Genomic DNA, 230,686 nt, shown 5'->3' with positions numbered 1-230,686 from the left:
GGAGGCACAGCACGTGACGCCTTGAAACAACTTCATTGGCGCTTCTTACATTTCAAACAATCACGCACAGGTATACTTGATGCGTTCTTCTTACTTTATGAGCAGGAAGCCGAAGGGCGAATTCCATTTATTGTATGGGTGACCAATAATTATAATGAAGACGCTCTACGAGAACGCTTTCGCGCCAAACAACACAAAAATTAACGTGATGTCTATTGATGATCGTGGGCAATTCTTCGAAGTAATTTAAGTATCCTGCGCCTCACCTTACAGTCATCAATTTGATAATAGAGGCGCACAAGTTCTAACGTTTCGTTACGGATGAGAAGTTCCCAGTCATCGTTATTTCTAGAAATCTCCTCTCCATTTTCACGAGAAAAACCGTCCTGCTCCTCACTCAACCCCATCGTTTCTTTCTGCGTTAATCGCGAAAAATCTTCGAAAAAAAAGCCTATTGGAACACCTAAAATCTGAGAAAGCTCGTATAACCGCCCCGCGCCAACGCGATTCGTCCCACGCTCATACTTCTGTATCTGCTGGAATGTGATCCCCAACGCCGACGCCACTTTCTGTTGAGAAAATTTACGTAATCCCCTCAATAAACGGATACGTTTACCTATATACACATCGATCGACGTTGATGTGATCATATTTGACCAGCCCTGATGGAGGAAAGATAACGCACGCAATCGGAAATATTGAAATCACTCTATAGTAATCCATGGTTTATTTCAAAATAAATAAAAGAAAAATTCTATTATTTGTAATAATTGTTTCTAATTTTCTTAATAAAGGGAAATACAATAAAAATCAATGATATAAAAATATCTATTGCATTTCCAAAGTATGAAAACAATGTTTTATTTCCTGGAGAAGGAATATAACAATCGACTACTTCTTCTTTCCCCCAATATGTTCTTATTGTTTCGTGGCCATTTGAGTCATATACAGCTGAAACCCCTCTATTATTCGCAAAAACAACAGGAAGTCCCTCTTCTACTGCTCTCATCCGCCCTGTTGCTAAATGTTGACGTGGCCCAGCACTATTCCCATACCATGCATCATTTGAAATCGTCAGAAGCCAATTAGGCCGTTGACCTGACTTAACGACAGACCCCGAAAAAATAATCTCGTAACAAACCATCGGTCCAACGCGCCCAATTTGGGGCAGATCCCACGTTACAAGCCCAGGCCCTGGCGTCAAAACTATTGGAAGAATGTTAAATGGCAGTATCCAAGGTTGATACTCCCCAAACGGAACTAAACGACTCTTATCATAAATCGCTTCTATATCTCCGTCAGGACTAACAACTTCAAGACTATTATACCAATACCCGCGAGAGCGACGATCAGACCCCGCTAAAATAGGCGCTCCATCGGCCGCTATCGCCATTGCTTGACGCGCTGAAATATCTTCATCCAGCAAACCAGGAAATGCTGATTCAGGCCACACAACAACGATCGACCGATCATTAACCTTACGGTGTGCCTTAGCGACACCCTCCGATGTTAGCCGTAAATAAGAGCGAAAATTATCAAGCGCATCCTCGTGATCTAATACATCATCCTCGGATACATTCCCTTGTGCTAATACAAGATAGGGATTGGAAACAGGCAAAGGCGTTTCAACATCAAGACGCCAAATGCCATAGCCGCACCATAAAACGCTTCCCAACGCCACAGCCAGAACGGCCCGCCGTCCATGCCATAATGCCAATGAAGCCAACACTAAAACCAGGCTCAGCCCGTGAACGCCAATCACACTTGCAGGTTGTATTAATATATCCCCTACCCGCCCTGGCAACTCCAGAGCACTCCCAAGAGGATTCCATGGGAAACCCGAGAATATTAAGGCTCGGCTCATATCCGAAAGAGACCAAACCCCAGAAAATACAAAAACACGCGGCCAACCCGGCCTTACAAGACGACACACCATGGCAGGAATGGCGATCAATGGCGCAATGACTAGGGCAACGCCGGGAGCCGCAAAAGGAATAACCCACCAAAAATCGTGAACGCGCGTCAAAATAGCATTGGTTAACCAATACAGCCCCGCTGTATGGAACCCCATACCAAATACACCCCCCCATAAAGCGGCCCATCGCATGGATGGCGCATCACTTGCCGCTCGATAAAGCACCCCCAACGATAGGGGAAGAATGGGGAACAGATAGACGGGTGGCAACGCCAAAGCAGCACAAGCTCCTGCGAGAAGCAGGAGAAAGGCCAATTTCCAGCTCTTAGCCGAAAATGAACACCACGCGCCCGGAACCATTCCCACCTTTAATCTAGCGCATCCCTAAGGCGACGTTCATAATGGCGATAATATTTGTCGGCCAAAAGTTCACTTTTCACCAAAATGGCGACATCGGTCGTATTAAATTGTTGATCCACAACCGCACCATCACCCACATATCCGCCTAAACGAAGATACCCCTTGATCAAGGGAGGCAACTTACTAAGACATTGGCGCCGATCTAATAAAGCAGGATCAGCCCGTCTCATATCAACATAACGTTCTGGCAGAGCCTTAACGCGCAATACAGGAGGCGCAAGATGATTATGATACAACCACGTCAACTCGTCCTTTAATTTATCAGGAGAGGTCCCCGATAAACTTGCACACCCAAAAAGAACGTCGATACGATGCAAGAAAATATAAGAGGCAATGCCTCTCCAAAGGAGCTGCATAACAGCACGGCCCCGATACTCAGGAGCCACACATGAACGCCCTACTTCCAACAAGCGTCCAGGAAAATCCGTCAAACACGAAATGTCATATTCTGAAGCAGAATAAAATCCACCAATCCGCGCAGCAACATCTGACCGTAATAAACGATACGTTCCAACAACACTTTCTATTCCTGGCGAACGATCATGATCAATAACGAGAAGGTGATCCGCAGCTTCATCAAACGGATCAATATCACGGCGTGCCCGCAAAGCCTTTTCATCAGGCCTTGCGCCCATTTCTTCGAAGAAAACACGATACCGCAACGCTTGCGCAGCATCTATCTCCGCCTCTGTTTTAGCGATACGTACCCCAAGTGATCCACCGCGAAGCTCTTGAAAGCCACCTTCCCGATCTAAGGCAAGCGTCGCGAGCGTATCCATTTTTCTCCGCGTCGCCTCACTACTCAGAAGACGATCATCCTGCTGAACAGATACTAAAGAATCCGATGTTTTATGCGCAGTATTGCCGGTCATAGACAATCACTCACCCTTTCTTTGTAGGGGAGACAGTCTTCACCATTTCCTCTCCCGTATCACCCACCTCTGATGTAATTCCCTCTCTACGACGTCCGAACAATTCCGCGCGATGTGATACAAGATCGAAACCAAGCTTAGCCGCAATCTGCGCTAGCAAATTTACCAACTCATCGTTTTCAAACTCAATAACCTTACCACTATCAATGTCTATTAAATGATAATGGTGACCATTCTCACTCGCTTCATAACGTGCACGTCCACCACCAAAATCTCGCCGCTCAAGTATCCCACGCTCTTCTAACAACCGAACAGTTCGATAAACTGTTGCCACCGAAATACGATCATCAAGCGCGGACGCACGCCGATACAGTTCCTCAACATCGGGATGATCTTCAGCTTCAGAGAGAACATGGGCAATAACGCGACGTTGCCCCGTCATCTTAAGGCCACTTTTTACACACAAACGCGCAATCGGTGAATCACCCACCACTTGCTCAGAAGATGGATTGGGACGTTTCGTATGTTTCGTAACTACCGCCATAGTAAGGTTCTATCCGACCAAGAACTGATTTGACCAACCCCAAAAAAGCAGGACAAAAGCACATGATGCTTTTGTCCCTAACGCCTTTTGACAAATCAGTCCTCGCGACGACGCCCCAAACCAATCCGACGCGCCAAAGAAGACCGATGATTCGCGTAATTTGGTGCTACCATTGGGTATTCTGGTGGCAAGCCCCAGCGCTCACGATATTCCTGCGGTGTCATATTGTATGCCGTCTTCAAATGACGGCGTAACAATTTTAACTTCTTCCCATCTTCTAAGCAGATAATGTAATCTGGGAAGACAGACTTACGCGGAGGAACCGCTGGGACGGGTTTCTCAGCAACAGCTTCAACCGGAGCCCCTGCGCCTGAAAGCGCGGCATGCACAGAACGCACGAGGTCCGGTAAAGCCTCGGCGGCAACATCATGACTGCCTACATAAGCGGTCACAATTTGTGCCGTGAGCTGACGAAGACCTGGAAAATCAGACTCTGACGACATACAATAACTATCTCCACACAATTCAAGCCATCTTCTAGCCGATGTAGGCAAGAAGTCACAAGAAAAAAACCCTCTAATCGTAAACTAAGGATAAAAATATCACTATCATGACAGAAGAAATATGCCATCTCCTTGATGTACGTCACTTTTTATGCCCGATGAGCAGTGTCCAAGTACGATTACATATTGATCAACTTCCAGTAGGAGCTGTTTCTAAAATCCAGCTACACGGTCTTGAAGCACTCGAAAACATCACAACACTTCTTAATACACTTCAGCACTCTGTTTTAATTCAGAACCCCCATCCTACGTTAGGAGGTGTTTATTTTATTATTTTTCGGAAAAACTGAGCACGATAGCATCTGAACCATCTGCATAATAACGTGGTCGGTAACCTACATTCTTAAAATCTAAACTACTATAAAGCTTCTGAGCGACCTTGTTATGAATACTCACCTCTAGAAAAATAATACTTTGCCGTGCCTGGCTTATTTCTAGAAAATTACTCATCAACATCCGGCCTATCCCCCGAAGGCGGGCGGATGGATGGACACATAGCGTCAATACTTCGCACTCATCGACGGCAAAACGCACCAAAAGCAATCCCAATAGGTCCATACCATCACGCGCAACCCACCCCTTAACGCCAGGAGACGACAAAAGTTGTGCAAAAGACCGTGTGTCCCAGCTTTCTTCTCTTGTGAAACACTCCCGATGAAGTCCCGCCATAACAGAAGCGGCTTCCCTTCCCACAACGTCCACCTGAATGGTCACGCAGCTATACTTTCAATTTATACTGGAACAGGCCGTAGGCCTCCAGCCGGAGGTTTCGCTTCTGGAGGGTCCACGTACAATGGCGTCAACGCCAATGTTTCACAGCATTCTGCCGCAAGGAAAATACCTTTGGCGTCCGGCGCTACACAGGGTACACACTCCACATTTTTCTCTTGAACCCAAGCCGTTAATTCCGGCAGGGCATCACTTCCAACGACAGCATCACCCGCAACAGCGGACCAGTGTCGTTTCCTCACATCATCAACGGACAACGCATAAACAGGACTCTGAGGCTCATCCACAAATACCCGACCGCGACGCGCCAAGCACAAAATAGTGACATCATCACGTTTAACAGTCTTTCGAATCGCATCGCCTAATCGGACACCGATACCGCGACAAGACCAGCCCCTCACCAATCCCGCAGCAAGAGATAAAGACGCCCTTAACCCAGTAAAAGACCCAGGACCGACAACAGCAACAACCCACTCCGGCGTTTTTGTCCACCCTGCATCAGACAGCATCTCTCTGACCATCGGAGCAAACCGCTCTGAAGCCCCACGTCCAGCCATAATGTGGGAAGCAATCACCTTATCTTCTTCTAAGAGCGCTACGAGATTGCTTTGTCCCTTTCCTGCACCTGCCCCATTCAAAATTAACGAGTTTTTGGGAATCACAAACATAGACACGCTTCTTCGAAATTCAGCTTGGGTAAACGCTCCATTTCCTCTGCAGGATTCTCTTGCGGATATCCCAGCGCAACAAGAAAATTAGCACGCCATCCCTGTTGGCGAAGAAAACGCTCTTCCACCATCAAGGAATCAAACCCGGACATAGGCAATGTGGCCAGCCCCAACATACGTGCCGCTAAAATGAGATATCCCCCCTGCAACGTACCATTCCGAAACGCCGTCTCTTCGCTCAATCCTACGTCCGCCGCAAACCAATCTCTCAAACCCGAGACACTGCCTAAACGAGGAAGCTGCTCAAAAAACAAAGGATCATGCCCAACAATAGCAACTACAGGCGCCGACAAGGTCCTCTCAACATTCCCTACAGAAAGAGCCGGACGCAGTCCCTCTTTTGCATCCTCGGTCTTCAAAAAGGCAAAACGTCCCGGAGAACAATTTCCAGAAGTCGGCCCCATCTTCACCAAATCGTATAAACGACGCAGCACATCCTCTTCTACCGGGCGCGACGCGAATGCTCGCGCCGTACGGTGCACCGTAAAGAGCTCTTCAAGGGGTGATGTATCTTGCGTCGCCATAAAACTACTCCTCTACTGCTTCAACACCGACCACTTCTGGCACATAATGACGCAGCATGTTTTCTACACCGTGGCGTAATGTCGCGCGCGACGATGGACACCCTGAACACGCCCCCTGCATCGTTAGGAAAACAATACCATCCTTGTATCCACGAAACGCAATATCACCACCATCTCCTGCTACAGCAGGGCGCACACGTGTATCTAACAACTCACGGATACGCTCAACGACTTCTTTGTCTTCTGGTTCAATAATAGCTTCCGGCTGTTTAACCGCTTGGCTGAGTGGCTCTTTTCCAGATTCAAAAAACTTGGTCAACACACTTAAAACGAGTGGCTTCACATCAGACCATGCAATCGCATCATCCTTCGTCACCGAAACAAAATCGCTTCCAAGGAAAACACGACGAATTTCTGTCAGCCCAAACAAGGCCTCAGCCAAAGCTGACCGCCCTTCCACAGCCTCCAAACCCGCAAAGTCCACTGGCGGAAGCTCCCCTATTACGGGCCGTCCCGGCAAAAATTTCAGTGTTGCTGGATTAGGTGTATCTTCCGTTTCTATCAGCATAGTCCCCTACCTTTAGCTATCACTGTCACATCACCCATTTCTATAACCTGGGTGCAATAGGCCATAACATATTTTAGGACTCAACAAGTCCTGTTTTTACTCTCTGTCATGGTATTATGGCACATCTCCGTCGTAACTCGAAAAATCTCCATGCTTGTCTCTTGTTATTTTCACACAAGACCGTCACATCCATCCGTGGCACACGGAGTATGCCGCTACCCTTACCAAAAAACGGGCTCATCACACTCTAACTTATGCTTAATATAAATGAGACGACCATGCCTTGCGCCTCTGCACTCACAAAGATTCCTCCAGGTGTTGTTGTTGGTGAGGACTACCTTACTCTACTGAATGCATGCCGACAGGGTGGCTATGCTCTCCCAGCCATTAACGTAACATGCTCGAATATGGTTAATGCTGTACTCGAGGCGGCCGCTCTTAATAAGTCAGATATTGTCATACAAATTTCAGGCAGTGGAGCCCAATTTTATGGCGGTATGGGTCTGAAAGACGCCCATCGCGCACGCTCATTGGGAGCCCTTGCTATGGCTCGCCACGTACACACTCTTGCAAAAGAATACGGTATTTGCGTCATCCTCCACACAGATCACGCAGACCGCTCCCTCATTCCGTGGTTAGACGACCTTATTACATTTAACCACGCCGAATATACTCAGACAGGACGACCTCTTTTCTCGTCCCATATGCTCGATCTTTCTACAGAACCCCTTGAATGCAACCTCTCTGAGGCTGAAAAAATGCTTCGACGCCTTGCCCCACTTGGAATCGGCCTGGAAATTGAGTTAGGCATTACAGGGGGAGAAGAAGATGGAATTGGAAAAGCATTTCATGACAATGGCATGCACGACCCAGCACTCTACACTCAACCTGCCGATGTCTTAGCCGCCTGGAAACGCCTCTCTCCACTCGGAGCCATCTCAATAGCCGCGTCATTTGGAAACGTACACGGCGTCTATAAACCAGGAAATATTAAGCTCCGACCAGAAATCCTAAAAGCTTCTCAAGAGCTCGTTTCCCACTATGCTCATGGGGAGCCGAAGCCACTCTCTTTCGTCTTTCACGGCGGCTCAGGCTCTGAGAAAGACAAAATCCATGAAGCCGTTTCTTACGGCGTTTTTAAAATGAACATCGACACGGACACGCAATTTGCTTTTGCAAAAGGTGCCAGCGACTATATCCACCACCATGCAGCTGCCTTTGCCCATCAAGTTTGTCCCGATACGGGACAGCCCTTCAAAAAACAATATGACCCACGTCAATGGTTACGTGCTGGAGAGAAGAAACTTGTTGAGCGCCTCAACGTAGCTTTTGTCACTCTTCAATCAGAAGGAAAAACGATAGCGCACTCCTAAAATATAGTGTGCTTGTCCCTACTCCCTTCCCTTTGCTTCTTCTACAGAAGAGGTCGGCGTTGTCACCTTTTGACACGACTTTGAGGCCGCTTGAGAAGGCTGACAAACGGGTAAACTCCCTTGATGTCCTGGCAATGGCCAGAACAACTCAATCCCCAAAGAAACGGCTACCAACAAACCCGCTAACACAACCCATGGCACCATCGAAGGCGGACGCACAGCTGGCGGCGCAATGCCCTTTTCTCTCTGGAAAGCGCGTCCTTCCTGCAATAACTGGTCCCAATCACTCATGATCTAGGCTTCTCCCTCTCTCCAGTCACGCATCACGTTCCAAAATAGCAGTCATTTCAGACCATTCACGCTTGGTTAAGCCTGAATTCTCTTGTGTGACAGTTTCACCAGCTAAACGACGGCGCAACACCCTCAACATACCGGCTGAGAAGCTATACGCTCCCAAACGATATTCCTCAAAAGCCGCCATTGTGAGAGGAAGCCATGCGCGTAAAATTTCTATCATTTTTTCCGCATAAACACGAATTTCATATTGAGCATGAGAATCAGCACGCAATGCCAAAAAATGCATCAAATTGTGAAGATCAATTTTCCAATACCACTGCGTGTACGTGTTGAGCGTCAGATTCATACGAGCCAACTCACGCGCAACCCCTTTCCCATCTGGGTCTAGCATATCTTCATAATCGGCATAACATTGCAGAGCATCGCGCTGTAAAATAGCACGCACCTCTTGAGCCACCTCTGGATCAAGAACATCACCCCGCCCTTGATTGTTCGTTTTACTTTGGGTGGCGATATGTTCTTCTGCGGGGATGTAAAACTCCCGATCAAGCACCGAATACCGTGCTGAATATTCATTCACACTCGCCATCCGATGACGAATCCACTGACGCGCTACAAACACAGGAAGTTTCACATGAAACTTAATTTCACACATTTCAAAAGGCGTTGAATGCCGATGCCGCATCAAATAACGAATAAGCCCAGCATCTTCAGATGTCCGCCGTGTACCCTTTCCATAAGAGACACGTGCCGCCTGTACAACAGCAGCATCATCCCCCATATAATCAACAACACGCAAGAAGCCATGATCTAATATTTTAAAAGGCTCAAAGAGCAGCGCCTCCATTGCCGGAACAGTTGGACGAACTGTCATATGAGACGTATTCCGCTGAGCGATCATCTCAGCGCGTTGTTCCTCTGTTAGGACCATGGGGACTTCTCCTATGCATTTCCCCCTGGAGATAACCTGTTCTCAATCAATTCCCAACTTCTTTTTCTACCAAATTCTATCTCTTCTCGCTTGTAAGCATGCCATAAAGATACTACCTTAGCTCCGTCAGGTTCTCCTGACTATGGTGATAAACGGTAGATGGAATAGGTGTAGTGGACCCGGGGGCAGTACCCGGCGTCTCCACCAGATGCTGCCTTGCTAGAGGTGGTTTTTATGGGGACGAAACAGGCTCGACACGCATAGTAAAGATCTACTTTTTGCTCGGCATGGTACCACCGTTATCGGACTAAAACACTATAAGTGCCAATGATAACTCTGAGGTGCTCGCTGTTGCTGCGTAAGTAGCGATAAGCGCGGTTCGGGGGAGCACCGGGCAACAGAAGCCCCCCACCTCCTTGATAAAATGGTTTTTCTTCAAAAAACTAAAGAAAAACATCAAAGAACTATTGCCGCATCTTGCCATTCACTACAGGCTAGCGCAGACCTGAAGTAATCACGATAAACAGCATGGTTTACCTATGAACGACGATCCCACCTTACCAGAAAGCTTGCTCCCTTACGACCGTTGGCTGGAAGAAGCGCATCGCAGCGTCGTCATAAATGCCCTCGATTATCTTTGCCAGCACGGCCTTCCTGGAGAGCATCATTTTTACATTACATTCCTGACATCATATCCGGGAGTTGAAATTCCTGAACGCCTCAGGGAACGCTACCCTGAGGAAATGACGATCGTCCTCCAGCATCAGTTCCACCATCCTGCTATTAACCGCAAAGCTGGATTTTTTTCTGTTGGGCTGTCCTTTGGTGGCGTACTCAGCACATTACGCATCCCATTCAAAGCCATTAGTGCTTTTGCAGACCCACATATGCAGCTCGCACTGCGCTTTTCTCCTCCAGAAACATTAGAGGATGTCGAACAAGACAATCTTTCAGAGCACTCATCTCCAGCTGAACTTCATCACTTTTCTGCGCCACGGGATGGAGAACAATCACCTTCTGAAGAAAAGCCAAAAGAAGCGGAAGTCGTGAGCCTCGCCGCATTCCGTAAGGAAAACACACCTCCCAATCATAATGGGAGTGATGAATAACACGGCAACATAATCTTACTCATGGTCAAATATTTTTTTAAGCATTATCCAGCGACATCACGCTGGATAATGCTTTTGTTCCTGTCTGGACTTATTACTAGCGTCTTTTTAGGACTTCATGTTGCTGCAGGCCTAATGCTAGGCCCCATGATTGCTGCCATTGTTATGGCAGTCAATGGCCATAATGTACCTTTAAAAGGGGTATTTTTCTCCCTAGCACAAGCAATACTTGCATGCCAGGTTGTTAATGGTTTTTCCCTCTCTATTCTGCACAACCTTATACATTATTGGCCACTCATGGCTTTCGGTGTTTTCTCCGTCATCATAATGAGCTTCGGCATTGGAGCACTATTAGCTTATTTTGGCGTTATGCCAGGAACAACCGCTCTTTGGGGAACATCTCCCGGAGCAGCTTCGACAATGGTGTTGCTCTGCGGTTCCTTTGGGGCCGATACACGCTTAACCGCTTTTATGCTTTATTTTCGGGTAATTTTAGTCGCACTAACAACGTCTATTGTTGCCTATTATGTTGGTGGGAACCATCATACGGGAAGTAATTTCCCCTCCCCTGCGCATGGTGACTTAATCCCCACCCTGCTCCTCATTATTACTACCATATTTCTTGTTCCAAGATTACGTCTACCCGCAGCGCCCCTCCTTCTCACAATGTTCCTGGGCGCATTTGCTCAATTAAGCGGCTTCTTTCATATCAGTGCTCCACTATGGCTACGCGTTCCGGCCTATATGATTATCGGCTGGAATATTGGTGCCCGTTTTACAGCCCCTGTGCTCCACTATGCATTACGCTCACTACCAGCAATCGCACTTTCTTCATTTATTCTCGTCATAGCATGCGCCTTCTTAGCCCTTCCCATGGCCAAATTAGCCCATATCGACCTTCTCAGCGCTTATCTGGCAACAAGCCCTGGTGGGCTAGATACCATTATTATTATCAGTGCTAATGTGCCAATTGCACTTCCATTCATTATCTCACTACAAGCCGCACGAATGGTTGCTGTCTTACTGCTCGGCCCAACCATCGCACGCCCATTAGGGAGATGGTTAGAGCGCCACAAAAAAGCAAAATCCTCCTAAACAAAAAAGGCCCGGGTTCAGTGCCCGGGCCTTTTTACATCTTATCAGAGCAACTACGCGTTACTCACCTTCACGCATGGCATCAAACTCGTTTGCCGTATCCGCCGGCGGTGTTGTGCTCATACGCAAAAATTCTTCCCAACGGGGAACGTAATGAGCATACCCCGCCGGATTCTGGAAGAACCAGTGACGCCATGTATGGAAGACCGGATCATGCTCACGATAAGCAGGATCATCTAAAAGACGGCGCGCAGCCGGAGGCTTTCCCGCATGGAAATGCACGATGACCGCATCATCATTGACACCCCAATAAGGCTTCCAATTAAAGCGAGCCGACAATGGACTCCATTGCGCATTATAGAATATCCGCAACAATTCCTGATCATAACCCGAGATATGATAAAGATTATCACACAAGAAATCGACCATTGCCGGCAGATCATTACGAATACGCTCAAGGTTCAAAACCATGACCCCTGAATTCATATCTGTATAATAATCTTGGGCTCCAAATTGCCCACAAGCCGCAAAAATCTCCGGACGACAGAACTCAACATTAGGGTCCTGCATGAAAAGAACATCACAATCCGTGTATAAAACGAACTGATCTTCTTTCTCTATCAAAGGCAAATCAAGCCGCATAAACGCGCCAGCTGCCGTCTGCATGTAATTAGGCCATTCGGGTTTTTGACGACGCTGTGCCTCATGCAAACGATCGTAAAAATGGATGCGATGGAAAATAACCGTCACACCCATTTCCCGCATCTCACGCGTAAAATCGCACTCCTGCCCATCAAACACCATATGCGGGAGCAATGTCGTATTCTCCCGTGCCGAACGGACAGCGACACGGATACAGTCAATAAAACCATGATCCGGATCGTTGGAGAGCGTCTGCTCCGTAATTGCAAAAAACCACTTCATGCCCAGCGTCCCCAGTACCCAGAACTCAACAGAAGCCCATTAATCAAAATGAGCGAACTATCTTTTCATTACATTAAAAAGAAATTACCAATTATTCGAGATCAGCCAAAACTCTTCTGACGTCAGGGTGATAACCCCCCCACCTTGCGTGTCCGCCGCTGCAAGTGCAAGAGCCCGAATCCGCTCAACCATAATTGTCTTACGCTGATGAGCTTCAGAATCACTTGGAGTCATTTCCAACGTCTTTAATGCTGCACCGGCAGCCTTTGCGACCCTTCCCGCATCAATTGCTGCGTAAGACATGGTCTCTCCTCTATGTACAAACACGATACAACACACTCAACAGTCACAACTGACATGCGAACGGCTATACTCGACGACAATGAAATTTCATCCTGCAGCGATGTACGATACCATCTACTCAACCCAACAGAATCGATAAGACAACTCGCTCTACGTCACCATAACAACAGTATGAAACTAATATCATTTTTCACTATATAACTAAGTTGGTCTATTTACCCAAGAGACTTTATTCTTTTTCTCAGCTATCCCTTCTCTTCTCTAAATCCTCGGCCTCCTGATTCTCCCTGTGCCACGCATGACAAAATTCCCTCTGCCATGATATGGCCATTCGTGCAGCGTAAAGTTACTCTATTTCCTCAGGAGCTTTCCCTCTCATGCCCTTGATATCGCGTCACTATCCGTTACGCTCCATTATCCCTTTGGGCTTTGCCGGATTTTTAGCTGCCTGCGCAACAAATACACCGCCTTCCGGACCAGGTCTTCCTGTTGTTGAGGAACAACAAAACTACCAAGCACAAGCACGTGCATATTACGCTCCCCCGGGCCCTCCAAATGATCCATGGGGCCCCTATATTGAGGAAGCATCGGACCGTTTTGACGTACCTCAAGCATGGATACGCGCCGTTATGCACCAGGAATCTGGCGGCCACATTTTTGACCATAATGGCCACTTTATCACCTCTGTCCCGGGCGCCATGGGGTTGATGCAAATTATGCCTCCCTCCTACGATGACCTCCGCACCCAATATGGATTGGGCCCTGATGCCTATAACCCGCGCGACAATATTCTAGCAGGCACAGCCTACATCCGTCAGATGTATGACATTTATGGGTCTCCCGGGTTTTTGGCTGCCTATAATGACGGCCCTGGCAGCATTGATCGTTATCTCCGCCAAAACCACGCTCTCCCTCGAGAGACCCGCAATTACGTCGCAGCCATTGCACCCCATATTGCTGGGATATGGCCACGGCACCGCTCACAAAATGATCTTATCGTCGCTCGCTATGATCCCACCGCTCATACTAATACCGCCAGCGATGGGACAGATGACACAACTGGTGACTACGTCACACCCGACAATACATCAGAGAGCCAATCTGTAAGCAATGCATGGGCTGCACGGGGCTTCAAACCTTCAGCAATGCCTGCCCCTTCCGCCTCATTTACCGGATCAACACGATCCGCCACAGCCGCCGCATGGGCGGCTCGTGGATTTAAACAATCTCCACCACCAACAATGCCTCACCGCAGGCCTCCTACCTCATCAAGTGACGACGAAACCGTCCATATTCGTTCAATTCCCCTAGCCTATCCCGTCTCTCATCATGGGCGTGTCAGCGATATACCTTCAGCGACAGAGTATAATTGGGGCGTACAACTTGGAAGTTACGCAACCCGTCAGCAAGCACACACCGTTGCTCTTACCATCCATCACATTATCAGCTCCATCGCACAGCAAGGGAAAACGCTTATTCTCCCTGTGAAATTAGGCCATAGACAACTTTACAGAGCTCGCTTTACGGGGCTTTCACATCAGCAAGCAACGACTATATGTCATAGGCTTTCGGGTGTATCCCCCTGCATCACTTTATCCCCTACAGCCCATTTCTAAGGTTTAAAAATCATGAAGAATCTCTTCGCAAAGCTCTCATTCTGCACAGCTATACTTGCCAGTGTTGCCTCATCTCACGCTTATGCTTCCCTTGCGGTTGGTGCTCAGGCACCTGACTTCACAACCATGGCTAGCCAAGGCGGAAATGAATTTTCTTACCATCTCAAAGACGCTCTCAAAAAAGGCCCTGTCGTCCTCTATTTTTACCCAGCCGCCTTTACCAAAGGCTGTACTGTGGAAGCCCATGACTTCGCCGAAGCAATCCCTCATTATAAAAGCTTAGGAGCAAGTGTGATTGGTGTCTCAACAGACCCTATCGAAACCTTAAAGAAATTCTCTGTTAGTGAATGTCGCAGCACTTTCCCCGTCGCCGAGGATCCCAACGGAACAATAACCACGACATATGATGCCCGAGACAATCTCCAAAAAAGAGCGAACCGTACATCTTATGTCATTGCCCCAAATGGGACCATCGTCATGAGCTACACCAATAATGACCCAGACGAACATGTTGAGCGTACGCTAAACGCCATAAAACGCCTCAATACTCACGATCACACACGGTAAAGCAATGCCTCCAAAGCTACATCACGTCGGATCCGCTAAACCACTCCGCCTTGGAGACGATGTGATCAGCACTGCCGTTTATGATGGGCCTGGTGATTGCTACCGCTACACTCTCAAACGTGTCTGGGATACCAAACGCCCTTACATCATGTGGCTTATGATGAATCCCTCCGTCGCAACAGAAATAGGCGATGACCGTAGCGTTGCAAAATGCCAGCGTTATGCCCGCGCCTGGGGGTATGGGGGAATGCTCGTCGGTAATAGCTTCGCTTACCGCTGCACTGATCAAAAACGGCTTTTAGAGGTTCCTGACCCAATCGGCCCCCAAAATGACCATTATTTATTAGAAATGGCTAAAGAAGCCGATCAAATTGTCCTTGCCTATGGGACACCTCAAGCAAAAGAATTGCGCGCCCGAGGGCCAGAAGCCGCCCGGCTCCTGGCAAAAGCAGGTTATATCGTCAGTGCTCTACGCCTCAGCCGTAAAGGCCAACGCCCAGAGCACCCACTCTATTTACCCTCGACATTAACACCAACACCTCTCACACTTGATGAAGTGCGTTAAGAGAAAGCACTTTCTGCAACCCAGTTTTTACGACGCGTCAAACGACCAATCCCAGGGTTCAAACAATTGCAAGGGTCCAATTTTTGGAAATGCACCTTTGTCGAGTCTGGTGCGTTGTAAAGATGCCCTACATTATGTTCGGCAGGATAACGTGCACCACGTTTATCTAGTTCTGGCCACATTGCATGCTCTACAGCCACTGGGTTGACACCCCGTTTTACCACGTAATCCTGATGCATCACATGACACAGGAAATGCCCATAATACAGCTTGACGACCAGTTTTTCATCTATTGCAGAGGGTAGTTTTTCAAACCACTGCCGGTCATTACGGCGCAAACCGACATCTAACGCTAACATGCCGCCCGTCTGTTTACGATGCACAGCATTGTAACGCCCCGCAGCCCCGGCCGTTGCAAAACGATGCAAGAAGGCTAATTTCCCTTCATGCGCCGTACATTCAAAAAAGTCACTTGAATCCTTCTGAGCCATAAAGCTCTTCAACCAAGGACGTACCGTCTCTGCCAATGTGCCAGATACTTTCAGCATCAAATGATGCTCATACCGTTTGTGATATTCTTTAAGCCGCTGTGGCACCTGACTTGGCATAAAACGACTCATCAGCTGCAACATTCGATCTCCGAACGCATCAGGCAGCCACGAATAACGCTGTGAAAGAACGTCCATCCGCGCCTTCATTGCAAAAAAGAATGGAAGATAACGCGTTCCCATTAAGCGAATAATCGCAACCGTGTCTCTTCCATAGCGATCAGCAATGTCAAATGCATCTCGATGCAAATACTCACCAGCAATGGGCAGCTCATCAAACTTTGTCAGGAGAGCCCGCCGTAGATCCTCTAATGTATCGGTATCATTCGTTCCGATATAAAAAGTAACAGCTTCTTTCTCAGCCGGAAATGTATCAAGACGCACAGCAAAAACAATCAATTTACCTGCACATCCTGATGCTTCATATAATCGATCTGGATCTGCATTAAATCGTGCGGGTGTATCAGCCTCTACGTCACGGACACGCGTCACATAATCTACGTCATGCCCACGCCCTGTCGACCACTCAACATCATCTGGTGAAAATGTTCCTGCTTCTACAGCACGTAGAATATCTTCAGGAGCACCTTTAAGCTTCACCCCCAAGTGATTTACCAAATGCAACTCACCTTGAGCATCCACTTGCCCAAACAAAGCCATCTCTGTAAAAGCCGGGCCACGTTGAACAAGCGACCCACCAGAATTATTGCTAATCCCACCTAAAACAGAAGCACCTATGCAGGACGAACCGATAACGGAATGCGGCTCCCGCCCTAGTGGGGCCAAAATTCCTTCTAACTCATAGAGCGAAGCACCAGGTAAGCAAACGACCTGCCGACCATCACCCCCTAATAAATAAATACCTTTCAAGCGAGACGTACTAACAATAACAACTGGACGGTCATATTCCCCATCTGGAGATGATCCCCCTGTCAAACCCGTATTAGCCGCCTGCATAATGAGGATATAATTGGCCTTTGCACAGCATTGAGCAACGCGCCATAACTCGATCAGGGATCCAGGAACAACTACAGCTTCAGCCTTTCCAAGCCCAAATCGAAACCCCTTACGAAAACGATATGTCGCATTTTCCGAGGTCAGGACGTGACGCCGTCCTACAATACCTCGAAGATCGCATATCATATTCGTCATTAGAAACCTCTCTTTCCAACACTATCATCTGCATATTGCACCATAGCAAATGCACAGCACGCCCCATTTCTGGGGAGCAACAGCTAGGGTTCCACTATTTTGTTCGGCCAAAAAGCTTTTCTAATGCGTCCCTGTTAAGACGTAGCCACGTAGGACGCCCATGTGGGCACGTATTGGCTCGGGGATTCTGAGCCATGTCATGCAATAAAGCTTCCATCTCTTCACGCTTAAGACGACGTCCTGCACGAATACTACCATGGCATGCCATGCGTGCCACAACACCCTCGAAACGACCATCAAGACTATCTGTCTGCCGTGCTGATAGCTCCGGATCTTGCGCAAGCTCTTCAGCAATATCGCGTATAAGAGCTTCAACATCACTTTTTTCTAACGGGGATGGGATACTACGCACCATGACACTCCCTTCCCCAAAAGGCTCAATCTCTAGCCCAAAATGCGATAGCTCTTCTTGATATGGGAGGAGTGCCTCCATCTCGTGACGCGCTAAATCTACGACTTCAGGCAATAACAAGGCCTGTGCCTTCACATGCCCGCCCTGAAAGCGACGGCGTAGACGCTCATGCGTTAAGCGCTCATGCGCAGCATGTTGATCCACCAAGATAAGATCCCCATCTGGAGCAAGGGCAACAATATAGGTATCGTGAATTTGTCCAATCGGAACACCAAGAGAGGCTATTTTTTGCGGCTTTTCTACCTCTTCAGCCTCCTCATCCTCTATCCCCCCATCATGAGCGAAAACAAGCTCATCCATTCCCTTCACCGAACGACCAAAAGAGGCAGAAGCTTCCGACAAACCTGAAAAAGACGGCGACGTTACGGACGCATCAAAACGACGAACGGATGGTGCAAACCCCAAATCCCAATCACCACGTTCACCAACACGGCCAATATGAGAAGCCTCCTCCTTCTTTTTACTTGGCTTCGTTGTCTCTACAGAAGGTGAGACTGATCGACTGATCATTGCTAGATCAGCATGGATTCCCCCACCTTCACCCGCACCACGCGCTAAAGCACGCCCTACCGCTCCGATGACAAAAGCCCTGACTTCCCCCTCATCTGCGAAGCGAAGTTCCGTTTTAGCCGGATGAACATTAACATCCACACGATCAAGCGGTACGTGTAAATGTAACAACAAGACAGGAAAGCGCCCTTTCTCAATAACAGAGCGATAAGCCACCCTAACGGCAGTGCGTAAGACAGGGTCTGTGACAGGGCGATCATTCACGAGCAAAAACTGCCCTGACCCCGTTGCCTTTGTATGCCCTGGGCCACACACAAAGCCAGACAAGTGCATTTTCCCGCGCTGCTCATCGACTTCCAGCAATGTGTCTTGCGCCACTCCGAGCATAATTGCCACACGTTCTTTCAATGTCTGAGCAGGAACATTGAAAATTTCCCGTCCTTCCATGTGGAAAGATATGGCACAATGTGGAGCGCTTAGAGCCACACGACGCATCACAGCTTCAGCATGACTACCCTCAACCCGAGCACTTTTTAAAAATTTTCGTCGCGCCGGTGTGGCAAAAAACAAATCTCTCACCACCACACGTGTCCCGATTTCTCCGGGCGCAGGCGTAGGCGCATGCACTGTTCCACCCTCGACTCTAATGCACCATGCGGTATCAGAATCTTTTGTTCGAGATGTTATAGAAAGACGTGCACTCGCGCCGATAGAAGGCAGGGCTTCACCTCGAAACCCTAAGGTTCGAATATGAACAAGGTCATCACCCTGCAACTTTGATGTACAATGACGCTCAACGGCTAAAGGCAGTTCATCATGTGTAATACCCTGACCGTTATCGGTCACATCAATGCTCTCAGAACCACCTTCTCGCAGCGCGACTTCCAAGCGCGTCGCTCCGGCATCCAGAGCATTCTCAACAAGTTCCTTTAGAGCTGCTGCCGGACGCTCAACAACCTCACCTGCGGCAATCAAGTCCACGACATGATTCGAAAGACGACGAATTGTTGACCGTATCACACAGCAACCCTTTCCCTATCAAAGGGGAAAATCAATGCCCCCGCATCGTTGGCGTTGCACCATAGTTAAATGGATGACCTAGGGCACTATCATTCTGAATACGTTGATTTTCTGCTTCTCCATCTACCACGGAGCCAGCATGTCCACCCTGCCAGAACATCAAACTATTCACAAACCCAACGTCTGCATCCCCTAACTCTGCATTGTCAGGAGCGTGCGCGGCGCGATCAACATTATGCACCAACGTCGTCTGCCCACTGCTTGGGTCACCCTGCATGGGATGCAACGCGACATCTGGGGCCAATGTCTCCAACGCCTGCATACGTGGGCTTTCATCAGGGCGATTGGCATTCGCCGCACCAGGCAATGCCAAAATTTCAGAAGGCGGCATAGAAAGCGGTGCTCGCGTCGTCACCGTATATTCATCAGGTGTAGAACGATGCAAACCAAAACCGCGAACGACATCACTACCAGAACAACCGGTTAATGCCAAAGCAAAGGCCGTCACTACGCCAGCTTGTAACCCAAAACGGACAACGGAAGGAGCAAAACGCCACATGACAGGTTTCCGCACTGCACTCATAAGGTTCTTATTCCTATCGTTCCTATAGCCAACTGAGCAAGCTTTTCAGACATATTCCTTTAGGAACGATTTCTTCGTCGATCCGCCAAAAAGGAATCTAAAATCCACAACCCAACACCGCAGACGATCGCAGAATCTGCAATATTGAAGACATACCACGACCATCCCGCCACATGGAAATGAAGGAAGTCCACCACCGCCTTATATTGCAAACGGTCAATGACATTCCCCAATGCCCCGCCGATGATACCACCGCACGCTAAACTCACCAATAGTCGGCGGCTGCGTATTAAAACGACACATAGGGCAATTACTGCCATCAACGAAACAATAATAAAGACCGACGGGCTATGTCCCCCGAACATACCAAATGTTACGGCATGGTTCCATACCATGGTAAAATTCAACCATGGTAAGATGGCAACGCTTCCCTTTTCCGGAAGTTTTAACCCATAAAGAATCCATTGTTTGCTCAGTTGGTCCGCTAACAAAACAAGGACCAACACGAGACACCCCAAACGGCGCCCCTTCACAAATCCATCTTTTCTTTGATGAGCTGCACTTTGTGTCATCATCATGCGTCAACTACACTAACACACCGCAAACAAAGATGGGTGTGCTCTTTATTGTCACCGACTTCCGGTAAAACACGCCAACAACGTGCGCATTTATCGCCCTCTGCAGGACGTATCCGCACCTCATCTCCGGCGTGACCTTTATGCACTGTAACCTGAGACGCAATACTGAGCTCTGCCCAATCAATCTTGTCACTTTGGGCAAGCTCTTCTTCAGAAAGAGGAAGGTCTACATGCGCTTCTAAAGAAGCCCGTATCTCCCCTTCACGGCGAGCACCTTCCAAAGCCGTTGTCACACGACGACGCGTCTGACGTAACCCTTCCCACAATTTATCGAGGTCCGGATCATGCCATGACGTATCAGGAACAAAGAAAGCTTGTAAGTGCACACTTTCGCTCTCCCCAAAACGAGCCTGCCAAGATTCTTCCGCCGTAAAGACCAAAGCAGGAGCAAGCCATGTTGAAAGCGCTCGGTGGAGAATATCCAATACTGTCCGCGATGCACGACGGACTGGCGTCATCACCCCATCGCAGTAAATGGAATCTTTGCGAATATCAAAGTAAAATGCTGACAAGTCATTATTACAGAAACCATGCAATAATGGATAAACACCATTCCACTGATGGGTCTTCACAGCATCGGCCAAACGATGATGAACATCCGTCAAACGATGAAGGATATATTTCTCAAGAGAAGGGAGCTCCTCATAAGGCACTTTCTCTTCTTCGGAGAAACCATCTAACGCCCCGAGCAACCAACGCAGCGTATTACGCAAACGGCGATACAATTCACCTTGTTGCTTGAGAATATCATTACTGATCCGCAAATCCTCATGCGTATCAGAATTCAGAACCCATAGCCGTAGAACGTCAGCTCCCAGCTTATTAGACACATCATCCGGCGCAATAACATTGCCCAATGATTTGGACATTTTGCGCCCTTGACCATCCAGCACAAAACCATTGGTCACAACGGCTTTATAGGAACATTCTCCAGAGGCCCCTACGCTCTCCAGCAATGAAGACTGGAACCAACCGCGATGCTGATCAGACCCTTCTAAATACAAGTCTGCTGGATAATTCATCCCTTCTTGATGGAGAACAAAGCGATGGCTGCAACCACTTTCGAACCAAACATCGACAATATCAAAAACTTGCTCATAGTCTTCTGGATTACGTCCTTCTCCCAAGAAGAAGGATGGGTCCATATCGTACCACGCATCCGCTCCACGTTCCTGGAAAAGAGACACGACACGTGCCATCACCTCAGGATCACGCAAGACCTGCCCTGTTTTCTTTTCAACAAAAATAGCGATCGGCACGCCCCAAGAGCGTTGACGTGAAATGCACCAGTCAGGTCGCTGTGCGACCATCGTCGTCAAGCGACGTCGAGCGCTCGCCGGGACAAACTCAACCTTTTCCAATGCCCGCAGAGCCAGGTCTCGCAATCCTTCTCCATCCTCAGACTCCATCGCAATAAACCATTGCGGTGTCGCCCGGTAAATAATTGGCTTTTTAGAACGCCAAGAATGGGGATATGAATGCTCAATCACATGACGCGCCATAAGCCCTACGGCTAGGCCTTTTTCAGCACCAGCATCACGCGCTTGCACTAAAAGTGCGCAAACCGGATCAGTCGCTTTAAAAACATGCACACCGGCTAGCTCAGGCATCCATGGCACATACGTACCATTATCCTGAACCAACTCTGTAATTTCTATCCCATGAGCGCGGCAAAGCAGAAAGTCATCCTGCCCATGAGCTGGGGCCATATGAACAAGACCAGTACCCGCTTCGGTGGTAACAAAATCCCCCATCAGCATCGGCACATCGTGATCATACCCACGCCCACGAAGTGGATGAGCAAATACGCTCCCCTCTAACGCCTGACCTGGAAGCGTATGGAGAACATCCCACGATGTCATCCCCGCCTCGGCGGCGAACGCCTCCAAACGCTCTTGCGCAATGATCAGCTTAGCCCCTTCTGAAAGCTGACTATCTTCTTTCTTCCCTGTCACTTTAATAACAGAGTAGAGAATCTCTGGACCGGCTGCCAAAGCCCTGTTCACAGGAATGGTCCAAGGTGTCGTCGTCCAAATTACCGCAGAACTATCGCGTAAAATACCGTCCGCTGTAGGATCTTTCACAATCGGAAAAGCAACATGAAGTGTCGTGGATTTTACATCATGATATTCTACTTCAGCTTCTGCCAAAGCTGTTTTTTCAACGGGGCTCCACATCACGGGCCTTAGCCCACGGTAAAGACGTCCATTCAATAGAAATTTACCAATTTCTTCGACAATTTTCGCTTCTGACGAAAAGTCCATCGTCACATAACGATTGGCCCACTCCGCTTGAATGCCGATCCGCTTGAAGTCATCACGTTGAGCTTCAACCCACTTAGCAGCATAATTGCGACATTCTGCCCGGAACTGAAGAACAGGAACAGCATCCTTATCCTTCCCCTCCTTGCGGTACTGCTCTTCCACTTTCCACTCAATAGGAAGGCCGTGGCAGTCCCAACCCGGCATATAACGCACTTGATAACCGCTCATACGCTGAGCCCGGTTAATGACGTCCTTCATCACTTTGTTTAGGGCATGACCAATATGGATATGCCCATTCGCGTAAGGAGGACCATCATGCAGCGTAAAAACCGCATTCCGTTTGCGACCAGCTTCTAAGATTTTCTCATCAAGCCCCATCTCAGCCCAGCGCTGCAGCATCTCAGGCTCACGTTTGGGAAGATTCCCACGCATGGGGAATGATGTTTTCGGCAAGAATACGCTCTCACGATAACGATCTTGCTGCTCACGAAACGTCGAATCAATCTTTTCTACAGGGTCTGACATGGATAAACGGCCGGTCTCCAGAACGAAAAAGCCTGACCATATGGAGAGAGGCGGCCTATCGGGTCAAGTCCTAGACCGGAGATCGGTCTTCTAAAACCTTACGCGCTTGCACAGCATCACAGGCTATCTGTGCTTTCAACTCATCTAGCCCATTAAAACGTTTTTCTTCACGCAGAAGCTCAACCAAGGCCACTTCAAGCGTTTGACCGTATAAATCTTCATCAATATCAAAGAGATGTGCCTCTAATCGGCTTTCTTTCCCATCATTGATGGTTGGACGACGCCCGACATTCCCTACCCCTGGAATCACACGCCCATCTGGCAAGGTCACCCGAACAGCATAGACACCACGAGCTGGCTCTAAATGTATTCCAAGAGCAATATTCGCCGTTGGGAATCCTAACAAACGTCCACGCTGATCACCCGGTACAACTTCACCAACGATACACCACTCACGCCCCAACAATTCTGCTGCCCGCTCGGGATACCCCTCTTGCAACAAACGGCGAATCCGACTTGATGATATTGGCCCAGAAATATCGGATAATTGAGGGACAACACTGACCCCCACGCCATACTCGCTCAGCAGCTCTTCGAGCAACGCGACGTCCCCGCCTCGACGATGCCCAAAGGCAAAATCTGCCCCACAAGCAACATGCGTCACATTCAACCCATTCACCAACACATCTTGTACAAAGGCCCGTGCCTCAAGATGAGAAAAAGCTTCATTAAATGGGATCTGCACAACATGTTTGACATCATGCTCCGCCAGAACGCGCGCCCGTACCTCTGGGCGCATCAAACGAAATGGCAGATCTTGGGGACGAAAAAATGCTCTTGGATGAGGATCAAATGTGACAACACCGAGAGCACAATCAGGCCGCGCCATACGCACACTCTGCAAAAGATGCACATGGCCCCGATGCACACCATCAAAGTTGCCTAATGCAACAGCGTTGCCACGAGCGACGGCAGGCACCGCGGGCCAATTGGTATAAAGCGTCATAGGATAATCGATGCCCGGCAGAATATATCTTTAGCTATGTCTCATTAACGCGGCCGATGTGCTGGATCTTCTTCTGCCATACGGGCATCTTGCTGCCCTGTAGAAGAAGCCCCAGACGGCGGAGCCGAAAGACGTTCGTCTGGCTTAGGAGGGGATGGAGGCGTATCGTCCTCGGCCATTCCCTTCTTAAAGGACTTAATTCCCTTCGCGAAATCACCCATCAAACTGCTAATTTTGCCGCCACCACCGAACAGCACCAGCACGACAATGCCGAAAATAATCCAGTGTGTGATACTCATGCTGCCCATAGGGTCATACTCCGAAAGGTCAAGGCTCTCTCCATGTGGCAAGGGTTTAACAATTGTGCAACCCCTACCCATGATGTCCCTAGTCTAACGATTGGGAAGAATAAAACCATAGGTCGCGTAAATCCTCCTCCCTAAAACATCAGAAGGGGCCCACCAGACGCGTACTTGTGTCCAGTCAGAGGTTGGAGAAACATCTTCGACAACCACACTATGCTCGATCTTCCCAGGCACCCAATTGGCCTGGTCTACCAAAATACGACGCTCTGAAACGCGCCGCTTAACGACCGACACATGACCGTCCGGCACACGCCGCGTCGCACGAAATACCAATACAGCTCCCGGAACAGGCTGATGACTACGCCGATAACGCCCTTTTGCTTGCCACCACCAACTAGCAGCAGCCCCTCTTAGGTTGATACCACTCACCTGACGTGCATAAGGAGCACACTGCACAGGCCCATTATAACTGCCTCCTCCAAACGGATTCGCACATCCCGCTATAAAGAGAAACGTCATCATGACCACAATACGTTCCATCGCTGGATGAATAATCCTTGATGAGACGCAACGACCTTTGTCTTCAGATCTCACACACAAAGCGAGACGAACCTCCTAAACGTTCTTTATTTTAAGAAGCCTATAAAGCACGACATGCTAATATCATCTCATCAGCAGTCTCATAATCCATGGAAAGCACTTTATGAGCAATATGTTGTGAAAAACCATTACGTGCAAAAATGGCCAGCACTTTATAACGATCTTTTTCTGGTTGACCTGGCCGCTGAAACGGCCCTACTCCCCGTTTACGAGCGAAGACAAGGGCGGCAACGAGTTCCGTTTCTTGACCCGTTTCATCAGCAACCTCCCCCAAGCTTTCATCAACAGCCTGTTGAACCGTCTCAACATCTACCCCTTTGGCTAACAAATGCGCCTTTACAGCCCGACGGGAACGCCCAGAACGCGTTAGGCTGCGCGCTCGTGACTTAGAGAAACCGGCATCATCCACAGCTCCAAGCCCTTCCATACTCGCCACAATCTGATCAATAAGCGACAAGCAATCCTGCTCATGGGCTTCAAAAGCTTCACGGCTCAACCCAGCACGCACCGCTCGCACACCCCAGCGCTTCACACGCCGCTGTAACACCACCCGCAAGCCTTGGCGTGTTGTTGAAAAACGCGCCAAATGAGCCAATGCCGCCTCACGCAAACGTGTTTCATCAGGGACAGGAGGGATTTCTACCATATGATACTCTATGCTCCTTTCTCACCCCGCTATTTTCCACAATGCTCATAGGGACTCTCTATGTCACCCTCGCTTTCCCACCGTCTTGATGCCGCCATTTCATCTCTTGCTCAAACTTATCCTGGTCCGGGTGGGGCTGTTGCTGTCCTTCATGAAGGCAAGGTTATTACGCGCCGTTGCTGGGGATATGCCTCCTTAGAACGCCGTCTTCCCTTTACCCCGGCAAGCCTTTTTCGCATCTGCTCTATTACGAAACAATTTACCTGTGCAGTCATGCTTGATCGCTACCCCGACCCCGAAAAGCTTATCCCTTACATAAAGAAGCGTTTACCACATCTTGGCGACCAAAGCCCTACACTCTACCAACTTGCCCATAATCAATCAGGACTTCGCGATTACTGGGCCATAGCGATGCTCCATGGAGCCGCTATTGAGGGGACCTTTAACAACGGAGATGCACGACGCATCATTGCAGGAACACACTCCCTACAATTTACGCCTGGCACCTCTTACTCATACGTAAACCAAAATTTTCGTCTCATTTCTGATGCGATGGAAGAAGAGAGTGGCCTTTCTTTCGCTGAACTATTGCAACACCATGTCTTCCAAAAAGCCAATATGCAACGTGCCTGCCTTGTCGCTGATACGCGGGCTATGCCAGATGGAACAACAGGCTATGAAGGAAATGCTGAAGAAGGCTTCCGTCCTGCACCCAACAATATTTATTGGACAGGAGATGCCGGTATAGGCGCCTCTCTTGACGATATGATCGCATGGGAACAATTTATCGACACAACCCGAGATACCCCCCATAGCCTCTATAACCGCCTCACTGTTCCCGTCACCTTTTCTGATGGAACACCATCCTCCTACGGTTTTGGTCTGCAACGCACCACAATTTCTGGGCACGCCATAACAGCCCATAGCGGCGCTTTACGTGGGTGGCGTTCATGCCGTCTTCATTGTGCTGAAAAGCGTGTCTCAGTTGTTGTCTTTCTCAATCACATGTCTCCTGCTCAGCTTGCTGCATGGGATGTATTTAACGCTTTTTTGGGAAACAAAAAAGCGACGCCATCTCAACCTAAACCCACCTCCTCCTCCCGCCTACTAGGGCTGTGGTTTGAACACAGTACAGGCCTTTCAGCCCGTATCGAAGCTGACGGCAACGCGCTTCGTCTCCGTTACCTTATTGTTCCAGAACGTTTAAACATCCACGACATAGACCAAGCTGAAAATTCAGCCGTAACATTGCGTTACAAAGACGGGAAAATACATATGCACCGTCCTTCCGAAAATAGAACCAGCATTCTTACCCCATATCCAACAGAAAAAACGGACGATGTATCCTCATTAGTAGGGCGTTATGCGTGTCATGACCTTGAGCACTCCGAATTAGAAATCACCCTCCAAGGTGGACTCTTATATGGTGGTTTTTCCGGCCTTCTAGGCGAAGGACGTATGGAACGACTGACTGAAATTGGACGTGACCTCTGGATATTCCCCTGCCCACGCGCACTAGACCACACAGCCCCAGGAGATTGGACGCTCGCTTTTAAGCGAGAGGGAGGACATATCCGCCATGTTCGAGTCGGATGTTGGCTCGCACGTAACCTCATCTATGAGCGTAAAACCTCTTTTTCCTCGTAAATTTGACGCACGCACACTCCTTAAAGCAGTATAAGAGGACTACTAAGATCACTTTCACCTCTCTCTTGCACGCAAGAGTGGGGGTTTTGGCTTTGGCTCTTGCGAAAACCCAAACAGGTGGCCTTATGTATGGCTGTTATTCTTATTCACCCCTTGGCAGGCTTAGGTTGTCATGATTTCTACTGTGATGCCCAATTACAAACGCTTCAACATTGCTTTCGAGCATGGTGAAGGCCTCTGGCTAACAGGGACTGACGGACGACGCTTTCTGGACTTTGGGGCGGGTATTGCCGTTTCATCCCTCGGACATGCCCATCCCCACCTTGTCAAGGCAATCGCAGAACAAGCGCAGCGGGTCATGCATGTTTCGAATTTATACCGCATCCCCCAAGCTGAAGCATTAGCCGATCGGCTCGTTGCGCATTCTTTCGCCGATTCTGTTTTGTTTTGTAGCTCTGGAGCCGAAGCAAACGAAGTTCTTGTGAAACTCATCCGACGCGCGCAATACAAAAACGGTCATCCTGAGCGTAATCGTATCCTCTGCTTTCATCACGCGTTTCATGGCCGTACGCTGGCCATGCTCTCAGCAACAGGAAACCCTGCTTACCTTGAAGGTTTCGGCCCAACCGTAGACGGCTTTGACCACGTCCCTCTCAATGACATCGAAGCTGTTAAGGCCGCCATTACACCTGAAACAGCAGGGATTTTTCTTGAACCCATACAGGGTGAAAGCGGCATTCATCCCGCTACTCCCGAATTTCTCCGTGCCCTTCGTGCACTATGTGATGAGAAAGGCCTCTATCTTGGTATTGATGAAGTTCAAACCGGGATAGGACGGACAGGCAGGCTCTTCGCCCACGAACATGCAGGGATTATCCCTGACGTTGTCTCTTCAGCCAAAGGTCTTGGCGGTGGTTTCCCCCTCGGGGCTGTGCTCGCACGTGAAGAGCTCGCTAAACATCTTACGCCAGGCACACACGGAAACACCTATGGCGGCAACCCCCTCGCCTGTGCAGCAGGTCTGGCCGTTTTAGATGTAATCCTCAAGCCTGGCATGTTTGACCAAATTACCAAAGTTGGTAGCCGTTTTGGTGATATGCTTGATAAAATCGTCGCTGATTTTCCCCTCGTTTTTCAAGGTGCACGCGGCATTGGCCTTATGCGTGGCCTTCATTGCCGTCTCCCTGTCAGCGATGTCGTCAGTGCTGTAATGAATGAAGGCTTACTTTGTGTCGCAGCCGGCGACAACGTGGTACGCCTCGTCCCCCCACTGATTGCAACAGAAGAAGATTGCCAGGAAGCCTGCTCTCGAATTCAGCGTGCTGCCCACACCCTTATGACCAAACAGGAGAAAAATGCGTGACAGTTCTTCATTCATCAGCCCCACGGCACTTCCTCGACATCAAGGATCTGACGAGAGAAGAACTGCGCCGCATTCTAACAATTTCTGCCCGCGTTAAGGCTCAGCAAGAAGGCCGCCGCTTCCCTCTGCATAAAGATCAACCGCTAGCCGGTCGCTCTTTAGGGCTGATAATGTCTCAACCTTCAACGCGTACCCGTGTCTCATTTGAAGTCGGAATGAAACAACTCGGAGGCGCTGTCAGCATTCTGTCTCCTTCTGACATGCAGCTTGGCCGAGGCGAAAGTATTGCTGATACGGCTCGCGTTCTCTCCCGTTTCCTCGATATACTCGTCTTAAGAACAGGCGACGACGCAACACTCCGTGAGCTTGCACACTGGAGCAGCGTTCCTGTGATTAATGGCCTAACGCCCGTCTCCCATCCTGTTCAGATCTTAGCCGATATTCTCACATTTGAAGAACATCGCGGCCCAATCACAGGCCGTACTGTGGCGTGGATCGGTGATGGGAATAATGTTGCCACATCATTAATTGAAGCGGCCGCTCTCCTAGAATTTAACTTGCACCTTGCCACCCCGGAAGGATTTGATCCTTCTGAAGAAGCCATCGTATGGGCACGTCAACACGGCGCCAACATTATCACCACACGTGACCCAAAAGAGGCCGCAAGAAATGCCGATGCTGTCGTGACAGATACATGGGTCAGCATGGGCGATAAGGATGCTGATGTGCGCCATCGTACATTCCGCCCCTATCAAGTGGATGAAGCCTTAATGCAGCACGCCGCTTCTGATGCCGTCTTTATGCACTGCCTCCCCGCTCATATTGGGGAAGAAGTCACACAAGATGTCTTTGAAGGCCCGCATTCAATTGTTTTTGATGAAGCAGAAAACCGCCTTCATAGCCAAAAAGGCCTCCTTCTCTGGTGTCTTGAGCAAAATAAGATCCCTACATAACGAATCAGTAAACTATTCCTATTGAGAGATGACCCCGCAGCACACCATATGTTCTTCGGGGTCTCATTATTCCACTATTTATAAAGGATCTCTTCAGTGATCGATTCATCAGCCCCTTCTGATTTAGCTCGCCCTGCCGAGATTCCTGACCTCGTTGTCCCTCATGCAGTACATCCATTTCATCTTGTGCAAGCCCCTGTTCGCGGCCGCCTCATTCGCCTAGGGCCGCTGGCTGACGCTATTTTATCACGCCATGCTGACCTTCCTACGCCAGTTAAAGTTCTCGGCGGACAAGCGCTCTCCTTAGTTGCGGCTATGGCCACCGCTTTAAAATTTACAGGCTCTTTTTCTCTCCAAATTAAAGGCGATGGGCCTGTTTCCCTTTTCCTTACAGATTGTACTGATGCGGGAGCTTTGCGTTTCACCGCGCAATTAGACGAAAACCAAACGGAGGAACTCCCTGAAGATGCATCGGCACTTCTCGGAAAAGGTTATCTCGCTTTTACCGTCGATCAAGGCCCTGAAATGGAGCGCCATCAGGGTGTTGTTAGCTTAGAAGGCAAAACCCTTGCCGACATGGCGACACATTATTTCGAAACAAGTGAGCAACATGATTGCTCTATTCACCTTTTTGCCCAACAGAGTGAACATGGATGGCAGGCTGGTGCCTTAGTACTCGAAAAAATCGCCAGTGATGGTGGGCATGCTCAAAACGACGATATCCCAGATCTCTCTAACGAAGACCATGATGATTTATGGGAAACAGCCTGCACTTTTGCTGGCACTTTAACAGCGAAAGAGCTCTTTGATACCGAGCTTTCTTCCCAAACACTTATAAACCGCCTCTTCGGCACATTAGGGGTTAATAACGTTACCCCACGCCCTCTCTGCTTTGGCTGCCGCTGCAACCGTGCACGTTTAGTCAATGTCCTAGAACGCTTTAGTTCCGATGATCTGGACCATATGGCTCATGATGGTTCTATCTCCATGGATTGCAATTTTTGTAACGTCCAATTTCGTTTTTCACGGGAAGAACTCTCTCAAGAAGGGCATTCCTAAATCATGAACGCTTCTCTCCTGGCACAATTAAGCATTGACCATAAACCGGTTGACCTTCTTTACCCTGGATGGGAAGCCGTCTCTCGTCACCCTGCGCCAGGAGGAATGGATGTTGTTCTCTTTCGGGAAAATAAATCAGGACGCGAAGCCTGCTGGTGGGTAACCCCCGGTGGAAGTCACCTCGCCAGTCATGCTCTAGCATTACCACCAGAGCATAAGGATGCTCTGACCAAGGAGCTTGACCCGATCCTTCAACCTATTATGGAACATTCTTTAGTCCATAAACCGTTGAACACCCTTCCCGTTGAAAACACGACCTTTCAGACGCTGACAGCACTTCCGACGACAGCGTTAACGGAAATTATCAGCTTATGGGTTCATCACGCGGCACCTAATACGGTTATCATTGACCCTCAGGAGTTCCTACAAGACATCAACCCTGAAGATGAAGATGCTGATTCACCCTTTTCATCTACCCGCATTAAACAGGTGATGGAAAGCCGATGCCGGGGTGACGCTCCCCCCATTCTTTCTTCACCTTTTTCAAAAATGCCTCTCAAAGCACAACTTGTCATGAACCATCGCGCAGGAGTGACAGGTCGTTTTTTTGATCCTACTGAACAACTTACTTTTTATATTTTCTGGCCCAATCCCTCAGATCCGCAGCAACCGGACGCTGTACAGCCCCCTACTTTCTATTATCCGCAAGGCCCCCTTATCTTCGGGCAAGGCTATACGGCGCATATGCTCCCCACTTGGCTTATGATATGGTTCATCCATAATCCTGATCACGCGGAACACATCAATGCTGCACCCTCTTTCCAACTGGAAGATTATGGCATTGGGAAAATTTCCAACATATGGGATTCCTTCTCTCATACATTGGAAGAATCAAATCAAGATAAGCCACATGCTTTTCCTCCATCGCACACGCAGCTATGGAATCAATGGTCTGCACCATCATTGTCACGAAAAGATAAAGACAAACACGATGATAATTCTTAAACCATATTGATATATTTGCCTGTCACCTTCGGCCCATTAAAAGCAGGATAGAAAGTCCTTCCATCATGAAACATTCTCTACACAAGAAAGAATCCATTTTAGGTTTTTCACGGACAGCAGGAAAAATATTCAGCATTATCATTGGAGCTGGCAGTATTATATCCTTGAGCGGTTGCGGCTCACACGAAACGCCTGAAACATTTCAAGCATCTGATTACAGTTATCTCCCTGTATTAAACCTGAATGTTTCTAGAATTGAGACCAACAATATCGTTGCACAGGATGACGATAGCTTAGTAGCAAAAAGTCCCATCTCTCCGGCACAAAGCTTAACGCTTATGGCCCAGCAACGCCTTCACCCCACGGGGAGATCTGGCATCGCTCACTTTGTTATCAACCACATGTCCATCACAAAAGGTTCACATCATACCTTAAACGCCACTTATAAGGTTGCATTAACACTTGATGACCCTCAGAGCAGACATCATGGGTCCATCACAGCAATGGTCACCCGTCACGATCAAAATCCCGAAGATACGTCTCTAAAACACAATCTTTACGAACTAAATCAACATATGATGGACGACATGAATGTCGAGTTGGAATATCAGATCCGCCGTAATCTTGCTGATTGGCTAACAGACGCAACGGGTATGCCGCTTAACAGTACCATCCATAGCCAAAACCTTGATAATGCTATCAATACCAGCTCTTCCCTTCCCCCTCTTGCCACGAGTCAACAGCATCAAATAGCAACATCACCGTTCTCTTCACCTACAGGCACTGCTGGTTTGCAGGAAATTCCTAATCACTCCTCTCAACCTGGATCTTTGCATTTCCCATAAGTAGGTCCCTTCAAGGGGCCATCACCTCTCAAAAAGCTAACGCCACTTTAACTTGCTTTTTTATCCCACCCTATGCACTCTCCCCGCTGTATTTACTATTGGCTTGGTACCACGCATTATGACGCAAGAACGCGACGACCTTATGGGGCGTCATACGCACCGCGTACTGACCGATATCTTATCTCCTCGTCCCTCGCGTCGAGGCTTTCTACAAAAAGCAGCTGCTTTAAGTACAACCATTCTTTGGCCCTCCTCTCGAGGAGAAGCCCAAGCGCACACCGAAGCACCCTATACGCCTGTATTTTTCACACGTGACGAATATCGTCTCCTTGAACAAGCATGCGAATGCCTTCTCCCAGAAGATGAAAATGGCCCCGGCGCCCAAACCCTCAGAGTGGTTCCCTTCATCGACCACCAAATGCAAACTCCCTACGGGCATGGCGCCCGGTGGTATATGCATCCGCCTTTTCAATCTGGCCCCCCAGAATTAGGGTACCAACTGCCCTATAGCCCTCGTGAACTGTACCGAACGGCACTCCATTTTTTGGAGCATTATTGCCAAAAAACTTATCAAAAAACCTTTATCTCTCTATCGCGCGCTCAACAGGAAGATATTTTAACATTGCTTGAGCATAACACACTCACACTTGGTGATATTCCAGGGGTTGTCTTCTTCGAGCAGTTACGGTCCAACACATTGGAAGGTGCCTTTTCTGACCCGCTTTATGGCGGCAACCATCGTATGCAAGGATGGATCATGCTCGGCTTCCCTGGCGCACGAGCTGACTTTATGGACTGGATTAACCAACACGGGAAGGCCTACCCCTTCGGTCCCGTATCCATCCCCATTCCTCACACTGAGCGCGGCTGATATGACGTCTTCATCCCCGAATATACCTCCAAGCCATACAGACGTCCTTATTGTTGGTGCCGGTTGGGCTGGCAGCATTATGGCCAAAGAACTGACTGAAGCAGGCCTTTCGGTCACGATTTTAGAGCGTGGTCATGAGCACAAAACTGCTGTCGAAGGAGCTTATCCTGATTCTATTGATGAGCTCCGCGGCAGTGTTCGTAAAAGACTCTTTCAAGACCTGTCTCGAAACTCGCTGACCATCCGCCACACGCTCAATCAGACAGCGCTCCCTTACCGCCAACTCTCCGCTTTTCTTCCAGGAGAAGGCGTAGGAGGAGCCGGTCTCCATTGGTCTGGATGCCAGTTTCGCGCCACAAAAGATGACCTACGCCTCCGCAGTGTAACGATTGAACGCTATGGTCACCGCTTTATTCCTGAAGACATGCACTTACAAGATTATGGTGTTACGTATGAAGAATTAGAGCCTTACTTTGATAAAGCCGAAAAAATTTTTGGTACCTCTGGTGAAGCTCACAGCGTCAACAAACACATTACTGGAAAAGGCAACGTCTTCGCCCCTGATCGTTCCGATCATTTTCCACTCCCTCCTCTGGCCGATACGTTCTCAGGTGAAAAATTTCGCCAGGCATGCTCGGACGTTGGTTTCCATCCTTACAGCATTCCCGCAGCGAATGCGTCGCAGCCCTACACAAACCCCTATGGCTGCCAGATGGGACCTTGTAATTTCTGTGGTTATTGTAGTGGATACGATTGTTATTTGTATTCTAAAGCGTCACCCAATGTGAATATCCTCCCCGCATTAAGGCCTCACCCTCGCTTTACTCTGATTACAGAAGCCCAAGTGCTTCGTATTAACCTGACAAAAGACCGTAAGCACGCAACGGGAGCAACTTATATTGACCTTAATACTCAACAAGAAAACACCATTTCAGCAGATCTTGTTATCCTAAGTGCCTTTCAACTTTATAACGTTCATCTCATGCTGCTCTCTGGGATTGGTCAACCTTACGACCCTGCAAAACAAACAGGTACGGTAGGGCGGAACTTCTTTTACCAAACCATTACATCATCCCGAATTTGGCTCCCTAAGAACCAATACACCAATCAATTCATTGGTGCTGGCGGTGCTGGTGTGGCGATTGATGATTTTAATCACCCTGGGTTTGACCGCGGACCCTTAGGGTTCATTGGCGGGTCTCCTATATGGGTGAACCAAGCAGGCATAAAACCCATCGCGGCAGCAACCGCTGGTGGTGGTAAAAATCGACCGCGTTGGGGCAGCACCTATAAACACGACATGATTGAGACCTATAAGCACTCACTCTCTATTGATGCCCATGGTAGCAATATGACCTACCGTGATACGTATCTTGATCTCGATCCCACATGGAAAAATGTTTACGGCCAACCCCTCTTACGGATGACATTTACGTGGAAAGAAAACGACATCCGGATGAATCGCTATATCGTTGAGCAATTAAAACCTATCGCACACGCAATGGGTGCTACACGTGCTGACTTTAATATGCTTGAACCCGGCCAACTTTTTGACAGTCGCTTTTACCAAACAACCCATTTGGGCGGTGGAGCCGTGATGGGCGATAACCCACAAACAAGTGCTCTCAACCGCTACTTACAAAGTTGGGATGTCTCAAACGTTTTTGTTATTGGTTCAAATGCTTTCCCTCAAGGAATGGGCTACAATCCGACAGGACTTGTTGCTGCACTAGCCTATTGGTCTGCGCACCATATTCGCACCCGATATCTTTCTTCTCCTGGACCTCTCGTTCCTGCCTTATGACAATACGTATCTCCTCTCTCTTTAATGCTCTTCTTGTAACAACATCCTGCATTCTAGGAGGAGAGATTGCGACGGCGCATGCCACGTCAACACCGAACCAGGAAATCCCTTCTTCACTCATAGAGCAAGGTCATTACCAAGCTGTTCTTGGTGATTGCATGGCCTGCCATAGCGCCCCAGGGCGACCGACTTATAGCGGCGGCTTCCCCTTCCCTCTGCCTATCGGCACCATCTATTCTACAAATATCACCCCAGATCCCGAGCATGGGATTGGTACCTATTCAGAGGCAGATTTCGCACGCGCTGTAAGGCAGGGTATTCGTAAAGACGGCAGCACGCTTTACCCTGCGATGCCTTTTCCATCATACGCGCGTTTAAGCGATGCAGATATTCACGCCCTCTATGTCTATTTCCATAATGGCGTGAAACCCCAGGCTATTGCCCCACCTGAGAATAAAATCATGTGGCCGCTCTCGATGCGGTGGCCTTTGATTATATGGCGGTGGCTTTTTGCCCCCAATGTACAAAAGGCTCAACAACGAACAGCTGCTGAGTTTTCAGACCCCGTCTTAGCGCGCGGTGCCTACTTAGTCGAAGGAGCCGGGCATTGCGGTGCCTGCCATACGCCACGTGGAATCACTATGGCAGAAAAAGCCCAAACCGCGCAGGATGGTAACGCCTTTCTTGCTGGTGGAAGCGTTGTCGAAGGATGGTTTATTCCCTCTTTACGTCAAGAAAACCGTACAGGGCTGGGACGTTGGAGCGAGCAGGATATTGTTGATTTCTTAAAAACAGGGCGTGCACCAACAGGAGCAAGCTTCGGTGGAATGACACCTGTCGTTGAGCACAGTACCCATGGTTATTCCGACTCAGATTTACACGCTATTGCCCGTTTTCTCCATCAACTCACCCCTGCTGACCCTCATGAACAACCGTGGCAATATTCTCCTCAAACAGCCTCAGCCCTCCAACATGCAGACCTCTCAGCACGTGGGGCCCAAGTTTATATTGACCGCTGTGCGGCATGCCATCGTACGGACGGCCATGGTTATGGCACTGTCTTCCCACCACTCGCAGGGAATCCTGTTGTGATGACAGCTGATCCCAGTTCGGTCGTGCACATCGTGCAAAGTGGTGCCACCATACAGCCGCTCCCCACCTCGGTATCGGCTTTTACAATGCCCAGCTTTGGGAAGACATTAAGCGACCGTGAGATCGCAGATGTTGTGAGTTTTATTCGCCAAGCCTGGGGGAATCAGGCAGCCCCCGTCAGTGAGCAAAAAGTTAAACAGTTACGCGAGACGATGCCCGAATCCACCCCTCCTTCAAAATTGCCTAAAAATTAAATATCTTTAAGGATTTAGGTGAATACCCCGTAATATAAAATTACTATTACGCTTAACAAAATTCCAACCACTCTCTAAAAACTGCTTTTTCCTCGAGTATAAAAAATTAATTTCTAGTAATTATTTACATAAACGATGATTTAATACGTTTTTTGAACGTTATTCCCTAAATTGGCCACACTGTTTCTAGCTCCAAAACCACTGGAACATGCGCCAACATGAATGCCATTGTCATAACCGCACTAAGGCGACCGCTGACCTTCGTGGTCCTGTCGATCTTGATTTTAATGTTCGGTATCATGTCTGTCTTCAAAACACCGACAGATGTGTTCCCCAACATCAAAATTCCGGTCGTTGCCGTCGTCTGGACCTACGGTGGGATGCTCCCTGAGGAGTTTGCCGGCCGTATTATCTATAACTACGAGCTTATGGTCACCTCAACAGTTGAGGGGATCGAGCATATGGAGTCCAACTCCTATTATGGCCGAGGGATCGTTACGATCTTCTTTCAGCCTGGCTCGGAAATTGGTGAAGCGGAAGCCGAAGTTACCGCTATCTCCCAAACCGTGATCAAACAGCTCCCTGTTAACATTCCCTCTCCGATGATTATGCGTCTGGACGCATCATCAGTTCCTGTGATTTCGCTTCAAATTACATCAGATAAACAAACACCTTCGGACCTTTATAAGCTTGCTATGATCCGTGTACGACCGCTTCTCGTGACGGTCAGTGGATCTGTTGTCCCTCATCCTTATGGTGGGATGGACAGCTTTGTCATGGTTACTCTCAACCAAAAACAACTCCGCGCGCACCACCTCTCAGCAATGGACGTGCAAAATGCAATGCATGACCAGAATATCGTATTGCCCGCTGGGGATCAGAAAATTGATGCTGTAGATTGGATGGTTCAAACCAACGCTACTCCCAAGACGATGAAAGCCTTAGGGGATATTCCTGTCAAACGCGTTGGTAATGCTGTTATTTATGTTCATGATGTCGCCGATGTTTATCGTGGCGGACATCCTCAAACCAACCTTGTTCTCGTTAAAGGACGCCAGGGGGTAGAGGTCGTCACCATGAAAAGTGGTGATGCTTCCACACTGGATGTCGTTGCCGGTGTGAAGCAAATGCTTCCACGTCTGCGCGCCGTTCTCCCAAGCGATGTCAAAGTCAGCATCCTGTCTGATGCCTCAACATTCGTGAAAGATGCCATTCGTGACGTTGTCCGCGAGATGGTCACAGCGGCACTTCTCACCGGTGTTGTCGTACTGCTCTTTCTGGGATCTTGGCGTTCCACCATCATCATCGCAACCTCCATCCCGCTGGCCATCCTATGCTCTGTCATCGGGCTTGGTTGGGCTGGACAATCCATCAATGTCATGACCCTCGGTGGTTTAGCTCTCGCCGTTGGTATTCTCGTTGATGATGCGACCGTGATGATCGAGAATATCGATACCCATCTCGAAATGGGTAAAGACCTCGAGACAGCCATTATTGATGCTGCCAACCAAATCGTCACCGCAACCTTTGTCTCAACGACCTGCATCTGCATTGTTTGGTTGCCACTCTTTGAGTTGGATGGCGTTGCTGGCTTCCTTTTCCGCCCCATGGCAGAAGCCATTATCTTCGCCATGATCGCCTCCTTCATTTTGTCACGAACCCTCGTGCCAACCATGGCAAAATATCTGCTTGCCGCACATGGACATCACGAAGAAGGACATGTTGAAGAAAAACCTCGCCAAGGTATGATGGGCTTCTTCATTCGTTTCCAAAAGAGCTTCGACCAAAAATTCAATACGTTCCGTGACTCATACCACGAATTCCTCAAGCGCTGTGTCGCTCGACGCAATCTCTTTGTTGGTGTTTTCCTCGGATTGTCTGTTCTTTCTTTTGGGCTGTATTTCATCGCTGGACGTGACTTCTTCCCAGAAACAAAGTCGGGCGCCATGCAAATGCATCTTCGTGCCCCTTTAGGAACACGTATTGAGGTAGCTGGTCGTATTGCTGCCTTGGTCTCTGACCGTATTCATCATGATCTCCCTGGAAAGGTCGATGAAATTGTCAGTAACTGCGGCCTACCAGAAGGACCTCATAACCAGGCCTTTATCCCAACGCCTTCCATCGGCACGCAGGATTGTGACCTGACAATTACTCTAAAAGACGAAGCATCCCCTGTCTGGGACTACCGCTCCCTTTTACGTAAGGATCTTTCCGCACGTTTCCCTGGAACGGTCTTCACCTTCCAACCTGCTGACCTGACGGCTAAGATTTTGAACTTTGGCTCTCCAGCCCCAGTAGATGTGCAAATCAATGGTCCTGACATTGGGGCAAACTATGATTATGCACGCAAAATTGTCGGACGCTTACGCCACATCCCAGGCGCGGTAGACGTCGTCATTCAACAAACGATGAAGACCCCAACCTTAATGATTAAAGGCAACCGTACCTTCAGTCAGGCAACGGGTCTTACGGAAGCTGATCTAGCCAATAACCAGCTGATGACGCTTTCTGGATCGAGCACGGTAGATCCACAATTCTGGTTAGACCCTAAAGATAACGTGACCTTCCCACTCAATACTTACGTATCACAGGATCAGCTGACCCATCTGAATGATCTACTCACCGTCCCTGTCGACAAGGGCGATGGGAACCCAACAGGAAAAGGTGATCAATTACTCGGAAGTATTAGCAGAGTTGTTCCTACCGGAACGCCTGGTGAGGTGTCTCACTTCAACTCAATGCCAGAAGTGGATATTTACGTTTCCGCCGAGGGAACTGACCTAGGCTCTGTACTCAGTGCAACAAAAAATGTTTTGCACGATACCCAGAACCTTCTTCCTAAAACTGCTGCGACAGATGTACACGGTGCGGCCGTCACCATGTATGGGGCCTATACCCAGCTCATTTTCGGGCTTCTCGTCTCCATTGTGCTCATTTACCTGCTCATTGTTGTAAACTTCCAATCTTGGTTGGACCCCTTCATCATTATTACTGCCCTTCCAGGAGCTCTGGCTGGGATTGCTTGGGCCCTCTTCCTGACCCAAACGCGTCTTTCAGTCCCAGCTTTGACCGGCGCTATTATGTGCATGGGAACCGCCACAGCAAACTCCATCCTCGTTGTTTCCTTTGCACGTGAGCGTATGGAGATTCATGGGGATGCGCTCAAAGCCGCTATTGAGGCTGGCTATGGCCGTATCCGCCCCGTTCTCATGACGGCACTCGCCATGGTTGTTGGGATGATTCCTATGGCAACCTCTAACTCGACCAATGCTCCATTGGGGCGAGCTGTTATCGGCGGACTGCTGATCGCCACCGTATCCACCTTGCTCTTTGTCCCTTGCGTTTATGCAATCATCCATAACCGCTTTTCGCGTCATGAGGAGACTGTCTAATGGCTTTCTCAACCCACAAACGTAATGTTCTTATTGGCGCAGGCGTCTGCGTACTCGGCCTCTATGTCGGGAGCATTGTTGTCGGAAAAATTCATCATGCCTCTACGCTTTCAGCATTAGCTGAAGAAAGCTCTGTGCCTGATGTCTCCGTCATCACGCCACATCGTGCAAAATCTAAAGTAGAGCTCACATTACCAGGCACAATCGATGCCTGGTACCAGGCGCCGATCTACCCTCAGGTCTCTGGTTATGTGAAAATGTGGTATAAGGATTACGGGGCCATCGTCCATCAAGGTGATGTCTTGGCTGAAATTAATGCCCCAGCCTTGGATGCTCAATATGCGCAAGCCAAAGCTGACCTCTCAGCCCAAATGGCGAAATATAACCTTACTGTTGTAACAGCCAATCGTTGGCGCGCTATGGGGCGGTCACAATCAGTCTCTGGTCAGTCCGTCTCTGTTGCTGTCGCCGATGAACAGGCAGCACAAGCTCGTATGCAAGCGGCTCAGCGCAATGTTGACCACTTTGCGGCTCTTGAGAAATTTAAACAAATCATCGCTCCCTTTGACGGTGTGGTCACCTCCCGCTCGATCAACGTTGGCGATTATGTGAATGATGGTGGTGGTGAGAAAAGCGCAACAGGCGGAGCCTCTGAGCTCTTCACGGTTGCCGATACCCATCGGCTCCGTCTCTTTGTCTCCATTCCTGAAGTCTTCTCCTATATCCTTCAAGATGGCCTTGAAGCACAGGTCAGTGTGCCCCAATACGCTGGACAAAACTTCACAGCCAAATATCTCACAACCTCACGTGGGTATGACCCCAATACACGTACTGCTGTGGCCGAGTTCACCATGGACAATGATGACCAACGTCTATGGCCAGGGACCTTTGCTTCCGTCGCCCTTAAAGCCCACAACACATCCGAGCATCAGCTAGAAGTGCCAACCGGTACCTTGGTCTTCCAAGAAAAAGGAATGCAAGTCGCTGTTGTTGATGACCATGACCATGTTCATTTCAAAAATGTACAAATTGGCCGTATGGCCGATAGCTCAACAGAAATAGAGGATGGAATTAGCATTAATGACCGTATCATTAATAACCCGCCTTCGGATTTGCTCGAAAATGACCCTGTTCACGTCGTAAAACCTGCCCGTGGGTATAACCAGAGCGGTTGGCAAGAATCAGGAGATGAGGACTAACCATGGCGACCACGAAACGCTTTGCTTATCGAAGCGCCCTTCGCGGCAGCGCTTTTCTTGCGTTGATTAGCCTAGGTGCGTGCGATCTTGCTCCAACCTATCATGCTCCTCATTTCATCGTCCCTGATAGCTGGCATGGGCAAGCACCTTTTGCCCCAGCCACACCCGCTGACAACGTTTTACCAACGGATTGGTGGACACTTTTTCATGATCCACTCCTCAACCGTTTAGAAGAGCGCGCCACAGCTGAAAATGCTGACCTTCAAGCAGCGGGAGAGCGCTTCTTACAGGCACGCTCAATGGTAGCGCGTGCTCGTGCAGACCTGCTCCCTCATCTAAGTTTGGAAGCCGGTGGATCAGACAATAAGCAATCAGCCGACCGACTTTTCCGTAATGGCGCGACATTGGTGCAAACTCAGGAAGAATATGCTGGGCTCGCCTCATGGGAGCCTGATATTTGGTCCGCCATCCGCAATCGCGTCCGTATCAACCGCCAGGCAGCACAAGAAAGTGCTGCCAATTACGCTATGGCGCGCTTGAGCCTACAAGCTGAATTGGCGAGCGAGTATATTCAGCTTCGCGGATATGACGCCCAGATTGCGATCTATAATCAATCCATTGCCTATTACCAACGCGCTCTTCAGATCACCAAGAACCAGCTAAAATATCAAGCTGCCCCTCGTTTAGATTTAGCTCGTGCAGAGTCACAGCTTTATTCAACTCAAGCTGCCCTATACGATATTCAAGCAGCGCGACAGGTCACAGAACATGCTTTGGCTGTGCTAACCAACAGTTCACCATCAACATTCCAAATTAATCCTGTTTCAGCTCTTGATTTCAAACAACCCTCAGTCCCTGTGGGGATTCCTTCCGCGCTGCTCCAACGGCGCCCTGATATTGCCAGTGCCGAACGACGGATGGCACAAGCAAACCGCGCCATCGGTATTGCACGCGCTGCCTTCTATCCGCATTTCTCTCTCAACGCTGACGGTGGATTTGAAGCCAACGGATTTAAACTCGCAAACCTCGCAAATTCACTCTGGACTTATGGTGGTCGTATGAATATCCCCCTCTTTGATGGGGGACTACGACGTGCGGAACTCCAACGCAGTTGGTCTGCTTACCGTGAAATGCGCGATAGTTACCGTTCAACAGTTCTCTCTGCATTTAAAGAGGTGGAAGATGGTTTATCTCGCACAAACCGATTAGAGCTTGAAAACCAGGCTCTCGAAAAAACCGTTGAAGCCAATCTCGATTCCCAGAATATGACCATGACCCTCTATCAAGGTGGCGTTGGTACCTATCTGGAAGCAATCGTCAGTCAGGTGAACACGCTTCACTCTCGTATTTCACAAGTGGAGGTCGCGACGAGACTTTACCAGGCTGATGTTGCTCTCATTCGTAGTCTTGGCGGAGGATGGGATGCGAAATCACTCCCCACAATGGAACAAACCCTTTCTGTGGGTGCCTTCCAATATGACAATCTCCATCATCCTAAACAGGTTGGCGATGTCCATTTCTCTGAACATCCAGAGAAATCAGAAGACCTTACAACCCCTGCACCCGACATTGCTGGACGTGGCACTGGTGCTGCATTACGTCCCCTCCCTATGGGGGCCCTCCATTAAAATAACCTAGAAAATCTCCTTTGAAAAAAGGCCTTTCATTGTTGAATGAAAGGCCTTTTTTATACCGACAATAAACACGCTTTCTCCCACCACTCCTAAATACCTCCCAACCAATAATCGTTGTTGAACAAAAAAGGGGCCTACTTCCATGAAGTAAGCCCCCAGCTCTAAACTAGAGCAGTTGCGGCCCTATTCACTTAGAGAGGTGCATCGATATCAACAACGTTGATGACCTTGTGATTCACGAATTCTTTGATTCCTAAACCAACAAGCTCACGCCCAAAGCCAGAGCGTTTAACCCCACCGAATGGCTGATCTGCTTTTGGAATCAATGGATGGTTAATAAATACCATTCCCGTGCGGATACGAGCTGCTACGCGTTTGCCTCGCTCTTCATCTTTCGTGAAGACCGACCCTCCAAGTCCGTAAGGTGAATCATTAGCGATCCGCACTGCATCATCTTCATCTTTAGCACGATAAAGCTGCGTTACCGGCCCAAAGAACTCCCAATGGCGCGCTTCGGTATTCTCCAAATTTGTCAACAAAAGCGGCTGGAAGAAAGCACCTTTCTCTGGAACAGGCGCACCAATCACTTCAACCTTGGCTCCATGTGCCTGCGCATCTTTAACTTGTGCACGCAAGGTATCGGCCGCCCCTTGTGAGGAAAGCGGTGCTAACGTCGTTGCGGGATCTAATGGATCCCCTGCTTTCAACGCCGCAACCCCTTTTTTGTAAAGCTCTACAAAGCGATCATAAAGCGCATCCGCAACGATTAAACGCTTCGCAGACACACAAACCTGGCCTGCATTCCAATGGCGCCCAATAACGGCCCACTTAACAGATTTTTCTAAATCCGCATCATCAAGCACAACAAACGCATCTGAGCCACCGAGCTCCATTGTTGCTTTTTTAAGCGCTTTACCAGCCGTGGCTGCCACAATAGAACCTGCGCCCTCTGACCCGGTCAAAGCGACACCACAAACAGCCGGATGATTGAGAACCACTTCTGTATGATGTCGTGCCAAATAGAGGTTGCGGAACACGCCCTTCGGTGCCCCAGCCTCATGAAACAGTTCATCCATTAAAGCAGCACATTGAGGCAAGTTACTCGCATGCTTCAGCAGCACCACATTCCCCGCAGAAATCTGAGGCGCTGCAATACGGACAACCTGATAGAATGGGAAATTCCAAGGCTCAATGGCAAACACAATACCTTGAGGCTCATGAACCACCACGGGTTTACCATCCGAAGGATTAGCAACCTTCAATGGCTGTTCCCTCAGAAGTGCGGCCGCGTGCTTACCATAATACTCTAAAATTTCAGCCGACAGAATCACTTCTGCCTTAGCTTCGGCTAACGTCTTTCCCATCTCCAAGGTGGCAGTCCGTGCATATTTATCAATGTCACGACGCAAAATAGACGCCGCGTTATTAATAACCTTAGCACGCTCCTCAAAAGACGTTTCACGCCATTTTTCGTAGGCCGCGGCCCCCTCTTTTAAAGCCACCTGAACTTCTTGGTCAGTCGCTTCTGGAAATGTCTTCACCACTTCATTTGTGTATGGATTTGTAGATGCGTAAGTCATGGCGACCCCGTTGTCTTTCATGTTGTAACACGTCCTGCGCCAGTAGCTGCGCCCGCATCTGCATAGGACCCTACATATATAGGGGCCCATGGCATAAAATTTTAAGCTGCTGTCTTTAAAATTTTATGACTTTCCTCAAGAGTAATATCCTTATGTTCACCGAGCTGCAGCATACCATGCTGCTTCAACTGGCTTACAATGGCATCAATGCCTTCTTCTCCAATACCGTAAGCTGAAGACGGGTAGAAATCCCCACCCCCTCAAAAAATGCCTCTATCTTAGTAATAGCCGCTTCAATACGTTCTTCTTCAGAACCTTCTGTAAGATTTAGAACGCATTCAGCATATTGAAGAAGTTTCCCTCGCTTGCTGTCACGCCTTACGCGTAGCAGGGCTGGGTACGCGCATGATCAATATGGTACTTAGCCGTTATCTCATGACCAATCATATGCGTAGTCCAATCTTGTGGCACACCGGCGCCAATCAAACCATTTAAAGCCTGAGTAACAACCCACATCATATTCGCCCTCAAATCATAATCCTTAGGTTCTTCTGCAATCCTACCCCCCAATTTCAATGAGACTCAGCAAAAGCCCTTCTGAATAACGGTCTTGTACCATACCATGAGCAGGATACGTCATGTACTATTCCATGACATGCACAAATGAATCTACAACACCATTGACGACCTGACGCATCGGCAGACTGTACGTATACGTTGGGTCAAGCACGGCAAAACATGAGAATACATTCACATTACTAAAAGGCAACTTCTCTTCAGTTTCTTGACGAGAAATCACACCAACACAATTCATCTCTGAGCCAAATGCAGGGAGCGTCGCAACAACACACCTAGCGGCAACGCTTCTGTCACTGTTGCACCATTCTTCTCAAGAATTTCCCACGGATCCCCTTCATAAAGGACAGCGGCTGCAACTCGGAACGAACAACATCGACCGCCTTCATCAAAGTTTCATAAGCTGGATTGGCTTCAATCCCACCAAATTCTTAAAAAAAATGTGATCCAAGAGCTTTACGTATTTCAGGCAAGGTCCCGCTCTTTTCTGCACTTTTACCACCATAAAATACAAGAACCTTTGCACCATCAGGAAGCTGTCCCTTTAACTGATCGGCAGCGCTACGATCCTCTACATATGCTTTTATCATAACATCCCTAGATATTTTTTGTATTAATTTTTAAATCTTTTAATAAACCACATCAATTTTACTTACAAACATCTAAATCAAACAATAAATATACACATTGCTACCAACGCTCTACTCTCACTGGTAAATAACATTAATCATGAAGCACAAAATTAAGATCATTTTGAAAGGATCTTTAAACTCAGCTAGCATGAATAAGGTCATTTTCAATTTATTCCCAATACGGACGCTATGAAACCTTTTCCATTATCCTGCATTCTTCTTTCTCTAGGAGGCTGTTTTTTTCCTCCGTTCCTCACTCCTGCCTCTGCTGGTGAAAAAACGGCGGACTGCCTACCCATACAAACGCTCTTACCACCAGCGCCTAACACAACTGATCCAAAAGCACCTTTTTTCATTGATACACGCGGGATAGATTTTTCTAGCCCCATGATGCCGCAACGCGACCCGCATAATCCAACCTACCCTGCGGCAACGGACCTCCCCGATACCCAGCTGCCTCCCATAAACAAAATGGGCAACTTCGTCCTTGGTCCCACACATCAATTGACGAAAGAATGGAACGAGGCACAAAACGGGCCTCATGGACGTGTCGTTTCCTTTACCCTCTCATCACAACAGAGCCATGGTTTTTCACCAGGCATTACGCGTGCTGAACCCGCATCCTGCCCTGAAGGATATGCTGATGCCCCTTACAGCGCCCCTGGAGATCCATCCCACCTTATTATTCCGCACACCAAAGAGAGTAATTGGACACGGTCAATTGATCTCTATATCCCGAGTTCTGTACCATATGACCGTCCTTTACCCTTCCTTATTTTTGGAGATGGCGGTGAAGATGGCATTTACCCAGGCCGAGATCTTTTTGCGATGGTTGATGTTCTGATCAAGCAACATCGTATCCCACCTATGGTCATTATTGGCGTCGGCGCCGGCGGTGGCGATGCACAGGGAAGCGAACGTGGACGAGAATATGACACAATGTCAGGTGCCTACGCTGATTGGGTTGAGCACGAAATACTCCCTCGTGTAGAAGAAGAAGGCCATATACAGCTCAGTCGTAACCCTGATGACCGCGCGACAATGGGATTTAGCTCAAGCGGCGCCGCTGCCTTCGCTATGGCATGGTTTAGACCCAATCTTTATCACCGCGTTCTCGCCTATTCACCCACACTTACAAACCAGCAGTGGCCACATAACGCCGAACTTCCTGGTGGAGCATGGCAACTTCACTCCCCTTGGGCTGGCTCTCCTAAAACGCACACTCTTCACTATGAGAGCGCTCTAATGCCCAATTCCCCTCATAAACCACTCCGTATTTGGTATGAGGTCGGCGACCAAGATCTTTTTTATCCTGTCCACGCAATGCCAGATGGGATGCATGACTGGGTTCTCGCCGGCGAGAATATGGCGCGCGTTCTCCAGAATAATCATTATAACTATCAATTTGTCTTCTCACGTAACGCAAACCACGTGGATGGCCCTACAATCGAGCAAACGCTTCCTGAAGCACTAGAATGGCTCTGGAAATAATAAAAAGGCCTCCCCAACAAGGGGAGGCCTTTCACCAGATGAACCAACCGTTCTGAACCCTAACGGCCACAAACCACCTCAGAGTGGCAGACTAGGTAAGATCCCTTTCTCGCGAATGTCTCGACGAGCAGTCGCGATCTCATCTTTGATCTCATCTGTCAGGAGATCACGCCAACTATCGAAGGCCGGAAGAGCAATAGACGCCTTAAAATCATCCGAGGCAGCAATCTTGAGCTCTTCCTCACTCAAAAATGGCTCCACAATTTCGTAAGACTGGCCATCCTCACGCTGTCCACGCAAAAACTCCAAAAGCAGCGCTAAGCAATAAACAACACGCGTACGATCACGGCCTTCCTCCAAAACGCTCCTTACCGTTTCCGTCCAAAAAACCTGCGCTTTAGATGTGGAATCTGACGCAATACGCGAAACATGATCCTTCATCGCCGGATTTGAAAAACGGCTTAGAATAGTCTCCCTATATTCATGCAAATCCAACCCATTAGGAGCTTTAAGCGTTGGGATCACATCACCATCAAGATGTTCATCAATGAGCTGAAGTACTTTTGGCTCAGAAAGAACCTGGTCGATGTAAGAGATACCTTGCATCATGCCAAGAGTACTTAACACCAGATGAGACGCATTCAGCATACGAATCTTAGCATGCTCATAATCGGCCACATCATCAGAGAACTGCACGCCCACTTTTTCTAAAGCTGGACGACCTGCCGCAAACTTATCTTCAACAACCCACTGCGTAAAATCTTCTGCCATTAATGGTTGCAGATCATCCAGCCCACTCTTCTTATTCAAATCAGCCGCAACATCTGCCGAGACCCCTGGCGTGATACGGTCTACCATCGCATTCGGGAAAGTGACGTTCTGCTCAATCCAACCGGCCAACTCAGCATCAAGAGCACGCGCGTAACCAACAAAAGCCTTACGCGATACATCACCATTTTTACGCAAGTTATCGCATGATAGAATCGTCAAGCCACCAACACCAGCCTCACGCCGACGCCGCAGCCCCTCAACAATATAACCAAAGACCGTCTTAGGGTGCTTCGGATCGGCTAAGTCAGCTTTTACAGCCGGTAAAGAAACGCGAAACTGTCCGGTTGTTTCATCAATGTTATAACCACCTTCCGTGATGGTTAAGGAAACAATCTTGGTATCCTTAGAAGCCAATAGAGCGAGAACTTTCTCCGATTCATGCGGCGCAAGCAGATAGTCCTGCAGAGCTCCAATCACCCGAACACGACGCTCACCATCAGCCGCTGTCTCTGTTAAGGAATACAAACCATGCTGATCTAGAAAATCTTTTGCTTTCTTCTCTGCTCGATCTCCTGCCCGTAAACCTACACCAACGATTCCCCAATGCTGCTCACCCGGCAACCCCATGGCACGTTCAATGTAATAAGCGAGATGCGCACGGAAGAAGTTACCTACACCAAAATGCACGATTCCAGGCGTCACATCCTGAAGAGAATAGGGTGGAGCCTGCACGTGAGACGGCAAAGACTTCAGACTTTCATGTGTCAGCATAGTGTCACCTTATAAGAACAAAGCAGTAAGGGGTAGGATCTCGACATCACACATTACCTTGCTTATCGGAAAGCAAGGTAATGTACGTAGAACCCCAATTAATGAGCAGCCTTTTGAGCTTGCATAATCTTTAACAGGAGCGGCACAAATTCATTCAAATGCGCAATACGCATTAACCCAGGCCAGGATGGAGCAGGCTTATTAAGGTCGCGTAGAAGAACACAGGCCATGCCTGCACGACGCGCTGCCTCGACACCAGCATCAGAATCCTCAAGAACAACACAGTTCTCAGGAGGAATTCCTTCCTGCTTAGCGGCATAAAGATAAATATCAGGACGTGGCTTAGGCATATTCAGATCACGGCCTGAATGAATACGCTCTTCTGGAAGATATTTATTAAGACCTGTGCTGGCAAATTTGGCTTCCATCTCAGCCATTGAGGAGTTAGACCCCACCCGGATCGGGAGCTTCACATCCTTAATGACATCCTGAAGCATCTTTTCAGCCCCGTCGACCTCTTTTGCCTTGGTGCGCATCATATCAACAATGCGCTTTTGCATTATCATGTCCCAATCAGCAGGCAATTCTTTACCTGTCTTCTCGGCGATCATCTCACCAATTTTCGCCAGCTCTCCGCCGCCGAACAGCTTATTGCCTTCTTCGTCTGAAATATTCCATCCGTAATGGCGCGCATCCTCTGACATGAGAGCCGTTGAAAGATGTTCTCCCCCAACAAGAACGCCATCACAATCAAAAATGATCATCCGCAACGCACCATTAGGTTGCACAGCAACTGGAGCCTCTTTCGGAATCGGGAAATTCGTATGTTCACTCATATGCGACTATCCTTCTGTAACTTTGGAGAGATCTAGATATGCTTGTCTTCTGACGGGAAGATAACAAGGCGAATGCCGCGCGTAATTCTTGAAATCTTCACATGCTACCATATACATTAGGCAGTAAGCTTAGGAAGAGTATATACAGACAATAAGGCAGAAAAACGGCCTTCTCCAATAAGCCACTCTATAATGGCGTGGTAATATCCTAAGAATCAAAAGACAGGAGTCAGTGACTATGTTCTATCTCTGGATGTTTATCAAACTGGTCACGGGCTTCGCCATCATTCTCGCGTACCTTAACATATCAGGACGTAGTCAATTCTCGCAAATGAACTCTATCGATCTTGTCGGGAACTTCATTCTTGGGGGACTCGTCGGTGGCGTTATTTATACCTCATCCATTCCATTTTATCGTTACGTACTCGCCCTTATCATTGGCATTTCCATTTTGTTAGCCATTAATTTCTTTTGCCGAAAATTCAATATATTCCGAAATGTTACTATCGGAAGACAAATACCTATTATCAAAAATAGACGGTTTATTATGGAAAATATACGCGACAAGAATAACAAAATTGATATGATCAACATTGCTTCACAGCTTAATCTCCAAGGAATTTATTCGTTTGGAGACGTTTACTACGCACAGGTAGAGCCAAATGGCTCTATTACAGCCATAACGGATAAAAACAAACTGCCATCGGTAATTGTCTATTACGATGGGAGCGTGCGTGATCAAGACCTTAAAGATATTGACAAAACAGAAGATGACCTTTTAGCCGATGTTAAATCTTTTGGTTTAAAAGATCTCGATCCCATTTTCATGGGAGTTTTTCACGATGGATGCTTCAGATACGTATGCAAAGACGGCTCTGTCCTGCCCCCTCACGTTGACAAGAGCTAACCACCTTTGGATGTCATAAAGCTATTCCCAACACGGTTTTTTAAAGTGGCTAACAAGCCACTCTATAAAGACCGAAACACGTGCAGGCCTCTGTGCATTGGGGGGCGTTAAGATATGAAGAGCCACAGAGTCAGACTGCCATTGCGGCATGATCTTTACCAACCTTCCAGCTTTGATGGCGCCATCTGCCATAAAAGCTGGAAGCAACCCCACTCCCTCGCCTTTTTCTAAGAAAGGAAGAAAAACGTCGGCATTATTGCTTACTATTCGGGGGCGTCGTGGTATAACCGTCGCAAGCTCTCCCTCTTCTGTATGCAACCGCAAACATGTAGGGGAGGCACCTACATGTTGATAAACGACACTCAAATGGTCTCCTAGGTCGCGTGGATGAGTCATTGCTCTATGGCGCTCAATCCATGTCGGACTTGCGACAAGAAAACGTGGCACTTTGCAAAGATGACGCATCTTCATAGAAGAATCGACCAATGCAGAGATCCGTAAGGCGAGGTCATATCCTTGCGCTACAAGATCAACAGAATGATCGCTAAAATCAACCTCGAGCGTAATGTGAGGATAGGCCTCCATAAATTCCGGCAATATCGGGGAAACATGCCGCAAACCGAAGGTTACAGGCATTGTAACACGCACACGCCCTCTTGGTGGTCCTGCTTCTTCCTGCAAGGCCTCTTCTGCGGCTCGTCCCTCCGCCAATAAGCGCGAAGCATATCCAAGGACACTTTGTCCAGCAGCTGTTAAGGACAACTGCCGCGACGTCCGTTGAAAAAGCGCAACCCCTAACGCTTCTTCTAAGCGCGACACAGCACGCGACACGGTGGGACGCGACAATCCTAAGTTTTGAGCCGCCTGTGCAAAAGAACCATATTGGGCAACCTGAGCGAAAATAGCCCACGCTTCAAAATCGGGAAGTCTGGGCACGGTACATTCCTGAACAGCTGTATTACTCTCGTGACTATAGCATAATCAGCCTCAAACTGTCATCTTCCTCGAAGCAGCACATCCTGCTCCGATAAAGGAGGATATTATGATTGAAGTTCGCCCATTCGCCAGTCTTGGTCATGCCAACCATGGATGGCTTGATACGGCACATCATTTTTCATTCGCAAATTATTTTGACCGCAATCGCATGGGCTGGGGAAATTTACGCGTTTGGAACGATGATCTTATCGCACCACAAACTGGTTTCCCAGCGCATCCACACGCTGATATGGAAATTATCACCTACGTGCGTAAAGGCGCTATTACCCATCGCGATAGTGTCGGGAACAAGGGCCGTACCGAAGCAGGCGATGTACAGGTTATGTCTGCTGGCACGGGCATTACACACAGTGAGTTTAACCTAGAGGATGAAGAGACACGTATCTTCCAAATCTGGATTCTCCCAGACCAACGTGGTCATCGTCCTTCATGGGGGGCACGCCCTTTCCCAAAAGAAACGCGTGAGGGTCAATTTGTTCCGCTCGCTTCTGGGTTCGCTGAAGATGCAGAAACAACGCTCCCCATCCGTGCACAAGGGCGCGTGCTAGGGAGTACACTCCGTGCAGGGCAGACCTTAACCTATACGCTTGCCCCCAATCGGAAGGCCTATCTTGTCCCTTCTACAGGGGAAATTGATATCAACGGTCATCACGTCAATGAGCGCGATGGTGTTGCTATTGAAAATGAAACAACCCTCACCATAACCGCACAAAAAGATTCAGAAATCATCATGGTAGAAACGGCTAACTAACCATGCCTAAAAAAGGGCGTCTCCCCAGCAGGAGACGCCCTTTCTCATCTAGATTCTCACCCAAAAAGCCAATCCCAGAAGCTTCCTTCTTCTTGTAGGCTTTCTTTACAGCCATCAAATTGCTGCTGGTAGAGAGAGGCACGCGCACCCACTTTACGCGCAACATTCACAAGCCACGCCTTAGATGCATAAGAACGATGACGATATCCCCCCCATCCTTCATGATAGGCAAGATATTGGTTTGTCGCATTTGTTACAGGGATACCGTTTACACGACGCGTTGTCGTAATATACCAATTCATAAAGTTAAGAGCATCGCCAAAGTCATCTCGGCTGGCACTTATGCCTAAACGACGCTCATAATCATGCCAGACCTCATCTTTAGCCTGAGCATAGCCGTACGCCGTCGTGACATATCCCCATGGAATAATCCAAAGGATATGAGTCCTACGTGTATGAACATTGCTACGAAAACTGGATTCCTGATTCATAATCGCCATCGGCACTGACGACGGAATATTCCACTTCGTCTCCTGACGCATAGCGATATGATACCATCCTCGTTTCTCACGGTAGATCGCGCACAGATCTCCTGGATGAGAAGGAGGCGCCGTCGCACATGCCGCTAAACTTGCCAACAGCACGACACTCAAGCACTGAGTTACCCAACGCACCCTTATCTCCATAGCCGCTACAGACCGCCTTACTTAGAACGGGATCTCGTCATCTAAACCATTATCTGCCGGGGCATCCCAACCACCACCGCCTTGAGAGCTGCTGCCACGATTCTGATTGTTATAGTTACCGCCAGATGAGGAAGAGGAAGAAGGACCATTATTCTCCTGGTATCCCCCCTCAAAACCGCCTTCCCCACTTCGCTGACTATCAATCAACACCAAATTGCCGCGGAAACGATCAATCGTCACTTCAGTGGTATAACGCTCCATCCCATCCTGGCCCGTCCACTTACGTGTTCGTAGCTCACCTTCGATATAAACCTTGCGGCCTTTACGGAGAAAACGCTCTGCAACATTCGCAATATTTTCATTAAAAATAACCACACGGTGCCACTCTGTGCGATCACGACGTTCACCCGTGGCACGATCATTCCACGTGTCGCTCGTCGCAATTGTTAGATTGACAATTTTTGCACCTGATTGGGTATTTCTAACTTCCGGGTCACGCCCAAGATTCCCAACCAGAATAACCTTATTAACGCTGCCCGCCATCCGCTTTACTTCCATTTTCTCAACAAGATTGCTTTCTAAGCTGATCCTAGCGCCCTCACAGCGTATGATCTACAGTCGTTCTACTCAATGAGAGGACAGAGTCACGTGAAAAACCCAATCAAAATGAATGACCGCAATATTTTACGCGTTCGTGGAGCTCGTACCCATAATTTACGCAATGTTGATGTTACCATTCCACGTGACAAACTGACCGTCATTACCGGCCTCTCGGGTTCTGGTAAATCATCACTCGCTTTTGATACCATCTACGCTGAAGGCCAACGGCGTTATGTCGAAAGTCTCTCCGCCTATGCTCGGCAATTTCTCGAGCTTATGGGTAAGCCCGACGTAGATTCCATCGAAGGTTTATCTCCTGCTATCTCAATTGAGCAGAAAACAACCTCTAAAAACCCTCGCTCAACCGTCGGGACAATCACAGAAATACACGACTATATGCGCCTCCTCTGGGCGCGAGCTGGCACTCCTTACTCCCCCGCGACAGGTCTCCCCATTGAAGCACAAAGTGTTAGCCAAATGATTGACCGCGTCATGGCTATGCCTGAGGGGACACGCCTCATGTTGCTTGCTCCCGTAGTGCGTGACCGAAAAGGCGATTGCGCGCGCGAACTCGCTGATCTGACCCGCAGAGGGTTTGCGCGTGTCCGCATTGATGGCACCCTCTACGACATCACAGATACACCAAAAATAAACCGTAAAACGCGCCACAATGTCGATGTTGTGATTGACCGTATCGTGCTCAAAGAAGGGATTGAGACACGTCTCGCTGATAGTTTTGAAACGGCTCTTGAACTTTCAGACGGTCTCGCTTCTGTCGAGGAAGTCCTCCGAAAAGGGGAAGATCGTACACCACTCCAGGTTGCTTTTTCCTCACGTTATTCCTGCCCTGTGTCTGGCTTTATGCTCGAAAGTATCGAGCCACGTCTCTTTTCATTCAACGCTCCTATGGGAGCCTGCCCAACCTGCGATGGGCTAGGGACTGAAACCCACTTTGATCCCAATCTTATCATTCCAGATGAAAGCCGCACATTGCGAGATGGCGCCATTGCCCCTTGGCGCGACGAGCAGGATCCTCTTTTTGAACAAACATTAGCAGCTTTGGCGAAACATTGTGGCGAACATCTTGATACAGCATGGGAAAAACTCAAGCCACAAACACAAGAATTTCTTCTCAATGGAAGCAAAGAAACTGTTAGCATTCCCTATCAGGACGAAAACGGGAAAACCTATACAGTTAATCGCCCTTTCGAGGGCGTGATTAGCCATTTACGCCGTCGTCTCGCACAAACGACCAGTATTCACGTGCGTGAAGCCCTCGGGCGCTATCAGTCAGCCATGCCTTGCCCTACCTGCCATGGGGCTCGCCTTCGTCCAGAAGCACTCTGTGTCAAGGTAAATGATAAAAATATTGCCCAAGCATCAGAGATGACCATCCATGATGCTTTGGACTGGTTTAACCACGTTGAGCCATCTCTCACCCCTCAAAAAGCAGAAATTGCCCGACGGATCTTACGCGAAATCAATGAGCGTCTTCATTTTCTCGATCGTGTCGGGCTGGATTATCTCACGTTATCCCGTAGCTCTGGCACTCTTTCTGGGGGAGAAAGCCAACGGATCCGCCTGGCCTCCCAAATTGGTTCAGGCTTAACAGGTGTCCTCTATGTGTTAGATGAACCCTCGATTGGTCTTCATCAACGCGACAATGCGCGCCTTCTTACGATGTTGGAGCGCCTACGAAATCTTGGAAATACAGTACTCGTCGTTGAACATGACGAGGATGCTATTCGTCAAGCTGACTACCTTGTGGATATGGGGCCCGGCGCGGGCACGCAGGGTGGGCATGTCATGGCCTGTGGTACACCAGAAGAAGTGGCACAAAACCCAGAAAGTTTGACAGGTGCCTGGCTTTCTGGACGACGCGGTATCCCTGTGCCCGAGACACGACGTACCAGTAAAAAATGGATCGGCATTCGAGGCGCTCGTGGGAATAATCTCAAAAATGTTTCCATGAAAATTCCGCTCGGAACCTTCACGGCGGTGACAGGTGTCTCCGGAAGCGGAAAATCTACCCTTATTACCGATACATTCTATAAAGCGCTCTCACGCCAAGTCATGAAGACGGGTGCTGTTCCATTACCTTACAGTAAGCTCGAAGGTGTGGAACATATTGATAAGATCATTGAAATTGATCAGTCTCCCATTGGTCGTACACCGCGCTCTAACCCCGCAACTTATACAGACCTCTTTGCCCCCATCCGTGATTGGTTCTCTGAACTTCCTGAAGCCAAAGCACGTGGCTACAAGCCTGGCCGCTTCTCTTTTAACGTAAAGGGCGGACGTTGCGAGGCATGCCAAGGAGATGGTGTTTTAAAAATTGAAATGCACTTTCTTCCTGATGTCTTCGTCACCTGCGATACATGCAAGGGCGCACGCTATAATCGCGAAACATTGGACATCAAATTTCGTGGTAAATCCATTGCGGATGTTCTGGCTATGACAGTTGATGAAGCGCAGCCTTTCTTCCAGGCTGTACCCCGCATTGCGGAGCGTTTATCGATTTTACAACGTGTTGGGCTCGGCTATGTCGCCCTTGGTCAGCAGGCGACCACGCTCTCTGGTGGGGAAGCACAACGTGTTAAACTTGCCAAGGAACTTGCACGCCGTGCCACAGGGCGCACGCTTTACATCCTAGATGAACCCACAACAGGCCTTCACACAGAGGATGTGCGCAAACTCCTTGAGGTGCTGCATGCTCTTGTAGACCAAGGCAATACTGTACTCGTGATTGAGCATAACCTTGACCTCATCAAAACTGCTGATTGGGTCATTGATGTAGGGCCAGAAGGTGGTTCTGGCGGTGGAGAAATCATCGCAACCGGAACACCGGAAAAAATAGCTACTTGCAAAGAAAGCTATACTGGGCAATTTCTCGCAAACATGCTGGCTCGATCCTCTTCTTCCACACCACCTTTGTCAGCCTCCAAGAAGGGTAAGAGCGCGCGCCGCACTAACAAGAAAGAAACATTTTCATGATGGCCTCCTCCATCGCTTGGGTTTTTCTCTTTGCCGCTATTTTTTTAGAGGTTGGAGCAACGAGCTTGCTCAACCTCAGTGATGGTTTTCGCCGCCTACTGCCAACAGCAAGCTCTCTTGCTCTCTATGCAGGCGCTTTCTTTTGCCTTTCTCGCGCCCTGAAACATATTCCTCTTGGCATTGCCTATGCCGTCTGGTGTGGATTTGGCATCGTCTGCATCGTTGCCATTGGCGTGGTGGTGTTTCGCCAATCGCTTCCTTTGCCCGCCTATGGTGGTATTGCTCTTATTGTTCTTGGCACCATCTTGGCCAGTATCTTCGGTGGTGTTCACGAATGGATCATGGTGCGAGAGCACATCCATTCCCACACGTCAAAAAGCCCGACAAAAAATCATTGGGGATTCGTATATATCCTCTTAATCGCTTTTCTAGGGCAAATCGCACTCAATAGTTTTTCTCATTTTGGAGAACCACCACGCGCGACCATTGAACGCCTTACAGGCATTGATATCGCCCCTTCTACGATGGACATGCCGGGCTCTCTCATGCACCACCATCAAAAGAAGAAGCATCATGATGATGGGTGTTGCTCTTTATGCCCATTACTCGGGCATATTCTCTTCACACTCACCATTCTTCTCATATGGTACGGCGTCAGTACACGACCTGATCGCCATTGGTTTTGTTCATTCCACGCGCGTTCTCCCCCCTGTACCTCACGTGAACGCCCTCCAGGACGTGCACCTCCCCATCATCATCTGAAAAATCCCTCGTTTGCTTTTGTGCTCCCGCAACTGGCTAGAATTACCCTGTTTTTCAGAATGATGTCTCATGTCGTTACTTTACCTTCCGACGCCAATACGCCTGTACGCATCCCCACTATTCATCAGCACCATGCTATGGTGCCTACCTCCCGATGCTTCACAGGCTGAAACAGCCAAACAGCCCACCTCTCCCAATGAAACAATTAATGTAAGAGGAAAGAAGCACCCCTTCACACAAGGGACTGATACACTCGCGCTTTTCCAAGACACACCAGGATTTAGCGCTTACTCGGCTGGAGGCACATCCTCGCTTCCGGTCTTAAATGGAATGGCGGATGACCGTGTTGCGACCTTTGTCGATGGAATGCGTCTTACGGCAGAATGCGCCAACCATATGAATCCTGCTTTATCTCAAATTGATCTTGATTCTGTCAGTAACAGTACCGCCATCGCAGGCATTACACCTGTTAGTCTCGGAGGAGACAGTACGGGCGGGACAATCTCTGTTGAACGCAAAGCACCACAATTTGCCCATCCTGGTAAAATTCTTATCACGGGACAAGGACGTGAAGACTGGCGTAGTAATGGCGGTGGATCAGGTGCCGCAGGCTCTCTCACTGTCGCAAATGACACATTCAGTCTGCGTTATAATGCAGCTTATTCTCATGCCAGTAATTACACCGCTGGTGGCCGCGGTGGTCAGGTTCTATCCACACGTTATCTTACCTATAACCACGCGATAACTGCCGGGATACGACATAAAAACCATCTATTCAGCCTCACCTTCGGCCAGCAAGACATCCCTTATGAAGCCTTTCCTAACCAGTATATGGATGAAACAAACAATCGCTCGACCTTCGTAAACGGTAAATATACCGGACAGTTCAAAACATTAACGCTCGATGTCCGTGGCTATTGGCAACGCGTCTCTCACGCTATGAATATGCTCAGCGACAAGGGCGGGCATAGCGCCACCACGGGTATGCCCATGAATAGTGATGGAAGGACAGTTGGTTATTCAGTTGTCGCAACCATTAACCTTACACAGCGGCATCATTTAAAAATCGGTAGCGCCTTTGAGCATAACAGACTTAATGATTGGTGGCCTCCTCTCATGAAAAGCATGATGATGGGTCCCGGAACATTCCATAATCTCAACGGGGCTCATCGTGATCATTTAGGCCATTTTCTTCAATGGAATGCTCAGTGGACGCCTCGTTTCTCCACAGAAATTGGGATGAGAAGCGACATCATTATGATGAATACAGGCCCTGTTTCTCCCTATAACTGGATGGGAGTGATGGGCATGAAAGATGCTCACGCAGCGCATATTTTCAATGCTCAAAAACGCGGCCGTACAGACACAAATTTTGACGTCACCGCTCTCGCACGCTGGCAAGCCCTGAATATCCTCACCATTGAAGGCGGGTATGGAAGAAAAACGCGTTCTCCCAATTTGTATGAACGCTATGCCTGGGCCGAAGGCAGCATGACCTCAAAAATGATTGGCTGGTTTGGCGATGGCAATGGCTATGTGGGAAACCTTAACCTCCGACCTGAAGTGGCAAACACTACGAGCGTTACCATCCAACTCCATGACCCGGGGCGTCATCAATGGAGCGCTATGGTCCAACCTTTCTATACCTATACAGAACATTACATAAACGTTGCGAGAATAGGCCGTCTTTCCGGTGGATTTCATATGCTCCAATTCGAAAACCATCGCGCCCAAAATTACGGAATAAATGCCGCTGCACAAAAGCAACTTTGGGATACCCCTTATTGGGGTCAGGGAGAGCTCGCTCTCCATCTGAACTGGGTGAAAGGGCAAGACCACTCATTACATTCAGGCCTCTATCAGCAAATGCCGCTTAACGGCACAATCGAGTTACATGAGACACGCGGCGCTTGGAATGGACACATCAATGTCACGCTTGTTAAAGCGAAACACACGGTCGACTGGATCCGCAATGAACCCCGAACGCCAGGCTACGCCCTCTTATCACTTGGCGTTGGCTATCATTGGCGTGCTCTTCGGCTCGATATAAGTTTAGAGAACCTCTTAAACCAGCGTTACTTCCTACCCCTTGGCGGGCGTGCTCTCTCTGTGGTTCATTCTACAACCGTCCCCCCTTCCTCTGTTTTAGGAATGGGACGTTCCGTGAATATGACCTTGAGAGAAAGCTTTTGAAACAGAAAGCCACCAGGCCAAGAACATAACAGCCTGGTGCCTTTTACCGAACAACTCTAGAGAAAAACCTACCCTCAATGAGGCTGCATCGCCTCATCGCCTAAATGAGAACGCCCACGACGTTCCGCTAACTGCGCTTGTCGCTGCCGTTCACGATAACGATGACGCTGCGCCTCTGTCCGTGTAGCGTAACAATGCGGGCAGCTTACGCCTTCTTCAAAGAGTGAGGATTTTTTATCCTCTTCACTGATAGGCGCCCGACAGGCATGACACAAATCATACTGCCCAAGCTTTAAACCATGTCCAACCGACACACGTTGGTCAAACACAAAACACTCCCCTTCCCAGAGGCTTTCTTCTTCAGGCACTTCCTCAAGATATTTTAAGATACCACCTTTGAGATGATACACATCCTCTATGCCCTCTTCACGAGCAAAAGCGGTTGATTTCTCACACCGAATCCCCCCCGTGCAGAACATCGCAACCTTCGGCGTCCTTCCTTGTGCCTCAACTTGCTTACGCCACTCACGGAACCACTCTGGGAACTGACGAAATGTCTTTAAATCAGGGTCAATGGCTCCACGAAATGTACCAATAGCCACTTCGTAATCATTCCGTGTATCCATAACGACAACATCTGGATCAGAAATTAATGCATTCCAATCTTTTGGCTCAACATACCGCCCTACACAGGAAAGAGGGTTAATATCGGGCTGACCCATTGTTACGATCTCACGTTTGAGCCGAACTTTCATCCGAAGGAAAGGCATTTCCCGAGAGCGTGACTTCTTAAAATCAAATCCCTTACACCCCGGTAATTGATCAATATACGACAAAACACGGTCGATCCCTTCGTCAGACCCTGCAATCGTCCCATTGATCCCTTCTTTTGCGAGAAGAAGGCTCCCCTTCACACCTTGCTGCTGACAGACCTCCAGCAAAGGTTCACGTAATGCACGATGATCCTCAAAAGATGTAAAATGATACAATGCTGCCACACAGATCGGCAGGTCAGTCTCAGACATCTCGTTACCTCCCAGATTGTGGAGCTTAACACCGATTCATAGCCCCACCCACACAGTGAGGTAGACCTACCATACCCCTGATCAAAAAGGGAGGCATACCCATGAGGATGATCAACACGCCAACGAAGCGCACTTTCAACAATCGTATCAAGATCAGGAAATTTAGGACCCCACCCAGTTTCCTGACGAATATACGTAGAGTTTTGCTACTAAAATCGCCGGGTCACCTTCACAACAAAGCGCCCACGAAATACGCTTACCTGAACAACGCTCTACACTTTGAATGACCTCGAGATTACTAAAGCCCTGATCATTTCCAAGATTATAGTGGACCAAGCGACCATTTATTTGTTCAATCGCAAGAGAGATAAATGCGTTTCCGGCCTATGGCCTTCTCTATGGATGAGCCAGACTGATACAGTGCCACCAAAGTGAAAAACAGCATCCCTCTCATCTTAAGCTACAACCCAGTCTGTTGCATCCTCATCAAAAGATCCACTTTTTCAAACTGGACTCCAGGAGAAGTAGCCGCGCGATGTTCCGTACTTAAATCATCGAGAACCACCACATTATGACCGTCATCCAACAAACCCAGTGCTACATGGATGGCTCCCTATAAATCCAACTCATCCAACGACAAGACAACGTATTAAAATCACTTTCAAAAATTATTCAGGGTCTCTTCTATATTTTAAAGGACAGTTGAAAAACTCCGCCCCTTCATTGACGAAACACAAAGGGATTATCATTCATCTTTTTTCAAAACGTCCAAAACAAGACCTGGCGTCAAAATCTGCGGTAAAATCTCTCCATTTTTATGCGGAGAATAATAGACATATAGAGGTACACCGTCACGTCCATGCGTTTCTAAATAAGATGAAATAACTTTGTCCCTATTTGTCCAATCGCCACGCAAAATAACCACGTGAGAGTCATTAAACGCTTTTCTGACAGAAGGAACATCTAAAGCAACCCGCTCATTCACTAAACATGTGATACACCAAGACGCCGTCATATCCACAAAAACAGGGCGTCCTTGTGATCGTAATTCTGCCAAGCGTTTCTCAGAGAAAGCTTCTACGCCTTGCTGTGTTTGCGGCATAGAAACGTTATGCGACCGATCAGGCGATGTTATCACAGCCCTAACAAGCCCAGCGACACTCACAATGACACACAAAATCGCCGCAGCATGCCCAAAGAAAACAACGCCTCGGCCTCCATCACGCATAGCTCTTTGCTGAACTAAACCATAGATCCAACTTCCTAGTCCTAAAAGAACTGCCCCACCTGAGACCAAAGCTCCAAAATCAGGACCCTGTTGGATCGTCGCGACCCATAAAAGCCATACGCACGTCATTAAAAGAGGAAAAGCAAGAAACTGCTTTAAGACCTCCATCCAGGCCCCAGGCTTAGGTAAACGAGAAGCTACCCCCGGAACACCGGCGATAACAATATAAGGCGCGGCCAAACCAAGCCCCATAACGCCAAAAACAATAAGCCCTAGGAAAATAGGAGCACTCAGCGCACCAGCAATCGCCACCCCCATAAAAGGAGCCGTGCATGGCGTTGCAACAATCACAGCCAGCAATCCAGCTAAGAGATCTCCCCCATGGCCTTGTGCCTGAGAAACATTTCCTAAAGCCCTCGACAAACGCCCAGATGTAATTTGAAACACACCCAGTAAATTCAGCGCCATCAGTAAAAGAAGCCAACACACACCGGCCACAAAACCAGGTGATTGAAATTGGAATCCCCATCCTGCCGCAGAGCCTGCGAAACGCACCCCAATCATGACAGCACCGAGTAAGAAAAAGCTTCCTACCACGCCTAATGTATAAAAAAGAGCACTCGCCACCTGATCACGGCGCCCAGCACCTCCCATACGAACGAGAGATAATGCTTTCATCGCCAGTACCGGGAAAACGCACGGCATTAAATTCAGAACAAGTCCGCCAAGAAAAGCGAACAAGAGCACCTTAAAGGAATTGATTTCCTTCTTTCCTGAAGATGACTGATTTCCTTTATCCGCCCCTGTTATCCCAGGAGACGCTTCCACATCTATAGCAGAGCGCGAGCCTTGAGCATCGACCAGCACCACAACCCCTGAAAGAGGTTTTGCCCATAAAGGAGGGCGCTGTGTTTCATCTGCCGTCAATTGAAGCTGAAGACGCCCTTCTGACATCTCCAATGGTTGATCGGCCGTGTGTTTAATGACTCCCGCTTCTAATGGGAAAAACCACGCATTTTTAACAGACGATGTCGAAAGACCCGCCCCCTCCAAAATAAGACGCCCTTGAGGAGTAATATGTGCTTGAAACGGTGATGGCCGAGGAAGAGCCGCCTCCGTTGCGCGAAATAATGACGCTTCGCGGGCTTCACCCTCATACCCATGGGCTGCTGGCAAAGTAAGGGTAAAATCACCTTCTTCGGGGACGCACACCTCAGCACAGACGAGCCAATCAGCATGCGCCTTTAGGGTTGTTCCCCCCCCCTTCCCTTCGAGAGATAAGGTCTGAGGTAAAAGAACATCTCCTGTATAAGCATAGGCCATCAACCCGCCTTCGCTTATCCGCTCCGGGACCGGCCAGTGAATAACATCACTCCTACCATGCATAGCACCGGATGCTTGCACGGTTAGATGAGGAGCATCCCCTGCATCTCCTGGATTAACCCAGTAAGTATGCCAGCCAGGTTTAAGCTGTAAGCGTAACCCAACATGCAAAGGCTCATTAGGCACAAGCGCATCATGGTCTGTTACCAAACTCGCCCGTGTATGAGGCGTTGTGATGGCCGCACTTTCTGCCGCATAAACAACGTCCACATTCCCTATGGCGATTAACCATACGGCTAGCATCATAAGGGCACATTTCAGACTCATACACTTCCTCTTCGGCACAGATCCTATGCTTAATATCGATATATCACCGCTATAAAAAAGCCTCTTCCGATGAAGAGGCTTTTTTAACAACTTAGAAGCGCTGTTATAATAGCGCTCTAAATTCACACACTCATCACATTGAACTAAGCGGGATTTCTAACGCATAATTCCTGTATGACCAACGCTATACCGCCCGGGCTGCGGCCAAACAGTCAAACCATGCGGTTCTGCCCCCACCGGGATAATCTTCATACTCCCAGTTTCGGTATCAATCGCATACACCACATCATCAAAGCGTCCTGACAGCCATAAAAGCTTACCATCTGCACTGACATTTCCCATATCTGGGCTGCCACCGCCAGGAATAGGCCAGGTCTTCACAACTTTATCGGTCGCAACATCAACAACAGAGACACTTCCCTTGCTGTGACGGGGGCCATGCACCTTATGAGATCCTCTATTGGCAACGTAGATGAACTTTGCATCACGGCTCGGATAAATGCCGTGCGTCCCTATCCCCGTTGGGATAAAGCCCGTCTCTTTAAAGCTATCTCCATCAATGATAAACAAGCCATCAGCGTGCATATCAGCGACATAAAATTTATGACCATCAGGAGCCGCAAGCACGTCCTGGGGCATTCCCCCCTTAGATAATTTAAGCATCCCCAAAAGTTTACGGTTAACCGTATCCACTTTTGCTAAATAACGCCCAAATTCACACGTGAAGAGTGCATAACGCCCATCAGCAGAGAACGCTGCGTGATTAATCCCCTCACAAAGCGGTGCCTCAACCGATCCCTTGAGCGCCATTGTATGCGGATCACGGAAATCAAGACGACGATGCGCCTCTGCGACCACAATGGCATTCTGCCCATCTGGAGTGAAATACATGTTATAGGGATCATCAACCGGAATCGCTTTACCTGGCTTTCCTGTTGTTGGATCAATCGGTGTCAGGGAACCATCCGAACGCCCTTCACTATTATTCGTGGTCCACAATGTTCTGAGATCCCACGAAGGAACCACATGCTGTGGCGAACGCCCTACAGGAAATGTATCAACAACCTTAAACGTGGAGGGATCAATCACTGATACGCTATTTCCCCGTAAATTAGGCACATACACACGCGTTAAGTCATGCGCCACAACAGGGGATAATTTATCAGGACCACTGGCTTCACTATAAATATTCGATGGATCAATAACCGGTGGCATTCCCGGAATTGTCTGCACCGTAGGAGGCACAGCTGAAGCCGTCGGTGAGGGCGCAGCGACCTGTTGTTGTGTGGGGGCCGCAGCTTCCTGCGCTTGTGCAGATCCCCATCCTAAGAGAGCACATGCCGCAAGAAGGGATGTTTTGAGCCTCATAAATGACTCCTATTAAAAGAAGAGATGGCATCAACAGCGGCTCGTATCTGCATGGCAGTACCAACCTGGCCGAGTTCGGCCGTTGCCTGCCGTGGGTCACCACCATACACCCCATCGGCAGAATTAGGCTTGAGAGCATGACGTAAAGCATCTTGGCGCACAAGAGAAGGATCCACCGCTAACATAAGCGATGTATCGCTTAATTCGGCATGCAGACCAACAGCCTTACCATAGCCACGCTCTCTAAGTGCATCAGCATATTTGGTTGGAACGACGTTATAATAGTCATGAACAAACAAAATATGCACGGTTTTTATTCCCGCAACAGTCCAACGATGGTTCAAATGGTCCGCTATTTGTCCCAACTGCCCTTGATAACCACCATGATCGCCCAAAAGCACAATGGTATGAAACCCCTGCACCCTCAGACTTTCTGCTGCTCCCTCAATAAGACCACCAAAAACAGCGGGGGATACAGACAACGTCCCCGGAAAGCGCATATGTGAACGACGTGGGGATGTACTCCCTTCTGGAACATACGCAATCACAGGCGCAACATAGGTATTTCCTAACCGACGCGCCACTTCATCACTCAGCAATTGAGCACGGACATTATGCTTTCCAACCGCCATATAAGGACCACTCTGCTCTGTTCCACCTACGGGAATGATCACTGTGCGCGCCCCACGGCTTAGAGCTTCATCGATCTCCGTCCAACTTTGGCAGGCAAGCTCCACCTGACGTGCACTCCCTTCGCACACCCCCGATTGCGCAGATGCCTCTCTTGAAAAGAGAGACTCTCCCAAAAGAATCCCACCTCCCACCAAGAACGTTAGACAAAAACCACGCAATGTCATCTTTCCAACAATACCTGATGCTATAAATCACTCCGTGGCCGTCATACTCTGTATTGTATCATCATGCATGTTAATTTTTTCATGAATACAGATCCATTCTGTCGTGCTTTTTCATTACATTCTGATAATCCATTGAGTAATTCGTCTGTTTCTTTTCCTATTTCACGTCTGCTACGGTAAATCACTCTATGTCTCTTCCGTTTTCCTACGATCAAGACACAATCAATAGCGCAGCGCACGTTATTCAATTGGCCCTAACACCTGTTTTTATGCTGTCAGGTATTGGGTCTCTCATAAATGTCTTTAATACACGTCTTGCACGTGTGTCCGATCACTTAGATGATGTAAATCACCGTCTATTTTCCCCGCCTGAAGAGCCAGAGAAAGAAATAGACTACCGCTACACCCCTGCCCGCTTACTTTTCCATCAAAAACGTCTCAAACGACGCATGTTTTTACTTGATCTAGCCATTATTTTAAATGCGTTGGGAGGAGCTGCAACCTGCGGGGCTGCCATAGCTCTTTTTGTGGGCTCTTTGCGTAACACCGCAACAGCCACATGGCTTTTTGTCCTTTTTGGGATAGCCCTCTCCTGCACCGTAGCGTCCCTCATGTCTTTTTTAGGAGACACGCTGCTGAGTTGGCATAGCATACGCAATGATGATGCAAAAAATCAGCCTATTGTGTCTCAGAAGCAGAAAGGGAAGAAGCGGAAGGCCAATGTGCCATGATATCCCCTTGAACAGCAGGAGGGAGGCCAACATACCCCAGTTTCCGGTTAATCTCTTCACCATGGGAAAATCCCCATGCAAAGAAATCATGTACCCCTTTACCTTCCGGATGAGTAACATTTTCGACAGGCACAAGCGCATAAGTCGCCGAAACAATGGGCCAACTTTTAGCCCCGGGGCAGTCTAATAGATCAACCGTATAATGTGCATCCGCTCGCCACTGCGCTGCCGCAGAGGCCATGGAAAAACCTTCCAAAGATGGGGATACAAACACTCCATCATGGTTTTTCAGCTGCGCAATGTTCAAATGATTTTGCGCGGCATACGCATATTCAACATACCCGATACTGCCAGGGGTTTGCTTAACGAGCGCAGCAACACCATCATTTCCTCGTCCACCAGCACCACCTTGCCATTCTACAAGTGTGCCAGCTCCAATACGCCCCTTCCACTCAAGCGATACATGAGTCAGATAGGACGTAAAGACGTAACTTGTTCCAGAACCATCAGCACGATGAATCGCGACAACCTCATCGTCGGGCAATGCAACACCCGGATTTAATGCTTGGATCTGAGGATCATTCCATTCCGTGATCGTACCCTCATAAAGCTTCGCTAATGTCAGCCCATCAAGATGTAATGTTCCTTCTGGAACACCCGGTAAGTTGACCACCACAACAACGCCACTCATAACCGTTGGGAATTGATAAAGACGTGATTTATCAAGTTTCTCACCGGACATAGGCTTATCTGATGCGCCAAAATCAACCGTATGCGCCTTTACCTGATCCTGGCCAGCACTTGAGCCTACACTCTGATAATTAACGCCAATCCCAAGCTGTTGAGATACCGGAACACTCCAGCTCTGGTAGACCGGAGCAGCAAAGCTAGAACCCGCCCCTGTAATACTAACGCTCGCCAAAGCCATTTTTGCCTGAAAAGAAAAAATAGCTACTGCCAACGCAAACACGCTCACATTTTTCCTAGGAAAAGCGGCAAGATTCCAGCGCATGAGGTGCTCCCTTATATCTGGAATGATCCTATGTGTCTTCATAGCCTCACCACTTAAATAAAACAATCACACCACACCCGTAAGGGTGGGTATTTTTACGAATGTGGAATAGAAATGCCTTGTCCTTTATCAACAGGCAGGCGCCAAAATGACACCTACGCCCTCTTCCAGGACCACTTTCCTTCCCTCTCTTCTTGTCGCGAGCACTGCTCTTGCGGCACTTATTCCCACAAAATCTCATGCAGCTGGTAGCGCAGATGCCATCAGTATTATGGAGAAACAAATCCATAAAATGCAGAGCCAACTTGCCTTAATGAAAAGGCAGCAAGCCGCTGAAAATCAACGTATTCGTGCCGAATTAAAACGGCAAAGAGAAATGATTGAGGCAGACCCTTATACGCCTCGTGCTCATCTTCTCGATACTTCATACTCTCCCATGCGTCGCAGCGCTGACGGTTTTGCAACAGATTTTGGGACAAACATCACCAATATTATTGCACCAGCGCGTACAGCGAGCACCCCTTATGGTGAACTAACCGCTACCCCTCCAGCACACCCAGATCTCTACGGCCCTCTCCGCCGAGGACAATTCCAAATTGGTGGGATTCGCATCACATTAGGCGGATATTTAGAGGCAGCCACATTATGGCGTTCACGCAATACAGGCTCTGACATTTCCACCGGCTTCAATGCCATCCCATGGGGCAACCAGCCAGCCCATCATATGAGTGAATTCCATCAAACTGAACGACAAAGCCGCCTTGCGGCCCTTGTTGAAGGCATGTTGACCAAAAAGCTTGAAGCTGACGCCTATATTGAAACTGATTTCCAAGGTTCTGGCTCATCGTCAAATTCACGCCAATCAAACTCCTATGTGCTCCGTACACGCGTTTTTTATGGCGAACTTAAAGATAAAGCAGATGGTTTATATTTCTTAGGAGGACAAAACTGGTCTCTTATTACCCTCTTTAACAAGGGAATGCTTGCCCGTGATGAGCAAACCCCTCTCGTGATTGAAGCCCAATACGTTCCAGGCTTTAACTGGACACGAAACACCCAAATTCGTGTTGTTAAAACTTTTGGAAAACAAGAACGATACGCTGTTGGCCTTTCTGTAGAAAATCCAAGCTCTGTCCCTGCTGGAAAAGCCTATACGCAACCAGGCGAAGTCATCACTGACCGCGTTAAAGGGACAAATATTAACAATCCTGATACCTATTATACAACGGACCCAGCTCCCGATCTGATCGCTAAAATCGCTGCTGATCCTGGTTGGGGACATTACGAACTCACAGGAGTCATGCGCTTTTTCCGTGACCGCACCAGCGTTCCTGGAAGTGGCAATAACCATACTACCATTGCCGGCGGCGGCGGCGGCGGTATGGTTTTACCATTGATCAATAAAAAACTCTATTTCCAAGCTTCTGGCCTCGTCGGAACGGGACTTGGTCGTTACGGCACCTCTAACCTTCCAGATTATACATATAATCGTAATGGTGGCACCGCCCCACTCCCAGAGGCTAACCTGCTTCTCGGTCTCTACGGAGATCCTACAACGAACCTACGTCTTTACGTTTATGGTGGTGCAGAAACCGTTATGTCCCGTAGAGCCTTTGATGAAGACGGTAAATCCTATGGCTACGGCAATCGCGATTACATTATGACGGGGTGCCATACTGAACTCTCTTCCGCCTGCGCCGCGGCAGAGAACGTACGTACTGTTGCACAAGCAACCACGGGGTTTTGGTATACTGCAGCAAAAGGAGATTACGGAACGTTACGTATTGGCGGGCAATACGCCCACACCTACATCCAAGCCTTTTCTGGCATCGGTGGGAAACCTCACACCAATGCAGATATGGTGTTCATGTCTCTTCGTTATATGCCATTCAACTAATATTCATACGGAGCAGAACAATCACAATGAAAGTCCTGCTCCGTCATCACTCTAAAAATCGTTTTTGTAATCTTTCTTAGTAACGTGTTTCTTAACAAATCTGTTGATTATTCTTTCTACTTTATAAAGAGGGGATTCAAAAACAACCTCTGGCCTGATAACAGGTTTTTGCCCGAAGCTGGCCAACATCTTCGCCGATCTCACCGAGCCAAACCCATCAAAATCGAATATTAAATCACGCTTTTTGGCAATTTCTATCGCTTTCCATATGAGAAGCATATTCCTCCCAGGCATCCTTGACTGAGAAGAGCGTGCCGATTGCCAATAATACAATACATTATTATCCCAAAGAACAATCGCAGATGACACCAGATCATCACATTCATAGGCATTCAATATAGTCGCTTGCCCACGCTTGTGAGCCTCATAAAATAATCTCCGTAGCAACGGAAAATCATGACTATTATGACGTACTTCTTTCCGAGAAAGCTCGATAAACGTCTCAATGTCCTCTTCATAACGGACGACGAGCTTCTTCTCCGCCGTTCGTATAAGATTACGTGTCTTCTGATCACACCCCTGCCAGACATCATTTAAAGTCTGATCCCGAGCGACTCGAAACGTAAAATCTTGATTAACTTGGAAGCCTGATAACTTAAAAGCAAATGCGGAATCATTGTCAGGATCTAAAAAGAAACGCACACCATGATGTTTAGGCAAACGGGCAACAATATCTTCCACGACATGCCGTATATTTTGCTCACGCCGAAATGTTTTCGACTGAGGCAAAGAAAGATAGGGCCCTAATGTACGCGTATATTTCGGCATTCTAATAACCGAAAAACCACAGCGCTTTTCCAAAAGGTAAGGAAAAAAAGCAACAATCTTCCCCCCCATCTTCACATCTACGTACGAAACTCTATTGTTTGTCGACGTATTGAGCCACCAATCCTGGTGAAAAATCGGTATATCATGACTAGCATTCGCACGCCCTATCATTACCGTATCCTGAAATTAGCACGATCCATACCCAACCCCAAACGGCGAGATTATATATGTTAATATATATTAATAATCCGCATTTAAACACACAAAATGTCAATTTTGTCAAATTAATAGTAAAATGGGATGCATAAATTATGCTAACAATATATATCATTTATAATAGATTTCACATTATTTTATAATAAATGCTATTTGAAATAGAGTTTATTATGAAAATTGATTTCCACACTCAATGAAAATTTTATAGCAATATAATTTCTCAACAATGCATCACTATATTCCAAATTTTATGATGCTTTTCTCTTGAAAATCTTCTTCCATCATCGTCAAAAAGAAAAACATGTGATGTCATAAAGGAATATCATGAATATTACCATGATTGGCGGTGGATATGTCGGGCTCGTCTCTGGCGCTTGCTTAGCCGCTATAGGTGCTTCCGTTACAATCGTAGAACGCGACCCGACTCGCCTAGCGCATCTCCGACATGGACACGTTCCTATCTATGAGCCCGGTCTCAACACTCTTTTCAGACAAGGGCTAAAACAACAAACCCTTTATTTTACTGATAATCTGCATGATGCTCTTATTAAAAGCGAAGTTGTTTTTATTGCTGTCGGTACCCCCACGCGGCGCGGAGGCGGCCATGCTGACCTCAGTTACGTTTATGCCGCAGCGCACGATATCGCTCACCTTGCCCCACATGATCTTCTCGTCGTTACAAAATCGACCGTTCCTGTCGGGACTGGACGTGAAGTTGCCCGTATTCTCACAACAACGCGTCCAGATCTTCGTTTTCACATTGCTTCTAATCCCGAATTTTTACGGGAAGGGAATGCAATTACGGATTTTATGAATCCAGATCGTATTATTATCGGCCTCGACCAACAAAGCTCAGATCAAGGAAAATCTGCTCGCACTCTCCTCAGCACACTTTACGCTCCCTTAATCACAGCACAAAACCGTCTTGTTTTTATGGGGTTAGAAAGCGCAGAACTCACTAAATATGCAGCTAATGCTTTTCTCGCCATGAAAGTCACATTCGCAAATGAAATGGCAGATTTATGTGAAGCAACAGGGGCCCATATAGATGACGTGACACGAGGAATTGGGTTAGACCCCCGCATCAGTTCTGACTTCCTAACACCAGGCCCAGGTTACGGAGGGTCGTGTTTTCCCAAAGACACGCGAGCACTCGCCACCTCGGCTCGCAAAGCTGGCACGCCAATACAACTTATTGAAACCACCATTGCTATTAACGATGCCCGTAAACGACGCCTTGCTGAACGCATTCTCACTCTCATCGGCAATCATATCAATACAACGACAATTGCTGTGCTTGGCTTAACCTTTAAAGCCAATACAGACGATATGCGTGAAGCACCCTCTTTAACGATTCTACCTATTCTTCACGAGGCAGGCGCCACATTACGTGTCTTTGACCCGCACGGAATGGAACAAGCTCGTTCTCTTTTACCCGCCGGTCTTTTCTACGCCCAAAATGCACTCGACGCTCTCCATAGCGCTGATATGCTCCTTATCTTGACAGAATGGCCAGAATTTAAAGAGCTCTCTCCCCTCTTGTTACAAAAACATATGCGTGGCCGTCTTATCCTTGATTATCGTAACCTCTGGGTGGCTGACGCATTACTCCAAGCCGGTTTTACGTATCAACAACTCGGTGCGTCCTCTCCCTAAAAACAAAAAGAGCCCCTTTGAAGGAGCTCTTTTATTATCCTCTACTTAGGAAATAATCTTATGACGGTCGCTTAACAGCGGTAAGAATAGCACCTGTCAGCTGCTCGATGCAGGAGGTTTCATTCCCTTCCGCAGGCAAAACAACATCTGCACGCTCAGGGGCCTCATAAGGCGCACTTACCCCTGTAAAGTCAGGAATCTTCCCTTCACGCGCTTTCGCATAAAGGCCTTTGGGATCCCGTGCCTCACATGTTGACAATGCGGTATCAACAAAAACCTCTCGCCACCCTGCGCCAATAATGTGACGGGCAAGTTTTCGGTCTTCTCGTAATGGAGAAACCAAAGCCACCAGAACGATTTGCCCACTTTCTGAAAGGATTTTAGCCACATGCGCGGCACGACGAATATTCTCTCGGCGATCTTCTGGAGAGAAACCAAGATCCTGGCATAAACCAGACCGCAAGGTATCCCCGTCTAGAACGGTTACAGCATAGCCATCCGCAATAAGACGTTCTTCAACCCCACGAGCAATTGTGCTCTTTCCAGACCCTGGAAGCCCTGTCATCCAGAAAACAGCACTCTCATGACCATGTAACGCCGCACGACTATTTCCCGAAACACGACTTATTGTTGGATGGATCGCATGCTCCCCAGAAGGCACCTCAGCTGCTTCCAACAATGGCGCGCCCCCCACAATATTCTGGAAGCGATCAACCAGCACGCCTCGTCCATCAGGCATTCCGGGTATGAATGGGTCAAACAATATCATGCGAGAAGCCGCCAACGTGACTTCTGCAAACCCATCTGGCGGAACTTCATCACCAGGACTCATACTGAGATCATCAAGATCCACTACAGCATCAATAGAAACGACTGTGACATCGTACTCAGCCGTTGCAAGCCGTAAACGGAAGCTCTCGCCTACATGCAACGCTTCCCCACGCAACCAAAATAAGCGTGTCTTCACACGCGCAGAGCGGATCGGCGCTAAGGCCTTATCCTGAGCAGGAAACAGCAAATCTCCACGGTCAGGAACCAGGTCAGGCTCTAAACGAAGCGCAATAGATTCACCCGGACCAGCAACGCCACGATGCTCAGCATGCCACCGGCAAATCTCAGCCACCGTAGCTTCTTGCCCTTGGCCACCAATTTCTAATCGATCACCTTCCCTTACCGTCCCGCGTTCAATCCTGCCTGCAACATAACGTATCCCCTCAAAGCGATACACATCCTGCACTGGCATACGAAACGCTAAATTAGCGCGCGATGGAGGGGCTGGAATATTAGCCAAAGCTTCCAACAACGTTGGCCCTTTATACCACTCCGCCCGCTCAGAACGTGTTGCAATATTATCCCCATCACGTGCGGATGCAGGAATAACCTCACTGACGTTAATCTCAAGAAGTCCTAGAAGATTCCTTACATCGGCCTCAGTTCGCTCTAATTTATCCTGAGCGAAATCCAACATATCGGCTTTGTTGATCAAAACGATCACATGACGGATACCGATTAAGCGCAGCAACATCGCATGACGACGCGTCTGCTCTCGCACACCTTCTACCGCATCAACCACCAACACCGCGGCTTCCGCATCCGCGGCACCAGTGATCATATTACGCAAAAACTGCCTGTGCCCTGGAGCGTCCACAATCACATAATCCCGATCCCCAACGTGAAACGGAATGCGTGTAGAATCTACGGTTACGCCCTGATCGCGTTCAATCTGCAAGGAATCAAGCAAAAAGCTCCATTCCACGCTTAAACCACGCTTGCGGCTGCCCTCAACAATTTGGGCTAAACGACCATCCGGCAAGCTGTCCGTATCATATAAGAGTCGCCCAATCAGTGTCGATTTTCCATGATCAACATGACCGACAATAACGATTGGCGTACTCACCGCATGTGTAGGAACAGATTCTCGTGATTCTTTAAAAGACGTCTCTGTCATTCTTGTCTCCGCTCCTTAGAGATATCCAGCTACACGAAGACGTTCGAAGGCATCTTCCGACTCATGATCCATGGCGCGCCCAGCACGCTCTGATGTGCGGCTATTCTCCAGCTCGGCAATCACTTCAGCGACTGTCGATGCATTACTCTCTATTGGATTTGTAATATCTTGATCACCAAGAGAACGGTACCGTTTACCATTTTTGGCAAAATACAAATCAACCAATGGGATATTCTCACGCTCTATATAGCGCCAAATATCAATCTCTCGCCATGACAGCAGCGGGTGAACACGCACATGCATTCCCTCTTCATGAGGAGTTGCATATTGATCCCAAAATTCTGGGGGCTGATTTCTTACATCCCAACGATGCCCGGCACCTCGTGGGCTAAAAACACGCTCTTTGGCACGCGTTGCCTGCTCATCACGGCGAATTCCCGCGACAACACCACGCAATTTTTCACGTTCAATCAACGCGGCTAGACCTGCCGTTTTCCGCGCTGCAGACCGTGCGGCTGGCGGCAAAGAAGGATCCATTTCTTCAACTGGTGGGCAATAACCTAGCAAAAGATCGAGATTCCACTTACGGACATACTCGTCCCGAAACGCATACATCTCCGGGAATTTTTTCTCCGTATCAACATGCATCACTGGAAAAGGGATATGACCCATGAAGGCTTTCCGCGCGAGCCACACCATAACGTTACTGTCTTTGCCAAGTGACCATAACAACGCCATTGGTTTTAACTTACGATAGGCTTCGCGCAGGATAAAAATGCTCTGGGCTTCTAACTGGTCCAAACCATCCATAATACGCGGTTGTTCGAGGGTCATATACCGCCCTTTCCTAGCTTATCTCTCACCACTCAGCGTGATGCTGAAGAAGTAACAGGTCGATGAATTCCACATTCTGTCTTCATTTTTCCAGCCCAGCGCCCAGCCCGGCTATCTTCACCTGAACCAACAGGACGCGTGCAAGGAGCGCATCCAATGGATAGGTAACCTTGCGACACTAAAGGATGCGGAGGCAAATGGTACTTTTTCATGAATGTTGTGATCTGTTCATGCGTCCAACCCGCCAAAGGATTAAGTTTCACATGACCATCACCCTGCGGCTCTACAATAGGCAAAGCCGCCCGTGTTGCCGCTTGTGAACGTTTCCGCCCCGTAATCCAAATATCGAATGACGGCCACTCTGCGTCCAGTGGTTCCACTTTTCGCAAAGCACAACAAGCATCAGGATCAAACCCAGCCAATTGGTCCTGAGGGTCGCGATCTTTCAAGGCTTGGGCATTAGGTGCCAAGATGCGGACATCCTGCAAATCAAGAAACCGCGTCAGTTCTTCACGATAGGCTAATGTCTCTGGAAAATGACGCTGCGTATCAAGAAAAAAGACAGGGACATACTTATCATGTTCCGCCACCTGCGCGAGAAGAACAGCCGATTCCGCTCCAAAAGAAGAAATAACGGCAACACGCCCTCTAAAATGAGGGAAAAGCCGTGAAAGAAGGAGTGCTACCCTTTTTTCTTCATTTTCAGCACGCTCTGCTTCATCCGCAATGTGCGAGAGAGTGGTTATTTCTTCCTCTGAAAGCGCCATAATTCCTCGCTTCTTTCACTTATTGGGCTACAGACCTACCCCTACATTCATCAGAGTTCAATGCTATTATCAATTAATTAACTATTTTATATAGTCTATTATATTCATTTTCCTTTTTCTGTCTCATAATGGGCCATAACATCTAGACAAAGAAATGATCATGTCGGCAGGCTATCATCCAACTCCAAGACCTCATATAAGGAAGGTCTTACTCGAAAATCCTTGGCCGACAGGGAAGCCTATGTGAAAGCGGCCTCCCCTTTATTCTACTAACCGGGAGTTCATGCGTGAAGAAGCGTCATATTCTGTCCACCTTCCCTTATCTGAAACATGGAAGCGTGTTAGGGATTATACTCTCAGGCTTTTCTTACGCAGTGAGCGCGTATGCTGCTCCAGCACCCCACCATACTGTCCTACCAGGGGATGATCTCGACTTAAGCGTTCCATGCGCTCAAACCCTTATCAAGGTCGATCAAAATTTAAAAACAGGCGTCATTATAGACGAGAATTCAGGCAGCGCCCCGGATATCCAAAACATCAAAGATGGTGCCGAAAACCAGCTTCATATTGCGCTGCACGGATGCCTCTCTACACATCATTTGTCATTACGTCTCTCACCAGGCACAGCGCTAACCCTCCATGATAGCCCACATGCGACTATTACCATCACAGGGACATTATCTACATTAGACACAAGCCTCACAGATGCATCCCTGCATCTAGAACATATCCAATCTTTAGACCTCTCGATGAGTGGCTCATCTGTCGTCCACATTCATCAGCTTGATCGTGCTGCTCAAATCGTTGCTAAAGATCAATCACAGCTCATCATAGACCAAGCATTTCTCTCTGCTTTTTCTGGGCAACTGACCGGCAATAGCCAGCTAACCATTGCTCAAGGCCAAATTGATAACCTCAACCTATCTGTTGCCAACCAAGCCATTGCACATGTTTTAGTGCATACAGGCGCTGCAAACGTCTCCACCAACGACAATGCCATATTAACATTAGGCCAGGTATCTGGCCCCCTTAATCGCTCTGGAAGCGGCCAAATCCATCAAATGGCGCCGCCAGCACCTGCGCCAGCCCCCACAGCACCAGCCCCAATAGCAGCAACAAATGGAACGGACGGTTCTGCCCAAGGGCTCAGCAGCCCGTCTCTTCCGGCTCCCCCCACAACGCCACCACAGCCCGTGACACCTAAACCAACAGCTGAAACACACATAGCTGTGCCGCCACATACGGATAAAACACCCCCGTATACCGCCCCCGCACAAGTCATTCCTAAGACTCCATCTCAACCACAACACGGTTAAGCATTATGATTCTTTTGACGTTGTCCCATAAAGCACGGTAGGGCTGCCAAGTGACTATTCTTTTAACACCTTTCATTGCTCTTGGACGAAATGTTCTCTCTATGCTGCGGCAGGCAGGAGCAATAACCCTTTTTGGCCTTAAAGCCCTCTCTGGCTTAGTGCGGCCACCCTTCTATGCTGGCGTGTTCATACGAACCCTTATTGAAGTCGGTTTTCTCTCACTCCCCGTCGTGGCATTAACGGCTATTTTCTCAGGGGCAGTTATTGCTCTTCAATCCTACACTGGCGTCAGTCACTATCACGCCCAAAATGCTATTGCAGGGATTGTCGTTATCGCCGTTACACGAGAACTCGGCCCCGTGCTTGCTGGACTTATGGTGGCAGGGCGTGTCGGTGCTTCTTTATCCGCACAAATCGGCACAATGCGCGTCACAAACCAAATTGATGCGTTAAGCACTCTTTCAACAGATCCAATGAAATATTTGGTTACTCCGCGGCTACTCGCAGCCACTGTAGCGCTACCTATCTTGGTCGCTATTGCCGATATTCTGGGTGTTTTTGGCGGATTCACCGTTGCTGTTGAAAAGCTGAAATTCAGTCCAGCCGCTTATATGAACGCCACCATTGCCTCACTACATACTATGGATGTCGTTGTCGGGCTCGTCAAAGCCGCTATATTTGGTTTTCTTATCGCTTTGTTGGGATGTTACCACGGATATCATAGTAAGGGAGGCGCAGAGGGCGTGGGGGCTGCGGCTACAGCAACTGTTGTAAGTGCTTCTATTCTCCTCCTTACCTTTGATTACCTGCTGACTGATCTCTTCTTTACTAGTTAACCCCTTTATCCTTGAGTCCCCTTATGACGGCATCACTTCCTCGCATTCGTATTCGCGGTTTAAAAAAGACTTTCGGATCTAAAGTCGTTCTTGATGGTATTGATCTTGATGTTGAAACTGGAACATCAACCGTCATTATTGGGGGATCTGGAACCGGAAAGTCTGTCCTCCTGCGGTGTATCCTCGGCTTGATTGAGCCCGATGAAGGAACCATTGAAATTGATGGAGAAGATGTTCTGCGTGCGCCCGCGCACCGCCAGCGCCACCTTCGCGAACGCATTGGCATGCTGTTCCAAAACGCTGCCTTGTTTGACAGTATGAGCGTCCTGGACAACATCATCTTCGGTCTACACGCAAAGCTCCGAGCCAAAGCTCAACCGATTGTGCATTCTGAGATGAAGCAAGAAGCCATCAACCTCCTCTCACAAGTAGGCCTTGATGCGTCAGTTTCAGAGCTCAGCCCATCTGAACTTTCTGGAGGCATGCAAAAGCGTGTCGGCTTGGCACGTGCTATTGCTGGCCAGCCAGACATTCTTTTCTTTGACGAACCCACAACGGGACTAGACCCCATTATGGGGGCTGTCATTGATGGCCTTATTGTTGATTGCGTCAATCGTTTAGGCTCCACAGCCATCGCCATTACGCACGATATGGCCTCCGCACAACGAATTGGTTACCACGCAGCCATGCTCTACCAAGGCAAACTCATTTGGCAGGGAAATGCTTCAGATTTAATGAAGTCTGGCAACCCGATTGTTGACCAATTCACTCATGGGCGACGTGAGGGCCCCATCAGAACAGAACCGAACAAAACACAAACGTTATAGTAAATGGCCAAAAAACCCACTTCTTTCTTCATCTGCCGAGTCTGCCATACGCGTTACCCTAAATGGACAGGACGCTGTGATCATTGTGGCGAGTGGAATACATTAGAAGAAGAGAAGACGAGTGCCACGCCACGTCGTACACCTCTCAATAAAGCAGGACGCCTGACGACAGCACGCCTAGATGGAAAGGCGCAACCACCTGAACGTATTGATACAGGAATGGCAGAATTAAACCGTGTCCTCGGCAGTGGCCTGGTCCCCGGTTCCGCCGTTCTAGTGGGAGGAGACCCAGGAATCGGCAAATCCACCCTGATGCTCCAAATGACCTGTGCTCTCGCACGCGGCCAGCAATCTGTTCTGTATGTGTCAGGGGAAGAAGCGATTGACCAAATTCGCCTTCGCGCCCAGCGCCTTGAACTTGACCGCTCCCCATCCACTGTCAATGCATTAGAGCTCGCAGCCTCTATCAATGTTGCTGACATTAGCGCCACGCTGGAAGAACGGCGCGTTCATCGCGTCGTCGTAATCGACTCCATTCAAACGATGTGGCACGAAGATGTGGCAAGCGCCCCAGGTTCAGTTTCTCAAGTTAAACACTGCGCCTTCGAACTTATTCGTCTCGCTAAAACGCTCGGTTTTGTTTTAGTCATCATTGGACATGTTACAAAAGAGGGTGCCCTTGCTGGGCCACGCGTCCTAGAACATATGGTCGACGCCGTCCTTTATTTTGAGGGCGATCGCGGCCATCAATTCCGTATTTTACGGGCTGCTAAAAATCGTTTTGGCGCTACTGATGAAATTGGCGTTTTTGCCATGACAGATGTTGGCCTAAGAGAAGTTCCTAATCCATCTGCTCTCTTTCTCGCAGAACGCCACGGGAATATCGCTGGTTCAGCCGTTTTCGCAGGGCTTGAAGGAACACGACCAGTCCTTCTTGAAGTACAAGTGCTTCTCTCGGCTAAAGCAGGAGATGGCGGTGCACGCCGTGCTGTTATCGGTTGGGATAGCTCACGCCTCAGCATGATTCTCGCCGTTTTAGAAGCACGCTGTGGCCTCAAACTCGGCAGTATGGATGTTCATCTTAATGTCACGGGTGGGCTCAAAATTACGGAGCCAGCCGCAGACCTTGCCGTAGCTGCCGCTCTTATTTCGGCAGCAACAGGCCAGCCAACAGCCGCGAATGCTGCTTATTTTGGGGAAGTCGGCCTCTCTGGCGAAATCCGGCAAGTCGCCCAAACGGAACAACGTTTAAAAGAAATCGGCAAATTAGGTTTCCAATACGCTGTGCTCCCCCGCCATGTCGGCAATGCCAACACACGCCCTAAACCACCTAAGGGCCTCATTATACAAGAGACCGGCCATTTAAGTGATCTCGTTGCTCAATTTGCCCCCAAAGCAAACGACGCCTCGTCATAACTCATCGTCTAAATTTACAATTGGCGACTGCCCACGGGTAAGATCTCTCAACCAGTCCGCAACATCCTCCTGATGGGAAGCAGGAACTCCCAGCACCATGGACACGCCTTCTCCCCCGAACTCACAAGCCAACGTTTCAACCTGCCACCCAGGTAACTTCGCCTCTACTTCACTATACACAGAAAATGGGCACAGAAATTGCCATCGCACTCGTGCAATTTTCTCGATTTTTTGTGCTTCCCTCAGGCACGCCGCAGCAGCTCCGCCGTAAGCCCTAACAAGCCCACCCGCGCCTAATTTAACGCCACCAAACCACCGTGTCACAACAACCATGACGCCATCAAAATCTTGCCCCTCAATAGCCGAAAGAATGGGGCGCCCCGCCGTGCCAGAGGGCTCACCATCATCGCTGACACGAAAACGCTGCCCCACCCGAAAGGCCCAGCAATTATGCGTTGCGTCGGGAACAGAGACTTCCGCTAAAAAGGCCATTGCTGCCGCCTCGTCATCAACAGGAGCCGCTAGAGTGCGAAACACACTATGACGAATGATACTTTCATGCTCTGCAATCCCATCAAGAGTCCAAGTCATGTTCACACTCTGCCGTAGAAAAACGTGAATGTCATATCATCCACAAAAAGATATTTCTCCCTACGTAAAGGGGGATAGAAAAAAAACACGAGTGACGCTAAGGGTCTAATCTATGCTCTCTGATATGACTGACAGGCTTAATGCCTTCTGCGTGCGCCATGCTTTATGGATTGTAATGATTTTTGCTCTGCTCTGTGCTGGAGCGGGATGGCTGAGTGTTAATAAACTCGGGATCTCTACGGAGACGGATAAACTCTTTGCTGACTCCCTACCCTGGAAACAGCAGAACGAGACAATTGAGAGATTATTCCCTGGAGAGAAAAATACTCTGGTGGCTGTCATTAGCGCAGCAACACCAGAAGAAGGAAGAGCGGTTGCTCATCAACTTGCACTTACCTTAAAAAAAGACACGCAACATTTTACGTCTGTCACAGAGCCTGCCGCGGACCCATTCTATATCCGCAATGCGTTCTTATTCCTTGATACTAAGGATTTAGAACCCGTGCTGGATTCAACAATTTCCGCACAACCTTTTCTGAGTACACTCGCCGCAGATCCATCAGCACGCGGGTTGTTTAGTACATTCAATCTTATCGCCATTGGCATTAAAAACGGCCAATCCATCCCTAAAAGCTTTTCCACAGCCTTAGACGGTCTTGCCGCCTCGCTTGATCAAGCATCTCGCGGGAATGCTCAGCCTCTTTCTTGGCAAAATCTCCTGGCTGGAAAACTTAGTGAACTGGGCGGGAAATACCAATTTGTCGTTACCCACCCACGGCATGATTTTACATCTTTCGAACCATCCGAAGCTGCTACGCAGGCCATGCAAGCCGCGCTTAATCAAATTCCTATTGTCCAAAACCACCGTGCTCATGCTCTCATTACCGGGGAAGCTAAGCTCAGCGATGAAGAGTTTTCTACCGTCGCTCAGGGAATGCTTTTTGGTCTCATTATTTCCCTTTCCCTTGTCACATTATGGCTTGTTTTAGCCGTTCGTTCCATCCGTATCATCATCCCTGTATTGCTAACACTGATCTCTGGGCTGCTTCTTACAACGGGATTTGCCGCCCTTTGTGTAGGAACGTTAAATCTTATCTCTGTTGCTTTCGCCATTCTCTTTGTCGGAATCGCTGTCGATTTTGCCATTCAATATACTGTGCGCTTCCGCAGTCAAAAAGATGACGATGGCACACCTCTGCCACGCGAAGAAGCTTTAATTCGCACCGGAAAGGAAAGTGGTAACCAGATCTTTGTTGCCGCATTAGCAACAGCTGCAGGCTTTATGGGCTTCATCCCCACCAGTTTTATTGGTGTTGCCCAATTAGGTCTTATTGCTGGTATCGGGATGCTCATTGCCTTTACTTGCACGCTGAGCCTTCTTCCCTCCCTTCTATCGCTCTTCCGGGCAAAACCTGTCGCCAAAAGCAGTGGCTTCGCCTGCCTACACTCGACAGACATGTTCCTTCAACGCCGCCGTCGGCCTGTCATCCTTTGCTTTACCATTCTGGGCTTAATTGGGATCAGCCTCATACCCTTCCTTGATTTTGACTCAGACCCCTTACATACGAAAAACCCTAATACTGAGGGGATGAAAGCTCTCACACTTCTAGAAGAAAACCCCCTGACAACCCCTTATAGTGCTCAGCTTCTCCTCCCCAATGAAGCCTCCGCAAAGCAGCAGGCACAGGAGCTTAGTAAACTTCCCAGCGTGCATGATGTTCTTTGGTTAGAATCCCTCGTTCCAACTGATCAAACCGAGAAGCTTGAACTCATTCACGATGCAGCCGATATTCTGCTTCCTACTCTTGAGGTTGCACAGCCCGAGCCTGCTCCTAATGCTCAAGAGATACGAAATGCGGCAATAAGAACGGTTAAAAGTTTCGATCAGATCGACGCGCAAAAACTCACCCCTGCACTCAAAACAATCCGTGACGCGCTTGATCGTCTGGGTCATGCTTCAGATGCTACAATTATGGAGGCTAATAAAGCTCTTGTCCTTTTCCTCCCAGATGAGCTTTCCCAATTATCTGCTGCCTTAACACCATCCCCAGTCACGATTAACGACATTCCAAACTCTATTCGTGCGGCGTATCTCACAAAAGATGGAGTCTATCGCCTCATTATTCATCCCAAAGGGCGCATGTCCGAAACTCAAACACTTCATCGCTTCGTTCGTGACATTAAAACCGTTAATCCCAATATTTCTGGCCCTGCTCTTGAGATCACAGGAAGTGCTGAGACAATCACACATGCTTTCATTGCGGCCGCGGCACTCGCTATGATGGCGATTTCCTGTATTTTACTCATTACGTTACGCCGTCTTCTCGATACAGTTTTCGTCTTACTCCCGCTTCTCCTTTCATCACTCCTAACTGTCATTCTGATTATTTGTGTGCCAGAGCCCTTGAACTACGCAAACATTATCGCACTCCCTTTGCTCTTAGGCGTAGGCGTGTCGTTCAATATTTACTTCGTCATGAACTGGCGAGCAGGAGTAACCGCACCGTTAACCTCTCCTACAGCGCGAGCAGTACTCTTTTCTGCTCTCACAACAGGTTCTGCTTTTGGATCTCTTGCTGCCTCAGCTCATCCTGGAACAGCAAGCATGGGGCGTCTCCTTCTCCTATCCCTAGGATGCACCCTCCTATGCTCGCTTTTATTTATTCCAGCGTTACTTCCCCCGCAATCGCGCAATAATAACGTAAAATAACGTTGCCTCACGGATCTAGAGAATCATTCTCTAGATCCGTGAAATGAGAATGTTCAACAATCACCGTGATACACTGAGACAAAGAGAACAGATGATTCCCTCTTCTTTATGGGAATACAGAACATCTGGGCGTTCAAACGCCCCATTACATGACTGACACGTATAGAGTGTCGTACTCGCTGTACCATCTGACAGAAAACGTGGTTCTTCAATACCATCATAATCGCGTAATAGGTATGTTTTCCCACCTGTTAACAACGCCATAATAGGCGTCATGATGACAGCCACTCCCAACGCAACCAGAGCTGAATAAGGCTGAACTCCCTGACCTAACCACCCCTCATAAGCAGCAACAGAGGCTAAGGTCGCCGCCAAAAACGATATTACTCCCACTGGGTTAATGCTCCGCAACATTTCACGGCGGAACTCTGGTTCCTTTGGCGACAATCCCAAACAATATTTATTAATCACAATATCTGTTGAAACCGTCATAATCCATGCAATGGCACAATCAGCATAAATGCTCAGAATACTTTGAAGAAATGCAAACATATTGCCTTCCATCAAAGCTAATGCCACGAGAAGATTAAAAACCAAGAACACTAAACGCCCAGGAAAACGTTTCGTGATACGAGTGAAAGCACTCGTCCAGGCTAAAGACCCAGAATAGGCATTCGTCACATTAATCTTAATCTGACTAATAACAACAAGAACGACAGCTAGGACCAACGCCCAAAAAGGCGAAACAACTTCCCTTAACGCCGCAAGAAATTGCTGAACAGGTTCTGTCGCCAGATGAGCGCCGACACGGGTTAGAATAAAAACCCCCAGAAAAGCACCAATAATCTGCTTTAAACTTCCCAAAATGACCCAACCAGGACCTGCCGCAATAACACTTCCCCACCATGAGAGACGATTTGTATCTGTCTTAGGTGGCATAAACCGCAGATAATCAATTTGCTCACCAATCTGAGCCATTAAGGCTAATGCAACTCCTGCCGAAAGCATAATAGACGCCCCATTAAGCGTCTCATGCCCTGACGTCCCCTGAAAATGTATAAAATGCGCTACCGATGAAGGTTGTTTCGCAATGAGATACGCCACGGGTCCAATCATCAGAAAAAGCCATAATGGTGTTGTCCATACCTGCATTTTGGCGAGAGCCTTCATGCCATATAGAACGAATGGGAAAACAATAAGGGTCGAGATGAGATAGCCAAGCCACAAGGGCAGCCCAATCCCCACGGCGAGCCCCTGCGCCATGATCGACCCTTCAAGCGCAAATAAAATACACGTGAAACTGGCAAAAACTAAGGATGTCAGGATTGATCCATTATAACCAAACCCCGATCCACGGGAAATCAAGTCAAGATCGATATTGTACCGCGCCCCATACCATGCGAGCGGAAACGCACTGACAAAAATAATAATCGCTGCAATAAGAATCCCAATAAGAGCATTGGTTGTGCCGTACGCCAAACCAACAGAAGCACCTATGGAAAAGTCGGCAAGATAGGCGATTCCACCTAGAGCCGTCAGGGCAACGGTAAACGGATTCCAACGCCTAAAACTGCGTGGGGCATACCGCAATGGATAGTCATCATGAGATTTTTGATGCCCCCCAGCCTCATTCTTTACGACGTCCATTAAGCCCTCCAATATCTTTTAGTACATCACGGATATTCTATAACGATATAGAAACATTATGTTATAGCCCACCCTCCTAAAAGGACGATGCCTTTATTTATTTTGAAAGACACTTAATCCAAAGGACATCTTCAAGCCCGATTATCAGCTGCTCATTAACAGTGACATTAATACAGGTCTTAAAGCAAGATAGAAGGGAAAATCCATTTATGAGATATTTTTAAAATAAAATACTCATCGTACTGTTTCTATAAACAGCACGAAAAAAATAACCAACACTTCCATCCGTCATGTAATACTATTATAGATAACACTAATTTTTAAAATAATCTTCTAATTTATTATATTATCAGTGTCATTTTTAAAATATGAATCAATCTATAACCTTTAAATCATAATTAATAGTATACCTTTATGAAACTAGACAATATCGACAACAACATAATAGTTGTAAATATTAATTTCAAAAATCGAGAATCCTTATATATCACCATCGACGCACCAGCTTGACCGCCAAGGAAAGACCCAATACCCATTGCTAATGCCCCTGGGTAATCTACTTGGCCGCCAACTGTGAATAACGTTAAGGCTGTAATATTTCCAGCAATGTTAAGTGGTTTCGTATACATTGTTGCAATATTAATTCTAAGATTATAAAGACGATTCAAAGAAATCGTCCATATCGATCCAGTTCCAGGACCAAAGAATCCATTATAAAAACCTATTATCAGTCCCATTGGAATAAGTTTTCTAGGATTTTTTGGCAAATCTTTCTCTAAAGATACTTTATTTTGATTAGGAGAAAAAATATAATATATAAAAAATAATAGTAAAAGCCATGGTATTATTTTATTTGATTGAGATTGAGGGACTATTTGAATAAAAAAAGTACCTATAGAAGAACCTACGATAGTAAAAACAATTCCTAATATGATTTTATGATAATCAACATTCCCAGCCTTCCAAAAGCGAATGGTAGCTGACAACTCCCCAATTGCTGACTGTAATTTATTAGTCCCTAGGGCAGTAACAGCACTCATCCCAGAAAGGGTGAGTACAGGAACCGTTATCAACCCCCCACCGCCGGCCACCGTATCTATTATTCCCGCGATAAACGCAACAAAAAATAACGCGATATGAACAAAACTAAAAAAGTGAGCCATATTATCCAACCACAAGAGAATTTATATCGAATAAATAACTTTCACCCCTCGTCAACTCTCTAATTTTATTAAGGTTTTTCTTTACATATGTTCTTAAAATCAATCTATCCCCAACTATAGCACCCCGACCATGAAGCCCTCTATTGTTGTTAAATATCAGCATATCGCCAGGCTGAATATCTATCTCATTCTTTGCAGAGTCTGCAGCAGCTACCAGTTTTGATATACAATCTCTTGCTTCTTCATCAGTCTCCAAAAAAGGTTTAACATTATATGTTGGGACTTGTATGCAAACCTTATCTTGTTCGTCTTTATAAAGAATACTTTTGGAAGCAGACCAAGCAGACCCACAATTAAAACTTAAGGGAATTTTGAACGTAAACCTTTGAGAAGATAGAATTTCTATCGTCCTATCATCAAGGTAACCTAATATATCTTCAATCTCAGAAAATAGTTACTTGAATGTGATTGATTATGACACCCCAACAACTGTATCCAGTCTGTTCTAACTTCTGGTGTAAGAAAAGCGTCGTCCGTATGCCATCCAAAAAGAGCTTTACCTGAACTAGACTGCGTAATTTCCCGCCCTACACTAGGGCGTATCTCGGCTGCTACTTTGCCATGATTTTGTTGAATATATTGAAAAGGTATACTGTAAAGTGATCCAATGACTAATGCCATTGTTTCTGATTCAGAACCGTCTAAATCTTGTCTATAGTCAACAGCCGGAAGATTTTTAAGTTGTAAACAACTTATTGAACATTCCTTTAATAAATTTAGATCATGCATAACTACAGGAATCCGATCTTTCAACAGTAAAGCATATTCACGTGCCTTTTTGACTGAATTCGAAACCTTCCCATATTGCATAATCGTATCATGAATAACCATCTTTTCGTCATCTGAAATTCGAAGAATTTTAATTGTCATGAATTTTCTCCAGAAAAACCATTAACATAACGTAAGAAAAACTAATTTAATTAAAATTACTTGCAATTGATTTTTTTTTAAATTTTTATTGAAATAAATAATATCGCCTGCTGATGTACGCTATATGGAAAATAGATGCTTCCTGTTACGGCGCAAACGCTCTGCCAGCTCCAGAGCATGACCGCTACGCCCAACGGTATCGTTGCACGATTCCTCTGAACCCCACACTCACAAATTACCAATCTTAAGGTTTCTATAAATCAAGCCATTATAAAGATATTAGCATAATACTTAAAGGAGATCGACACCAGTAGAATAATATTCCTTGAAATCGCTCCAAATACCACCTCTTATTCATAGCCTGATCGACTTTGCAATAGTCTCCTATATAGTAAATAGGTCTAGCTTGTATTTATTTTATGCTGTCCATTCATTAAAAACAACGCATTAACATCTTGCCCACTTCATACATTAGATAAATATAAACCTCAAGAATACCCCATAAAAAAGACCCTCCTTTTGGAGAGCCTTCCTACAATCAACAAACAGGGGAAAATTTATGCTACATTCCCCCCAATGGATGCTGACCTTATTTCTGCGCGAGCTGAGCAACATGTTTCCCCAAGAAACGAGCCCCATCAAGCTCCGTTGCGCTTGGTTGACGTGAGCCATCACCACCAGCGATTGTGGTTGCGCCGTAAGGAGAGCCACCAGCAACTTCATCTACTTTCATCTGCCCTTGGAAACTATAGGGCAAACCGGCAATCGCCATGCCGTGATGAATTAAGTTAGACATCAAAGAGAAAAGCGTGGTCTCTTGGCCACCATGCTGTGTCCCTGTTGAGGTGAATACAGCCCCAATTTTGCCGATCAAAGCACCCTTCAACCATAAGCCACCAGTTTGATCCCAGAAATTTGCCATTTGGGAAGGCAAACGACCAAACCGTGTAGGTGCCCCGATGATGATTGCATCATACTGCGCAAGCTCTTCTGGCTTCGCAATCGGTGCGCTCTGCTCAAGTTTAAAATGATTATCCCGCGCAATAGCCTCGGGTACAATCTCAGGAACTCTTTTCACATCAGCCTCAGCACCGCCCGAACGGGCCCCATCGGCGATCGCGTGAGCCATCGTTTCTATATGACCATAAGAGGAATAATAAAGCACCAACACACGTGCTGCTTTTTGCTCCGGTTGTTTTGCTGGGGCAGCCTTCTGTGGAGCTGGGGTAGCTTTCTGCGGAGCTGGCTCTTCGCCCCCAGATAAAAATTTACGAAGTGACGACCAAAATGACATAACTTATATCCTTACACTCATTACAAGACAGACTCTCACTCCATCCCGCTCCATCATATTCTCTCTTCAAGATCTGCCCTCATGACGGAAGTAACCATTCTATAGCGCTCTCTTGCACGAGATAACATCCTTGTTCCACAGCGATATCTTTTCACCTTTTCACAGACGAGCCACAATATCGCTACCGTCAATTTAGAAACCCTACGTTACGCAATTGTTCTTTCAGGACAAAAACTATCCAATTACAGCGTCATTAAGCAGTTTTAAATTCAATCCAACGATAATCGCAACCACAACCCATGAGACTATGATCCATGGACGAGACAAACGAAATGCCCCCATAATTTTCCGGCTTGAAACAAACATCACAAGCGGAATAATCGCAAAAGGCAGCTGCATAGAGAGGACGATCTGACTAAATACAAGAAGCGCGCCTACTTTTCCCTGCCCATAAAACCCGACAATAATAAGCACCGGAAGCACAGCTAACCCCCGCGTGACCAAACGCCTGGCCCAATAGGGAAGTCGCAAATGAAGGAAGCCTTCCATCACAATTTGACCTGCCAAAGTGCCTGTTACCGTCGAATTTGTTCCGGCCGCTAAAAGCGCCACAGCAAAAAGCGTCGATGCCAGGCCAAAACCTAATATCGGTGACAATAAACGCCACGCATCACTGATCTCTGCCACATCATGATGGCCTGTCCGATAAAAAGCCGCTGCCGCAACAATGAGAATAGCCGCATTAATAAAAAGCGCTAGGGTTAACGCTATCGTACTGTCCCATGTTGCCCAGCGCAGTGCTTCTTTTCTGCCATCATATGTCCGTTCATAGTCACGACTCTGCACAAGTGATGAATGCAAATAAAGATTATGCGGCATAACCGTTGCACCAACGATCCCGATAGCAACGTACAGCATATCGGAATTTGTGATTAACTGAGAGGACGGTAAAAATCCTTTCAAGATTTCCCCTACTTCAGGAGAAGACGCAACAAGCTGAATGCCAAAACAAACAGCGATAATCCCTAACAACGTCATGACGAAGGCTTCCAAAGCACGGAAGCCCCAACGCATGAGCAATAGGACAAGAAACACATCGAAAACTGAAATGACCGTTCCCAAAAGAATTGGAAACCCAAAAAGCAGCTGTAACGCGACGGCTGTCCCAATTACTTCGGCCAGATCACACGCAATAATCGCCAGCTCACATGTGAACCAAAGCGGCATACGAAGCCACCCAGGCAACCATTCTCGGCACGCTTGTGCCAGATCATGTCCCGTTACAATTCCTAACCGTGCAGAAAGAGCCTGAAGAATAACGGCCATAATATTTGATAATAAAATGGCAAACAGCAATGTGTAGCCAAATTCGGCCCCCCCCTGAAGGTCCGTAGCCCAATTGCCGGGATCCATATACCCGACGGCCACCATGTAACCGGGCCCAACAAACGCTAAAAACCGACGAAGCCAGAAACTCGCTCGCCCAGGAACGGAAACGAGGTTTTTAGGATAAACGGTAGAAACCGACGGATGCTGACTGGCTGGATGCGTATAGTGGTCCATATGACTTTCACTATAGAGTTATATTCTCTTATTTCAAAAGACCGAATAGTTGCGTTCTCACAAAAAAGGTAGATCCCAATCTCTTGGAATCTACCTCTCCTAAATGGTCTATTCGAGACAATATAACGCTTACGATCTATTGAGCACTTTATGCTTAATTTTCGGATCAATTCCTTTGAGCATACCGTACCAATATAAACGCGGGAAAACCTCTGTTTTTAGAAACCATGCAAAACGGCTAGGCTTGCGTTGGTCATATGGGAAACTTGGCGCCACCTTACCGCCATACAAAAATTCTGCCAGGACCACACGCCCATAAGCCACTGTGAGCGGACACGCACCATAACCGTCATAATGGCCCGAAAGCGGTTTCCCAGCCAACGAATTCAGTACATTTTCCGCAACAATAGGCGCTTGATCACGGGCAGCAGCCGCTGTCTTAGCGTTGCTCGTTCCGATCACATCCCCTAGGCCGAAAATCGTGTCATATTTCTTATGACGCAGCGTCTGTGGGTCAACATCAAGCCAACCATTTTCATTCGCTAATACGCTGTTTTTGACGAAATCAGGAGCGCTCTGCGGCGGAACAACATGTAACATGTCAAAAGACCGTACAACCGTCTCATCAGTCCCAACACGCTGGAATGTCGCTTCCTTCTTTTCACCATCCACAGCAATCAGATTTTCTTTCTGATGTACGTTAACTCCATAATAATCCATTGTTTTCTGGAGTGTTGGCACAAAGTAAGGCACACCAAAAAGCGCATCGCCTGCCATGCAAAAATGCACATTGATGTGATGCAACACCCCTTCTCGCCGCCAATAATCAGACGACAAGTAAACCGCTTTTTGAGGCGCCCCTGCACATTTGATCGGCATCGGTGGCTGTGTGAAAATGGCCGTTCCCTGGCCTAAATGGCGCACACACTCCCATGTATACGCTGCGCTATCACGATCATAATTCGACGTAACACCATTGCGCCCTAACGTTTCCTTCAAACCGGGAATTTGACCCCAATTTAGTTGGATTCCTGGGCACACAACAAGCCGATGATACCCGACTACTTTTCCACTCTCCAGAGTGACACTGTGCTCATCTGGCTGGAAAGAATGCACACCCTCACGCAGCCATGTCACACGCGGGGGTATTAAGCCCCCTTCTTGTCGCAACGTTTGTGCGGTCGTCATCACGCCCGCTCCGACAAGCGTCCAGGCTGGCTGATAAGCATGAGTTGATGACGGATCAATGACCGCAATGGTCAAACCAGGATTCTGACGCCGTAAGCGCGCAGCAACAGATAATCCTCCGGCCCCGCCCCCAACAATAACAACAGAATAACGTTCCACGTGGTCTGCCTCTGCCATACTCAGCCTCCTCGTTATACGTCTTAAACGACCTAGGACGATGCTTGCTCGTCTTTATCCTTAAACCAAACCTCAACCGGCCCAGATAATTTCAATGTCATAGGGCGCCCTTTACGATCCAAACTGCGCCCTACTGATACACGAATCCACCCTTCGCTCAGGCAATATTCCTCAACATTTGTGCGTTCTTCCCCTTTAAAACGCACACCAATGCCACGAGCGAGCACTTCTTCATTGAAATACGGGCTATCTGGATAAATCGACAAACGATCGGGTAACGTTTCACTCATGAACAATATGGTCCTCTCAAGTATCTGTGTCACGTCATCTTACAAAGAATAGGCTCAGACTGTAACCTTTTCCTTTATGCCACCTCAATGATCGCTTCTATTTCAACAGGAGCATCCAGCGGCAGACTTGGCACGCCAACGGTTGATCGAGCATGAGCGCCACTCTCTCCAAAAATCGCAACCGACAAATCCGATGCACCATTCATCACAACAGCATGATTGGTAAAGTCTGGTGTACACGCCATAAACCCACCCAACCTAACAACACGGCGTACGCGTGACAGATCACCTTTCAACGCCGCTTTAACTTGTGCCACCACATTGATCAGACAAGCCCGTGCCGCCTCGCTCCCTTGTTGCTGAGAAACGTCCGCCCCGAGCTTCCCTGTATAAAGCAACTCTCCGTCTACCAACGGTAACTGCCCTGATACGATCAACAAATTACCTGTTTGAATAACAGGACGATAATTAGCCACAGGGGCTGCTGCCTCAGGTAATGTAATCCCCAACTCAGCTAAACGCGCATCAATCGTTGCCGTCATGTTTCTTCTCCAAATCTGGTCTTTACAGGTTCTTTACCCTGCGCTGCCTTTTCATCCTTGCCAAGCCCAGACCATACAATAGAGAAAATCAATTAAACTGGGAAACGATCCTCCCCGGCCAAATCCCGACGACATCGTTCCAATTCAGCAGCATAGCGCCGCAACGTATCATGCTCACTCAACTCTCCAACCACTTGTCGAGAAACACGATCTTCAACCACAACAAGTACATCAGCCTCCGCTTCAGAAAAAGCTTCTAAAGCTTCACGAGCACTCATCTGGGGAACCAACATATTGTCTCTCAAATGAGCCAAGGTCACGATAGAATCATCAGAAGGTTGTACTGCATTGAGTTCTGCAATAAGCACTAACCCCTCATAGCGCCCTTCTGTATCCATCACGACAAGACGCTGCCCGGTACCCAGCGGAAAAAGAGCTTGTGCTTGTGCAATTGATGTTGTGATCGGGAGATTCCGCACACGATCATGCATCAATCTCTGCACCGTCAAAAACCGCATCCACCCTACATCAATAGCTGAGCGGATTGATTCACCTCTCACATGAAAACGCCATGTCGTAAAACTATATCCAAACAAACGTCGGACAGTTAAAAACGATAGAACCACGGAAAGCACCACTCCGCCCCCAATGGAGACACTCCCCGTCATTTCAAGCATCATACAGATGATCGTCATGGGGCCACCAATAATGGCTACCGCCATCGCACTCATGCCAATAAGGGAACAAACCGTGAGATCATGCGTCAACAATCCATACGAAGATAAAACGGCACCATAAGCCTCCCCCGCAAGAGCGCCTAAATAGAGAGAGGCAAAAAACAAACCACCGCGAAACCCAGAACCTATTGATAAACACGACGCAAGGGCTTTGCTAAAAAAGAACAGTAAAGCCATTTTCGGCATGACATACCCTTGCAAGACACGCCGCATACCCGCGTGACCCGCAGACAAAACAGACGGATATGACGCTGCCAAGAAAGCGACCAAAACACCACCTAAAACAGGCCTCAACCATTTGGGCACGGGTAAACGCCGAAACAGCGCTTCTGTCTGCGTCACGCAATACATGATCGCTATCGCGCTCAACGCACAGCTCACACTCAGAAGAGCCACCCCTATGCTGTCATGCCAGCCCATATGCCATGTTACAGACACCAGAATGGCCGTATTGATCCCCCCAACCATATTCATAACGCCAACACCTGCCACTGACGCTACAGCGACCGGACATAGGTTGGATAACGAATAGGTGCCAATGATGAGTTCAAAAGCGTAAAAGGCCCCGGCGATGGGAGCATCAAATGCCGAACCAATGGCCCCGGCTGCCCCTGCCCCCACCAACACACGCACATCTTCTCGACGCACATGGAATACTTGCCCTAAACGCGAGCCTAGGGCGGCAGCAATTTGTGTAAATCCCGCCTCTAACCCAATAGAGGCTCCTGCCCCGTTCGATATAAGCGTCTGCACGACAATAATCAGACTATCCCGAATAGACATGCGCCCGCCATGCAACGCATTTGCTTCTACTGGGTCAACGGGACGTCGTTTCATAACACGGCTCACGGTCATGCCGAACAAACCAACCGCTAAGCCCCCACCACCGAGCGCTAAAAGACAGCGCCAAAGCGGCAAGGAGGACAAACCTGAAAGACGCCCGCTATTATGCAACCCATAAAAAACCGCATGAGCAGCAAGAGTAATACGCGTAATGGCCAACACACACAGGCCACCTAACGCACCGACAAGTGCAGCCAATACAGTAAGCCCAATCTCACTCCGCCGGATGACCGCACGCCAGGCAATGGGAGCATGAAGGCTATAACGATCCCAGCCTTCAAGCAGACGCATAATTATTTCTTCCTTCTGGTCATCGTTCACGTTTCACGTTGGGCTGCACCCATACCATAGGAAAGAAACAAAACGGGAATGATAAAAATTTTCTTCTTTCGGCATTACCCCAACAAAACAGCTCGACATATTGGAGTTTCCGTCTCTCTTCACGAAGGAAGAACACTATCTTGAAAGCCTGAACAAGATAAAGATACCCTCTCCATCCCACTGACGGACCACATCTTTTATATTGGAGCGTAACACTAGCTCACCCGTATCCATTACGGAAACAGAACTAAGTTGCGTAACGCCAAACTATATGAATTATTTATAAACAATACCAATGATCATCGTTATACAAGAATCCTCCTCCACCCCATAAAAGCGAACTTTTTCTTCTCACTTTCGTAGGTCTTTCATGCAGCTCGCTTCACTCATACGCAACGACAGTGATAATCCGCATGCTCCCACTGTCGTTCTTCTGCATGGCGTTTTCGGCCGTGCGCGCAATCTTGGCCTCTTACAACGCACGCTCAGCCACCATTTCAATACGATTGCCTTAGACCTCCGTTCGCATGGCCATAGCCCCCACGAACCTCTTACTTATCCTGAGATGGCTCGTGATGTGCTCGAAACACTGGATCATCTGTCCATACAATCAGCGTCATTGATCGGCCATTCCATGGGAGGGAAAGTGGCCATGATGACCAGCTTACTCGCCCCAGAACGCGTACAACGCCTTATCGTTGCCGATATTGCCCCTGCTCCAATGCATCACGGGCAAAATACCCTTGCTCAAGCACTCCTGCGCTCGCTTCCTCTCCCCGCACTCCATAATCGCAAAGACATCCACGATTTTCTTATGCCGCTTACGGGAAATCCCGCCATCAGCGATCTCCTGGGACAAAACATTACACCCGGGGACCCTGCCCATTGGACCATCGGCCTTACAGAAATCGCTAACAGCTTCGCCACTATTGAAGGATGGCCTGAGATGCCCCCCAACGCTCAGTGGTCAGGGGAAGCTCTCTTCCTTCGTGGAGAACACTCCCCTTATGTACAACCTCACCATCGCGAGCTCATCCATCATTTCTTCCCACATGCAACCATTCAAACCATCCCAGAGACTGGACATTGGCTGCATGTGGAGAAACCAAAAGAGTTTGCAGAGGCTGCCCTCTCATTCTTAATGCATTCTTAAGGCCTTACAGACACCCACCTCATGAGTTTGAACTCACGGGTGGGAAGTCTCAAAATTTATCGTCCCTTCAACCGCTCAGAAAGACTCATCGCATGGGCATCCAGCCCTTCTTCATGCGCCAAAATCGCACCAGCAGGCCCCACCTTCTTCAACCCTTCTAGGTCTGTTTCGATAGAGGTCGTGCGTTTTAAGTAATCATAAACCGACAACCCGGAAGCGAAACGCGCTGTGCGACTTGTCGGCAAGACATGATTAGGCCCCCCAACATAATCACCCACTGCCTCAGGACAAAAACGACCCATGAAAATCGCTCCTGCATGCCGGATCTTCGCACTAAACTCTCGCGGTTGATCCAGCAAAAGCTCCAAATGCTCAGGAGCAAATGCATTCACGATTTCAGCGGCCTCATCATCATTTCTTACTGTAATAATAGCACCGCAATCATGCCAACTTTTCCGAGCAATCTCCGCACGTGGCAGTGTTTCCAGCTCACGTTCCACAGCTTTCTCAACAGCATCAGCCAGTTCTGGGCTTTGCGTAATCAGTACTGATTGTGCCTGCTCGTCATGCTCTGCTTGTGCAAGAAGATCAATTGCCACCAGACGTGGATCATTCTTGGCATCAGCAACCACCACCACCTCTGATGGTCCGGCAATACTATCAATTCCTACATGCCCAAAAACTTGCCGCTTTGCCTCAGCAACAAAAGCATTCCCTGGCCCGACGATACGATCTACAGGAGCGATAGTAGACGTACCAAAAGCGAGTGCCCCTACGGCCTGCGCCCCGCCTACACGGTAAATCTCACTAACCCCACACAACTTCGCCGCAGCCATCACTAATGGATTAATAATCCCATCCGGTGTTGGCACACACATCGCCAAACGCTTCACACCGGCAACCCGGGCAGGAAGAGCATTCATAAGCACGGATGAGGGATAGGCTGCTTTGCCACCCGGCACATATAACCCGACAGAATCCAGCGAGGTCCACCGCATGCCTAAACGCAAGCCTGCCTCATCTGTATAATCAATATCGCTGGGCATCTGCGCTGAATGAAAGGCTTCAATTCTCTTGGCAGCTAACGCCAAAGCTTCTTGCGTTTCTGGTGCAACACGAGCAGCTGCTTCCTCAACCTCATCACGACTAATGCGTAGTTTTTCCGCTGGAAGAGTAAGGCGATCAAAACGTTCTGTATAGTCACAGAGCGCTTCATCACCACGTTGGCGAATATCAGCCAATATAGCGCGCACAGGCTCAACAACAGACCCACTCTGTTGTCCGCGATTAGAAAGAACTTGTTTCAAGCTTTCGGAAAAATCAGCTTGTTGTGTATCAAGACGTTTCATGAAGCATGATCCTCCCAAACTACGCAGCTACCGCGAGAGCTGCTCGAAAACGCTCAATTAAAGAGCCAATCTCTTCCGGTCTTGTCTTAAGCGCGACACGATTAACAATCAGTCGGCTCGTCACATGAGCAATGGTTTCTACCTCTTCGAGCCCATTCGCCCGCAAGGTGGACCCTGTATCAACAAGATCAACAATGACATCAGCCATATCTAAAGCTGGTGCGAGTTCCATCGCCCCATGCAGATGCACAATCTCTGCATTCACAGCACGGGACGCAAAATGACGCCGCGCAATAGCGGGATATTTCGTTGCAACACGCAAGCGTGAACGCCCTTCAGGCAAGACATCACCCGCATTTTTAGGACGCGCTACAGCAATACGACATGCGCCAATCCCCAAGTCTAACGGTGCATAAAGATCTGAATAATCAAATTCCATGAGGACATCAGCACCACACACACCGATATCCGCCCCACCATAAGCAGCAAATGTCGCCACATCAAAGGAACGCACACGCACAACATCCAACGACGGATCTGACGTTGGGAAACGCAACCGGCGACTGCTTTCATCAAGGCAATCAGGAGCAGGCTCTAACCCTGTGCGCTCCAAAACAGGACGAAGCGCCTTTAAAATACGTCCCTTTGGCAAAGCAAGAATAAGCGGCGGACTTTCTGGGTTGGTCATCATAGGCTCCCGGTCAACATAGCGACGATCATCATTATCAGCTTTTCACGCTCTACCATGTCCTCACTAACAGGGACTAGAGCCCTCAACGCGATAGCACCCCCCTAAAAGCCTCATCCCTCTGGAGACCATTGCGCAATATGTGCCGCAATATCTGAGCGCCGTTTCGATAGCATTCGCGCTGCCCGCAGAATCGCCTGAGCATCATCCACGGCCTGTTCCAAGTCCTCATTAATCACCACATGCTCAAATTCACGCCAGTGTGAGATCTCTGACATAGCGGCTTTCATACGTTTTGCAATTTCCTCCTCACTATCAGAATCACGTCCACGTAAACGCTTTTCCAGCTCTTCTAATGACGGCGGGAGGACAAAAAGCCCTTCGACATCCTCTGGAAGAGCCTTTTTCATGAGACGATATCCCTGCCAGTCAATATCGAGAACAATATCTTCCCCAGCAGCGAGTGCCTGCTCGATAGGCTTGCGCGGCGTGCCATACCCCCGCCCAAATACTTCAGCCCATTCCAACAAGTCACCTTGTTGTGCCATCTGACGAAATATTTCCATATCACGAAAATAATAATGCACGCCTTCTTCTTCACCAGGGCGTGGTGCACGGGTCGTGACAGAAATAGATGTAAAGAGACGCGATTCACGTTGCCGTAACGCCTGGGCGATAGTCGATTTTCCTGCTCCTGATGGCGCTGAAATTACTAAACATACACCCCTTCGTGACGACTGACGCATAAACGGCCCCTTTCAATAATGATTTATAGCTCTTGCCCGCATGCGCCACGAATACTACCTGACAAGCAGTACCCGAAACATCACATCAGCCTGTGATGATTTTTGTGGTGCATTACGGCGCTCTTTCCGTTAGCGTCAAACTGCCGTTGGGGGAAGCGTTGTCGTTTCGCCCAATGCCCATCAACCCCATTGCCATAGGAGAGTATTATGGCTTGGAACACACCAAAAGTGACCGAAATCCCATTGGGTGCTGAAATTAACTCTTACGTCTGTGGCGAAAAGAAATAAGCATCTCATTTTGCTTTACAAGGAATGGCTGCTTCACAGGAGCAGCCATTCCTTTTTTGACAAAAGAACGCTACGCTGCACCGCAGGGTTAAAGTAGCGGAAGATGTTGCGTATGCTGGATGTAATTGTGCTTGGTTCTGCTGCTGGAGGTGGGTTCCCCCAATGGAATTCGGCTGCTCCAGCCTGCCTCAGAGCCTATAACCGGCAAGGCACTAAACCTCGTACCCAAGCATCCATTGCCGTTAGCGCCGATGGTCAGCATTGGTTTCTTATCAATGCTTCACCTGACCTCCGCCAACAAATCCTCTCCACGCCGGCCCTTCAACATAAAGGCTCTCACCGTGGCACACCCATTCAAGGTGTCATTCTTACTGGAGCCGAGATCGATACAACAGTCGGTCTGTTCACAATGCGTGAACGGGAACCCTTTACGCTTATGGCCAGTGCGTCATCCTTAGCACAGCTCGACGCGAATCCCATGTTTGAAGCGCTCGACCGTGAACTCGTGACGCGTTACCAATTACCCTTAAAGAAACCTATTTCCCTTACACTTAAAGATGGCCAACCTTCCGGCCTCACATTAGAAGCATTCCCTGTGCCGGGAAAAGCGCCGCTTTATGCAGAAAAAAATGGGACAAACCTGGATGATTCACTGGGATTATCCATCAGTGACGGCCAAAAAACACTCCTTTATGTTCCTGGATGTGCTCACATAAATGATGAGCTCTTACAACGTGTCGCTACGGCTGACTTATTCTTCTTCGATGGGACACTTTGGCAAGACGATGAAATGGTTCGTGCTGGCTTAAGCATGAAAACGGGACACCGTATGGGGCATGTCTCTGTAAGTGGTGACGACGGCCCATTGAGGAATTTTGCAGAACATCCGAACCTGCGAAAAGTCCTCATCCACATCAACAACTCAAATCCCATCCTATTGGAGGACACCCCACAGCGTCGCATGGTCGAGGACGCGGGATGGATTGTCGCAGAAGACGGAATGACATTCCGTTTGGAGGCAGCATGACTACGCTTTTATCACCTGATGAGCTTGAGGCCCGCTTACGCCACATTGGTGCCGAACGTTACCATCGTAACCATCCGCTTCATAAAGCCATGTATAATGGTGAATTGACAAAGGGACAGCTCCAAGCCTGGGCTTTAAACCGCTACTATTACCAATCACAAATCCCCATTAAAGACGCTTACATTTTAGCACATTTGCCGACACCTGAGCTACGTCGAGAATGGCGCCATCGCATTGAAGATCACGACGGCACACACGATAATATTGGTGGAATTGCGCGTTGGCTCAAACTGACAGAAGGCCTGGGCCTTGATACAGACTATGTCAAAAGCTTGCAGGGTCTGCTCCCATCAACGCGGTTTGCTGTAGATGCCTATGTCAATTTCACACGTGATCGTTCGATACTCGCAGCCATTGCATCATCGTTAACCGAACTTTTCTCTCCCACCATCATCGGAGAACGCATGGAAGGAATGCTCAGAAATTATTCCTTCATTTCTCGGGATACGATGGCATATTTTACACCACGCTTAACCCAAGCCCCGCGTGACTCTACTTTTGCTCTCTCCTATGTCAAAGAGCATGCACGCACCCCCGAACAGCAACAGGACGTCATTGAGGCTCTAGAATTCAAATGCAACGTGCTTTGGACACTGCTCGACGCCCTTGATCATGCTTATGTTGAGGGGAACATCCCTGCTGGAGCCTTTGTCCCAGAAACGCCATGACACCATTAACTGAACAAGATAGCCCTGGCTTTACCCGGGGCTATCGCCTCCAACATGACAAAGTCCGTGACCAGTGGCTTATCCAAGCACCGGAACGAGCACTGATTGCCGACCCTATTGCTGCCATTGTTTTGCAGCTTCTCGATGGGAAGCGTTCCGTCGCTTCCATCATTGATGAATTATGTTCGCGTTTTGATGCTCCACGTGAAACAATCGCCCATGATGTTATGGCGTTACTTTCTGGCCTTATTGAAAAAAGAGTTCTCCGGCTTTGACGACACCTACCGTAGCCCCCCCTATGAGCATGCTCGCGGAGCTCACTCACCGCTGCCCGCTCTCTTGTCCTTATTGCTCGAACCCACTCGAACTAGAGCGCAAAGCACAAGAACTCGATACGCGCACCTGGAAGCGTGTCATGGACGAGGCGGCTGAGTTGGGTGTTCTTCAAGTGCATTTCTCAGGCGGGGAACCCATGGCACGCCCCGACCTGTATGAACTTATCGCCCATGCACGACATCTAAATCTTTACACTAACCTCATTACATCTGGTGTTCTTATCAATTCAGATTCCATGCGTGCGCTTGATGAAGCAGGCTTGGACCATATTCAGCTGTCTTTTCAGGATATTGATCAGAAAGAAGCCGATCGCCTCAGTGGCTTTAAGGAAGTGCAACCTCGGAAATTAGAAGCGGCCCGCCTTATCAATGAAGCCGGTATTCCCATTACGCTTAATTTTGTTCTGCAAAAACACAATATCTCTCGTATTCCCGCTATGTTTCAGCTCGCTCGCGAGCTTGATGCTCAACGTATTGAAATGGCTCATACGCAATATTACGGCTGGGCCCTCAAAAACCGTCTTGCGCTTCTCCCTTCACCAGAACAGCTTCAAGAAGCCGATCGCTATGTAAAAGCAGAAGAAGAAAAAGGCGGTCTTGCCATTGATTACGTTACCCCAGATTATTACGCGGATCGTCCCAAACCCTGTATGGGAGGGTGGGGGCGTCGTTTCATCAATATCTCCCCTTCAGGGCGTGCACTCCCTTGCCATGCAGCCGAGACTATTCCTCACCTCTCATTTGAGAATGTTCGTGAGACATCTCTTTCTTCGATCTGGTATCAATCAGAAAGTTTCAATCTCTTTCGCGGGACGACTTGGATGCCAGAACCTTGTGCATCCTGTGATCATAAAGAAGTTGATTGGGGGGGATGCCGCTGCCAAGCGCTCGCCCTAGCAGGAAAAGCAAACCTAACAGACCCCATCTGTACGCTCTCGCCATTTCACAAGGTTGTAGAAACGGCCGTTGCAGAAGCTCAAAATACTGAACCGCAAACTCTCCACTATCGGAAATTTAGTTCCTAAACTATTATAAAAATGCCGACTAATACACTAGCGCTTTTTCCACTGCCATGCCTGCTCACGCAGGCGTGTATTGAGCAAACCGCGCTCTTTAAAGCGTGGCCCCAAGAAAGAGTAAAAATACCAGTCCTTGAGTTTATAGGGTAAAAACCTATAAAGCCGCTTCTCAAGTGACGTCCACGTTACCCTTGAGCGATCATGACGCCGCGGAGAAGGACAGCACCACAGCCCTGGCGGATAAACCACTTCTCCCTCCCCCAAAAGTCTTTGAACGATTTCATGATCCTCTAACACATAGGGCCATAGGTCAGGATCAAAACCTCCAACTTTGTGATAAGCTTCTGTATCAAAGGTTTCTGCATACCCTCCTGCATGACACTCCGATGTGAAAATTCGGCTTAGTATGAAAAGCTTCACCATCCGAATACGATCACTCATCGTAAGCATATCATGCCGGACATCAGCAGCCATAACGGCAACAACATTTTTCTGATAGAACTTATCTGCTGTTTCCAAGTAATTTGATGGATAGAATGCATCAGCATCCCAAATAGCAAAACGCTTTGTATTAACGTGCTTTATTCCCGCGCGCATCGCGTAGATTTTTCCTGGTATCTCTTCATCAACAAGAATAATATCAAGATAATCTTTATAAATTTTTTTAAAATAATAAACGATATCAGGAGAGCGGTCTGTAGACCCATTATTCACAAGAATAACAGTTCTAGGAGCCGAGGTCTGCCTTACGATGCATGATAAACATTGCAGTAAATAAACTTCTTCGTTGTAGTAAGGTACAACGATCGACCAATCACTCGTAGAAATAGGTTTAATTTTCATTACAACTAGACACCAAAAGGAATTTCTATCAATTTGTTATTCGTCTGAATCAGGACACGATTTTTCTTAACACTGAGATAATTATTCCATAGACACACTCGATCCCTCAAGGAAAAAGACGCACCCTCTGTCTGCTCATAAGCTTGCCAATATAGTGCCTTCAAGGGATGGTTACAGCTAAGCTTCCAGGGTTTTTGTCTCCCCGTAAAATGGATAATTTTTGGTTTTTTTATGGCTTCTTCTCGTTCCTTACGAGAAAACATATGTTCTATTCCCTCATAACCACCATCAGAATGACTCCCTTTACGACAGTAAAACGAAGAGGGAACATTCCAACTTAACGAAATAAGGTAAATATCATTTTTATAGGCAATATTGAGAATATCTTGGTCCTGCATGATTACGGATTCGATATTATTATAGAAAATATCCGCATAAAGAAAATCAAGATTTTGATATCGCTCACGCGCTCTTTTAAGATCAAACACAAAAACACCAGCATTAATGTAAGGCGTCTTTCCTTGCGTTTTAAATAACCGCCACTCTCCTACGCGGCCGCTTTCATCTCCTACAGCACCAATAATGTGATGATTTAAATCAACATTCCATAAATCAACAATATCTTCACATAGAATTATGTCTGTATCTAGATAAATAACTCTCTCAATATCTTTACCAAGCAATTTATGTATTAATAATCTATAGTATGTATTTACATTAACATGACTTCTATTTAAGGGAAAATCATTAATAAAACTCTCCCCTACCGATAAGAACTCTATGGAAACTTTATTTTTATACGTTTTTCTTATTTCATTTCGAGTCTTCTCAGAAAGTTTCTCATCATGAATGACATAGAATGTTATTTCTTTGCATGATGTTGTGTGCTGCAACACTGAATTAATTGTTGCATAGGCTGGTTTCACATAATGGTCATCAAACGAAATGACAATATTTATCTTTCCACCAAACAAAATTCTTGTAGACAAATACTGCTTCACATTATTTTCGTGTGCAGTAATACGAGCTACAATGTCACGGCGTGATAGCGTATAATCCTGGTCATCAATATAAACAATCGGAGATCTCTTTACCTTTATCTCCTTATGCGTTGCATAAAGAGAATTCATATCAATATTCCACAATATTTCTGCTAAAAATTCCCAATTTTGACGCTGAAACCCAATACGCCCTGCCATAGGCATCTGAGCTCTCATTTCGAAGAGAACATCAAATAAAAATTTACCGTGCGCTTGAAAAAGCTGCTTCTTCATAACGAAAAGATGCCATGGCATCATCTCTGTTCCATGAAGGAATTTGAGAGCGTGAATATATTTTTCTGGATAACGCTCCCGTATAAGACCCAACATTAAATTTATTTCTGATGCTGTCCCGCCCTCACTGAGATAAAAATCGTAAGGCGTTTTGACATCATTCAATACGGATAATTCGTGGACCGGATAAATACAGGGTAAAACAAGATCATATTTCCGGGAGAAAGAATAAACGGACTTCTTGGTCCACCCATAATAATGACAAAACGGTTTTGAAAAACGCGCGATAGACCCATCATCCCTTTTGCCTTCAGCAAAAGAAAGATAGCGCGCCTCTTGCATCCACCCCGTCATATCATGATTCGTCTGTTTCCAAACGTTATAAAGCGTTGCTACACGCCCCCATTCAGGGAATTGAATACCCTCATTCTCTCTGCCAGTATTGAGCTTTTCATCTTCTTTTGATATCGAAACAGTGTAAATAGGAGAAAACACATCACTCTGTAATATTGGGTATACCCTGGCCTGACTTATATAAACACATATATCGACCACGAGCTTCCCTTCTCTTCACAGAACTAAACAGCTTCAGGGAGAAAGCTAACAGAAAGAGGAGAATTCTCAACACACCTCTCCTCAATCTTTTCCTAAATTATTATTAGGATAACATCGCCTCTCGCAGAAAAGATGCTGCTTCTATGCAAGCCGCAGCAGCTTCACGCCCTTTATTATGCGCATCATCCCGTGATCTCACAACGGCTTGTTCTTCAGTATATGTTGTTAATATACCAAACGATATGGGCGTTTCCGTATTGAGCTGAGCCTGCATCAGGCCAATTGTTGCTCCCATTGAAATAAATTCAAAATGCGCCGTATCTCCCTTGATGACACATCCCAAACAGATGATCCCTTCATAACGACGTGTCTTCGCCAAAGACTGTGCCATGATCGGTAGCTCAAAAGCTCCCGGAGCATCAAAAATATCAACGTCATCAACGCCATGTTCCTCAAGCCATTGAAGAGCCCCTTTCTTCAACCCTCCAGTAACCTCGGTATTAAACCGGCTCACAAGCACAGCAATTTTTGGCGCTGGCGACAGTCGTAATCCCTTAGGGGCCGTCGCGATATGCTTACTCATGTTAACTCTCCTGAAGAAAATGCCCCATACGGGTTCTTTTAGTTTCTAGATAATGTCGATTAAAAGGATTGGAAGGGACTTCTAAGCGCTCTACCCCTTCAATCTTAAAGCCCTCGTCAATAAGACCCTGTTCCTTCGCAGGATTGTTGGTCAGTAATGTAAGTGTCGTAACACCTAAAGCACGTAAAATATCCGCGGCCATATTCCAACGCCGTGCATCAGCAGGAAGCCCTAGCGCTTCATTTGCTTCAACTGTATCCAATCCTTGATCTTGTAGCTCATAGGCGCGTATTTTGTTAACGAGCCCAATGCCACGCCCTTCATGGCCACGCAGATAGACTAAAACACCATTTTCAGACTCGGCTATGCGATGCAGTGCCTCGCGCAATTGCGGCCCGCAATCACACCTTAACGACCCTAGAGCATCCCCCGTGACACATTCTGAGTGCAACCGCACTAATGGAACCCCCTGCGTAAGGTCCCCTTTCACGAGAGCTAAATGCTCCTCTCCATCATCAGCTCTAAAAGCATGAACTTTTAAATCTGCCCCGCCACACAAGCTTGGCAAATCTGCTACGGCAATCGCCGCATGTTCAGACAATTCTCTCTTAGGCGTAACCGATTTTCCTTCGATCCCCTTAACCGCATCTCGCCCATGCTGAAGGATCCAGGCTCGCATCTCTGCAATACTAATCAAAGGGAGATCATGCCGTAAGGCATAGGACCGAAGATCCTTTAAACGCATCATGGTGCCATCTTCAGCCATGATCTCACAAATAACGCCAGAAGGCTGCAAGCCAGCCAAGCGCATAAGATCAATCGCTCCCTCCGTATGCCCCTCTCTAGCAACAACACCATCAGGATGCGCTCTTAATGGGAACATATGACCGGGAGAAACAATATCACTCGGTTTTGCCTCCGGATTTGACGCCACCCGAATGGTCCGTGCACGATCCCCTGCTGATATCCCTGTCGTGACGCCCGTTGCCGCTTCAATTGATACTGTGAAAGCTGTGCCACGCGGATCACGGTTCTTTTCCACCATAGGAGGCAACCCCAAACGGTCAATTTGCTCCGCCTCCAATGACAAGCAGATAAGACCGCACGCCTGACGTGCCATAAAATTGATTGCCTGCGGTGTCGCAAACTGAGCCGCTAAGATGAGATCACCCTCATTCTCCCGGTCTTCATCATCAACCATCACAACCATACGGCCCGCCCGTACAGCCATAATAGCGGCTCTAAGCGCTGGAGATAAACCCTTACTCATAGGACATCTCCTACCCGGTCAGCGACATCTTCAGGTGAAAATTTCAGGAGATTTTCAACATATTTTGCCATGACATCAACTTCCACATTAACATGTACACCTGATGTCAATGTCGATAAATCCGTATGCGTCCAGGTATGTGGAATGATCATCAAACCAATTTCAAAACCCGATCGCCCCTCATACGTCACACCATCACGCAACGTATTAACAGTCAGACTAATGCCATTCAGCGTAATCGATCCTTTTTCCACGACATAACGACGCAATTCTTGCGGCAGAAACATCACAACATGATGAGAATCACCGATCTTTGAAGCCTTTATAAAGAAAGCAACCGTATCAACATGTCCTTGAACAATATGCCCAGAAAGACGCGTGCTCAGCGACACAGCTCGCTCCAAATTGACGCGGCTCCCCTTTGTAAGTTCTCCCAACGCAGTCCGCGACAATGTTTCACCACTTAAGTGGAAATCCATCGTCCCATCCTGGGTGAAGCGCTCTACCGTCAAACACACGCCATTGACGGCAATACTTTCTCCCGCAACCAAATCATCAAAACCACCTGACACACGCAAATCCATGGCATGTTCACGCACATCGGCAACCTCAACATGCCCAACTCGATCAATAATTCCTGAAAACATCTTTATACCTCCCCATCTGGCTGAAAAAACACCAGCGGGCTCACCATCCCATCTAAATGTTTTCGTTGTTTCCACGTTGCTGTATCTGCTTCGCCCTTGTGCCCTTGCTGAATCGTCAACCAATCATCCCACAAGGCTTCGTGCTCTAAGGTACGCAGCAAGGACGGGCCACCTTCAACCAAAGCCCAATTCACACCTTTTTGCTCTAGAGTATGAGGTAATGCCTGAATATCAGAGCATGTCTCCACGATAAATCCATCTTCCTCGCGGGCTTGTCGCCATCCTTCAGGCAAACGCTGCGAACGATCCATCACCACTAAAAAACGCGGCTTATATCCCGCATGGTCATCAACATGACGCACCGTGAAGGAAGGATCATCAGACAAAACCGTCCCAATGCCAGTCACAATCGCATCCACTGCACGACGCAAACGATGGGCCAATATCAGGGACGCTGACGATGTGAAGGTTCTCTGTCCGACAGGTGGCTCCATTTTACCGGACACATTGAGAGCCTGCTTAACGGTTATCCAGGGACGCTTTCGTTTTATCCGACTTGCAAAAGGCGTCAGCAATGCACGACATTGCTGTGCTTCTGCAGCATATTTCGGCTGATCTTCCAAAAAGAAAACGTGTTTGGCTCCCTCGCCGTGCTTCAACGCCTCTCCACCTCCCGTCGCTACAGGATTAGGATCCCGCACACCAATCCACACTTCTTTGACAGGGCTTTGACGTAAACGTTCACTACAAGGCGGCGTCCGCCCATGATGGGCACATGGTTCCAGCGTCACCAATGCCGTATGAACATGCTCAAGCAAATTTCCTTGTCGCGCTGCTTCAAGCGCAACCACCTCCGCATGAGGCTTTCCTGCAGCTTCGTGCACACCTATAGTTAACACACTGCCATGTTTATCAAGCAAAACACACGCAACCGACGGGTTAGGTGAAGTTGCCCCTAACGTCGGCACAGCACGCTGCACGGCCAACCGGAACCCATTTCGTATGGCTTCCGTATTCTCTTCATTTTGTGCCTGGTCTGACACAGCCATTTTCAAGTCCCCACTCCCAACAGGGACGTTCACGGCAGCTGTACGCCTTCCTCTCCCTTACACAAAGCCAAAACGGAAAACCCAGCGACAGCCACGCTTTCCCCGCCCGTGCAGGACCGAAGAGCGTTCTCTCTCATCCGGACTATAACCGTCGGCTCCGGAATCACACCGGATCTGCTTGTCCTCTATAGGAACCTATAGAGCGCTCGCGGGCTGGGATTGCCTAAGCTCTCCATCACCGCCGGTAGGGAATTACACCCTGCCCCAAGAACGTCTTTAATTTCTCTTCCCCAATATGGCAGACATCCTATAAAAAACAAGGGGTGCTTCCACGCTGTAGAAGCACCCCAACACTGAAAAAGCTCTTCCCCCTCACAGAGGAAAATTCATTCAGCAGATCACCACTTACGGTGTTACCAACCCTGACCCAAATTCTGTACGCCCTGCTTCATTTGGTTCATCTGGTCTTGACCCTGCTGTTTCAACTTATTGACCTGATCAACCTGATTTTGACCCTGCTGCTTGTATTTATCGATCTGATCCTGACCTTGCTTCTTGAACTGGTCAACTCGGTCTTGGCCCTGTTTCTTGAACTGATCCACACGCTCTTGAGCTTGCTTACGGGCGTCTTCTGGAGCGTTCTGGAGACGTTCCTTCGCCTTTGTCAGCTTATCCTTCTGAGCATTAAGCTTTTCTTTCTGCTCATTGATTTTGGAGTTTACCCTATCAATACGCTTCTGAAGCTTTGCACGCTCTCTTCCTGAAGCATTCTGATATTTCTCTTTAAGATCTTTCAGCTTCTGCTCTTGAGCCTGTTCGCTCTTCGTTAAAGAGTCATACCGGCTTTGCAGCTTGTTGGTCATTGACGTAAGAGGGGTCAACGCGGTGCTGTCGTCAGCATGAGCCTGAGGAACCAACGCAAAAGATGATGCTAACAGGGTAACAGAAAAAAGAGCACGAATGTTCACGACATTCTCCTCACAATCAAAAGAAACTCTGCATTACATTCAACACAGAGAAATGACAGAAAGATGGCATTCCAAATAAAATATCAACCCAAGCCTTCAGCAATATCAACCAAACGATAAGGCTCCAACAACGTTATACCTGTGATTCCACGCACTGTAATCAGCCGTTCTTTTTTAAAAAGACCAAATGTACGACTCACAGTTTCAATCGTTAGCCCTAAATAGTCTGCAATATCGGTTCTCGGCATGGCTAAGTTCACCAATACAGGTCCATCCGGCACCGTCAACTGGTCGCGCCCCTTACGGCACAACATAGAACAACTCTGCTCAACCAAAAATGTCGCTAAACGCTCTCGCGCTGTCTTACGTCCTAACAAAACAAGACGCCGCTGCATCTGGATCAGCTCTCTCGATGCCTCATCGCGTAAACGTTGTTGCAACCGTGGAAACCGTTCCGTTAAACGTTCTATACTCGAATGCGAGAAGCGACATAACATCACGTCGCCTAAGGCTTCTGCGCTAAAGGCATAATTCTTTGCCGCCGCTAACCCTAAAAAATCCCCTCGCCGCGCAAACCCTGCAATTTGCCGCCGCCCATCGGGCAGCAAATTAAATAATTTCACACGACCATCCGTTAATACGTAAAAATCGTGTGCAGGAGTTCCTTCTTCAATAAAAGCACGCCCACTTGGAATATGGATTCTCGCAGATTCAGCAGCAAGAAAGGGTAAATCTTCATCACAGATGACATTACAAATACTATCTGCCCGGCCGGGACAGTGTGCGCAACGGTCACGTACTGCATCACCAATACTGGATGTCACCATAATGTTCCCCCGTCCTCATTTACCCGGCCCGTATCGATTACAGGGTTTAGCGGCTAGTGCAAAAATAACACAACCAATAACAGTTATAATTTTTGTTACCTTTTTTGATTTAGATCAAGGAGGTTATAATGCGTTAATGTTTTCTCAGGGGCAGCTCGTCGGAAAACATCGGGACTTGGACATTACATGCAACGTTCACTTTTGAAAATTACGTCTGCTGCTGTCGGCCTCATCGCCACATCAACATTCGCCTTTGCCTCTGCCCCCAAAACACAGGCTAATGTTACGTCCTCTTCTTCGATGCAAGCTGCACCAGACCCGACGGTGCACCTCCGCCCCCCAGAAAGCCATAGTTGCGGCATCTTTGAGACATGCGCCAATACAAAAATTGGTCTTGGCAAGGGGGACTTCCTCATTCGCCTCTCCGCCCTTGGCTTGATTACAAACAACACCCATTCTTCTGTCAATATTCGCAAAGCCCCAGACGCTCTTGCTGCTATACGTGGCCGCCAAGGTCATATTTCGGCAACCAATCAGGTAGCTCCTGAATTCACCTTCGAATATTTTCTAACAGATCATATTTCCTTAGATGTCATCGCAGCATCACCCCGCCATGAAGCCCGTGCCCACGGTACGAAAGTTCCTAATCCTATCTCAACAGGGCCTAATCACAATCTTGATGTTGGTAGCTTCTGGGTTCTGCCTCCTACCTTAACAGCGGCATGGCATTTCCGCCCCCATAAGCGCTTTAACCCTTATGTCGGTATCGGTATCACTGTAGCTTTCTTCCACAATACCAGCCCAGCCCAAAATAATGGGGTGAAAGCCGTGTTCGATAAGCTCAAATTAGAGCCCACAGTAGGACCAAGCTTCAACCTCGGATTCGATTATCAAGTCGTCGGGAATTGGTTCTTTAACTTTGATATCAAACAGATTCTTCTATTGGATACACCTGTTCACTTGAACAGTCACTCAAACCCTATCCGGGTACATGCTCATGATAGCATCAACCCCACGGTTATTGCCGGAGGTATTGAGTACCGTTTCTAATACCTCCAATTGACTTTCTTTTTTCTAAATAGAAACCGGACAATACAGACTGTATTAGTCCGGTTTTTTTATTGAGCGTAAATACAGCTATATTCCTGCATTCTCTCCAAACATGACAAATGTTTCAGCTATGAAATCGTGACATAAAATCTATTTTATGGCAGAAGTGCGCGTCTTTCTGATCACAGAAGCAGGAACCTCGAAAGATGCGTGTTTCACGTGCAACCATTGTTACCGCTATACTGTTTCTGCTTGTTGTTTTAGGCGGTTGGGAGATATGGCGCGGCACGCATCATTCAGACCTAGCACAACGAGCAGCCCCCATGCTTTCCCGAGATGGGGACGCTATTAGAGTCCGCGCCGATAGCACACTTCATGACAGACTGAAGATTGAAGCTGTTACAGTGAACTCCCTTCCCCGGCATCTTGATCTACCTGCACAGATTATAACCGTTCCGGGTCGAAGCGTGAATATCTATACACCTGTCACCGGTCGCATGGCTGATATCCGTGTCCAACCAGGACAAGTCGTGCAAAAAGGAGAAGTGTTGGGCATCCTTTATTCTGGAGATCTTGCTCAAGCTTGGGCAGATCAACGCAAAGCTCAAGCCACCCTTACGCTTACGCGCAAAGCATATAAACGCGCTACGGCGGTTCTCTCTGCTGGAGGGAATGCCGTTAAAGACATGCAATCAGCGCGTAATGACCTCGAACAAGCTGAAGCTGAAGCAAGCCGTGCTAAAGAACGCCTTAATGCCCTCAACGCTACCGGCGCTGAAGGCTATCAACCTCTTATTGCTCCGTTTACAGGTATTGTTGGATCTATTTCCGTAGGAATGGGTCAAAACGTGACGGATGCTACGAGTGCTCTCATGACACTTGTGGATATTAGTGATGTCTGGATCGCTGCCAGTGCTCCCGAGACCTCACTCCCACTTTTACGCTCTGACATGACATTAAGTGCAACCTTTGCAGGCCAAACCTGTAATGGTCCCGTTACTACAAGGGATCCCGTGCTCCGTACAGATACACGCCGCCTTAACCTTTATCTACGTTGTGACAACTCCCAAGGTCTGCTCCATCCAGGGCAATTTACAACGGCTTCCTTGAGTGTTCCTGACCGCACTCAACTCCTCGTACCGAAAACCGCTCTCCTTATGAATAACGACGAGATTTCCGTTTTTGTCGAGACAGCTCCCAATGTTTACCATCGTCGTGTCGTAACCGTTAGTTATGATGAAGGCGATAATGTACGTGTCCAATCAGGTCTTACCGCCGGCGAACGCATTATTACGCATGGCGCCATCCTGCTAAACGATAACTGACCAGGAGGGCAGGCTCTATGCATATTGAACGTTTTATCGCCTGGTGTTTTGCACGTCGTAAACTCATTTTCTTTCTCTCTGTTTTTATAGCCGTTGCCGGTGCTTTTGCCTGGCAGCAACTTCCTGTTGAAGCCTACCCGGATTTAGGTGCTACAAGCGTACAAATTACGACACAAATGCCAGGGCTTGCGGCAGAGGAAATGGAACGACAGGTCACCATCCCAGTTGAGCGTGGTCTGGCCAGTGTTCCAGGCGTCGTGGAAAGCCGTTCAAGCAGCACTTTTGGACTTTCTCTTATTACGCTTATTTTCCGTGAAGGGATGGATGTTTTCCTCGCACGCCAGCTCGTCCAAACACAATTAACTACCCTGCAGCTTACCAATGGCGCACAACCTTCCCTTGGGCCTTTATCTGGCCCTAGTGGAGAGATTTACCGCTACACGTTGGAGTCTGATGACCAAAACCTTATGGCACTTTCCGACGTCCAACGTTGGGTTGTCATCCCAGCTCTTCAGCATGTACCGGGTGTTGTTAATATCGACAATTTCGGTGGGTTTACACGCGAATATCAATTGATACTCGACCCTAATGCACTCATTCGTTACGGCATTGGCCTCAGCGATGTGATGAACGGCATTCGCAACAGCAATACGAACGCAGGTGGTGGACGCGTCTCTCGAGGAGAGCAATCCTATATTATTCGTGGGGTTGGGCAAATTCACTCACTCGAAGAGATGAATGATATCGTCGTCAGCCATCACGATGGTGTTCCGGTCTTATTGCACGAGCTTGGTCATGTTGAATTTGGCCATCAAGTTCGTGAAGGTATGCTCGGGAAAAATGGTAACCCTGATACGATTGAAGGGGTTGTCACCATGCTGCGTGGAGAAAACCCCTCAAAGGTTCTTGATGACCTTCATGTAGCTGTTGATAAATTACAGAAACGCCTTGCCCCGATGCATATGCGGATCGTTCCCTATATTGATCGTGATGTACTCGTTCACGCAACGATTGATAAAGTCGGTGAAACCATCACCGAGGGTATTGCACTCGTTCTCATCATCTTAAGCTTCTTCCTTGGCTCGCCACGTGGGGCCGCCATCACAGCAATTACAATCCCCTTTGCTCTTGCTTTCGCCTTCATACTCATGCGCGCTTGTGGGATGGCCGCGAACCTTTTTTCACTCGGCGCCGTCGACTTCGGTGTCATTGTGGATGGATCGATTGTGATCACTGAGGTTATCCTTCGTTTACGCGAAGATAACCCAACAGCGCCTCTCGAAAGCGACACGGTGCTCAGTGTTGCCCGTCGTGCAGGCCGCGCTATTTTCTCTTCCACCTTAATTATTATTGTGGCCTATAGCCCCCTCTTCGCTTTCCAAGGAAGCGAAGGAAAGCTTTTCCGCCCAATGGCGTATACGGTAAGCTTTGCTCTTCTAGGTGCGCTCCTGTGCGCTCTTTCGCTTACCCCAACACTTACCTTTTTGGCTCTCCGTAAACCCCGCCCCATTTGGCACAACAAACCTCTCGAATGGCTCCATACCCATTATGAGCGTCTTCTCGGCCATGTCATTGATCGCCCACGGACAACTTTCACTTTTGCGGGCGCAGCACTCATAGCCGTCATTGCTCTTGGAATCAGTACAGGACGCGAATTTCTCCCTGATCTTGATGAAGGCGCTCTTTGGCTCCAAATACAGATGCCAACGGCTATTTCCTTGGAAAAAGGCCAAGAAATGGCATCAGAGATACGCCGTGCTGTTCGTGAATTTCCTGAAACATCATACGCTATTACACAGCTCGGGCGTTCAGATGATGGGACAGACCCATGGACGCCGTCTCATATTGAGATGCCTGTTGGACTCACACCCTATAACCAATGGCCCTCTGGAGAAAGCAAAGCCGATTTTGTTGCACGCCTTCGCAGTCGCCTTTCTCATATCCCCGGCATCAGCTTTTCCATCAGTCAACCAATCCAAGACAATATGAGTGACCTCGTCGGCGGTGCGCATAGCCCCCTCGTCATGCGTATCTATGGCAATGACTTTCATGAGCTTCGCCGTATTGGTCAGCAAATCGTCAATATACTATGGCAAGTTCCCGGAACCGTTCAAGCAGCTATTTTCCAGGAACCCCCTATCCCACAAATTGAAATCAGTACCAAACGCCTCAGAGCAGCACGCTATGGGCTAAATGTCTCTGACATTTCAGATGTCGTTAACTACGCTATTGGCGACTCCCCTCTCACGACTGTCATTGAAGATGGACGTTTCTATAATGCAACATTAAGGATTGACACGACCCATCGTTCCAATTTGGAGATGCTCAAACAAATTCCCGTAGCAACAGCTGATGGTGCCGCTATTCCTCTTGGCGACGTCGCTGATATCCGCCTTCATATGGGGGAAAGCAACATTGCTCACGAAATGGGAGAACGTCAGATTACACTCCAGGTCGATAATGGCAGTCGTCCTATGTCGCAATATCTTGCTGATGCACAAAAACGAATCGATCAGGCAGTGCAGTTCGACCATCAAAATTACCGCATGGAATGGGCAGGGTCTTTCCAGCAAGCACAAGAAGCTCAAAGGCGTCTTATCATTGCACTTGGCGTCATGTTTGCTGTGATGCTCGGCCTTCTTTACGCAGAGTTTCAAAAACTGCGCCAAGCTGTTCTTATTTTAGGGATCGTTCCCCTCGCGACATTAGGAGGACTTATTGCTCTCCATTTACGCAACGAAACCCTTAATATTGCGACAGCCGTCGGCTTCATTGCTCTCTTTGGTGTTGCCATTCAAAATGGCATCATCATGATCTCGAGTATTAATCGACACCGCCACGAAGGTCACGATGTTCGTACAGCAACTATTCAAGGCGCTGCTGAACGCTTCCGTCCTGTTCTCATGACGGCAACTGTTGCAAGTGCTGGAATGCTTCCCGCCGCTCTCGCCACAGGAATCGGGACTGATGTGCAACGCGGCCTGGCCACTGTCGTGGTAGGCGGATTGGGTATTGCAACCTTGCTAACGCTTTTCATTCTTCCAGTCTTCTTCTGCCGTATGGAAGAACGTATTGAACGCCGCGCCGCATCCGCCCAAGAGAAGGGAACACCCTAATTATGGTTTACGCGCTCTCTTCTTCCTCTAAATTATTCTCTCGCTTGAATGGCGTTGCTGTCTCCCTCCTTCTCGGAAGTTTGGGGGGGTGCATGGTTGGTCCAAAAGATAAAGCACCGGCGCTGCCAAAGCATGCTGATTATAATGCTACTCCCTTCACACAAACATCTGGTCGAAACACAGGCAATTCGATCCTCCGAAAGCAATTTTTTGTTAATGGGATGGATGTTTCAGGACAATGGTGGGAAGTTTTTCAAAATCCGAAGCTAAACCGTCTTGTTGAAGAAGCTTTAGCAAACAACCAATCCCTTAAAGCTATGCAGGCTGGCCTTAAAGCTTCATGGGAACAAAGGCGTGTTGAAGGTGCTGCCCTATATCCCAGTATTTCAGCTCAGTTTATCCCATCACGTAACAAAACATCCAAAACTCTTTCTCCCGTCCCCAACAGCAATGAATGGCTCTATAATTTACATACGGCACAGCTGAATATCGGTTACGTTCCGGATCTCTGGGGTGGCACGCGTAATGCTATCAAAGCAGCCAGCGCCCAAGCTGACATTCAACAAGCTCAGCTTGAAGCCACGGCCCTCACAATGATCTCTAACCTCGTTAATGCAACGATTATAGAGGCCGGGGTTCGTGCTCAAATCCATGCAAAAGAAGCGCAAATTGCAGAACAACGACAAGTTCTTGCTATCCAAAAAAAACAAAATGGACTTGGTGACCTCTCTCGCCAAAGCACACTCATACAACGCGATGCCCTAGCTCAAATTGAGGCTGATCTCCCTCCTCTTAAAAACCAACTGGCTCAAACACGAGACCAAATCGCGGTCCTTGTTGGTGTTCCCCCCAACGAAGACCTTCCTATCTTCGAGTTGAAAGATTTTACCCTTCCGGAAAAACTCCCCGTTTCTCTTCCATCTGCTCTCCTAGAACATCGCCCTGATATTCAAGCAGCCCGTGCCCAAATCAAAGCAGCAGCAGCCCAAGTCGGCATTGCTATTGCAAACCGCCTCCCCAATGTGCAGCTCAGCGCTCTCCCAGGGCAAGCTGTAGGCCATATGAGCGAGTTCTTTAAACCCGGATATGGAAACTGGGAAATCGCAGCTACCGTCACACAACCAATTTTCCAAGGTGGTTCACTGCTCCATGCTCAAAGAGAAGCACGGGATAACCTCTTACAAGCAAATGAATATTATAAATCAACCGTTATTAGTGCGATTGGAGATGTTGCAGACAGCCTCCATGCGGTCCAATTTGATAGCGACACCCTTATGGCAGACCAAAATGGTTTAGATGCAGCAGAAGCATCCTTGCGCATCGCTCAAGCGCAACATCGTTTTGGTGACAATAGTCAAATTGATCTCATTCAAGCGCGACTTTCTGTCATACAAGACCAACTTTCCGTTGCGCAGGACGAAACAGCTCGTTTCTCTGATACTGTTGGATTGTTTCAATCTCTCGGGGGAGGATGGTGGCACCGAGACGACTTAGGCGTGTCGCCCCAAAAAGCAAAATATCTCTCAAACACACTGGTGCCCTGGTAAAAAGCTTCGCGTCTCGTTCAAAAGACGTGCAGCCTTTCGCCAGTCAATGTCACCACATCTCTTCATTAAAAGAGATGTGCGTAAACTTTATTATGTATGGGACATTTTCTCTATTTCCCACACACCATCTTGATGTGAAATATGCACAGGTACAGCATTTGCGAGACGCACATTCACCTCAAGCCCCATAGCCTGACGCAATGCTCGAAATAACGCTCCATGAGCAACAATCAATGGGTTCCCTTCCCCTTGATCATGAGCGCGATTAACAGCCTGAACAGCCCTCTGCCGCAACTCAAGGAACGCTTCGCCTCCTTGAGGAACAAATTTTCCATCAATCCAAGGAAGATACCAATCCCCCATTGGTTGACCTTCTTGCACACCAAAAGAGACCTCTTGCAACGCTTCATCCGCAATTAATGGCAGCAACAAACCTGTTTTTTTATGCACGACATCACGCACATGTTCTGCGGTAACCCAGGCACGCTTTAAAGGAGAGGCAACAATATGTGTAAAAGGCGACTTCCCCTGTTCGAAAAGAGAGGCAAGGAGCTCTCCAGCAGCTTCGGCTTGCGTAACACCCTTAGCATTTAAGGGAATATCTGTACGTCCCTGTGACAGATGCTGCGCATTCCAATCTGTCTCACCATGACGTAAAAACAAATAAGGGCGTAAAAGAAGCTGAGTCACCAGAAAAACCTCTCTTTTTCATGCAATTAGAAAAGCAACTCCCGATCAATCAAATAACGTTGATACAGAACTTTCATCAGAGACCGCACGAATAGCACGCGCTAACAAATTGGCTGTCGTAATTTGACGAATATTAGGGGCCTTTATCAATTCTTCTGTCGGCGGGATGCTATCGGTTAACGTCAGCATTTTAATCGGGCTATTCACAACACGCTCACAGGCTTTCCCTGTCAACACACCATGCGTCACATAGGCTTCCACACCGGCGGCCCCATACTTCATGAGGGCTTCAGCCGCATTACACAGTGATCCACCACTATCAATAATATCGTCAACGAGGACACAATAGCGATCTTTTACATCACCAATGACATTCATCACCTCAGATACGCCCGCCCGTTCACGACGCTTATCAATGATCGCAAGATCAACATTAAGACGACGTGCTAACTGACGGGCCCTCACCACCCCCCCAACGTCTGGAGACACAACCATCAGGTCACGCCCAGCGTGACGTGTTAATAAATCACGCACAAAAAGCGGAGCCGCATAAAGATTGTCCGTTGGAATATCAAAAAACCCCTGAATCTGCATCGCATGCAAATCCATAGTTAAGATACGGCTTGCACCTGCTTCCGTTAGAAGATTAGCAACCAATTTTGCACTAATAGGCGTACGAGGCCCGGACTTCCGGTCCTGACGCGCATAGCCAAAATAAGGCATAACCGCCGTAATGCGTCGTGCCGATCCACGGCGTAATGCATCCAACACAACCAGCAGTTCCATCAAATGGTCATTCGTCGGCGTACAGGTGCTCTGGATGACGAACATGTCTTCACCCCGAACATTTTCCTGAACTTCAACAAAAACCTCTCCATCAGCAAAACGTCGAATAGACGTTTTACACAGTGGAAGCCCAATTTCCCTGGCTACGGCTTGAGCCAATGGCACATTACTATTACAGGCGACGATCTTCATAATCAGGCATTCTCACAGACTGGCGAAAGAGCACTCTCCTTCTATCAGCATGACTGCTTCCTGTCATGACTTTCTACTCACGGCTTTCACTACAATCCGTTACCTGACATCTCATTTTGATCATTGTCATTATCAGAGCCCTTCATAGCTTGTGGCAATGGTTTATGATCTCGGCCAGAATAATTTGTAATAATCGTTCTTACAGCACCCGCGGCCTCTTGCGCTGCAGCTCCCGCAGTATCTCCCCATGTTGTATCTAACGAGTGCGCAGGCACTGCATGAATTTGTGTCGCTGCCCCCGCCTCTTGATTTTGCGCCGTCAAAACATGCCAAATAATCATCACTTGTTGCTGAGTTGAGGCTACATGATGCTTCGCATTGTCAGGTAAATCTTTAATAGAGACCTCAGCACGTACCGTATAATCGGCTCCTGTTGGCGTTGTCTGAATAGTATTCCGCGTATCTGGAAACAGCGTATAAAAGGCCCGGCCGAGCTCTTGATTCCCGCTTCCAGGGGCTCCCTGAACCCCTGCAAAATACACTTTGGCCGAACGATTCATCAAACTATGTGGGTCATCCATCAAGGCTTGTGCCTGAATACCCGTTAACATCTGGGCAATTTCTGGAGCCATTTGCAACGCAACCGTATTGAGGGCTGCCGGGTCTGCCGCCAACCAACCAGCACGATCAATGACTGCTCCATAACCACGCGCATGCACATGACCATCTGGGCCAACAATGGAGTACCGCGGTTTCACTCCATCATCACCGACTTTCACAGCACCCAATCGTATCCACCAATCTCCTGGCTTTGGATTTTGCGTCACAGCAGGAACGGACTGGCCCAATAAAGCAATCACCATATCCTTTGCCCACAAAGCACTTGCCGAATACCAAGGAGACTTCTTTGACACCAACACAGGCACAGACAAACGTGGCGGTGGAAGATTATCTTGTGTCAGCTGCCGTGCCGTTTTTCCCGGATCAGCAAAAGGATGAGATACGCCAAGGCATCCCGACAATCCCAAAAGCGGGACAACACAAAACAGGGCACGGCAAAAACGCATGACCATCCTGTACTAAACTAACATGTTAAAGATAAGGGCTCTAAAACTAGACATCATTGCTGCAGCAAGATGTAATTAATCGTGACATCTAGGTCAAAATGGTCCCCAGCCATGTCTGGTGGAACCGGAGGCAATTGAACGCCCTGGAACAAACCAACCGTTGCCGTATCTAATGAATAGGAACCCGACTGACCCGTCAAACGAACGGATTTCACACGCCCACTGCGATCAATCACAACATGAACGGAAGAAGGGCCATCTTCCCCCGCATTACGCGCCTCTTCCGGATAAAACATGTGGTTACGAATCCAACGGTCAATCTCTTCTCCATAATCAGAGCTCACCCCTTTGACACTATTACGTGTTTGATAAGGGGCATTGATCTGACCATTCATACTCAATGGCCCCATCGAAAGGTCAAATGCACCATGATTACCCCCACGACGCCCCCGATGACGCGGATGTGGTGAGGGCTGTCCGCTAAAGGAAAGATCCATCGGGTGAGCAAATGGATTATTGTCCATTTGCCGTCGCGTCATATGATGCGCTGGCGCTGCCCTTCTCCTCTTATGGTGTTTAGGCGTCGCAGGGGTTAGGTTTTTCGTATCTTGCGATGTATCGGCCAATTCTCCAGAGGGCGATCTAACAACCGGCGGGGAAGACGGTTGTTCCGGCGTTGGGACAACCGGTGTTGGAGAGGATTCTGATGAAGATTTTGCAGGAGACGATGATCCACCACCATCATCACGAGAACGTTGTCCCCTGAGGCTGTGCTGTGTTGGAGGAGCATCAAAAACCATTTCAACCTGCGGCTGAGAAGCCCCCTGAGATACACCACTCTTCTCGGGAGATTGATAGGCAACCCACCCTAAGATAATAATATGCACCAAAAACGACAGCAACACTGGGCCTATTAGCGGCATGTCAACCAGCGTTTGAGGACGCACCATAGGCGTCCGCGTTCCCTCTAGTCGAAACGAAGATTCGACATAGTCATTTAACCGCTCTCGGCGCTGTTGTTGTCCAACATCCGATAGCGTCACAGGCGTACACCCCGTATAGGAGAAAAGGGACACAACAATAGTGATGACATGGCCCCTTCCTTGTGCCCCAGAACTGGAGGGATTGTCATCACCTTGATTACCAATAACCCCTCTCCTGTGCCCTGGAATCAACAGATCGACTCTCTTTCCCATGCCTCCACTTCCCGATGCTTTCTACAAAGACCCTGCTCTTACAGCCTTTATGGAGAAAATAGGCCCGTGCCGCCTAACATCCTCCTCTCAACAATCGCTTTACACTGCCCTTATCCGCGCCGTTACAGGGCAACAGCTTCATAATGCCGCGGCAGAGCGTATCTTCGCGCGCCTCTGCTCCCTTTCCCCTTCAGAAAACCTAACCCCACCCTCGCCCGAAAAATTACTTCTCTTCTCTGACACGGAACTCCGAACGTGTGGATTATCCTTTGCGAAAATGAATACCCTTCGTGAGATTGCAAAATCTCGACAAGAAGGGATTATTCCCTCTCTAGAAGAGGCTCAAAAGCACGATGACGAAGCTCTCATTTCTCAATTAACAACCATCAAAGGCGTCGGACGATGGACCGTTGAAATGATGCTCATTTTCACACTTCACCGCCCCGATATTTTCCCTGCTGGAGACTTTGGCGTTCAAGAAGGATGGCGTCGCCTTCACTCTATGCCTGAACGACTTTCTCCAAAAAAATTGCGTCTTGCAACACTCTCTTTCTCACCATCCCGGTCCATTCTCACCTGGTATTGTTGGCAAGCAAAAGCGCTCCTCCCTGCAATTCCACACACAAAGCATCCCAAAACGCTTTAAAGGGTAAAAAAGCGCACCATTAGGCTGTTTTTCAGTCAATCGACTTGCGTTTCCTAACGATGATCGACCATAATGCGGCTTCATGTGTCTTCAGGGTGTCATGGATTATGATCCCCATTGATCACATGCTCCCTTAACCTCCTTATGGCCAAGGACGTCCATGCCTAAAGAAGATCTTATTGAGTTCACTGGTACTGTCACCGAACTTCTTCCAAACGCCATGTTCCGCGTTACCCTCGACAATGAGCACACCATCCTTGCCCATACGAGCGGCAAAATGCGCAAAAACCGTATTCGTGTCCTCGCAGGAGATCGCGTTAACGTTGAAATGACCCCTTACGACCTCACCAAAGGCCGCATCACCTTCCGCTTTAAATAAGCGGACATAGCCTTCAATGGTTACTTCCTCGTCTGTAACGACACGCCCCGCGTTAGTCTTAGCATCTGCTTCTCCACGCCGTTTGGAGCTTCTTGCTCAAATTGGTCTGAGTCCTGATTCTGTTCAGCCCGCTGATATAGATGAAACGCCCCACCCCAATGAACTGCCGCGCCTTCACGCGCTTCGTCTCGCACGCAGTAAAGCAGAAACAATTGCTTCACGCTTAGCCGACGCTGCACTTGTCATTGGCAGCGATACTGTTGTCGCTCTCGGTCGTCGGATTTTACCTAAAGCAGAAGATGAAGCGACGGCTCGTTATTGCTTAACCCTTCTTTCAGGACGACGGCATAAAGTTTATACTGCTGTGTCCTGCCGTCCCAGTGCGGCATGGCCCGAAGGGCATAGCAATGAAAGAATTGTGGAAAGCTATGTAATCTTCAATCGCCTCACACCGCAACATATCGACGCCCTCATTGAGAACGGCGATTGGAATGGGAAAGCTGGGGGCTATGCCCTACAAGGAGCCGCCGCCGCTTATATTCGCCAGATTGGTGGTAGTGCTTCTGGAATCATCGGGCTTCCACTTTTTGAAACAACACAACTTTTACGCGGGCAGCCCTGTCCTGCTGGAATGGGCTGGGTCCCTTAGACCATGGAAATAAGACTGTCCGGTTCTCCAGGAGAAGTTCGTGCGGCCCTCCTTGACCAAGATCGTCTTATTGACATTGCCTTATGGCGCCCCGGAAACCCCGATGGCTGGGGGGATATCCACGCTGTAAGAATAATACGCCATTTCACCGAATTGGGTGGAGCTTTTGTACAGCTCCTCCATGGGGAGGAAGGTTTTTTAACAACGCGCAAAAAGGAACCTGAAGGAAGCCTCCTCTGCGCTCAAATCATACGAGCCGCTCAAAACGGGAAAGGGGTGCGCCTTAAACCAATAACACCTCCAGATAATTTTTCATCAATACAACTCCCTTCTCTTTTTCGCCGAGGCCCCTCACCACTGGAAGATCTGGCTAAACAAGCTTCAGAAGCCCCATTGCTGATTGATGATATGGCCATCACCCAGAATATGCCTCATGCACTAAAGCGACGTATCCGCCGTGTTACAAAAAGCTTCGACAGCTTTCTAGAGAATGAATGGGATGAACTGGCACAGCCAAAATGTTCATTAGGAACCTTCACGGCTCATATTACGCCAACACCGTCTCTAACAGCCATTGATCTTGACACGTCATCACACCCCGATTTTGCTGCCAACGTTGCCTGCTTCCCTTTATTGCTCCGTCAAATCCGCTTGCGCAATTTATCCGGCACGATCCTCATTGATCCAGCAGGCGTCAGAAGCCACAAACGACCAGCCCTGGTTCCATTCCTGCGCAAAGCCGTAGACAATGAAAATGACCCTGTACCGCCGAAAGTAATGGGGATCACACCATCTGGTTTACTAGAGCTTACACGACCACGAAGGCGCCCACCCCTCCATGAGCTTTTAACCTCCTCTCACGGTCAGGCGCTGACTATTCTTAGAGATATTCTTCGTGAAAACCGCCAAGGAAGCACACTTAACGCTCCCCCGTCTTTTCTCCACGCTCTGGAAAAAGACCCTATTGCGCTGAAAGAATTCACATTAGCCTATGGCAAGCCTCTTCACCTACGCGCAACACCACCAGAAATTGCTTTTACCCCTTGGAGCCTATCATGAGTTGCCCCATTTGCCAGAAGCCTACCTCACCAGAGTTCCGTCCATTCTGCTCACAACATTGTGCTAATATCGACTTAGGACGATGGTTTCAGGGCCATTATCGCGTCCCATCCTTCAGGCAGGACAACGAAAAAGAAGAAGTGCCATCACACCATACCCCCTTAGATGATGACGCATGACAGCACGATAATAAGAAAATCTTTCAAAAAGGGTTGATCACCTTCAGATCATAGGCTACACCCCTCCACGCAGCAGGTGTTATTACATCTGCTTCGGTGCCCAAGTAGCTCAGTTGGTAGAGCATGCGACTGAAAATCGCAGTGTCGGTGGTTCGATCCCGCCCTTGGGCACCATTTATTTCTCCTTATATTCTTTATTTGATTGCTTGGGTGTGCCACAGGGCTTGCGTGTTGCCTCTGTCTGGGTTTTTCTACATCAGCGACACATAGAGAGATTCATCTCTTCATGGTCCAGATGTAAGGAGTACACTCATGGTGACCTCACCCTTGCCAACCATTACTCTTCGTAATGGTACCACCATCCCAAGGCTTGGGATGGGCTCATGGTTGATGGGAGAAACGACCTCTCGTCGGACCGATGAGATACGCAGCCTTCAAGTTGGACTTGATAACGGTCTTCGTCTCATTGATACCGCCGAAATGTACGGCAATGGACGGTCTGAAAGCGTTGTTGGGGAAGCGATTCGTGGGCGTCGCGATGATGCTTTCGTTGTCAGTAAAGTGCTGCCTCATCACTCTCGTTATGACGACACAATCGAAGCCTGTAAGCGTTCTCTACGCGCCTTAAACACAAGCCACCTCGACCTTTATCTTCTTCACTGGCGAGGCGATGTACCCCTTTCGGAAACGGTCCGTGCTTTTAAAGCACTCGAGAAGGAAGGTCTCATCCTTGGGTGGGGTGTTTCCAACTTTGATGTCAGGGATATGGAAGAACTTGAGAGATGCAGTCAGAACGCTGTGGCTAATCAGATTCTCTACAGTCTTCTTTACCGTGGTACAGAATTCGATCTGCAAGAACATAATGCACGCCATCATGTTGCAACCATGGCCTATTGCCCAATTGGACAAGGTGAGAGTGAACTTCTACAACACCCTACCCTGGTGAGTATTGCTCAACGCCATAAAACGCATCTTGGCCCAGCAACACCTGCACAAATTGCACTCGCCTGGACGTTACGCTCACCCAATATTATCTCTATCCCCAAAGCCTCAACTCCAAGCCACCAGGAACAAAACATAGCGGCTTTGGAGATAACATTAACTCAAGAGGATCTAACGGAACTCGACCGCGCTTTCCCACCGCCTCGCAGTAAAGTCTCTCTTGCCGTTATCTAATTAATCGTCCCACTCGGGAAGCTTCTTATCGCCCTATTGTGGTAAGAACCTCCCGAGTCAAACGACATATACCCCTGCTACGAACGATTCATCGTCGGTTTCAACACATATAAAGCAAGATGATGGAGCGTTGCTGCTGCGTTCGTCACTTGGATATCTACCACCTCTAAAGGATGGCTCGGATACACAAGTGCGGTGCCAACTGACATGCCATCATTTGCGAAAATCTCTAACGTACTCGCATCCAATACAACCCTTAAGGTGAAACGACGACTTCCTGGCACCAAGGGAGACGAAAAGCTGCCTGTGAAGAAAGGATGCGCGAAACCATGTAGGCTACTACGATCTAGCCATAATTGACTTGAAAAAGCATCAAACCCAATGCTTAAGCTCTCTCCCTGTCGGTTAGAAAAGACAATGACAAAGCGCCCAGACCGCCCCTGATCTCCATCTGGTAAAGCACTTCCACGATCCTCTATCGAGGCATCGACAAACAATTCAATCGCCTGAAACGTTGGAATGGCAACTTGAGCGCTTTCTTGCGGCAATAACCGCGTTATTCTGAATGGAATTTGGCGTTCGCGGAGCATTTCCAACTTATAGGGATTTTGTACTAAACGTAACCATCCCGCTTCATCACGTCGTAAGGTGATTTGACGCGGGATGGTCATCGTCCCACGCCATTTCTTATTGGGAACTTCCTCGCAATACTGCCAATTATTGAGCCACGCAAAATACGTTTTCACCCCACCCGGCATATTTTCATAGGTTTGTAAGGCGTAACTATCTTTTGCAAAGTCTGTCAGCCCAACGACGGTATCTTCCGGTTCAAAACGTTCACCATCAAAGTGGCCAACAAAATATTGTGTAATACTTCCCCCCTGCGGCCCTCCAGGATTCACTGACACAAAGAGCACCCAGCGTGTTTCGTCTGATGTCCCACCATCTACGGGCAACTCCACAAGAGCTGGGCACTCATAATCCACCCCAAAAACACCAGCGGGGCCGAAATCACTCAAATGCATCCAATGAAGAAGGTCAAAGGACCCGTAAAAAGAAACTTTATGATCACGCGCCCGCACCACGACCATTACCCATTTTTCAGTAGGTGCATGCCATAATACCTTTGGATCTCGAAACGAATTATGGCCGATATCCAGGACAGGGTTTTTCGCATAATCAATAAAATGTTGCCCTCCATCAGGGCTCCAAGCGACATATTGGGTTTGACGATGGGGAGTCGCCCGTGTGTAAAGAGCAACAAGCCCCCCTGCCATATGCGACAAAGGAGATGACGCCGTTTCTGGAGAAACCGGGTTAGAAAGAAGAGAATCCGATACGCCCAAAAAATCTTCAGACGATGAATCACGTCCCTTTCCCAAAATTTCCTGCTCTACCGCCATAATCGTATCGTCCTGCTTTTTCCCTAACGCTGACGACAATTCCTGCGTCACTTTTTGCGCTGCTGTTTTTGTTTCTTCAGAACGAGGTTTTGCAGGTTTGCGCGGCGGGAAGAGACCAGAAACATTGTCTCTATCCAGAATAGCACAGCCACTATAGGCCTCACCTGCCTCCGTTTCCCTAATAGCAATGGGCATATCCTGCCAATGATATAAATCCGTGCTTACCGCATGCCCCCAATGCACATGCCCCGCATACGGCGCAAAAGGGTTGTACTGATAATAAAGATGGTAATAATATCCATCAAAAATGAGCCCATTAGGATCATTCATAAAGCCACTGGGCGGTGTAAAGTGAATACTTGGCCGATACATAATATCTTGCTGGGTCGCCGCCACGGGACCCGAAGCCACATTGGGATTATTTCCCGGCTCACTATGAGAGTTATTAGGCTGCTCAGGCGCAGAATCCTGATGCGTTGTTGCTCCCTGTGCGCGTGCCAATAAGGCGCCCGCCGCAAGAAAAGACCCCAAAGCCGTCCGGCGGTTTATCGACATATGACCTTCACGTTTTTTACTGATAATGCCAGAATGTGACTATAGTTACGTTCCTTTTGCAAGAGCTCTCTTATTATCAGCATTTCTCTTCAGGATAATGATCATGAAACGCCTAGATCCTTTTTTACTCTCCCTGATTAGTGCTGTCATTTTGGCATCGTTTTTACCTTGCCCTCCTTCTTTTCAACCTTGGTTGTCACGCCTCACATCCCTTTTAGTCGCCTTGATGTTTTTCTTTCAGGGCGCAAAATTGCAACGGCAAGCTATTGTAGAAAGTATGCAAGACTGGCGTCTTCAAGGAAGTACTCTGGCCATTAGCTTCCTATTATTTCCTCTCCTCGGCCTGGCATTTTACGAAATCTGCCAAGCAATTTTCCCCCATGGCCTCTTAAAACCCGAGCTTTGGACAGGTATCTTATTTCTTTGCTGCCTTCCTTCCACAGTACAATCATCCATTGCCCTAACATCCATTGCGCAAGGAAACGTCCCTGCCTCCATTTGTGCTGCCACCGTCTCCAATATTCTCGGTATTCTGTTTACTCCTTTACTTAGCTCCCTCATCCTACATCGTCATGATGGCAGCAACTCAAGTCTTGGTACCATTATTGATGTAAGCCGAGAGCTTCTTCTTCCCTTTATCGCAGGACAATTGCTGCAAAAATGGCTCGGCCCTATTGTTAAAAAGCACAAAATACTCATTTCATTTACGGATCGCGGTTCCATTATTATTCTGGTTTATGCCGCTTTCAGTGCTGCTGTCCTTCAAGGATTGTGGAAGCGCATTCCTCTTAGCGAGCTTTTGGTCGTCGCCGCTCTCGATATAACGTTATTAACCACCGTATTGACTCTCTCCGCCCTATGGGGTCGTTTTCTTGGGTTTAGTAAAGAAAACGACATTTCACTCCAATTTTGTGGGTCAAAAAAATCACTCGCAACAGGTGTCCCCATGGCTAGTGTCATTTTCCCTGGGGGCGCTGGGATTGTCGTTCTCCCACTGATGCTCTTCCACCAAATTCAACTTTTTGTCTGCACGGTTCTCGCTCGTCATTACAGCAACCGTTTTTCCTCCAAAGATACAAAATGAGGCCATTTAGTCACTCACCCAAAAACAACACTGTTACAAAATGGCTTACGTTATTAACGGGAACAACATCACAAATAGTATTCTCGTTTTTATATACTGGTATCGTCGTATCGGAATATAATCTTCGTCACATATATGGGATTTCTCTTTATGATATCGGGATCCAATTAAGCTTTCTTTCTCTTGGCGTTATCCTTTCAGAAATTCCTTGGGGAATGATGTCGGATAAATTTGGTGATAAGCCTGTGCTGTTATTAGGATTATCCGGCTTAGTTATCTCTCTATTACTCTTTTCTTTTATTCGTAGTTACGTTGTTGGTTCCGATATAAATGTTCTCATTTCACTCACTTTTTTATCTATTGGGGTCTTTGGAGCAAGTATAAATTCTTCATCTGGTCGCTCCATTATGAGTGCTTTTCCCCCGGGTGAGCAAATATTTGCGATGAGTATTCGACAAACTTCCGTGCCAATTGGAGGCGTTATTGGCTCACTTTATTTCCCTTCTCTATTTCACAACGCTGGCGATAAAAACACTTTCTTATTATGTTCTTTTCTATTCTTCCTCTGCATAATTTTTGTCATATTCTTCGTCGAGAAAGAGGAGACGATATACAGAAAAAATAATCTATTATTTGAAAATTTCTTTTCTTGTTTAAAAAATAAGAAAATTATACAAATTCTTATTACGTCATTCTGTCTTACATCAACACAAATATCCATTCTTGTTTTTGGAAAGGAGACTATCATTCTACAGAAAAGTATTTCTTTTATAAAGATCGATATAATTGTACCTCTAATTTTAGTGTTAGGAGCCTTTTTTAGAATTTATCTTGGCAAAAAATTCTCTTTAACCAATCCGACCAGTATCATATTAATTATGGGTACAATCAATTCTACCTTCTTAATATTTATGGTCATTTTAACAAAAGAAAATTCACCCCTCGCTTGTCTAGCCTTCATTCTAGCAGGCATCACATCACTTTCATGGCAAGGGCTCGCTTATGGCGTCATTTCTAAGTTAGGCGGAAGCACCATAGCCGGAACAGCACTCTCATTAATGGGAATAGCCGTATTGGGTGCTTCATTCATTACACCAGCTATTTCACCTTTTATTATTTTGCACACATCATGGGCAACATTCTGGATTTTTATGGCGATGATTTCCTTGATTCCTCTTTTTATAAAATCATACACAAATACTCCATTAAAAATGTAATTCATAAACCAAATATTCTCCTATATTTAAATCTAAACAAAACACCAGAAACGCATAAACTGGCCACGCTTTTCTTTCTTTGCTAATCATTACCCCCATAATTGTCATGAAACGTAGATAATGATTCTTATCACATCTCTACTCCATAATAATTTTAACAAATAATCATTGAAAATAGTTTTCTTGTCTTTCTGTATATGATACCATGGAAAAATAATAATTTTTGTTGAGATGATTTTGCATGCCTGAAGTCAATTCTGTTGGTAGCTACACGGTTACCCATCATCGATCTAATGAAAACAATGTAGTAATCGTTTTCGCTTCCGCTGGAAGAGATGGAATGGGGCAACCTATAGAAGAGTTCAAAAATACCCTTAAGTCATTTAATATTTCGATGATATTTATTCTTGATCCAACACCAACCTGGTTTAATCGCCCTGAAACTAACGAGATGTTTAAGTTTGTAGCGTCTCTTGCATCACGATATGAAAATGTCGCCGTCCTGGGCGAGTCTATGGGGGCATCTGGTAGTTTAATTTTCAGCAAATTCTTTGATGGAATAACTCGCGTTCTAGCTTTTGCTCCCCAGTACAGCGTATCAAAGCCATTCATTCAATTCGATGAACGCTTTCAACATGCTCATGAAAACTATGAATTCAGTAATTTTTGGACATTTACTTCTAATCTTTCTAGGGACCGTGTCCAAATTCTATGTGGAATTTCAGAGTGGCGCGACATGCCTCATGTAGCAATGTATGCCGCAGAAGGATATAGTGTAAATTATCTGTTAGAATGCGGGCACCTGGTAGGCTATTTTCTCAAGACCCAGCCGGATGTGAAACATGGCAACAAACTTAAAGCTCTTTTAGCAGCCTTTTTGAATTTTGACGTTCAGTTCACAAGAAGTGAAGTCAGGATGATATTGGAAGGTATCATTTCCGATTCCCCTATTTGTCAGGTGCAGGGTTTTGCTGCTATCCGCGAAAGAGAGACTTTTTTAAAAAAAGGTTATAGTCCTATACTATTACCTCCCCCGCCGACTGGCGTATCACTCACTCTGAATGGCACACCTGATCAAAGTTCAGTATCGCCATGGTCAAAATCATCTGTTACAACTATTGATGCCGCAGGTGCTATCAATGACAGTCTTGAGAATGCTTTTGGATTCCACACAGATGCAGAAGAAGAGCCTTGGTGGTCTATAAAGTTTTCTGGACCTGCGAAAGTTCAGGAAGTTCGTATCTACAATAGAATCGATGATTATGGTACATCAACACGTGGTTTGCAATTTTGTATCGAATTAATGACTAATGGAGATTGGCGGGAGATTTATCGTAAGAATGACATGTCCTTTTTTGGTGGAATAGACGGAACTCCTTTTGTTCTAAAATTATCTGAAGTAATTATTTCAGAGGGGCTTCGCGTTAAACTTCTACGTTATAAGTATATGCACTTCCAGAAGATTGAAATATTTGGGGATTTCGTTGAAAAACCCGTTATAAGGACGTCATCATCCCATATTTCTAAAATATTGAAAAAGCGCCTATCGTTCCCACTTCTGAAAAATGAAGATTAGCAAGTTACTATATATTTCTTTTTTGCAACAGCCCCTGGTATTATAGAGCGAAATCTAGAAATAGTCTCGCTATTTACCGGTATATAAAACTATATGGCATCGTTTTTTAGAAAAGCGTGTTTTTGATTTGGAAAGTTAAGCATATGATATTAACCTACTTTAGTCAGTCAACCTGCTGCGTTTAAAAAAGACTATCTATGATTCACGACACTGAAACCATGACCATTACTCATATCGGTCGCTATGTGATTTCCCATTATACCAACGACCCTAGGAGGATTGTGGTCATTTTCGCCTCTGCCGGTTCTCGCATAGGTGGCCCCATTGAGGAGTTTAAAGGATCTCTAAAAAAATATAATATATCCATGTTATTTATCCGTGACAGCGAGCCCTCTTGGTTTTGTCAACCCGAGACACCAGACATGTTCGCGAAGGTTGCAGAACTAATTGAACCATATAAAAAAGTCGCTGTCCTCGGAGAATCTATGGGGGGATCAGGGGCTCTCATTTTTCCACGTTTTTCTAACAAAGTAGATCGCACCCTAGCCTTCTCTCCATTGTATAGCTTTTCCTATCCTTTTAATCAATTTGCATCTGGTTGGAATAACGAGACTCCTCCACTCTACTGGACTTTTGACTCAGAAAATGAAAAATCCCGAAAGAACTCAGTCCTTTTATATGGTACACGACAATGGCAAGATGCTGCCCATGCGGGGCTATATTCTTTACAAGGTTACCCCGTCTTAATGGTAAAAGGCTCAGCTCACCTTGTTGCTTCATATTTGAAAAAAGGTCATGCTATAAACTATCTTTCTCTTCTCCTTGAGGTTTTCTTAGATTTTTCTAAACCCTTCACTAAAAAACGCGTAACGACTACTCTGGAGCCCATCTTAGCAAGATATGGAATTGATGAAAGAGAATGGAGCTATGAAGCGTCTATGAAGCGTGCTCACGTGAGAGTAGAAAATGCCTATCTTGTTCCTCCACCTGTTGATTGTATTGATTTAGCTCTAAATTGTCCTACAGACCAAAGTTCAATCTGTGCATATTCAACTGAAAAAACGACTCAAGACGATTCTGCTCGTGCAGTCGAGAATTATATTCCAGAGTTTTACGCTTTTCATACTGCATTGGAAGATAATCCTTGGTGGAAAATAGATTTAAAATCTATTTGTGAAATAAAGGAGATAAGAATCTATAATAGGATTGATAACAATTCCGAACGTGGATTACAATTCGCAATTGAGATATTAGAAGCTGGCGTTTGGGTAAAAATCTTCGAAAAAACTGACAATAAATTATTCGGTGGAATTGATGGCTTTCCATTCATTTGGAGAGCCAAAACAAAGCTAGAAGCTCGAGAGATTCGTATCAGATCTCTAGCTCTTGAAGAATTCCTTCACTACCAAAAAATTGAAATCTTCGGAAAGAAGATTATATCTTCCTAATATCATAACATATTCGAAATATAGTCAACTTATCATCTCTCAAACATATTTCCATAAGAAATAAGGTAATTTTAACTCTTTCTAAGCCTCACATATCCTTTTTTCTTACAAAAATCAAAAAAACTCCTTATCCGCCTAAAAAGGCGGATAAGGAGTTCCAGAAAGAATTACTAATATCCAAGAGAGTTTAGAAAAACTTCCGCTTAATTTTTTTTAAAAAGCTCTCATCTAATTCAGAATTAATTATAGACGGTATTGCAGGAGTTTTATTAACCTCTCCTTCAACATCAGGAGTGCTAATAATAAAATATTCAAATGTTGAACTATATTTCCCCTTTGTTTCTAATCTAAACTCCACATCAGATACCTCCTCCGATAACACAAAATTACACTTAATCGTTTTTGTTTTATCTTTAGGTGTATTTTTTTCTATCGAAAGGTCACCACTGTTACTACAAACATCCAAAGTTATTCCACGACAATCACTATCATCAGAAAAAACAGCTTCTACTTCATATTTTCCTGGAGAGAGTGAAATATAAGGTCCGTATACGACACGCCCTTGATGAGATTTATTAATAACGATGCCCCCGCTTGTGCGATGTACATCAATTAACTGAATTCTCGGATCCGTATAGGGGATAAGTAAGGCTCCCATATTAACTAGGCGAATATCTCGCAGGGTTCCTTCAAAATCTCCATAAACAGTCATCCTAAATTCAACACAATCCTCGTCATTCAACAATTTGAATACAAAACATTCTTCATCACGAATATTACGTGTATGATGCGTTCTATTGAACTCAGCAACAACATCTGATCCCCAATTTGTCGAAACATCTAGAAAAAGATCTCTGAAAACAGTATTCTCACTAAATCCAAGTATTAATTTATATTGCCCACGAGGAAGTTTAATAAATGGTCCATACATCACGCGACCAGATTGGCCTTCCCGTATTGTAATACCTTGTTTTGTTTTTTCACCAACCTCGTCCACAGTAAAATCTTTATCTTTTGCTAACCAAAAAATTTCTTCTACTTTCTTCAGACAAATTCGACTAATAGTTCCTTCAAAATCACCAAATACATTTACTCGGAATTCAACATCACGAACATCTCGCTCTAAACTAAAAAACACTGCATGCTCATGGGTTGCAACCTTTTCATCTTTCTTTATTTCATGATGAGCTACAGTATCACTTCCATAACCTGATGAAATATCAACTAGTAAGTTTTTAAAAGTTGTATTGTTATCAAATTCAAATATCAATTTGTACTGCCCGGCCTTAAGACTTACAAAAGGTCCATACATAACACGGCCTTTTTCACCATGGGCTACAACAATTCCCGATTCCGTTAAAATTCCAACCTCATCGATAACGATATTATGATCGCTAGGCAGCCATATATGATCCTCTTCCCCGTAAGCTTGCTTAGCTCTCCACATATCGCAATAGTTGTTCGTCCCTGTCATTCCAAGCTCGGTCACGTCTCCAGCCTTAAGCTTGTTACGTTGACCGACTAAGACCTTATCTGGAGAAACATAAACGACATTCTGTGGCTGACGTTCAGGAGTAATATATCTTACTTCTCCCAAATATTGATCGTCCGCCTCCGTCGACTGACCTTTAAGGGCCATAGAAGCGGCAAAACTCCGCCCTAATAATGCACCAGCAGTCGGATAATGGTCGTGAGGACCGTAAAAACGATTCTGAGTATTCGCTACAACATTATCAATGGCAATTTGCCATTCTGGACGACCAGGAAGTGACCATAATGGAGTGGTTTGGGTACACACCCAACATTCCATACCGTCGTAGTTCTCCATGAAAGCCGCGACACCATAACGCCGCGGAATATTCCAAGGATTCAACAACTTGATAGCAAGATCAAAATAAATCCCACCATATACATACATCAAACAATAACGTGCGAGATCACATTTGTATGAATACGGAGCAAGGGTATCAAATGCCGTAAGAACTTCCGTTCCTAATTTATCGCCAATAAAATATCGTAACTCTTCTCCCCCCCATATCTTATATTTGGCATCCGGATATAAGTCGCGGGCAAGCTGTGCATTACGCTCAAGGTTTTCAGGTAACTTGTCAGGAACCTGAAAATTATCAACGATAAACACCTGATGAAGCCAACTTATCTTATGGAATTCTTTCATGATATTTTTACTTGCTTTCTTACTGGGAGAAAATTTTGTAGCTTACGAAGCTACCTACGAAGAATCGATTCACACATAGTCGAAACTCGACATTCTCTTCATTCTGATCAAGGGTAAAGGCCGTTTCGATAAGACCCTTTTTCATAGTTGCCCTCTTTAAGTTCAAACTCTGGATCGTCTTATGCAGATCACCCGTTGCAATTTGAATGACAGCGCTTGCAAAATAAGTTCCCGGAGAAAATTCAATAAGGAGTCTATAATAGCCCTTGGGTAAAGAGATATATGGGCCGTAAACAAGCCTACCCTTTTGCCATGGGTTTGTTGAGATACCACCGTCTTTTTTAAATCCGATTTCTGTCCGAAGTGCAGGGTCAGAAAACATCCACTCTCGGAAGTAAATTGGTTCAAGTTCAAATTTTGAGATCGCTCCCCTAAATCCTTCCTCCGTTCTTACGAGAAACTCTACCTTCTCCTTGGGACTATCAAGCACAAAGAACAGATCAACACTGCTATCATGATCTATCTCATTAGGCGTAAACACCTTCGATGCTAGATGTTCTTTTTGATAATTTGCCATAATATCAATTTTTATTTTTCTAAACGACGTTCCTGGCCGGAACTTAACACGCAGCCTGTATCCCCCTATACTTAAACAAGCATAAGGACCGTGACTTAATAGACCATTGTATCCTTCAGGCGCACTAATACCCTCCGGGGACTTTGAAACAGGCGACGAAACATGCAGAAGACAATCATCTGCATTCCATTGGCTCGCTTTTTCGCCGTAAACTACTCTTCTTTCCCACATTCTGTTGTAATTATTACTTCCTTCAATCCCCGGGTGCAGTGAATCACCTCCAATTTTTTGGTTGCGGAAGGCAATAACGTCCCCGTTTTTAGAAACGTAAGACACATTAAGCACAACAGAATCAGGGGTAACGCTACGACAACTACCAACATACTGGTCATCAGCCGCGATATCCTGTCCCTTCTCTACGAGTGCAGCAACAAAAGAACGCCCCAGTAAAACTGCTCCCGTAGGATACAAGGGATTTTCACCGTAAAACCTAGATTTACAATTTTCCACTATATACTGGATAGCAATTTCGAACTCTCGTCGTTTAGGTAACGCCCACAAAAATCCAGCCTGAATAGCAGCCCAACTAGGAGACGTAAAAGATACATCACGACATGCAGCTATACCCTTACTCGTAGGGATCTTCCACTCTCTCGCAACATCTATACCAAGATCAATGTATAATCCTCCGAACAAGTAAAGAATAACATATTTTGCAAGGTCAGCTTTATAAGAATAAGGGGAAAGTAGGTCATAAGAATAAAGAACATCATCTCCAAAATTTTCTTCTATAAGACCACGTATCTCATCATTTCTCCATAATTTATACTCAGCAGACGAATATACGTTTCTAGCTGATTCGATATTTCTTTCTATAAATCTTGGTATTGATAATGAAGGACCATGATCATCGAGAATAAGTATCTGATGAAGGCGCTTAATCTTATGGAGCGTTTTCATACGTTATATTGTCCAACCTTGCTTCTAGGGTACGGGCGTTTGACTAGCTGATCCAACTTCTCTATAAAACTCAGCTTTAATATTAAATTTTCTTGCGCGTCAAGAATGAGTAATCTTGGTTTACTCCGTCTCCTTAGATAACCTTCCCTTAATGAACACCTGTCATGCCTTATCCATCCGATACCTGAAATAGTTTTTGCTATTCATATCTATACGTTGACATAAGCTCCGGTTAGAAAAATCTGAGAGAGCATCCTTAAAATACCGATACCCTTGACGACACAGAAAATTATAACGACTAAAAAACAAAATCCAATAAGAAGCATGCGCTCCACCCAATCTCCCTGGACAACAAGAAAGTAGAATTCGAGATAAAGGTAAATTAAATTTTAATATATTGAATATATTATTGAATAATAATATATCTCTTCACCGTCATAGTTAAATGAAGACCAATTATAGTCAGTATAAAGTTAACACATATCGTGTAAGTAATATCATAATGTGCGTGAGCAGCAAACCCAAACTGTCCAGCACGAACCATCTCAATAGCTTCCGAACTCGGCGATGACATAAGTATCCAACGATACTTCTGAGGAATCCAATCAACCATGACAAATGCACCTGTCAACGGAAGAGCAAGATAAGAAGCCATTCCTACCACCTTTTCAAGGAGCTCCGTACGTTCGGATAATGATGCCACCAACAACCCCGTATTATAAGAAAACCAAGCCTGAAAGAACAGGCCCAATACTATAAGCCCTATAGAGGAAGGCAACTTGATACTCCCCATTACAAAAGCAGCTAAATATACAACGATACCTCCAGCAATAGTCCCGATTATCTCCAAATACATACGAGCTGATATAATATCAACAGGAGTAACTTGCCTATGGAAAAGAAGGCTTCCATTGGCCTCGAATGCCTTAGTAGAACGCCCAATACAGTGACGCCACATCGTGAGAGGAACATATCCCGTTATCACAATAGCAGTCATCGGAAGACCATGCTCAAAAGGAGAACGTATCGCAGTCCACACAATAGCTACGCCAGCGCAAAACAGTGCTGGTTCACCCGCAAACCATAAAAATCCTATATTTTCACGACCAAACCTTGTATTAAGCTCGCGGTATATCAAAGCAACGATAACGTTATACTGCAGCTTAAAAAGACCTATTACTTCCTTTAGGCTCATCATTTTTGACATGTTGCTAAGATTTCCGTTTCCATTCTTATGGATTCTCTCGCATAAGACATAGCGATCAACTTTCCCCGATATGCTCTCTACTGCGGATATACCAAAAAAAACGAAGCTGTTCTATGCCTCAGATGGCAAAATGCAGCAAGGACATCCAAAATGAAAATTAAGACAACCGATTTATAGTCAGTAGCTGTTTTCAAAAAGTTGAAAGCATGAACCTGTCATGGTTTACCGCCTACACGTCTGACGACACCATTTGGAAATTTATCTTTTTTCTTGATATTCCGTATACTTATCCTACAAAACCATGGTCTTATAGGTATTAATTATCTCAGAATTCTTTTGAGCTTTCAGACCTTTGATAGTTTTATCTTTGAGACTCTAAATAAACAGAATGATCATGGTGTGAGTTCCCTCAACCTATCTAGGTTTTGTTATAATTTAAGATAATCAACTGAAGCAGCGATGCAGAGCACGGACATGAAAGATGAAGCTGTTTTTTCATAGCGTGTTGCCACCGCTCTCCATTCCTTGGGCCTTGCCCAGGGATTTTCCATCAAATGTCTATTTTGTATGCCCATTGTGGACAGTAGGAGGGTAAAAGCCAAAGCTTTCCCATAGCCCCCCTGACGCTATGCAGACTTTTGACCCGAAGCCACCATGTGAGCGACCAAGGCCCTGACACGTTCCTGATCGCTCTCTGTTGCCCCCTTTCTTGCGACCCCGGCTGCTTTTTGGTGGGCACGTATGACAGTTCCATCAAAACAAAACCATTCCCAAGGTTGGATCAGCTTCGCTAAGATGATGAGAAACCTCTGCCAGACGCCCTGTTTCGACCAGCGGATAAACATGTTGGGCAGCCAGCCACTAAGGCCCCAGTTCAGAAGGAATGGCTGGAATCGTTCGTCTTAGATAATATGGAGCTCTTCTACCTTTGGAGCGATACTCTTCAATCAAGAGATCAAAGCGGAGCCACATCTCGTAAGGAATAGCTACCCAATTATATGAACACAGACAAAACCATCTACCCCTGGTTTATGTAGACAATTCAAATTATTTAATAAAAAATCAATCTCCATTATCACGTGCATAGCCGATCAAATCCAATACGAATTGGTAAATATCACTCGGTTCATCGATATACCCCGTTAGTGGAGGAGGCACGTCCTTCGACGAATAACGTCTTACAATATATGGAGTTCCCCGTTCAGCCCCCGGATTAACAACTTCAGGAATAGAAGGCCGATGGTCTCCAAAAAATACTAAGCAAGCATCCTGCCCACAATTACAGAGAGCTTCATCTAACTCATTCAACATTCGATCACTATTCATGGCATGCTGATACCACGTATCAAGTGCGTCTGCTGTGTTCATACGAGCACCATTCCATGGTCCATGGTTTTCCATTGTAACCGTATAAATCAACTCAGGCCTAGAAGCAGAACGGATGCGTGCACTTAGTAATTTCCCCAAGACTTCATCACCTACATAAGGCCCAACATGGTCACCTTTTTTAAAGGCTTCAGGTCCAATAACTTCCGTAAATCCCATTTCAGGGAGCAACCGTTCACGGCCGTAAAAACGTAAATCATGAGGATGCACAAAGACACGACTATCATATGATGCGGAAAGCATATTCGGCAACGCACACGACGTACTATCTTTCGCTGTCAAAAATGGATCATAACGCCTAAAACCAAGTGTGGCCTCTGACTGTCCAAACAATACCCCGAATTCTGTTCGCATAGTATATGCACCAAACCCACTAACATTCAGGCTCCCGTGCATAACCCCTTGTAAATTCCTCAATCTTGCTAACGTCGGGAGAGGAGGAAAATCTCGTTGTGCTGCAATACAGGCAGGGTCAGCGAATGACTCGCACTGGACAATTACCAAAAAAGGAGCTGAACACTGCGCAGGAATTAACGGAAGAGTTTTTTTCGGGGCAGACGTTCGTCTCCATCGGAGGAAATAGGAAAACAACGTTGGTAACAAACCATAACTTCTGACATCCCCAGTCAGGTTTGGTTCGAGCATAAGGTAACGCTGATAATAAAAGCACCAACCAGCCCATAACCAACCTCCACTAACACTTGCGATTAAGAAACCTGCAAGATGTGGGGACCAATCCATGGAAAACAAATATGCCATCCACCAGCCTGTCCCAATAACAACTGGAAGAATAAGTATTTTTAATAATAAAGGAATTGCTGCTAAGTAAAATCTTGGATAACGTAAAAAAGACCCAGCAACAGCAATATCGGTAAAGACTAGAGGCTCCCCTAAAACACGAAATTTTAAATTAGACACTGTAACAAGTATAAAAAATACCAGTACCGTTGTCCAACACGCTACCCAAATATTTCCTAATGCCGCTAGCACCAATCCATAAACAACCAAGATCAAGGCTGTATGTAATCCCGTTATTTTGCGAAGGAAGAGCTTAGGTTGAATCCAAAATTCAAGAAAAATTGAAGAAACAATCACGATAACAAGACTGAAAAACAACGCCACCACAGTTTAAAATACTCTCAATGCTCGATATCGTGAAAATAACACGAAGTGGTAAAAATATCAGCTCTTGTCTTACAATGAACTAACAAACTCTGTTAGGGTGCGGCATTATGAATTTTTGCTCCTCGCACCTCTCCTATGAGCATAATTGCAACCTGTTAGCGATACCAGACACGACGCAGTATGGTCAGTCCGTCCTGAGTGTCCGTTCTTATCCATCCTTCCCGGAGAACCTTTCAAAAATAACACAGTCATTCCAAGCTATCTTAGAAGAAGAACTGACTGGTCAATTTTGGTTGCCAGATGTCATTATCCCACGAACGATCCAAGCTATTGTATCATTATCTGTTGAAACAGAGGCTTCTGTTGCGCTTTGGCATCACATTACCACTGTGTTTAAACATGATGCCATTATAGTGTTTACATGCAATAAACGTATTGCAAAAATCATAAATCGTAGAGGCTATACCGTAGTTCTAAATGGCAATCTAAATAAAGCTATTAAGTCAGGTGTGAGAATATGGGCCGATGACTATAGCGCCGTTGCGTTGCTCGGAGCACTACAAAATTCAGACGTGTTAATTTGGTATAGCGCTACACGTTACAATGTCTTAACAAAGACAGAAGCTGTGAGCTGGATCAAAAACAATATCTCCTGGAAAAGCCCGTTCACAGGTCATGAAATATCTATTTCAGATGCCGTGCAAATCGTATCTGACGCGCGGCGCACTGTGAATCTGACGCGCGACATTTCTGTCTGTGTAGGGATGTCGTGGTGGAAAAAAGCACGGATACGTGCTTTTTTCAGCATTGGACGTCACCCCCCTCTCTTCCGACACGGCACTAAGGGAGCATTACGCGCAGTAAGTCGACATTCGGGAACTGTCGCTACTTGGGTTAGCCGAGTCCCTCACTTACTAGAGCAGGAGGCCGCAAAGGCAGGCGTGAACGTTTGCAAAGTTGAAGATGGCTTTATCCGCTCTGTTGGTTTGGGGAGTGACTTTTTACCACCATCCTCTATTGTTGTTGACAGGCAGGGAATATATTTCGATCCATCACAAGCGAGCGACCTCGAGACAATTTTAAACACAGCACATTTTGACGAGGCTTTAACCGAGCGCGCATCGTGTTTAATCCAAACGTTAATTGACAACGATGTGTCAAAATATGCAAAGTCAGATGTCGAAATTCATAGAATCCACGCACACCCTGGTCGTCGAAAAATATTAGTTCCTGGGCAAGTTAGTAACGATCTGTCGATACGTCTCGGCTGTGGAAAGATTAATAATAACTTTGGCCTTCTAAAAGCTGTGCGTGCCTCTGCACCAGATGCTCATATCACCTTTCGACCACATCCTGATGTTGATGCAGGCCATCGTCCTGGGCATATCCCTGATAGTAAAGTAATGCGGTATGCTGATCAAATCGCGCGAGGTGGTTCCATGGTCTCTTTGATAAACCAAGTGAATGAAGTCCATACCATGACCTCTTTGGCCGGGTTTGAAGCTATTCTACGGGGGCGTAAAGTCGTAACATATGGCTCTCCGTTCTATGCAGGGTGGGGTATTACATGCGATATGGGACCTGTGATCCCACGTCGAGTAAGGAAACTTACACTCACTGAACTAATTGCAGGGACCTTGATTCTTTATCCGTTATACCTTGATCCTAAGACACAACTTCCCTGTGGCCCTGAACTTCTTATCGAACGGATGTCCGACCCCACATTATGGAAGCCAATCCCAATTGTCCGACTAAGAAAACTTCAAGGACGGGTACGTCGCTTGGTTGGGAAAATTTTGGCCGAAACTCTCTGAAATACTGTTTTTTATGACCTTTCATGACGAATCTGAGCTTGATATACTGCCAACTCGCCACTTCCTCTTCTTGCAGGGATTGATGGGACCATTTTTTGAACGCATTGGAAAAGCATTACGACAAGATGGCTATCAAGTTTCAAAGGTAAATTTTAATGGTGGTGACAATTTCTTCTGGAGATTACCTGGTAGCGTTAATTATCGTGGTACGCTGCACGACTGGCCTAAATTTTTAGAACAACTCATTATAAAACGCGGCATTACCGATGTGCTATTATTCGGGGATTGTCGTGTACATCATATAGCCGCAGCGGATGTTTGTCAGAATCTCCATATTCCTCTGCATGTGTTTGAAGAAGGTTATTTACGTCCCGATTGGGTCACACTAGAGCTTGGTGGTGTCAATGGGCGCTCAAGCTTACCCCGTGATCCACGTTATTATTTGAATGAAGCGAATCTGCTGCCGCCCGAACCTTCCCATTCAAAAGTACCTTCTTCATTTCGAACAAGGGCTCTGCAAGGGATTGCTTACAATTCTGCTGATCTGCTGACACGTTGGTATTATCCACATTGGACCAACCACCGCCCCTGGCATCCTATCACTGAAGGAATTGGTTGGTTGAAGCGACTTTCCAAGCGAAAAAAGACAGCGGAGCAAACTAGAGAAACGCTCGCTCGCTTAAAAGCAAGCAACGCAGAATACATGCTCTTTCCCTTACAACTAGATGCCGATGCTCAAGTTCGCCTGCATTCCAATTTCCGTGGGACACAGCACTCTATAGAGTATGTAGTTGCATCTTTTGCAGCCTATGCTCCATGTGATACGGTTCTGATCATCAAACAACACCCTTTGGATAATGGATTGCAAAATTGGCGCAACATCGTCGCAAAGATTGGTCGCAAACATAATGTGCTCGGTAGAATCGGCTTTATAGAAGGTGGAGATATCGCTCTCTTAGTTCAGGACGCTAAAGGAGTTGTCACCATTAACAGTACGACCGGAACACTAGCACTCGCTGAAGGTATTCCAGTCATCACATTGGGACAGGCTGTTTATAGTATTAATGGAATTACCCATAAGGGTTCTCTTGATGATTTCTGGGCTAATCCACACCCCCCCGACATGGTATTGTTTGCAGCATTCCGGCGTGTTTTGACAGAGTATTGCCTTGTCCCAGGTGGTTTTTTCTCTGACGAAGCCATGGACAAGCTAGTCCGTGGCGTTGTCTCCAAGCTAGAACGCCATTCACCGAGATTATTTAATGCTCTCAAGACGCAGAAAGATAGCGAATTCTGGCATAGTATGCGCAGATCTGTAAATAAAGTTCCGGACAAACTTGTTGATATCGTTGGAAACATACAGTGACTAACAATACAAAGCCGCTATTTTTTATTCTTGATATTTCTCGTTTACTTTCCCGTTCTGGCGCTTCAGCACCCACGGGAATAGACCGTGTTGAACTCGCCTATGCACGCCATTTTTTGGCTCATTTATCAAACCGAAGTAGCTTTTGTGCAATGCATCCTTTTGGATTTATGGGATGCATAAAATATGAAACAGCGGAAAATTTTATCACATTACTGTCAAAACAATGGAATAATTCCAACATAGGACGCCCGGCACTTCGCGTCGCGACAAAAATCCGGCGCGGTCTTATTCGGCGACAAATTTTACGTAAAGACAATACTATTTATCTGAATGTGTCACACCATCACCTGACACACCCAAGAACAATCAACGCTTTTTTACGCAAAACAGGCGCTCGTTTCGTGCCAATGATCCATGATGTCATACCAATTGATTATCCAGAATATGCACGTGCACGCGAACCCCAACGTCATAAACGCAGAATAAAGACGGTTGCACAATTAGCTGATGCCGTTATCGTTCCGTCAGTATATGTGAAAGATACTCTATCACGTCATCTTGGTAAGAACACTCTATCACTTCCAATCTGGCCTGTTTTACATGGCGTCGAAGCCCCAATTGTAACCAAATTTACTGACACAGACGCAATACCAGAGATGAAGCGCATCTTAGGCCGACCATATTTTGTATGTCTCAGCACAATAGAACCTAGAAAAAATCATCTCCTCCTTCTCCTTCTATGGAGAAGAATGATTGAACAGCTTGGCAATACGGTCCCTGTATTAGTGATCATAGGGAAAAGAGGATGGGAAAATGAAAATGTTGTCGATCTTCTGGAACGCTGCCCGACTTTGGAAAATCATGTAATTGAATGTCAAGCTCTTTCTGATACAGATGTTCACGCTATATTGTGCGGAAGTAAGGGGCTCCTATTCCCAACATTTGTAGAAGGATTCGGGCTTCCTGTCTCCGAAGCACTTGCCCGTGGCGTTCCCGTATTATGCTCTGATATCCCAGTACTTCGTGAAGTTGGTGGTAATGTCGCTGAATACCTAGATCCGTTAAACGGTCAAGCATGGCAAGAGGCCGTCGCCGATTATAAGGACAATGGTATTCGCCGAAACGCACAATTGCAGCGGCTAGAAGAATGGCACACCATCTCTTGGGAGGATAGCATCAGGTTGGCCCTTACACATCTTGAAGAAAAATTCACGTAAGATAAAAATTTTCTTGTTCTCTCGAAGTTCTGTCATAGCTCTCATGTTTCCATAAGATTTTATACCACAACTATTGAATATAAGGTGCCTCTCCTTGGCTAAGTAGGAACTGCAACGTTTCCTGCCCCCACCAAGATGATCTTAAAAGTATGCTCTTCGCTCTCTTTATTCAAACTGGTAATAGGCGGAAGATTTTGCTATCGGGTGGCGAAGTTGTGTATGAAAGCAATCTATCAACTCTGCTGAGTTTATGAAGTTCCGCCAGGATTGGTTCCTTTTGCCTTGAGGATGGAAACATTTGTTGAAAGAAACACAGCTCCGTATCGGGATAGATGGATTTAATTTGGGGCTCGAAAAAGGAACTGGGGTAGCGACTTATGCGCGCACGCTAAGCCGTGCACTAACGGGAATGGGCCACCCAGTCGACGTATTATACGGATTAGACATTCCCAAGAGTAACTCTCCGGCAATCATGGAGATCAATTTTTTTGATACATTGTGCTCTGCTCCCCAGCCACGTAAGAGGTCAATTTTTACAAAAAAATGGTGGCAGGATCGAAGTCAGATAATTATAGCACCAAAAGTTATCAAAATTCCTATCACGGGACGCATTGACGCTCGATCTTTTTCAGAACGTCTTCCGATTTTTGATCGCCTCTTTAATGCTCGAAATTTATTCCGGAAAGCGGAAGAGCACTTTCGCCTCACGGGAAAGCTCATGCCCATACACATGAACAATCCTCCGCAGATCATGCATTGGACCTATCCTATCCCCGTGCAGTTAAAAGGCGCTCTAAACGTTTATACGCTTCATGATATCGTTCCACTCCGTCTACCACATACTACCCTTGATAATAAAACATATTACTTCCGTCTTCTGAAAAAAATTGGAGAACAATCCAGCGCACTTTGTACTGTGTCAGAAGCTTCAAAGAAAGATATACTATCTTTTTTTCCAGAATTTGATGGGAAATTATACAACACTTACCAAACTTCAGATAATAAGGATGCCATTTCAAATTACTCTGATGAGGAGTGCGTTACTGAAATACGGTCTAAGTTTAACTTGACTCCAAAAGAATATTTTATTTTTTTTGGATCATTGGAACCTAAAAAAAATATCGGCAGAATCATTGAGGCTTTTCTCGCTTCAAATTGTCGAAGACAACTTGTACTCGTCGGGGCTATGGCTTGGAAAACAGAAAATGAGTTACGATACCTCGACCATGGAATTGCCACTGGCCGGATTATGCTTATAAACTACCTACCAGAAAGAACCTTGTTTGCATTACTCCGACAGGCACGGGCGCTTCTGTTTCCGTCTTTAAGCGAGGGATTTGGCCTTCCCGTTCTTGAAGCAATGAATTGTGGGGTACCTACTTTAATTTCGGAAGAGGGAGCCCTTCCAGAAGTGGGAGGAAATGCGTCACTGCGAACAAATGCCTACGATATTAAAGCAATTGCTGACTCTATACGTAAACTGGATCAAGATGATGCTTTATGTGAAGCCCTGAGCATAGCTGGCTATCATCAGGCAACTCGTTTTAGTATGGAATCCTACCAAGAACTCCTCAGCAAAATGTATCATTCAATGCTGTCATTAGCCCAAAATTGAAAGAGTTGACCTTTGATGCGCTTTAAACATCTCGGATCTATTCGATACCTTAAACTTTCAGGAAAGAAATTTTTAGTCGGCCTTAGCAGCGTGGGGGCCTTAACTCTTTCCGGATGCAATAGTCTTCCAGATAGCGCACCTACAGAAAGCCACGTGCTAAAAACTGCACGCTTGCAACAAACTAATCCGCTTGGATTCCAAATTATATCTATTACTCCAAAAGTCATGGATATTCTATCGGCTGAAATTCCTCCCTTAATTTCAAGTCTTGATACGTCTACTTCTGACCGACCTCGTAATGACCATATTGGCCCCGGCGATGTGCTAACAATTACGATTTTCGAACTCGGAGGAGGCCTTTTCGTTCCTTCAGAAACCCAGAATAGTTCTAGCGCGGCGCCAGGACCATTAGCGAATGTAACAAACCAAAATCTTCCTCCCACGCAGGTAGAAACGGATGGTACGATTATTATTCCCTATGTTGGACGCCTACATGCTGCAGGATTAACTCCTCAATCCCTTGCAGAAAATATTCGAAATAGCCTACGAGGAAAATCACAAAATCCACAAGTCATGGTTCGAATATCAAACGATATTGCGAATACAGTCATTGTTTCGGGGGAAGTTCACAATCCAGGAAGGGTTGTTTTGAGTACTACTCGAGAGCACTTATCGGATGTTATAGCTATCGCCGGAGGCGCAATTCGTCCACCAGAAGATTCTCATGTCGAATTAGTCCGTGGTGACAAAGTTGGAGCAACAGACTTAGGCACATTAGAATCTGTTCCACGGGAAGATGTCTATGCCCATCCTGGAGATCGTATCCATGTCATCTATCAGCCTCGCAGTTACACTGTTTTTGGCGCAGCAGGCGCACAGGCCACGGAAGTACCATTTAAAACTCCACACGTCTCTCTTGCTGAGGCACTAGCGCGTGTTGGCGGCCCAAATGACAACCGTGCAGATCCCAATGCAGTATTTCTTTTCCGTTTTGAGGATCCAATAGCAGCCAAGCAATTAGGGCTTACAACACCTCCCACCCCTCAAGGGATACCTGTTGTGTATCAGATAGATATGATGAACCCGAACAGTTATTTTCTAGCGCAACATGTCCCCATGAAAACAAAGGATGTTCTGCTGATCGCTAATGCGAAAGCAGACAAATTTTATAAGCTCGATCAGTTGATAGGTACGCTGATTAGCCCCGCCATTACCGCTGCTTATCTAGCACGATAGAAAATCAAACAATTCTTGTGTCAAAGAGCCTCATAAGCAGCAATAGCAGCGCCAGTGTCTTCTCCGTATTGGATAAATTTACCATTCGCAATAAGAGCCGCATGGTCGCACACACCATGTATAAACCCCATGTCATGAGACACGACGATCATAGCCCGGTCTTTTCGTTTCACAAAAAGTTCTTCTTGACAACGCTTATGAAAGCGAGCATCTCCGACCATAATAATTTCATCTATTAAATAACAGTCGAATTCAATCATGATTGAAAGTGCAAAAGCCAAACGTGCACGCATACCTGATGAATATGTCTTAACAGGTTCAGCCAATTGCACGCCGAGTTCAGCAAAGTCGTCTACGTACTCACGTGTGGACTGATAATCTAGATCATAAATCCTGCAAATAAAGCGTAAGTTATCTAATCCACTTAAGCTTCCTTGGAATGCTCCTCCAAACGCAAGTGGCCATGAAATAGACATGCTCCGTTCAATTCGTCCACTTGTCATAGGCTCAACACCACCTATGATACGTATGAGCGTCGATTTTCCAGCACCATTCCGACCAAGCACTCCCAATTTTTCGCCTGGATTAAGTTGAAAGTTAACCTTATCCAAAACCCTATGGCGCCCATGACCCAACGGGTAATCCTTTGTTATGTCTATACACTGTAACACGTTCTAACCCGCTTTAAGTGAGTTTATGTTCTCTCGCGCCACCTATCAGCAACACGATCATCAGATACATACTGAACGTCGCAGCAAACACCACCGCGATATCGGAGATTGCATGTGGATATGTTGCATAGTCCGGTAGGTTAGGCTGTGTCACTTCATCCAAATATAAAAGTTGACGATCGGCTTGAAGCTTTGCTGTAGCGAGAGCAGAATCAGCAGCTATAACTTCCTTTTCCAAAAGAGTCCTTTGAAAAATTAAGTCATCATAACCACTAACCTTAGGAACGAAAGACATGTCCGAACCCGTAATCTTCTCTTCCGCCTTCTTAATCTCTATCTCAAGAGCCGTGATACGGCGTTTATGTACTTCTATTAGTGGGCTGTGAGGTGTAGAACGCTGTAACTGTGCAAGTTCAACTCGCGTGGTCACTAACATAGTTTGAAGGCTTGCTATATCCTTCAGAATGGGCTGCGATTGCTTTGTAGGATCAAGCATCGCAATTTCGTTACGATAAGCATCAATCTTTTGATTAACGGCTGCCAACTTATTTAATGCCGATTGGAGCTCACGCGACGATGCTGCGATAGTATTAGCTCGCTGGCGGGTATTCATATCATTGACTAGATTTTCTGCCGACCTCAGAAGAGCTCTAGCCACCCTTTGAGAATCACTCGGATTAAATGTTCTTACTCGAAGTATTGATACTCCAGTGTTCGTGTCGAGCTCTGCAGTGATATGCTTCTTATAATAGCGATAGAAATGTTCAAATGTATGACCTGAATAGAAATTCGGAAAACGCGCTAACGCATCTGCCACAGGCGTATTGTAAACTTTTTTTAAGTTTTGTGTCCGCATTAGAAGCTGTGCGGCATCACGTGATGTTACATAGGCCTGGACCACATATGTATCCTCAGTGGCCGCCCCACCACCACCTTCCAACAGCCCTGTCAAGATTGGACTTGGCCGAGCATGTTGCCCACGCACAACGAACTCGGCTTCTGAAACGTACTGGGGCGTTGCTAGAAAGGCGTAATAAGCAGCCGATAGCAACGTTGGAACAAAAACGCCAATGCAAAGGCCAAGGTTCCGACGTCCCCAAGCAACAACACTCGAGACCGTGCTGCGAGCAAAGCTTATTTGACCTTCAAAAGGAGTATCATTAACAGGCACCTGATTCATGACTCTACGAATTGCCCTAAACTGATGCATCAAGCAACTCTCTTTTTCGAAACAAAATCATATCAGCCCAGCAAAGCTAGCATTTTGGTTTATCTTCTCACTAAAAATTGATACAAAAGCCACTTGGAATGTTAAAGGCTCGCTAAAGTTTTATTCCCTTAATTTTTCATCTTCCATCAACAATTGGCAAATGCGATAGTTCTTTTACCGAGATCCATTGTAACTATACGAAAATAGGTGGTGAACATTAGGAGCCATAAATCGCCTTCACCTTTACAAAATCTGTTTCTTCAGAGTTCAGTAACCAATGAAACTCTTCTTATTCTAGGTGCTATCATCTTGAATCATATGTCCAAAATAAAATCAGACTTCCAACATTTCCCCCAATGTTAATAGGGCTAGATACTCGCAATACGGGAAGAGGTCGCGGAACGGGGGTTGCAACATATGCGGCAACCTTAAAAAACGCGTGTATTGCCACAGGGCTTCAGCCTATGATGCTTCATGATGAGACGGCAACCGCTCATTCAGCACATAGTCTTGCCTCTCGCATAGCACGTGCCATACGCAGTACCATGCCATCTAGAAGCCTCAGTCTTAAACAACAAGGTTACACTTGCACCGACCTCTATCGGACGGCAGAGGTCAGGGATCGTCTATGGGAATCACCGACTCTTGTAAAATCAACGCAAAGCCCTACCATCATGCATTGGACATATCCCTTACCTATGAATTGGCCGGGTATCCCCAATATTGTCACTATTCATGATATTATACCTGTTCTACATCCAAAGCTTAGTGGGATCTCTAGTAACCGAATTATACGACGTTTAAACGATTGGATTAATAGAGCAGACGCAATTGTTACAGTGTCAAACTCTGTTAAATCTGATCTCATAAATTGTTTTTCTGTCCCAGAATCTAAAATATTTATGTCATCACAGCCCGTCTCTTTTTCTAATTCATTACTGCATGAAGCCTCTCAAACCCCAGCACCCTGCGAACCAGGCGGGTTTATTTATTTTGGAACGTTGGAAAGTCGAAAAAATATTGGCCGTATTATCGATGCACATAGTCGCTCTAAAACAACCCGGCATTTGACACTTATTGGCGAGAAAGGCCACGGCTCTGATAACGAGCTACGGGCGCTTGTTTCTCATCGGAAACCCGAGACAGTAACAATTGTTCCCTGGTGCTCTCTTCCTTCTTTAATTCGAGCCATTAGCGAGGCACGAGCCGTCGTTTTTCCATCCCTTGCGGAAGGTTTTGGGTTACCTATTATTGAAGCTATGGCTTTACAAACTCCTGTAATTACAAGTCGTGGACATGCAACAGAAGAAATTTCTGGCTCAGCAGCGTTACTTGTCAATAATACTGATACAAATGAACTCGCATATGCTTTTAATCTTTTAGACAAGGATGATGCTCTTTGCATGAAATTACAAGAAGCAGGGTTAAATAGAGCCAAAGACTTTTCTTTTACGGCTTACGCACAACGAATGTCACTATTTTATCGAACTTTTCTATAAGAACCACATTTACACTATTAGTAACCGACTTCCTAGAAGAAAAAAATTCTTACCCTGAGAAAAAATCAGGGTAAGAATAAGCGCTCATCAATTTTTCTTCTAATAATATTGGTGAAGCTACAATAACATCTTTATTTTTCGTATCCCATAGGATGTTTTTCTCTCCATAATAATGCTGTCTCCACAATTTTATCAAGATCACCAAACTTAGGAGTCCATCCTGTTTCACGCTTTAGTTTTGTAGAATCTGCTACGAGCAAAGAAGGGTCCCCCTTTCGTCTTGGTGCGGCCTCCCATGGGACTTTACGACCACTAACCCTTTCAACACTCTGAATTACTTCAAGATTTGAATACCCCTGGCCATTACCGACATTATAGGTGACGCTATTATGACTAATTTGGTCAAGAGCCCTGATATGAGCATCTGCTAAATCCGTAACATGAATATAATCTCTAATGCAGGAACCATCCCTAGTTGGATAATCAGTCCCGAATAATTTAAGTGCTGGACGACGCCCAAGGGCCGCATCAATAGTCAACGGTATCAAGTGTGTTTCTGGTCTATGATCTTCTCCTGCACGTCCCTGTGGATCAGCACCAGCAGCATTGAAGTAGCGTAAGCAAGCACTTTTCACACCGTAAATAGTATCTGCCCAAGAAAGAACACGCTCGATCATATATTTGCTCTCACCATATGGTGAGCCTGGTTGGACTGGGGCTGTTTCAAGAATTGGGTCCAGCCGCTCTGGCCCTCCAAATAATGCTGCCGTTGATGAAAATACTATTTTTTTAATACCATGTTCAACACAGTTTTGGATGAGATTTAATGCTGTTATGTAGTTCTGACGTAAGTAATGAAATGGATCACGCATACTGTCACTTACTAATGAAAGAGCCGCAAAATGAAGAACGCCATCCCAAGGACCTTGTTTCATTACTTCAGACGTTGCGGAAATATCTAGAAGATCTATTTCATGTAATTTTACATTTGGAGGTACAGCCTGCCGGTGACCTGTGCTTAGGTTGTCAAGCACAACTACCTCATGACCAGCATCCAATAACGCTAAAACAACATGACTTCCAACAAACCCGGCCCCACCCGTTACCAGATAACGCATCAATATACTCCAAAATAATTGATTTTTTCCCTCTTACCAAGATAGATAGAACGTCTAACAGATTTTTTATCATTATCTTAGTAATTATTTTTATGAAATTGAAAATTTCATAAAATCACATCTAATGAAAATTAAAAATAATAATTATTTCTTTATCGACTATAGATAAATATTTAATATTTCTATGTATAATGCATCTCATTTTATTATAGGATATTTCAATAAAACTATTACACTATTCACCCTAACGCTTATCAAGCATCTCTGATATTTTACCTATCCTTTTAGATTCTTAAGAATATGACATAGATTCCTGATATTTTTCTATTTTTTGAAAATACTGTTAAAAAGCTTAATTGTCGGAAAGATGACCATATTTTAGAATATAGAAAGATCGCTAATAACCATTTCCGAAAACGGCTTTTATTAAGCACATCTCATCACATAATTTTATAAAAACCTTGAAAAATTCTATAAATGAGATCTCCTATTGAAGGAAAAATCACATTTCTATTAAATGTACCATATCACTTATTTAAAGGAAGCAATATAAAATAAATGATCAACTATTAACATTTTTTATTGTTTCCTTTTTCCTCGTTATATCTCCAGGGCCGAATATGGCTTTAATTATTGATAATGCTACTCGATTAGGTAGAGAAAATGCGCTCGCGAATGTAGCTGGCTTGTGTACAGCGACATATTTCCACGGAGCTCTCTCTATATTGGGGATCTCAGCCCTCATCCTAAACCACAAACCCTTGTTTATCATCATAAAAATTCTTGGCGCACTCTATCTATTGTCTATGGGGTTTAAAGCAATCAAATCAGGATTTGAAAATATTAAAAAATTTAATGCCAATCAGAATTACAGTAACAATAACACCTATATAAATGAGAAAAATACTTTCAAAAAAGTACGATTATCTACAAGCTATAGAGACGGATTTATGACGCAAATATTAAACCCAAAAGTTTCTATATTTTATATCGCAGCATTCCCAAAATTTCTTTCCGGTGGAGGAGGGATTAAGAGAGGGTTTGAACTTGTTTCTATTCATTCATTTAATATTTTTGCATGGTTTACCTTTCTAACGATCTTCATATCACTTGCAAATGACATCCTCTTAAACCCAAGAGTTAAAGGCTACATCAACATATGTACTGGGATTGTATTATCATTATTCGCCCTATTTATTTCTTTTGAATAATAACACTCTAACTATCTTTTCGTTTTCTACATCAAAAAAGGGGAGGAGCCCGAAAGCTCTCTCCCCTTTTTTTCTTGTTACATCACCAATAGTTTAAGCATCAACCTTCCCAGCGAGAAGAACGGCCAAGCTACGCGCAAAACCACTTGGATCAGGCAACGGCTCACCCTCTTGGACACGGGCAAGATCAAGCAAGATACGTGCATGTTCTGACACGCCCTCGCCTTTCTCAACACGGTCTGCCAAAGCCCGAATGAGAGGATGACGTGGATTAAGCTCCAACACAGGTGGTGTTGCTGGAAGCTCCTGACCGGAACGCCGCATCAGGCGTTGTATCGCAAGGTCGGGCCCACCTTCTGTTGTTAAAACAACAGCACTTCCTGTCAGACGCACAGTGCTCCGCACATCCTTAACGGCCTCACCCAAGGCATCTTTCAAGGCTGGAATAAGCTTATCCATCTCAGCAGGCTCACCCTGCTCTTCACTCTCTGCTGCAAATTTCTCTAAGTCACCATGAGCCTGAGCGACAGAACGGAATATCTTATCCTTGTAAGAATGCAGACGGTCCGGCCAGAAGCTATCAACCGCATCGGAAAGCAAGAGAACCTCGAGCCCACGTGCACGGAAACCTTCCAACTGAGCGGATGCTTTCAACGCCTCCAAATTATCACCCACGAGGTAATAAATGGTTTCCTGCTCTGGCTTCATCCGTGAGATATAATCATCAAGCGTTGTGAAGCCATCATCATGCGTCGAACGGAACCGAGCAAACTCTGCAATTTCTTGCCGATGCTCAGAATCCTCCCACAGACCTTCCTTAACAACGAGACCAAAATTCTCCCAGAAGCTAATAAACTCGTCCCCGCCTGCTTGGGCACGATTCTTAAGCTCTGTTACCACACGCCGCGTCACAGCCTTACGAATACGCGCCAAAACAGGTGTCGATTGCAGCATTTCGCGCGATACGTTCAGCGGTAGGTCATCCGTATCTACAACACCCTGCACAAACCGCAGCCAGTTCGGCACAAGATGCGCTTCATCCGTAATGAACATCCGCTTTACATGCAGATGAATACGGCTCTCACGGCTACTTTGCTCCATAAAGTCCATAGGACGTGCGCCGGGGAAGAAGAGCAAAGCTGTAAATTCTGTCGTTCCCTCAGCATGCCAATGCAATGTCGTATAAGGCTCGTCAAACGCACGCGCGACATGCTGATAGAATTCTTTATATTGCTCTGGTGTAATGTCCGATTTGGGGCGTTTCCAAAGCGCCGTTCCTTCATTGACGGTCTGATCTTCACTTTCGCCGTCTTCCTTCTCTTCACGAAGAATAACCGGCCATGAAATATGATCAGCCCATTTCCGAATAATGCTTCTTAAACGCCAGGAATCAAGAAACTCCGTCGCATCATCCTTCATATACAGAATGATGTCCGTCCCAGCATGGTCACGCTGTGCGGAGCCCAGCGCGTAAGCCCCCTTACCTTCTGAAACCCACGAAGCCGCTGTGTCTGTCCCCGCCTTACGAGAGATAACTTCAACACGATCCGCTACCATGAAGGCAGAATAGAACCCAACACCAAACTGCCCAATCAGACTTGGGCGTTCTTCCGGCTTGGCATGAGTTAACTTCTCACCAAATGCACGCGTACCAGAACGCGCAATGGTCCCCAAATTTTCAACGAGCTCTTCGCGACTCATCCCCAAGCCATCATCCGAAAGAGTCAGGGTTTTGGTTTTTTTATCGGGCACAATGCGGATGGACGGATTTTCCGGCAATGCCAATGCAGGGGTCGTCAGCGCCTCAAAACGGCGTTTATCAATCGCATCCGCTGCGTTCGCCACAAGCTCACGCAAAAAGATCTCACGATCTGAATAAAGTGAATTAACCACCAGATCGAGCAGCTGCCCCACTTCTGCACTAAAGCTATGCTGCTCCATCTGAGGGGTATTTGCGCTGTCCGTCCCGCTCATTTCCGTAATCATCTCCCTGGTAGAAGCAGAAGAGCCACGACACATCGCACTCTTCTACTCATTATTTTAAATGACGCTGTTAGATATAACGCTGAATTTATGCTTTTCAACAGGTCTGACTTGTTAGAGTGATTAAACTCATTTCTCCTTAGTCACAGGCCTTCTTTCGAGAAGAAATGATTAAATCTACGCCGTTATCCCATCATTCCTGCCGTTGTCCCTTCATCAACGACAATGGCCGTCCCATGCAACGCATCAGCCCCATCGCCCGCCAAAAATTCAACGACATTGGCAATATCCTCTGGGGTGGAGAAGGCCCGTCCACTCGGGTTTGCCGCAGCAATTTGGCGCAACACCTCCGCTTTTGAGGGGTCCTTCAGCAAAGCATCATGCATGGATGTTTTAACCCGACCCGGTTCAACTGCATTAATGTTAATCCCTAAAGGACCAAGCTCTAGCGCTAATGTCTTTACCAAAGACGTTACAGCCGCTTTACTCGCGCTATATCCTGAATATTTCGCAAAACCATAAAATCCAGAGATAGACGAAATAGCGATTATTTTTCCGTATGATGTTGTTGCGCTCTTACGTCGAATAAACGGCAGCGCTGCTTGAATGACATTCCAAGTGCCATTCACATTAACCTTCATCATACGCTCAAAAGCATCTGATGTCTCTGCAGCAATCGGTGTATCAAAAAATACACCTGCGCTGTGTACTAATACATCAATCACACCAACATGCTCATGAATATCCGCCATGAGCACTTTCAAAGCAGAAAGATCAGTAATGTCCACCCCGTAGGAAACAACCTTTACCTTCTTACCCTTCTGATCTGCAGCTTGTTCCACAGCATCAATTGCTTGCCGATAATCCTTGGTTGAATCACTCCCCACCAACACAAGACTATGCCCTGCACGAGCAAAATGCTGCGCAATAGCGAGACCAATGCCTGATGTTCCACCAGTCACGAAAACATTTTTTTGCTGTGCCACACTATATCCCTTCCCAATAAGGAGTTCTTTACTCGTATAACGTACCCATCATGATACGCTCCATCTTTGAACGCACCTCACATCTTCACAATTACCTTACCAGCTCCAGCGTGACCGGATCCCTCCTTTTCGGTAGCGCAATCGTGGGGATTGTGATCGCCTCATCTCCATGGAGTGTGTCTTTCCAACATCTCCTTGATCACATTCCTTTTCCTTCATTGCCCCTGACAACCGAGACATGGATCAGCCATGGGCTCATGAGTTTTTTCTTTCTGTTACTTGCGTTGGAGATTCGTCAGGAGTTCGACACGGGGTCACTCAAAGAATGGAAACAAGCTTTAATCCCGCTTCTAGGAGCAGCTGGCGGCATGGCCGTTCCCGCTCTCACTGCCATCATATGTGATCTTATCGTTCCCCATTCACCAGGATTCCAAGGATGGGCCATTCCCACCGCGACAGATGCTGCTTTTACGGTTCCCATCCTAACATTGATTCCCGGCATTCCATCATCACTTCGCGCCTTCTTAATGTCTCTCGCTGTTTTTGATGATTTGGGCGCCATTCTCATTTTGGCTCTTTTCTACGGCCAAACACCTCACCTCATATGGGTTCTTGGGAGTCTTTTGCCCTTATCTGTCCTCTTTCTCATGGGAAAAAAACAGGTTCGCTCTCTGTGGTGGTATCTCTTACCAACAGCCCTCCTTTGGTTAGGGCTTTATCACGCTGGTATTGAACCAACCCTCGCTGGTGTGGCCTTGGGCGTTTGTTATCCACCTCGCTTTGGTCGAAAGATTAGCCACGTCTTAGCTTTCCCTGTTGGAACCCTCATTCTTCCGCTTTTTGCTCTCGTCAGCACAGGGATCAATCTCCGCCAAATATCCCCCCATGATCTCACTTCTGCGCCTTTTTTAAGCAGTGCTCTTGGGTTGTGCCTCGGAAAGCCCATTGGGGTCGGAGGAACTGTCTTGCTCATCAATCAAACAAAGATCCTTCCTCCCATTCCCTTTCTGAAAGGAATGGGGCTTCTCGGCATCAGCTTCCTATGTGGAATAGGCTTCACAATCAGCCTGCTGATTACACAACTAGCCTACCCTTCACCGTCCCTCCTCATGGAAGGACGATGTGGTGTGCTTATAGGGTCTATTATCTCAGCCCTTCTTGGAGCGATCACCCTTCGCTGCGTTTTTCGGCGTCAATCTGTCGAATAAAACGACGCGGATCACCGTCTTCTGGATTGATAAAGATCACATCTTCTGGATCACGCCGCGGCGTATCAATCGCCAGAAAAATCACGGGCTCTTCGAGAACAGACGGAATAGCATGGACAGCCTGCCGAGGAAAAACAATCATATGCCCCGGCTCAAAGACAGATTCGTTCATTGGATCATCAATCCAAAAGGTCCCGCGACCAGACATAACATAAAGCACTTCATCACATTGCGTATGATAGTGCGGGGGGACAGAACGATAAACTCTAAAAACACGAGTACTAACCTGCTTTGAATCCGTTACATATTCATCCATAATCATGGTTGGTGCCGTCTCAGGAAATCGTTTCATGACTTCATTGAGATCAAAACGACCACCATAACGTTCTTGCTTAGTCATTACGTTTTCCTCCTCAAAACCAACTTCGTATTCCAAATGTAAAGCGTGCCATTGATGCACGCTCCCTTTGGCGACGTGCGATTTTACGCGCCTGCGTCAGGGGGGAATCATATGTCACAGCAATATAAGGAGCAAATTTGCGCCACACCTCGTAACGAAGACGTAGCCCTGTATCAATATCTGACAAACCTGCACCAACTTGCCGTCGAGGGTCAGCACGACTGTAGAGATTAAGCTCAATTTGAGGCTGCAAAATAAGACGGTTAGTCAATAAAATATCGTATGATCCTTCAAAGCGCGCCGCCACACCTCTGTCACTAAAATATCCTGTCGCTTGCACCTCGAACTGGTAGAGCGCCAACCCTTCGACACCAAAAGCCCCCCACGCACGCGTTGGACCACTATCAAGATCCAACCGAACACCTCCTTGCATATTGAAATAACTCGATATGGCACGACTATAGAGAAGTTCCTGAGCGCCATCGCTTACTTTCCCACGTGTCATCGTCCCTTCGGTTTTTAACCAAAGGCGATTGTAATCGGTGCCATACCACGCTTCACCATCCCACCTTAACGATGACCGCCCTCCTGATTGATAACGCCCTTCAAATTCATCCAACACACCATGAAACCATGTGTTTTGATCCATTTCAGGCTTAACCCCACCTAAAAACACAATCGGCGATGGCGCATCTGCGGCTTGATGCACGACACGTGATGGCTGTGGCTGTGGCTGTGGCTGTGGCTGTGGAGATGACATCATAGAATTGCCCATTGGCATAGACATATCCCCCATATCCATTCCCGCCATTGTTTGCGCTTGAGCAACAAAAGGAGCGGTCAAGCAGGCTAGTCCTATACTCACCGTCATAGCTACCTGCCTCATGATACGGACACCACCCGGAACATGCCGGTTGCCATGTGGTACATCAGGTGACAGTGAAACGCCCACATCCCGGGGACATCTGCAGTTACCAAAAAACGCATGATCGACCCTGGTTGGGAAATAACCGTATGTTTGATAGGGCGATAATCCCCCTGCCCATTTTCCAACTCGATCCAAAGGCCATGAAGATGGAATGGATGTTCCATCATCGTATCATTTATAATGGTAAACCGAACCCTTTCATTATGCCGCAACCGAATGGGACCAGATTCTGAGAATTTTCGACCATTAAACCCCCAAATATAACGCTCCATGTTCCCTGTTGCATGAAGGATAATTTCACGTGATGGAGGACGTAAATCCATAGCTCGACGTACAGAACGCAACTGACTATAGGCCAAGACACGTCGGCCATTATGTTCAAGCCCATCCCCCGGACTGGTCGTTCGATCAATCGGATGTTTCGCTCTATTTTGATTTTCAACATTAAGTGGCGGCGGACCAGGATCATCAATTTCAGCAGCCATCGGAAACGAAGCTGAAGAAGACTTCTCCATGGTTGACATGCCCTGCATGCCCCCATGCATCATCATGTCCATTCCCATATCAACCATAGTCCGCACAGGACGTGGATCCATGGGTGGGATAGCGCCCTTTAATCCATCTCGAGGCGTGAGAGTCCCTCGTGCATATCCAGTTCGATCTTCACTCTGAGCAAAAATTGTATAGGCTTCATTCCGACGCGGCTGAACAACAACCGCGTAAGTCTCTCCCACCCCAATACGAAACTCATCTACCGTTACAGGAGCAACCGGGTTCCCATCCGCCTCCACAATGGCCATGTCTAACCCTGGAATACGTATATCGAACAAGGTCATGGCTGCGCCATTAACAAAACGCAGTCTGATTTTCTCACCAGGACGAAACAAACCGCTCCATCCTTCGTTATGCGTTTGCCCGTTTAGAAGATACTGATAAATCACCCCACTGACATCAGAGATATCCGTGGCACTCATCCGCATATGAGACCATGTTAAACGGTCTTTTAGTGCCGGAATGATTCCGCCCCCTTGGCGCGCTTCATGCGCTAAAGAGGCAACACTTCTCTGACGGAAATTATAGTAATCATCCTGCATTTTAAGATTACTAATAATCTGCGCAGGAGAGACATCACTCCAATCGGAGAGAAGCAAAATATAATCACGATCCACGGCTGGTAAGGGATCTTCACCCGCAGGATCAATGATCAACGCTCCGTACATTCCGCACGGCTCCTGGCCCCCCGCATGGCTATGATACCAATAGGTACCACTCTGTTGGACTGGAAAGCTATAAGTGAAACTTTCTCCTGCTGGAATCCCCTTATAACTTAGTCCTGGCACCCCATCCTGATCAGCAGGCAAACGGATACCGTGCCAATGAATGGTCGTCATTTCATCTAAATGATTATGAACTCGAATCCGTACTTCCTGCCCTTCACGCCATCGCAAGGTCGGGCCAGGAAGACTATCATTAATAAGATAGGCAGGCGCTGTTTGACCGCCTATCGTCATGTTCCGCCGCGTAATATGCAGCTCAATGAGAGGAGAAGCCTCTGAGGATGGGCTCGCATATGTTGCGGCTGGCAATGATGCCGCCGCAACACTGACACCCGTTCCCGCCAAAAAACCACGGCGGGATATAGGTACTAATGTCATACTATCACCGATTTTTTACAAAACGCACTTCTGCTGAAGGAAGCCCCAACAAAACGAAAAATCATGCGACGAAAAAAATCGGTGGCCTCAATAACGCTGGGCTAGAATATGAAGGCAGCTCTTGCACTTCATCATAGAATAAGGCCCTGCGGCCTTCATGCCGCTGAGGAACATTATATTCCCTTGCCAAGGTCACAAGATCACAAAAGCCATAATGTGTCGCACAACACTTCCCCGCCATATCCTCCTCCATCGGAGAAACAACAGACGAAGACATCGTGGCTTCATCAAGCAACGCATGATGCGATGATACTGCTGAATGATGATGTGAGCTAACCGATAAACCATGGGCGGACACCGTCGACACGTGCGCCATCGCTACAGGTTCAAGCTGCATAAACAGACTGACCAGCAATGATAACACTAAACGTGACAACTTCTTGCCCACGACAAGCACCTCTATGATATGTGTGCCAATATGGGTAGAGATAAGAAGAATAGCTCCGCTTTGACAAGACTTATTTTACTAGGACGATTCCTATGAGAAAAACGATCACACTTCCCGTTTACGGAATGACCTGCGATGGTTGTGTTAACGCATTATCCCGCGTGCTCAATGCGTCCCCCGCTATCAGCCAAACATCTGTAACACTTTCTCCTGGAGAGGTCACACTTGATTATGATGATAGCAAAGCAACGGTTGACGACCTTAAGTCCCTTATTTCTCAAGCTGGTTTTGATACAACCCCTCTGAAAAAATGACTTTTTACCCTTGTCATTTTCCACGTGTAAGGAGGGTAGTGCTCCCCCTCTTAAAAAGGCACAATCATTCACTATGAAAAACCGTTCTTCTTCTGCTCCCGCTGCCCCAGATCAACCGTGCCGTCCCATACGAGCACGGTTTGTGGACGGAAGTATCATGCGTCATGTTGTTGTCATGGCCGGAACGGGCGCCATTGGGCTCATGGCTATTTTCATTGTTGATTTACTGAATTTTTTCTACATTTCTCATTTGCATGACCCGACGTTAACCGCAGCGATCGCTTTCGCAACATCTCTCAATTACGTTCAAAGTGCCGTCTCAATCGGGATGTCCATCGGTTTAGGAGCCTGCACAGGACGCCTCATTGGCGCCTATCGCCACACTCGAGCCCGGCGACACGCCTCAGCGTTCCTCGTCGTTATGCTTGCCGTTACATTTATCCTTGGTTCTATCACAGCACTGCTTGCGCACCCCTTCTTATGTCTCATTGGTGCCCGAGGCGATGCGTTAATACACGCAACGCATTTTCTGCAAATCACGTCGCCCTCACTGCCCCTTCTATGCCTTGGCATGGCTCTATCATCTCTTCTACGTGCCGTAGGTGATGCAAAAAGTGCGATGCGGGTCACCCTCACAGGTGCTTTTTGCACAGCCGTGATTGATCCCATTCTTATCTTTGGTCTGCATTTCGGCTTAGAAGGCGCGGCCATCAGTACAGTTCTCTCGCGCTGCGTCATCTGCTTCAGTGGGTTTCTTCACCTTCGTGGCCACGATATGCTGGAACGACCACGTCGTCGAATTATCCCCACAGCAACGGCTGAAATTAGTAAAATTGCTCTGCCAGCGATCGCGACCAACATGGCAACGCCCATTGGCAATCTCTTCGTCACGCACGCCATGGCACGGTTCGGTCTAGAGGCTGTCTCTGGTCAGGCCGTTATTGACAGAATAGTACCTGTTTCCTTCGCCTTTGTTTTTGCTCTCACCGCTTCTGTGGGCCCCATTATGGCGCAAAATCTTGGCGCCAAGCAGCCTCACCGCGTTAAAGAGACTTTCCTTGCTGCTCTTAAATTGACGACTCTTTGTGTCGGCATTGCGTGGATTCTTTTTGCGTCAACACAATCCCTCATTCTCCACTTATTCCATGTGCAAGGTGTCGGAGTTTCCCTCGTAACACTTTTTTGTCACTGGGTTGTGGCAAGCTATGCCTTTGTCGGCCTGCTTTTCGTTTCCAACACGGCTTTCAACAATTTGGGACACCCATTTTACTCAACGGGTTTCAACTGGGCTCGCGCAACCTTGGGGACCATTCCATTCGTTACAATCGGTGCAACCTATGGTCCCCAAGGCGTCATGATTGGACAAGCCCTTGGTGTTGTCATGACGGGGTCATTAGCGATGATGACCGCTTTTTCTGTTATAAAAAAACTTAGTCATCCGCCGACGTCTAACCCCCTTCACGCACACGCAAAAACCCGTTGATAGAAGGCCAGCTCCCGTTGAAAAGCGTCCACAATGACGTCTGGCTGACGGAAACCGTGGCCTTCCTTTGGATAAACATGCAACGAGGCCTCTTCTAGTTTTCCAACCAGTGCTTCTGCTTGCGCTAGCGGCACGACTTTATCAGCGTCACCATGTAAAAAGAGAACAGGAGCTTTAATTTTTTCAGGCCAACTCACGGGTGACCGTTCAAGATATGTTGCTTCTCCTTCTGGCCACGGGGCAATCAGCCCATCAAGATAACGCGCCTCAAAACGATGCGTATCCGCGACCAAGCCACGCAAATCTGTCACACCGTAGAGCGATGTTCCCGCGACAAAAAGATCAGACTGAGCCAACGCTGAAAGAACCGTCAAACCACCAGCACTGCTGCCACGGATAACACAACGTGCAGGGTCTACGAGCCCTTGCTTGACGACCTCACGCACCGCCAAACAGCAGTCTTGAACATCTCGTACCCCCCAAAGCCCATTGAGAGCCTCTCGATAAGAGCGCCCAAACCCTGTTGACCCACGGTAATTAACGTCTAACACCGCAAACCCACGCGAAGCCCACCATTGCACCTTAAATGAAAGGTCCGTCCGCGCTTGCCCGGTTGGCCCACCATGCACAATCACCACTAATGGAGGTTTCGCATCAGGCTTCACGCAATGTTTTCCATGTGCAGGGGCGTAAAATAACGCCCGAACTGGCCCAATATCGTCAGACGTCTCACATTGTATAACACGCGGCACGGCAATATCAGCGCGCTCCACTCCCTCTGGCAGATGCCATGCTTCACGAAAACGATGCCCTTTTGCCCCAGGCCTCCCAATCATCAATGAAGGCGGATGATCAGCCGGCGCGTCAATCCAAGCAAAATCCGCCTCGTCCTTGTTTAAGGGAAAAGGAACATTCTCCGGTGTTCCTCCCCACTCAACATTTCGCCACCCAGCCTTGGGAGAATAACGACGAATTTGAGAAAAACCTTCCTTTATCCCCCGAACCAACAACTCACCATGAGGCAACGCAACATAGGACCGTTGGCCAAAGACCCAAGCGGGCAAGCCAACCTCAAGACCTGCATGTGGCAGATTAAGATCCCGCCAACGATTCTCAGACCTCACAAAAGCGATAGGTGCCCATACTCTTTCATGCCCAGCGCATGAACGATCAGACAAAGCATAAAGGCGCTCCCCATCCCATAAGGGTTCCATAACGCTGCAGGCTTCTTTTTCACCTTCCAACACATATATGGGAGTATTTCTCTCTTCTAATGACATGACGCAAAGACGTGTTTCCGTCCAAGGCATGTGAGGATTATCCCAGGCGATCCATGCAAGATAGCATCCATCAGGAGAAGGACGCGGCGAGGCATAAAAATCGGCCCGTTCATCAAGAACAGAAATATCCCCGTCAGAGGATACGGAAACTATTTGGGCACTTTCTTGATCTCCCACATGCACTTCACGCACACAGAAGACTTCCTTCCCTGACGATGAAAAAGCCAAATCCGCGAAGTAACCGTTTTTCCCATCACTTCCCGTTTCTGCACACCATAACTGAGACGTGTGTCCTTGAAGGCTCAACCATAAACCTCCCCGACGACGGTCACTAAAAATAACCTCTATCCCATGTTCTGAAAAACGGTAGGTCCAAGCCCCCCCGCCATAAACATTCACATTTGTGCCAACATCACTCTCTTGAGGGGTTAAGTCATGGATAGTTCCATCATGAGAACGCCCCACGACAACATGACGTCCTCCATCCTCAGGCCGTCGCTCTAACCAGAGCACCCACCCTTGATCAGCACGTAACTCACTAAATGTACGGTTTTTTTGAATGATTAACTGGGGGCTTACCCATGATTCCAGGCTCATTGGCAACATACCGTTTCCTCTGATGCATAATTATATTGCACTAATTAATCTGTGATATACTCTCTCGAGAACATATCCTTATCATGACGTCGATAGGAGTAGTCCCCTGCATCATATTTTCGACTTTCTAGCGCAACTTCCGAGCCAGTACGCCTATCTTGTACTGGGTGGGATTATTATGTTCGAAAGTACTGGGGTTCCCCTCCCTGCTGAAAGTCTTTTAATTCTTACATCCCTCTATGCGGCAAAAACCCATCACCTCTCTCTTGAGGGCGTCATGGCATCCGCTATTATCGGCGCCATTCTAGGGGATAACCTTGGATATGAAATAGGACGTCGCTTCGGCTATGGTTTGTTAGAAAAGCATGGAAGCAAAATTGGATTAAATTCTGACCGCCTTCTGTTGGGGCGTTATCTCTTCCGTCATTATGGAGGGCTTGGCGTTCTCATGGGACGCTTTATGGCCATTTTACGCATTTTTATAGCCCTTCTCGCAGGTGCTGTGCGTATGCCATGGCTCCAGTTCTTCTTCTACAATGCGCTAGGGGGCACTCTGTGGGGAGGAAGCTACGTTTTCATTACATACAAACTCGGTGAACAAATCGAAGATTTCTCCGGCCCTGTAGGGATATCTGTCGGTGTCGTCGCTGTACTCGGGATGGTTGGGGGTTTTCTCTTTCTTCGTCACCATGAACATGCGCTTTTAGAAAAAGCAAAACTTGACGAAGAACAGTATCTGGCACGACAAAAAAAGAAACGCACCCCATAAGACTACCACTACACTTTATTAAAAAGCTTCAATTTGAGTCGTTGAATACAAGAGACTACACTATAAAGAAGAACGGCGCCGATGCTGATCCAAAAAGAGACAGGAGCATCGGTGAACCAAGAGAGAATTAAGCCACTCCATGAGAGGGCGAGAGCTGCGATAATAGAAAAGATGATCCCTTTTAAAGGGGATAATTCTAAGCGTAGGGCTGCGGACGCTGGGCCAATCATTAAGCTGAAAGATAACAAAGCTCCGGCTATCTCGGAGCATGCTGATGTTGCTAAGGCAGCAAGGATCATAAAAGAGCGGGATATGTGTGAGACTGATACGCCGCGTGCCTCTGCGAGGTCTGGGGAGAGACTTGAAAAAAGAAGTGGGCGCCAAAGAGCCCCGAGAAGGATGATACAGAGAAGGAAAACACCTCCTAACTCCATCAATGTTGTGGTGCTGAGACTTAAGACATCGCCGAATAGAAGAGTTGTTGCCTGATTAGAAGCTGTATTAGCCTCATGAAGGCACCATACACCAAGCCCAAGGCTTGCTGTGAGGGCGAGGCCTGTCATGGTTTCGCGGCGGAGAGGGTGAAATGATCCACCAGTTTTATGCCCTTCATGAGCAATAAAGAATCCAGCAATAAGGCTTGATCCGATCATGCCGAGAAGTGGAGAAAAACCGATCCATACAGCTGCTGCAGCTCCGCTAAAACCGATATGAGGGAGGGCATGTGCTGCAAAAGTTTGTCGGCGAAGAAGCATGAACCATCCGACAATTCCCGCTAAAACGGATACGAGAAAACACCCTATAAAAGCGTGCTGCATGAAGGAAAATTCAAACATATAACTTCCCATCTTTCAGCCATATTTCACGGAGTGGCTTTGAAGAACCGTCAAGAGTTAAAGATTCATGGGCTGTCATAAGAATATTGAGACCAAGTTGTTGGTGTAACTGATTCAAGAGAACAAGATTTTTTTGTCGAGCAATTGGATCTAAAGCCGCTAAAGGTTCATCGAGAATGAGTAGTTGGGGAGATCCTGATAGAGCTTGAGCTAAGGCAATACGCTGCCTCTCTCCTCCCGATAAAACGCCAATAGGGCGATGGGCAAGTGACTGGGCGTTCGTAAGCGTCAATAACGTCATAGCATCATGCCGACGCTTTAAATTGAGTGGAAAACCCCATTTGGTCCCGGAAATACTGGCTATTACGTGATCAATAACCGGAATCATGGGGGCCGCCTCCCCTGCTTTTTGCGGCATATAACCAATATAAGGACGAGCTTTTTGGGGAGTCGTTCCCAAGACGGTTAATGATCCTTGTTGAGGGGCTTCAAGCCCTAAAAGAGAGTGAAGAAAAGAGGTTTTTCCCGTTCCATTATTCCCACGGAGAACCGTAATTCCTGTGAGTGACAATTTGAGTGTCGCGTCCGACAAGACAACACAAGGTCCAACAATAAGTTGGAGATTGTGACAAACAATATCCGATGCTCTCATGGTGTGAGAGCGGTCCTGTTGAGGGCGTGTTCGATATCATCAAGAGTGTGATTCATCCATCCTTGCCAAGACTGGCCAGTGGGTAAATTTTCACCAAGCTCTATGGTGGGGATATGATGAGCGTTAGCTAATGTTTTGATCGTTTCAACCTCGGGCGCCATGACGGTGGGATTTACGAGTAAAAAACGTATCTTATGTTGTGTGATATTTTCTTCTAGTGAAGCGGTATCACGAGCAGAAATACCATTTTCATTCATAACGGCTAAAGCCCATGGGCGGTCAACGATAGTAAGACCAGCGTAAGAAAGTAAACGCTCTCCAGCGGGTTCAGTAATAGCGATCGTTGTTCCTTGGAAATGTGCTTTTAAGTGATCCAGGCGGATAAGGATCTTCTGAGTTTGTTCTGTGAATTGATCCAGACGACCCTTAATTTCCGTCGCATGGTCAGGGTCTTTCGTTATAAGCCATTGTGCAATGTTAAAGGCTGCATGGCGCACAATTTTTGGATCAAAAAATAAATGAGGGTCATCCCCAGGACGCCAATTCCCTTCTTGTTGAGCCATATTAAAGAGATGCACGTTCTGGGGAATAAGAGAAAGAGCCCAATCATCGTAGGTTGCACCGTTCAGTAAAACGGCGTCTGCTTGCGATAAAGTGCGTGCTAAGGAAGGTGTGGGACGTAAATGATGTGGGTCAAGCCCCGAAGCCGTGATGAGCACTGTTGTATGAAGCGCGTTCCCTCCAATTTGTTGGGCGATATCACACCAAACATGCTCAACACAGACGAGCGCCTGGGGGCGAGCAGACGCACTATGCGATAGACCATCAAAGGTAAGCCATGAGCAGGTTAAAAGAAGAGCAACACGACAATAATGAGGCCACACACGGAGGGGGTGACTTTTTATATGCTTTAAAGCGTATGTTATAAGATAACATATTAAAAATAGAAAAAACCCACCCAAGGATAGAAGCCTCTTACAAAGAAAGACATTTGAGGGGGAAGATTATCATAAAGATATGGTGGAGCCAATCGGGATCGAACCGACGACCTCCTGAATGCCATTCAGGCGCTCTCCCAACTGAGCTATGGCCCCACAATCGCACTTCCAGCTGTGCGTGAGCCTCTATATCGTTCTCGTGATGGATTAGCAAGATAAAAAATCTAATCCACCATTTCTGAGATGGTTACGCGGGAAGGGGGCTTTCCGTTAAGTCATCAGCCCTGCGTGACAACGAAGTGCTTCAAGAAGGGGAAGTCTTGGTAGCCCTAAGACAGCATCCATTTCTCCCTCAATATGCTTGAAAAGATGGATTCCCGGACCTTCCATTCGATAAGCCCCGACACAGTGGATAATTTCATGGCTATCGTAACGTAAATACTGTTCTAAAAATGCGTCAGAGAAATTTCTCATGGTGAGCTGCGGTGTACTGAGATGCTGCCATACACATTTTTTATTTTTCCATAAAACAAGAGCGGTATAGAGCGTATGTGTTCGTCCGCGGAGATATTGTAGATGTCGCCGCGCGTCTTCTATTGAAGATGGTTTTGCGAAAATAGTGCCATTACATTCGAGAATTTGATCTGCAGCGATAATAATGTCGTTCTCTGAGCTCTGTTTGCTTATCGCATCCGCTTTTGCATTCGCTAAAGCATACGTCATTTCAGCAATAGAGTTATTTTGAGCATTGTTGCGTAAAGCGTCTTCATCAATATGAGCGGGTATAGCGATGGCTTTTACTCCCGCCTCGGTCAGAAGGCGCTGTCGGATTGTAGAACTGCTTGCAAGGATTAAGGGAAAGCGGGTTGGAAAATAGTTCATCATGAGGGGAAGTTTAGACAAATTAACGCGTAATGATAGCGAATGATTCCTGAGAAAAATGGCTCTAGAAGAATCCATTATGTGTACGTTTTTGAATGACATATACATACAAGTCTATTGTGGAAAAATTTGGATAACCTCCTACACTCTTTGATAAACAAGGATTTTTTGTTGATTTTTTCTGTGGGTAAAATGTGGAATTTTATTGAATAAGAAGATCACAAATCCTGCAATTTTCTCTTACATCTCTCATTCTTTTCTTTTATCAATTGGTATCATGTCTCACGAAAAAAAGATTTCCTCAGCAATGGCTGAAACTAAGCCCCTTCTTCGCGCTCTCCGAGGAGAGGCTGTGTGGCCACCTCCTGTCTGGCTTATGCGACAAGCCGGACGTTACCTTCCTGAGTTTCGCGCTCAGCGGGAAAAGGCTGATTTTTTAACACGGTGCATGACCCCGGATATTGCTGTTGAACTGACGCTTCAGCCTATTCGTCGCTATCACATGGATGGCGCCATTCTTTTTTCTGATATTTTGATTCTTCCATGGGCTATGGGCCAGTCTCTGCGTTTTGAAGAGGGGCGAGGGCCTATTCTGTCTCCTATTCGTTCAGAGCATGATCTTCAGATGTTGGATGAAGATCGCCTGATGGAGGCAACGGCTCCAGTTCGGGAAGCTTTGCGTCGACTAACAAAAGAACTTCCTAAAGAAACAACATTATTAGGCTTTGCAGGAAGCCCCTTCACCGTATCATGCTACATGATTGAGGGCGGTGGATCGCGTGATTTTATGCATACGCGCCAGCTCATGCAGAAAAATCCAGCACTTTATGATGCGTTAATGGATCTTTTGACACGTAATACAGCAAAAATGTTGTGTGGGCAGATAGAAGCTGGAGCGGAAGCGGTAATGCTCTTTGATTCTTGGGGAGGCTTGCTTCCGCCTGAGGAGTTTCGCCGTTACGTTATTGAGCCAACGCGCATCATTGTTGAGCATATTCGGAAGCACCATCCTGAAACGCCTATTATCGGCTTTCCACGCTTAGGTGGGGTGATGGTTGAGGAATATGCGACGAAGACGGGTATAAATACTCTAGCACTTGATACGGTTGCTGACCTGCCTAAGATTGCCAAAATGGTGCCTGAGCATATCACGCTTCAAGGAAATTTGGACCCTATGACGTTGCTCAATGGCGGGGAGCGTTTGGTGCAGGAGGCGAAGCGGATACGTGATACCTTGAAAGGGCGCGCTCATATCTTCAATCTAGGGCATGGGGTGATGAAGCAAACACCACCCGAGCATGTGGCAACATTGGTTGAAACAATAAGGAACGTGTAATGCCCGCTACTGAGCTAAGAAATGGCCTGAAATTGGTTATTTTTGATTGCGATGGTGTGCTCATTGATAGTGAGCGTCCTTCGTGTCACGCGACAGCACGTTTTGCCCGTTCCATCGGTTTGGAGATGAGTGACCAAGAGGCGTTGGAGCGTTTTGCCGGGAAGGCGCTTCCTCAAGTTGCGCGTGAGCTCAGTAAACTTTCAGGACATCCGCTCCCCCCTGACACGGCAGATCGGCTGCGTCAGGGGTTGGTTGATATGATGAAGAAGGGGGCGTCCCCTGTTGATGGAGCTCCAGAGCTTTTAAAGGCTTTGGTCGCCCATCATATTCCGATAAGGGTGGGCTCTAATTCTTCGATGGCTGAGATGGAAGCCAAATTTCATCGTACGGGAATGGATACATATCTACCAGAGGATCGTATTCATTCGGCAGTGGATATGCATCATCCAAAACCAGATCCCGAGGTTTATCTTTATGCCGCGCGTCAGGAAGGTGTGTTACCGACAGAAGCTGTGGTTGTAGAAGATAGCGATACGGGAGCTGATGCGGCACGCCGGGCAGGAATGTCGTGTATTTTATTACGTGATGATGGGCATCCATTACCACCGTACTGGCCGGTTGAAGGGTTTGTACGTGTGCAACATTTGTCCGAAGTGTTGCCATTGATAGAAGCTAAAGTGGCGCCAGGCGTCAAAAAGTAGATAAGGAGAGTAAATGCCGTGACATTGTTTTTAATGGGCCATTTAAGTTGGATTCTTGCCCTTCATGTCATGGCATTTATTTCTTGGATGGCGGGATTGTTTTATCTGCCTCGTCTTTTTGTTTACCACACACAAGTGTCAAAAGGTTCTTCGGAGAGTGAGCGTTTTTCATTAATGGAAAAACGTTTATTGCGACAGATCATGACGCCGGCCATGTGTGTGACGCTTCTTACAGGGGCTATTATAGCGTCCCTTCCGGGTGTAATTGACTGGCATGCTGCTTGGTGGTGGGTGAAGTTGTTATGTGTTGTGGGAATGTTTGCGTTTCACGGTGCCTGCGCGCGTTGGTGGAAGGGGTTTGCTAGCGGTAGAAACACGCATGACGAACGTTTCTACCGTTTGGTGAATGAAATCCCCACCGTTTTAATGATGGTTATTGTGATTATGATCATTGTGCGCCCTTAGGGTCTGTTAGAATTTAAGGAATAACGTTTCTTCCTATATGGAAGGGATGAGTATGACGGACAGCGTCATTTCTGACAGGATGTGACTCCGCCTCAATCACTTAATTGAAGAATAGCGCCCCAAAGGTAAGAAAGCTCCACATTATCTGAGATGAACTGTTTCAGCCATTTTCTGGCGTCATCAGAATGGCACGAAATGGCGTGCCATTCCTTCTAAACTGGGACTTAATAGCTGGCTGCCCACAATATGCATACAGAAATAGACAGTTGGTGGAAAATCTCTGGGCAAGGCTCAAGAAATGAAGGGCAGCGGCAACACGCTATGAAAAAACAGCTTCATCTTTCATATCCGTGCTCTACGTCGCTGCTTCAGTTGATTGTCTTAAATTCTAACAGAACCTAAACTAAAAATCACTTAATGTAACAATTCTCCAATGAAGCAAAAAAATAAACACAACCAACATGACATGAATAATAATAAGGGTCTTCATGTCTATGACAGGCACAGCACTAGGATCCTTAGCCGAGCGTTTCCACAACATAATATCTATTCCTTTACAGGCCTTTCATAAGACGCTGCACAGTCGCAGCAACGCTCTGCTTCCAGTCAGGAAGACGTAAACCAAAAATACGTTCTAATTTCTCATTGCTTAATCGTGAATCTGCCGGGCGAGGGGCAGGAGTAGGCCAGTCTTCTGTTTTAATGGCCTGAATTTCAGGCAATGGTTGCCCATATCGCTCTGCCTCTTTCAATGTAACAGAGGCAAGATCATACCATGTTGCAGAGTCCCCACCACCGGTTGCATGGAAAACTCCAGCATAGGCAGGCTTCCATCCTGTTTCACGGATTTTGGCTATAATACCAAGAATAACGCGGGCTAAATCATCTGCACTTGTTGGATTTCCACGTTGATCCCCAACAACACGTAACACCGGATTTTTTGCACCAGCATTAAGCATCGTCCGCACAAAATTCTTTCCATACGCCGAATAGACCCACGCTGTCCGCAAAATAATATTCTTACCATTCATTGCCAAAATGGCTTGCTCACCAGCAGCCTTTGTTCGGCCATAAGCCGTTGCTGGCGCAATTGGATCACTCTCCACATAAGGTGTCCCTTTGCGTCCATCAAAGACATAATCCGTGGATACATGAATGAAAGGAATATCACGCGTCATACATTCTCGAGCCAGAAAGGCCGGCCCTGTATGATTAGCCTTCTTCGCCGATGCTTCTTCACTCTCAGCTAAATCCACAGCCGTCCATGCCGCTGCATTAACAACAAATTTTGGATTTAACCGCTCCAAGATATCAGCAATTTGCTCAGGACGCTCCAAATCATAATCTGGGCGACCAATGGTCGCAACGTCCGTGCCTCCCAGCTGACGTAACGACGTTGCCAATTGTCCTTGGCGGCCAATAACCAGGATGAGTGAAGGAGACATCATAACAATTATCCTGTGTAAGAAAACCAGTCTTTGGCCGCAGAAAACGACGGAGAAGCAAGATCTTTTTCTGATAGAACAACCTGTTCTGGGTCAACTGGCCAATCAATACCAATCTCTTTACAATCCCAGCGCACGCTCCGCTCAGAAGCTTTGTTATAGAGAGCGGTGCATTTGTACTGCACCTCTGTGTTTTCCTCCAACGTGACAAAACCATGGAGGAACCCTGCTGGAATCCATAATTGCGACCAGTTTGACGCAGATAGCTCTGCCCCAGCCCATTGCCCATATGTGGGAGAGCCTGTCCGCGCATCAACAGCCACATCCCAAATAGAGCCTCGCGTCACACGAACCAACTTTCCCTGGGCATATGGCGCGAGCTGACAATGTAACCCACGCACAACCCCCTTCTGCCGTGAAAGACTCTGATTATCCTGCACAAAAGTTTCGGAAATCCCAGCGTCCTTCATCCGTTGAACATTATATGTTTCAGAAAAAAAACCGCGGCTATCTTCGAATCGGGGAGGTGTTATGAGTAAAACCTCAGATAGAGAAAGAGGGGTAACCTTCATAAAATTCTCTCCAACTCTTACTTCTTATGCTTGGAAGGATGTTTGCTACCATCCGCAACTTTGATCAGCATCTGCCCAAGGGCTGTTTTATGCATGCTCTCTCCGCGTTCGCGAAGTTGATCAACAGAAATAAACCCCATCCGGAAAGCCGCTTCCGTTGGCGACCCAACCAACAGCCCTTGCCGTGACTGAATAGCCTGAACAAAGGTGCCTGCCTGCATCAAGCTATCAGGAGTCCCTGCATCCAACCATGCACAACCACGATCAAGGTGATCTACTTGCAATGTGCCTTCTTCAAGATACAGATGGTTCAAATCCGTAATCTCGAGCTCTCCACGCGCACTTGGCTTTACCTTATGCGCCATCTCACACACACGATGATCATAAAAATACAATCCTGTCACAGCCCAATTGGATTCAGGATTTTTCGGTTTTTCAATGATATCTAATGCGCGCCCTGTTTCATCAAACGTCACAACCCCATACCGCTCTGGGTCACGAACCTGATATGCAAAAACAGTGGCCCCAAGCTGCCGCCGCGTTGCATTGAAAAGCATAAACTCTAAGCGATCAGCAAAAATGAGATTATCGCCCAACGCCAAGGCACAAGGCGAGCCTGCGAGCCAATCTTCTGCAATAAGAAACGCCTGAGCGATCCCATCAGGGCTCGGCTGCGCTCGGTATGTGAACTGGACCCCAAAAGTCTTCCCATCACCCAACAAGCGCTGGAACTGCGGAAGATCATGTGGTGTCGTGATGATCATAATATCCCGAATACCAGCAAGGATCAGCGTGGAGAGCGGGTAGAAAATCATCGGTTTATCGTAAACAGGCAGGAGCTGCTTCGATGCCGCTAATGTCATGGGGTGAAGGCGTGTACCAGACCCACCAGATAACAAAATCCCCTTTGTCTGAGGCATAGTCTTGGTCGATGATATAATCATGATCCTCCTCCGAGGCGATGCCCCTTATAACGATGCTCAAGAATGGGCTGCCACCACGCCGAATGATTCAAATACCACTGAATTGTTTTACGTAATCCCGTATCCAAGTCGTGCGTAGCTTTCCACTCCAACGCTTCTTCCGCATGGGATGGATCGATCTCATACCGAAAATCATGGCCCGGACGATCAGACACAAAACGGATCAACCTTTCACGCGGCCCCGCCTCGTCTGGCCGTAGCTCGTCGAGGATAGCACAAATTTTCTTAACAACCTCTAAATTATCATGCGGCTGTCGTGCACCAATTGCGTAAGTATCGCCTGGCTTGCCACGTTCAACAGCTCTTACGAGTGCTTCAGCATGGTCCTCAACATAGAGCCAATCTCGAATGTTCTTACCCTGTCCGTAAACAGGCAACTCTTCTCCTCGAAGCGCTTTGATAATCATTAATGGAATAAGCTTCTCAGGAAAATGGAAGGGCCCATAATTATTTGTTGTGTTCGTAACCAAACAGGGAAGGCCATAAGTACTGTACCATGCCCGGACAAGATGATCTGAAGCAGCTTTCGTCGCTGAATAGGGACTCCGGGGATCGTAGGGTGTTTTTTCTGTAAAAGGAGGATCATTTTCATCCAAATGCCCGAACACCTCGTCCGTAGAAATATGCTGAAACCGAAATTTCTTTTGCCGTTCAGAGGATAATTTATTCCAGTACCCGCGGGCAACCTCCAATAGCGTGTAAGTTCCTGTGACGTTCGTCTGTACAAACGCCCCAGGCCCATCAATGGAACGATCCACATGACTTTCTGCAGCCAGATGCATAACGGCTTCTGGCTGATAGGATTCAAAAAGGGGCTTAAGAGCTTTCGCATCTATAATATTGACTAACGCGTGACGATATCGCGCATTTTCTGAAACAGACGCGACATTCTCAGCTGACCCAGCATATGTCATGCAATCAACATTGAGTACATCATGCGACGTCTGTTCAATAAGATATCGCACAACAGCCGAGCCTATAAAACCACACCCACCCGTCAGAAGAATACGCATAAAGAAGAGCCCTTATCCTGAAAGAGAAATTATCCCCTTCCTTCATTTCCCAGTAATTTAGCCGACACGGTCAGAAAAAAGGGACCGTCTTTGAATGTTACCCCATGAATTATCCCTTAATTAGATGAAAATATTATCTATTTTTATCAATTATTGCAAATACCCCCAATGATCAGGCATATTTTATTTTACTTTTTATTAATATTTTTCTTCTTTGTCTTCTATAGTCCTCTCCCTTACGAGAAAGCAATGAGATCTTTGTCCTACCTCTTCATTGAAGAGACCTCCCTCATAAGACATAAAATGAGAAAGTTCTTCTTGAAGCAAATCTTATTCCTCGCTATGCGCCCTTGTCATGGAAGAACGGAGACCTGACTTGTGAAAACAAGGACGCACAAAAAGATCGACCCTCAGGCTCATTTTCTTGACGGACCAGGCCTCCCCTCAGGAACAACGCGTTTTTGGCTTATTCGCCACGGGGTTGTTGACGAAGTGGCACGTCAGACCATGTATGGCACCCTAGATGTACCCCTTTGCCCACAGGCCCTCCAAACACAACGTAATGCCTATTCCGCTTTAGCAAAACAACTCCCTCCGAAGGCCCTTTGGTTTAGCTCTCCGCTCAAACGGGCTCAAGACACAGGAGCGACCATTCAAGCTGCTGGGAAAATCTCACACCCTATTGAAATAAACCAAGCCTTTACCGAACAATCAATCGGGGAGTGGAGTGGGACGCCCCATGACAAATTTCCGTCACTCCTGCACCAACCTCCTCATCCTTTCTGGTCCATTTCAGCCATGGAAACACCTCCAGGCGGAGAAAATATGGAGACAGTTAAACGTCGTGTCGGCCGGGCACTTGATCATCTAGCAGAGACACACCCAAAACAGGACATGATCATTCTAAGCCATGGTGGTGCTATCCGCATGGCTCTCGCGCACTGTCTCTCAATTTCACCTGATACAGCGCTTTATTTTACTATCCAGAATCTATCCGTCTCCATTATCGAATATATTGAAGGGTCGTGGCGTATCATATGCGTTAACTCTCTCCCTGATTTTGGAGAAACGCACTCATGACGAAATGGTGGTTTCGTAGTGACACTCTTTTTAAATCTATTTTAAAAAATACGGGTAAATTAGGATCTACAAAATTTATTGGAGCCCTCTTAGGGCTTGTTGCCTTAATCTGCACCGGTCGTGGTTTGCGCCCGCATGATTTTGGTGTGCTTACAATGATCGGGGCCTATGCCGAAAGTGTGAGCTCCATCGCCCAGTTTCAGAGCTGGCAGATTGTCCTCCATTATGCGTCAATCCCCTGGAAGAACGGAAACCGGGATCGTGTAAAAACGACCATTCAATTTGCCCTTGGCCTCGATCTTTGTACAAGCCTTATCGGTACAATCGCAGGTGTTGGGGCTCTCCTTTTATTCAGTCATCCTTTAGGGATTCACGCGCACCATAAACACCTTGTCCTTCTCTATTGCATCCTCATTCCAGGCATGAGTGCTTCCAGTGTTTACGGCATTCTCCGTCTATTTGACCGTGTTGATATCGTCTCGAATCAACAAGTTGTCACACCTACTGTTCGTGCCATCCTGTGCGCCATTGTCTTCTTTACAAAAGGTGGTTTGGTTGGTTTCGTCTGGGCGTGGTTTCTTGGAGCCCTAGCAGGCCAACTTTATATGTGGATCACAGCCTGGATAGAATTAAAACGTCATAATCTACGTGATGCTTTCCGCCCAGACCTCTTCCGCGCAACACGCGAAATGCCCAAAGGATCATGGAGTTTTGTATGGGCTACAAGCATCAATGTGGTCTTAGAATCAGCTTGGGAGCCCGTTACAAATTTGATCATTGGGCGTATCTTAGGAACGTCGGCATCCGGTCTTTATCGACTAGCAACCACTTTTCTTGATTCCGTGCAGAGACCAGCCAAATTACTCGAAAAAAGCTATTATCCAGAGGTGGTACGCTTAGATCCTCGTACACAAGAACCGTGGCGTTTAGCTCTCCATACATCACTCTTATCTGCACTGATTGGTATTGTCGCTACGTTGGTTGTTTATATTGGCGGTAAGCCTGTCATTAGCATTTTTGGGCATCGCTACGCTGATGCAGCGCAACTCATGGTCTGGATGTCACCTTCCTTAATTTTCTTCATGGCTGGCTTATCCATGGAAGGCGTTCTCTACACAGCAGGACGTGCACGATACATCATGTATGTACAATTCATCGCTGTTGCCGTGTATATCCCCTTACTCATCACGATGGGCCATCGTTATGGCCTTAATGGCGTAGGGTTTGCTTATACAATTGGCATGATCTTCCTCACATTGCTCACCTTTGGGTTAACCATGATCACCTTTTTGCGGCGTAGATTCATTATTCCACCGCACGAGCAAGACATCGCCTCCTGACTTTTCACGTTCTTACCCCTTTGTCGTATGATTGAGTTATGATTCCTTTCCGCTTCTTAAAATCCCGTTTTGACAAGCCTGAAGCTCCGCAAGAACAGCTGGACACTGTTTTTGAGTATATCTTGTTGGATGACGTCCCTCACTTCGATACGCCGCTCCCTACAAATGTCCTCCCTCTCTGTACACCACAGGAGGTTGGAGAGGGTTATCGTCTTTGCTGGCAGCTGCTGGAACAGGGCGTAAATAGACGTGCCTTCAGTCGTCTTACACTAAAGATTGCGTGCTCGGGTCATGCTAGCCCTGAAGAACAACGTGATTTTAAATATGCACGTGCCAAGTTCAAACATATGCGCTTTGCATGTGCAAACTTCGCCCAGTCGCACCGCTACCCCATTTTGCTCCATATTATTACAATTATTATGGGAAATATGCAGGATGCGTTTAAAAACCACCAGCGTACAGCCACATTACTTAATGGCCTCCTCCTATGGTATATGCTCACGCCCCCATTTTATTGGCTTATTCGACTTCCTTTGATCATCATCCGCCTGGGATCTCCCGAGGATATTCTCAACTACCAAAAGAAACAAAATAAAAAGCTCGCTCGTCTCATGACAACACTTCAATCAACGACGGGTCATGAGTTTCATGTTATGCGTAAAATCATCAGTCGGCGTGTCTCTTTTAACGATACTTTACGCACAATACGGCCATCGCATCAGCTTAACCAACTGTCAGAATATCTAGCGACGGTTAACGGTATGATGGGAGATATGCACGACACGATCATTGAGAAAAAACTCAATGGAACGCAAAGCTACCACCGTGACCGATTTCAACCTCCCTCTAAAATCATCGAGCGCATTAACGCCTTCTTATCAAGAGGGGAGAAAGAAACGTCACATTAAACCCCGCCGACGTAATGTTTCTAAAATATCCTCACGGACTGTCAAGTACGCACGACGCGCATCAAGTGTAACTTTGGGAGCATTATTAAATGTAAGGCGAGGCATAATATCAAATTTAGGTGCCAACGTTTCCCGATCATGATCGGGCTTTCTCTGCAACGCCGTTTCTATGTCAACATCTAAAAAAATGACGAGATCAGGCCTATAATCGGCCATTTTTTGATAAATTTTTTGCTCCCATCGCACTAACAAACGAATGAATGGATTGTTCGTTCGACCGGCAGATAAGCCAGGACCATCACATTGACCAGGAATTTCCGCTTGTGGATAACGATCTGTAATGACGAAATACCCATCTTCAACCGCCTTCTGAACACGCCGAAAACGGGACAAGCGCACAATTGATAAGCAGAAAATAACCAGCGCTGTTACGAAGCCTGGAATTTTTTCTCCTTTTGTCCGTGTCTTTTTAGCTTTGCTCTGTAGTTTTTTTTCCAACATGCGGCCGATAATCGGCCAATGACCAATTCGACGCCCTAAATCACCCGTACCAAGGCCAAGATAGCCGTACATTGTGGGCTTCTTATAATTAAGCGTTTTAACGAGATCCTCGCTTAAACTGGATTTTCCTGACCCATCACAGCCTACTAAAGAAATGAGAGCACCGGCGCGGGGTCTTGGATAAACATCGACAACCTTATGTACAGCTGCTTTTGCTTGAGACAAAACGTCATCAAGAGGCTTTGTCGAATCCAAATCTAAGATGGGTGTCCCGTCAAAGGTCAGTTTTGAAATATCACTAATTTTCCGTTCCAATTTAAAACGGAGATGATCTGGCTTTCTCTTCAACGCCGTTTCAATATCAACATTCAATCGAATAACGAGATCTGGCTTGAAACGCGCCATCCGTGCATAGAATGACCGCTCAACGCGACTCAAAAGCTGAGAAAACTTCCCAGACGTTTTCAAATTTGCCAAAGTGGGGCCATCCATCGGCCCTGGAACGTTATTTTGAGGATAACGATCTGTTAAAATCGCGAACCCTCTTTTGTGCAACAAGCGCATCTTAGAGAACCGTACAACACGACGCATCGAGAGGATAAACCCCGTAATAACCGCCGTAAAGGTTGATTTTTCTCCCGACTGTGTGCGCTTATTTTCCTTATGGGCGCGCCTACTCACCCAAGGCCCAATAAATGGCACTGGGTGTAAGACACGTTCCAAATTCCCTGCCTGCTTTCCCAAATGACAAAACACCGTTGGCCGCTCTTTGGACAACTCTTCCAAAAGAGCTGCTCCAACCGTCGACTTCCCACTACCATCACAACCGATAAGCGCAATGACCGGCTGCTTCCGACCAGAAACAGGAGAGGGGACAGACACCTCTGAACGCATAAATCAGGATCTCATCATCTGAAAAAACGTCATATTATGACTTTTCCTGGCAAGACAATAGGACAGAGAGGCCTCCATCTAACACATCTAAACGATCAAATCTTAGAGTGCTTTTTCTTGCAGAGAAATAAACCACGCGACCATGCTGGAGAAAGTGGACAGCAAACCATCGTTCAACAAAAGACGCGTAAAATCCCCACCTTTTTTTGGCCATTACCAACACAAAAACAACGAGCAACCCAGAAAGATAAACCTCAAAAAGAAACACAGAATACTTTCCGGCTGCCCTAACAACCAATTTTATTCAGGGGAAAACGACCAAGTTATGGTGGGCACACTAGGGCTCGAACCTAGGACCCGCTGATTAAGAGTCAGCTGCTCTACCAACTGAGCTATGTGCCCATAACCGGTAGGTCGTTGAGGGCGCTTCTATCAAAGGATAAAGAAGAACGCAAGAAATTTCTTTTCTCACCCTTTTACCGAAACAATTTCATCAATTCTTCAAACTGTTCCAATGAGCCATAATTGATTTTTAGAGTCCCACCTTTCCCATTAAACCGAATCTGCGCCTTTAATCCCAAACGGGTCGATAAGTCTTCTTCCAACTTCGCAATCTCAGGAAGCTGAGCGGCCTTTCTAACAGGCGATCCTTCTTTTCGATTAGCTTGCGCAACAAGGGCTTCGGTTTGCCGAACATTTAATCCTTTATCAAGCACAAGTTTCATGGCCGTAATAGGGGAGGGATGTCCCAGCAATGCACGTGCATGCCCCGCACTCAGCAGACCGTCACGTAAATGCTGCAGCACAGTTTCTGGAAGATTCAGCAACCGAACTGTATTTGTAATATGAGAGCGTGATTTTCCAACCGCCCCCGCAAGCTCTTCTTGCGTTAGGCTGTAATCTTGCAAAAGCCTTTGAAGTCCCATCGCTTCTTCAACGGGATTTAAATCTGACCGCTGAAGATTCTCCACCATAGCCGCAGCCATAGCATCCGTGTCATCCAAAACACGAATGTGGACAGGCACTTCATGCAAGCCTGCGAGTTGCGACGCACGCCAACGCCGTTCACCGGCAATAATTTGATACCGCCCTTCTTTTTCAGGATCTGGACGCACCAGAATCGGCTGAATAACACCGCGAGATCGAATGGAATCCGCCAACTCACTTAAATGATCGGGGTCCATAAAAACACGGGGTTGAAAGGGGCTTGGTGCCAAAAGATCAATAGCCAACACGCCAGGTTGGTGCATAGATATCCCTTCTTCCTTCGGTGTCGTGCCCGCGCGCGCTAACTCTGAAACTTGGTCTCCTAAAAGAGCAGCTAATCCACGCCCCAACCGTCGGGGAGGTCCTTTCTTAGCCATTGGGTCAGCCCTTTCTTTCCAATCGTTTGAGGAGTTCGTCAGCTAACGCCATATAAGCTTCTGCCCCCGTGGAACGCCGTGCGTATTCTAAAACGGATTGGCCGTGGCTCTGCGCTTCTGGGATGCGAATATTTCTTGGAATAAGCGTCTCAAACATCTTTTCCCCAAAAAAATTCCGAGCATCCTCAGCCACAAGAGCCGAAAAATTATTGCGGCGATCATACATCGTCAGCACGATCCCCTCGAGATGAAGATCTGCATTAAACGCACGACGAATACGCTCAATAGTGCGCACTAATTGGCTAATTCCTTCCAACGCAAAAAATTCACATTGCAACGGCACCAAAACACTTTGAGCCAATACCAACGCATTCAACGTCAAAAGCCCAAGGCTCGGCGGACAGTCAATTAGAATGATATCGTAACTATCTTTAACATACTTCAATGTGTCATGAAGGCGATATTCACGCCGTTCACTGTCAATCATCTCTAACTCGGCGCCTGCCAAATCCCCATTAGCTGGAATCACATCCAGTTGAGCAATCGAACTTTTCTGTGGAAGAGAAGAGGGATCATCATCGCCCATAAGAGCACTATAACTTCCCCGACTACGCTCTCCATACGCAATCCCAAGCCCTGTTGACGCATTTCCTTGCGGGTCGAGATCCACCAAAAGAACACGCTGAGACTGCGCTAAGGCTGCCGCAAGGTTAAGGCTCGTTGTCGTTTTACCTACACCTCCCTTCTGGTTGGCGACAGCAATAATACGAGTATTCTTTGAGGTCATTTTAGACACGTCTGAAATCACTGATCCTGAGAAGAACGCCGTCCTCATTTGTACGGCTCGGCAGAGAGTTATACGTCATGTGCCAGTCACGACGGGCTTCGGTCAACTCATCGGGCGCTTTTCTTCCCTTTAAAAAAAGACAAAAACCATCTTCCTTAAGCAACGGATCTGCCCAACCCAATAATATTTTTAATGGCGCAAGAGCACGTGCCGTCACAATGTCTGCTGGTTCTATCTCAACATCTTCTATGCGCTTTGAAATAACCGTCGTCTGTGCACCGCAAACTCGGCTTGCTTCCCGTAAAAAAGCACATTTACGGTGGTCTGACTCAATCAAAGTCACCGGATTCCCCGTCGCAATCGCCAAGATTAAACCGGGGAACCCCCCTCCAGAGCCAAGATCTGCAATATGTGCTTTTTCTGGAATGAAGGAAGTAAGCTGCAAACTATCCCCAATATGGCGCGACCATAAATGAGGAATATCACGCGGGCTTACCAGATTTATACGACGGTTCCATTGCTCTAAAAGCGAGGAAAACGCTTCAAGCTTTTCTTGTGTTTCACGTGAAACAGACATCATGACCGGCTCCTAATGTGAGCCAATAAAGCGATAAGTGCCGCAGGCGTTACGCCGCGCACACGCTGTGCAGCAGCAAAGTTTGGAGGTCGCGCTTCGGAAAGACGCTCCTGCATTTCACGGCTTAACCCTCCAACCGCGCTATAATCGAGGTCATCTGGAAGGAGAAGGTTTGTTTCATTTTGAAGCTGCTGAATATCTCTCTCTTGCCGACGTAAATACCCACCATAACGTGCTTCTGTCTGTACATGCCGGCGAATACGAGACGGTAATTCAGCAAACCATGGTGCTAACGCAGAAATCTGCTCCTCACGCACTTGTGTCGCCAAAATATCAATGAGGCTCCGTCTCCGTCCGTCCTGAGAAATATCAATGCCCTGATCTTGAAGATGCTGGGGCAAATAGATCTTCTCATTCGCTTTTGCCATCGCCTGATCGATCTGCGCGACCATCTCATTAAAGGATGTCTGCCGCTCAACACCGACACACCCAGCCTCAATCCCTTTAGGGGTTAAACGGAGGTCAGCATTATCCGCTCTCAAAAGCAGTCTGTATTCAGCACGCGATGTGAACATACGATACGGTTCACTAATGCCGTGAAGTGTTAGATCATCAACTAATACACCCAGGTAAGATTCATGTCTTCCTAGCGTGAGAGGCTCTTTCCCACCAACGGAACGAGCCGCATTCAATCCAGCCAAAAGGCCTTGAGCGCCTGCTTCCTCATACCCTGTTGTCCCATTAATTTGCCCAGCAAGATACAAACCGGGCAGGCGCCTTAATTCCAAAGAAGGACGTAATTCTCGGGGATCAACATAATCATATTCAACGGCATAGCCTGGCGTGACGATACGTGCTTTTTCAAGACCCGGCATGGTCGCAATCATTTGTTCCTGTACAGATGCCGGTAACGACGTACTAATACCATTCGGATAAACGAGATCACCCCCAGGATTTCCGGGCAGAGCTTCTGGTTCTAAGAACACTTGGTGGCTATCGCGTTCGGCAAAGCGAATAATTTTGTCCTCAATAGAAGGGCAATATCGCGGCCCACGTCCCACAATCTCTCCTCCATACATGGCAGAGAGATGGAGGTTATCACGAATGATTTGGTGCGTTTTAGCCGTTGTATGAGTCACCCGACAAACGAGCTGTTCAGCCGGTAGATGCGTCGTCAAACTACTAAATGCTTCAGGGTCATCATCACCATAATCAGCCGGTAAATTGTCCCAATCAATGCTGTCTCGAGCAAGACGGGGAGGAGTCCCTGTTTTGAGACGCCCCATACGAAGGCCCAGCGCTTCAAGACGTTCTCCAAGTTGGGTGGCTGGAGCCTCACCAATCCGTCCAGCTAACTCTTTCACATGCCCTGTATGAATGACACCGCGCAAGAATGTACCACTCGTGATGACCACAGCTCCCGCTTTGAACTGACGACCATCTTCGCACACAACGCCTCGAACATGTCCTTCTTGAACGATCAAATCTCCGACTGACCCAGCTTCAATCGTCAAATGAGGCGTTTCATTCAACAGCTCCTGTATCGCTTTTTTATAGAGTGAGCGATCAGCTTGTGCTCGTGGCCCATGTACGGCAGGCCCTTTGGAACGATTCAACAGTTTGAAGTGAATTCCTGCACGATCAGCCGCTTTTCCCATCAACCCATCAAAAGCATCAATCTCCCTGACAAGATGGCCTTTACCAATCCCACCAATGGCTGGATTACAGGACATGGCGCCAATCGTTTCAGGTTTTTGGGTTAATAGAAGCGTCTCTGCACCAAATCGTGCAGAAGCCGCAGCAGCTTCACACCCTGCATGACCGCCACCAATCACGATCACATCATAGCTTGTGGTCATGGTTTCTCTTATTTCCCAATGCAAAACTGTCCAAAAATAGTATCCAGCAACGCTTCAACGTCTACATGTCCTGTTAAGCGCCCCAAGGCCTGCATAGCCAAACGCAATTCTTCCCCGCGGACCTCTGGCCACACAGCATGCTCTGCTTGCTCCAAATGGCGGCGCGCTTCCTCCAAACCAGCACGGTGACGTGCACGCGTTAAAGGCGGGGCTGAGCGTTCAGACATCAACTGCTTGATATGAGCCTTCAAATAATCACGCAAGGCAGAAATCCCTGTTTCATCCTGCGTATGAATGCCTATTTCACCCTCTCGTGCGGGAGCTAAATCCGTTTTCGTGCGTATTTTTATTGCATCCGGTATGACAGGAGACGATGTCTCTTCTGGCCCGACAAGATGCAGAACCATATCCGCGTTCTTCACATGCTGTAAGGCACGTTTAATACCCTCAGCTTCAATATCATCATCCGTCTCTCGCAAGCCGGCTGTATCAATCAAGCGAAGCTTAATGCCATCCAGAATCCAGTCTACACGAATAGCATCCCGCGTTGTACCCGCTTTATGCGTTACAATTGCCGCATCAAAACCGCAAAGCCTATTAAGGAGGCTTGATTTCCCAACATTTGGGGCCCCCGCAATGACGATTTTCAGCCCTTCGCGCGTTATCTCACCGCGCTCATCTGATAAATGCTCGCTCAGCTCACGACGCAAAGAAGCACATTCTTCCAGCAAAGCTCTTTCAACCTCTGGTGGAAGCTCTTCATCTGGAAAATCAATAAGAGCTTCTTGCTGTGCCAGAACATGGCGCAACCGCTGGCTCCACCCATTGTAAAGTTGGCTAAGAGCACCATCCGCCTGCTGCAAAGCCTGCTTACGTTGCGCTTGTGTTTCAGCATCCACCAAATCAGCAATAGCTTCAGCTTGTAACAGATCAAGTCGCCCGGCCTGCACCGCACGTCGTGTAAATTCACCTGGTTCCGCTGGGCGCGCACCTAATGCTGTAAGAGCATCTGAAACGGATTCTATAATCGCATGGCCCGCATGGAGATGAAGTTCAAAACTATCCTCCCCCGTGTAAGAACGCGGTCCCGGGAGCCATAAAATCAGTGCATGATCAAGTACATCTCCGCGGTACCGCAAAGGACGAAAACTTGCATGACGCGCAGGAGGGAGGGCGCCACATAAAGCTTCCAGTATCCGCGCACTTTCAGACCCACTTGCACGGATCACGGCAATAGCAGCACGCCCTAAACCAGTAGCCAGGGCAAAAATTGTAGGCGTTTGTGATAGGGTAGTGGCACTCATAGCGCCTTCATACAGCACTGTGAGCAGAAAATCAGCTTTATTGACGCCCCTTTTCAAAAGGCCATACTTTCCTATGCCACAACTTTCTCTCCATTCCCCTTTTGGAGCGCTCACTCTCAGTGAAGAAGAGGGATATATTGTCTCTCTCGATGAAGGCTGGGGGCGCGATCAAACGGAAACGCCTCTTTTGATACAGGTAAGGGAACTTCTGCAAAATTACTTTGACGGCCAACCCGTCGATTTCAGCACTCTTCCCCTCATGCTCCATGGAACAGACTATCAAAAATGTGTTTGGAAGGCCCTGAGACAAATCCCCTACGGTCACACACGCCGCTATAGTGACCTCGCCTCTGAAATTGGGGGAAGTGCTCGTTCGGTTGGGCGCGCCGTCGGAGCAAACCCCATTTTGTTACTCGTTCCATGTCACCGTGTTGTTGGTGCACACGGTCTCTGTGGATATTCTGGCTTCAATGGCATAGACGACAAAGCCCGCCTTCTTGATCTCGAAGGCAGGCTCTAACCTAAACAACCCTTTTAAACACGGGAGAGGACATCATCCTTTCCCGCATCGCTTTAGTTATTCATCGCGTCAAAGAAATCCTGATTGGATTTGCTGTAACGAAGTTTGTCGAGCAAGAAGTCCATTGCATCCATTGTTCCCATCGGGGCAAGGATGCGCCGTAGAACCCACATTTTGGAAAGGGCAGCCCGATCCACGAGTAGCTCTTCCTTACGAGTTCCCGATTTCGTAATATCAATCGCGGGGAAGGTGCGTTTATCGGAAAGCTTACGATCAAGAATGAGCTCAGAGTTACCAGTCCCCTTGAACTCTTCAAAGATCACTTCATCCATACGCGATCCGGTATCAATCAACGCCGTTGCGATAATGGTGAGTGATCCACCCTCTTCAACGTTACGCGCAGCACCAAAGAAACGTTTCGGACGTTGTAATGCATTAGCATCCACACCACCCGTCAAGACTTTCCCTGATGAAGGAACGACCGTATTATAAGCTCGCGCAAGACGTGTAATGGAGTCCAACAAAATAACGACATCACGCTTATGTTCAACAAGGCGCTTGGCTTTTTCCAAAACCATTTCCGTCACCTGAACGTGACGCGTTGCGGGCTCATCAAAGGTTGATGAGACAACCTCCCCACGCACAGAACGCGCCATATCCGTCACTTCTTCAGGTCGTTCATCAATAAGAAGAACAATTAGAAAAACATCTGGATGATTGGCCGTAATAGACGCTGCAATGCTCTGCAACATGACGGTTTTACCCGTGCGCGGCGGTGCTACAATCAACGCACGCTGTCCCAGTCCAATCGGAGAAACAAGGTCAATCACGCGTGATGTATAATCACGCTGGTCTTTACGTCCACGCCCTTTAGCGCTCTTTGACTCTTCTTCTTTTTGCTCAATTTCCATACGTAAACGCCGTTCTGGAAAAAGAGGCGTCAGATTATCAAAATTGATACGAGAACGGACAGTCTCAGGCGCTTCAAAATTGATGGTATTAACTTTTAGAAGAGAGAAGTAGCGCTCACCATCACGAGGGGCGCGGATTTCACCCTCTACCGTATCCCCAGCGCGCAAACCGAAACGACGCACTTGAGTCGGAGATATGTAAATATCGTCGGGTCCAGGAAGAAAATTGGCTTCTGGACTCCGGAGAAAGCCAAATCCATCAGGGAGGATCTCAAGTGTACCTTCGCCATAAACGACCTGATCGCGTTCTGCGAGAGTTTTGAGAATAGCGAACATGATGTCCTGCTTGCGCAGAGACGACGCATTCTCAATCTCCAATTCTTCAGCAAAGGTCAACAAATCAGCGGGAGATTTTTTCTTTAATTCGGCGAGATGCATGAAAATATGCGCCTTGATGTGCCCAGGAGGACAGGATCGGACAAATAAATTAAAGATACACCGTTCGGCAGAAAGGACTTCCCAATAAGAAGCCACATATCAACGCACTATTTCACAAGTTTAAAACGTCAAAACCCCTCTTGGAGAGGCTTCAAGATGAAAATGGTGTATCCAATGCGGAGGGAACGATCTCAGAACGGCTATCTCCGCCCTTATTGATCGCCCTATCCTTTAGAAAAGGAGGAAAGCTATGTCAAGCTTTTCTAGATCACTAAATGACAATTAATAGCCAGCCTTCATCATTGCCTCCGCAGTCCGCAACGATAGCGCCATAATGGTTAAAGCAGGATTGGCAGCCCCCGCACTTGGAAAAGTTGAATGATCGCTAATCCAAAGATTTTCAATGTCAAAACTACGGCCCTGAGGATTCACAACGGACGTTCCAGTATCGTGTCCCATCCGACATGTACCAATCATATGAGCGGCTCGGCTAAAAACACGGATATCCTGCGCTCCAACGGATTCCCATAATCGTGTCATTAAACGCGTTGCGTGGCGATCCATCGCATTCTCATTAGGACCATATGTATAATCAATTCGAGGCTTGGGCAGACCAAAATCATCCCGCTCATCAGATAATGTCACCCGATTTTCATCACGTGGTAACGTTTCCCCATGCATGCCAATCCCAGCACTTTTATTATAATGCCGCAATGCGCGACTAAGGGCATCCCCCCGGCGACGATCGGCCCGTGCCAAGCCAACAGACCATGTGATTGGCATCATCCCAAGCGATTGAAGCAAATAACCGCCAGCAAAATCGGCATCCTTAGGACGCACCATGTCTTCCGTAATCGTTAAAGATGGGTACCCTTTATTAGGATATGTTTCCTCATCAAAAACACCCCATACCTGGGTCGATATATGCGTCATATAATTCCGACCTACCTGCCCAGAACTGTTTGAAAGTCCGGTATGAAGGAGTAACCGTGCCGTCTCCACGGCACCGGCTGAAATGACAACTGAGCGACATTTTTGTCTTTCTTCTCGTCCTTGCTTCACATAAAGCACGGCTGAAATACGACCCTGTGTGTCACGCTCAAAACCCGTCACCATGCAACCAGTACGCAACTCCGCTCCATGGGCCCTCGCAGCCGGTAACCACGTATTATCAGCGCCAGACTTTGCACTATTGCGGCATCCTTGATGGCACGCCCCACAATTAACGCAAGCATCACGCTGACCGTAATAAGGCTGGTCACGGCCACGCGTAATCAGAGCGACTGGACCGTCAGAAGAGCGTAATCCTAAATGATCGCAGGCTTCTCGCATTTTCTGCGCTGCACTATTGCGCGCAGGAGGGGGATAAGCATAGCGACGCTTTTCATCCCATGGATATGGATTAGGTCCGCTTACACCAATAAACTCTTCAACACGTTCGATATAGGGAAGAAGTGCTTTATAGTCGAAAGGCCAATCTTCTCCTTGGCCTGTCTCCGTTTTTAAGTGGAAATCCCTGGGGTCCATCCGAGGAACAAAGGCTCCATAATGAAGAAGAGATCCTCCAAGGCCAGTTCCACTATTATTCCCACCAAATGCTTGTGGGTTTTCGCCACCAGACAAACGTTCATGCGACCAGTAAAGGGCGCCTGCTCCTATTTCATCTGGTGTATAATTTTTAGCATCAAAAACTGGACCTGCTTCCAACGCCACAACACGACGGCCGTAACGCGCCAATTCGGCCGTTAAAGGAGCTCCACCTGCCCCGGTACCGATCACAACGGTATCAACCTCATCATGACATGAAAAATGCTGCATTTCAGGGCTCATAAAGGGACATCCATGTTTGTGAGTGTACTGGGGTACATGGGGATTGTACGGCCATGTACCCGTTGACGTACTGAATCTCGTGGACGGTACTGTACCCCCTTATAAAAAGGGGATTGTACACAGGGGGTCTGTGGACAATTCTGGATAAGATCCTGCAACCGTTGATATGCCTTGCTCTTAAAGTTGTACACAGTGTGAGTAAACTGGGGTACATTTTTAGAAAGCCGGGTACCACAGTACTCACAGGCAACCTTTACATCCTCAATCTCTTTATCTTTTCTTTTTATTAAGAGAGATGATATTTCTTTCGTCATCACACACCGACACTCTTTTTTTCAACATAGAAACAAGATCACTCTGCTTCGAATGGCTTTCTTTCATTGGCAGAGATAGATGGAAATCCTTCCAAATGATCATCCCCACCGGTTAAATTTGCAGACAACCCAAGAAGAGTTTGGGGTATTGGATGAGATAAAAAACAGGAGAGGATGTCAGCTCGAACGTCGCGTATCCATAGAGACATTTGAACGGGTGTTAATGGCGCTTGAGAAACAAAAGGTGAAAATGTTCCATCATAAGCATGGTCTAAAAGAGAGCCTCGTTGATCGGATGTTAGTTTTTCATAACGCGTTTTAAAAAGATCATAGGCATGGGCTTCTAATGTCATTAGACCAGCTTCATACGCCTCAAGATCAGAAGGCAATTCGGCAAACCGCCATCCATCACGTGAACTTGCAAAAGTGTGATCAATCATAACAGCAAGATTGAGATGAGTATTTCCTATAAGGAGCTCCTGAGGAAGAATGTCATCACATACTATTTTCAATAGAGAAAAAGCTTTGGGTGAAAGATATTGAGGCAGGGCTTTTTCTTGATTTATACGCTCGAGCAACAACGTTCGTGTGTGCGTTGATAAATGAGGCGAATTCAAAAAGAACGACAAAGAAGTTGTCATAGTGTGATATGTCCTCAAAAGAGTGCGAAGGGAATCCCCTTTCCGTTTGCAACAAAAATAAGGTATTCTTTTTACAAACGATAAAAGGCTCTTAACCACTGAAGAGCCCATGCCTATTTCCAAATCTATATGGCAGGAGTCAGAATGACGGTTGAAATCCAGGTACCCGATTTGGGAGAAAGCCTTAACACAGCAACAATAGCACATTGGTTAAAACAGCCAGGTGATTATGTGAAGCTAGGCGATAATATCCTGGAACTTGAAACGGACAAAGTTAGTCTCGAGGTGACGGCTTCTACGAGTGGCGTGTTGATGCACATAGAGCCCGAGGGTAAAGATGTTGAGGTCGGACAGGTAATTGCAGCCATTGATGATAATGCCGTTGCCCCGACAGTACAACCGGAAATAGAGCCCAGTAAGACAACAGAATCAACAGAACAAGAAAATAGACTGTCTCAGCCTTTTTCAGAGGTCTCTTCGGCTCCTAAGAAGGAACCAGAGGTTCCATCCTCTAATGTGGCTCCAGAGCCTTCTACGTCCCTCTCAGGAGGGGGTGAGCACCGTGTCCCCATGAGCCGGTTGCGTAGAACGATCGCGCGTAACTTAAAAGAAGCACAAAATACAGCGGCTATTCTAACGACGTTCAATGAAATTGATATGACGGCTGTCAAAGAGCTTCGAGCTGTCTATCGAGATGCATTTTCCAAAAAACATGAGGGGGCTCGTTTAGGCTTCATGTCCTTTTTTGCGAAGGCCGTGATTGGAGCGCTTAAGGAATATCCCATCATCAATGCACAAATTGATGGTGATGATGTCATTTATCGTGATCATGTTAATTTAGGCATTGCGGTTGGCACAGAGCGTGGACTTGTTGTCCCGGTCTTACGTCGTGCTGAGGATATGACTTTTGCAGAGCTGGAGCGTCGTATTGCGGATTATGGGAAACGTGCGCGGGATGGAAAATTAACGCTGGATGAGCTTGGCGGTGGAAGTTTTACTGTCACGAATGGTGGTATCTTTGGCTCGCTTCTCTCGACGCCGATCGTTAATAGTGGTCAATCCGGTGTGTTAGGAATGCACGCGATCCAGGATCGTCCTGTAGCGCGTAATGGAGAGATTGTCATTCGTCCCATGATGTATGTTGCTCTTTCTTACGACCATCGTTTGATAGACGGCCGAGAAGCGGTCAGCTTCTTAGTCCGTTTGAAAGAACTTATTGAAGATCCGCGGCGTTTATTACTGGATGTTTAGGTTCTAAAGAGTACTCCCTCGATTTTTAATGAAGAGTCGAGGGAGTACTCTTTTCTTAAACTAACGTATTAGTGTCCCCAATTAGCGGGGATTTTGCCGCCATTTTGAGCAAGTTCTGTGTAAACCTGCTTAATGAGCCATACATTCATAGTGGCTGTATCGTTCTTATCACCCGTATAATGGAGCTCGTCAGCAAGGGTGCGCCGGGCTTCCAGAGAACTATCAAGGCCGAGCAACTTTAGCAGATCGACAATGGATGTCTGATAGTTCAGAGGAGTGCTCGCTTTGCTTGCAAGATCCTTGAGAACCGCTTCAACATCAACATGAGCAACGCTAGCTTCAGGAGTAGGCGCCGGTTGCTGCGTTTTATCATTAGATTCTGGAGCAGGTGCTGCATTAGAATCCTGTGATGTATCTGGTGAAGAGCCTGTCAGTTTGTGAGCAAAATTAGATACTGATGAAACAATATCACTAAAGATTCCCATGGAACATTTCCTCTCTAACGGTAGAGCTTCCTGCCTTTATGGAAGGCAGGAGAGCGGTGTAGACAGACTTAGTAACGGTAAAGATCATGTTTGAATGGGCCAGTCGGAGACACACCGATATAATCGGCCTGGCGTTGTGTCATCTTCGAGAGCTTGGCGCCAACTTTGGCTAAATGCAAGGCCGCTACTTTTTCATCCAAAATCTTTGGAAGCGTATGGACCTTATTCTCGTAAGTTCCAGGCTTTGCTGTCCAAAGCTCAATTTGAGCGAGGGTTTGATTGGTGAAGGAAGCAGACATGACAAAGGAAGGATGTCCCGTTGCATTTCCAAGATTGACCAAACGCCCTTCAGAGAGAAGGATAATGCGGCGATTTGGAGCAAGCTCAATTTCGTCAACTTGTGGCTTAATATTAATCCACTTATGGTTACGCAGTGCGGAAACTTGAATTTCGCTATCAAAGTGACCAATATTGCAAACAATAGCGCGATCTTTCATGGCGCGCATATGTTCAATAGTAATGATATCTTCATTACCAGTGCAGGTTACGAAGATGTCACCGCGTGGAGCAGCATCTTCCATCGTGACAACTTCATATCCTTCCATAGCGGCTTGTAGAGCACAGATTGGGTCAACCTCAGTGACAAGAACGCGGCACCCTGCATTCCGGAGAGAAGCCGCAGATCCCTTACCAACATCACCATACCCAGCGACAACAGCGACTTTTCCAGCCATCATCACGTCAGTACCACGGCGGATGGCATCGACGAGACTTTCGCGACAACCATATAAATTGTCGAATTTGGATTTCGTGACACTATCATTGACGTTGAAAGCAGGAACTTTGAGAGAGCCTTTGCGTTCCATCTCCCAAAGACGATGAACCCCCGTCGTCGTTTCTTCTGAAATACCACGAATATCTTTCAGCATTTCAGGGTATTTTTCGTGCATTAATGTTGTGAGATCACCACCATCATCAAGGATCATATTGGGTGTCCAACCATCTGGGCCTTTGATGGTTTGTTCAATGCACCACCAGAATTCTTCGTCTGATAGGCCTTTCCACGCAAACACAGGAATGCCTGCTGCCGCGATGGCTGCTGCTGCTTGGTCTTGTGTGGAGAAAACATTACAAGAAGACCAACGAACGGTTGCGCCGAGAGCAATAAGTGTCTCAATCAAAACAGCCGTCTGAATGGTCATGTGCAGACAACCTGCAATGCGCGCCCCTTTAAGAGGTTTACTCTCACCATATTCTTGGCGAAGTGCCATCAAGCCAGGCATTTCACCTTCAGCAATGGAAATCTCTTTACGTCCCCAATCAGAGAGGGAAATATCGCGTACTTTATAGTCCTGCGTAGCCATGAATTTTCCTTACTATTCGGTCAAGGTAATGCTGTCGCATGAGGAAAAATGAGGCAGGCTCAAAGCCCCCATGGCGGTGTGGGGACTATAATGCGTTGTGGGAATGGTGGAAAGCATAGGTGAGAGTGTCATTTTATTTTACTTTAAAAGATGGTTCAATGTTGCGTATTACAAGATGTCATGTCAGACAAAGGGGCCGTTTAAACGGTGATAAACTGATTGAAAAATTCGAATTTCGCTCTGTGGCATTTTCTAGTGTTTGTTTGCCATAATGGGAGGATGCTGTGCCCGATCATACTGCTCGCAACTTCCCGTTTACTGTCTTAGATCCCTCTTTACGGGGAGAAAAGAAGCCGAGTGTCGCAAGAGGGCTGGTGTGGGCTATCAAGGTGACACCAGGAAAAGAGATTGAGTCATTAGATGCTGAGGCTGTTGATGCGATTCTTTCGGCTTCTTTCGATGAAGGAGAATTGGTCAACACACCGGATAGTTGGGTGTGGTTACATTTTGATACAGTACACAGCTCGGCGCGCGCGCATGTTGCCCATCTTAAAGGAATGCCCGAAGAAGTTGGCGCTATGCTCGCGGAAACAGAGTACAATATCGCATTAGAAGCGCAAGACGATACCGTATGGGGAGCCTTGCCAGCATTTGATGATGCTCTCGCTGAGGAAGATCGGGAAATTTGTGCATGGCGATTTGCTATGCGACAACATATTCTTATCACAACACGTCGGACGCCTATCCCTGTTTTGGGAGCGGCTTATCGCTCTCTTCATGGCCATCACATCCCCAAAAATCCCGCTGGGGTGATTGACCGTATTCTACGTGATTTTACAGGAACGGTGAGACGCCAATTAGCCCAGCTAGATGACGAATTGGATCGCGCTGAAGATGTTTTGCTCACGATTGAGCATGGGTCTGATTTGGGGCATCTCGGGGGGATCGTCGGAAAGGTCCGCCGGCGAGCGACAGAACTTCGGCGTGTGGTGATGCCGATCGATCGTGTGTTACGCGATGAGGATTTAGAATTACCAGAATGGGCAGAGGATGATTTGCGTGATCGTGCAGAAGAGCAAATTCATGCAGCCTTGGATGATCTTATTGCCTTACAAGATCGTGCACGTTCTTTGCAGGATGAGTTAGGTTCTGGCCAGGCAGAAGAAACAAATCGTCGCCTTTATATCCTCACTATCGTGACGACGTTGATGCTGCCTGCAACGTTTGTGACGGGATTTTTTGGTATGAATACGGGCGGCATGTTTCTTGCTGTTGGGAGTTGGGGAACTGTTTTTGCAGGGGTTTTCTGTTTCCTTGCTATGGCCGTTACGTTCATCATTATGAAGTTAGTAAGATTACTGTGATAAAGAGTGTTTATAAGTCGTTGAAGCGCATAAAAATGATAATGATAATCATTATCATCTAATACATAATAATTAATTATTTCAATTCTAAGAATAGACTCTGAATGAAAGAAGAGTCATCTTACAATGCGCAAGGGTTCATTTGAGAGGAACATCAAGTGAATCGATAATAGAGACAAGATTAATCCTCTTTACTCTTTGGTAGGATAAATTATTCTTCGTAACCAGATAGATAAAGGCAGGAGACCTTAACATGTCTGATAAAACACTACGTACGACCGCTGGTGCCCCATGGCCAAATAACCAAGACAGCAAGACGGCCGGTCCTCGGGGACCAATGTTGTTAGAGAATTATCAGCTTTTGGAAAAACTAGCTCATCAAAATCGTGAGCGTATTCCTGAGCGTACGGTGCATGCAAAAGGGTCAGGTGCTCATGGTAAATTGACCATTACCAATGACATCAGCAAATACACGCGCGCGAAGGTTTTCTCAAAGGTTGGTAAAACCACAGAGGTGTTTGCTCGGTTCTCAACAGTTGCTGGTGAAGCTGGTGCTGCCGATGCAGAACGTGACGTAAGAGGCTTCGCGCTGAAGTTCTATACAGAAGACGGTAACTGGGATCTTGTTGGGAACAATACGCCAGTTTTCTTCATCCGTGAGCCTTTGAAGTTCCCAGACTTTATTCACACGCAAAAGCGTCATCCTCGTACACATTTGCGTTCTGCAACTGCGATGTGGGATTTTTGGTCCTTAAGCCCCGAGAGCTTGCATCAGGTCGCTATTCTGATGTCGGATCGCGGCTTGCCAAAAGGTTTCCGTCACATCAACGGATATGGTAGCCACACATATTCTTTGTGGAATGAGAAAGGCGAGCGTTACTGGGTGAAGTTCCACTTCAAAACCCAGCAGGGCCATGAGTTCTACACGAATGAAGAAGCCGCTCAGGTTGTTGGTGGGGATCGTGAGTCATCGCAGGCTGATCTTTACAACGCCATCGAGCGTGGTGACTTCCCACGTTGGAAAGTTTACATCCAAGTAATGGAAGAGACTGAGGCTGAGCGTGTCAATTTCAACCCATTCGATGTAACGAAAGTATGGTCTCATAAAGACTATCCATTGATCGAAGTCGGTGAAATGGAATTGAACCGTAACCCAGACAATTATTTTGCAGAGGTTGAACAGGCTTCTTTCTCGCCATCCAATATTGTTCCAGGGATTGGTTTCTCACCTGATCGGATGCTTCAGGGACGTATCTTTGCTTATGCTGATGCGCACCGTTACCGCGTTGGCACACATTATGAGGCCCTTCCGGTTAACCGTCCGAAATTCCCTGTTAAGAACTATCATTTGGATGGGCCAATGCGCTTTGATTCACCAAAGAATGGTGATGGCGAGTACTATGAGCCAAATTCCTTTGGTGGTCCAGTTGAGGACAGAAGCGCTATCGAGCCACCTTTGCGGGTGAGCGGTGATGCAGCTTATTATGATCATCGTTCTGACGGTGACGATTACACACAAGCGGGTAATTTGTATCGTCTCTTTGATGATGCTCAAAAACAGCGTTTTTATAAGAACATAGCTGGTGCCATGGCCGGTGTTCCTCAGCACATCATTGATCGTCAGCTTGCTCATTTTGAGAAAGCTGACCCAGCTTGGGCTGAAGGTGTTCGTAAGGCGCTGAAAGGCTAAGCTGCTTGAAGAAGAGTCCCTTAACATATAAGGGGTTCTTATGAAGAGCATATTAGAAGGCCCTCCTGATATCATGTCAGGGGGGCTTTTTCGTTAATATGATATTATTAATGTGCTTCTGTATTGGATTTTCGATATCATCAGTCTGCGCAAAGCGCTTTGGGTTGAAAGGAAGGGATCACTCGTTGAAGCTGGGTGTGAGCCCCTCATCCTGAGGCCCTGCATAAGGAAATTGACATGTTGAAACTATATTATGCACCAGGAACATGTGCTCTAGCGTGCTGGATTGCTCTAGAATGGGCTGGTCTTGAACATGAGGTTGAAAAAGTAGATCCTCATGCTGAGAGTTACCTCAAAATCAATCCTTTAGGACTTGTTCCTGCTTTGGATATTGGGGCTCAGCGGCCTTACACTCAAGCTGATGCCATTTTGCAATATGTTGCTCACTTGGCACCTGCTGCAAAACTTGGCGCTGTTTCCGATAAAGAAGGGGTATTGGAATTTACTGAAACAATGTCGTTTCTTACAGGTGATTTCCATCCGGCTTTCTGGCCTTATTTTGCTCCGCAACGATTTACAACGGAAACAAGTTCGTCTGGAATTTCTGCGGTAAAAGAATCAGCCTATGCTAGGGTTGCACGGGTTTTGGAGCATTTGAATAATCTTATTGAGACTTCTGGTGGGCTCCATGTTTATCGAGGCAGACGTAGTGTTGCGGATGCTTATGCTTATATCATGACACGGTGGTCCACGCCGATGCCTGGGACAGCGAGTTGGAAGAATTATAAAACTCTTTCCCAGTTTATGGATACAATGTCCAAAGATTCTTCTGTTCATAAAGTTTTGAAGGCATCTAACAACAATCAGTAACGAGTTATGATAATTAAGGAATAAATATTTATAATGTGCTGATAGTATTTTTGAGTGACTTAAAATGAGTAGGGGCAGGAAGGTATTATTTCCTGCCCTTTAGTGAAATTGATATGGGATTAGCTTTTTGATTCTTTTAAACATCTTATAGTGAACGTTTGTTGAGTATCTGCCCCCCAGCCCTGTAGAGTAATTGTTGTTTCATTGCCTGGAGTGAGTTCTCCAATGGCATGTAATTGTCGGGCGTTGCGTCCTGTACAAAACTGGAAATCTTGAAGAACGACAACATTATCACCTTCAGGACGGAAGTGAGCGGGGCCACACTCCTTGCCCTCAGAATCAAGAATTGCTGAGCTATTTCGATCAATTAAAGCAGAGAGACCATTGAACATCTCTATGGTTAGTGGGCTAAATTTTTCCCATCCCATTAAGCTTGCAGCGTTGAAGTGTGTTAGCTCATTGCGTGGGTTAATGCTAAACCAGGAGTTACGTTCTTTAACGCGTAGTCCAATGAGATTGTCCCCCGCGTCAACCATTTCGAGATCAGGGAAAGCGCGTGGGAGAGTGGAACGTTTGCGGAGCATGGCTGTCGCAGGGAGTTTCAAAGGGAGTGGTGCTAAAGCAAAAAGATCTGGATAATTGTAGGGTGTGAAAGGGCGGCGGATTAACTCATCGCGAATGGGATCGTGGTCAATGATATGTCCAAACCAATCGAGAAGCCATAGATGCGTCAACAATGTTGAATCACTCATATTAAATAATTCCTCCTAATTATAGCAACTTATTCTACAATACTGGGTCAGTTTTTCCAATGAGAATACATTTTTTCATAGCTCCTGAAAGAATGGATTCATTAAGGAAAAGAAATTTTCCAAATGATGGTTTTATGTCATGCTGTAATTCGTTATCAGAAAGTAAATATTCATAGACATTGAGATAAAGAGTAAAGTGGCTGAATATGTGCTTTATCTGTCCACGATGACGCCATGGGCCCTTATAAGGCGCAAATGTTAAAGCATCGTGAAAGTCCCAAGGCTGATCCTCCCATGGGGTTCCTGGTAATTCGTTTGTCCCGCCGAGGAGCCCATGGGAGGGACGTTGGCGTAATAATATGGCGCCATCAGGTTTGATGAGACGGAAATAAACCCCATAACGATTGGGGCGCGGCTTTTTGGGGAGGCGGCGTGGGAGAGTGTCTGCCTGACCGGCTTCAAGGCCTTGGCAGTTTTTTTGTAAGGGGCAGGTTAAGCAGGAAGGGTTGCGCGGCGTGCATAATGTTGCCCCAAGGTCAAAAAGAGCTTGAGCAAAATCAGAAGGGCGTTTTTGAGCGTCAAGATGAGCATTCAGTGTGGAGGCGTGGCGTGCCAGCAAAGGCCGTGATGTAGGAAGAGGATCCTCTATATTGAAGAGACGTGCGGTAATACGCTCAACATTACCATCGACGGGAACGACTGGTTGATTAAAGGCGATTGAAGCAATCGCACGTGCTGTATATGCCCCTATCCCAGGGAGTTTGAGCAATGAGTCGAGATCACGCGGAAAAGTGCCTTGCTCAGCAATGTGCTGAGCACATGCATGGAGATTACGTGCACGGGCATAATAGCCTAGACCAGCCCAAAGCTGTAAAACATCTGCTTGTGGTGCTTGAGCAAGATCATGAATGTGTGGGAAGCGTTTGAGAAAACGCTCGTAATAAGGACGTACTGTTTGAACAGTGGTTTGTTGCAGCATGATTTCACTGAGCCATACATGGTAAGGGTCAGCGTCTTGGCCATTTTTTGCGCGCCAAGGGAGGTCACGGCGATGGCGATCATACCAGCGGAGTAGAGAAGGTGCATCAAGTATCACGTAGGTGGATATGACGAAGAAACAGCCATTCGACAAGAGCAGAGGCCAAAAAAGGGTGTCTCATTCACCCGTTAAAATACCAAAAGAAGTGGTTGAATCATCACGTTCAGGTGCTCGGATGATTGGTGCGCTCATTCCGGCGCTGACTCGCCAAGCTTTTCGGAGAAAGTCACCACTTTTTGTGCGTCTTGTCATGGATTGGGAGCATATTGTGGGCCCCCATTTGGCCCAGCAAAGTGAACCATGCCGCTTACGACCCGGCGTGTTAACGATCCGTTGTTCTGGTCCTGTGGCGATGGAAATTCAGTATGGCATGCCAAGAATTATAGAGCAGATTAATATGGCGTGTGGATTGCGTGGTGATGCTGTCATACAGCAATTAAAAATTATACAAGATCGTACAATAATGACTTCACTACCTAAGAGACGAAAACTATCCTCTCGACCTTTTATTGTATCGGATATGGAAGAGGGGCCTTTGCGTGAAGCTCTAGAGCGGTTGGGCGGCCATATTGCCGCCCAGTCACGCCACCGTAAGAATTAATCTTCGCTACCAACAATGGCAGAAGCTGGATAACCCTGGGCGAAGATGTGAGCACGCATCCCGCAGAAATTCACCTGACGGTCAATAACTTTGCGGACATTTGGCTTTGCGTGGAAAGCAATGCCCATCCCGGCTGCTTGCAGCATAGGAATATCGTTTGCGCCATCCCCCGTTGTGATGCTGGCTTGTATTTTAACGCCACGCTCTTCGCACATCCGCTCAAGGTGAAGTTTTTTCTCTTCAGGGCCAAGGATGGGGCCGAGGAGTTGGCCTGTGATAATACCGTTTTTAATTTCAAGATCGTTACCGTAATGCTCGTCGAAGCCACAGAGCGGAGCGGCACGAGCCGTGAACCAATCAAAGCCACCAGAGATCAGTGCCGTACGGGCGCCGTGTGCTTTCATGGTTTGGACAAGTTCACGAACACCGTCACTTAATTTAAGGACGTGTAGTACTTCGTCGAGCAGGGATTCAGGCTGACCAGCAAGAACAATGGTGCGTTCACGCAGAGACGTTGCGAAGTCCATCTCACCATTCATCGCACGGTTTGTGATTTCGGCAATCTTTTCTCCCGTACCGGTGCGTTTGGCGAGCTCGTCTAGTGTTTCCCCGGCAAAAGTGGTGCTATCCATGTCGGAAATAAGGATGGCTTTGCGACGACCACGTGATTTATTGAGCAGAGCATCAACCTTAAGGGAAGCTAACGCTGCACGGATGGTGGCGTGTGTTGCGGCACCAGCTTCTGGGGTAGGACAAGGAATATCAACAGCCTCTCCCTCAGAAAGGACGACAGGGGCCTCGCCTTTGACCAAATTACGGGCGATATCAATCGCTTCTTTCGGTAGGGTACCGTTGCGTCGGTTGGCGACAAGGGTAAGAACATAGGGAAGGGACATGATAGTTCTCGCTAACAGTTCAGAAGGTAGGGCCAGAACAGCACGATGAATGCTTCTGAAAACGCGATCATTGTGGCCGGACCAACGTGTTCGGGCAAGTCAGCATTAGCGCTTCATTTGGCAAAGCTGTGTTGCGGTACAGTCATCAATGCAGATTCCATGCAAGTTTATCACGATTTGCATATTCTAACGGCACGTCCTGCAGCGGAGGATGAAGCGGCAGTACCGCACCGTCTTTATGGGGTGTTGGAAGCATCACAAGCGGGGAGTGTTGCATGGTGGCGTCAACAAGCCTTATCGGAAATGCAACGTTGTTGGCAGGAAGGGCGTGTGCCCATTCTCTGTGGTGGGACGGGCATGTATCTGCGTTCCCTTACAGATGGGCTTGTTGAGGTTCCTGACCCTGGTGAAGAGGCGCGGCGAGAAGCACGCACTCTTTTGGAAGAGATTGGAGCCCCAGCCTTATATGAACGTCTTTTGGCGTTGGATCCCCAAACAGCGTCTCGCCTTAATCCGCAGGATTCTCAGCGTATTGCACGTGCTTGGGAAGTAAGAATTGGCACAGGAAGGGGCTTATCTTCCTGGCAAGAGGAGGTCGCTCTTCCTCCTGCCCCATGTCGTTTTGTCTCAGTTCGGTTAGACCCGCCGCGGGATCAATTGCGGGCGGCGATCGCCGTGAGATTTGAGCGCATGATACGCGTTGGCGCTCTCGAAGAAGTGAAGGCACTTCTAGCCAAAAAACTCCCTCCTACTCTCCCAGTGATGCGTGCGCATGGGGTGCCAGAGCTTGCGCATGTTTTAAATGGGGATTCCTCTTTGGAAGAAGCGACGGAAATGGCTGTGCGCGCAACAGGGCGGTATACGCGTCGTCAGGCGACGTGGTTTCGTCATCATGCACTGGGGAAAGAGGGGGATTCTATCATTTCATTTCACAGATTTGATATAAATGAGAAACTTTTGGAAAGTGAAATACAAAAAATAGAAAATTTTATGTTAAATCGAATTGACCTCTCTTCGACGGGTCTTTACACCTAGAGGCCGTTTCGCGGCCTTGGAATAGGAGCTTCTATGCCTGCTCATGAATCAACTACGACATCTCTCATGGTTCCGACCGGTGCGGAGGTTGTTCTACGTGTTCTTGAAGAGCAAGGCGTAGAGGTTATCTTCGGTTATCCAGGCGGTGCTGTTTTGCCAATCTATGATGCTTTGTTCGAACGCAAAACAATTCGTCATATCTTAGTCCGGCATGAGCAGGCAGCGGTGCATGCAGCCGAGGCCTATGCACGGTCAACGGGCAAAGTTGGTGTTGTGCTTGTTACGTCAGGCCCTGGAGCGACGAACGCCGTTACGGGTTTGACGGACGCAAAGATGGATTCCATCCCGATCGTTTGCCTGACGGGTCAAGTTCCTGTGCCCTTGATCGGAAAGGACGCCTTCCAAGAAGCCGATGTTGTCGGGATTACAAGCCCTGTAACGAAGAAGAGTACCTTGGTGCGTGATCCCGCTGAGTTAGCACCGACGTTGCGTGAGGCGTTTGAATTGGCACGGAGCGGACGCCCGGGGCCTGTATTGGTTGATCTTCCTAAAAATATCACGGTTTCTGAAGCTCCATTACCACCGGCTCCTCAGAAAAGTGCTGCAGCACCTGCAAAAGAGAGCGTGGATGAAGCGGCCATTGCCCGTGCTGTCGACGCGATGAAGAAGGCTAAAAAGCCGTTATTCTATACGGGGGGTGGTGTTATCAATGCAGGGGATGAAGCATCCGATTTATTGCGTGAGCTCGCAAAACGTACGGGGTTCCCTGTTACCTCAACCTTGATGGGGCTTGGGGCTTTCCCTGCATCAAATGATCATTTTCTTGGTATGTTAGGCATGCATGGGGCTGTTGAAGCCAACATGGCCGCGCATGATTGTGATGTGTTGATTGCGCTGGGCGCGCGGTTTGATGACCGTGTAACGGGGCGCGTGGATGGGTTTTCGCCACATTCCTTTAAAATCCAAGCAGATATCGACCCTCGTGAGTTTGGCAAAATTATCCCCTCGGATGTCAAACTTCAGGGGGATTTAAAGGCGACGCTTAAAGCTCTTTTAGCGGCGTGGGGTGATACAAAGCCATCCGATCTTTCAGCATGGTGGCAGGATATTGCTGCCTGGCGTGCCATTAATGGATTTGGCTACGAGCAAGGTAAAGATGCAAAGGCGTCCATTAAACCTCAACACGCAGTGCGTCGTCTTTATGAGCTATCGAAAAAGACCGGACGTGATACGTTTGTTTCTACTGAGGTTGGACAACATCAGATGTGGGCAGCTCAGTTTTTTGGGTTTGATGCGCCACGTCATTGGTTGACCTCTGGCGGTCTGGGAACGATGGGATATGGTCTTCCTGCTGCTGAGGGGGTCCAAGTTGCCCATCCGGATGCTTTGGTCATTGATATTGCCGGGGAAGCTTCCACACTCATGAATATTCAAGAGTTGGGAACGATTGTTCAATATCGCCTACCGGTGAAGATTTTCATCCTCAACAATCATTATTTGGGGATGGTCCGTCAATGGCAGGAATTGGTCCATAACTCGCGTTATTCACAGTCATATAGTGATGCATTGCCTGACTTTGTAAAATTAGCAGAGGCCTTTGGGATTAAGGGGCTGCGCGCGACGACATTGGGTGAACTTGATAGCACGATTGAGGCTATGTTGGCCCATGATGGACCTGTCTTGGTGGATGTCCATGTGACAGAGGAAGAAAGCTGCTACCCGATGATTCCGTCAGGTGCCACTCATGATCAGATGCTCCTAGGGTCTGGTAAAGTCGTGGGGGGAGCAGAGCTGACCGAAGAGGGAAAGCGCCTCGTTTAGAATTAGGTTAACCTAAAAGGATGAACCATCTGGTTGTGGGGTAAGGCCCTTTAGCCAGAAAGTGGGGTCACTTAGGCCCTCATTAGATTGGCCTGTGGGCTATGAAGGAGAGAATTGTGCGCGTTTATTATGATCGTGATGCCGATATCAACTTAATCCAAAATAAGAAGGTAGCGATCATTGGCTATGGTAGCCAAGGTCATGCTCATGCCAATAACCTACGTGATAGTGGTGTGCGTGAGATGGTTGTTGGGCTCCGTCCTGGATCTACCGCTATTGCCAAAGCAGAAGCAGCAGGCTTCCGTGTTGTGGCGCCAGCAGAAGCGGCTGCTTGGGCTGATGTGGTGATGATTCTGACACCGGATGAAGGTCAGGCAGCACTGTATAAAGATCATTTGAAACCACATTTGAAACCGGGGACAGCGTTGGCATTCGCCCATGGTTTGGCCATTCATTTTGGTTTGATTGAGCCAAGCCCTGATATGGATGTGTTCTTGATTGCGCCAAAAGGACCAGGACATACGGTAAGATCTGAATACCAAAAGGGTGGTGGTGTTCCTTCTTTGGTCGCCGTGGCACAAAATGCATCAGGCCATGCACTTGAGATTGCTCTTTCTTACGCATCGGCAAATGGTGGCGGTCGTGCAGGAGTGATTGAGACGAGTTTCCGTGAAGAAGTGGAAACAGATCTCTTTGGTGAGCAAGCTGTTCTTTGCGGTGGAACCATTGATTTAATTCGTGCCGGATTCGAAACGCTTGTTGAGGCTGGTTATGCTCCTGAAATGGCGTATTTCGAATGCTTGCATGAGATGAAGTTGATTGTTGATCTGCTGTATGAAGGCGGTATCTCAAACGTCAATTATTCCATTTCCAATACGGCTGAGTATGGCGAGTATGTGAGCGGCCCCCGTGTCGTGACAGCAGAGACAAAAGAAGCCATGCGTAATGTATTGAAAGACATTCAGGATGGGACGTTCGTACGGAACTTTATTTTGGAAAATCAGTCTGGCAATGTGAAATTCAAGGCAAAACGTCGCCATGACAGTCAACACCAAATTGAGCAGGTCGGCGAGAAGCTGCGTGGTATGATGCCGTGGATTTCCAAAAACAAGTTGGTTGATAAAACACGTAATTAATTGTTTTTTCGCTAGAAGAGGCCCTTTCTTCGGTATTTCAGACTGAGGAAAGGGCTTTTTTATGTTAAGTATGCTGAGAATAAATAGTTGTATTTAAGAGGGATGTTGTTTAGTAAATGGCCCTCCTTGGCCCAAGGGGGCATATTGCCCAACAGGCTGTCTACTGGTTTGGGGGTACGTGATGAACGCACTTGCTCAACTGGGGATGGTATCGGATCTTCCGAGAGATATCCAGAACGCTGACACAATATCGGCTAATGCCGAAAATAAGGACTATTTCATCTCGCATGATGGCGAGAAGTTCGCAGGCAATCACCTGTTAATTGATTTCTGGGACGCCCAGAATCTTGATGATCCAGAACGTATTGATAGTATATTGCGTCGTGCAGCGGATGCTGCAGGAGCTACTATTTTGCATGGTCATTTCCACCATTTTACACCGAATGGTGGGGTGTCAGGCGTGTTGGTTCTCGCAGAAAGTCATATTTCTATTCATACATGGCCAGAGCGTAATTTTGCCGCTGTTGATGTGTTTATGTGCGGGGCATGTGACCCACACATGTCTATTCCTGTGATGCAGCAGCTTTTTCAAGCTGGGCGAATAGAAATGGATACGTTTCGTCGTGGCCGCGTTATGCAACGTCATTTACGAGCAGCATAAGATTAATTTTCTATCGTAATTAGAGATGAAAAGGCTGAGTTTGTATCTTTAAGAAAGAATACAAGCTCAGCTGATCCTTCGTTGCGTGAAGGGGAGATGTGATGGTTACTGATCTATGGGTGAATGAAAGTCTTTATAGCGACTGGGGACAACGTTTTCGAGTTGTTCGTGAATTAGCGCATGTGACATCTGAGTTTCAAGAAATTGTTATTTTTGAGAGTGCCAGTCATGGGCGTGTTCTTATGTTGGACGGGATCGTACAGATTACAGAACGAGATGAATTCGTTTATCAAGAAATGATCTCTCATGTTCCGTTATTAATGCATCCTAAAGCAGAACGCGTCTTGATTATAGGTGCAGGAGACGGTGGTGTTTTACGTCGTGTCCTGCAGCATCATACTGTTAAAAAAGCAGTTATGGTGGAGATTGACGGGGTTGTTGTTGATTTAGCCCGAAAATACCTCCCCGATATTGCTGGAGATGTTTGGAATGATCCACGAGCTGATGTGATTATTGGCGATGGTATTGATTATGTTTTGAAATCGGAAAAAAATTCTTTTGATGTCATTATTGTAGATAGTACAGACCCTATTGGTGTGGGTGAAGTATTATTCACAGATGAGTTTTATAGAAATTGTGAACGTATTCTTTCGTCGGAAGGGATTATCGTCAATCAATGTGGCGTCCCTTTCATGCAGGCTGAAGAGTTACGGGAAACAAGTTTGCGACGTGCTCAATTTTTTCCTCATGTTACGGCGTATCTTGCGGCAGTTCCAACATATGTTGGCGGATTTATGACCCTAGCCATGGCAAAAAAGGGCTCCCATCCCTACGAACTCAATATCGAATTGCTTCGATCACGTGCCCAGGACGCAGGGTTGCACGAGGTTTGTCATTATTGGACGCCAGAAATTCATATAGGCGCTTTTAACCTTCCTCCCTATATTGCGAGGCATCTTCCCCTATCAGAGGGGTAGCGATTGGAAGGAAACTTATTTCATGGCGCGTCGTACAACCGTTGCTGATGTTAGAAAAATGAAGTCGGAAGGGCGTCGTATTCCGATGGTAACGGCCTATGATTATTCCTCGGCACTCATTGCTGAGCGTGCTGGCGTGCCGATGATTTTAGTAGGTGATTCTCTTGGGATGGTTGTGCATGGGCATGAGACAACGTTGCCATTGCGCGTGGAGGATATGATTCTGCATGCGCAGATGGTCATGCGCGGTAGTCAAACGGCTCTTGTGGTCGTGGACTTGCCTTTCATGAGTTATGCAACAGAACAAGATGCCGTGACGTCGGCCCGGCGTGTTATGCAAGAAGGGCGAGGTCAAGCTTTAAAGCTTGAGGGCGGCGTTGAAATTGCACCGATTGTGCGGCGTCTGACAGAGATGGGCGTGCCGGTTATGGGGCATCTAGGGCTTACGCCACAATCTCAGCACCAGCTTGGCTTGCGTGTGCAAGCAAGGGAGGTCAACGCGGCTCGTAAATTGATTGATGATGCCAAAGCGTTGGAAGAGGCGGGTGCTTTTGCTGTTGTGTTGGAGGTTATCCCTGCTGAACTGGCTGCTCTTGTTTCGCGTGAATTGACGATCCCGACGATTGGCATTGGGGCTGGGGCTGGCTGTGATGGTCAAGTGCAAGTGTGGCATGATGTGTTAGGGTTGTTTGAGGGGAAATCCCCAAGACATGCGTATCGGTTTGCGGAAATTGGTCAGCAAATGGAGCAAGCCCTGCGGCGTTATGCGGAAGAGGTAACATTAGGACAATTTCCAACAGAGGCACAAAGCGCACACTTAAAACCGGATATTCTGACGGAATTGGAAAAAGGCCTTTCGAAGGCAAAATAGTGGCAAGCGAGGATTGCCAGGTTCAGGGGAACTTGGCAGAGTAGTGCTACCGTTACGGGAGAGTTTAGTTTTCCAGCTAACGCCGAAGGAGCAACCGCCCCGGAAACTCTCAGGCAAATGAACCGTAACGGTATTTTTTATTTCTGGAGAGAGGTGCGGCAGCACTCGCCGACGGGATAATGATCTCAGGCGGAAGGACAGAAGGGGTGCCGGGCTACAGGTTGTGAATCTGTGGCAGGGGTTTTTTGTCCATTTCTGTCGGGGCCGTTGAGCTGATGAATGAATCTCTCCAGCGTACACCACTTTATGATCTTCATATATCTTTAGGCGCTAAGATGGTGCCGTTCGCTGGTTATGAAATGCCGGTGCAATATCCTTTAGGGGTGATGGAAGAGCACCAACATACACGTAAAAAAGCGGGTTTGTTCGACGTATCACATATGGGGCAATTACGCATTCAGCCACGCCAGCAAGGCAATGGCAGTGTGGCGGCAGAGGCGTTTGAAGCGCTTGTCCCTATGGATTTTCAGAGCTTGCCAGTGGGGCGTCAACGTTATGCGTTACTCACGAATGATCAAGGTGGCCTTCGTGATGATTTGATGGTGGCCCGGCAAGAAGGGGGGCTCTTTGTTGTTGTTAACGCCGCGAATAAAGAAAGTGACGCTGATTATATCGAACAAGCTTTAGCTGAAAGCTGTAAGGTTAAACGTCAATTTGATCGAGCTCTTTTGGCGCTACAAGGGCCGAAGGCTGTTGAGGTGATCGCTGATCTTTTCCCTCAGGCACCGACAATGCGTTTTATGGATTGTATTGATACAGTGCTTGATGGTGCGCCCGTAACGATATCACGTTCTGGTTATACAGGCGAAGATGGTTTTGAAATTGGGCTGCCTGCTGAACTTGCTGAACGTGTTGCGCGTAAATTGCTTGAGCATCCCGATGTTGAAGCTGTAGGGCTCGGCGCTCGTGATTCGTTACGTCTAGAAGCTGGGTTGTGCCTGTATGGGCAGGATATAGATAAGACGACCTCACCTGTTGAAGCGTCTTTGATGTGGGCCATACAGAAAGTTCGGCGTCCAGGAGGAGAGCGCGCAGGAGGATATCCTGGAGCGGAAACAATTTCCCGGCAATTAGAAGATGGTGTTTACCGCAAACGCGTTGGCCTTGTGTCAGAAGGGCGTGCGCCCATTCGGGCAGGTGTAGAGTTGTTTGCGGATGAAACGGGTGAAGAAAAGGTCGGACGTGTCACATCTGGTGGTTTTGGGCCGACAGTTCAGGGTCCAGTAGCAATGGGGTATGTGAGCTGCGATAAAGCCTCACCCGAGACACGTGTTTTTGCGTCGTTACGAGGTCGTATGGTCCCGGTAACTGTGAAAGCAATGCCTTTTGTTCCCCCTGGCTTCAAACGTTAAGCACATAAGGAGAGAGAGAATGACCACACGCTATACTGAAACTCATGAATGGGTAAATCTTGAGGGTGATACCGCAACAATCGGTATTACACATCATGCTGCTGAAGAGTTAGGTGATGTTGTCTTCGTTGAAGCGAAGGAAGCAGGGACAGAACTAGCAGCCGGTGAAGCAGTCGCCGTTGTTGAATCTGTCAAAGCGGCTTCAGATATTTATACCCCCCTGCAAGCGACTGTTTTGAGCTTTAATGAGAAGCTCTCAGATGATCCATCACTGATTAATAGTGCTCCAGAGGGTGAGGGATGGATTGTGAAGGTAAAGCTTGCTTCTCCTGAAGAATTTGATCGCTTGTTAAGCGCTGAACAGTATCAGCAAAAGCTCTAAGAAGGCTTTTTACGTCAGCCTCTTTTTGTTTCCTCATCGATAGTTATCGAGGTTTATATGTCATTTACGTGGCCTGCTCAGACGATGTCTTTTAGTCGTCGCCATATTGGTCCTTCATTAGAAGATCAAGCCGCTATGCTTCAGACTTTGGGGCTAAAAACTCTGGATGAATTGGTCGAGCAGGTTGTACCAAAGAGCATTCGTGCTTTTGAAGATGACAAAAAAGAAGGCATCGGCCAGGGGATAGGAGAGGCTGAAGCACTTTCTTGGTTACGGCATATAGCCTCACGTAACCAAAATATGACGTCTATGATTGGTCAGGGGTACTATGACACAATCTTACCGGCTGTGGTTCAACGCAATGTTTTGGAAAACCCAGCATGGTATACAGCTTACACGCCGTATCAGCCTGAAATCAGTCAAGGACGTTTAGAAGCGTTATTGAATTTTCAGACGCTTGTGAGTGAGCTGACCGGGTTTGAGGTTGCTAACGCGTCCCTTTTAGATGAATCAACCGCATGTGCTGAAGCGATGGGAATGGCCCAGCGTGTGGGGAAAGTAAAAACCAATCGGTTTTTGGTGCATCATGATATTCACCCACAAACTCTTGCTGTTTTGCAGACACGTGCTCGTCCACAAGGATGGGAGGTTGTTACAGCTGACTTCGAAAAAGAGTGGCCTGAAGGTGAATTCTTTGGCGCTTTACTCCCTTATCCTGGATCTTCAGGTGAGGTGTATGATTGGCGGGCGGCTATCGAAAGATTGCATCAACAGGGCGCGATCGTTGCACTGACCTGCGATCCGATGGCGCTTCAGCTGTTGGAATCCCCTGCTCAATTGGGGGCAGATATCGCTGTAGGTTCGATGCAGCGTTATGGGATGCCATTGGGAAATGGTGGCCCACATGCCGCGTTTATGGCGACAAAGGAAGCCTATAAACGTCATATACCTGGGCGTATTGTGGGTGTTTCACGTGACCGCACTGGAGCTCCTGCGTTGCGTTTGGCGTTACAAACGCGAGAACAGCATATTCGTCGGGAGAAGGCGACGTCGAATATCTGTACGGCGCAAGCCCTTCCAGCCATGATTTCAGCTTTTTATGCGCTTTATCATGGCCCTAAAGAACTTCGTGCCATTGCGGAACGTATTCATGCATATACCGCTATTTTAGCGGTAGGGCTTCAGGCATTAGGCATAACGCGGCTTAACAAAACCTTTTTTGATACGGTGACGTTGGAGCTGGGAAGCAAGGCCTCTCATTATGTGGCACAAGCCCAAAAAGCTGGAATCAATTTGCGTGATTTTGGCGACGGACGAGTGGGTATTTCATATGATGAGGTAACGACTTCGGACACGATTCAGACCCTATGGACATGTTTTGGTGCGACAGAGGCACAATTGGCATCATTTGATGCAGAGTTGGCGATTGATGATGCACTTCCATTGGTTCTGAAACGACAAGAGCTGGCACTGACACATTCTGTTTTTAGCCTGTATCAGTCTGAAACAGAGATGATGCGGTATATGCGCCGTTTATCAGATAAGGATCTTGCTCTGGATCGTAGTATGATTCCGCTGGGCTCGTGTACGATGAAGCTCAATCCTGCGGTGGCCATGCAGCCGATTACATGGCCTGAATTTGCTCAAATTCATCCTTTTGCCCCAGAGGATCAGAAAGAGGGATATAAGGAGCTCTATACCTATTTGGAGAATGCGCTATGCGTTCTGTCTGGGTATGATGCTGTATCGCTTCAGCCTAATTCTGGCGCGCAGGGAGAATTCGCTGGCCTGATGGCGATCCGTGCTTACCATCATAGCCGGGGGGAAGATCAGCGTCAGGTCTGTTTAATTCCAGCATCAGCGCATGGAACCAACCCTGCCTCCGCACAAATGGCAGGAATGAAGGTTGTTGTCGTCGCTTGTGATGATGCTGGGAATGTGGATGTCGATGATCTCAAGGCGAAATTAGAGCGTTTTGAGGGGCAGGTTGCGGCCATTATGGTAACGTATCCTTCAACACATGGTGTGTTTGAAGAACGCATCACAGAGATTTGTCGCTTGGTTCATGAAGCAGGCGGCCAAGTATATTTGGACGGCGCTAATCTGAACGCACAAGTGGGCTTAGCGCGGCCAGGCTGCTATGGGGCGGATGTCTCCCATTTCAATTTGCATAAGACCTTTTGCATTCCGCATGGTGGGGGTGGGCCTGGTATGGGGCCTATTGGCGTTAAGAAGCATCTTGCGCCGTTTCTACCGATGGCGCAGGGCGGTGATTATCAGAATATTGTGTCAGCGGCGCCTTATGGATCGGCTGCGGTTCTGCCGATATCAGCTGCTTACATTATAATGATGGGTGATGATGGACTCAGACAGGCGTCCATCATGGCTATTTTGAATGCGAATTATATCGCACGCCAATTGAAAGGAGCCTACACGGTGCTCTTTCGTGGTGAAAACGGCCTAACTGCACATGAGTGCATTTTGGATCTACGGCCGTTTAAAGATCAAACCGGGGTCAGTGTCGACGATATTGCCAAAAGATTGGTCGATTTTGGTTTCCATGCCCCTACGGTCAGTTTCCCTGTACCGGGAACCGTGATGATTGAGCCAACAGAATCTGAGAGCCGTTATGAGCTGGATCGGTTCTGCCAAGCAATGCTCGCTATTCGTGAGGAAATAAAGGCGATTGAACAAGGGAAGTATTCTTTAGAAGAGAGCCCGCTTCATTATGCACCGCATACGGCGAAGGATTTAGTCTCTGATTGGGAGCGTGTGTATGAGCGTCGTGAAGGTGTTTATCCTGCTGCATTAAAAGGTGAGAAATATTGGCCGCCTGTAGGAAGAGTCGATAATGTATGGGGTGACAGGCATTTGATTTGTTCGTGTCCTGAGATTGCCTCTTACATTTCTGATGAGGATGTGTAGGAGATTACGTGTTCTGAAGAAGTGTCACGGAACTGTGTTTTGTAGATGCTTGCATCTTGTGAATAAGCAAGTCATGCAAAAAGAGACATCACCGGAAAGGAAGCTTCGAAATGAGTGAAGCTATTCATATTCTTGCAATTATTACGACCGATGCCGATAAGGCTTCGGCGATTGAAAAAGTTATTCGTCGTTGTGCGGCTCATTCCTTGAAGGAGAAAGCCTGTCGGCGTTATGAGATCGCGCGAGATGCTGAGAAAGTAGGACGTTTTACTGTTGGTGAAGTTTGGGCATCACAGGAAGGTTTTAAGACGCATTTAGCCTCATCTCACTTCGGAGAGTTAGCCGAAACAGTGAAAGCGCAGGGCGCTAAACTCGAAGTATTAACGCTTCAACCTTTGGAACCTGCATTGTAAGACGGGGGAATGAATTATGGCTGACTATCGTTTTGGCATTGATTTTGGCGGCACAAAAATTGAGGTGTTGGCATTGGATCGTGCAGGGAAAGAGATTGTGCGTGAGCGCGTTCCTAATCCCGGTAAATATGAAGATGCTGTTATTGCCGTGCGTGATTTGGTGATAAAGGCAGAGAATACGGTAGGTTGTGTGCCGGCTCATCGTATGTCTGCCACACAACCAACCTCAACTTTAGGGGTAGGGATTCCAGGGTCTCTTTCGCCTGAAACCGGGTTAGTGCGGAACTCTAATGCGACGTGGTTGAATAATCACGCTTTTGGGCGGGATTTGGAAGCAGCCTTAAATCGTCCTGTGCGGATTGAGAATGATGCGAACTGCTTTGCCCTTTCCGAGGCCGCTGATGGTGCGGGCACAGGGTATAGCACGGTGCTTGGCGTGATTTTAGGAACAGGCATGGGGGGCGGTATTGTCGCTAATGCGCGCATCCTTTCAGGCCATCATCATATTGCTGGAGAATGGGGACATATTCCGCTTCCTTGGGCGACGGAAGATGATCTTCCAATGAGGAAATGTTTCTGTGGGAATGAAGGATGCCAAGAACGTTATCTTTGTGGTCCAGCATTAGCGGTTGAATGGAAAGGTGAAGGGAATCACTCTCCTAGCGGGATCGAAGATGCCGCGAAAAATGGTGATCAAGCCGCTATTCGTGCGTTAGATCTCTATATGGATCGTCTGGCACGGGCATGTGGTCAGGTTGTTAACTTCCTGGATCCAGACGTCATTGTATTGGGTGGGGGGGTTTCGAACCTCGCATCAATTTATGAACGGGTGCCGAAATTGTTGCCTCGTCACGTGATTACATCGCCATGTACAACACCTATCGTGCAGAATCGTCATGGGGATAGCTCAGGTGTGCGTGGGGCTGCTTGGTTGTGGGATATCGATGAGACAGGCGCTTCGTAACATTTTATAAAGCTGACGTTTCTTTTCGTTGTATGTGAAGAAAAAGCGCATTCTCAATCGAGAATGCGCTTTTTTTTAAGCAAATATTTTATTTGAGCATAAAAAAACCACCCTTCTTCTAAAAAGAAGGGTGGGGGAACATACGTCTAACTAAAATTAGACGGAGTAGTACATCTCAAATTCTACTGGATGAGGTGCATGCTCGAAGCGGTATACATCTTCCCATTTGAGAGCGATGTAGCTTTCGATCTGGTCTTTCGTGAAGACATCTCCCTCAAGTAGGAACTTATGGTCTTTTTGGAGAGCTTCTAAAGCTTCACGGAGAGAACCACAGACGGTTGGAATCGTCTTAAGCTCCTCTGGAGGAAGCTCGTAAAGATCTTTATCCATCGCCTCTCCTGGATGGATCTTGTTACGGATACCATCAAGGCCTGCCATCAGAAGTGCACTGAAGGCGAGGTAAGGGTTTGCTGTGGGGTCGGGGAAGCGAACCTCAACGCGCTTTGCTTTCGGGCTGCTTGCATGTGGGATACGACATGAAGCAGAACGGTTAGCGGAAGAATAAGCCAACAGAACAGGAGCTTCGAACCCAGGGATAAGGCGCTTGTAAGAGTTCGTAGAAGGGTTGGTAAAGGCATTGAGTGCCTTTGCGTGCTTAATGATCCCACCAATATAGTAGAGTGCTTCATCGGAAAGATCAGCATAGCCTTTGCCTGCAAAGCTGGGCTTACCATTTTTCCAGATGGATTGGTGAACGTGCATGCCTGAACCATTATCTCCAGCGATTGGCTTAGGCATGAATGTTGCTGTTTTCCCGTAGGAATGCGCAACATTGTGCACGCAATATTTGTAAATCTGCATGAAGTCCGCAGATTTTACGAGCGTTGCAAAGGCTGTGCCGAGTTCGTGCTGGCTACGGGCTACCTCATGATGGTGTTTTTCAATCGGCAGTCCCATCTCGCCCATGGTTGCAAGCATTTCAGCGCGGAGGTCTGTTTCGCTATCAACAGGGGCAACAGGGAAATATCCACCTTTACGGGCAGGGCGATGGCCCATATTGCCCTCTGGATAGTCTTTTAACGAAGCATCTGGGCCTTCAATACTGTCGATCTTATAGGTGCTGTAATTTTCACCAGTACCAAAAATGATGTTATCGAAAACGAAAAATTCTGCTTCTGGGCCGAAGAAAGCAGTGTCACCAAGGCCACTATTTTTTAGATATTCTTCAGCTTGTTTGGCTGTTGAGCGAGGATCGCGGTTGTAAAATCCTTTGGTGCGAGGATCAACGATATCGCAGAACAAAATGAGTTGTGGACGGGCAGCAAATGGATCCATGACCGCCGTTTCTGGGTCAGGGAGAAGAACCATGTCTGATTCATTAATCGCTTTCCATCCTTGGATAGAGGAACCATCAAACATAAATCCATCAACGAAGCTATCTTCTTCAATGGTGGAAACTGTTTGTGTGGTGTGATGCCATTTCCCCTTAGGATCTGTGAAACGGAGATCTACAAATTCAACACTATGTTCTTCAATGAGATCAAAGACGCGCTTGATGGCGGCTTTGTTTGGAGAAGAAGTTTTTGAGGAGGATGACGTCTTTTTGGCCATGGTTTGTGCCTTCGCATGTTCTAAACTGCTTTAGAAACGATTAAGGGACATTCCTCCATCTGTCGAGAGGTTGCGTAAAACTTGTTGCGTGTGAAACAATAATACCCAATTGGTGTCACATTTTTTGTATCGTTTCTGCTGGAGAATTCTGATGGCGTCTATTTCTCTTTCTGAAGCATCCAGTGTTTCAGATACCTTGTTTTTTAATGCTTCGACGACATCCTGGACGCCTGATGAGGTCAAGAAACTTCTTAATCATCGTCTTGAGGGGATGGATGATGGTGAGTTGTTTCTCGAATATCGAGAAGATGAGACGCTGAGTCTGGAAGATGGGGCCTTAAGAGATACGGGCTTTCATCGTTCTTCTGGGTTTGGCTTACGTGGTGTTCAAGGAGAGAAAACCGTTTTTGCACATTCCGATGTCTTAGGGATGGATGCATTAACGCGGGCTGCTGAAGGGTTGCATATTTTACAACCTCAATCGTCTCGGCTTGGACAGAAAGCGTTGGCCTCTGATGAGTCTCAGGTCCGTGTGAATCTGTATGATAGTGCACATCCAGTTCAGGGAGGTGATTTTTCTGAGCGTGCGTCTTTGTTGAGTGACATTGATCGTTACGGACGTGCTCTAGATTCCCGCATTGTTCAGATTAACGCAACACTGCATACACAGTGGCAGGTCATTCACATTCTACGACCACGCTATTTTGACGGTTCCTCAAAAAAATCAATGGTCGATGTGCGGCCATTAGTGAGGCTTGATATAACCGTTGTCGTCGCAAAAGATGGACGTCGGGAGAGTGGTCGGGCAGGGCAGGGCGGACGCTATGCACTGGCTCGTTTAATGGAACCAACGACATGGCAAGACATGACGCGTGAAGCGTTGCGTCAGGCATTGGTGAATTTAGAGGCGCGGCCGGCACCAGCGGGTGAGATGCCAGTTGTGTTAGGTGCTGGGTGGCCCGGTATTTTGTTACACGAGGCTGTTGGGCACGGCTTGGAAGGTGATTTTAACCGGAAAGGGACGTCCGTTTTTAGCGGGAAAATTGGTCAACGTGTTGCTTCCCCCGGTGTTACTGTCGTTGATGATGGTACGATACCGGAACGTCGAGGTTCGTTAACAATAGATGATGAGGGGTCATTTTCAAATCGTAATATTTTAATTGAAGATGGTATTTTACGCAATTATTTGCATGACCGTTTAAGTGCTCGATTAATGGGGCATCAGCCAACAGGAAATGGACGGCGTGAGTCCTATGCTCATGCGCCAACACCTCGTATGACAAATACCATTATGGCAGGAGGGAATTCATCAGGAGAAGAGATGATTCACTCTATAGAAAAGGGATTATATGCCGTTAATTTTGGTGGCGGCCAGGTCGATATCACATCTGGCAAATTCGTATTTGCGGCTTCAGAAGCATATTTGATTGAGGATGGCAAAATTACAGCTCCCGTCAAAGGGGCGACGTTAATCGGGAGTGGGGCTGAGGTTATGCGACAGATCTCAATGATTGGGCCCGATATGCAACTCGATCCAGGAATTGGAACATGTGGGAAAGCAGGGCAGAGCGTACCCGTTGGGGTAGGGCAGCCCATGTTAAAAGTGGAGGGATTAACCATCGGGGGTATTGCATCTTAATCCTTTTGATGGCGTAATCGTTAACAGATATAAATTTTCCTTTAGACATGGACTCCCTGCTTATGAGCAAATCCCTGTATTTTTCGTTAGTGTTGTCTAGCGTTGTTTCTATTGCTGCGAGTTGCCAGGAAGCTGCTTTCGCAGGGACAACGGCTCAAGCAAGTGATAGCGCGGACAAGCCACTACCGGAACAATGGTATACAGGATCGCTCTATTCTCCATCGCCTGCTTTGCCTACGCCGGGGATGATCGCTGTTGAGCCTTATGTAGCGGCAGGTGTTCCTGCGGGGACGTTCAATTCTAACGGTCACCTAAAGACACATCATGCTGGTGGTCAGGATTCCATCTCACAATCGACATTGTTTAAGTATGGGCTGACAAGTCATTTGTCTTTCTATTTGCTCCCAACTTACAGTTATAGTTGGGGAGGGCATGCGAAGCCTTCGGGAATGAAGTTTAATGATTTACCTGTAGAGTTTCAGTATCGTTTGACGCCTCATTACACGCCTTCTATCTCTCTCTATTTAGGATTCCAAGCCCCTACTGGGGATTATAGTAATTTGGCTAATGCCTCAGAAGGTGTTGGACAAGGCGGGTGGTTTATTCGTTACGGGGCGCATACACAGTTTGCATTGCCTTTCTTTAAGCATGCGATGCGTGTCCGTTTATGGGTGCAGGCACGGCAGCCCGTAACCGATGCTCGTCTGCGTAATATCAGTAGTTATGGCACGAGTAATGGTTTTAAAGGGGTTGCTCACCCAGGAGCCTTCGGAAATGATGGGGGTTCTGTCGAGCTTGGTATTACAAAGCGTTGGGTTTTTGCTTTGGATCTCTACCATACATGGTCGGCTTCAAGTTCTGTCCGAGGGATAAATCGGTTTACAAGAGAGCAGATTCACACGCGAACAGGATGGTCTGGCGCGTTTAACGTCGGCCCTGCTATTGAATATAACTTTACAGCCGATGTTGGTGCTATTGCCGGTGTCATTTTACCCGTTGCTGGGCACAATACGTCCCGGTCTATTCAGCCACAATGTGCTGTTTTTGCGATGTTCTGATGAGGAGAGGGGCTTCCTCGATTGATGGGAAGCCCCTTAAAAATACGGGAAAAGTATTTTTTAAAAGGCAGAAGACGCGTAAATGAGGCGGAATATCTCGTTTAAAATAAACGGTACAACGTAATCTATTATCAGTAGAAGAATGAGCGGCGAAAAATCCATGGCGCCCATATTGGGTAGGATTGCTCGGATGGGCCGTAATGCGGGCTCCACAAGGCGTGATAGGGTGTTAACAAGGCTATAGAGAAAGCGATTATTGCGAATATCAAAAATGCCAAAACTGACAAGCATGGAGATGAGGCAATAAGCGAGGATAATCCAGACATAAACATGGAGGACCTGCGTAATGATTTTCATGAATTGGATATAAAACGTTAAAAAGTTCACGAAAGACCTCTCATAGAGCATGTTAGGACGGATGGTCCTGAACGAGGTTAGGACCTCTCAATGATGCCGTTTTTGGGATGTTGGAGCGAACCTATCGGCTTTCGGTATAGAGCACAATAGAAGCTGTATTTGGTAGCGGAAAATAGGAGGTCTTATTGACAAAACCCCATACGCGTGATGCATTACAAGGGGTATATCGTGGGGCTGTAGCTCAGATGGGAGAGCGCCTCGTTCGCAATGAGGAGGCCAGGGGTTCGATTCCCCTCAGTTCCACCACGGTTCTCTCAAAAAGTCTATTTAGGGTGATCCAGCGGTATTGCTCTCACAAGGGTTGCGTTGATTTTGTGACCTGTGGAGTAATTAAGGCCCGATAAATGGGCATAGGGCTGGCTTTTCATCCCGAGATGGTGAAGCGTTTCTTCAAAAGAAGCAGCATCTTTGAGGTCAATGAGAGCGCTATCACAGCGTGCGTGATCATGAAGGCTTTGTGCTGCCAGGCTTGGGGATAAGAGACGTGTGTTTTCCCCTGCGAGGAAGACGAGGCTTGGTTCATAATAAGAGGCTGAAATCAGAACACTGTTAGAGCATGGACGATTTTGTAGGAAAGTCGCTGCTATTCTAGGAGAGAGTTGTATCTGTGACAGAGAAGGAATAACGGCAAGAAAAATCCCCATATGGATCAGAAGAGCGCTACCAATGGCACAATAAGCCGCGTCACGAGGGCGATGATGATAGAGAAATTTTGTGGCAATGAGCAAAAGGGGCAAACTGCCACATAAAGCAATCGTCGCGCGGATTGATATGAGATGCTCCATATAGATGAGCAATAGGGTTCCAGCAAAACAAAAGGCGATACCCGCGAGAAGCCACAAGCCTGCATAGAGTGACAGAATCGCTTTTCCCAACCGTGGTAAATATTGTTTCTTCCACACAAGAAGGGAGGCTGCTGTTAGAATAGCTAGGGCTGGATATGTTGGGAGAACGTAGTGAGGTAATTTGGTCGCTAGAAGTTCGAAAAAAATCCAATGAGGGATGATCCAACATAAAAGGAACCGGACAGAAGGGGTCCGACGGTGATGCCATATTCCTGGCAAGGCGCGCGCTGCAAAAAGAGACCCAGGCCAGAAGGAAAGAAGGGCAATGAGAAGATAATAACCAGGGGGAAAACCGTGAGACTCCTGAGCATGTCCGATCTTACCCAATAGGTTATGGCCAATAGCGTGTGTGAAAAAGGCCCCATGGCTAACGATGCCAATGCCGATACACCATGGAAGTCCAACTGCGATCATAAGAATCCATCCCCATTGAGGGGACAGACGGCGCCAAAGAGAAAAATTTCGTTCTACAAGAGATAAGGCAATGGGTGTCCCTAAGCCAGGGATAAGAACAATTGGTCCTTTCAGCATAAGACCAACGCCCATGGCGAGCCAATAAGCCCATGTGAAGCGACGCTGCGTTTGTTGGTGCGTGTTACGGTCTTGGAAATGGCGTAATAAAAGAGCTTCTACGACAAGAATATCGAGAAGAAGAGTTGTGTCTATCGTGGCCATGCGGCTTTCCGCCGCAAAAACGGTTGATGCCATTAAAAAGAGAGCGGCGAGTATTCCAACTTCCCCGCTAAAAAGACAGGCTCCAATCCACGCTGTTAAAGGGACGATGAGACTGGCATTTATTAAACTCGGAATACGGTATGGCCATGCTTCATGACGTATATGAGGGCCGAAAAAGAGTTCGGCACATTTAACAGAGCTTGCTTCAAGCCAATAAATGCCAGCAGGTTGAAGGTAACGCGGCTGATTTTGAAAGCGAATATCAAGGAAATTACCTGAACTGAGCATTTGCTCAGTGGCTTCCATGTAACGAGGTTCATCTCGATCGAGGGGCGGGAGTGTCAGACGACCAGGCAGTGCTAAGAACAAAGTGAGAAGAGCAAGAATTACGTAATGGCGAGCACGCAAAAGCATAAAGCAAAGATAATTTCATACAGATGAGAAGGTGTTATGTGAGAATAGTTATAATTCTGTAGGGTATCCTGAAGGACGCGCTCTCGCTTGAAGCCATAGAACGCCCAATAAGTCACGTATGCCGGCAATAGCGCGACCGAGGTTTGTATATTTAGAACTTCCGCTGAGGCGATGGCGGTGCTGTGTCGTTAGGCAAACTAGCTGTGCACCGTAGCGATTCATGAGAGCAGGGAGAAAACGGTGAAGCCCCTCGAATTGAGGCATGGCAAGGAACAGGTCACGAGGGAAGAGCTTTAAGGGGGCTCCTGTATCGGGACATCCATCTTTAAGAATAAAGGAGCGCAGTTTATTCGCGCATAATGTTGCGACGCGACGTGACAAACGATCGCGACGATGACGTCTTACAGCAACGATGAGTGGAATTTTGCACTGTTTATCATAGGCTAAAGCTGTTTGTAGCATATGAGGGATCGTCGCTGGATCGTCCTGTCCATCCCCATCCATTGTAGCGATCCAAGGAGCACGGGCGGCTTGAATAGCGGTTCGGAGACTTGCAGATTTACCAAGGCGACGTGAGTGGGAAAAAATGCGCAGCTGAGGAAGAACTGTACGACGAGCTTCGAAAAGTTTTTCTAAAGTCGCATCGGAGCTGCCATCATCAACAATAACAACTTCATTTGGTGATGAAAGAGAAGCCAGGATGCTGCCAAGCTCCTGGCACACTGGAATAACATTTTCAGCCTCGTTAAAAACTGTGATGACGACAGCAAGCTGAGGCTGAGAATGTGCGGGTGTTGTCATAAGGGGAATTAAGCTGCTTCTCGACGAAGGGCTTTTGACAAGTCATTAAGACCAGTATCGAGAAGTTGTTTAGCCAATCCTGGATCCTGCGTAAGCCGCTCTTGAACAACATCACGTGTTGCAGCGATTGCGAGATCAGCAGCCCGGTGGCGAATTTCGCGTAGAGCAATCCGCTCTGCAGCTTGAATTCGGTCACGTGCTTGCTTTTCATGGCGGGCAATAAGTTCATTTGCCTCGCGTGCTGTGCGTTGTTTGAGAGCTTCGGCTTCGGCTTTTGAAGCAGCGATAAGTTGTTGCGCTTCTTCAAGAGCGTGCTCACGTTCACGGTTAGCGCTTTCCAGCAATTGTTCCGCTTCACGCCGTAAACGTGTTGCTTCATCTAACTGTCCGCGAATCATGTTAGCGCGATCATCAAGCTTCGATGCGACAATGAGCCAAATTTTGCGGCCAAAGATAACAAAGAACAAAATGAAAGCCAAAGACGTCCAAAAACGGGGTTCATGAAACATGGTCGTCTTTCCCTTTAGCCACGGGCACGTTCGACAGCGTTTGACACCATCTCATCGTTTGCGTGGCCTAACAAACGTTCTGTCAGCGATGTTGCAGTTGATGAGGCAATCTCAGAGAGGTGAGATAATGCATTGTCCCGAGCTGCAACAATTTCCTTCTCAGCCTGACGAATCTCAGCTTCTAGACGGGTAGCTGTTGCTTCTGTCTGGCTTTGAGCATCTGCTTTAGCCATGTCACGTATCTTCTGAATATCGACACGTGCCCGTTCCGCCGCATCATTCCGAGCTTCAAGCAATTCATGCTGAGCTTGGTCTGCTGCCTGTTTGGCTTTGCGCGCGAGAGCTAGATCACCCTGAATTCGTTCTTGACGTTTTTCTAAAACACTTGCCACGCGTGGCAAGGCAGAGCGACTAAGAATGACATAGAAAATGATAAAAATGATGGCTCCCCAGACCACTTGCCCTTGGAGAAGGGGATCACCGAAGTGGAGCTGGGGCATGCCTTCCGCCACGGCCCGGCCCGGTAAGGCCGCAAGAGGGGCGGCAGACAGGAGGAAACGGGGCGTCAGGCGCATCAATCATCTCCTTAAACGAAGAGAATAAGAAAGGCGATCAACAGTGCGAAAAGTGCGATCGCTTCTGTCAGAGCAAAGCCGAGCATTCCCAAGCCGAAGACGTGGGGGCGAGAAGCTGGATTGCGTGCGATGGAATTCACCAAAGCGGCGAAGATGTTACCGATACCGGCACCGACACCAGCCAGAGCAATAACAGCGAGACCGGCACCAATTTCGCGAGCGGGGTGAAGGAGGTCCATGGGTCAGATTCCTTTAAGTCAGGTCAATGACAAAAGCGATGAAGGGTAAAACAACAACCTTAATGGGCTGTCGCTTCACTCAGGTAGATGCAAGTGAGGATTGCAAACACATAGGCCTGCAAAAACCCTACGAGCAGTTCGAGCGCCGTCAGAGCGATGTTAATCGCAATGGGAGCAACAGCCAAGACATGGCCGAAGACCCCGAGACCGGCAAGCATAATCGTGAAACTTGCAAAGACTTCCAACAAAACATGCCCAGCCACCATATTCGCAAAAAGACGAATAGAGAGGCTTACAGGGCGGGAAATGTAGGAAAGAATTTCAATAGGGATAAGGATAGGCGCTAGAGCCAAAGGCGCACCCTCTGGCATAAAGTGCTTAAAGAAACCCAACCCCTGATAACGTAGAGCCGTCAAAATAGAAATGACAAAGACAGTGATGGCAAGGGCCAAAGTTACTGCAATGTGGCTCGTAAAAGTAAAAGAAAAAGGCAGTAAGCCAAGGTAATTACCGGTTAAAATGAAGAAAAACAGCGCAAACACAAAAGGAAAAAACGCTGTTCCCTTTTCACCAATAGTACCAACAGCCAACTCTCGGACAAAATCGTAGCTCATCTCAGCCGATGCTTGTAGGCGCCCAGGCACCACAGCTGCCGGCCGCATTCCAATATAGAGGAATGCAAGGACGAGTACAACGGCTATGACCATAAACAGCGGGGACTGAGATAAACACAGCGCCTCACCGAAAGAACCAAGAATCGGATGCAGCTCAAACTGCCCGAGCGCGTCAATCGTCGATCCGCTGGCCACGCTGGCTTCTCCCGTCTTTTTGCGTCCCGGCTTCTTGGGCCGGGGCATTCACAATTTGCCAAACATTTCTCATGCCGGCACCAAAACCGAGCAGAGTAAAGATGATCAAGAACAAAGGCTTATGCCCCGTCCAGTGATCAAGGCCATAACCGATCCCCACGCCAACCGCAACTCCGGCGATCAAGTCACTGCCAACCCGCACTGCCATACCAAAAGAGGAGCTCTCCCCTTTTCCCATAACACCACGGCGCATCTTCCTTTGAGGGAGCTGCCGATTTTCCGCCTGAGCTAAACGTTCTTCAAAACGCTGTCTCACATTGGAAGAGAGATGATCCACAATCGGCGGTCCTCAAACTCTGCACACAACAGAGGCGAAGGTTTCTTCAATTCTGAGGAGAACCTTCATCTCCTAACGTTGTTAAGGCTACTCGTGGCTGTAGGAAAATGTCAACAACGATCCAGACTTTGTTATTGCTTGTGGCAGAATTTGGACTTCCCCTTTTTCTAAGGACTATCCAACGAGACGAAGACGGTGTTTGCTAGAAGACTTTTCCCGGTTTCTTGGGGATTCGTTTCCAAATGGAAGCATCGGAGTGTCTTGTCCTTCAGCTGTATGGTCAGCAGGAGCATCCGGCATATGATGGCCAAGATAGGCTTCCGAGAGAGCACGGAATGTATAGTCCACGACAGATGTTGCGTAGGTTGTTGTTGGGTCTCCTTCCACCGTTCCACATGGGCCAAAGCGTGTATAAGCAAATTGGTCAACAAACGCTTTCAATGGGGCTCCAAACTGGAGACCAATGCTTACAGCTTGACCCAGGCATTCCATTAACCCACGGGCCATGGGGCTTTCACGCGGTGGTGTAAGGGTAAGAGAACCGAGTGATCCATCCTCAAATTCGCCCGTACGGATAAAGATACGGTGCCCGCCGATAGAGGCACGTTGGCTGAATCCACTTTGGCGCGTCGGGAGTGGGCGGCGCACACCTCGTTCTAAACGAGTGATTGCATCTTCAGTTTCAGGCTCTGGGCGCGGGGGAAGGTAGTCACATAAACCGACCAGGCTATTTTGCATCCGTTCATGAGAGTGCCCGTCTGGTTGTGGAAGGGGGCGTACACCATCCAAGGCGAGAGCAAGCGCTTTTTCAGGGGTTAAACCACGATGAGCCAGTCGGTTTGTCGTGGAGTTACGGAGATGTCCTTGCTCGTCAAGAAAGGAAAAAATGGGCCCTAGACCACAGGCCTCGACGCCAAGAAGTGCTTCAATTGGTCCAGGTGAGGAAAAACCTGTTTCCAAGGGGGCTAAGTTCGCAGTGTTTCCAATGGCCGTGGTGATGGATACGGCGGTATGTTCAAATTCTGGGAAAGCAGGGCAAGAAAACAGTGGCGCAGGGGTGACGGTTCCCGCACGGGCGACAACACGCGTAAGCCCGGCAATAGCTTGGGCCATTTGGCGTGCAGCGTCGCTATCGTAATCTAACCCGACCGCCGCCAAACAGGCATCAAGATCTGTAAGGAGTAAAATTCCAGCAGGGGGCTGTGTTGTTTGGGCTGTTTTTACATCATCAAAAAGAGGCAATTCACCACTGCGTTCTGCATGATGGGCAATGCTCAGACGGCGTAAACTATCACAAGCCAATTTTAAGCAAGCAACAAAATGTTCTGGTGAGAATATGCCTTCTTGAACAAAGCCGGAAAGGCGCAGAACAAAACCTGGCTGTTCATCAGGAAGACGCTGCCATAAAGCCCTATTGGGTGCCATATGACGCATCAGGAGAAGGCACGAAAGGCTACGGCCAACAGGCGGGGTTTCCTTCGGTGTTCCAGATAGTGGGGGAGTGGCATCGATGAGATCAACCCAACGTGCCGCTTCTGATGAGAGGCGGACGGGGCCATCACTTGTTATGGTGAGTTGAGCAAGTGCCTGGGCGGCGGCGTCGCCCCAGGCAGACGGTAACGTTACCGAACGCAGCATATTGCTGTCCGGGTCCGTGCTGATCTGAAGCGTTCTCATGCGAACGCCATTCCAGTGAAGATGCGCTTTCATGAGTATAACTCTAGTACTCGATCAGAGTGCGGGGAACCGCCTAAAAAGGCAAAAAATAAGGAATAATACCCCGAAAGATGGGGATATAGGGGATAACCTTTTAAGGTCCCTTTATTACGAAAATTGGACGTGCGGGATGGAGTTCGCTAGAGCCTAAAAGAAAGGGTGTATGCTATCATAGTTCGAGAGTGGGATTATTGGGTATCTGATAGCAAGCTATAGGAGGCCGCATGGCGTTAGAGATCTCCGGTGGAACATTATCCACCAGACAAGCGTGGCAGACTCGTTTGGAGCTCGTGGTTGGTTTAGTCGTTGCTGTCTTGTTGGCAGCGTTGGTGGTGTTGGCTTTGTTAGGACGCCATGAAAAAAGCGATGGGGGTTACCCCCTGCGGGCATCATTTAGTCATATTGATGGGCTGACTGTTGGGTCTGATGTGCGATTGGCTGGGGTAACGATTGGGCATGTGGTCAGCACGCAAATTGATCCACATGATTTCCAGGCTCAGGTGATTTTCACGGTAGCCCCGAATGTGCATTTGCCGACCGATAGTGGCGCTATTATCACGTCAGACTCTTTATTGGGTGGGAAGTATATTGCATTGACACCAGGTGGAGACACAAAAGTGCTTCAAGCAGGGAGTGCGATTAGTGAAACGCAAGGCGCGATTAGTCTGGAACAATTGCTGAGTAAATTTATCTTCTCGGTAACGGACTCTTTGCAAAAGAAGAACCAGGATGGTTCTTCTTCATCATCGGCTGGGGCACCTACGGCGGGGACAAAGCTGCAGTGAGTGATGAGGTAGCTTCAGAAATTCTTCCTTTTTGGACTGACTGTCATGGCCAAAAGCTGACATGCACGGAAAAATTGCGCATGCTACGGGAGAATGAGGCTGAGTTGCGCCAAGTCCTACAAGATGCTTACGATGATGCTGTGTTGATGGGGGTTGATCCTGCCATTATGCGGGTGCGTTTTGAAAAAATTGTGGCTCAATTGACGGAGCCTTTTCCTTAAGAGCGATCAGCGATTGTAGGAATTGAAGGAAAGAAATGAATAGCGTTTCTTATGGTAAGAAGCTTGGTGTGCTAGGTGTCGTCGGGTTGGGTTTGTTGTTTTCGACCGTTTGCACAAGTCAAGCAGGAGTGCGTGGGATAGCTCCGCCGGCTGTTTACGCTGCTAATACATGGCAGGGGCGCTCAGAAGTCGTTCTGCGTGTGATGAATCGATTGGATTCACATGTTGATTATTTCACGGTTCCTGTGGGGCAAACGGAGACATTTCGCAGCCTAACAATTCAGGCTTCTGCATGTTTGCAGAGGCCACCAACATTGCCTGCTGATTCAGCCGCACAGCTTCATATTGAAGAAACACAAGTGAAAGAAACCCCTCCATTTGATGGGTGGATGCTTGTAAGCAGTCCTTCTCTGGGGGTGTATGCAAGTGCGTTATACGATGTCCAAATTGTTGGATGTCAGGGGCATAATGTTGCACCAGACCCTGGGCCTTTGCCGCAGCCACAAGTGCCCGTTATTTCAACAGCATCATCACCACATGTTGATGCTGATAACGTGCATGACGCTCCAGTAGCGTCGCAAAACTCTGGCAATGGGCCTATGTCTTTGCTTCCGGAACAGCCTTCTCAACCACCTGCACCTAACAAAGAGATGCCACCACCTTCGGCTCCAGACACATCAGGGGCTATCCCTCTTGTGCCGCCTTCATAGTGGTGAGGCTGAGTCTCTCTTCTCATGCAGTATAACGGAGCTTGAACAAATATTATGTTGTTGGTTGGACAATGGCAGAGGAAGAGCGTTTGGCTTATAGGCGGGCTTTTCGTGCTGTCGGGTCTTTGTGCGTTGTTAGTGGCTTTGGGAGCTGAGCACTACCTGCATCTTGTGCCGTGTGAATTGTGTTTATGGGAGCGGCGCCCATGGAGGGTCTTAATCGCATTGGGGATATTAACGCTTGTTTTGTCTCCACGTTATGCACGATGGCCAGTTCTCATGGGGATTATGTGTTTATTGGTGAGTTTTGGTCTTTCTGTGATGCATGTTGGTGTAGAACAGGGATGGTGGCCGAGCCCGGCAGCGGAATGCCATGTCGGCGCTGTCCATGCGCAAAATTTTGATGCGTGGATGAAACAGCTTCCCGTAAGGCCGACGAAACCATGTGACCAGCCGGATTATCTTTTTGGCTTTCCCCTGTCGATGACAACCTTGTCTGGGATCTATGCCTTAACAGTTCTCGTCACCGCTTTAGTAGGGGCGGCACATTTGTTTCGTGATGTCAGACGGGGGTAGAGTTTCCAGCTCATTGTGAGAATAAGGAGGGTAGAACCCATGAATCTGTCGTCATTTCGTTGTTTATATCGACAGGGTTTTGCCCGTGTAGCGGCCTGCACCGTCTCGGTTTCTTTGGCTGAACCGATGGTGAACGCGAATGCCATTCTCCAGACATGGAGAAAATGTGCTGAGCAAGGTGTGGCGATTGCTGTTTTTCCCGAGTTGGGGATAACGGGATACAGTTTAGATGATTTGCGTTTTCAGCAACTCGTTCTTGATGAAGCGGAGCGGGCTCTTCGCTATTTGATTGATGCAAGTCATGATGTGATGACGGTTGCTGTTGTCGGACTTCCATTGAGGCGGGGTGATGCTCTCTATAATTGTGCGGCTATCATCCACAAGGGACGTCTCTTAGGCGTCGTGCCGAAGACTTTTTTGCCGCGTTATCGCGAGTTCTATGAGCCACGTCATTTTTCGAGTGGGGCTGATTGCCGAGGGTCTATTGATCTATGGGGAAGTAGTTTCCCATTTGGGACAGATTTGCTGTTTCCAGCCACCGATATTCAGGGTCTGATATTAGGGGTGGAGATTTGTGAAGACCTATGGGCTCCTCTTTCTCCGAGTACGCATCAAGCTCTCGCAGGGGCGACCGTTATTGCTAATCTCTCAGCGTCTCCTGTGACGGTTGGGCGTGCCGAAGAGCGTGAAAAGCTTTGTTCTGTACAATCGATGAAAATAATGGGCGCGTATTTATATGCGGCCGCTGGGCAAGGAGAGTCGACGACAGATTTAGCGTGGGATGGTCAGCTTACTCTTCACGAGGTTGGGCAATTATTAGAGCGTTCGCAGCGCTTCCCTCAGCATGATACTTTCATCGTGGCCGATATTGACCTTGAATTAATCCGCCAAGAGCGGATGCGAAGCGGGTATTTTGCGACGAAAGAGGAAACCTTCCGTAAGATACCCTTCACTTTAGCTCCACCTATAGAGGATCGTGGATTAAGACGGGAGGTGTTGCGCTTTCCCTTTGTTCCCAACAATCCCCAGACGTTGGATCAAGATTGTTGGGAAGCCTGGAAGATACAAGTTCACGCTCTGTGCCAACGCTTGCGGGCATCGCATTCTCAACGGATGGTGATAGGGGTCTCTGGTGGGCTTGATAGTGCTTTAGCCCTCTTGGTGGCGGTGCGTGCGGCTGATGAGATGGGGTGGCCTCGGCACACGATCGTCGCCCGGACAATGCCGGGATTTGCGACAGGGAAAGAAAGCCTAGCATTAGCGCAAGCGCTTATGGAGCATCTCGGTGTTGATAGTGGCCTATTAGATATTCGTCCCACAGCAGAAGCGATGTTGAAGGAAATTGGTCATCCTTACGCGAAGGGCGAACCTGTCTATGATGTGACGTTTGAAAATGTTCAAGCGGGTTTACGAACGGACTTTCTCTTCAGGTTGGCTAATTATCATCATGGGATTGTTATTGGGACAGGGGATCTATCAGAGATTGCGTTAGGCTGGTGTACATATGGTGTTGGTGACCAAATGGCGCATTATAATGTGAATTCGGGATTGCCGAAGTCCTTGATCCAGCACATGATTCGTTGGGTAGCGCGACAGGAAGAACATTTCTCTTCAGCGTGCCGTGAAACTTTGGAGCGTATTGTTACAGCAGAGATATCGCCAGAACTCGTGCCTAATACGGGTCAAGGAATCCAAAGTACTGAGAAGAAAATAGGTCCTTACCCATTACAAGATTTCACGCTTTACTATGTGTTACGTTATGGCTTTAGCCCCTGCAGAATTGCTTTTTTACAGGAAAAAGCATGGGGGAAACGCGAGAAAGGAGAATGGCCCGTCCATTATCCTGAAAATCATAAAATAGCGTATCAACTGTCCGATATAGTGCATTGGATGACGGTGTTTGTAGAGCGCTTCTTTGCCACAAGTCAGTTTAAGCGTTCTGCCATGCCTAATGGGCCTAAAATACTGGCGGGTGGGGCATTATCACCGCGTGGGGATTGGCGGGCGCCGTCAGATGGGAATGCCCAATTATGGGTAGAAAGTTTGGTCGCCCTATCCGCTGGGCATGATGTAATGAGGCCGTCCCAGAACAAAAAGGCGTGAAAAATAAAAGGATAATGAAAAATAAGTTTGGGATTGTGGATTGTTGGGCATATTCTGTTCCGATCCTGTATCGGTAGGGAGACCTTGAGCAGGGCTTGTGTAGTCTTGGTGACTGTTTTCGTGATGTAAAATTGGACGATTCAGGTGGCCACTAAAGAGATGTTGAGGGTGTATGCCAGTCGTAACCGTCATTGGTGCCTCTAATAGACCGTTCTCGATACCGATTTCGGGGAACCGAGTGAATACGCTTGGTGGCCAGTTTGAGAAATCAGTTGGCAATGCTATCGGAGGTGGTGTTTCTACTGGTGGTGATAGTGTTTCTGGGACGGGAGGTAGTGCCTCAGCAGGGACAACAGGTTCCAGTAGTGGCATTTCTGTAGGCTCATCAACTGCAAGCAGTCTTCCTGTTGACAATTCTGGTTCGGCTGACGGGGGAGTGCTGACGGGTTCTTCCACGGCAAGTAGCCTTCCTGTTGGCAACGTGGGGTCAGCGAGTGGAACGGGGTCATCCGCGGCGAGTAGTCTCCCCGTTGGGAATGCTAGTGCGGCGGGAGGCCTTCCTACCGGTGCCGCCTCCTCAAGTAGTCTTCCTACTGGAGTGGATACGGTTGGAGGAATATCGCATTCCAATCAATATATCACAGCATCTGGAGTAACCGCCCATTATGGCGATGGAAATACTATAACGGATACGGCAGAGGGGAATAATCGTCTTTTCCTTGGGCAGAATAATACGATTGTTGGTGGGATGAATGATACCATTTCTGCTACGGGTAATTTGGAGGCTTGGTCTTTAGATCATAGCTCTATTACAGTCTCAGGGAGTTTATCTGCTCAGAGTTTTGGCGATCATAATGCTATTTCTGTAAGCGGAGCCCTAACGTTCTTGGGAGGGACTGGGGCTGAGACTATTCAAGCGTCAAATGCTACCATTTCTGGGACTGTTGGTTTTGGTTCTGAGCTTATCGGGGTGACAATTTATTTTAATGGTATCAATCCCGGCAACACGCAACTGCAGTTGGATAATATAGGACGGCAGAATAAGAATAATGGGGTTAGTTACTATAATGGATTAGTGAATGGGGGAGCTGGCCATATCCAGAGTATGACGTATTTAAACGCGTCTTCTTCACATGGGTCACTAATGGCTGTTGCTGGTGATGGTGATACCATTATAGGTGGTTCGGCCTCTGATACACTTTCGGCATCACCGTGGGCAGGTGGTGCGTCTCTCACTGGAGGGAGTGGAGCACCAAATCTTTTTGATTTTCTAAGTGGATCACGAGACTGGAATACGCGGTATACGATTACCGATTTTGGAAGTGCTGCGGGTAATGTCGTTGGCGTTTCTGCCTCCCAGATGAGCGATCTACAGCATGTTTTGGATACGGCAACAGTTAGCGGTGGTAATACAACGATTACCTTGGATAACCAAACGCAGATTACGTTCTTAAATGATACCCATCTGACGCGAAATGATTTTCACGCGATTAAATGAGGTATTGCGGAGTTTCTTGCATTAGGAAGGGAATAGTGAATTACCCGTCAGATATAGGCCTTAGTTTAAATGATCAGCTATGTTCAAGGAGCCCAAAATACTGGTGGGCGACTTGATCTTGAGGTATGGAAGAGAAAATAGATCTTATAATAAAAATCAATAAAACTAAGGAGATAGTGAAAAACTAGGCTTTGTTTTTTTTGAATATTTGACATGGTCTATTCTGGTCTTGTAACTATAAGAGGACCTTGAGCAGGACTCGTATGGTTCTGGTGATTGCTTTTGATACGTAAATTAAAATACTCGGATGACCACTAGATAGATGGTGAGGGTGTATGCCAGTCGTTACCGTAATTGGTGCCTCCAGTAGGCCGTTCTCGATACCGATTTCGGGGAATCGGGTAAACACGCTTGGTGGCCAGTTTGAGAAATCTGTTGGTAATGCCATTGGAGGAGGAATTCCCTCCGGAAGTGATAGTGTTGCAGGTAACGGTGGTGGTATTTCGATGCGTTCGTTGGATGCATCGGATGGTCTTCCTACGGGGGTAGCTTCGTCGAGCAGCCTCGATGTTGGCACAGTCAATGGTGGCGAGAATAAATTCATCAACAACCTTGGAAGTCATAATACAATTTATGGCGGTCAGGGAGACACCATTTCTGCCGTAGATGATTTGCATGTTTTTCAGCCTGGTACGGATAATCGAGTTACGGTTGGTGGTTCTCTGACCTTCGTCGGTGGGCAGGGAAGCGAGAGTCTTCATGCCGGTAATGCTACTATTTATGCTGGATCGGGCGTGGTGTATCATTATGTGGGCACCAATGCAGGGAATACGCAGCTACAATTTGAGGTGGGTGGTTCACAGAATAAGAATGGTGTTACCCTTTATGAAGGTGTGAAAGGCGACAAAAGCGGCGTCCTCTTTGATGCTTCTTCGTCCCATGGCTCGTTGTTAGCTCATGTGGGGAATGGTGACACGATTATTGGTGGTTCAGCTTCCGATACAATTTCGGTCAACAATGCCTCTGCTGGCGC

General features: G+C 47.3%; 208 protein-coding genes, 4 tRNA genes, 1 other RNA gene, 3 pseudogenes and 2 riboswitches (1 of these 218 cut by a window edge). Of the genes and pseudogenes, 101 read left to right on the top strand and 115 right to left on the bottom strand.

Annotated features, from left to right (window positions below):
- Positions 1-204, top strand: the end of a protein-coding gene (locus tag GS501_RS09660) for a tyrosine-protein phosphatase (protein ID WP_160831643.1). Its footprint begins 429 nt before the window's first position; the window shows 204 of its 633 coding nt (coding positions 430-633); its start codon lies beyond the left edge, outside the window; it ends in the stop codon at positions 202-204.
- A gap of 8 nt (positions 205-212) precedes the next feature.
- Here the strand turns inward: GS501_RS09660 and GS501_RS09655 are convergent, their stop codons facing one another.
- From GS501_RS09655 to GS501_RS09635, 5 genes are all read right to left on the bottom strand, one after another.
- Positions 213-650 (bottom strand): helix-turn-helix domain-containing protein, encoded by a 438-nt coding sequence (locus GS501_RS09655; RefSeq protein WP_160831642.1) that lies wholly within the window; start codon positions 648-650, stop codon positions 213-215.
- Between the two features lie 107 nt (positions 651-757).
- Positions 758-2,230 carry an apolipoprotein N-acyltransferase gene (gene lnt / locus GS501_RS09650; protein WP_237442510.1) on the bottom strand — a complete coding sequence of 491 codons (1,473 nt, stop codon included), beginning with the start codon at positions 2,228-2,230 and terminating at the stop codon, positions 758-760.
- 53 nt (positions 2,231-2,283) lie between these two features.
- A complete protein-coding gene (locus GS501_RS09645) occupies positions 2,284-3,114 on the bottom strand; it encodes a GNAT family N-acetyltransferase (RefSeq protein WP_160831693.1) in 831 nt (276 codons plus the stop codon).
- A 103-nt stretch (positions 3,115-3,217) separates the two neighbouring features.
- Positions 3,218-3,751, bottom strand: coding sequence for a Fur family transcriptional regulator (locus GS501_RS09640; RefSeq protein ID WP_160831640.1), 534 nt, complete (start codon positions 3,749-3,751; stop codon positions 3,218-3,220).
- A gap of 95 nt (positions 3,752-3,846) precedes the next feature.
- Positions 3,847-4,254 carry a MucR family transcriptional regulator gene (locus GS501_RS09635; protein ID WP_160831639.1) on the bottom strand — a complete coding sequence of 136 codons (408 nt, stop codon included), beginning with the start codon at positions 4,252-4,254 and terminating at the stop codon, positions 3,847-3,849.
- Between the two features lie 107 nt (positions 4,255-4,361).
- On the opposite strand from GS501_RS09635, the gene GS501_RS09630 reads away from it, so the two are divergent.
- Positions 4,362-4,604 carry a sulfurtransferase TusA family protein gene (locus GS501_RS09630; RefSeq protein WP_160831638.1) on the top strand — a complete coding sequence of 81 codons (243 nt, stop codon included), beginning with the start codon at positions 4,362-4,364 and terminating at the stop codon, positions 4,602-4,604.
- On the opposite strand, the gene rimI is transcribed toward GS501_RS09630, so the two are convergent.
- The 4 genes from rimI to GS501_RS09610 are packed head-to-tail and all read right to left on the bottom strand — an operon-like array spanning position 4,585 to position 6,863.
- Positions 4,585-5,028 carry a ribosomal protein S18-alanine N-acetyltransferase gene (rimI, locus tag GS501_RS09625; protein ID WP_160831637.1) on the bottom strand — a complete coding sequence of 148 codons (444 nt, stop codon included), beginning with the start codon at positions 5,026-5,028 and terminating at the stop codon, positions 4,585-4,587. The genes GS501_RS09630 and rimI overlap by 20 nt on opposite strands.
- A gap of 17 nt (positions 5,029-5,045) precedes the next feature.
- Positions 5,046-5,711 (bottom strand): tRNA (adenosine(37)-N6)-threonylcarbamoyltransferase complex dimerization subunit type 1 TsaB, encoded by a 666-nt coding sequence (gene tsaB, locus GS501_RS09620; RefSeq protein WP_160831636.1) that lies wholly within the window; start codon positions 5,709-5,711, stop codon positions 5,046-5,048.
- Positions 5,702-6,295 carry a malonic semialdehyde reductase gene (locus GS501_RS09615; protein ID WP_160831635.1) on the bottom strand — a complete coding sequence of 198 codons (594 nt, stop codon included), beginning with the start codon at positions 6,293-6,295 and terminating at the stop codon, positions 5,702-5,704. Before GS501_RS09615 ends, tsaB begins: the two co-directional genes overlap by 10 nt.
- A gap of 4 nt (positions 6,296-6,299) precedes the next feature.
- Entirely contained in the window at positions 6,300-6,863 is a 564-nt protein-coding gene (locus GS501_RS09610) for a NifU family protein (protein WP_160831634.1), read from the bottom strand.
- Between the two features lie 278 nt (positions 6,864-7,141).
- On the opposite strand from GS501_RS09610, the gene fbaA reads away from it, so the two are divergent.
- The gene (gene fbaA, locus GS501_RS09605) at positions 7,142-8,236 is read left to right on the top strand and encodes a class II fructose-bisphosphate aldolase (protein ID WP_160831633.1); all 1,095 of its coding nucleotides are present in this window, start codon (positions 7,142-7,144) and stop codon (positions 8,234-8,236) included.
- Between the two features lie 18 nt (positions 8,237-8,254).
- On the opposite strand, the gene GS501_RS09600 is transcribed toward fbaA, so the two are convergent.
- Together GS501_RS09600 and thyX are read right to left on the bottom strand one after the other, a co-directional pair.
- Positions 8,255-8,527 carry a hypothetical protein gene (locus GS501_RS09600; protein ID WP_160831632.1) on the bottom strand — a complete coding sequence of 91 codons (273 nt, stop codon included), beginning with the start codon at positions 8,525-8,527 and terminating at the stop codon, positions 8,255-8,257.
- A gap of 25 nt (positions 8,528-8,552) precedes the next feature.
- Complete coding sequence (thyX, locus tag GS501_RS09595; protein WP_160831631.1) at positions 8,553-9,464, bottom strand: FAD-dependent thymidylate synthase; 912 nt, start codon at positions 9,462-9,464, stop codon at positions 8,553-8,555.
- Between the two features lie 86 nt (positions 9,465-9,550).
- Here thyX and ssrA point away from each other — a divergent pair.
- From ssrA to GS501_RS09580, 3 genes are all read left to right on the top strand, one after another.
- Positions 9,551-9,877: a transfer-messenger RNA gene (gene ssrA, locus GS501_RS09590) on the top strand.
- A 126-nt stretch (positions 9,878-10,003) separates the two neighbouring features.
- Positions 10,004-10,573 carry an SspB family protein gene (locus GS501_RS09585; protein ID WP_160831630.1) on the top strand — a complete coding sequence of 190 codons (570 nt, stop codon included), beginning with the start codon at positions 10,004-10,006 and terminating at the stop codon, positions 10,571-10,573.
- Between the two features lie 21 nt (positions 10,574-10,594).
- A complete protein-coding gene (locus GS501_RS09580; protein WP_160831629.1) occupies positions 10,595-11,668 on the top strand; it encodes an AbrB family transcriptional regulator in 1,074 nt (357 codons plus the stop codon).
- Positions 11,669-11,728: 60 nt separating this feature from the next.
- Here the strand turns inward: GS501_RS09580 and GS501_RS09575 are convergent, their stop codons facing one another.
- Together GS501_RS09575 and GS501_RS09570 are read right to left on the bottom strand one after the other, a co-directional pair.
- Positions 11,729-12,592, bottom strand: coding sequence for a hypothetical protein (locus GS501_RS09575; protein WP_160831628.1), 864 nt, complete (start codon positions 12,590-12,592; stop codon positions 11,729-11,731).
- Positions 12,593-12,676: 84 nt separating this feature from the next.
- Complete coding sequence (locus GS501_RS09570; protein ID WP_160831627.1) at positions 12,677-12,895, bottom strand: hypothetical protein; 219 nt, start codon at positions 12,893-12,895, stop codon at positions 12,677-12,679.
- 377 nt (positions 12,896-13,272) lie between these two features.
- On the opposite strand from GS501_RS09570, the gene GS501_RS09565 reads away from it, so the two are divergent.
- Genes GS501_RS09565 through GS501_RS09555 form a run of 3 tightly spaced genes read left to right on the top strand, consistent with a single transcriptional unit; the run spans position 13,273 to position 15,643 of the window.
- Complete coding sequence (locus GS501_RS09565) at positions 13,273-14,511, top strand: lytic transglycosylase domain-containing protein (RefSeq protein WP_160831626.1); 1,239 nt, start codon at positions 13,273-13,275, stop codon at positions 14,509-14,511.
- A 12-nt stretch (positions 14,512-14,523) separates the two neighbouring features.
- Positions 14,524-15,078 carry a peroxiredoxin gene (locus GS501_RS09560; RefSeq protein ID WP_160831625.1) on the top strand — a complete coding sequence of 185 codons (555 nt, stop codon included), beginning with the start codon at positions 14,524-14,526 and terminating at the stop codon, positions 15,076-15,078.
- A 4-nt stretch (positions 15,079-15,082) separates the two neighbouring features.
- A complete protein-coding gene (locus tag GS501_RS09555) occupies positions 15,083-15,643 on the top strand; it encodes a DUF1643 domain-containing protein (RefSeq protein WP_160831624.1) in 561 nt (186 codons plus the stop codon).
- Here GS501_RS09555 and dld read toward each other — a convergent pair.
- The 9 genes from dld to GS501_RS09510 all read right to left on the bottom strand — a co-directional run bounded on the left by dld (position 15,640) and on the right by GS501_RS09510 (position 25,912).
- Entirely contained in the window at positions 15,640-17,343 is a 1,704-nt protein-coding gene (gene dld, locus GS501_RS09550; RefSeq protein ID WP_160831623.1) for a D-lactate dehydrogenase, read from the bottom strand. The two genes, GS501_RS09555 and dld, sit on opposite strands and share 4 nt — an antisense overlap.
- A gap of 94 nt (positions 17,344-17,437) precedes the next feature.
- A complete protein-coding gene (gene mutL / locus GS501_RS09545; protein ID WP_160831622.1) occupies positions 17,438-19,345 on the bottom strand; it encodes a DNA mismatch repair endonuclease MutL in 1,908 nt (635 codons plus the stop codon).
- 31 nt (positions 19,346-19,376) lie between these two features.
- Positions 19,377-19,928, bottom strand: coding sequence for a DUF3035 domain-containing protein (locus GS501_RS09540; protein WP_160831621.1), 552 nt, complete (start codon positions 19,926-19,928; stop codon positions 19,377-19,379).
- Between the two features lie 59 nt (positions 19,929-19,987).
- Entirely contained in the window at positions 19,988-20,506 is a 519-nt protein-coding gene (lspA, locus tag GS501_RS09535) for a signal peptidase II (RefSeq protein ID WP_370517988.1), read from the bottom strand.
- Complete coding sequence (gene ileS, locus GS501_RS09530; RefSeq protein WP_160831620.1) at positions 20,503-23,355, bottom strand: isoleucine--tRNA ligase; 2,853 nt, start codon at positions 23,353-23,355, stop codon at positions 20,503-20,505. Before ileS ends, lspA begins: the two co-directional genes overlap by 4 nt.
- A gap of 70 nt (positions 23,356-23,425) precedes the next feature.
- Positions 23,426-24,361, bottom strand: a complete 936-nt coding sequence (locus GS501_RS09525; RefSeq protein ID WP_160831619.1) for a bifunctional riboflavin kinase/FAD synthetase — start codon at positions 24,359-24,361, stop codon at positions 23,426-23,428.
- Positions 24,362-24,405: 44 nt separating this feature from the next.
- Positions 24,406-24,669 (bottom strand): twin-arginine translocase TatA/TatE family subunit, encoded by a 264-nt coding sequence (locus GS501_RS09520; protein WP_160831618.1) that lies wholly within the window; start codon positions 24,667-24,669, stop codon positions 24,406-24,408.
- Between the two features lie 84 nt (positions 24,670-24,753).
- Complete coding sequence (locus tag GS501_RS09515; protein WP_370517991.1) at positions 24,754-25,188, bottom strand: CHAP domain-containing protein; 435 nt, start codon at positions 25,186-25,188, stop codon at positions 24,754-24,756.
- Between the two features lie 118 nt (positions 25,189-25,306).
- Positions 25,307-25,912 (bottom strand): RecX family transcriptional regulator, encoded by a 606-nt coding sequence (locus GS501_RS09510; protein WP_160831617.1) that lies wholly within the window; start codon positions 25,910-25,912, stop codon positions 25,307-25,309.
- A 60-nt stretch (positions 25,913-25,972) separates the two neighbouring features.
- On the opposite strand from GS501_RS09510, the gene GS501_RS09505 reads away from it, so the two are divergent.
- From GS501_RS09505 to GS501_RS09450, 12 genes are all read left to right on the top strand, one after another.
- Positions 25,973-27,559, top strand: coding sequence for a D-aminopeptidase (locus tag GS501_RS09505; RefSeq protein ID WP_160831616.1), 1,587 nt, complete (start codon positions 25,973-25,975; stop codon positions 27,557-27,559).
- 172 nt (positions 27,560-27,731) lie between these two features.
- The gene (locus GS501_RS09500; RefSeq protein ID WP_160831615.1) at positions 27,732-28,922 is read left to right on the top strand and encodes an aspartate aminotransferase family protein; all 1,191 of its coding nucleotides are present in this window, start codon (positions 27,732-27,734) and stop codon (positions 28,920-28,922) included.
- The gene (argF, locus tag GS501_RS09495) at positions 28,919-29,875 is read left to right on the top strand and encodes an ornithine carbamoyltransferase (protein ID WP_160831614.1); all 957 of its coding nucleotides are present in this window, start codon (positions 28,919-28,921) and stop codon (positions 29,873-29,875) included. The genes GS501_RS09500 and argF overlap by 4 nt, the downstream gene beginning before the upstream one ends.
- A 96-nt stretch (positions 29,876-29,971) precedes the next feature.
- On the top strand, positions 29,972-30,934 hold the full coding sequence (locus GS501_RS09490; RefSeq protein ID WP_160831613.1) for an Hsp33 family molecular chaperone HslO: 963 nt from the start codon (positions 29,972-29,974) through the stop codon (positions 30,932-30,934).
- Between the two features lie 3 nt (positions 30,935-30,937).
- The gene (locus GS501_RS09485) at positions 30,938-31,939 is read left to right on the top strand and encodes a hypothetical protein (RefSeq protein WP_160831612.1); all 1,002 of its coding nucleotides are present in this window, start codon (positions 30,938-30,940) and stop codon (positions 31,937-31,939) included.
- 65 nt (positions 31,940-32,004) lie between these two features.
- Positions 32,005-32,784 (top strand): hypothetical protein, encoded by a 780-nt coding sequence (locus tag GS501_RS09480; RefSeq protein ID WP_160831611.1) that lies wholly within the window; start codon positions 32,005-32,007, stop codon positions 32,782-32,784.
- A 118-nt stretch (positions 32,785-32,902) separates the two neighbouring features.
- Entirely contained in the window at positions 32,903-33,655 is a 753-nt protein-coding gene (locus tag GS501_RS09475) for a gluconate 2-dehydrogenase subunit 3 family protein (RefSeq protein ID WP_237442509.1), read from the top strand.
- A 1-nt stretch (position 33,656) separates the two neighbouring features.
- Entirely contained in the window at positions 33,657-35,459 is a 1,803-nt protein-coding gene (locus GS501_RS09470) for a GMC family oxidoreductase (protein WP_160831610.1), read from the top strand.
- On the top strand, positions 35,456-36,805 hold the full coding sequence (locus GS501_RS09465) for a cytochrome c (RefSeq protein ID WP_160831609.1): 1,350 nt from the start codon (positions 35,456-35,458) through the stop codon (positions 36,803-36,805). Before GS501_RS09470 ends, GS501_RS09465 begins: the two co-directional genes overlap by 4 nt.
- Before the next feature lie 218 nt (positions 36,806-37,023).
- On the top strand, positions 37,024-40,197 hold the full coding sequence (locus tag GS501_RS09460; protein ID WP_160831608.1) for an efflux RND transporter permease subunit: 3,174 nt from the start codon (positions 37,024-37,026) through the stop codon (positions 40,195-40,197).
- Entirely contained in the window at positions 40,197-41,396 is a 1,200-nt protein-coding gene (locus tag GS501_RS09455; RefSeq protein WP_160831607.1) for an efflux RND transporter periplasmic adaptor subunit, read from the top strand. Before GS501_RS09460 ends, GS501_RS09455 begins: the two co-directional genes overlap by 1 nt.
- 2 nt (positions 41,397-41,398) lie before the next feature.
- On the top strand, positions 41,399-43,024 hold the full coding sequence (locus GS501_RS09450; RefSeq protein WP_160831606.1) for an efflux transporter outer membrane subunit: 1,626 nt from the start codon (positions 41,399-41,401) through the stop codon (positions 43,022-43,024).
- 197 nt (positions 43,025-43,221) lie between these two features.
- Here the strand turns inward: GS501_RS09450 and GS501_RS09445 are convergent, their stop codons facing one another.
- Both GS501_RS09445 and GS501_RS10175 read right to left on the bottom strand, forming a co-directional pair.
- Positions 43,222-44,610, bottom strand: a complete 1,389-nt coding sequence (locus GS501_RS09445) for an NAD-dependent succinate-semialdehyde dehydrogenase (RefSeq protein WP_160831689.1) — start codon at positions 44,608-44,610, stop codon at positions 43,222-43,224.
- A 101-nt stretch (positions 44,611-44,711) separates the two neighbouring features.
- Positions 44,712-45,776: pseudogene (locus tag GS501_RS10175) on the bottom strand (iron-containing alcohol dehydrogenase).
- 231 nt (positions 45,777-46,007) lie between these two features.
- Here GS501_RS10175 and GS501_RS09435 point away from each other — a divergent pair.
- Entirely contained in the window at positions 46,008-47,309 is a 1,302-nt protein-coding gene (locus tag GS501_RS09435) for an esterase family protein (RefSeq protein ID WP_160831605.1), read from the top strand.
- 78 nt (positions 47,310-47,387) lie between these two features.
- On the opposite strand, the gene GS501_RS09430 is transcribed toward GS501_RS09435, so the two are convergent.
- Both GS501_RS09430 and GS501_RS09425 read right to left on the bottom strand, forming a co-directional pair.
- Positions 47,388-48,851: a mannitol dehydrogenase family protein gene (locus tag GS501_RS09430; protein ID WP_160831604.1), complete on the bottom strand. Its 1,464-nt coding sequence runs from the start codon at positions 48,849-48,851 to the stop codon at positions 47,388-47,390.
- 98 nt (positions 48,852-48,949) lie between these two features.
- Positions 48,950-49,615, bottom strand: a complete 666-nt coding sequence (locus GS501_RS09425; RefSeq protein WP_160831688.1) for an HAD family phosphatase — start codon at positions 49,613-49,615, stop codon at positions 48,950-48,952.
- Positions 49,616-49,925: 310 nt separating this feature from the next.
- Here GS501_RS09425 and GS501_RS09420 point away from each other — a divergent pair, with 310 nt between their 5' ends.
- Positions 49,926-50,594 (top strand): DUF421 domain-containing protein, encoded by a 669-nt coding sequence (locus GS501_RS09420; protein WP_160831603.1) that lies wholly within the window; start codon positions 49,926-49,928, stop codon positions 50,592-50,594.
- Positions 50,595-50,615: 21 nt separating this feature from the next.
- Here the strand turns inward: GS501_RS09420 and GS501_RS09415 are convergent, their stop codons facing one another.
- Entirely contained in the window at positions 50,616-51,530 is a 915-nt protein-coding gene (locus GS501_RS09415; protein WP_160831602.1) for a LysR family transcriptional regulator, read from the bottom strand.
- Between the two features lie 106 nt (positions 51,531-51,636).
- Here GS501_RS09415 and GS501_RS09410 point away from each other — a divergent pair, with 106 nt between their 5' ends.
- Positions 51,637-52,341, top strand: coding sequence for a pirin family protein (locus GS501_RS09410; protein WP_160831601.1), 705 nt, complete (start codon positions 51,637-51,639; stop codon positions 52,339-52,341).
- A gap of 56 nt (positions 52,342-52,397) precedes the next feature.
- Here GS501_RS09410 and GS501_RS09405 read toward each other — a convergent pair whose 3' ends face one another.
- On the bottom strand, positions 52,398-53,015 hold the full coding sequence (locus tag GS501_RS09405; protein WP_370517987.1) for a hypothetical protein: 618 nt from the start codon (positions 53,013-53,015) through the stop codon (positions 52,398-52,400).
- 33 nt (positions 53,016-53,048) lie between these two features.
- Positions 53,049-53,570 (bottom strand): single-stranded DNA-binding protein, encoded by a 522-nt coding sequence (ssb, locus tag GS501_RS09400; RefSeq protein WP_160831687.1) that lies wholly within the window; start codon positions 53,568-53,570, stop codon positions 53,049-53,051.
- A 123-nt stretch (positions 53,571-53,693) separates the two neighbouring features.
- On the opposite strand from ssb, the gene uvrA reads away from it, so the two are divergent.
- The 3 genes from uvrA to GS501_RS09385 are packed head-to-tail and all read left to right on the top strand — an operon-like array spanning position 53,694 to position 59,576.
- Complete coding sequence (gene uvrA / locus GS501_RS09395) at positions 53,694-56,621, top strand: excinuclease ABC subunit UvrA (protein WP_160831686.1); 2,928 nt, start codon at positions 53,694-53,696, stop codon at positions 56,619-56,621.
- A complete protein-coding gene (locus GS501_RS10025) occupies positions 56,618-57,553 on the top strand; it encodes a multidrug efflux SMR transporter (RefSeq protein ID WP_237442507.1) in 936 nt (311 codons plus the stop codon). Before uvrA ends, GS501_RS10025 begins: the two co-directional genes overlap by 4 nt.
- Entirely contained in the window at positions 57,453-59,576 is a 2,124-nt protein-coding gene (locus GS501_RS09385) for a TonB-dependent receptor (protein WP_160831599.1), read from the top strand. The genes GS501_RS10025 and GS501_RS09385 overlap by 101 nt, the downstream gene beginning before the upstream one ends.
- Positions 59,577-59,650: 74 nt before the next feature.
- Here GS501_RS09385 and GS501_RS09380 read toward each other — a convergent pair whose 3' ends face one another.
- The 4 genes from GS501_RS09380 to GS501_RS09365 all read right to left on the bottom strand — a co-directional run bounded on the left by GS501_RS09380 (position 59,651) and on the right by GS501_RS09365 (position 65,704).
- On the bottom strand, positions 59,651-60,601 hold the full coding sequence (locus GS501_RS09380; protein WP_160831598.1) for a rhodanese-related sulfurtransferase: 951 nt from the start codon (positions 60,599-60,601) through the stop codon (positions 59,651-59,653).
- 745 nt (positions 60,602-61,346) lie between these two features.
- Positions 61,347-63,479, bottom strand: coding sequence for a protein-disulfide reductase DsbD (locus GS501_RS09375; protein ID WP_237442506.1), 2,133 nt, complete (start codon positions 63,477-63,479; stop codon positions 61,347-61,349).
- Positions 63,480-63,635: 156 nt separating this feature from the next.
- Positions 63,636-64,847, bottom strand: coding sequence for a YncE family protein (locus tag GS501_RS09370; RefSeq protein ID WP_160831597.1), 1,212 nt, complete (start codon positions 64,845-64,847; stop codon positions 63,636-63,638).
- A complete protein-coding gene (locus GS501_RS09365) occupies positions 64,844-65,704 on the bottom strand; it encodes a creatininase family protein (RefSeq protein WP_160831596.1) in 861 nt (286 codons plus the stop codon). The genes GS501_RS09370 and GS501_RS09365 overlap by 4 nt, the downstream gene beginning before the upstream one ends.
- 188 nt (positions 65,705-65,892) lie before the next feature.
- Here GS501_RS09365 and GS501_RS09360 point away from each other — a divergent pair, with 188 nt between their 5' ends.
- The gene (locus GS501_RS09360; protein WP_160831595.1) at positions 65,893-66,435 is read left to right on the top strand and encodes a DUF2721 domain-containing protein; all 543 of its coding nucleotides are present in this window, start codon (positions 65,893-65,895) and stop codon (positions 66,433-66,435) included.
- Here GS501_RS09360 and pstS read toward each other — a convergent pair.
- A complete protein-coding gene (gene pstS, locus GS501_RS09355; RefSeq protein ID WP_160831594.1) occupies positions 66,383-67,447 on the bottom strand; it encodes a phosphate ABC transporter substrate-binding protein PstS in 1,065 nt (354 codons plus the stop codon). The two genes, GS501_RS09360 and pstS, sit on opposite strands and share 53 nt — an antisense overlap.
- A gap of 148 nt (positions 67,448-67,595) precedes the next feature.
- Here pstS and GS501_RS09350 point away from each other — a divergent pair, with 148 nt between their 5' ends.
- Entirely contained in the window at positions 67,596-69,344 is a 1,749-nt protein-coding gene (locus tag GS501_RS09350; protein WP_160831593.1) for a DNA replication initiation control protein YabA, read from the top strand.
- Positions 69,345-69,395: 51 nt separating this feature from the next.
- Here the strand turns inward: GS501_RS09350 and GS501_RS09345 are convergent, their stop codons facing one another.
- Positions 69,396-70,085: a GNAT family N-acetyltransferase gene (locus tag GS501_RS09345; protein ID WP_160831592.1), complete on the bottom strand. Its 690-nt coding sequence runs from the start codon at positions 70,083-70,085 to the stop codon at positions 69,396-69,398.
- 627 nt (positions 70,086-70,712) lie between these two features.
- Between GS501_RS09345 and GS501_RS09340 the strand changes: the two genes are divergently transcribed.
- On the top strand, positions 70,713-72,044 hold the full coding sequence (locus GS501_RS09340; RefSeq protein WP_202405393.1) for a UDP-glucose/GDP-mannose dehydrogenase family protein: 1,332 nt from the start codon (positions 70,713-70,715) through the stop codon (positions 72,042-72,044).
- Between the two features lie 58 nt (positions 72,045-72,102).
- Here the strand turns inward: GS501_RS09340 and cysC are convergent, their stop codons facing one another.
- Genes cysC through GS501_RS09325 form a run of 3 tightly spaced genes read right to left on the bottom strand, consistent with a single transcriptional unit; the run spans position 72,103 to position 75,593 of the window.
- A complete protein-coding gene (gene cysC / locus GS501_RS09335; RefSeq protein WP_160831591.1) occupies positions 72,103-73,992 on the bottom strand; it encodes an adenylyl-sulfate kinase in 1,890 nt (629 codons plus the stop codon).
- A gap of 15 nt (positions 73,993-74,007) precedes the next feature.
- Positions 74,008-74,802 carry a sulfate adenylyltransferase subunit CysD gene (cysD, locus tag GS501_RS09330; RefSeq protein ID WP_160831683.1) on the bottom strand — a complete coding sequence of 265 codons (795 nt, stop codon included), beginning with the start codon at positions 74,800-74,802 and terminating at the stop codon, positions 74,008-74,010.
- A 56-nt stretch (positions 74,803-74,858) separates the two neighbouring features.
- The gene (locus tag GS501_RS09325; RefSeq protein WP_160831590.1) at positions 74,859-75,593 is read right to left on the bottom strand and encodes a phosphoadenylyl-sulfate reductase; all 735 of its coding nucleotides are present in this window, start codon (positions 75,591-75,593) and stop codon (positions 74,859-74,861) included.
- A 287-nt stretch (positions 75,594-75,880) separates the two neighbouring features.
- Here GS501_RS09325 and GS501_RS09320 point away from each other — a divergent pair, with 287 nt between their 5' ends.
- From GS501_RS09320 to radA, 4 genes are read left to right on the top strand one after another with little or no spacing between them, the layout of a single operon-like run.
- A complete protein-coding gene (locus GS501_RS09320; RefSeq protein WP_160831589.1) occupies positions 75,881-76,909 on the top strand; it encodes a hypothetical protein in 1,029 nt (342 codons plus the stop codon).
- Positions 76,910-76,959: 50 nt separating this feature from the next.
- Positions 76,960-77,745, top strand: a complete 786-nt coding sequence (locus tag GS501_RS09315; protein ID WP_160831588.1) for an ABC transporter permease — start codon at positions 76,960-76,962, stop codon at positions 77,743-77,745.
- A 23-nt stretch (positions 77,746-77,768) separates the two neighbouring features.
- Entirely contained in the window at positions 77,769-78,572 is an 804-nt protein-coding gene (locus GS501_RS09310) for an ABC transporter ATP-binding protein (RefSeq protein ID WP_160831587.1), read from the top strand.
- 3 nt (positions 78,573-78,575) lie between these two features.
- Complete coding sequence (gene radA / locus GS501_RS09305; RefSeq protein ID WP_160831586.1) at positions 78,576-79,988, top strand: DNA repair protein RadA; 1,413 nt, start codon at positions 78,576-78,578, stop codon at positions 79,986-79,988.
- On the opposite strand, the gene GS501_RS09300 is transcribed toward radA, so the two are convergent.
- A complete protein-coding gene (locus tag GS501_RS09300; RefSeq protein ID WP_160831585.1) occupies positions 79,983-80,579 on the bottom strand; it encodes a YigZ family protein in 597 nt (198 codons plus the stop codon). The two genes, radA and GS501_RS09300, sit on opposite strands and share 6 nt — an antisense overlap.
- Before the next feature lie 112 nt (positions 80,580-80,691).
- Here GS501_RS09300 and GS501_RS09295 point away from each other — a divergent pair, with 112 nt between their 5' ends.
- Positions 80,692-83,289 carry an MMPL family transporter gene (locus GS501_RS09295; RefSeq protein ID WP_160831584.1) on the top strand — a complete coding sequence of 866 codons (2,598 nt, stop codon included), beginning with the start codon at positions 80,692-80,694 and terminating at the stop codon, positions 83,287-83,289.
- A gap of 60 nt (positions 83,290-83,349) precedes the next feature.
- Here GS501_RS09295 and GS501_RS09290 read toward each other — a convergent pair whose 3' ends face one another.
- From GS501_RS09290 to GS501_RS09245, 10 genes are all read right to left on the bottom strand, one after another.
- The gene (locus GS501_RS09290) at positions 83,350-84,936 is read right to left on the bottom strand and encodes a cytosine permease (RefSeq protein ID WP_160831583.1); all 1,587 of its coding nucleotides are present in this window, start codon (positions 84,934-84,936) and stop codon (positions 83,350-83,352) included.
- A 398-nt stretch (positions 84,937-85,334) separates the two neighbouring features.
- Positions 85,335-86,099 (bottom strand): TSUP family transporter, encoded by a 765-nt coding sequence (locus GS501_RS09285; RefSeq protein ID WP_160831582.1) that lies wholly within the window; start codon positions 86,097-86,099, stop codon positions 85,335-85,337.
- Position 86,100: 1 nt separating this feature from the next.
- A complete protein-coding gene (locus GS501_RS09280) occupies positions 86,101-86,355 on the bottom strand; it encodes a TauD/TfdA family dioxygenase (RefSeq protein WP_160831581.1) in 255 nt (84 codons plus the stop codon).
- A 170-nt stretch (positions 86,356-86,525) separates the two neighbouring features.
- A complete protein-coding gene (locus tag GS501_RS09275; protein WP_160831580.1) occupies positions 86,526-87,029 on the bottom strand; it encodes a hypothetical protein in 504 nt (167 codons plus the stop codon).
- 589 nt (positions 87,030-87,618) lie between these two features.
- The gene (gene wrbA, locus GS501_RS09270) at positions 87,619-88,323 is read right to left on the bottom strand and encodes an NAD(P)H:quinone oxidoreductase (protein ID WP_160831579.1); all 705 of its coding nucleotides are present in this window, start codon (positions 88,321-88,323) and stop codon (positions 87,619-87,621) included.
- A 234-nt stretch (positions 88,324-88,557) separates the two neighbouring features.
- Complete coding sequence (locus tag GS501_RS09265; RefSeq protein WP_160831578.1) at positions 88,558-89,886, bottom strand: Nramp family divalent metal transporter; 1,329 nt, start codon at positions 89,884-89,886, stop codon at positions 88,558-88,560.
- 129 nt (positions 89,887-90,015) lie between these two features.
- Positions 90,016-91,251 (bottom strand): FAD/NAD(P)-binding oxidoreductase, encoded by a 1,236-nt coding sequence (locus GS501_RS09260; protein WP_160831577.1) that lies wholly within the window; start codon positions 91,249-91,251, stop codon positions 90,016-90,018.
- 32 nt (positions 91,252-91,283) lie between these two features.
- A complete protein-coding gene (locus tag GS501_RS09255; protein ID WP_160831576.1) occupies positions 91,284-91,541 on the bottom strand; it encodes a DUF3297 family protein in 258 nt (85 codons plus the stop codon).
- Positions 91,542-91,615: 74 nt separating this feature from the next.
- A complete protein-coding gene (locus GS501_RS09250; protein WP_160831575.1) occupies positions 91,616-92,083 on the bottom strand; it encodes a RidA family protein in 468 nt (155 codons plus the stop codon).
- A 92-nt stretch (positions 92,084-92,175) separates the two neighbouring features.
- Positions 92,176-93,954 carry a chloride channel protein gene (locus tag GS501_RS09245; protein WP_160831574.1) on the bottom strand — a complete coding sequence of 593 codons (1,779 nt, stop codon included), beginning with the start codon at positions 93,952-93,954 and terminating at the stop codon, positions 92,176-92,178.
- 400 nt (positions 93,955-94,354) lie between these two features.
- On the opposite strand from GS501_RS09245, the gene GS501_RS09240 reads away from it, so the two are divergent.
- Positions 94,355-95,137, top strand: coding sequence for an alpha/beta fold hydrolase (locus tag GS501_RS09240; RefSeq protein WP_160831573.1), 783 nt, complete (start codon positions 94,355-94,357; stop codon positions 95,135-95,137).
- Positions 95,138-95,193: 56 nt separating this feature from the next.
- Here GS501_RS09240 and hisD read toward each other — a convergent pair whose 3' ends face one another.
- The 3 genes from hisD to gmk all read right to left on the bottom strand — a co-directional run bounded on the left by hisD (position 95,194) and on the right by gmk (position 97,920).
- Positions 95,194-96,486 carry a histidinol dehydrogenase gene (gene hisD, locus GS501_RS09235; RefSeq protein WP_160831572.1) on the bottom strand — a complete coding sequence of 431 codons (1,293 nt, stop codon included), beginning with the start codon at positions 96,484-96,486 and terminating at the stop codon, positions 95,194-95,196.
- A gap of 19 nt (positions 96,487-96,505) precedes the next feature.
- Complete coding sequence (gene hisG / locus GS501_RS09230; protein WP_160831682.1) at positions 96,506-97,174, bottom strand: ATP phosphoribosyltransferase; 669 nt, start codon at positions 97,172-97,174, stop codon at positions 96,506-96,508.
- A gap of 113 nt (positions 97,175-97,287) precedes the next feature.
- Positions 97,288-97,920: a guanylate kinase gene (gene gmk, locus GS501_RS09225; protein ID WP_160831571.1), complete on the bottom strand. Its 633-nt coding sequence runs from the start codon at positions 97,918-97,920 to the stop codon at positions 97,288-97,290.
- A 92-nt stretch (positions 97,921-98,012) separates the two neighbouring features.
- Between gmk and GS501_RS10170 the strand changes: the two genes are divergently transcribed.
- The 6 genes from GS501_RS10170 to pqqE all read left to right on the top strand — a co-directional run bounded on the left by GS501_RS10170 (position 98,013) and on the right by pqqE (position 101,323).
- Entirely contained in the window at positions 98,013-98,174 is a 162-nt protein-coding gene (locus GS501_RS10170; protein ID WP_370517986.1) for a hypothetical protein, read from the top strand.
- The gene (gene pqqA / locus GS501_RS10010) at positions 98,149-98,208 is read left to right on the top strand and encodes a pyrroloquinoline quinone precursor peptide PqqA (protein ID WP_370517990.1); all 60 of its coding nucleotides are present in this window, start codon (positions 98,149-98,151) and stop codon (positions 98,206-98,208) included. Before GS501_RS10170 ends, pqqA begins: the two co-directional genes overlap by 26 nt.
- 112 nt (positions 98,209-98,320) lie before the next feature.
- Complete coding sequence (gene pqqB / locus GS501_RS09215; RefSeq protein WP_160831570.1) at positions 98,321-99,235, top strand: pyrroloquinoline quinone biosynthesis protein PqqB; 915 nt, start codon at positions 98,321-98,323, stop codon at positions 99,233-99,235.
- Positions 99,232-99,963: a pyrroloquinoline-quinone synthase PqqC gene (pqqC, locus tag GS501_RS09210; protein WP_160831569.1), complete on the top strand. Its 732-nt coding sequence runs from the start codon at positions 99,232-99,234 to the stop codon at positions 99,961-99,963. The genes pqqB and pqqC overlap by 4 nt, the downstream gene beginning before the upstream one ends.
- Positions 99,960-100,238 carry a pyrroloquinoline quinone biosynthesis peptide chaperone PqqD gene (pqqD, locus tag GS501_RS09205; protein ID WP_160831568.1) on the top strand — a complete coding sequence of 93 codons (279 nt, stop codon included), beginning with the start codon at positions 99,960-99,962 and terminating at the stop codon, positions 100,236-100,238. The genes pqqC and pqqD overlap by 4 nt, the downstream gene beginning before the upstream one ends.
- Entirely contained in the window at positions 100,235-101,323 is a 1,089-nt protein-coding gene (gene pqqE, locus GS501_RS09200) for a pyrroloquinoline quinone biosynthesis protein PqqE (protein ID WP_160831567.1), read from the top strand. Before pqqD ends, pqqE begins: the two co-directional genes overlap by 4 nt.
- A 27-nt stretch (positions 101,324-101,350) precedes the next feature.
- Here the strand turns inward: pqqE and GS501_RS09195 are convergent, their stop codons facing one another.
- The 8 genes from GS501_RS09195 to GS501_RS09160 all read right to left on the bottom strand — a co-directional run bounded on the left by GS501_RS09195 (position 101,351) and on the right by GS501_RS09160 (position 109,207).
- Positions 101,351-102,160 (bottom strand): glycosyltransferase family A protein, encoded by an 810-nt coding sequence (locus GS501_RS09195; protein WP_160831566.1) that lies wholly within the window; start codon positions 102,158-102,160, stop codon positions 101,351-101,353.
- 5 nt (positions 102,161-102,165) lie between these two features.
- The gene (locus GS501_RS10165; RefSeq protein WP_160831565.1) at positions 102,166-103,989 is read right to left on the bottom strand and encodes a glycosyltransferase; all 1,824 of its coding nucleotides are present in this window, start codon (positions 103,987-103,989) and stop codon (positions 102,166-102,168) included.
- Between the two features lie 103 nt (positions 103,990-104,092).
- On the bottom strand, positions 104,093-104,572 hold the full coding sequence (ribH, locus tag GS501_RS09185) for a 6,7-dimethyl-8-ribityllumazine synthase (protein WP_160831564.1): 480 nt from the start codon (positions 104,570-104,572) through the stop codon (positions 104,093-104,095).
- Between the two features lies 1 nt (position 104,573).
- Positions 104,574-105,842, bottom strand: coding sequence for a 3,4-dihydroxy-2-butanone-4-phosphate synthase (ribB, locus tag GS501_RS09180; RefSeq protein WP_160831563.1), 1,269 nt, complete (start codon positions 105,840-105,842; stop codon positions 104,574-104,576).
- Positions 105,839-106,489, bottom strand: coding sequence for a riboflavin synthase (locus tag GS501_RS09175; protein ID WP_160831562.1), 651 nt, complete (start codon positions 106,487-106,489; stop codon positions 105,839-105,841). Before GS501_RS09175 ends, ribB begins: the two co-directional genes overlap by 4 nt.
- Positions 106,490-106,491: 2 nt before the next feature.
- Entirely contained in the window at positions 106,492-107,538 is a 1,047-nt protein-coding gene (ribD, locus tag GS501_RS09170; protein WP_237442518.1) for a bifunctional diaminohydroxyphosphoribosylaminopyrimidine deaminase/5-amino-6-(5-phosphoribosylamino)uracil reductase RibD, read from the bottom strand.
- A 121-nt stretch (positions 107,539-107,659) separates the two neighbouring features.
- A riboswitch (FMN riboswitch) is annotated at positions 107,660-107,814 on the bottom strand.
- A gap of 137 nt (positions 107,815-107,951) precedes the next feature.
- Positions 107,952-108,506 carry a hypothetical protein gene (locus GS501_RS09165; RefSeq protein WP_160831561.1) on the bottom strand — a complete coding sequence of 185 codons (555 nt, stop codon included), beginning with the start codon at positions 108,504-108,506 and terminating at the stop codon, positions 107,952-107,954.
- An 83-nt stretch (positions 108,507-108,589) separates the two neighbouring features.
- A complete protein-coding gene (locus GS501_RS09160) occupies positions 108,590-109,207 on the bottom strand; it encodes a Crp/Fnr family transcriptional regulator (protein ID WP_160831680.1) in 618 nt (205 codons plus the stop codon).
- A 312-nt stretch (positions 109,208-109,519) separates the two neighbouring features.
- Between GS501_RS09160 and GS501_RS09155 the strand changes: the two genes are divergently transcribed.
- From GS501_RS09155 to GS501_RS09140, 4 genes are all read left to right on the top strand, one after another.
- Positions 109,520-110,383, top strand: coding sequence for an OmpW family protein (locus tag GS501_RS09155; RefSeq protein ID WP_160831560.1), 864 nt, complete (start codon positions 109,520-109,522; stop codon positions 110,381-110,383).
- A 206-nt stretch (positions 110,384-110,589) separates the two neighbouring features.
- Positions 110,590-111,708 (top strand): efflux RND transporter periplasmic adaptor subunit, encoded by a 1,119-nt coding sequence (locus GS501_RS09150; RefSeq protein ID WP_160831559.1) that lies wholly within the window; start codon positions 110,590-110,592, stop codon positions 111,706-111,708.
- 17 nt (positions 111,709-111,725) lie between these two features.
- Positions 111,726-114,824, top strand: a complete 3,099-nt coding sequence (locus GS501_RS09145) for an efflux RND transporter permease subunit (protein WP_160831558.1) — start codon at positions 111,726-111,728, stop codon at positions 114,822-114,824.
- Between the two features lie 2 nt (positions 114,825-114,826).
- Positions 114,827-116,371: an efflux transporter outer membrane subunit gene (locus GS501_RS09140; RefSeq protein WP_160831557.1), complete on the top strand. Its 1,545-nt coding sequence runs from the start codon at positions 114,827-114,829 to the stop codon at positions 116,369-116,371.
- A 90-nt stretch (positions 116,372-116,461) separates the two neighbouring features.
- Here GS501_RS09140 and GS501_RS09135 read toward each other — a convergent pair whose 3' ends face one another.
- From GS501_RS09135 to GS501_RS09120, 4 genes are all read right to left on the bottom strand, one after another.
- Positions 116,462-117,061 (bottom strand): histidine phosphatase family protein, encoded by a 600-nt coding sequence (locus GS501_RS09135; protein WP_160831556.1) that lies wholly within the window; start codon positions 117,059-117,061, stop codon positions 116,462-116,464.
- A gap of 45 nt (positions 117,062-117,106) precedes the next feature.
- Positions 117,107-118,039 (bottom strand): ribose-phosphate pyrophosphokinase, encoded by a 933-nt coding sequence (locus GS501_RS09130; protein WP_160831555.1) that lies wholly within the window; start codon positions 118,037-118,039, stop codon positions 117,107-117,109.
- A gap of 89 nt (positions 118,040-118,128) precedes the next feature.
- Complete coding sequence (locus GS501_RS09125; protein ID WP_160831554.1) at positions 118,129-119,106, bottom strand: hypothetical protein; 978 nt, start codon at positions 119,104-119,106, stop codon at positions 118,129-118,131.
- Positions 119,107-119,159: 53 nt separating this feature from the next.
- Positions 119,160-120,302, bottom strand: a complete 1,143-nt coding sequence (locus tag GS501_RS09120; RefSeq protein WP_160831553.1) for an energy transducer TonB — start codon at positions 120,300-120,302, stop codon at positions 119,160-119,162.
- Between GS501_RS09120 and GS501_RS09115 the strand changes: the two genes are divergently transcribed.
- The 7 genes from GS501_RS09115 to GS501_RS09085 all read left to right on the top strand — a co-directional run bounded on the left by GS501_RS09115 (position 120,301) and on the right by GS501_RS09085 (position 124,390).
- A complete protein-coding gene (locus GS501_RS09115; RefSeq protein ID WP_160831552.1) occupies positions 120,301-120,948 on the top strand; it encodes a DNA-3-methyladenine glycosylase in 648 nt (215 codons plus the stop codon). The two genes, GS501_RS09120 and GS501_RS09115, sit on opposite strands and share 2 nt — an antisense overlap.
- Positions 120,949-121,108: 160 nt before the next feature.
- Complete coding sequence (infA, locus tag GS501_RS09110) at positions 121,109-121,327, top strand: translation initiation factor IF-1 (protein ID WP_160831551.1); 219 nt, start codon at positions 121,109-121,111, stop codon at positions 121,325-121,327.
- A 16-nt stretch (positions 121,328-121,343) separates the two neighbouring features.
- Entirely contained in the window at positions 121,344-121,976 is a 633-nt protein-coding gene (locus GS501_RS09105) for a nucleoside triphosphate pyrophosphatase (protein ID WP_160831550.1), read from the top strand.
- Positions 121,977-121,979: 3 nt separating this feature from the next.
- The gene (locus GS501_RS09100) at positions 121,980-123,035 is read left to right on the top strand and encodes a ribonuclease E/G (RefSeq protein ID WP_160831549.1); all 1,056 of its coding nucleotides are present in this window, start codon (positions 121,980-121,982) and stop codon (positions 123,033-123,035) included.
- A complete protein-coding gene (locus tag GS501_RS09095; RefSeq protein WP_160831548.1) occupies positions 123,032-123,214 on the top strand; it encodes a DNA gyrase inhibitor YacG in 183 nt (60 codons plus the stop codon). Before GS501_RS09100 ends, GS501_RS09095 begins: the two co-directional genes overlap by 4 nt.
- 98 nt (positions 123,215-123,312) lie before the next feature.
- A tRNA-Phe gene (locus GS501_RS09090) sits at positions 123,313-123,388 on the top strand.
- 138 nt (positions 123,389-123,526) lie between these two features.
- On the top strand, positions 123,527-124,390 hold the full coding sequence (locus GS501_RS09085) for an aldo/keto reductase (protein ID WP_202405391.1): 864 nt from the start codon (positions 123,527-123,529) through the stop codon (positions 124,388-124,390).
- Between the two features lie 77 nt (positions 124,391-124,467).
- On the opposite strand, the gene GS501_RS09080 is transcribed toward GS501_RS09085, so the two are convergent.
- The gene (locus GS501_RS09080) at positions 124,468-126,348 is read right to left on the bottom strand and encodes a glycoside hydrolase family 32 protein (RefSeq protein ID WP_160831547.1); all 1,881 of its coding nucleotides are present in this window, start codon (positions 126,346-126,348) and stop codon (positions 124,468-124,470) included.
- 103 nt (positions 126,349-126,451) lie between these two features.
- Between GS501_RS09080 and GS501_RS09075 the strand changes: the two genes are divergently transcribed.
- From GS501_RS09075 to GS501_RS09060, 4 genes are all read left to right on the top strand, one after another.
- Positions 126,452-127,432: a bile acid:sodium symporter family protein gene (locus GS501_RS09075; protein ID WP_160831546.1), complete on the top strand. Its 981-nt coding sequence runs from the start codon at positions 126,452-126,454 to the stop codon at positions 127,430-127,432.
- On the top strand, positions 127,429-128,649 hold the full coding sequence (locus tag GS501_RS09070) for an MFS transporter (RefSeq protein WP_160831545.1): 1,221 nt from the start codon (positions 127,429-127,431) through the stop codon (positions 128,647-128,649). The genes GS501_RS09075 and GS501_RS09070 overlap by 4 nt, the downstream gene beginning before the upstream one ends.
- Positions 128,650-128,890: 241 nt before the next feature.
- Positions 128,891-130,225, top strand: coding sequence for a hypothetical protein (locus GS501_RS09065; RefSeq protein ID WP_160831544.1), 1,335 nt, complete (start codon positions 128,891-128,893; stop codon positions 130,223-130,225).
- Between the two features lie 197 nt (positions 130,226-130,422).
- Positions 130,423-131,673 (top strand): discoidin domain-containing protein, encoded by a 1,251-nt coding sequence (locus tag GS501_RS09060; RefSeq protein ID WP_160831543.1) that lies wholly within the window; start codon positions 130,423-130,425, stop codon positions 131,671-131,673.
- Positions 131,674-131,860: 187 nt separating this feature from the next.
- On the opposite strand, the gene GS501_RS09055 is transcribed toward GS501_RS09060, so the two are convergent.
- The 5 genes and pseudogenes from GS501_RS09055 to GS501_RS09040 all read right to left on the bottom strand — a co-directional run bounded on the left by GS501_RS09055 (position 131,861) and on the right by GS501_RS09040 (position 139,104).
- A complete protein-coding gene (locus GS501_RS09055) occupies positions 131,861-133,849 on the bottom strand; it encodes a glycosyltransferase (protein WP_160831542.1) in 1,989 nt (662 codons plus the stop codon).
- A gap of 19 nt (positions 133,850-133,868) precedes the next feature.
- On the bottom strand, positions 133,869-135,386 hold the full coding sequence (locus GS501_RS09050) for a glycosyltransferase (RefSeq protein ID WP_160831541.1): 1,518 nt from the start codon (positions 135,384-135,386) through the stop codon (positions 133,869-133,871).
- Between the two features lie 406 nt (positions 135,387-135,792).
- The gene (locus GS501_RS09045) at positions 135,793-136,593 is read right to left on the bottom strand and encodes an ABC transporter permease (protein WP_237442505.1); all 801 of its coding nucleotides are present in this window, start codon (positions 136,591-136,593) and stop codon (positions 135,793-135,795) included.
- A 428-nt stretch (positions 136,594-137,021) separates the two neighbouring features.
- Positions 137,022-137,565 (bottom strand): annotated as a pseudogene (locus GS501_RS10160) (hypothetical protein).
- A 90-nt stretch (positions 137,566-137,655) separates the two neighbouring features.
- Entirely contained in the window at positions 137,656-139,104 is a 1,449-nt protein-coding gene (locus GS501_RS09040; RefSeq protein ID WP_370517985.1) for an LTA synthase family protein, read from the bottom strand.
- Between the two features lie 107 nt (positions 139,105-139,211).
- Here GS501_RS09040 and GS501_RS09035 point away from each other — a divergent pair, with 107 nt between their 5' ends.
- The 5 genes from GS501_RS09035 (at position 139,212) to GS501_RS09905 (ending at position 146,355) form a co-directional block, all read left to right on the top strand.
- Complete coding sequence (locus GS501_RS09035; protein ID WP_160831539.1) at positions 139,212-140,918, top strand: beta-3-deoxy-D-manno-oct-2-ulosonic acid transferase; 1,707 nt, start codon at positions 139,212-139,214, stop codon at positions 140,916-140,918.
- Between the two features lie 13 nt (positions 140,919-140,931).
- A complete protein-coding gene (locus GS501_RS09030) occupies positions 140,932-142,284 on the top strand; it encodes a capsule biosynthesis protein (protein ID WP_160831538.1) in 1,353 nt (450 codons plus the stop codon).
- Complete coding sequence (locus GS501_RS10155; protein ID WP_160831537.1) at positions 142,281-143,504, top strand: glycosyltransferase family 1 protein; 1,224 nt, start codon at positions 142,281-142,283, stop codon at positions 143,502-143,504. The genes GS501_RS09030 and GS501_RS10155 overlap by 4 nt, the downstream gene beginning before the upstream one ends.
- A 298-nt stretch (positions 143,505-143,802) precedes the next feature.
- On the top strand, positions 143,803-145,119 hold the full coding sequence (locus GS501_RS09910; protein WP_202405390.1) for a glycosyltransferase family 1 protein: 1,317 nt from the start codon (positions 143,803-143,805) through the stop codon (positions 145,117-145,119).
- 15 nt (positions 145,120-145,134) lie between these two features.
- Complete coding sequence (locus tag GS501_RS09905; protein WP_202405389.1) at positions 145,135-146,355, top strand: polysaccharide biosynthesis/export family protein; 1,221 nt, start codon at positions 145,135-145,137, stop codon at positions 146,353-146,355.
- Between the two features lie 20 nt (positions 146,356-146,375).
- Here GS501_RS09905 and GS501_RS09015 read toward each other — a convergent pair whose 3' ends face one another.
- Entirely contained in the window at positions 146,376-147,026 is a 651-nt protein-coding gene (locus GS501_RS09015) for an ABC transporter ATP-binding protein (RefSeq protein WP_160831536.1), read from the bottom strand.
- 13 nt (positions 147,027-147,039) lie between these two features.
- Entirely contained in the window at positions 147,040-148,206 is a 1,167-nt protein-coding gene (locus GS501_RS09010; RefSeq protein ID WP_160831535.1) for a capsule biosynthesis protein, read from the bottom strand.
- Positions 148,207-148,592: 386 nt separating this feature from the next.
- Between GS501_RS09010 and GS501_RS09005 the strand changes: the two genes are divergently transcribed.
- Entirely contained in the window at positions 148,593-149,735 is a 1,143-nt protein-coding gene (locus GS501_RS09005; RefSeq protein WP_160831534.1) for a glycosyltransferase family 1 protein, read from the top strand.
- A 131-nt stretch (positions 149,736-149,866) separates the two neighbouring features.
- Here the strand turns inward: GS501_RS09005 and galE are convergent, their stop codons facing one another.
- Positions 149,867-150,853 (bottom strand): UDP-glucose 4-epimerase GalE, encoded by a 987-nt coding sequence (galE, locus tag GS501_RS09000; protein WP_160831533.1) that lies wholly within the window; start codon positions 150,851-150,853, stop codon positions 149,867-149,869.
- A 554-nt stretch (positions 150,854-151,407) separates the two neighbouring features.
- Here galE and GS501_RS08995 point away from each other — a divergent pair.
- Positions 151,408-152,064, top strand: a complete 657-nt coding sequence (locus tag GS501_RS08995; RefSeq protein WP_160831677.1) for a LysE family translocator — start codon at positions 151,408-151,410, stop codon at positions 152,062-152,064.
- Positions 152,065-152,157: 93 nt separating this feature from the next.
- Here the strand turns inward: GS501_RS08995 and htpG are convergent, their stop codons facing one another.
- Positions 152,158-154,038, bottom strand: a complete 1,881-nt coding sequence (htpG, locus tag GS501_RS08990; RefSeq protein WP_160831532.1) for a molecular chaperone HtpG — start codon at positions 154,036-154,038, stop codon at positions 152,158-152,160.
- A 194-nt stretch (positions 154,039-154,232) separates the two neighbouring features.
- On the bottom strand, positions 154,233-155,033 hold the full coding sequence (locus GS501_RS08985; RefSeq protein ID WP_160831531.1) for an SDR family oxidoreductase: 801 nt from the start codon (positions 155,031-155,033) through the stop codon (positions 154,233-154,235).
- A gap of 50 nt (positions 155,034-155,083) precedes the next feature.
- Between GS501_RS08985 and GS501_RS08980 the strand changes: the two genes are divergently transcribed.
- Positions 155,084-156,241 carry a Na+/H+ antiporter NhaA gene (locus GS501_RS08980; protein ID WP_160831530.1) on the top strand — a complete coding sequence of 386 codons (1,158 nt, stop codon included), beginning with the start codon at positions 155,084-155,086 and terminating at the stop codon, positions 156,239-156,241.
- Here the strand turns inward: GS501_RS08980 and GS501_RS08975 are convergent.
- The 4 genes from GS501_RS08975 to GS501_RS08960 form a co-directional block, all read right to left on the bottom strand.
- The gene (locus GS501_RS08975; RefSeq protein WP_160831529.1) at positions 156,201-156,641 is read right to left on the bottom strand and encodes a cupin domain-containing protein; all 441 of its coding nucleotides are present in this window, start codon (positions 156,639-156,641) and stop codon (positions 156,201-156,203) included. The two genes, GS501_RS08980 and GS501_RS08975, sit on opposite strands and share 41 nt — an antisense overlap.
- 13 nt (positions 156,642-156,654) lie before the next feature.
- Positions 156,655-157,404, bottom strand: coding sequence for a copper resistance protein B (locus tag GS501_RS08970; RefSeq protein WP_237442514.1), 750 nt, complete (start codon positions 157,402-157,404; stop codon positions 156,655-156,657).
- 119 nt (positions 157,405-157,523) lie between these two features.
- On the bottom strand, positions 157,524-159,224 hold the full coding sequence (locus tag GS501_RS08965) for a copper resistance system multicopper oxidase (RefSeq protein ID WP_160831528.1): 1,701 nt from the start codon (positions 159,222-159,224) through the stop codon (positions 157,524-157,526).
- A 61-nt stretch (positions 159,225-159,285) separates the two neighbouring features.
- Positions 159,286-159,672 (bottom strand): hypothetical protein, encoded by a 387-nt coding sequence (locus GS501_RS08960; RefSeq protein WP_160831527.1) that lies wholly within the window; start codon positions 159,670-159,672, stop codon positions 159,286-159,288.
- A 92-nt stretch (positions 159,673-159,764) separates the two neighbouring features.
- Here GS501_RS08960 and GS501_RS08955 point away from each other — a divergent pair, with 92 nt between their 5' ends.
- Both GS501_RS08955 and GS501_RS08950 read left to right on the top strand, forming a co-directional pair.
- Complete coding sequence (locus GS501_RS08955) at positions 159,765-159,986, top strand: heavy-metal-associated domain-containing protein (RefSeq protein ID WP_160831526.1); 222 nt, start codon at positions 159,765-159,767, stop codon at positions 159,984-159,986.
- Between the two features lie 157 nt (positions 159,987-160,143).
- On the top strand, positions 160,144-161,469 hold the full coding sequence (locus tag GS501_RS08950) for an MATE family efflux transporter (protein ID WP_237442513.1): 1,326 nt from the start codon (positions 160,144-160,146) through the stop codon (positions 161,467-161,469).
- Here GS501_RS08950 and GS501_RS08945 read toward each other — a convergent pair.
- Positions 161,445-163,346 (bottom strand): prolyl oligopeptidase family serine peptidase, encoded by a 1,902-nt coding sequence (locus GS501_RS08945; protein ID WP_237442503.1) that lies wholly within the window; start codon positions 163,344-163,346, stop codon positions 161,445-161,447. The genes GS501_RS08950 and GS501_RS08945 overlap by 25 nt on opposite strands.
- 178 nt (positions 163,347-163,524) lie before the next feature.
- Between GS501_RS08945 and GS501_RS08940 the strand changes: the two genes are divergently transcribed.
- Positions 163,525-164,115, top strand: coding sequence for a DedA family protein (locus tag GS501_RS08940; protein ID WP_160831524.1), 591 nt, complete (start codon positions 163,525-163,527; stop codon positions 164,113-164,115).
- 8 nt (positions 164,116-164,123) lie between these two features.
- Here GS501_RS08940 and GS501_RS08935 read toward each other — a convergent pair whose 3' ends face one another.
- From GS501_RS08935 to GS501_RS08915, 5 genes are all read right to left on the bottom strand, one after another.
- Entirely contained in the window at positions 164,124-164,951 is an 828-nt protein-coding gene (locus tag GS501_RS08935; protein WP_160831523.1) for a metal ABC transporter permease, read from the bottom strand.
- Positions 164,944-165,603: an ATP-binding cassette domain-containing protein gene (locus tag GS501_RS08930; RefSeq protein WP_160831522.1), complete on the bottom strand. Its 660-nt coding sequence runs from the start codon at positions 165,601-165,603 to the stop codon at positions 164,944-164,946. The genes GS501_RS08935 and GS501_RS08930 overlap by 8 nt, the downstream gene beginning before the upstream one ends.
- Entirely contained in the window at positions 165,600-166,487 is an 888-nt protein-coding gene (locus GS501_RS08925; protein WP_160831521.1) for a metal ABC transporter solute-binding protein, Zn/Mn family, read from the bottom strand. The genes GS501_RS08930 and GS501_RS08925 overlap by 4 nt, the downstream gene beginning before the upstream one ends.
- Positions 166,488-166,621: 134 nt before the next feature.
- Positions 166,622-166,697: transfer RNA gene (locus tag GS501_RS08920), tRNA-Ala, on the bottom strand.
- Positions 166,698-166,811: 114 nt separating this feature from the next.
- Positions 166,812-167,426 carry a nucleoside triphosphate pyrophosphatase gene (locus GS501_RS08915; protein WP_202405387.1) on the bottom strand — a complete coding sequence of 205 codons (615 nt, stop codon included), beginning with the start codon at positions 167,424-167,426 and terminating at the stop codon, positions 166,812-166,814.
- Positions 167,427-167,730: 304 nt separating this feature from the next.
- Here GS501_RS08915 and hemE point away from each other — a divergent pair, with 304 nt between their 5' ends.
- The 3 genes from hemE to hemJ are packed head-to-tail and all read left to right on the top strand — an operon-like array spanning position 167,731 to position 169,925.
- Positions 167,731-168,759 carry a uroporphyrinogen decarboxylase gene (hemE, locus tag GS501_RS08910; protein ID WP_370517984.1) on the top strand — a complete coding sequence of 343 codons (1,029 nt, stop codon included), beginning with the start codon at positions 167,731-167,733 and terminating at the stop codon, positions 168,757-168,759.
- Complete coding sequence (locus tag GS501_RS08905; protein WP_160831519.1) at positions 168,759-169,460, top strand: HAD family phosphatase; 702 nt, start codon at positions 168,759-168,761, stop codon at positions 169,458-169,460. Before hemE ends, GS501_RS08905 begins: the two co-directional genes overlap by 1 nt.
- A gap of 33 nt (positions 169,461-169,493) precedes the next feature.
- A complete protein-coding gene (hemJ, locus tag GS501_RS08900; RefSeq protein ID WP_160831673.1) occupies positions 169,494-169,925 on the top strand; it encodes a protoporphyrinogen oxidase HemJ in 432 nt (143 codons plus the stop codon).
- Between the two features lie 403 nt (positions 169,926-170,328).
- On the opposite strand, the gene GS501_RS09900 is transcribed toward hemJ, so the two are convergent.
- The 5 genes from GS501_RS09900 to rfbB are packed head-to-tail and all read right to left on the bottom strand — an operon-like array spanning position 170,329 to position 173,938.
- Positions 170,329-170,466, bottom strand: a complete 138-nt coding sequence (locus tag GS501_RS09900; RefSeq protein WP_202405386.1) for a hypothetical protein — start codon at positions 170,464-170,466, stop codon at positions 170,329-170,331.
- Between the two features lie 13 nt (positions 170,467-170,479).
- Positions 170,480-171,373: a dTDP-4-dehydrorhamnose reductase gene (rfbD, locus tag GS501_RS08890; RefSeq protein WP_160831518.1), complete on the bottom strand. Its 894-nt coding sequence runs from the start codon at positions 171,371-171,373 to the stop codon at positions 170,480-170,482.
- Between the two features lie 5 nt (positions 171,374-171,378).
- Positions 171,379-171,942 carry a dTDP-4-dehydrorhamnose 3,5-epimerase gene (rfbC, locus tag GS501_RS08885; protein ID WP_160831517.1) on the bottom strand — a complete coding sequence of 188 codons (564 nt, stop codon included), beginning with the start codon at positions 171,940-171,942 and terminating at the stop codon, positions 171,379-171,381.
- A 17-nt stretch (positions 171,943-171,959) separates the two neighbouring features.
- Positions 171,960-172,862, bottom strand: a complete 903-nt coding sequence (gene rfbA, locus GS501_RS08880; RefSeq protein WP_202405385.1) for a glucose-1-phosphate thymidylyltransferase RfbA — start codon at positions 172,860-172,862, stop codon at positions 171,960-171,962.
- A gap of 20 nt (positions 172,863-172,882) precedes the next feature.
- Positions 172,883-173,938: a dTDP-glucose 4,6-dehydratase gene (gene rfbB / locus GS501_RS08875; protein ID WP_160831515.1), complete on the bottom strand. Its 1,056-nt coding sequence runs from the start codon at positions 173,936-173,938 to the stop codon at positions 172,883-172,885.
- A gap of 378 nt (positions 173,939-174,316) precedes the next feature.
- Here rfbB and GS501_RS08870 point away from each other — a divergent pair, with 378 nt between their 5' ends.
- The 3 genes from GS501_RS08870 to GS501_RS08860 are packed head-to-tail and all read left to right on the top strand — an operon-like array spanning position 174,317 to position 177,266.
- Positions 174,317-175,018, top strand: coding sequence for a histidine phosphatase family protein (locus GS501_RS08870; protein ID WP_370517983.1), 702 nt, complete (start codon positions 174,317-174,319; stop codon positions 175,016-175,018).
- Entirely contained in the window at positions 175,015-176,358 is a 1,344-nt protein-coding gene (locus tag GS501_RS08865) for a lipopolysaccharide biosynthesis protein (RefSeq protein ID WP_160831514.1), read from the top strand. The genes GS501_RS08870 and GS501_RS08865 overlap by 4 nt, the downstream gene beginning before the upstream one ends.
- A 38-nt stretch (positions 176,359-176,396) precedes the next feature.
- Positions 176,397-177,266 carry a hypothetical protein gene (locus GS501_RS08860; RefSeq protein ID WP_160831513.1) on the top strand — a complete coding sequence of 290 codons (870 nt, stop codon included), beginning with the start codon at positions 176,397-176,399 and terminating at the stop codon, positions 177,264-177,266.
- Here the strand turns inward: GS501_RS08860 and GS501_RS09895 are convergent.
- From GS501_RS09895 to mnmE, 7 genes are all read right to left on the bottom strand, one after another.
- Positions 177,258-178,661, bottom strand: a complete 1,404-nt coding sequence (locus tag GS501_RS09895) for a hypothetical protein (RefSeq protein ID WP_202405384.1) — start codon at positions 178,659-178,661, stop codon at positions 177,258-177,260. The genes GS501_RS08860 and GS501_RS09895 overlap by 9 nt on opposite strands.
- A gap of 326 nt (positions 178,662-178,987) precedes the next feature.
- Positions 178,988-179,063: transfer RNA gene (locus GS501_RS08850), tRNA-Lys, on the bottom strand.
- A 74-nt stretch (positions 179,064-179,137) separates the two neighbouring features.
- Entirely contained in the window at positions 179,138-180,025 is an 888-nt protein-coding gene (locus GS501_RS08845) for a ParB/RepB/Spo0J family partition protein (protein WP_160831512.1), read from the bottom strand.
- A 4-nt stretch (positions 180,026-180,029) separates the two neighbouring features.
- Positions 180,030-180,812 carry a ParA family protein gene (locus GS501_RS08840; RefSeq protein ID WP_160831671.1) on the bottom strand — a complete coding sequence of 261 codons (783 nt, stop codon included), beginning with the start codon at positions 180,810-180,812 and terminating at the stop codon, positions 180,030-180,032.
- A gap of 1 nt (position 180,813) precedes the next feature.
- The gene (rsmG, locus tag GS501_RS08835; protein ID WP_160831511.1) at positions 180,814-181,392 is read right to left on the bottom strand and encodes a 16S rRNA (guanine(527)-N(7))-methyltransferase RsmG; all 579 of its coding nucleotides are present in this window, start codon (positions 181,390-181,392) and stop codon (positions 180,814-180,816) included.
- Positions 181,389-183,248: a tRNA uridine-5-carboxymethylaminomethyl(34) synthesis enzyme MnmG gene (mnmG, locus tag GS501_RS08830; protein ID WP_160831510.1), complete on the bottom strand. Its 1,860-nt coding sequence runs from the start codon at positions 183,246-183,248 to the stop codon at positions 181,389-181,391. The genes rsmG and mnmG overlap by 4 nt, the downstream gene beginning before the upstream one ends.
- Before the next feature lie 8 nt (positions 183,249-183,256).
- Positions 183,257-184,552: a tRNA uridine-5-carboxymethylaminomethyl(34) synthesis GTPase MnmE gene (gene mnmE / locus GS501_RS08825; RefSeq protein WP_160831509.1), complete on the bottom strand. Its 1,296-nt coding sequence runs from the start codon at positions 184,550-184,552 to the stop codon at positions 183,257-183,259.
- 73 nt (positions 184,553-184,625) lie between these two features.
- On the opposite strand from mnmE, the gene GS501_RS08820 reads away from it, so the two are divergent.
- A complete protein-coding gene (locus GS501_RS08820; protein WP_160831508.1) occupies positions 184,626-185,072 on the top strand; it encodes a methylated-DNA--[protein]-cysteine S-methyltransferase in 447 nt (148 codons plus the stop codon).
- Positions 185,073-185,125: 53 nt separating this feature from the next.
- Here GS501_RS08820 and rho read toward each other — a convergent pair whose 3' ends face one another.
- The 3 genes from rho to GS501_RS08805 form a co-directional block, all read right to left on the bottom strand.
- Positions 185,126-186,421: a transcription termination factor Rho gene (gene rho, locus GS501_RS08815; RefSeq protein WP_160831507.1), complete on the bottom strand. Its 1,296-nt coding sequence runs from the start codon at positions 186,419-186,421 to the stop codon at positions 185,126-185,128.
- A 282-nt stretch (positions 186,422-186,703) separates the two neighbouring features.
- Positions 186,704-188,251 (bottom strand): GMC family oxidoreductase, encoded by a 1,548-nt coding sequence (locus tag GS501_RS08810; protein WP_237442501.1) that lies wholly within the window; start codon positions 188,249-188,251, stop codon positions 186,704-186,706.
- Between the two features lie 352 nt (positions 188,252-188,603).
- Entirely contained in the window at positions 188,604-189,206 is a 603-nt protein-coding gene (locus GS501_RS08805) for a gluconate 2-dehydrogenase subunit 3 family protein (protein ID WP_160831506.1), read from the bottom strand.
- Between the two features lie 144 nt (positions 189,207-189,350).
- On the opposite strand from GS501_RS08805, the gene sucB reads away from it, so the two are divergent.
- Complete coding sequence (gene sucB, locus GS501_RS08800) at positions 189,351-190,457, top strand: dihydrolipoyllysine-residue succinyltransferase (protein ID WP_160831505.1); 1,107 nt, start codon at positions 189,351-189,353, stop codon at positions 190,455-190,457.
- A 68-nt stretch (positions 190,458-190,525) separates the two neighbouring features.
- Here the strand turns inward: sucB and GS501_RS08795 are convergent, their stop codons facing one another.
- Both GS501_RS08795 and ahcY read right to left on the bottom strand, forming a co-directional pair.
- Positions 190,526-190,942 carry a DUF3597 domain-containing protein gene (locus GS501_RS08795; RefSeq protein ID WP_160831504.1) on the bottom strand — a complete coding sequence of 139 codons (417 nt, stop codon included), beginning with the start codon at positions 190,940-190,942 and terminating at the stop codon, positions 190,526-190,528.
- A 68-nt stretch (positions 190,943-191,010) separates the two neighbouring features.
- The gene (gene ahcY, locus GS501_RS08790; protein WP_160831503.1) at positions 191,011-192,306 is read right to left on the bottom strand and encodes an adenosylhomocysteinase; all 1,296 of its coding nucleotides are present in this window, start codon (positions 192,304-192,306) and stop codon (positions 191,011-191,013) included.
- Between the two features lie 284 nt (positions 192,307-192,590).
- Here ahcY and GS501_RS08785 point away from each other — a divergent pair, with 284 nt between their 5' ends.
- From GS501_RS08785 to GS501_RS08775, 3 genes are all read left to right on the top strand, one after another.
- On the top strand, positions 192,591-193,670 hold the full coding sequence (locus GS501_RS08785; protein ID WP_160831502.1) for a CorA family divalent cation transporter: 1,080 nt from the start codon (positions 192,591-192,593) through the stop codon (positions 193,668-193,670).
- Between the two features lie 253 nt (positions 193,671-193,923).
- Entirely contained in the window at positions 193,924-195,360 is a 1,437-nt protein-coding gene (locus GS501_RS08780; RefSeq protein ID WP_160831501.1) for a catalase, read from the top strand.
- A 237-nt stretch (positions 195,361-195,597) separates the two neighbouring features.
- Positions 195,598-196,230: a glutathione S-transferase family protein gene (locus GS501_RS08775; protein WP_202405383.1), complete on the top strand. Its 633-nt coding sequence runs from the start codon at positions 195,598-195,600 to the stop codon at positions 196,228-196,230.
- A 119-nt stretch (positions 196,231-196,349) separates the two neighbouring features.
- On the opposite strand, the gene GS501_RS08770 is transcribed toward GS501_RS08775, so the two are convergent.
- On the bottom strand, positions 196,350-196,982 hold the full coding sequence (locus GS501_RS08770) for a hypothetical protein (protein WP_160831500.1): 633 nt from the start codon (positions 196,980-196,982) through the stop codon (positions 196,350-196,352).
- Between the two features lie 34 nt (positions 196,983-197,016).
- Positions 197,017-198,078 carry an A/G-specific adenine glycosylase gene (gene mutY, locus GS501_RS08765; protein ID WP_160831499.1) on the bottom strand — a complete coding sequence of 354 codons (1,062 nt, stop codon included), beginning with the start codon at positions 198,076-198,078 and terminating at the stop codon, positions 197,017-197,019.
- Positions 198,079-198,133: 55 nt separating this feature from the next.
- Between mutY and GS501_RS08760 the strand changes: the two genes are divergently transcribed.
- Entirely contained in the window at positions 198,134-198,622 is a 489-nt protein-coding gene (locus tag GS501_RS08760; RefSeq protein ID WP_370517981.1) for a DciA family protein, read from the top strand.
- Here GS501_RS08760 and serB read toward each other — a convergent pair.
- Complete coding sequence (gene serB, locus GS501_RS08755) at positions 198,619-199,518, bottom strand: phosphoserine phosphatase SerB (protein WP_160831497.1); 900 nt, start codon at positions 199,516-199,518, stop codon at positions 198,619-198,621. The genes GS501_RS08760 and serB overlap by 4 nt on opposite strands.
- Before the next feature lie 45 nt (positions 199,519-199,563).
- Here serB and miaA point away from each other — a divergent pair, with 45 nt between their 5' ends.
- The 11 genes from miaA to GS501_RS08700 all read left to right on the top strand — a co-directional run bounded on the left by miaA (position 199,564) and on the right by GS501_RS08700 (position 212,115).
- Positions 199,564-200,553, top strand: coding sequence for a tRNA (adenosine(37)-N6)-dimethylallyltransferase MiaA (miaA, locus tag GS501_RS08750; RefSeq protein ID WP_160831496.1), 990 nt, complete (start codon positions 199,564-199,566; stop codon positions 200,551-200,553).
- Between the two features lie 33 nt (positions 200,554-200,586).
- Positions 200,587-202,374 (top strand): biosynthetic-type acetolactate synthase large subunit, encoded by a 1,788-nt coding sequence (gene ilvB / locus GS501_RS08745; RefSeq protein WP_160831495.1) that lies wholly within the window; start codon positions 200,587-200,589, stop codon positions 202,372-202,374.
- A 116-nt stretch (positions 202,375-202,490) separates the two neighbouring features.
- Entirely contained in the window at positions 202,491-203,510 is a 1,020-nt protein-coding gene (gene ilvC / locus GS501_RS08740; protein ID WP_160831494.1) for a ketol-acid reductoisomerase, read from the top strand.
- A gap of 181 nt (positions 203,511-203,691) precedes the next feature.
- Entirely contained in the window at positions 203,692-204,171 is a 480-nt protein-coding gene (speD, locus tag GS501_RS08735; protein ID WP_160831493.1) for an adenosylmethionine decarboxylase, read from the top strand.
- 101 nt (positions 204,172-204,272) lie between these two features.
- Positions 204,273-205,148: a polyamine aminopropyltransferase gene (speE, locus tag GS501_RS08730; RefSeq protein WP_160831492.1), complete on the top strand. Its 876-nt coding sequence runs from the start codon at positions 204,273-204,275 to the stop codon at positions 205,146-205,148.
- Positions 205,149-205,170: 22 nt separating this feature from the next.
- On the top strand, positions 205,171-206,019 hold the full coding sequence (gene panB / locus GS501_RS08725) for a 3-methyl-2-oxobutanoate hydroxymethyltransferase (protein ID WP_160831491.1): 849 nt from the start codon (positions 205,171-205,173) through the stop codon (positions 206,017-206,019).
- A gap of 45 nt (positions 206,020-206,064) precedes the next feature.
- Positions 206,065-206,154: riboswitch (glycine riboswitch) on the top strand.
- Between the two features lie 140 nt (positions 206,155-206,294).
- Positions 206,295-207,431 (top strand): glycine cleavage system aminomethyltransferase GcvT, encoded by a 1,137-nt coding sequence (gcvT, locus tag GS501_RS08720; protein ID WP_160831668.1) that lies wholly within the window; start codon positions 206,295-206,297, stop codon positions 207,429-207,431.
- 19 nt (positions 207,432-207,450) lie between these two features.
- Entirely contained in the window at positions 207,451-207,813 is a 363-nt protein-coding gene (gene gcvH / locus GS501_RS08715) for a glycine cleavage system protein GcvH (RefSeq protein WP_160831490.1), read from the top strand.
- A 57-nt stretch (positions 207,814-207,870) separates the two neighbouring features.
- A complete protein-coding gene (gene gcvP / locus GS501_RS08710) occupies positions 207,871-210,738 on the top strand; it encodes an aminomethyl-transferring glycine dehydrogenase (RefSeq protein WP_160831489.1) in 2,868 nt (955 codons plus the stop codon).
- 110 nt (positions 210,739-210,848) lie between these two features.
- Positions 210,849-211,151 (top strand): putative quinol monooxygenase, encoded by a 303-nt coding sequence (locus tag GS501_RS08705; RefSeq protein WP_160831488.1) that lies wholly within the window; start codon positions 210,849-210,851, stop codon positions 211,149-211,151.
- Positions 211,152-211,167: 16 nt separating this feature from the next.
- On the top strand, positions 211,168-212,115 hold the full coding sequence (locus tag GS501_RS08700) for an ROK family protein (RefSeq protein WP_160831487.1): 948 nt from the start codon (positions 211,168-211,170) through the stop codon (positions 212,113-212,115).
- Between the two features lie 156 nt (positions 212,116-212,271).
- Here GS501_RS08700 and glnA read toward each other — a convergent pair whose 3' ends face one another.
- Positions 212,272-213,726 (bottom strand): type I glutamate--ammonia ligase, encoded by a 1,455-nt coding sequence (gene glnA / locus GS501_RS08695; RefSeq protein ID WP_160831486.1) that lies wholly within the window; start codon positions 213,724-213,726, stop codon positions 212,272-212,274.
- A 151-nt stretch (positions 213,727-213,877) separates the two neighbouring features.
- Between glnA and tldD the strand changes: the two genes are divergently transcribed.
- Both tldD and GS501_RS08685 read left to right on the top strand, forming a co-directional pair.
- Positions 213,878-215,365: a metalloprotease TldD gene (gene tldD, locus GS501_RS08690; protein WP_160831485.1), complete on the top strand. Its 1,488-nt coding sequence runs from the start codon at positions 213,878-213,880 to the stop codon at positions 215,363-215,365.
- A 62-nt stretch (positions 215,366-215,427) separates the two neighbouring features.
- Positions 215,428-216,423, top strand: a complete 996-nt coding sequence (locus GS501_RS08685) for a hypothetical protein (RefSeq protein WP_237442500.1) — start codon at positions 215,428-215,430, stop codon at positions 216,421-216,423.
- A gap of 60 nt (positions 216,424-216,483) precedes the next feature.
- Here GS501_RS08685 and GS501_RS08680 read toward each other — a convergent pair whose 3' ends face one another.
- Positions 216,484-216,780 (bottom strand): YggT family protein, encoded by a 297-nt coding sequence (locus tag GS501_RS08680; RefSeq protein ID WP_160831484.1) that lies wholly within the window; start codon positions 216,778-216,780, stop codon positions 216,484-216,486.
- A gap of 230 nt (positions 216,781-217,010) precedes the next feature.
- Here GS501_RS08680 and GS501_RS08675 point away from each other — a divergent pair.
- Positions 217,011-217,086: transfer RNA gene (locus GS501_RS08675), tRNA-Ala, on the top strand.
- 17 nt (positions 217,087-217,103) lie between these two features.
- Here the strand turns inward: GS501_RS08675 and GS501_RS08670 are convergent.
- From GS501_RS08670 to GS501_RS08635, 8 genes are all read right to left on the bottom strand, one after another.
- Positions 217,104-218,774 (bottom strand): glycosyltransferase family 39 protein, encoded by a 1,671-nt coding sequence (locus GS501_RS08670; RefSeq protein WP_160831483.1) that lies wholly within the window; start codon positions 218,772-218,774, stop codon positions 217,104-217,106.
- Positions 218,775-218,822: 48 nt separating this feature from the next.
- Positions 218,823-219,575 (bottom strand): glycosyltransferase family 2 protein, encoded by a 753-nt coding sequence (locus GS501_RS08665; RefSeq protein ID WP_160831482.1) that lies wholly within the window; start codon positions 219,573-219,575, stop codon positions 218,823-218,825.
- 8 nt (positions 219,576-219,583) lie between these two features.
- On the bottom strand, positions 219,584-220,084 hold the full coding sequence (locus GS501_RS08660) for a F0F1 ATP synthase subunit B (protein WP_160831481.1): 501 nt from the start codon (positions 220,082-220,084) through the stop codon (positions 219,584-219,586).
- Between the two features lie 14 nt (positions 220,085-220,098).
- Positions 220,099-220,659, bottom strand: coding sequence for a hypothetical protein (locus GS501_RS08655; RefSeq protein ID WP_160831480.1), 561 nt, complete (start codon positions 220,657-220,659; stop codon positions 220,099-220,101).
- An 11-nt stretch (positions 220,660-220,670) separates the two neighbouring features.
- Complete coding sequence (locus GS501_RS08650) at positions 220,671-220,898, bottom strand: ATP synthase subunit C family protein (protein ID WP_018979931.1); 228 nt, start codon at positions 220,896-220,898, stop codon at positions 220,671-220,673.
- A 59-nt stretch (positions 220,899-220,957) separates the two neighbouring features.
- Positions 220,958-221,707 carry a F0F1 ATP synthase subunit A gene (locus tag GS501_RS08645; protein ID WP_160831479.1) on the bottom strand — a complete coding sequence of 250 codons (750 nt, stop codon included), beginning with the start codon at positions 221,705-221,707 and terminating at the stop codon, positions 220,958-220,960.
- Complete coding sequence (locus GS501_RS08640; protein WP_370517980.1) at positions 221,685-222,044, bottom strand: AtpZ/AtpI family protein; 360 nt, start codon at positions 222,042-222,044, stop codon at positions 221,685-221,687. The genes GS501_RS08645 and GS501_RS08640 overlap by 23 nt, the downstream gene beginning before the upstream one ends.
- A 174-nt stretch (positions 222,045-222,218) precedes the next feature.
- The gene (locus GS501_RS08635; RefSeq protein ID WP_160831478.1) at positions 222,219-223,721 is read right to left on the bottom strand and encodes a vitamin B12-dependent ribonucleotide reductase; all 1,503 of its coding nucleotides are present in this window, start codon (positions 223,719-223,721) and stop codon (positions 222,219-222,221) included.
- A gap of 263 nt (positions 223,722-223,984) precedes the next feature.
- Here GS501_RS08635 and mlaD point away from each other — a divergent pair, with 263 nt between their 5' ends.
- The 7 genes and pseudogenes from mlaD to GS501_RS08600 form a co-directional block, all read left to right on the top strand.
- Entirely contained in the window at positions 223,985-224,545 is a 561-nt protein-coding gene (gene mlaD, locus GS501_RS08630; RefSeq protein WP_160831477.1) for an outer membrane lipid asymmetry maintenance protein MlaD, read from the top strand.
- Positions 224,542-224,766: a hypothetical protein gene (locus GS501_RS08625; RefSeq protein WP_202405403.1), complete on the top strand. Its 225-nt coding sequence runs from the start codon at positions 224,542-224,544 to the stop codon at positions 224,764-224,766. The genes mlaD and GS501_RS08625 overlap by 4 nt, the downstream gene beginning before the upstream one ends.
- Before the next feature lie 35 nt (positions 224,767-224,801).
- Complete coding sequence (locus tag GS501_RS08620; protein ID WP_160831476.1) at positions 224,802-225,476, top strand: DUF2155 domain-containing protein; 675 nt, start codon at positions 224,802-224,804, stop codon at positions 225,474-225,476.
- Positions 225,477-225,587: 111 nt separating this feature from the next.
- Entirely contained in the window at positions 225,588-226,052 is a 465-nt protein-coding gene (locus GS501_RS08615) for a disulfide bond formation protein B (RefSeq protein WP_370517979.1), read from the top strand.
- Between the two features lie 39 nt (positions 226,053-226,091).
- Positions 226,092-228,155 carry an NAD(+) synthase gene (locus GS501_RS08610; RefSeq protein WP_202405379.1) on the top strand — a complete coding sequence of 688 codons (2,064 nt, stop codon included), beginning with the start codon at positions 226,092-226,094 and terminating at the stop codon, positions 228,153-228,155.
- 172 nt (positions 228,156-228,327) lie between these two features.
- A complete protein-coding gene (locus GS501_RS08605) occupies positions 228,328-229,653 on the top strand; it encodes a hypothetical protein (protein WP_160831474.1) in 1,326 nt (441 codons plus the stop codon).
- Between the two features lie 335 nt (positions 229,654-229,988).
- Positions 229,989-230,686: pseudogene (locus tag GS501_RS08600) on the top strand (hypothetical protein); the annotation flags it as partial.

The organism is Saccharibacter sp. 17.LH.SD (genome assembly GCF_009834805.1).
Taxonomy (GTDB): domain Bacteria; phylum Pseudomonadota; class Alphaproteobacteria; order Acetobacterales; family Acetobacteraceae; genus Saccharibacter.
This window is presented reverse-complemented; position numbering and strand designations above follow the sequence as displayed.

Excerpts from the sequence above, each read along its gene's own strand:
- GS501_RS09655 (WP_160831642.1), bottom strand. The coding sequence starts at position 650 with ATGATCACATCAACGTCGATCGATGTGTATATAGGTAAACGTATCCGT.
- GS501_RS09645 (WP_160831693.1), bottom strand. The coding sequence starts at position 3,114 with ATGGATACGCTCGCGACGCTTGCCTTAGATCGGGAAGGTGGCTTTCAA.
- GS501_RS09640 (WP_160831640.1), bottom strand. The coding sequence starts at position 3,751 with ATGGCGGTAGTTACGAAACATACGAAACGTCCCAATCCATCTTCTGAG.
- GS501_RS09635 (WP_160831639.1), bottom strand. The coding sequence starts at position 4,254 with ATGTCGTCAGAGTCTGATTTTCCAGGTCTTCGTCAGCTCACGGCACAA.
- GS501_RS09630 (WP_160831638.1), top strand. The coding sequence starts at position 4,362 with ATGACAGAAGAAATATGCCATCTCCTTGATGTACGTCACTTTTTATGC.
- tsaB (WP_160831636.1), bottom strand. The coding sequence starts at position 5,711 with ATGTTTGTGATTCCCAAAAACTCGTTAATTTTGAATGGGGCAGGTGCA.
- GS501_RS09615 (WP_160831635.1), bottom strand. The coding sequence starts at position 6,295 with ATGGCGACGCAAGATACATCACCCCTTGAAGAGCTCTTTACGGTGCAC.
- GS501_RS09610 (WP_160831634.1), bottom strand. The coding sequence starts at position 6,863 with ATGCTGATAGAAACGGAAGATACACCTAATCCAGCAACACTGAAATTT.
- fbaA (WP_160831633.1), top strand. The coding sequence starts at position 7,142 with ATGCCTTGCGCCTCTGCACTCACAAAGATTCCTCCAGGTGTTGTTGTT.
- GS501_RS09600 (WP_160831632.1), bottom strand. The coding sequence starts at position 8,527 with ATGAGTGATTGGGACCAGTTATTGCAGGAAGGACGCGCTTTCCAGAGA.
- thyX (WP_160831631.1), bottom strand. The coding sequence starts at position 9,464 with ATGGTCCTAACAGAGGAACAACGCGCTGAGATGATCGCTCAGCGGAAT.
- GS501_RS09585 (WP_160831630.1), top strand. The coding sequence starts at position 10,004 with ATGAACGACGATCCCACCTTACCAGAAAGCTTGCTCCCTTACGACCGT.
- GS501_RS09580 (WP_160831629.1), top strand. The coding sequence starts at position 10,595 with ATGGTCAAATATTTTTTTAAGCATTATCCAGCGACATCACGCTGGATA.
- GS501_RS09575 (WP_160831628.1), bottom strand. The coding sequence starts at position 12,592 with ATGAAGTGGTTTTTTGCAATTACGGAGCAGACGCTCTCCAACGATCCG.
- GS501_RS09570 (WP_160831627.1), bottom strand. The coding sequence starts at position 12,895 with ATGTCTTACGCAGCAATTGATGCGGGAAGGGTCGCAAAGGCTGCCGGT.
- GS501_RS09565 (WP_160831626.1), top strand. The coding sequence starts at position 13,273 with ATGCCCTTGATATCGCGTCACTATCCGTTACGCTCCATTATCCCTTTG.
- GS501_RS09560 (WP_160831625.1), top strand. The coding sequence starts at position 14,524 with ATGAAGAATCTCTTCGCAAAGCTCTCATTCTGCACAGCTATACTTGCC.
- GS501_RS09555 (WP_160831624.1), top strand. The coding sequence starts at position 15,083 with ATGCCTCCAAAGCTACATCACGTCGGATCCGCTAAACCACTCCGCCTT.
- dld (WP_160831623.1), bottom strand. The coding sequence starts at position 17,343 with ATGACGAATATGATATGCGATCTTCGAGGTATTGTAGGACGGCGTCAC.
- GS501_RS09540 (WP_160831621.1), bottom strand. The coding sequence starts at position 19,928 with ATGAGTGCAGTGCGGAAACCTGTCATGTGGCGTTTTGCTCCTTCCGTT.
- lspA (WP_370517988.1), bottom strand. The coding sequence starts at position 20,506 with ATGATGATGACACAAAGTGCAGCTCATCAAAGAAAAGATGGATTTGTG.
- ileS (WP_160831620.1), bottom strand. The coding sequence starts at position 23,355 with ATGTCAGACCCTGTAGAAAAGATTGATTCGACGTTTCGTGAGCAGCAA.
- GS501_RS09525 (WP_160831619.1), bottom strand. The coding sequence starts at position 24,361 with ATGACGCTTTATACCAATTGGCCCGCGGTGCCTGCCGTCGCTCGTGGC.
- GS501_RS09520 (WP_160831618.1), bottom strand. The coding sequence starts at position 24,669 with ATGGGCAGCATGAGTATCACACACTGGATTATTTTCGGCATTGTCGTG.
- GS501_RS09515 (WP_370517991.1), bottom strand. The coding sequence starts at position 25,188 with ATGATGACGTTTCTCTTTATAGCGGGATGTGCGAATCCGTTTGGAGGA.
- GS501_RS09510 (WP_160831617.1), bottom strand. The coding sequence starts at position 25,912 with ATGGTAGAAATCCCTCCTGTCCCTGATGAAACACGTTTGCGTGAGGCG.
- GS501_RS09505 (WP_160831616.1), top strand. The coding sequence starts at position 25,973 with ATGTCACCCTCGCTTTCCCACCGTCTTGATGCCGCCATTTCATCTCTT.
- GS501_RS09500 (WP_160831615.1), top strand. The coding sequence starts at position 27,732 with ATGATTTCTACTGTGATGCCCAATTACAAACGCTTCAACATTGCTTTC.
- GS501_RS09485 (WP_160831612.1), top strand. The coding sequence starts at position 30,938 with ATGAACGCTTCTCTCCTGGCACAATTAAGCATTGACCATAAACCGGTT.
- GS501_RS09480 (WP_160831611.1), top strand. The coding sequence starts at position 32,005 with ATGAAACATTCTCTACACAAGAAAGAATCCATTTTAGGTTTTTCACGG.
- GS501_RS09475 (WP_237442509.1), top strand. The coding sequence starts at position 32,903 with ATGACGCAAGAACGCGACGACCTTATGGGGCGTCATACGCACCGCGTA.
- GS501_RS09470 (WP_160831610.1), top strand. The coding sequence starts at position 33,657 with ATGACGTCTTCATCCCCGAATATACCTCCAAGCCATACAGACGTCCTT.
- GS501_RS09465 (WP_160831609.1), top strand. The coding sequence starts at position 35,456 with ATGACAATACGTATCTCCTCTCTCTTTAATGCTCTTCTTGTAACAACA.
- GS501_RS09460 (WP_160831608.1), top strand. The coding sequence starts at position 37,024 with ATGAATGCCATTGTCATAACCGCACTAAGGCGACCGCTGACCTTCGTG.
- GS501_RS09455 (WP_160831607.1), top strand. The coding sequence starts at position 40,197 with ATGGCTTTCTCAACCCACAAACGTAATGTTCTTATTGGCGCAGGCGTC.
- GS501_RS09450 (WP_160831606.1), top strand. The coding sequence starts at position 41,399 with ATGGCGACCACGAAACGCTTTGCTTATCGAAGCGCCCTTCGCGGCAGC.
- GS501_RS09445 (WP_160831689.1), bottom strand. The coding sequence starts at position 44,610 with ATGACTTACGCATCTACAAATCCATACACAAATGAAGTGGTGAAGACA.
- GS501_RS09435 (WP_160831605.1), top strand. The coding sequence starts at position 46,008 with ATGAAACCTTTTCCATTATCCTGCATTCTTCTTTCTCTAGGAGGCTGT.
- GS501_RS09430 (WP_160831604.1), bottom strand. The coding sequence starts at position 48,851 with ATGCTGACACATGAAAGTCTGAAGTCTTTGCCGTCTCACGTGCAGGCT.
- GS501_RS09425 (WP_160831688.1), bottom strand. The coding sequence starts at position 49,615 with ATGATCATTTTTGATTGTGATGGCGTTCTTGTTGGGGGAGAACATCTT.
- GS501_RS09420 (WP_160831603.1), top strand. The coding sequence starts at position 49,926 with ATGTTCTATCTCTGGATGTTTATCAAACTGGTCACGGGCTTCGCCATC.
- GS501_RS09410 (WP_160831601.1), top strand. The coding sequence starts at position 51,637 with ATGATTGAAGTTCGCCCATTCGCCAGTCTTGGTCATGCCAACCATGGA.
- ssb (WP_160831687.1), bottom strand. The coding sequence starts at position 53,570 with ATGGCGGGCAGCGTTAATAAGGTTATTCTGGTTGGGAATCTTGGGCGT.
- uvrA (WP_160831686.1), top strand. The coding sequence starts at position 53,694 with ATGAATGACCGCAATATTTTACGCGTTCGTGGAGCTCGTACCCATAAT.
- GS501_RS10025 (WP_237442507.1), top strand. The coding sequence starts at position 56,618 with ATGATGGCCTCCTCCATCGCTTGGGTTTTTCTCTTTGCCGCTATTTTT.
- GS501_RS09385 (WP_160831599.1), top strand. The coding sequence starts at position 57,453 with ATGTCGTTACTTTACCTTCCGACGCCAATACGCCTGTACGCATCCCCA.
- GS501_RS09380 (WP_160831598.1), bottom strand. The coding sequence starts at position 60,601 with ATGTCTGAGACTGACCTGCCGATCTGTGTGGCAGCATTGTATCATTTT.
- GS501_RS09375 (WP_237442506.1), bottom strand. The coding sequence starts at position 63,479 with ATGAGTCTGAAATGTGCCCTTATGATGCTAGCCGTATGGTTAATCGCC.
- GS501_RS09370 (WP_160831597.1), bottom strand. The coding sequence starts at position 64,847 with ATGAGGCTCAAAACATCCCTTCTTGCGGCATGTGCTCTCTTAGGATGG.
- GS501_RS09365 (WP_160831596.1), bottom strand. The coding sequence starts at position 65,704 with ATGACATTGCGTGGTTTTTGTCTAACGTTCTTGGTGGGAGGTGGGATT.
- GS501_RS09360 (WP_160831595.1), top strand. The coding sequence starts at position 65,893 with ATGTCTCTTCCGTTTTCCTACGATCAAGACACAATCAATAGCGCAGCG.
- pstS (WP_160831594.1), bottom strand. The coding sequence starts at position 67,447 with ATGCGCTGGAATCTTGCCGCTTTTCCTAGGAAAAATGTGAGCGTGTTT.
- GS501_RS09350 (WP_160831593.1), top strand. The coding sequence starts at position 67,596 with ATGACACCTACGCCCTCTTCCAGGACCACTTTCCTTCCCTCTCTTCTT.
- GS501_RS09340 (WP_202405393.1), top strand. The coding sequence starts at position 70,713 with ATGAATATTACCATGATTGGCGGTGGATATGTCGGGCTCGTCTCTGGC.
- cysC (WP_160831591.1), bottom strand. The coding sequence starts at position 73,992 with ATGACAGAGACGTCTTTTAAAGAATCACGAGAATCTGTTCCTACACAT.
- cysD (WP_160831683.1), bottom strand. The coding sequence starts at position 74,802 with ATGGATGGTTTGGACCAGTTAGAAGCCCAGAGCATTTTTATCCTGCGC.
- GS501_RS09325 (WP_160831590.1), bottom strand. The coding sequence starts at position 75,593 with ATGGCGCTTTCAGAGGAAGAAATAACCACTCTCTCGCACATTGCGGAT.
- GS501_RS09310 (WP_160831587.1), top strand. The coding sequence starts at position 77,769 with ATGACGGCATCACTTCCTCGCATTCGTATTCGCGGTTTAAAAAAGACT.
- radA (WP_160831586.1), top strand. The coding sequence starts at position 78,576 with ATGGCCAAAAAACCCACTTCTTTCTTCATCTGCCGAGTCTGCCATACG.
- GS501_RS09300 (WP_160831585.1), bottom strand. The coding sequence starts at position 80,579 with ATGACTTGGACTCTTGATGGGATTGCAGAGCATGAAAGTATCATTCGT.
- GS501_RS09295 (WP_160831584.1), top strand. The coding sequence starts at position 80,692 with ATGCTCTCTGATATGACTGACAGGCTTAATGCCTTCTGCGTGCGCCAT.
- GS501_RS09290 (WP_160831583.1), bottom strand. The coding sequence starts at position 84,936 with ATGGACGTCGTAAAGAATGAGGCTGGGGGGCATCAAAAATCTCATGAT.
- GS501_RS09285 (WP_160831582.1), bottom strand. The coding sequence starts at position 86,099 with ATGGCTCACTTTTTTAGTTTTGTTCATATCGCGTTATTTTTTGTTGCG.
- GS501_RS09275 (WP_160831580.1), bottom strand. The coding sequence starts at position 87,029 with ATGACAATTAAAATTCTTCGAATTTCAGATGACGAAAAGATGGTTATT.
- wrbA (WP_160831579.1), bottom strand. The coding sequence starts at position 88,323 with ATGTCATTTTGGTCGTCACTTCGTAAATTTTTATCTGGGGGCGAAGAG.
- GS501_RS09265 (WP_160831578.1), bottom strand. The coding sequence starts at position 89,886 with ATGGACCACTATACGCATCCAGCCAGTCAGCATCCGTCGGTTTCTACC.
- GS501_RS09260 (WP_160831577.1), bottom strand. The coding sequence starts at position 91,251 with ATGGCAGAGGCAGACCACGTGGAACGTTATTCTGTTGTTATTGTTGGG.
- GS501_RS09255 (WP_160831576.1), bottom strand. The coding sequence starts at position 91,541 with ATGAGTGAAACGTTACCCGATCGTTTGTCGATTTATCCAGATAGCCCG.
- GS501_RS09250 (WP_160831575.1), bottom strand. The coding sequence starts at position 92,083 with ATGACGGCAACGATTGATGCGCGTTTAGCTGAGTTGGGGATTACATTA.
- GS501_RS09245 (WP_160831574.1), bottom strand. The coding sequence starts at position 93,954 with ATGCGTCTGCTTGAAGGCTGGGATCGTTATAGCCTTCATGCTCCCATT.
- GS501_RS09240 (WP_160831573.1), top strand. The coding sequence starts at position 94,355 with ATGCAGCTCGCTTCACTCATACGCAACGACAGTGATAATCCGCATGCT.
- hisD (WP_160831572.1), bottom strand. The coding sequence starts at position 96,486 with ATGAAACGTCTTGATACACAACAAGCTGATTTTTCCGAAAGCTTGAAA.
- hisG (WP_160831682.1), bottom strand. The coding sequence starts at position 97,174 with ATGACCAACCCAGAAAGTCCGCCGCTTATTCTTGCTTTGCCAAAGGGA.
- gmk (WP_160831571.1), bottom strand. The coding sequence starts at position 97,920 with ATGCGTCAGTCGTCACGAAGGGGTGTATGTTTAGTAATTTCAGCGCCA.
- pqqB (WP_160831570.1), top strand. The coding sequence starts at position 98,321 with ATGCTGGATGTAATTGTGCTTGGTTCTGCTGCTGGAGGTGGGTTCCCC.
- pqqC (WP_160831569.1), top strand. The coding sequence starts at position 99,232 with ATGACTACGCTTTTATCACCTGATGAGCTTGAGGCCCGCTTACGCCAC.
- pqqD (WP_160831568.1), top strand. The coding sequence starts at position 99,960 with ATGACACCATTAACTGAACAAGATAGCCCTGGCTTTACCCGGGGCTAT.
- GS501_RS09195 (WP_160831566.1), bottom strand. The coding sequence starts at position 102,160 with ATGAAAATTAAACCTATTTCTACGAGTGATTGGTCGATCGTTGTACCT.
- ribH (WP_160831564.1), bottom strand. The coding sequence starts at position 104,572 with ATGAGTAAGCATATCGCGACGGCCCCTAAGGGATTACGACTGTCGCCA.
- ribB (WP_160831563.1), bottom strand. The coding sequence starts at position 105,842 with ATGAGTAAGGGTTTATCTCCAGCGCTTAGAGCCGCTATTATGGCTGTA.
- GS501_RS09175 (WP_160831562.1), bottom strand. The coding sequence starts at position 106,489 with ATGTTTTCAGGAATTATTGATCGAGTTGGGCATGTTGAGGTTGCCGAT.
- ribD (WP_237442518.1), bottom strand. The coding sequence starts at position 107,538 with ATGGCTGTGTCAGACCAGGCACAAAATGAAGAGAATACGGAAGCCATA.
- GS501_RS09155 (WP_160831560.1), top strand. The coding sequence starts at position 109,520 with ATGCAACGTTCACTTTTGAAAATTACGTCTGCTGCTGTCGGCCTCATC.
- GS501_RS09150 (WP_160831559.1), top strand. The coding sequence starts at position 110,590 with ATGCGTGTTTCACGTGCAACCATTGTTACCGCTATACTGTTTCTGCTT.
- GS501_RS09145 (WP_160831558.1), top strand. The coding sequence starts at position 111,726 with ATGCATATTGAACGTTTTATCGCCTGGTGTTTTGCACGTCGTAAACTC.
- GS501_RS09140 (WP_160831557.1), top strand. The coding sequence starts at position 114,827 with ATGGTTTACGCGCTCTCTTCTTCCTCTAAATTATTCTCTCGCTTGAAT.
- GS501_RS09130 (WP_160831555.1), bottom strand. The coding sequence starts at position 118,039 with ATGAAGATCGTCGCCTGTAATAGTAATGTGCCATTGGCTCAAGCCGTA.
- GS501_RS09125 (WP_160831554.1), bottom strand. The coding sequence starts at position 119,106 with ATGCGTTTTTGCCGTGCCCTGTTTTGTGTTGTCCCGCTTTTGGGATTG.
- GS501_RS09115 (WP_160831552.1), top strand. The coding sequence starts at position 120,301 with ATGCCTCCACTTCCCGATGCTTTCTACAAAGACCCTGCTCTTACAGCC.
- GS501_RS09120 (WP_160831553.1), bottom strand. The coding sequence starts at position 120,302 with ATGGGAAAGAGAGTCGATCTGTTGATTCCAGGGCACAGGAGAGGGGTT.
- infA (WP_160831551.1), top strand. The coding sequence starts at position 121,109 with ATGCCTAAAGAAGATCTTATTGAGTTCACTGGTACTGTCACCGAACTT.
- GS501_RS09105 (WP_160831550.1), top strand. The coding sequence starts at position 121,344 with ATGGTTACTTCCTCGTCTGTAACGACACGCCCCGCGTTAGTCTTAGCA.
- GS501_RS09100 (WP_160831549.1), top strand. The coding sequence starts at position 121,980 with ATGGAAATAAGACTGTCCGGTTCTCCAGGAGAAGTTCGTGCGGCCCTC.
- GS501_RS09095 (WP_160831548.1), top strand. The coding sequence starts at position 123,032 with ATGAGTTGCCCCATTTGCCAGAAGCCTACCTCACCAGAGTTCCGTCCA.
- GS501_RS09085 (WP_202405391.1), top strand. The coding sequence starts at position 123,527 with ATGGTGACCTCACCCTTGCCAACCATTACTCTTCGTAATGGTACCACC.
- GS501_RS09080 (WP_160831547.1), bottom strand. The coding sequence starts at position 126,348 with ATGTCGATAAACCGCCGGACGGCTTTGGGGTCTTTTCTTGCGGCGGGC.
- GS501_RS09075 (WP_160831546.1), top strand. The coding sequence starts at position 126,452 with ATGAAACGCCTAGATCCTTTTTTACTCTCCCTGATTAGTGCTGTCATT.
- GS501_RS09070 (WP_160831545.1), top strand. The coding sequence starts at position 127,429 with ATGAGGCCATTTAGTCACTCACCCAAAAACAACACTGTTACAAAATGG.
- GS501_RS09065 (WP_160831544.1), top strand. The coding sequence starts at position 128,891 with ATGCCTGAAGTCAATTCTGTTGGTAGCTACACGGTTACCCATCATCGA.
- GS501_RS09060 (WP_160831543.1), top strand. The coding sequence starts at position 130,423 with ATGATTCACGACACTGAAACCATGACCATTACTCATATCGGTCGCTAT.
- GS501_RS09055 (WP_160831542.1), bottom strand. The coding sequence starts at position 133,849 with ATGAAAGAATTCCATAAGATAAGTTGGCTTCATCAGGTGTTTATCGTT.
- GS501_RS09050 (WP_160831541.1), bottom strand. The coding sequence starts at position 135,386 with ATGAAAACGCTCCATAAGATTAAGCGCCTTCATCAGATACTTATTCTC.
- GS501_RS09045 (WP_237442505.1), bottom strand. The coding sequence starts at position 136,593 with ATGTCAAAAATGATGAGCCTAAAGGAAGTAATAGGTCTTTTTAAGCTG.
- GS501_RS09035 (WP_160831539.1), top strand. The coding sequence starts at position 139,212 with ATGAATTTTTGCTCCTCGCACCTCTCCTATGAGCATAATTGCAACCTG.
- GS501_RS09030 (WP_160831538.1), top strand. The coding sequence starts at position 140,932 with ATGACCTTTCATGACGAATCTGAGCTTGATATACTGCCAACTCGCCAC.
- GS501_RS09905 (WP_202405389.1), top strand. The coding sequence starts at position 145,135 with ATGCGCTTTAAACATCTCGGATCTATTCGATACCTTAAACTTTCAGGA.
- GS501_RS09010 (WP_160831535.1), bottom strand. The coding sequence starts at position 148,206 with ATGAATCAGGTGCCTGTTAATGATACTCCTTTTGAAGGTCAAATAAGC.
- GS501_RS09005 (WP_160831534.1), top strand. The coding sequence starts at position 148,593 with ATGTTAATAGGGCTAGATACTCGCAATACGGGAAGAGGTCGCGGAACG.
- galE (WP_160831533.1), bottom strand. The coding sequence starts at position 150,853 with ATGCGTTATCTGGTAACGGGTGGGGCCGGGTTTGTTGGAAGTCATGTT.
- htpG (WP_160831532.1), bottom strand. The coding sequence starts at position 154,038 with ATGAGCGGGACGGACAGCGCAAATACCCCTCAGATGGAGCAGCATAGC.
- GS501_RS08980 (WP_160831530.1), top strand. The coding sequence starts at position 155,084 with ATGATACGCTCCATCTTTGAACGCACCTCACATCTTCACAATTACCTT.
- GS501_RS08975 (WP_160831529.1), bottom strand. The coding sequence starts at position 156,641 with ATGACTAAGCAAGAACGTTATGGTGGTCGTTTTGATCTCAATGAAGTC.
- GS501_RS08970 (WP_237442514.1), bottom strand. The coding sequence starts at position 157,404 with ATGATGTCATCTCCACAGCCACAGCCACAGCCACAGCCACAGCCATCA.
- GS501_RS08965 (WP_160831528.1), bottom strand. The coding sequence starts at position 159,224 with ATGACATTAGTACCTATATCCCGCCGTGGTTTTTTGGCGGGAACGGGT.
- GS501_RS08955 (WP_160831526.1), top strand. The coding sequence starts at position 159,765 with ATGAGAAAAACGATCACACTTCCCGTTTACGGAATGACCTGCGATGGT.
- GS501_RS08950 (WP_237442513.1), top strand. The coding sequence starts at position 160,144 with ATGCGTCATGTTGTTGTCATGGCCGGAACGGGCGCCATTGGGCTCATG.
- GS501_RS08945 (WP_237442503.1), bottom strand. The coding sequence starts at position 163,346 with ATGAGCCTGGAATCATGGGTAAGCCCCCAGTTAATCATTCAAAAAAAC.
- GS501_RS08940 (WP_160831524.1), top strand. The coding sequence starts at position 163,525 with ATGTTCGAAAGTACTGGGGTTCCCCTCCCTGCTGAAAGTCTTTTAATT.
- GS501_RS08935 (WP_160831523.1), bottom strand. The coding sequence starts at position 164,951 with ATGTTTGAATTTTCCTTCATGCAGCACGCTTTTATAGGGTGTTTTCTC.
- GS501_RS08930 (WP_160831522.1), bottom strand. The coding sequence starts at position 165,603 with ATGAGAGCATCGGATATTGTTTGTCACAATCTCCAACTTATTGTTGGA.
- GS501_RS08915 (WP_202405387.1), bottom strand. The coding sequence starts at position 167,426 with ATGATGAACTATTTTCCAACCCGCTTTCCCTTAATCCTTGCAAGCAGT.
- hemE (WP_370517984.1), top strand. The coding sequence starts at position 167,731 with ATGGCTGAAACTAAGCCCCTTCTTCGCGCTCTCCGAGGAGAGGCTGTG.
- GS501_RS08905 (WP_160831519.1), top strand. The coding sequence starts at position 168,759 with ATGCCCGCTACTGAGCTAAGAAATGGCCTGAAATTGGTTATTTTTGAT.
- hemJ (WP_160831673.1), top strand. The coding sequence starts at position 169,494 with ATGGGCCATTTAAGTTGGATTCTTGCCCTTCATGTCATGGCATTTATT.
- GS501_RS09900 (WP_202405386.1), bottom strand. The coding sequence starts at position 170,466 with ATGTTGTGGAAACGCTCGGCTAAGGATCCTAGTGCTGTGCCTGTCATA.
- rfbD (WP_160831518.1), bottom strand. The coding sequence starts at position 171,373 with ATGATGTCTCCTTCACTCATCCTGGTTATTGGCCGCCAAGGACAATTG.
- rfbC (WP_160831517.1), bottom strand. The coding sequence starts at position 171,942 with ATGAAGGTTACCCCTCTTTCTCTATCTGAGGTTTTACTCATAACACCT.
- rfbA (WP_202405385.1), bottom strand. The coding sequence starts at position 172,862 with ATGCCTCAGACAAAGGGGATTTTGTTATCTGGTGGGTCTGGTACACGC.
- rfbB (WP_160831515.1), bottom strand. The coding sequence starts at position 173,938 with ATGCGTATTCTTCTGACGGGTGGGTGTGGTTTTATAGGCTCGGCTGTT.
- GS501_RS08865 (WP_160831514.1), top strand. The coding sequence starts at position 175,015 with ATGACGAAATGGTGGTTTCGTAGTGACACTCTTTTTAAATCTATTTTA.
- GS501_RS08860 (WP_160831513.1), top strand. The coding sequence starts at position 176,397 with ATGATTCCTTTCCGCTTCTTAAAATCCCGTTTTGACAAGCCTGAAGCT.
- GS501_RS09895 (WP_202405384.1), bottom strand. The coding sequence starts at position 178,661 with ATGCGTTCAGAGGTGTCTGTCCCCTCTCCTGTTTCTGGTCGGAAGCAG.
- GS501_RS08845 (WP_160831512.1), bottom strand. The coding sequence starts at position 180,025 with ATGGCTAAGAAAGGACCTCCCCGACGGTTGGGGCGTGGATTAGCTGCT.
- GS501_RS08840 (WP_160831671.1), bottom strand. The coding sequence starts at position 180,812 with ATGACCTCAAAGAATACTCGTATTATTGCTGTCGCCAACCAGAAGGGA.
- rsmG (WP_160831511.1), bottom strand. The coding sequence starts at position 181,392 with ATGATGTCTGTTTCACGTGAAACACAAGAAAAGCTTGAAGCGTTTTCC.
- mnmG (WP_160831510.1), bottom strand. The coding sequence starts at position 183,248 with ATGACCACAAGCTATGATGTGATCGTGATTGGTGGCGGTCATGCAGGG.
- mnmE (WP_160831509.1), bottom strand. The coding sequence starts at position 184,552 with ATGAGTGCCACTACCCTATCACAAACGCCTACAATTTTTGCCCTGGCT.
- GS501_RS08820 (WP_160831508.1), top strand. The coding sequence starts at position 184,626 with ATGCCACAACTTTCTCTCCATTCCCCTTTTGGAGCGCTCACTCTCAGT.
- rho (WP_160831507.1), bottom strand. The coding sequence starts at position 186,421 with ATGCATCTCGCCGAATTAAAGAAAAAATCTCCCGCTGATTTGTTGACC.
- GS501_RS08810 (WP_237442501.1), bottom strand. The coding sequence starts at position 188,251 with ATGAGCCCTGAAATGCAGCATTTTTCATGTCATGATGAGGTTGATACC.
- GS501_RS08805 (WP_160831506.1), bottom strand. The coding sequence starts at position 189,206 with ATGACAACTTCTTTGTCGTTCTTTTTGAATTCGCCTCATTTATCAACG.
- sucB (WP_160831505.1), top strand. The coding sequence starts at position 189,351 with ATGACGGTTGAAATCCAGGTACCCGATTTGGGAGAAAGCCTTAACACA.
- GS501_RS08795 (WP_160831504.1), bottom strand. The coding sequence starts at position 190,942 with ATGGGAATCTTTAGTGATATTGTTTCATCAGTATCTAATTTTGCTCAC.
- ahcY (WP_160831503.1), bottom strand. The coding sequence starts at position 192,306 with ATGGCTACGCAGGACTATAAAGTACGCGATATTTCCCTCTCTGATTGG.
- GS501_RS08780 (WP_160831501.1), top strand. The coding sequence starts at position 193,924 with ATGTCTGATAAAACACTACGTACGACCGCTGGTGCCCCATGGCCAAAT.
- GS501_RS08775 (WP_202405383.1), top strand. The coding sequence starts at position 195,598 with ATGTTGAAACTATATTATGCACCAGGAACATGTGCTCTAGCGTGCTGG.
- GS501_RS08770 (WP_160831500.1), bottom strand. The coding sequence starts at position 196,982 with ATGAGTGATTCAACATTGTTGACGCATCTATGGCTTCTCGATTGGTTT.
- serB (WP_160831497.1), bottom strand. The coding sequence starts at position 199,518 with ATGTCCCTTCCCTATGTTCTTACCCTTGTCGCCAACCGACGCAACGGT.
- miaA (WP_160831496.1), top strand. The coding sequence starts at position 199,564 with ATGAATGCTTCTGAAAACGCGATCATTGTGGCCGGACCAACGTGTTCG.
- ilvB (WP_160831495.1), top strand. The coding sequence starts at position 200,587 with ATGCCTGCTCATGAATCAACTACGACATCTCTCATGGTTCCGACCGGT.
- speD (WP_160831493.1), top strand. The coding sequence starts at position 203,692 with ATGAACGCACTTGCTCAACTGGGGATGGTATCGGATCTTCCGAGAGAT.
- speE (WP_160831492.1), top strand. The coding sequence starts at position 204,273 with ATGGTTACTGATCTATGGGTGAATGAAAGTCTTTATAGCGACTGGGGA.
- panB (WP_160831491.1), top strand. The coding sequence starts at position 205,171 with ATGGCGCGTCGTACAACCGTTGCTGATGTTAGAAAAATGAAGTCGGAA.
- gcvT (WP_160831668.1), top strand. The coding sequence starts at position 206,295 with ATGAATGAATCTCTCCAGCGTACACCACTTTATGATCTTCATATATCT.
- gcvH (WP_160831490.1), top strand. The coding sequence starts at position 207,451 with ATGACCACACGCTATACTGAAACTCATGAATGGGTAAATCTTGAGGGT.
- gcvP (WP_160831489.1), top strand. The coding sequence starts at position 207,871 with ATGTCATTTACGTGGCCTGCTCAGACGATGTCTTTTAGTCGTCGCCAT.
- GS501_RS08705 (WP_160831488.1), top strand. The coding sequence starts at position 210,849 with ATGAGTGAAGCTATTCATATTCTTGCAATTATTACGACCGATGCCGAT.
- GS501_RS08700 (WP_160831487.1), top strand. The coding sequence starts at position 211,168 with ATGGCTGACTATCGTTTTGGCATTGATTTTGGCGGCACAAAAATTGAG.
- glnA (WP_160831486.1), bottom strand. The coding sequence starts at position 213,726 with ATGGCCAAAAAGACGTCATCCTCCTCAAAAACTTCTTCTCCAAACAAA.
- tldD (WP_160831485.1), top strand. The coding sequence starts at position 213,878 with ATGGCGTCTATTTCTCTTTCTGAAGCATCCAGTGTTTCAGATACCTTG.
- GS501_RS08685 (WP_237442500.1), top strand. The coding sequence starts at position 215,428 with ATGAGCAAATCCCTGTATTTTTCGTTAGTGTTGTCTAGCGTTGTTTCT.
- GS501_RS08680 (WP_160831484.1), bottom strand. The coding sequence starts at position 216,780 with ATGAAAATCATTACGCAGGTCCTCCATGTTTATGTCTGGATTATCCTC.
- GS501_RS08670 (WP_160831483.1), bottom strand. The coding sequence starts at position 218,774 with ATGCTTTTGCGTGCTCGCCATTACGTAATTCTTGCTCTTCTCACTTTG.
- GS501_RS08665 (WP_160831482.1), bottom strand. The coding sequence starts at position 219,575 with ATGACAACACCCGCACATTCTCAGCCTCAGCTTGCTGTCGTCATCACA.
- GS501_RS08660 (WP_160831481.1), bottom strand. The coding sequence starts at position 220,084 with ATGTTTCATGAACCCCGTTTTTGGACGTCTTTGGCTTTCATTTTGTTC.
- GS501_RS08655 (WP_160831480.1), bottom strand. The coding sequence starts at position 220,659 with ATGCGCCTGACGCCCCGTTTCCTCCTGTCTGCCGCCCCTCTTGCGGCC.
- GS501_RS08650 (WP_018979931.1), bottom strand. The coding sequence starts at position 220,898 with ATGGACCTCCTTCACCCCGCTCGCGAAATTGGTGCCGGTCTCGCTGTT.
- GS501_RS08635 (WP_160831478.1), bottom strand. The coding sequence starts at position 223,721 with ATGAGAACGCTTCAGATCAGCACGGACCCGGACAGCAATATGCTGCGT.
- mlaD (WP_160831477.1), top strand. The coding sequence starts at position 223,985 with ATGGCGTTAGAGATCTCCGGTGGAACATTATCCACCAGACAAGCGTGG.
- GS501_RS08620 (WP_160831476.1), top strand. The coding sequence starts at position 224,802 with ATGAATAGCGTTTCTTATGGTAAGAAGCTTGGTGTGCTAGGTGTCGTC.
- GS501_RS08610 (WP_202405379.1), top strand. The coding sequence starts at position 226,092 with ATGAATCTGTCGTCATTTCGTTGTTTATATCGACAGGGTTTTGCCCGT.
- GS501_RS08605 (WP_160831474.1), top strand. The coding sequence starts at position 228,328 with ATGCCAGTCGTAACCGTCATTGGTGCCTCTAATAGACCGTTCTCGATA.